Source organism: Paractinoplanes rishiriensis, from assembly GCF_016862375.1.
GTDB lineage: Bacteria > Actinomycetota > Actinomycetes > Mycobacteriales > Micromonosporaceae > Actinoplanes > Actinoplanes rishiriensis.
This window is the reverse complement of the sequence record NZ_BOMV01000013.1, coordinates 1-219,731: the sequence shown is the minus strand read 5'-3', so window position 1 is coordinate 219,731 and position 219,731 is coordinate 1. Positions and strand designations below refer to the sequence as shown.

Genomic DNA, 219,731 nt, shown 5'->3' with positions numbered 1-219,731 from the left:
GCCGCCCCACACCGCCGCCCCACACCGCCGCCCCACACCGCCGCCCCACGCCCCCGCCGCACGCCGCCGCCACCCACGCCGCCGCTGCCCACGCCGCCGCTGCCCACGCCGCCGCTGCCCACGCCGCCGCTGCCCACGCCGCCGTCCACGCCGCGGCCCGCAGCACTCCCCAGACCTTGACCCGCACACCCCCTCAAACGGTGGTGCAACTGCCAAGATCGCGGCCGACCAGGCAGTACGGCGCCCGCCCACCCCTTTTGCCGCAAACGTCCCCCGCTGGCGCCGGCCCGCGACGCGATGTTGTCGATCTGCTGTCGGTGATGACCGTTCGGGGATGACCGTAGATCGCCAAGATCTGGACCCGGCGGTCCATCAGGGCCCGCCTAAAGCATCACTTGTCGGATATGTTCCGAGGACCTGCGCCACCGCACCAGCGCGCCGGCGGTGTCCGCAACGGTGGGTGAGGACCGCGCGGACTGCACATCACGCGACCACAGGGCTGGGATGGTGGTCCGCCGCGGCGCTGTTCGGGTCGCGGCAAATGCCGGGGCATCAAACGGTGGTCGATCCGCCAAGATCGCGCCGGAGACGGGTGCTCACCAAGCGGGCTCAGGGCAACCCAAGACCTCGCCCGTGCTGCCGGCCGGCGAAGGCAGCTCTCCCCGCTGCCGGTTCAGCTGGCCAAGCGGAACGTCTCCGCGTGGCGCTGGCGGGCCGGCACCTTCAAGGTCCTTAATGTCCGGAGCACCGCATCCGTCATCGCCGCGGGGCCGCACACGAACACGTCGCGCTCCGTTACGTCGGGGACCAGTGCGACCAAACCCTCGGGGCTGAACGGCTCGTTGCCTGGGCCCGTGCGGCCGGTCAGCAGGTGCAGGCGGGCTCCGCGTACGGCTGCAAGGTTTTGCATTTCTCCCAGCAGGACCGCGTCGCGCTGGGTTCGCGTGCGGTAGAGCACCACGATGTCGCCGGCCAGGCGGTCGTCCTCCAGCAGCGCCCGGATCGGGGTCACGCCGATGCCGCCGGCGATCAGCAAAGTCTTGCCGGTGGCGCGCTGGGCGGCGGTGAAAGCGCCGTACGGGCCCTCGGCGAACACCCGCGTGCCGATCGCAAGGTTGCGCAAGCCGGCGCTCGTGGTGCCGATGCCCTTGGCGGTCAGGCGCAGCGAGCGACCGTCGGGAGCCGCGGACAGTGACCACGGATTGACCTGCCACCACGGGTTGTGGCCGAGGAACCGCCACAGGAAGAACTGGCCGGCCCGGGCGTCGAGCCGCTCCAGATGCTGGCCGGTGAGATAGACCGAGACCGTGTCGTCCGACTCCGGCACGACCGCGGCGACTCTGAGCTGGTGGCGGGCGTTACGCAGCAGCGGAAGCAGGAAGCGCCCGATCAGCAGCGCCAGGATCGCGAACGCCCACAGCCCCCACCAGTAGACCTGGGTGAACACGTTGCTCTTGAACGCACTGCCCTCATAGATCTGGTGCACGATACCGAGGGTGACGATGACGTACACGACCAAGTGCAACGCGTGCCAGATCTCGTACGAAAGACGTTTGCGCGCGATCCGCACCGAGGTGGCCGCCACGATCACGATCAGCACCACGGCGGTCATGCCGAGCAGCACGGGCAGCTGGCGGGCCAGGTTCGGGATCTGGGCGAAGAACGAGATCTTGTCGAGCTTTGCGTAACCCAGCAGCACAAAGGTCGGGTGCAGCAGCGCCAGCCAGAAGATCGTGAAACCGGTCCAGCGGTGCCAGGTGGTCAGTTTGTCCATGCCGACCCGCCGGTCCAGGAACGGCAGCCGCGCGATCAACAGCAACTGCAATGCCATCGCGAACGCAAGATGCATGCCGAGGATGCGTCCGACCGCGACGAAAGCGTTGTAAGCCGGCCGCACCGGCGTCGCCAGCATCAGCGCGATGATCACCAGGTTGGCGGCCAGGAAAGCCCAGAGGACGACGTGAGCGGTGCGGGCCGTGCTGGCGGTACGTGATGGCGGTTGCGTCACGGCGATCATCCGAGTCTCCCCTGGTGCTGCATGGCCGTCGGACTTCACTGGTAATCGACGTAGGTTGAGGCCGCAATCAGCCTGCTGACAAGAGCACCCGGGCGTGTTGGCGCCGGACCGCAATACTGGACCGACGTCCGGACGCGGCCGGCGGGTGAGGAGCGGGCAATGGCGCAGGTGGCGGGGCCGGGCGACAGCGGGAGCGAGCGCCCGCCGGCGCGAGGTTCAGCGCGGGTCACCCCAGGCGCGCAGGTCCCAGCTCAACCCGGTCCCGAGTACGCCGAAGCACCGGAACCGCAGGACCCGCCCAAAAGAGCGGCCGGCCGCGCCACGGTCCCGCCACCCGAACCCGCCGCAGTCTCGAGCAACGCGAGCCCGTCCGGACGCGCCCCCGCTTCGCCCGCCGCTCCCACCCCGCCCGGGCAAAGTGGACGCGCCCCCGTCTCACCGCCCGGCAGCGGACGCGCCCCCGTCCCACCGACCGGCAGCGGACGCGCCTTCGTCCCACCGCCCGGCAGCGGACGCGCCAGCGGCTCGCCTCCCCCGCCCGGTGCGGCGCCAGGCGGCCCGGCCACCCAGCCCGGCCGTGCCAGCGTCCCGGCACCTAGATCCGCAGCGACGAGCGTGGGTCCGCCCGGCTCAAGGGAGGCCGCAGTCCCGCCTGGCGCACCGATTTCGCGGGGCGCCGCAACCCCGATCGAAGCGGTGGGACCGGGGGCCGCCGCAGGACACGCCGGACCCGAGAATCGGTGGGCCGCCAACCCGCCGGGTGCCGCTGACGGGCCGCGGCGTCGACGGCTGCTTCTCGTTGCGCTGCTGCCGGCCGTACTGCTGCTCTCTGCTCTTGGCGCCGGCAGCGCGGTTCAGCTCAACCGGGACCTCCCCGCCGCCACCCTCACCACCGATGTCGCCGCCACGCTGCGCATCCCCGGCAAAGCACCCAATCTGCCCTGGCCCAGCCAGGGTGCCGCGGAGCTGATGATCGAAGGACTCGGCCGCCTCGGTGGCAAGGGCAGCGACAAACCCGCCCCGATCGGCAGCGTTGCCAAGGTCATGACCGCCTACGTGATTCTGCAGAGTCACCCGCTGGAAGGGGACGAGGAGGGGCCGACACTCACCGTGACGGCGGCCGATGTGGCCGACTTCACGTCGCGGATCGCTTCCAACCAGTCGCTGGTGCCGGTCGTGGTGGGGCAGCAGCTGACGCAGCGGGATGCGCTCGAGGCACTCATGCTGCCGTCCGCCAACAACATCGCGCACCAGCTCGCGGTGTGGGACGGCGGGGATGAGGCCTCGTTCGTGGCCAAGATGAACGCGGCCGCCGACGAGCTGGGCATGGACGACACCGAGTACTCGGACCCGAGCGGCTATCTGCCCACGACCGTCAGCACCGCCGCTGACCAGGTCAAACTCGGGCGGGCCGCGATCAGGTCGGAGGTCTTCGCGGAGATTGTGGCGCGCACCGAGGCGACCATTCCGCGCAACGGCACTATCCGTAACTACAACGACCTGCTCGGCAAGCAGGGCGTGTTCGGGATCAAGACCGGATCGACCACCGAGGCGGGCGGCAACCTGCTCTTCGCCGCCAAGCTGAGCGCGGGCGGTCGCACGTACACCGTGGTCGGTGCGGTTTTCAATCAGCCGGGCACCGGAACGCCGCAGCAGCTCGCCCGGGTCAACACGGTGGTCCGCAAGTTACTCAGCGCGGTCCGCAGCACCGTCAAGGAGCATGAACTGCTCGCCGCGCAACCGGTCGGCACGGTCACCACCGCCTGGGGGTCGACCGCGAGCGTCACGCCGGTGACGTCACTCAAGGTGGTCGGCTGGCCGGGGCTCGCGATCCCGGTCGAGGTCACCACCTCGGCCCCGGGGCCGGGGGTCACGTCCGGGCAGGTGGTGGGCGCGGTGCAAGCTTCGGGGGTACGCGTGGACCTCGCCGCCGACCGCGCGACGGCCGAACCGGGACTGTGGTGGCGTCTCAAGCGCCTAGGCTGACGCGAAACCGCGCAGCGCCCGGTCCACGTCCTCGTCCGTCAGCTGGTGGAAGTCGGTGTACCACTCGCCCACCGCACGGAACCCGGGCGGCGCCGCCAGGCAGATGAGCTGGTCGGCGTCCCCGCGCAGGCCCTCGTACGCCGGCGGCGCGCACACCGGGATCGCCAGCGCCAGCCAGCGCGGCTGCTGGTGGCGCAACCCGCGCAGCGCGGCCCGGGCCGTCACCCCGGTCGCCAGGCCGTCGTCCACCAGCACCACGCAGCGGCCGGCCACCCGCGGCGCCGGACGACCACCCCGGTAACGCCGGGCGCGGCGGGCCAGCTCGGCGCGTTCGGCCCGCACGGTGCCGGCCAGGTCGTCCACGGTCAGGTCCAGCCGGCCCAGTGCGGTCGTGTCGAACACCGGCGGCCCGTCCTCGGCGATCGCGCCCACCCCGTACTCCGGCTGGTGCGGCGCCCCGATCTTGCGGGCCAGCAGCAGGTCCAGGTCGCCGCCGATCCGCTCCGCCACCTGCACCGCAACCGGGACCCCGCCGCGCGGCAGGGCCAGCACCAGCGGCCGGCCGGGACCGTCGTCCGGCAACACCCGGGACACCTCGTCGCCGAGCCGGCGACCGGCCTCGTCCCGGTCGGCGAAGGTCACCTCAGATGCGCCGCGAACCATGTGCCCGCCTCCTCGGCGACGGCGTCGAGCGTGCCGGGCTCCTCGAACAGATGCGTGGCACCGGGAATGATCCGCAGCTCGGCCGCGACCGTCATGGCGTTGCGGGCCTGCTCGTTGATCTCGACCACCGGCAGGTCCTTCTCGCCGACCACGAGCAGGGTCGGCGCGGTCACCTGGATCAGTGCCGGGCCGGCCAGGTCGGGCCGGCCGCCGCGGGAGACCACCGCGTGCACATCCTCGGGCCGGGCGGCGGCCGCGACCAGGGCGGCGGCTGCACCGGTGCTGGCGCCGAACAGCCCGATCGGCAGGGTCCGGCTGTCCTCCTGCCCGGTGAGCCAGTCGACCAGCCCGATCACCCGGTCGGCCAGCAGCCCGATGTCGAACCGCAGGTCGCGGGCGTGCGCGTCGCGTACCTCCTCCTCGTGGGTGAGCAGGTCGATCAGCAGGGTGCCGAGGCCCCGGCGGCCCAGTTCGTCCGCGACCCTCCGGTTGCGCGGGCTGTGCCGGGAGCTGCCCGTGCCGTGCGCGAAGATCACCACGCCGTGCGCGTTGCGCGGCAGCCGCAGGTCGCCCTCGAGTTCGGTTCCGCCCGCCGGGAACCGCGTCGTCACCGTGCTCGCCGTCGTCATGCCAGCGCTCCCTCCGAGTCGGTGGTCATACCCCTTTCGGGCGACCCTATACGTCCGACTTGTCGGAAGATCAGGGAACGAGGAGAGCCCGCAGCGCGCGTTCGGCCACCGCGAACTCGACCCGGCGCCCGCTGAGCAGTTCGGCGTACAGGACCGACTCCATGACCCGGACATACAGGAACGCCAGGGGGTAAACGTCGTCCTCGGGGCCCGCGGCGCCGGCCTCCACGAAGATCTCGCCCTGGGCCAGAACGGCCCGCCGGTGCACCTCGCCCGAGCCGGTGAACAGCACCCGGGCGGCGGTCTGTGGCTCGTCCGCGACGAACCGGCGCATCGGTGGGGACGACCACAACCGCTCGGCGAACCGCCGGGACACCTCGATCACGCCGTCGGCACCGGACGCCCTGCGCGCGGTCCGGGCCCGGTCGAGCAGCCGCCGGGCCAGGTGCCAGAGCGCGTCGCCGAGCAGCGCGTCCCGGCTGCCCGCCACCCGGTACAGCGTGGCCCGGCTGATCGCCAGTTCACCGGCGAGCGCGTCCATGTCGAGTGAGCCATGTCCCTGGAACTGGCGCACCGCACCGCGTACCACCTCGCCGTGCCCGATCACCCGGCGAGCATTCCGCACCGTTCCCACGTCGGTTCGCCGCCCCCTTCCCCACCGCTCTTCGCCTTTGTCCGTCTCCCTGGGCGCAAGGCGTCCACTATGGCGAACACCGCTAGTTCTCACCTGGTTCAAATCTTTTCGGCGGTTGATACCGCCGTCTCACGGCTGGTCATTTCTCGAACCGGATCTGTCACCGGATTCGTATGAGCGAGCAATTCCAAAGACCGTGGGAGACCCAGATGCCTGCAACCAGAAGACGCAAATCCCTCCGGCCGCGCAACGTGATCGCCGCAATACTCGCCACCGCATTGGCGGCCGCCGCGGTCACGCTGATCCCGGACGCGGACGCCGCCACGTCGTCGTTCCAGCGCGGCCCGAATCCGAGCGCGGCCAGCATCCGGGCCGCCGACGGCCCGTTCGCGATCACCCGGACCAACGTGTCCCGGGGCGCGGCGAACGGCTTCGGCGGTGGCGACATCTTCGCCCCGAACGACACCAGCCAGGGCACGTTCGGCGCGGTCGCGATCGCACCCGGCTTCACCGCGTCCCGCAGCAGCATGGCCTGGCTGGCACCGCGGATCGCGTCGCAGGGCTTCGTGGTGTTCAACATCGACACGCTGAGCACCTCGGACCAGCCCGCCTCGCGCGGCCGGCAGCTGCTCGCGGCGCTGGACTTCCTGACCCGCACCAGCAGCGCGCGAGCCAAGATCGACCCGAACCGGATGGCCGTGATCGGTCACTCGATGGGTGGCGGCGGCTCCCTGGAGGCGGCCCAGGACCGGCCGGAACTCCAGGCCGCGATCCCGCTGACGCCGTGGAACCTGAGCAAGAACTTCGGCGACCTCCAGACCCCGACGCTGATCATCGGCGCCCAGCGGGACAACATCGCGCCGGTGCGCACCCACTCCGAGCGGTTCGCCGCCAGCCTTCCGAACGGCGTGTCCTCCGGTTACCTGGAACTGGCCGGCGCCTCGCACTTCGCCCCCAACGTCCCGAACGCGACCATCTCCTCGATGAGCGTGGCGTGGCTGAAACGCTTCGTGGACGACGACACCCGATTCGAGCAGTTCATCTGTCCGGGTCCGAACTCCGGGGTGAGCCAGTACGAGGTGAGCTGCCCACTCATCTAAATATTTGAATTCACCATTTCGAATGGTCGCGGCGGCCCGCCGGACACGGTCCAGAAATTGCGCCACGGCGGGCCGCCGGGTCCGATAAATACCGCCTCACCGGACGCCGCGGCCCCTCGTGACCGGCAGGACTGGCCCTAGCTCGAGCGGGCGGCCAGCTGATCCCGGCGGCGGAGCAGGTACGCGGTCTCGGCGGTGTTGGCGGTCAGCGCGATGGCCCGGTCGTAGGCCTGCCGGGACTCCTCGCTGCGGCCCAGCCGGCGGAGCAGGTCGGCACGGGTGGCGTGGTAGGGGTGGTAGTCGTCCAGCGGCAGGGCGTCGACCTGGGCCAGGGCCACCTCGGGGCCGTCCAGCTCGGCGATCGCGACCGCCCGGTTCAGCCGCACGATGGGCGACGGGTCCAGGCGCAGCAGCTGGTCGTAGAGGGCGACCACCTGCGACCAGGCGGTGTCCCGCACGTCCGGGGCGTCGGTGTGCACGGCGTTGATGGCGGCCAGGAGCTGGTAGCGGCCCGGCGCCTCGCCGGTGGCCAGCCGGGACCGGACCAGGGCGTGGCCCTCGGCGATCAGGGCGCGGTCCCAGGCGCCGCGATCCTGCTCGGCCAGCACCACCAGCTCGCCGGCGGCCGACACCCGGGCCGTGCGGCGGGCCTCGGTCAGCAGCATCAGGGCCAGCAGCCCGGTCACCTCGCCGTCGGCCGGCAGCAGGGCGTGCACCAGGCGGGTCAGCCGGATCGCCTCGGTGGTCAGGTCGCTGCGGATCGCCTCGGCGCCCGGGTTCGAGCTCAGGTAACCCTCGTTGAAGATCAGGTAGAGGACGGTCAGCACCCCGGTCACCCGGGCCGGGATGTCCTCGCGGTACGGCACGCCGTACGGAATCCTGGCGTCTTTGATCTTGGATTTGGCCCGGGTGATCCGCTGACCCATCGCGCTCTCCTGGACCAGGAAGGCACGGGCGATCTCGGGCACGGTGAGGCCGCCGACCATGCGCAGGGTCAGCGCGATCCGGGCCTCCATGGCGAGCGCGGGGTGACAGCAGGTGAAGACGAGCCGGAGGCGGTCGTCGTCGATGGCGCCGAGCGGCTCCGGGGTGTCGGACAGCATCAGCGCCTCCCGGTGTTTCTCCTCGCGCCGGACCTCCCGGCGGAGCCGGTCGATGGCCTTGCGGTGGGCCGTGGTGGTGAGCCAGGCGCCGGGATTTGGCGGTACGCCGTCGGCGGGCCAGCGCTCGACCGCGGTGGCGAACGCCTCGGCCGCCATCTCCTCGGCGATGTCCAGGTCACCGAACCGGCGGGCCAGGGCGGCCACCACCCGGGCCCACTCCTCGCGGTGGACCCGGGCGACGACCTCGGCGGCGTCGGTCACGCGATGCCCAGGAACGGGCGGAGCTCGACCCGCCGGTTGCAGCTCTTCGACCCCTGCGCGGCGAGCCGCAGCGCCAGGTCGAGGTGATCGGCCTCGATGACCCAGAAGCCGGCCAGAAACTCCTTCGACTCGACATAGGGGCCGTCGGTGAACACCGGAGCGCCGTCCCGGGCGTCGATCACGGTGGCCGCGTCCGTGCCGGCCAGCCCGCCGGCGAACACCCAGTGGCCGTCGGCCCGGAGCTGGTCGTTGAAGACGTCGATCGCGGCCATCTCCTCGGGGGTGCCGGAGTGCGTGCTGCTGTCGGCGAGCACGGAAATCAGGTAGTGCGCCATCGGGATCGTCTCCTTGTCAGGTTGCTTGGCTGCCTGTCACCCCTGCTACGAGCGCCGCGGCGGCGATCCGACACGGTCCGCCGAAATTTATCCGACCGTGCGGCGGTCGTCGGCGTCGCGGCTGGTCAGGCCCTCGCGGTCGAGGAGTTCCAGCAGCGGCACCGCCACCCGGCGGGTGGTGTCCAGGGCCCGGCGGGCCTCGCTGAGGGTGAACGGCTGCGGCAGGGCGGCCAGCCGGGGTACGGCGCGTCCGGGTGTGCCGGGGCGCAGGAAAACCTGCGGCGCGAGGCGGAACAGCAGGCCGGCCCGGACCGCGGCGGCCAACTGGCGCTCGGCCAGGCCCAGAGCGGCCAGGTCGTGGGCCTCCGGGGCGGCGAACTCGCCGAGCCCGTCGAAGGCCCGCCCGACCAGGTCGGCCAGCTCGGCCGGTATGCCGGGCGGGCCGGCCGAGATGCGGCCCGCGGCGCTGGTCAGCGGTGGCCGGACCAGGGCCTCGACCAGGGCGCGGTCGGGCAGGCCGAGGCGGTGGCGCAGCGCCTCCACCGGGGCGCCGGGCTCCAGCGGATGCTGGTCGCGGTAGGCGGTGACCTCGCCGGCCAGGCGGGCGGCCAGGTGTTCCCAGTGGGCGCGATCGGCGTACCAGTCACCGGTCACCGGCCGGCCCGCCGGTGGCACGCCCATCGCGGCCAGGTCGGCGCCGGTCACCAGCAGCCGGCGGCGCAACTCGCCGGCCGGGTCGGGGCGGCCGTCCATGGCGGCGAGGGTGGCGGCCCGGGCCCGGGCGGCACCGCGGCGGGACAGGCCGGGCGGGACGACGTCCAGCACGGTGACGCCGCCGGCGACGTGGTGGCGGCCCGGGTCGCGCAGCAGCGCCCGGTCGCCGACCCGCAGCGGCAGCGGACGGGCGAGACGCAGCCGGCAGGTGTCGGCGCCCAGCGGGCGGACCCGGACCGGGACGGACGCGGAACCCGCGTGCAGGGTCAGGGTGGCGGGCAGGCCGGTGGCGGGGTCGCCGGTGATCCGGACGTCGATCAGGTCGGTGGTGCGGAACCGGCCGGGGGTGAGCAGGGCGGCGCCGCGGGTGATCCGGTCCCGGGGGACGCCGCGCAGGTTGACCGCGACCCGGGCGACGGCGGTGATCTCGCCGGCGGGTTCGCCGAGCGCCTGGAGCCCGCGGATCCGCACGAGCGGCCCGGCGCCCAGCCCGGCGGCGCCTCCCCGCCCGCTGGCGCCTCCGCGCCCGGCCGCTGCGTCCAGGGCCAGTTCGTCGCCCACCCGCAGGCGGCCGGCACCCAGCGTGCCGGTGACCACCGTGCCGGCGCCGGTGATGGAGAAGGCGCGGTCGATCCACAGGCGCACCGGCGCCGCCGGGTCCGCCGCCGGGAGCCGGGCCACCAGGCGGTCCAGGGCGGCGCGCAGCTCGTCGAGGCCGGCGCCGGTGGTGCCGCTGACCGCAACCGCCTCCACATCGGCCAGCGGGGTGCCGGAAAGTTCGGCGCTGGCCTCGGCGGTGGCGGCGGCCGGGCCGGCCAGGTCGCTGCGGGTGACCACCAGCAGGCCGTGCCGGACGTCCAGGGCGGTGAGGGCGGCCAGGTGCTCGGTGGACTGCGGCTTCCAGCCCTCGTCGGCGGCCACCACCAGCATCGCGGCGGGGACCGGGCCGACGCCGGCCAGCATGTTCGGCACGAAGCGCTCGTGGCCGGGAACGTCCACGAAGGCCACGGTGGCCGCCGAGGGCAGGGTGGTCCAGGCGAAGCCCAGGTCGATCGTCATGCCGCGGCGGCGTTCCTCGGCCCAGCGGTCCGGCTCCATCCCGGTCAGCGCCCGCACCAGCGTGGACTTGCCGTGGTCGACGTGGCCCGCGGTGGCGATGACGTGCACGGTCAGGCCGCCACGGCGCGGATCGCGGCGATCAGGTCGTCGTCCGCAGCGGGCGGAACGCACCGCAGGTCCAGCAACAGGCGGCCGCGGTCAACCCGTCCCAGCACCGCGGGTGCTCCGGTGCGCAGCGGTTCCGCGTACGGCTCAGGAAGGGAGAGTGACCACGACGGAAGCCGGACCTCGGGCGCGCCACCGCCACCAACGACGGCCTCCGACTCGACCAGCGTGACCGGCACGCCCGCCGTGACCAGACGCTCGCAGGCGCCCGCGGTGCGCTCGCGGAGCACCGCCGGATCGAGGCGCAGGGCCTGCCAGGTCGGCGTCTCGGGCCCGGTGACGGTGGCCTGGAGCGCGGCCAGGGTGAGCTTGTCGACCCGCAGCGCGCGGGCGAGGGGATGCCGGCGCAGGCGGGCGATCAGGTCGGCGCTGCCGAACAACAGACCCGCCTGCGGCCCGCCGAGCAACTTGTCGCCGCTCGCGATGACCAGGTCGGCCCCGGCGCGCAGGGTGGACGCGGCGTCCGGTTCGTCCGGGAGCAGCGGATCGGGCCGCAGCAGACCGGACCCGATGTCGGCGACCACCGGATGCCCGAGAGTGGCCAGTTCCTCGATCGGCGCGGCGCTGGTGAACCCGGTGATCACGAAGTTGGACGGGTGCACCTTGAGCAGGAAACCGGTCTCCGGCCCGAGGGCGCGCTGATAGTCGGCGAGGGCGGTGCGGTTGGTGGTGCCGACCTCGCGCAGCCGCGCACCGGTCGACTCGAGCAGATCGGGCAGCCGGAACCCGTCCCCGATCTCCACCATCTCGCCCCGGCTGACCACGATCTCCTGCCCGCCGGCCAGCGCGGTGGCGGCCAGCACCAGCGCGGCCGCACCGTTGTTGACCACGTGCACGTCACCGGCCTCGGGCACCGCGTCCTGGAGGGCGGCCAGCGCGGTCCGCCCGCGCCGCGCCCGGCGGCCGGTGTGCAGGTCGAGTTCCACGTCGGTGTGCCCCGCCGCGGCGGCCACCGCCAGCCGAGCGGCATCCGACAGCGCGGCCCGGCCCAGGTTGGTGTGCAGCACCACGCCGGTGGCGTTCAGCACCGGCCGCAGCCCGCCCGCGGTCTCCGGCAGCGCGGCCACGGCCGCGTCGGCCACCCGCGCGGGCTCGAGCTCACCGGCGCGGGCGCGGGCTTGAGCGGCGGTGACGGCCGCCTTCACGACGGCCGGTCCGAGCCGTCCGGCGGCATCCGCCAGGCGGGGGTCGGCCAGGACCGCATCGGTACGCGGCACCCGCCGCCGCGGATCGTCGGTGGCCATCGCCAACTCCCTCTGGCGCTCTCAAGGAACCGCCGCGGCGGCCGATATTGGCAACCGAGGCCCCGACCAGCGCGAAGACCTTGGAGCGTCCGTGACACAGCTGATGTATGACTCTTCAGCACAATCTAGGCCACGGCACCGGGCCCCCTCCTCGCGGCCGCCGATGAGCCCGATCGTCATCGTTGTCGCCGTCGTCGGGGTCTGCCTCATCGCCATCCTCGGGTTCGTGCTGGCCGGCGCCTCCGCCGGAACCAGCGCAGCCAGCCCGCCGCCGACCGCCGACGCCGAGGAAGCGTGCCGCGCGGCCATCCGGTCCTCGTGGGAGCGGGGAGACCAGGAGATCAAGGCCCGGTACGCCCGCGAGGAGCCCGGCACCGTCTATCACACCGCGCTCGAGGACGTGAACATCTGGAGCTCCCAGGTGACCGACTCTGCGGTCGTGGTTGCCGGCGACGCCGAGTGGACCCTCCGGAACACGGTCTACTACAACACCGAAACCACCAAGTACACCTGCACGGCAACGATGACGGACGGTCAGATCACGACCCAGGTGAGCTGAGCTAGCTCATTTCAGACCCGATACCACCACGATAGGCGTCTCTGCCTGCGGGCCTCGACGCGCTCACGCACCAAGCGCTGAACCACGGTAGAAAGCGGAGAAACGAGGCACGGGCGGACGGCTACACATTTGCCGTAACCAGTGGGCCAGAACGGGTCCCGCTGAGAACGAGTGGGACCAGAGCGAGCAGGCAAAGGAATCCGGGCTGAGTCGCATCTTCGCAGCTCGGCCCGGGTTCCTCCCGAGGTGGCGGAGGCGGACGGGAATCGAACCCGCCCGGCCCGGATGCCGGGCCGCAACAGTTTTGAAGACTGCGAGGGGCACCAGCCGCCTGAACACCTCCGCCGACCACCCTAGACGCCGCGGTGGAACACTTGCCGGGTGAGGCTCACTGAATACGCGCACGGTGGCGGGTGCGCCTGCAAGATTCCGCCCGGCGAGCTGGAGGCGGTGGTGGCCGGGCTGTTCGGTGACAGCGCGCCGGACAGCCTGCTGGTGGGGCTGGACGACGGCGACGACGCGGCCGTGGTGCGGATCGCGAACGGGACCGCGGTGGTGGCCACGGCCGACTTCTTCACGCCGGTGGTCGACGACCCGTACGACTGGGGGCGGATCGCGGCGGCCAACGCGCTCTCCGACGTGTACGCGATGGGCGGCACCCCGGTGGTCGCGGTCAACCTGCTGTGCTGGCCGCGCGACCGGCTGCCGATGGAGATGGCCGCCGAGGTGCTGCGCGGTGGCCTCGACGTGGCCCGCGAGGCCGGCTGCCCGGTGGCCGGCGGCCACAGCGTCGACGATCCGGAACCCAAGTACGGCATGGCGGTGACCGGCGTGGCCGACCCGGCCCGGCTGCTGCGCAACGACCGCGGCGTGGCCGGCGTACCGCTGACCCTGACCAAGCCCCTCGGCATCGGCGTGCTGAACAGCCGGCACAAGGCCACCGGCGAGGTCTCCCCGGCCGCGGTGGCCGCGATGATCACCCTGAATCGCGACGCCGCCGCGGCCGCACTCGCCGCCGGCGCGGTCTGCGCGACCGATGTGACCGGGTTCGGGTTGCTCGGCCATCTGCACAAGCTGGCGCGGGCCAGCGGCGTTACGGCCCGCATCGATCCGGGCGCGGTGCCCTATCTGCCGGGGGCGCGGGAGGCGCTGGCCGCGGGATACGTGAGCGGCGGCACCCGGCGCAACCTGGACTGGGTGCGGCCGCACCTGGCGGCCGGCGACGTCAAGGAGGACGAGTTGCTGCTGCTGGCCGACGCGCAGACCTCGGGCGGGCTGCTGGTGGCCGGCGAGGTGCCGGGTTTCCCGGTGATCGGCGAGCTGACCCCGGCGCGGGCCGGGGTCAGCATCGAGATCGGTCAGGCGCCGACGTAGTCGGCCAGGTGTTCGCCGGTCAGGGTGGCTCGGGTGGCCACCAGATCGGCGGGAGTGCCCTCGAAGACCACCTTGCCGCCGTCGTGCCCGGCGCCCGGGCCCAGGTCGATGATCCAGTCGGCGTGGGCCATCACGGCCTGGTGGTGTTCGATGACCAGGACCGACTTGCCGGTGTCCACCAGGCGGTCGAGCAGGCCCAGCAACTGCTCCACGTCGGCCAGGTGCAGGCCCGTCGTCGGCTCGTCCAGGACGTAGATGCCGCCTCGTTCGCCCATCTGCGTCGCCAGCTTCAGGCGCTGGCGCTCGCCGCCCGACAGGGTGGTCAGCGGCTGGCCCAGGCTCACGTAGCCGAGCCCGACGTCGGCCAGGCGTTCCAGGATCTTGTGGGCTGCCGGGTTCTTTGCCTCGCCGTCGCCGAAGAACTCCTCCGCCTCGGTCACCGACATCGCCAGGACCTCGCTGATGTTCTTGCCGCCGAACCGGTATTCGAGCACCTCGGCCTGGAAGCGCTGGCCCTCGCACACCTCGCAGACCGTGGAGACGCCGGCCATCACGCCAAGGTCCGTGTAGATCACGCCGGCGCCGTTGCAGTTCGGGCAGGCACCTTCCGAGTTCGCGCTGAACAGCGCGGGCTTGGCGCCGGTGGCCTTGGCGAACGCCTTGCGGATCGGATCCAGCAGGCCGGTGTACGTGGCCGGGTTGCTGCGCCGGGAGCCGCGGATCGGGGTCTGGTCGATGGCCACCACGCCGTCCCGCCTGGCCACCGAGCCGTGGATCAGGCTGCTCTTGCCGGAGCCCGCCACGCCGGTGATCACCACCAGCACGCCCAGCGGGATGTCCACGTCGACGTCCTGCAGGTTGTGCGTGCTCGCGCCGCGCACCTCGAGCTTTCCGGCGGGCGTACGCACCGACTCCTTGAGCTTCGCGCGGTCGTCCAGGTGCCGGCCGGTCAGGGTGTCGCTCTTGCGCAGGCCGGCCAGCGTGCCCTCGTACATGACCTGGCCGCCCTCGGTGCCGGCCCGCGGGCCCAGGTCGACCACGTGGTCGGCGATCGCGATCATCTCGGGCTTGTGCTCGACCACCAGCACCGTGTTGCCCTTGTCGCGCAACTGGACCAGCAGTTCGTTCATCCGCTGGATGTCGTGCGGGTGCAGGCCGATGGACGGCTCGTCGAACACGTACGTCACATCCGTCAGCGAGGAGCCCAGGTGCCGGATCATCTTGGTGCGCTGGGCCTCGCCGCCGGACAGCGTGCCGGACGGGCGCTCCAGGCTCAGATAACCAAGACCAATTTCCACGAACGAGTTCAGCGTGCGCCGCAACGAGCCGAGCAGCGGGGCGACCGAGGGCTCGTCGAGGTCGTTGACCCAGTCGGCCAGGTCGCTGATCTGCATGCTGCACGCGTCCGCGATGCTGATGCCTTTGATCTTGGAGCTGCGGGCCGCCTCGCTGAGCCGGGTGCCGCCGCACTCGGGGCAGGCGGTGAACGTGATCACCCGCTCCACGAAGGCGCGGATGTGCGGCTGCATGGCCTCGACGTCCTTGGCCAGCATCGACTTCTGGATCTGCGGGATCAGACCCATGTAGGTCAGGTTGATGCCCTCGATCTTGATTTTGACGGCGTCCTTGTAGAGGAGGTCGTGCATCTCCTTCTTGGTGAACTTGCTGATCGGCTTGTCCGGGTCGAAGAAGCCGCAGCCGCGGAAGATCCGGCCGTACCAGCCCTCCATGGTGACCCCGGGCACCCGGATCGCGCCCTCGTTGAGCGACTTGCTCGCGTCGTACAACTCGGTCAGGTCGAAGTCGGTCACCGAGCCGCGGCCCTCGCAGCGCGGGCACATACCGCCGGTGATGCTGAAGCTGCGCCGCTCCTTGCTGGTCACCCCGCCCTTGTTGAGGGTGACCGCGCCGGCTCCGGAGATCGAGGCGACGTTGAAGGAGTACGCCTGGGGCGAACCGATGTGCGGCCGGCCGAGCCGGGAGAAGAGGATGCGCAGCATCGCGTTCGCGTCGGTCGCCGTGCCCACCGTGGACCGCGGGTCCGAGCCCATCCGCTGCTGGTCCACGATGATCGCGGTGGTGAGACCGTCCAGCACGTCCACCTCGGGCCGGGCCAGCGTCGGCATGAAACCCTGGATGAAGGCGCTGTACGTCTCATTGATCATGCGCTGCGACTCGGCCGCGATCGTGTCGAACACCAGCGAGCTCTTGCCCGACCCGGACACCCCGGTGAACACCGTGAGCCGCCGCTTCGGAATCTCGATGCTGACGTCCTTGAGGTTGTTCACCCGCGCGCCGTGCACACGGATCAGGTCGTGACTGTCGGCAACGTGCTGCGCGCGCGCCATCCTTACTCCATCCCTCGGCAGGTGTTCGATCTTAAGGTCCTAGGCGTCCTGGAGGAGGCCCAGAACGTTTCCGGACGGGTCGGTGAAGGTGGCCACCCGCCGCCCGTTGCCGACGTGCTTGGGTGCGTCCTTCACGCTGCCGCCGGCCGCGGTCACCTCGGCCAGCTTGGCGTCGATGTCGGCGACGTGCCAGTAGCTGACCGGCCCGGTCAGCTCCTCCGGCTTACTCACCGGCGCCAGGCCGATCTGCTGGCCGGCGGCCTCGAAGCCGACGTAATACGGGGAGTCGGTGGTCGGTTCCATGCCGAGCAGCGCGGCGTACATCGCCTTCGCGGCGGCCAGGTCGCTGACGGGGTGAACCACGGTCCTGATGCCCTCGGTGGGGGTGGTGGCGTCCATGGCGGTCACGCTACGTGAGCCACACCGAGGCGGGCTTCTCGTTTCCTGATCGGTTCGGCAGACTTCCGTCATGGTCGCGCTGGCCCCGTTCACCGAAGACGCCCTCCCCGATGTGCAGGTGTGGTTCCGGCATCCCGAGGTGCAGCGGTGGCTGGGCGGGCCGGAGTGGCCGGTGCGCCAGTTCCAGCTGGCCGGCGAGGGCATCGGCGAGATGTTCCGCGGCATGCGCGTGCTGCGCACGCATTCCTGGGTGGCGCGGGACGCCGCCGGCACCGTCGTGGCTCAGGTCGGCGGGGAGGTGTACGACCGGTGGTGCGCGCCCGGCGACCCGGCGGAACCCGGACCGGCGCTGGGCCTGGCCTACGTGGTCGACCCGCTGCGCTGGCGCCAGGGCATCGGCACCGCCACCCTGCGCGCCGTGGTCGACCACCCCGAGGTGTCCGACGTGGTGCTGTTCGCCGCCGGCATCGAGCCGGAAAACGTGGCGAGCACCCGCTGCGCGGTGGCGGCCGGCTTGCTGCCCGACTCGACCGTGCCGGACTTCGAGGGCATCGTCCACCACGTGCTGCGCCGGGGCGCGTGACTCCAGGCTTCCGGCCGGCTGGCCGGGCGATTCGTCAGGCCAGGAAACGCACGCAGTCGGCTGACATCCAGCCCTGGTCGCCGTTGCGGGTCACCGTCACCTGCCAGGCTTCGCCGTCGCCTGCCGTCACCGACAAGGTGGTGTTGCGGGGGTAGTAGTACTTCACGTCGGCCAGTTGACCCTCCGCGTAGGTGGCGTAGAGCGGGGTGAAGGAGCAGCCGGTGACCGCGGGGTCGGCGGCGGCCCGGGCGGGGGTGGCGGTCAGTGCCACCGTGGCGGCTACGGCGGTGGCGGCGGCTGCGGCTGCGGCTGCGGCTGCGGCTGCGGCTGCGGCTGCGGTGATTCTGGAGATCGGTCGCATGGGGCTCAGAATATTGACCTGCATGACCGTTTGCTGTCCCCGAAAGCGACAAAGCTGGTTTAGGCGGACACCGATATGTGCCAGAAGCGGAGTTCGTCGGCGGCGCGTATGACGAGGAGGGTGCCGTCGGGGCTCAGGGTGGCGGCGTCTGCCGGCTGCGGTAGTGGCAGGTCGGCCAGCAGCGCGCCGGTGGCGGCCTGCCAGATCGCGGCCCGGTGGCCTCCGGTGGTGATGATCCAGTCTTTGGCGGTGGGGGCGGCGGGCGCAGTGACGCTGGTGATCGGGCTGCCGTGCGAGAAGGTTGCCTGCTGGGTGTTGGTGTCGATGGTTCGGACTGTGCACCGGCCCTGGGCGTCGCCGGTAACGAGCCAGTTGCCGGCGGGGTCGGCGGCCACGCCACGCAGCGGGGACTGGTCGAAGGTGGCGGCGCGTCTGCCGGTTTCGGTGCGCCAGAGGGCGGCGGTGCCGTCGTCGGCCAGGGTGAGGAAATGAGACCGGCCGGGGACGGATTCGACGTGCGCGACGTGCGGGCCGTGGCGGACCGTCGCCTGGCGGGCGCCGGTGGCGATCGACACCACGTCGGCCCGGCCGTGGCCGTCCTCGCCGATGCCGGCGAGGATCACGCGGTCGCCCTGTTCGGTCACGGCCACCGAGGTGGCGGCGCCGTCGAACTCGATGTTGCGCACGGGCCGCGTGCGGCGTGCGTCCCAGACCGTCGCCTTGGCCGCGGTGTTCCGGTCCGACTGCTTCGTCGAGGCGAACGCCAGCCAGCGACCGGCTTCGCTGTAGGCGACAGCGGTGGCCTGCTCGGGTGGATAGATGCCGCCGGACTGACGGTCCGGCTCGTTGTAGTGCAGGCGGGTGGGGGTCGCCCAGTCCTTGCCGGTCCAGAGCAGCAGCCCGAAACGGGAGTTCGCCACGGCCAGCTCCGGGCGGTCCGGCGCGAACGCGGCTCCCCGGATCGAGTCCAGCCGGGTCAGCTCGGACCTGCCACGGTCGACCGCGGTGAAGGTCAGCCCACCTGCCGCCGCGGGCGAGGCGGGCTCGTCGACGACGGCCAGCAGGGTGGAGATCAGGCGGCCCTCGGGCAGGCTGCCGTCGGTCACGTTCTCGAAGTGCAGATTGTTCAGGCGGAACATCGGGCGCCCGCGCAACAGCAGCGGAAAGACGGGCTTGCCGAGCTGCTCGGCCAGGTTGAGCTCCCGCTCGATCCACACCGACTCGTCCGCCTCGGGGGTCATCACGACGATCACCGCGGTGCAGGAGCGGATCCGGTTCTGCAGAACGTGCTGCCAGCGGTCGCCGGTGGCGAGCTGGTGGTCGTACCAGGTGGGCACGCCCGCGCCGATCAGGTGCCGGGCCAGCCGTTCGACATATGGCCGGTCGGCGCTGCTGTAGCTGACGAAGACGTATCCGCTCACGCGGGCAGGCTATCCACAGTGAACAGTGCGCACTATCGGCCGTCGGGCGGTGCCGGCGTGCCATGCTGCGGGTGCGGCCGCATCCTGCTCCCGGCCGCGCTGATCACGCCTTCGGGCGGTGACTACCAGAGGCGCCCCAGCGCGCCGGCCAGCGTAGCGGCGCCACTCGCGATCAGCAGGGCGGTGCACAGGCGATCGGCGCGGCGGCCGGTGAGGATCCCGGGGCGGTCGAGGACGGCCACCAGGACGCCCCACGCCACGGCCAGGGCACCGATCAGCCACCCGTACATGGGGATCAGCGTGCCGGGGCTCCGCCAATGGGTGATGGCCGGAAGCTGAACATCGGACCTATACGTATCGATGCCAAGCGGAGGTCTTGGAAACGGACCTTACGCGGCGGTTCGGGGCGTAGCGTCTGGTATGTGGGCACCTCTCGTGGCCGCATTCTGAGCCGCCGGTCCGGGCTTGCCGTTGGCCTGGTCATTCTGCTCGGCGTGCTCGGGACGGGGCTGTCAGCGTTCGCGTTGCACGTGTCGGCGCGGAACTGGACGGAACGCGCGTTCGAGCATAAACAGGACGTCATCACGAAGGTGGTGACCGCGGAGCTGATCCAGTACGGGACGGCGCTGGCCGACCTGTCGGCGTCGATGGGCGCGCAGCGGGAGCTGACCGCGGAGACGTTCGCGGCGATCACCTCGCCGATCAACAACGCGCGGCTGCCGGGGGCCACCGAGGTCGAGTACGTCGTGCCGGCCTCGCCCGGCGACGTGCAGCGGGTGCAGTCCGAATGGCGGCGCCGGGGCAGCGACGGCCTGACCCTGCGGCCGGCGCCGGGCGCGGGCGGCGAGCACTACTTCCCGGTGCTCGGGCACGCGCTGGTGCCGGGCGCCGCGGCCGTGGGTGGCGGCGTGTCGCAGGCCGAGGTCGTCGACGCGCTGCGCCGGGCCCGGATCGAGGGTGGCATCACCACCAGCGCCACCTACCAGCCGGCCGGTGCCGCCGAGCGGGCCTTCGTGATGGTCGCCGCGGTGCACGACGCCGGGCGGTTCGAAGGCTGGGTCACCATGACGTTCGACGGCCGGGACTTCCTCGGGGCGCCGCCCGGCATCATCGGCGGCAACCAGGTCAGCGTCGAGCTCGCCGACATCTCGCGCGGGCCGCCGGTGACGATCGCGACCTGGCAGCCGGGCGCGAAGCCGTACTCCGGGCTGCCGGCCCGGACCGTCGAGTTGACCCTGCCGCCGAAGCAGTGGGTGCTCACCATCCGGCCGACCGTCCGGCTGCTGCCCGCCACCGAGGAGTGGCTGGCCCGCGGCGCCGCGGTGATCGGCGGGCTGATCACGGTCCTGCTCGCCACGCTCACCGCCACCGTGGTGACCTCGCGCGACCGGGCCGTGCGCCGGGTCGACCAGGCCACCGCCGAGCTGCGCCTCGACATCGAACGCCGGGAGGCCGTCGAGCAGCAGCTGCTGCGGCGCGAGGAGGAGCTGGTCGGGTTCGCCGGGGTGGTGGCGCACGACCTGCGCAGCCCGCTGGCCACCGTGATCGGCTTCGCCGGGCTGATCGCGGCGGCGGACGAGGGTGGCCTGTCCGAGAAGCAGCGCGCCAACCTCGCCCGGGTGCAGAACAGCGCGGCCCGGATGCAGGCGCTCATCGACGACCTGCTCGCGTACGCGACCGCCGACAACACCACGCTGCGGATCACCCGGATCGACCTGGACGAGATGGTCGACAGCATCCTGGCCGAGCGCCTCGGTGCTGCCAGCGCGGCCGCGGCCACCCGGGTCGACCGCGGCACCCTGCCCGCCGTGCAGGGCGACCCCACCCAGGTACGCCAGGTCCTGGACAACCTGATCGGCAACGCGATCAAGTACACCCCGCCGGAGCGGGCCGCCGAGATCCGGATCAGCGCGGCCCCGGCGGCCGACGTCGGGATGAGCCGCATCGAGGTGGCCGACCGGGGCATCGGCGTACCGGAGGCGCAGCGGGCCGAGGTCTTCAACGCGTTCACCCGCGCCGAGGGCAGCGAGAAGTTCCCGGGCACCGGCCTGGGGCTGGCGATCGTGCAGCGGATCGTGGAACGGCACGGCGGCAGCGTGGGCGTGGAAGCCAACCCGGGCGGCGGCACTGTCTTCTGGTTCACCCTCGCGACGGCGGCCGAAGGTTTCACAGGTATTAACGGAACCAGAGAATCGCTCGTGCGGGCCGAGCACACCCACTAACCTTTGCTCCGGGCAGGTAGCTCTCGGTAATCGTGACGCAACTCACCGTGCACATACCCAGCTTTGCCATGCCCAAAACCGGCGGCGACTCGAGCAGACGGGGCGTAAGCGCGTGTATGTGGTGATGGTGGCTCCCGAGTGTGCCCCGGTGGCGCAGGCCGGCGGACTCGGGGAAGTGGTCTTCGGGCTGAGCCGGGAACTGGAGATCCGCGGCAACGCGGTGGAGATCATCCTGCCGCGGTATCGCTGCATGCGGGACGACCAGATCTACGGGATGTCGGTGTCGTTCCGGGACCTGTGGGTGCCCTGGTACGGCGGGGCGATCCGGTGCACGGTGTGGTTCGGCTTCGTGCACGGCCGCAAGTGCTACTTCATCGAGCCGCACTCGGCCGACGGCTTCTTCGAACGCAACAGCTACTACGGCGACGACGACGACGCGCTGCGGTTCGCGTTCTTCTGCAAGGCCGCCCTGGAGTTCATGCACCAGGCCGGCAAGCGCCCCGACATCATCCACTGCCACGACTGGCAGACCGCGCTCGTCCCGGTGCTGCTCTACGAGCAGTACCAGCAGGGCGGCATGTGGGACCAGCGGGTGTGCCTGACCGTGCACAACTTCCGGCACCAGGGACTGTGCGGCGAGGAGGTGCTGCACGCCACCGGGCTGCAGCCGGCCGAGCGGTTCTGGGCCCGCGAGCGGCTCGCCGACGACCAGCGTCCGGGCGCGCTGAACCTGCTCAAGGGCGGCATCGTCTACTCGAACTTCGTCACCACGGTCTCGCCGCAGCACGCGTGGGAGGCGCAGTGGACCGACCAGGGCGCCGGCCTCCAGGAGACGCTGCACCAGCACTGCGGCAAGTATGGCGGCATCCTCAACGGGGTCGCGTACGACGTCTGGAATCCGGAGATCGACCCACTGCTCCCGCAGACCTACTCGGCCGACGACCTGGACGCCAAGTACGGCAACAAGAAGGTGCTCCGCGACCGGTTCTGGCTGGCCGACGCGTACAAGCCCATCGTGGCGTACGTGGGCCGCCTGGACGAGCAGAAGGGCATCGACCTCATCCAGCACGCCGCGCACTACGCGTCCCGCAACGGCGCCCAGTTCGTGCTGCTCGGCACGTCCACCAACCCGGAGACCAACGAGCGGTTCCACCGGCTCAAGGGCGAGCTGAACGACAACCCGGACTGCCACCTGGAGCTCAGCTACAGCCCCGAACTGGCCCACCTGGTCTACGCCGGCGCCGACATCCTGGTGATGCCCAGCCTGTTCGAGCCGTGCGGCCTGGCCCAGCTGACCGCGCTCCAGTACGGCACGGTGCCGGTGGTCCGGGCGATCGGCGGCCTGTGCGACACGATCTTCGACCGGGACTTCTCCGACCGCCCGTGGCACGAGCGCAACGGGTACATGTTCCACCAGCCCGACGCACCGGCCCTGGAGTCCGCGCTGAGCCGGGCGATCGGCCTGTGGCACGACTTCCCGGACCAGTTCCGGGAGCTGATGGCGACCGGCATGCGGCAGGACCACTCCTGGTCCGGCGCCGGCTGGCACTACCTCAATGTCTACGAACTGATCAGGCAGAAGTGTTGACACCTTCCCCGCCGCGATGCCGGGCCTCGTTTCACCACCATCGGGGTCATGTCACACAAGCTAGCGATCTATTCGCTGAATTCGGAGGCGGCACGCGGTATGGCCGTAACCTCCGTTTCCTCGCGGGTTCTGACCTCAAGGACCGGATTACCACGGAGGAGATCCGATGACGCAGATTCCGGAATATGTCGACGGACAGCTCAATCTCGCTGGCGCCGAGTCGCTGGTGGCCAAGACGGTGGAGGCGGTGGCCGGCGCGCCGGTCGACCGCGCGTCGTCGCTCGATCTCGGCGGCATCGACAGCGCGTTCGCGATCGCGCTGCACATGCACCAGCCGCTGATCCCGGCGGGCGGCGACGACACCCGCACCGCGGACATCATCAGCAACCTGCAGTGGATGATGTGGCACCAGGACATCGGCGACAACCACAACGCGCCCACCTTCCTGTGGTGCTACAAGCGGATGGGCGAGTTCATCCCGCAGTTGCTCGGCGAGGGCAAGCGCCCGCGGGTGATGCTCGAGTACTCCGGCACGCTGCTGCACGGGCTGCGCCGGATGGGCGCCGACGACGTGCTCGACGCGCTGCGCGGGATCACCGTGGGCGAGGGCCGCGACGCGGTCGAGTGGCTGGGCTGCCCATGGGGGCACGCCGTCGCGCCGTCCACCCCGGTGCAGGACTTCCGGCTGCACGTGCGGGCCTGGCAGCAGCACTTCGCGGCGCTGTTCGGCACCGAGGCACTGGCCCGGGTGCGCGGCTTCAGCCCGGCCGAGATGGCACTGCCGAACCACCCCGATGTCGCGTACGAGTTCGTGCGGACCCTGGTCGACTGCGGCTTCACCTGGGTGCTGGTGCAGGAGCACACGGTCGAGACCCCGGACGGCGGGCCGGTCCGCACGCCGCACCTGCCGCACCGGCTGGTCTGCACCAACTCCAAGGGCGAGACCGCCGAGATCGTCGCGGTGATCAAGACCCAGGGCAGCGACACCAAGCTGGTCGCCCAGATGCAGCCCTACTACGAGGCCCGCGGGCTGCAGCCGGTCGAGCTGGCCGGCCGCCGGGTGCCGCCGCTGGTCACCCAGATCGCCGACGGGGAGAACGGCGGCGTGATGATGAACGAGTTCCCGGGCAAATTCCATGAGGTGGTACGGGAGTGCTCCGGCACCCGGACCCCGATGGTCACCGCGACCGAGTACCTGGACCAGCTGTTCGCCAGCGGCATCAAGCCGTCCGACCTGCCCGTGCTCCAGCCGGTCAACCAGCACCGGATCTGGCAGAAGGTCAAGGCCGGCGTGGGCCCGAAGCGGCTGGCCACGGCGATCGAGAAGCTGCGTGCCGAGGACGACCGCTTCCACGTCGACGGCGGCAGCTGGACCGACAACATCTCCTGGGTGCGCGGGTACGACAACGTGCTCGCCCCGATGGAGCGGGCCAGCTCGCTGTTCCACGAGAAGGTGCTCAAGAAAAAGGTGTCCACCGAGGACCCGCGTTACCGGGACGCCCTGTTCCACCTGCTCACCGCCGAGACCAGCTGCTTCCGCTACTGGGGGCAGGGGGTGTGGACCGAGTACGGCGAGGAGCTGTCCCGCCGGGCCATCGAGCGCGCCGAGAGCGTGCGGTGACCCGGGTGCCGCACGAGATCCACCACGCGCTCGTCCTCAACCTGCACCAGCCGGCCGGCAACCTGGACGAACTGCTCGACCAGGATTCCTGGGAGGCAACCGAGATCCTGTACGCCCTGGACCGCATCCCGCGCGCGCTGTGGCGGCACGAGGAGCGCGCCCGCGTACACCTTGCTCTGTCTGGCACTTTGCTGGAAACACTGTCCTCGCCCGGGTTCCAGGAACGGGTGTACGGGATCGTGGACTGCGGGTCGCTGCTCTGGTACCTGCAGAACACCCGGATCGTGCGGCCGCTCGGCACCGGCTACTACCACCCGGTGCTGCCGCTGATCCCCGAGGCCGACCGGGCCGAGCAACTGGCCCGGTGGCGCGGGATCGGCGAGCACCTGTTCGCGCGTACCACCTTTGCGGGTTTCTGGCCTCCCGAGATGGCCTTCAGCATGGAGCTCATCCCGCTGTTGCGCCGGTTCGGCTACCGGTACGTGCTGGTCGACAGCGAACACGTCGAGCCGGTCACGCCGATGAGCTGGGAGCAGCTGCGGTACCGCCCGCACGTGGCCCGCTACGGCGGCGACGAGATCGTGGTGGTGGTCCGCGACCGGGAGCTGTCCGACGCGCAGGAATCCGGGATGGACGCCGGCTGGTTCGCCCGCGAGGTGCAGGAACGGACCCGCTGGTGCGACACTCCCCCGCTGCTCACCACGGCGACCGACGGCGACAACGGCGGATGGTTCCGGGACACCTCGGCGGGCGCGAACTTCTGGTCCGGCTTCCACGACGACCTGATGACCGGCTTCGCCGACCGGATCCGGCCGGCGTTCGTCGAGGACTATCTGGACGCGTACGGGACCCACGGCGAGGTGACCGTACGCACCGGCGCCTGGAACACGGGATGGCACCACGGGACGGGATTCACCCAGTGGACCGGTTCGCAGGCCCAGCGCGACGCCCTCGACCGGGTCGGCCGGGTGAGCGCGCTGGTGCATGCGGCCCCTCGGGAAGATTCACTGTGGCCGCTGCTGCGCGCGCAGACCAGCTGCCACCTCTATTGGGGCGAGGCGTGGGTGCCACGCTGCCACGAGGATCTCGACCGCGCCGAACGGGCCGTGTATACGGGTTGACCACGGTCGCGCATCCGCGCAGGCTGCGGTCTGTGCGGATGCATGACGACGAGATCAGGGTGCCGCTGCCGGCCGTACGGGATTTGGTGTCTTCGCAGTTTCCGCAGTGGAGTGGCATGCCGGTGACGCGGCTGCGGTCGCAGGGCACGGTCAATGCCATCTTCCGGATCGGGGATTGCTTGACCGCGAGGTTCCCGTTACAGCCGACGACCGCCGGCCGGCTCGAGAAGGAGGCGGACGCCGCCCGGGAACTGCTGGGCCGCACCCGCTTCGCCACGCCCGCGCCGGTCGCGATCGGAGCGCCGGGCCCGGGCTATCCCCTGCCGTGGTCGGTGCAGACCTGGGTGCCCGGCGAGGTGGCCACGTCCGCGGACCCCGGCCGGTCCACGTTTTTCGCGCGCGACCTGGCCGAGTTCATTCAGGCGGTACGCACCATCGACACCCGGGGACGCCGGTTCGGCGGTGGGGGCCGCGGCGGCCACCTGCCCGACCATGACGAGTGGCTGGAGACGTGCTTCCAGCGCAGCCACGACCTGCTGGACGTGCATCCGCTCCGCCGCCTGTGGCAGAAGCTGCGCGAACTCCCCCGCGGCGACTACCCCGACACGATGACGCACGGCGACCTCATCCCCGGCAACGTGCTGGTCGCCGCCGGCCGGCTGACCGGCGTCCTGGACGTGGGCGGACTGGGCCCCGCCGACCGCGCCCTGGACCTGGTAGGAGCGTGGCACCTGCTGGAGACGGGCCCGCGCCGGGAGCTGCGCGACTACCTGGACTGCGACGACCTGGAGTGGGAACGCGGCCGGGCGTGGGCGTTCCAGCAGGCGATGGGCGCGGGCTGGTACTACCGCCACACGAACCCGGTGATGTGCCGGATGGCGCTGCGCACCCTGGCCCGGATCACCGGCCCGTGAGGCATGCTGACCCCATGCAAGCCGTCCCCATGCAATCCGTGTACGAGGCGGCCGGCGGCACCGAGGGGCTGGTGCGCCTGGCCGCCGCGTGGCACCGCCGGGTCCTGGCCGACGAGGTGGTGAGCCACGCCTTCAGCCACGGCTACCACCCCGACCACACCGAGCGGCTGGCGGCGTACTGGGCCGAGGCCCTGGGCGGCCCCCCGACGTACTCGGAAACCTACGGCGGCGAGACCGAGGTCGTCCGCATGCACAGCGGCAACGGCCCACACGAGGAGATGGACCGCCGCGCCATAGCGTGCTTCGACCAGGCCCTGACCGACGCCGGCTTCACCACGGACCCGCTGCGCCGGGCCTTGCACGACTACTTCGCCTGGGCAACCACCACGACGATGTCCCGCTACCACCACTCGGCGGACGACGTCCCGGCCGGGCTGCCCATCCCCCGCTGGTCCTGGGACGGCCTGCAGCCTTGAAGCTCCTGACACGATCTCTACGCGGTCCATTTGATCAAGCGGCGCCGAGGCCGGCCGGGACGTCCGGGGACCGGTGGGTAGCAGTCGAGCAGATCGAGAGCACGGCTGATGTCGGGGACGTTCGCGCCGCTGGTCAGGACGTAGACCGGGGTGCCGTTGCCGTCGCAGATCAGGTGGTGCTTGGAGCCGGGTTACCGCGGTTGACCGGCGACGGCCCGGTTCCAGCGCCCCCTTTTTCGCGTCGATGTGACTGCCGTCCATCGCCGCTCTCGACCAGTCGATCCGGTTCGCCGCGTTCAGCGAACGAGCCTGATCTTCACCTCGCGACGCCGATCATCATCGATTCAACAGATCGTGTTAGGAGCTTCAGCCCGGCCAACTCGCGCTTGCCGAGCCACCCCCACCGAACGCGTCGCAGATCGTGCGGGAGAGAGTGCGGTGCAACGCGCATGTCAGCGCTCACGTAATTCGGTTCTGGCGATGATCTTGTGGTGGTCGGCGCAGGCGTGTCTCCGCCCATCCTATATGGACTGTGGTAGCTGACCGCGGTGCGATCTTGAGCGGCTGTTGCCGCACTTGGCGGAGGTCACGATCGACCAGATTCACGAGGCCGGCGGCCGGATCGTGATCGAGGCCCGGTCTGGACGGGACCGGGCTGCTTGCCCGGACTGCGGCACAGAGTCGGGGCGGGTGCACGGCCGCTACCGCCGGCAGTTGGGCGACACCGCGCTGGCCGGGCGCCCGGTCGTGATCCGTCTGCTTGTGCGCCGCATGCTCTGCCTTCGGGCCGGGTGCGCCCGGGCCACGTTCGTCGAGCAGATCCCCGGCCTGACCAGCCCGCATTCCCGATACAGCCCGCCGCTGCGCAAGGCGTTGACCGCGATCGGGGTCGCTCTGGCTGGCCGGCCCGGTGCCCGGCTGGCCCGGAGGCTGGGCATGCCCGTTGCACACCCAACTCGCCGGTGTTCTCGCCAGCTGTCCCGAATTGCGCGCCGTCGCCGACCACGTCCGTGACTTCGCCGACCTCATGAACAAGCGCCGCGGCGACGGCCCGCCCGACTGGATGCTGCGGGTCACGGCCGACAACCTACCCGCCCTGCACTCCCTGGTCACGGGCCTACGGCGCGACCTGGACGCGGTCATCGCCGGCCTGACCCTGACCTGGAGTTCCGGCCCTGTCGAGGGCGCCGTGAACCGAATCAAAACAATAAAACGATCGATGTACGGCCGGGCCGGCTTCGATCTCCTACGCCGCCGGATCCTGCTCAGCGCCTAACGATCCGGACCACAAGATCATCGCCAGAACCCGTAATTCCCCACTCTGTCGCTCAAGTAATTCCCCAGGTGGACCCAGACCGACAAAACTGATATGTGTCTTGCATTCCTGGTCAGCTCAGTCGATTACTGGTTCCTCCGTTCGCCGGAGGAAGTTGTGGACGCGTGCCGGTACGCGGAACCGTTCGTCGTTATAGCGGGTGCGACTTTCGGCGGCGGTGTCGGGGTCGGCGGTGATCGCGGCGAGCTGGTCGAGTTCTTCGGCCAAGATGTCGTCGATCGGTGCGTCGGGTTCGGGCATTGCGCCCCAGACGTCCCAGGGCAGCAGTTCCATCTTGGCGAGTGCGGCGACGTCGCGTATGAGGTTGCCGGCGATCCACCACGATCCCGATTGGTCCTCGCCTCCGAGGCCGCAACGGGAGGGGTCGAGTTCGCCGTTGCGGTAGCTGATCCAAGCGTCGCCGGCTACGGCGAATTGTTCCCGGGGGACGTTGTCGGGAGTGAAGGTGATGCCACGTGCCGCGCGGAGTTCGGGGGTGAGCTGGGCGTCGGTGAGGATCCAGCGTGACGTGTCTGCGTTCCAGTATTCGGCTACCCAATGGTCGCCGTAGAGACCGGGGGTGAAGTACTTGGCGAAGCCGCAGCGGGCTCGGGCGGGGATGGCGTGTGCGCGTAGTGCGGCGACGGTGATGAGCGTGAAGTGGCGGCAGCACCCGGTCAGTCGATGTGCCGGGGGACGCGGTTCGGTGAGTGGTCGTGAATCGGCGGTGAGGAGGTGGGCGAGGATTTGATGGGTTGTGCGGAGGTGGGCGGTGGTCGATTGCGCAGCTCCTGTTTCGTGGATCAGGAGACCTTGGACGGCGAGGATCAGGTCAGGCAGTGTGGACGGTAGCGCGGCCAAGGCTGCCGTCGTGCCGGGCCCGCCCGTTGTCAGTGGCCCGGGTTCGGCGTAGCTCTCGAGTTGGTTCTGCGTGGTCATCCGCCGGCTCCGATCTGATGGTGCGCGGAGCCTACGGAGATTTTCGGCTGATTTTCAACATTTCTGACGGTGTGATGCCGTCCGGTTGAGGACCTGGTCACACGCTATTCACCGGTGCGCCTGAAATATCGCCCGCCGGCGAATCCAGGGTCCGAGGCAGCGGCCGAGGGCCGGGGCCAGAGCGTTGGCCCCGGATGTGCGGATCTGCCGCATCGTCTGTTCGTGGTGCTGGTGCGGGGTGGGCCTGCCCCGGGTTCCGCGGCAAGCAGCCATCGTCCAGTCAGGCCCAAGCGATGCGACCTGCAGCTGCAATGCTGGGACAGAAGTTTCATCAGCCAGTTCGTCGAGAGCCGGGTCGCCGGCCGCTATGCGCAGGCCCGGATCTGCGGGGTCGGGTGGGCTGATCAGCCGGGCCGTCGACCGTACCGGGGCTGGAGAACGACACCGAAGGTGCTGCGGGCCGGGAGGGCTGGGGTGGCGGCCATTGTGACGCCGCGATCTGTGCTCCTGTGACTGGCAGCGTGGGCGAGATCTGGTCGAGCAAGCGTTGCGCCAGAGTAGCCTCGATCTCGAGGTCAGCGCTGATGCGAACATCGGCGGCGGTCGCCAGATCCACGACGTCGTCGCTGGTGAACGCATCCGCTCCAAGAGTGCTCAGGCGCCGCGCGAACTCCTGCACATTGATCATTTGCAGCCTCATCCTCGGATTGCTAAAGATCCACCGTAACCCCCACTTTGGGTCGGCTGCTCCTGTGTCAACTGCTCGGGCCACCGCGGCCAACAGCGGTGCCAGCTGCTCAACGAACCGCAACTCCTCGGTGAGCTATCGCGTGCGGCCGGCAGGGCCGTCACACTCGGCGCAACCCCGTCGGCCCGCGACGCGCGGAAGTAGCCGATGTGAGTGCGTCGAGAAGCGTCGAATTCCACTCAGTCGCTCATCGATTACTGTCGGAAATGCCGGCCCTTGTGCGACCGATCGATCTCACCGAAGATCGGAGTCGGATGGAGACGATCCGGACTCGGAGGAGTTGTTCACGAGAAAGTCATCTGGTTTCTGGATGCGGTCCGGTATTTGTGGAGCCTTGCCGTCGCACGACTGCTGGAAGTCGCGGTAGATGCGCGCGGCGTGCCGCTGCGCCTTGCCGTGGTCGCGGCCGCGCTGCTGGGCGCGGCGGAATGCGTCACGTTCGGGTGAATGGTTCCGAGCCTTGGTCCGGTCCCGCATCGCAGCCAATTCGGCCGGGCTGAAGAATGAGAGTTGAGCCATACCATAATCATCCTCCGCGCCAGTCGTCAAGTGTAAGGAAAAGCTAGTGCCATTCCTATTTGACCACCACTGAAATGCCGCCTTGCGCGCTCATGCAGAGAGGGCAACTGCCCACGCGATGCCGTGAGATTCGGTCACTGGAGAAAAGCCGGATCATCGAAGCCCATGTCCCGCATCCTGTCCGCAGCGAAGACGACCATGATCTCGTCGCCCGGAATGAAGACACGATGCATCTGGGGGAACTGTGGAATGGCGGCGACGAACCACACCGCCCCGGCTTCGAAGTCCACCCGCAGCGCGGTCGGCACGTCGACCGTGTACGCGGCTCCGACGATAGTGCCGTCGGAGCGCCGGCTCGGCCCGATTTCCAACCTCTCCCAGTGGAAGGCGCCGCCGTGGATGGGCGAACCGATAACGGGTCCCCAAACACCGAGATGATCGACATTCGGGCCGACCCGCTGCGGGCCGCCTTCGCCCAAAACTAAGTGATCCGTGATCGGCTCGTGGAACACTTCGACGCCGTACGGGTCGGCGCAGTCGACTACCGGCCCGCTTCCTGATCTCACGTTCCTCATCTTGTCCGGCCAGCCGCTTGCGGGCATACCCTTTTTCACGTGCCCGACCGGCCCGTTCGGTCGCGGTTGACGTGTTGGCAAACACGTGGCTGGGCGGATGGTTGCGGTTATCGCGCCCACTGGCGCGGTCAACCCTCCACGCCGTCCGGCGAGACGAACAACCTACTTCGAGTCGACTCTCAAGGATCACCTGTGGGGTCAGGTATGCCGCCGCAACCGGAGCGAACCCCGCCATGGGGAATTGGGGCCGTCACGGTGCCGCTGGTGGGCAACGCAGCGCTGTCTGGGGTCCTCGCGCTTCTGGTGTGGCGACTAATGACCCGTCCCGCCGACGTCTCTCATCGCAGCGAGAACGGGCGACGTGCGAACCAGCGTCGCGTTGGTTCGCTCCAGCCGGCGCCCCAGTGAATGAGCTGTCAAAGGATCCCGTCGTCGACCTGTTCCAGGATGAGCGACCACCACCCGGCTTCGGCGGCGGGTTCGTCGATCTCCCTCAAAGTCTCCTTGAGCTGCTTGATACGGGCTTTACGGTCCTCCCGCTTGCCGGCGGCAGGCTTGATCTCGCCACGGCGGAACGCGGCGAGTTTCTCGGCCATCTGTTCGGCGGTGTACGTCGCTGGTGGTGGATCGTCGGTGGTCGCGAAGAACTCGCCGAACGAGTCCAGGAACCGGCGCAGCGCAGCGACGGAGGAGTTCATCGGCGCCCGGCTGCCGCGGTCCGGGGAGTACGACCACACCGCGCCGGCGCTGTCGAGCCCGACCAATTCGGTGGTCGGTTCCCACACGTAGCCGATGACTGACAGCCGCTCGCCGTCCACGGTGACCTCAGCCGGCACGGTCGTGGTGTCCAGCACGACGCCGAGGGCGGCTTCGTTCGATACGTTCACCCCGACGAGGCTACGGCCAGGACGAACCCTGCGAACGCTGCAACCAACGCAGTCGAGCAGCAGCCATCTGAACGCCTTGAACGTGCCGGCCGTGGGCGACGATCATGGCCTCGATGACACGGCTCAGGATCGGGGATTTTCGGCGAGCTCCAGTAGCTCGGGTAGCAGCCTGGCCGCGTCTGAGCGGTAGCGCCAGTAGCGCCAGAGCGTCACGGCGACCAAGGCGAGGATCACGACTGGAATCCCGAAAAGGAGCGCGACCGCGAGCGGACCGCCGATCCAATCGGCGAGCTGTAGCAGTGCCGTCACGAAAACAGTCACGGCGATCACGCCGAGGGCCGCCTGGCACAGCGATTCCAGCCATTCCCAGTCTTCGTGCACGGTGTTCAGGGCGACGCTGCCGAACGCTACGGCGGCCGCTCCCACGACGAGCCAGGACGGCCAGACCGGGCCGCCGGCGCTGGTGAAGAACGCGGCGACCAGCCGGTATCCGCCGATAATCACCAGAGCCAAGATGTAGCCGGCGGCCAGGCCGCCGACGATTTGGCCGAGCCGGGTCGGCTCGGGCGTCTTCCGGCGGGCCGCAACCCAGCCGCTCTCGTCGATGCGCGGCGCGCGCCTCTTCACCAGGGATCGCAGGGTGGCGTGAATCACCGATCTGGGCAGCATCGCGAGCATCTGGCTGTGCCGGGGGTCCGCGATTTTCGCGAGGGCTTCGGCGACGTCCCGGCGGGCGGGCGGCGTCAACGGATCGTCCAGGCGCCGATCGATGGCATCCACGGTCGCCGCCGACTCATCAAGCGACGCGGCCCGGCGCCGCCGGAGCGGGAGGTCCAGCGAGCGCACGAACTCCGTCCAGCGCGACACTCGGGAGACCTTGGCGGAGTTGACGACGCCGATCACGGCCAGCGGCAGAGCCAGGCGCCAATCGACTGTGACGACGTCCTCCGGTATCGGCTCGGTTCCGGTCTTGAGCAGGGCCGCGACGTATCCGAGCACGACCGGCAGCGCAGTGGAGCCGTCCGCGGCAAAAGCCGCCGTGACCCCACGGCCTCCGGCGAACGGTTCGAGCACCCATTGGTAGCTGTCAGCGAGGGCACGTGCGTTGTCGTCGAGGGTCAGCTTCTCGCGGCGGACGCGACGGATCATCTCGACGGTCGCCTCGTCGCCCGTCCGGGTGGCCAGCCGCCACGCCGCGCGTTCGGCGACGGGCCCCGATCGACCCAGCAGCTCGACCATCGTCAGCGTCGCGTCCGGAGTGCCGATCAGCGCGATCACGTCGACCGCCGCGGGCGAGCCGCTTCTCGCCGACGCCGCGAGGGCTGACAGCGCCACCTGGCCCATCCGCAAGATTGGAGCCATCGCCGTCCGGTCGGCCTCGAGCAGGGCGACGAGAAGGTCAGCCGCGTCGGCCAGGTTGGTCACGGCGAGCGCGTCCCGGGCCCGCGACCGCAGTGGTTCGGCCGCGCTGAGGGCCGCCTCGCGCAGCCACGCGTACAGCGCCGGCCCGGAGTAAAGCTCCTGGCCGGCGAGCTGGCCGGCAACGTCGATTATCCGCTGCTCGCATGACGGCGCGGCGAGCCGGGGAGTGAAGTGGTCCACCAGGCGCTGCGCGAGGGCCGGGTCGACCTCGGCGGACTCGGTGAGTATCTCCAGGGCGAGCAGTTGGTGCCGGGGGTCGCCGCTGCCGGCGAGCTCGGCCACCAGCAGGGTCGCCAGGGCGCCCGAGGCGCCCGCCCAGAGCAGCACGGTCTCGTTCCACTCGTCCGGGTCGGCGACGTAGCGGGCGGTCAACGCCTCGGGGCGGTCGCCCAGACGTTGTGCGGCCAGAGCATCCCGGAAGGTGGCGTGCCGGAATCGGTACCGTAGGACGCTCAGGCCGGCCGGTTCGAGCAACTGGCTGCGCTCGACGAACGTGGCGAGCAGGTCCTCACCGCGCCGGTCCTGTCCACGTTTCTCCAGCCATTGGCCGAGGTACCGGATCAGCTCGCCGCGGCCGATCGTCACGTGATCCGGGCCGAACTCGCCGTCGATAAGGCCGAGCGCCAGGTCGCGCAGCGCCTCTCGCTGATCGGCGGGCGAGAAGCGCGCCGGCGAGCCGGCAACGGCGTTGCGTTCGTCCCGCTCGGTCAGCAGATCGATCGCCACTCCGTAGAAGTCGGCCCGCGAGACAGGGATCGGCAGCGGGCCGGCCGGCGTCGCCGCGGTGTTGGCGTGGACGTACGCGATGATGGTCAGCAGCAGCGGATTTCGGGCCATCCTCAGCAGAGCGGGCCGCCCACGGAGGATTTCGACGAGGCGGGCCTCCCCGCCGCGCAGGAACCCGAGCTGCCGCAGCAGGCGGAGCATCGCCGCATCATCGAGTTCCGCGATGGCGACGTGGCTGAACGGCTGGCCCATGTGGGTCAGCTCGCCGGCGTAGGCGGCCTCCCTGCACGTCACGACCATCCGGCAGAGGGGATAGTCGCGGCTGAAGTCCCGCAGCGCTACGACCGCCTGGTCGCGGATGCCGGCTGGCACCTCGTCGAGACCATCGAACAGGAAGAAGAACCGCCCTCGCCGGCGGGCCGCCGCCAGGCGGCGGGGCGGTCGGCCGATCCGGCTGCGCTCCATTTCCCGGACCACCAGCCCGCCGAGGTCGCCTGAGGTTTCGCCGAGGCGTTGCAGATCCACCAGGATCGGTACGTCACGCCGCCGCCACCACCCCGGCGCCCGGGACCACTCCAGCAGCGTGTGCTTGACCAGCATTGACTTGCCGGCCCCGGCCGGGCCGAGAATCACCAGCCGGCGCAGCCGTCCGAAGGTGGCGCTCACCCGGTCACGGCGGCCGCTTCCAGGGTCGTACTCGACCGGCTCGTAGACCCCGGTCACGTCGACCGAGCGGCCGAGGAAGCCGACCGAGTGGTACCGGTACCACTCGCGCAGGCCGAGTCGATAGCGGCGCAGCCCGCCGAGCCCGAGCGCGTCGAAGGCGTAGTCGACGCCGCGCTCGCCGACCCGGGCGAGCGCTCCGGTAAGCACAAGCAGCAGGACCGCGCCGAGGATTGCCCAGTAGCCGTTGTGCACTGTCCACCGTCCATCGCGATCGACCCGCGTGAGCCAGCATAGTGGTCCGCGCGCAGATCCAATGTGGAGACACGTCGTTCGGCGATGGGAAACGTCAGAAGCGGAACTGGGCCAGCAGGGTGCGCAGTTCGGCGGACATCCGGGCCAGTTCGGCCGTGGCCTGCTGGGTCTGGGTCACGCCCTGGGTGGTCTGCTGGGCGGCCTGGGCGACCGTGGCCGCGTTGTCGGCGATCTGGCCGGCGCTCACGGCGGTGTCGGAGACGCTGCGGTTCATCTCGGCCGTGGTGGCGGTCTGTTCCTCCACGGCGGAGGCGATCGTGGTCTGGTAGTCGTTGACGCGGGCGATCACCTGGCTGATCTCGTCGATGGCTTGGACCGCGCTCTCGGTTCCGGCCTGGATGGCGTCTACCCGGCGGACGATGTCGTCGGTGGCCCGGGCGGTTTCCTGGGCCAGGTCCTTGACCTCGCTGGCGACCACCGCGAACCCCTTGCCGGCCTCGCCGGCGCGGGCGGCCTCGATGGTGGCGTTGAGGGCCAGCAGGTTGGTCTGCTCGGCGATCGCGGTGACCGCCCGGACCACCTCGCCGATCTCCCGGGACGACTCGCCGAGCGACGTGATGGTGGTGTTGGCGGCCTCGGCGGCCTGCACCGCCGACCCGGCCACGGCCGCGGCCTCGCTGGTCGAGTGGGCGATCTCGCGGATCGACGCGCCCATCTGCTCGCTGCCCGCCGAGACCGTCTGCACATTGCTGGAGACGTCGCCGGCGGCGGTGGAGACGGCATGCGCCCGGGCGGTGGACTCCTCCGCGGACGCGGCGATCTGCGCGGACGTCACCGACATCTCGTCGGCCGCGGCTGAGAGGGACGCCGACGACTCGTTGATGGTACGCATCATCGCGCTCAGCGACGCCGTGCTGCGGCCCAGCGCCTGCGCCACCGCGGCGATCTCGTCGCGGCCCTCGACCGTGAGCGGGGTGGCCAGGTCGCCGTCGGCCAGCAGGTCCACCCGGCGGCGGACCCGCTCGACCGGGCCGGTGATGGACCGGGTGACCAGGACGGCGAGCACGATGGCGACGAGCGCTGCGATGGCGCCCGCGCTCCAGACCACGACCGTGCCGGCGTGCTGGGCGTCGGCGGCTTCCTGCCGGGCGGCGGCGGCCTCGGTGCCCGCGGCGGTGGCGGCGTCGTCGAGCAGCCCGGCGATCTGCTCGAACAGTTCGATCTCCCGGCCGATGACGAGGGCGTTGGCCTCGGCCGCCGAGCGGGCGTCGCGCTTCGCGTACAGCGTCGCGATCTGCTCGTCCACCGTCATGAACTCGTCGAGCAGGGTGGTGATCTGCTCCAGCTGGCCGTGGCTGGAGGCTGGCGCCACCTGGTCCGCCGCGGACGTGGCGTCCCGGAAACGCTGCACCGAGTCGAGGAACGCCTTGCGGGACGGTCCGTCGTCGGAGGCGGCGTTGCGCTCACCGCGTACGGCATCGAAGGCGTACGCGGTCTGCCAGCCGTTGAAGTCGGCCGAGCCGAACTTCGCATCCTTGATCAGCTCGACGACCCGCTGCGCCCGCTCCATCCGGAGCGTGGCGGCCTCCACCTTCGCGGACGAGACCAGCGCGGAGGCCATGACGACGAGCAGGAGCACGACGAGAACGGTGAAGGCCGCGGCGAGACGGACGCCGATGCGGACCCGGTTGAATACGGTCACACCGTACTAATCGACCGGCGCCGTGGCTAAGTGAGAATCTGAGCGAAATTCGCCGGCATCTAGCCCGGGGCCGGCTAGTCCCGGCGTCGCGCATGCTCTCGCCGCGTCCGGCTCGGCCGCCGGCGACCTGGTGTCCGCGACGTCGAGGTAGTGCTGGTTGAACATCACTCCGAGCACATTGCCGAACGGGTCGAGCACCGACGCGGTGACGTATCCGGGCCCGCGCTCGGTCGGCCGGTCGTGCTCGCTGGCGCCGAGGTCGAGCAGCCGCCGGTAGGCCGCCTCGACGTCGTCGACCGCCCAGTAGATGACGGCTCCACCCGCGGCCGGCGTGTGCGGATGCGGCGCGAAGCGGGCGTTCAGCAGCCCGAACTCGTGCCGGAAGTCGCCGATCCGCCATTCCAGGTACGCGGGCTCGCCGCCGGACTCCCGCACGAAGTACGGCTCGGTCGCGAACACCCGGGTGTACCAGTCGCGGGCGGCGCGCATGTCGTCGGCGAAGAACGTGGTTGTCGTAAGTCCTCTCAACATGCTCTCGATCCTGGTAGTTAAAGTGCTCACCTTCTGCGCACTTTTTCTGCGAACCTTGCCGGCATGCGTGCCGATCGTCTCGTCGCCGTCCTGCTGCTGATGCAGGCCCGCGGCCGGGTCACCGCCGCCGAGGTGGCCGCCGAACTGGAGGTCTCGGTGGCGACCGCCCGGCGAGACCTGCTGGCCCTCTCGACGGCCGGCATCCCGGTCTATCCGCAGCCCGGCCGGCACGGCGGCTGGTCCCTGGTGGGCGGTGCGCGCACCGACCTGAGCGGCCTGTCGGCCGGCGAGGCGCAGGCGTTGTTCGTGCTGCTCGGCCCGGCCGCGGCGGGTGGTTCGGAGTCAGCCCGGACGGCGCTGAGCAAGCTGCTGCGCGCGCTGCCCGCGACGTTCCGCACCGACGCGGCGGCCGCGGCCGCCGCCACCCTGGTCGACCCGGCGAGCTGGGGCGAGCGCGACCGTCCCCGGCCACCCGCGGTGGTCGAGGTGCTGCGCGACGCCGTTGTGCACCGGCGCCGGATCGGATTCACCTACCGGGATGCCTCCCGGACGGCCGACCCGTGGGGCGTGGTGGACAAGAACGACGTCTGGTACCTGATTGCCGGCACGCCCCGGGGCCGCCGCACGTTCCGCGCCGACCGGATGACCGACGTTGCGCCGACCGGCGAGACCTTCACCCGCCCGGCCGGCTTCCGTCTCGGCGAGGCGTGGGACGAGGTGGTCGGCGAGGTCGAGGACAAGCGCTCCCGCACCTGGGCCACGCTGCTGATCGAGGAACGCTTCGCCTGGGTGCTGCGCGACCACTTCGGCCGGCACTGCCACGTGCTGACGGTCCTCGACGACGGCCGCGCGCAGGTCCGGGTGGGCGCGCCGACCCCACGCGACATAGCGCGCACCCTGTCCGGCTGGGGTGCCGGCGTGCAGGTTCAAAATCCGGCAGAGGTACGCGCGGAGCTGGCCCGCATCGGCGCGGAGCTGACCGCCCTGTACGCGAGCTAGGGGGCGGGTACCGCGAGCACCGCCATGGCGGCCGCCCCCGCCTACGCCGCGGGCCGGCCGGCGCGCCGCCGTGGTCGGCCTCCCCCGAACCTGGCGGGCCGACCTCGGCTTCCTGGCCGGACTGTCGATCCTGGCGCCGCTGCTGCACATTGGGCTCGACTGATCGGGCTGGTGCTCGCGGCCGGCCTGGGCCTGGCGTGGTTCAGCGGCTTCGTGCCGCCGTCGTTCGCCGCGCTGCTGACCGTGCTCACCCTCGGCCTGGCCGCGGTCAGCCGCTTCGCCTCCGCGCGGGCGGCCCTCACCAGCGGCATCGTCGCCTGGCTGGCGCTCACCGCGACGTTCGTGATCACCTCCCGGACCGCCGAGAGCCGCTTCGAGGCGATGCTGGCGGACCGCTTCCCGGACGCCCGCACACTCGACGTGGTGCTGACCCCGATGCCGGCCAACCCGGTCTGCCGGGAGGTTCTCGCGGTCCAGAAAACCCCCAACCAATTTGTCGTACGCCGAGCGTTCCACTCGCTGGTGCCCGGCTGGTGCCCGTCGCCCAGGAGTCCACCGACGAGGTCGCCTGGAGCGGCGAACTGGCCGTCGACGTAGCCCTCCTCGACACCCTCGCCGGCGAATACTGCGCGGTCGAGGCCCTGCTCCAGTTCGCCCGGGCCCCGTGGGCCGCGCCCACAGCCGACGGCTGGGTGGCCGGTGACCTGCGCTACGACCGCGAACCGGGACTGGGCCTGGCCGAGGTTGAGGTCGGCCCGTCGAAGGACGAATGCCCGCACCGGCCGGCCCCGTGGGTGCCGCCCAGCGATGCCGGCGCTGATGCCCGTCGCGGTGCAGGCGGCGTCCTGGGGGCGCTGGCTGGGGCCTTGGCGCTGGGCGGAACGCCGACGAGTCACGAATGGGCGTGGGGCGGGGCCGGAATCGTCCTGGCCCTGCCCGCCGTGGCGCTGGCGTCGTGGTCCGGGCCGGCCGACGGCTTCCGCACGACCGATGTCGCCTACGGAGCCGGCGCCGGGCTCGGCTTCGGCCTCCTGTTCGTCGCCCTGGACCGTGCCGGTACCGGGGCGGGTGCCTGGGCCCCTGCTCCCCGGCCAGCTCGTGGCCCTGGTCATCGTGGTGGCGACCGCCGTTCCCGCGGTCGTCCGGCTGCACCGGCGCCGCCAGCCGTCGAAGGTCGCAACCGCAGCCAGCGGGCCGGCCGGCGCCCACAGCAGGTGTGCGCACCAAGATCGGGACGTGGCCGAGGCCGTCCGCTAGCCGAGCGAGCGGGAGCGGGTCAGCAGGTGCAGCGTCGCCCGGTGGAAGGCGGCGCGTTCGGCCGCGGTCCACGAGTCGGTCATGGTGGCGAAGACCTCCTCCTGCCACCGGTGGGCGGCCGCCAGCAGGTCCGATCCGGCGCCGGTCACCGTGACGGTGCGGCGGCGGGCGTCGGCCGGGGACGGGTGGGTGGCCAGATAGCCCTGGTCGACGGCCCGGGTGACCATCCGCGACGCACCGGACTGGTCGACGCCCAGTTCGGTGGCCACGTCGTTGACGGTCACCTCGTCGCGGGCGCTCAGGGCGTGGACGGCCTCTACCACCAGGACGTCGGCGGGGGCGTTCGTGCGGCGGGCCCAGTGCCGGACGAACTGGAAGACGGCCTCGCCGGGGCCCGGCTCGGTCACGAGCCCTCGGTGGCGGCCAGCGCCGTGTAGAGGTGGGCGAAATCCAGCGCGGCCTCCAGGTCGGGGAAGCGCAGGGCCGCCGAGACCCGGGCGCCGGTGGTGCGGAAGACGGTGGCGACGGTGGCCCAGTCGTCGCTGCCGGGCCAGCGGGCGGCCTGTTCGACGACCATGACGCGGTCGGTGATCGGGTGGTGCGACGCCGGGCGCAGTTCGATGCCGGAGCGCGTCACCCAGTCCGCGAACTCGCCGGGCGTGATGCGGGCGGCGCCCTGCGGGCCGCTCACCACGACCGGGTCGCTGGCTGTCTCGCGTACGGCCGAAAGGTTGTGGGTGTTGACCGCCTCGTGCCAGCGGTCGACCAGTGCTCGGATGTCCACCGCAGGATTATATGCGAATCGCATACGTTTATGCGACGCAGAACTCGTTGCCCTCCGGGTCGGCCATCTGGACGTGACCGAACTCGGTGCCGTACCACTGCTCCCGGACCTCGGTGGCACCCAGCGCGACCAGGTCGCCCACCTTGGCGCGGATCAGGCGCCCGCGCTCGGGCAGGTCCCACGGCGGCTCGCCGGCCACCCGGATGTCGATGTGCAGGCGGTTCTTGGCGGTCTTGCCCTCCGGCACACGCAGGAAGCCGATCGCAGGGCCCCGGCCGTCCGGATCGATGATCGAGGCGCCGTCGGGCTCGTCGTAGCCGGGTTCGGGAAGGTAACCCAGCGCCCGGGACCAGAAGTCGGCGAGCCGGTGCGGGTCGGCGGCGTCGCAGCCCAGCGTCCAGTGCATGGCCATGGCCGACACGTTATCGCAGCGTGCGAAGGTGGGCGCATGACGACGCCCGCCCAGCTGCGCAAGTTTGCCCGCTCGCTCGCGGAGACCCATCAGCAGGACAACATTTTTGCCGTACGCGACAAGCGGTTCGCCGCTCTCGGCGGGGGCAACGAGGTGACCCTGCACCTGCCGGCGGCGGACGCGGAAGACTTCCTGGCGGCGCACCCGGCCGGCCGCCGAGGGGCGCGCGGGACGGTGCGGATCGGGCTCGCCGACCTGGACGGGCAGCAGCTCAACCACTGGGTCTGGCTGGCCTGGCGGTCCTGCGCGCCCCGAGAGCTCACCGAGCCGCCAGCAGCGGCCGCCGACCTGCCGAAGGCGATCGGACAGCCGGCCACCCGGGCTTTGGCGGCGGCCGGCATCACCACGCTGGCGCAGGTGGCCGGATACACCGACGCCGAACTGCTGGCCCTGCACGGCGTGGGGCCCAAGGCGATCGGCATCCTTCGCGCGTCCTTGATCCGATAGCCGGGACCGGCCGCGCTGGCGAGACTGTCGGAATTCAGCGCACCGCAAAGGTATTTGACCCGGACACCGCTCCGTCTTGTCTGGCAGGTGGGCGCCGCCTCTGCAATTCCAGACCACGGACGAAGGGTCCATCACATGCCGAACAACAGCTGGGACGCCGCGATCAACGATCTGTTTCCGGCGGACGACAACACCGAGGACTTCGCCGAGTCGGTACCGAAGGGTGCGGCGTTCGACGTCGTGGCCAAGGTGGAGATCGGGCGGAACCTCATGCAGTTCGCCGACGCCGACCTGCTCTACGTGTCGGTCGCCAACGTGAGCAAGTCCTCGATCCTCGTGACCGAGAAGCTGCCGCGCACCATCAAGCCGGAGGACAAGAAGCGCAACGACACCCTCCGGGTCGACATCAAGCCGGGCTGGGTGGCCGACGTGGGCGACGTGCTCCAGGTCACCGCGTCCTACAAGGCCGAGGCCGGAATCCACACCGACTTCTCGTCCGCGCAGAGCGGGCTGTTCGTGGTGGTCGACGCCTGACGAAACCGGTGGTGCGGGTCGCATGGCCCGCACCACTTCGCCGCACTGTCCCGATCCGCGTGAGGGGGCATCCCGATGGAAGTGGTCGACGCGGCCGCCTGGGAGGCGCTGACCGACCGGTACACCAACCTGCTCTGGTCGATCGCCCGCAGCATGCGGATGAGCGACTCCGACGCCGAGGACGCCGTGCAGACCACCTGGCTGCGTCTGGTCGAACACCTCGACCAGGTGCGCGAGCCGGAGCGGATCGGCAGCTGGCTCGCCGCGGTGCTGCGCCGCGAGTGCATCGAGATCCACCGCCGGGCCGGCCGGCTGCGGGTGGGCGAACCCGACGGCCGGGACGGCTGGGACGGCGCCGCCGCGGCGACCGACCCGCTCGACGACGCGGTACTGCGCGACGAGCGGGACGCCGCCCTGTGGCGCGCGTTCGGCGGGCTCAAGCCATCGTGCCAGCGGCTGCTCCGGGTGCTGATGGCCGACCCGCCGCCCAGCTACGCCGAGGCCGCGGCCGCCCTGGACATCCCGGTCGGCAGCATCGGCCCGACCCGGCAGCGCTGCCTGAAGTGCCTGCGCGGCCTGCTCGACGGGGGGATCTTCGACGACCAGCCGGCGGCGCCCGAGCACCGCCCGACCGACCTGCGCAGGGGGTGAGGGCCGTGGACGAGCCGCTGCTCACCGCCCTGCGGCGGATCGCCGCCGAGATCGACGGGCCGACCTCCGCGGTGTACGCCGCGGCCCGCGCGGCCTACCTGACCCGCAACCTGGACGGTGAGATCGCCGTCCTGATCGGGGACTCCCGGTCCGCGGTCGATTCCGGCTTCGCCGTGGTGCGCTCCGGGCCGGATGAGGCGCAGGGACGCTGGCTGCTGTCGTTCTCCGGCGGCGGGGTGCAGATCGACATCGAGGTCGAGGAGGAACCGGCCGGGCTGCGGCTGATCGGCCAGTTCACCGGCACCGCGGACGGCGAGTGCTGGCTGGACTCGGCCGGCGGGCGCCGGCTGCTCGACGTCGACGAACTCGGCCGGTTCCTGGTCCGGGACGTCCCGCACGGTCCGGTCCGGCTGCGCTGTACCTCGTCCGACGGCGCGCCGGTGACCACCGCGCGGGTGACGATATGACCGGCCGGCAACCGGCCTCACCGGCCGAGCGCGACGAAGGCGAGCGCGGTGGCGGCCGCGACCGGTTCGCCCTGCTCGGCCGCGCAGGCGGTCCGCCGCGCCGACGCCAGCGCCGATCCGAACGACGCGCCCGCGCGCAGCGCGTCGTGGACCTCGGCCATCAGCGGCGCGGCCGCCGCGTCGTTGACCGGCACCACGCTGGCGATCAGGCTGCTCGTGCCCAGCGGCACCAGCACGCTGATCATGCCGAGCAGCTCGTCGCCGGCGACCGGCGCGGCCACCCCGGACTCGCAACTGGACAGGATCATCCGGTCCGGCGCCCGCCGGAGCCGGCCCAGGTCGTGCACGGTGAGCGGCCCGTCGTCCAGCCGCAGCGACGAGAACAGCGGGTTCTCCGCCTGGAACACCCCGTGCGCCGCGATGTGCGCGGTCGCCGCGCCGTCCATCGCGTCCAGCACCCGGGCGGCGGTGGCCCGGCCGGCGCCGAGCACCGTGGCGTCGCGGTACCCGGCCGCGATCCGGGCGGCCTCGGTCTGGTTGCCGGGCAGCCCGGGACCCACCACGACCACCGTGCGCCCGCGCCGCCGGACCGGCCGCTGCCGGGTGCGCAGCCAGACCGCGGCCGACGGCGCGACGCACCAGGAACGTTCGGCCAGCGCCGGCAGCATGGCCCACGGGACGGCGTGCAGCGGACCGGGCGGGACCACCACCGCCGGATACTCGCCGAGGTCGGTGACCGCCGGGCCGAGCAGGACGGCCTGCAGGCGGGCGCCGGCCTGCGCCAGCCGGTCCCGCGCGCCCGGCGGCGGCCGGCCGCGGGCCAGCCGGCGCAGCATGAACCGGGCCAGCTCCACCTCGCGGACGGCCGCCTCGACCGGGCCGACCACGTGCAGGCGCACCCGGCGGGGACGCGCGGTCACCGCGTGCAGCACGCCGTCCACCGCCACCAGCTCCACCAGCACGCGGTCGCCGAGGCCGGCGAGCGTCTCGGGCACGGTCGCGGCGCCGGCCGGACCGCCGCCGCCGGCCGTCACCCGCAGAGTGCGGGCCCGGATCTCTCGTTCCAGCCGCCGCCGCTGCTGCTCCAGCTGGGTGACCGGCCCGCCGGCCGCATGGGCGTCGTCGAGCCGGCTCATCACCTCGCGGAAGGCGGCCAGCTCGGCGGCGAGTGCGCGGTCGTCCGGCGGGCGCGGGGACGCGTGGGTCAGTGCGCCGGCCCGCCAGCGTTCGCTCCAGGCCAGCAGCATCCGCGCGTCGTTGCGGCGCACCGCGTGCCGCTGCCCGATCGCGGCCAGTTCGGTGCCGTACACCGCGGCGTGCGCGCGCAGCTCGACAGCGCCGAGCCGCTGCTGGTGCTGGGCGGCGGCCAGCAGGCCCCGGCGGCAGGCACTCAGCGCCGCCGCGGTCGCGCCCCGCGCCTCCGCCCGCAGCGCCTGGGCCAGCCAGCCCTCGGCATGCCCGTACGCCGGTCCCCGCCGCCGGGACCGGGCGGCCCGCTCCAGGTTGCGGTCGGCCTCGTCGAGACGCCCGGCCACCGCGGCCAGCCGGCCGGCGAGCAGGTGCGCCGCCGGTGCCTCCTCGGCGCCGAGCTCCTCCAGCCGGTCGGCGATCCGGGCGGCCGCGACCCGCAGCCGGCCGTCCCGGCGACCGGCGTCGTAGCGCGACTGCACCAGCACGAACGCGGCCCGCGCCGCCCACCAGGACCGGTGCTGGTGGCGGAACAGGTCGCGGGCCTCGGCGGCGCGCACCGCGGCGTCCGCCGGCCGGTCCGCCGCCTGCGCCGCCTTGGCCGAGATGAACAGCAGCTCCGCCCGGTCGGAGGTGCGCCCGTTCAGCCGGGCCAGGCCGGCGTCCGCGGCGGCCAGCGCCTCCCGGGCGAGCCCGGCCACCAGCAGCACCGTGCAACGGTCGAAGACCAGGTCAGCGGTGAACGACCCGAGCCGGGTGTACCGGCTCTCCGCCTCGTCCAGGCAGGCCAGCGCGGCCGGCAGGTCACCGGCCTGCACCGCCACGTCGGCCCGGTTGTGCACCGCGGTCGCCGACTCCAGCTCCTGGCCGGCCTCGGTGAACAGCCGCTCGGCCACCACCAGGTCCCGATGCGCCCGGGCGGCCTGGCCGAACGTCGCGTACACGCCGAACCGGCTGGTGCGGGCGCGGGCCTCCCAGATGCCGTCGCCGGCCCGGCGCAGCAGCCGGACGGCCCGGCTGAGGTCGGCCAGCGCCTCCTCGCGCCGGCCCATCGCGGCCAGCTGGTAGCCGCGGCGCATCAGGGCCCGGCCGGCGTGCTGCCCGCGGGTGGCCGCCACCACCTCGTCGAGCACGGCGAGCCCGGCCGCGGTCCGCCCGGACATGGCCAGCGTGACGCCCAGCGTGCCCTGCACGTCGAGGGTGAGATCGCGGTCGCCGGTCGACGCCGCCAGTCGTAGCGCCACCCGCAGGTCGCGGATCGCGTCGGCGAAGCGGCCGTCGTCGCGCAGCACCACGGCCCGGGCCCGGTGTGCCATCGCGCCGCGCGCGCCACCGGCGCCGTCCGCGATCAGCCGGTCGGTCGTGGTGAGGGCTTCGACCGGCCGGGACAACGCGAGCCGCAGCAGCTCGTCGCCCTCGGGCACGCCCCAAGTCTAGGTATCCCGACCCCTACCGAGGAGTTGTCACATGCAGCCGAATCAGCCGTTGCCGGTTCCGGAGACCGCCACCACTCCCGCCGAGGCGCAGGTCGGCCTTCTGCTCGCGGAATACGGCGACTATGTGGAGCCCGGCCCGGAGAACTGGCCGGAGGTCGGAATCCACTACTTCGTCCGGAAACACTTCGTGCTGGTGCGCCGCGACCACGCGCGCCGGGCGCGGAGGCTGCTCGCCCGCGCCGGAATGGTGCCGGACCGGCGGCCGGTTCCCGAGGCCCAGGCACCCGACCAGCCGGCACCCGACCAGCCGGCACCCGACCAGCCAGCACCCGACCGGCCGGAGCCAGGCCGGGCGGAGGAGGCTCCGGCCGCGCTGCCGCAGGATCACGATGTCGCGTACGGCATGGAATGGATCCGGCTCGCCGGCCAGGTTTCGGTCTTCCAGGCGCTGCGCGTGATCCGCGAGGGCTTCACCGGCGACGGTGACGATCCGCGCCGGTCGGCCGCCGTCTCCGGGCCGGAACTGCTCGTCCACGCCGCGCACAACCACGGCACCGTCTGCCCGGCCGACGAACCGCGGCCGGTGCCCTGCCGCAAACGGCCCGAGCCGCCGATATCGCGCGACCGCGAGGCCGGCCGCGGCATCCGGGTCCTGGTCGTCGACACCGGACTCGACGCGGCCGCCACCGGCCTGCCGTGGATGGGCCAGATCATCGGCGACCCCGACCCCGGCATCATCCTCGGCAACCCGGCCGGCGACCGGACCATCCAGCGCTACGCCGGGCACGGGACCTTCATCGCCGGCGTGATCCGGGCGATCGCACCCGCGGCCGAGGTGATCGTCCGGGCCGGCATCCCGGCGCCGGTGCCGGGACACCAGCACCCGCCCGGCACCGCCTGGGAGAGCGAACTGGCCAAGTCCCTGGAGAAGTACCTGTTCCTGGACTCGCCGGACGTCATCAACCTGTCCGCGGGCACCTATGCCGACCAGGCCGGCGGGCCGATGGTGCTGAACGCCTTCAACGACGAGGTGCTGCGACGGTGCAAGGGCGTCGTGCTGGTCGCGGCGGCCGGCAACGACGGCGGGCGCCGGCCGTTCTGGCCCGCGGCCGCACCCTGGGCGGTGGGTGTGGGCGCACTGGCTGCCGATCTGCGCGGCCGCGCCACGTTCAGCAACTTCGGTGGCTGGGTGGACGCGTTCGCACCGGGCGAGCGGCTGGTCAACGCCTTCCCGGCGGGCCGGTACACCTATGACGAGCCACCGTTCCGGGGCGCCACCGAGGTGTTCCGCGGCCTGGCCCGGTGGAGCGGCACCTCGTTCGCGGCGCCGGTGGTGGCCGGGCTGATCGCGGCCCGCATGTCGCGCACCGGCGAGAACGGCCGGACCGCCGCCCGGGCGCTGCTCAAGCGGGCCCGGCGGCGGGCGCGGCGCGGTGTCGGCGCCATCCTGCTGCCACCCCCGCGGAGGCGGCGATGACTGACCTGGCCGCAATGCGTGATCTCGACTGCGAACCTGCTGTCGTGGAGCCGCTGACCAGCCGCTCGCCGACCTCGGTAGGCTCCGCATCAAGGAATCTTCTTCTGAGGTAGGGGCTCGATCGGGTGTTCAGCCGTATTGCGATCGTCAACCGCGGTGAGGCCGCGATGAGGCTCATCCATGCCGTCCGGGAATTGGCCGCCGAGACCGGACGGCCGATCGAGACCGTCGCGCTCTATACCGACGTCGACCGAGCCTCGACGTTCGTGCGCAACGCCGACCGCGGTTACGACCTGGGGCCGGCCGCCGCCCGCCCGTACCTCAACCTCAAGCTCCTCGAGCACGCGCTGGTCGAGACCGGTGCCGACGCCGCCTGGGTCGGCTGGGGCTTCGTGGCCGAGGACCCGGCGTTCGCCGAGTTGTGCGAGCGGGTCGGCGTGACGTTCATCGGCCCCGACGCCGAGGCGATGCGCCAACTCGGCGACAAGATCGGCGCGAAGCTGATCGCCGAGGAGGTCGGCGTCCCGGTGGCGCCGTGGAGCCGGGGCCCGGTCGAGACCCTCGACGAGGCGCTGGTGGCGGCCGAGCGGATCGGTTACCCGCTGATGCTCAAGGCCACCGCGGGCGGCGGCGGGCGCGGCATCCGGGTGGTCCGCGACGGCGACCAGCTCGCCGACGCGTACGAGCGCACCAGCCAGGAGGCCGCCCGGGCCTTCGGCAGCGGCGTGGTCTTCCTGGAGCGCCTGGTCACCGGCGCGCGGCACGTCGAGGTCCAGGTGATCGCCGACGGCCAGGGCACCGCGTGGGCGCTGGGCGTGCGCGACTGCTCGGTGCAGCGCCGCAATCAGAAGGTGATCGAGGAGTCGGCGTCGCCGGTGCTGCCGGCCGAGCGGGTCGCCGAACTCAAGGCGTCTGCCGAGCGGCTGGCCGTCGCGGTGGGCTACCGGGGCGCCGCCACCGTCGAGTTCCTCTACCACCCCGGCGACGACCTGCTCGCCTTCCTCGAGGTCAACACGCGGCTCCAGGTGGAGCACCCGATCACCGAGTCGACCACCGGTTTCGACCTGGTGAAGGCCCAGCTGCACGTGGCGTCCGGCGGCCGGCTGGAGGGCACGCCGCCGGCCGAGCGCGGGCACGCCATCGAGGCCCGGCTCAACGCCGAGGACCCGGACCGCGACTTCGCCCCGGCGCCGGGCCGGATCGCCCGGATGGACCTGCCGGCCGGTCCGGGCATCCGGGTGGACACCGGCGTGAGCGTCGGCGACACCATCCCGGGTGACTTCGACTCGATGATCGCCAAGGTCATCGCGTACGGGCACGACCGCGACGAGGCGCTGGGCCGGCTGCGCCGGGCCATGGCCGAGACCACCGTGATCATCGAAGGCGGCGCGACCAACAAGAGCTTCGTGCTCGACCTCCTCGACCAGCCCGAGGTGATCGACGGCAGCGCCGACACCGGCTGGATCGACCGGGTGCGCGGCGACGGCCGGCTGATTTCGCACCGGCACTCCGCGGTGGCGCTGGCCGCCGCCGCGATCGAGGCGTACGAGGAGGAGGAACGCGGTGAGCAGCAGCGGCTGCTGTCCACCGCCTTCGGCGGCCGCCCGCAGGTGCGCCACGACAGCGGCCGGCCGCTCGACCTCAAGCTGCGCGGCGCCGGCTACCGCGTGCGGGTCGCCCGGGTGGGCGCGCACCGGTTCCGGGTGGGCGTCGAGGCCGGCACCGAGGTGCGCACCGCCGACGTCGAGTTGGAGCGGTTCGACCGGCACGCCGGCCGGATCGTGGTGAACGGCACCCGGCACCGGCTGGCCACCGGCACGCACGGCGCGGTCCACCTGGTCGAGGTCGACGGCGTCACCCACCGGGTGGGCCGCGACGAGGGCGGGGTGCTGCGCGCCCCGATGCCCGCGCTGGTGGTCGCCACCCCGCTGGCGGTCGGCGCCGAGGTCGAGGCGGGCGCGCCCGTGCTCGTCCTGGAGGCCATGAAGATGGAGGCCGTACTGCGCGCGCCGGTGAAGGCGCGCCTCAAGGAGTGCCACGTCACGGTCGGCAGCAAGGTCGACGCGGGCGCGCCGCTGCTGCGGCTCGAACCGCTGGCCGACGCCGAGGCCGAGGACCAGGCCGGCGCCGACGGGGTGGAGATCGACCTGCCGGCCGCCCCGGCCGACCTGCCGGCCCGTCAGCGCGCCGCCCGCGGCCAGGAAGACCTGCGCAGCCTGCTGCTCGGCTTCGACGTCGACCCGCACGACAACCGCCGCACCCTGGACGGTTACCTGACCGCCCGCCGCGCCGCCGCCGAGGAGGGCCACCGCCCGCTGGCCGGCGAGGTGGAACTGCTGGACGTGTTCGCCGACCTGACCGAGCTGAGCCGCAACCGCCCGGCCGGCGAGGACGGCCGGGGCGACACCCACGTGCACAGCCCGCGGGAGTACTTCCACACGTACCTCCAAAGCCTTGATGCGGAACGGGCCGGCCTGCCCGACACGTTCCAGGCGCGGCTCACGAAGGCGCTCGGCCACTACGGCATCACCGACCTGGAGCGCACCCCCGCGCTCGAGGCAGCGGTGTTCCGGATCTTCCTGGCCCAGCAGCGGTCCGCCGCCGACGCCGCGGTGATCGCCGCCCTGCTGCGCGCGTGGCTGCCCGAGCCGCCGCCGGACGAGACGCTGCGCGAACCCGCCGGTCTCGCCCTGGAACGCCTGGTCGCCGCCACCCAGGTCCGGTTCCCGGCGCTGGCCGACCTGGCCCGCGGCGTGGTGTTCGCCTGGTTCGGCCAGCCGCTGCTGCGCCGCAACCGGGCCCTGGTCTACACCGAGATCCGCAAGCACCTGAAGCACCTGGACACCAACCCGGACGCGCCGGACCGCGCCGACCGGATCGCCTACATGGTGCGCAGCACCGAGCCGCTGGTCCGGCTGCTGGGCCGCCGCCTGGGCCGCCCCGGCCTGGACAACTCGGTGATGCTCGAGGTGCTCACCCGGCGCTACTACGGCAACAAGGGCATGGCCGGCGTGCACAGCGCGAAGGCCGCGGGCCACACCTTCGTGGTCGCCGACCGGCCGGGCTCGCGGGTGGTCTCGGCCGCGGTCGGCTTCGAGGCGGTCGGCAGCGCGCTGGCCGGGCTCGCCGAGCTGGCCACCGGCGACTCGGTCATCGACTCCGACATCTATCTCGCGTGGACGCAGCAGCCCGCCGACCCGGTCGAGATGGCCGCGGCCCTGCACGCCGTCGTCGACGCGCACCGGCTGCCGCACCAGGTCCGCCGGCTCACCCTGACCGTGGCGGGCCACAGCGGCGCGGTGATGCACCACCACTTCACGTTCCGCCCGTCGACCACCGGGATGACCGAGGAGCGGCTGATCCGCGGCCTGCACCCGCGGATCGCGCAGCGGATGCAACTGGAGCGGCTGCACAAGTTCGACCTCACCCGGCTGCCGTCCGCGGACGAGGAGGTCTACCTCTTCCAGTGCGTGGCCCGGCAGAACCCGTCGGACGACCGGCTGGTCGCCTTCGCCCAGGTGCGGGACCTGTCCGAACTGCGCGAGCACGACGGCCGGCTGGTCGCCCTGCCCACGGCTGAGTACACGGTGGCCACCTGCCTCGACTCGATCCGCCGGGCCCAGTCGCGGCGGCCGTCCGACAAGCGGTTCAACACCAACCGCATCGTGATCTACGTGTGGCCGGCGGTCGCCATCACCCGCAGCGAGATGGAGATGATCGCCCGCCGGATGGCGCCGACCACCGCGGGCGCCGGGCTCGAGGAGATCCTGTTCATCGCCCGGCAGCGGGACGCCGCCACCGGCGCGCTCACCAAGATCGCGGTGCGCATCTCGTTCGACACCACCGGCGGCACCGAGCTGACCATCGGCGCGCCGTCCACCGACCCGGTCGAGCCGCTCGACGGCTACCGGCAGAAGGTGCTGCGCGCCAGCAGCCGCAACACGGTCTACCCGTACGAGCTGACCGGGATGCTCGGCGATTTCGCCGAGTACGACCTGGACGACAACCACGTGCTGGTCCCGGTCGACCGGCCCAAGGGGCGCAATACCGCCGCGCTGGTGGCGGGCGTGATCAGCACGCCGACCGCGCGGCACCCGCAGGGCCTGCGCCGGGTGGTGCTGCTCGGCGACCCGACCAAGTCGCTGGGCGCCCTGTCCGAGCCGGAGTGCCGCCGGGTGGTCGCCGCGCTCGACCTGGCCGAGCGCCTCCAGGTGCCGCTGGAGTGGTACGCGCTGTCGGCCGGCGCCCGGATCTCGATGGAGTCCGGCACCGAGAACATGGACTGGGTGGCCGCGGCGCTGCGCCGGATCGTCGAGTTCACCCAGGACGGCGGCGAGATCAACATCCTGGTCGCGGGCATCAACGTGGGCGCCCAGCCGTACTGGAACGCCGAGGCCACGATGCTCATGCACACCAAGGGCATCCTGGTGATGACGCCGGATTCGGCCATGGTGCTGACCGGCAAGCAGTCGCTCGACTTCTCCGGCGGCGTCTCGGCCGAGGACAACTTCGGCATCGGCGGGTATGACCGGGTGATGGGGCCGAACGGGCAGGCCCAGTACTGGGCGCCCAACCTGGCCGCCGCGCGCGACATCCTGATGACCCACTACGACCACACCTATGTGGCGCCGGGCGAGACCGCGCCGCGGCGGGCCACCACCACCGACCCGGTCGACCGGGACATCACCGACTTCCCGCACGCCGGGGCCGGCTCCGACTTCACCACGGTCGGCGAGATCTTCTCGGCGGCGACGAACCCGGACCGCAAGAAGCCGTTCGACATCCGCAGCGTGATGCGGGCCCTCGCCGACCAGGACCACCCGTCGCTGGAACGCTGGGCCGGCATGGCCGACGCCGAGACCGCCGTGGTGCAGGACGTGCATCTGGGCGGCATCCCGGTGTGCCTGCTCGGCATCGAGTCGCGCTCGGTGCCGCGGCGCGGCTTTCCGCCCACCGACGGCCCCGACACCTACACCGCCGGCACGTTGTTTCCCCGCTCGTCCAAGAAGGCGGCCCGCGCGATCAACACGGCCAGCGGCAACCGGCCGCTGGTCGTCCTGGCGAACCTCTCCGGATTCGACGGCTCGCCGGAGTCCATGCGCAAACTGCAGCTGGAGTACGGCGCGGAGATCGGCCGGGCGGTCGTCAACTTCCGCGGCCCGATCGTGTTCTGTGTGATCTCGCGCTACCACGGCGGTGCCTTCGTCGTCTTTTCCAAGGCGCTCAACCCGAACATGACCGTGCTGGCGCTGGAGGGCTCGTTCGCCTCGGTGCTCGGCGGTGCGCCGGCCGCGGCGGTGGTCTTCACCGGTGACGTCAACGCGCGTACCGCGGCCGACCCCCGGGTGCGGGAGCTGGAGGCCCGGGTGGGCGCCGCGACCGCCGCCGAACGCGGCTCGCTGGCCGCCGAGCTCGACGAACTGCGCGCGTCGGTGCGCACCGAGAAGCTGGGCGAGGTGGCGGCCGAGTTCGACCGGGTGCACAGCATCCAGCGTGCGGTCGAGGTGGGTTCGGTGGACGCCGTGATCCGGGCCGCCCAGTTGCGCCCGCGCATCATCGAGGCGATCGAGGTGCGGCTGCGGCAGCAGCGCTGAACCGGCGGATCCGGCCCCAGGGTTTGTACACCGACAGCACGGTGGCCAGGCTCAGGGTCGTGAGCGACACGATCGGCGGAAACATCAGGTTGGCGGTGTCGAGCGAGCTGGTCAGGCCCGCCGACACCGCCTCGCCGTGCGCGCGCACCCCGGGCATGCCCGGGTTGAGCGCCACCAGGATGAGCGTGCAGAGGACCAGGTTGAGCGTGAGCTTGACCGCGACCCACCAGTAGCGCAGCAGGCCCCACTTGCTGCCCAGCCCCAGAACCAGGCCGGTGACCAGGCAGACCAGCCCCGCGGTCAGCATCGGCAGGACCACAAAAGACCCGAGGGCCTGGTATGCGAGACCGCGCGCCCGCTCATCGCCGGCCAGGCCGACGGCGACGAGCACGGCCACGATCACGTCGACGCCGATCCAGGCGCCGGCGGACAGTATGTGCAGGACGAGCCACATTTTGCGGGTGGCCGGGCGGAGCGTGTGCAGAGCCATGCCGCCGAGCCTGCCGCCTTTCCGGCGGCGCCGCGTCTGACCCAGGTCTACTTCTCATCTACGACCACGGTCGGATGCGCCCGCCCCGCCGATGCGGCAACCTTGCGGCCGTGACCCGACTCCGCAGCGCCGTCCTCCCCCTTCTGCTCATCGCAGTCGGGCTGGTCACGCTGCCCCTGATCGACCGGATGCCGGTGCCGCACCGGCCAGTCGGCGCGCTGGCCGCCGCGTTCGTGGTCGCGGCCGGCGCCCTGACCGCCCTGCGGCACCGCTGGCCGGTCGTCACCGTGCTGGCCACCGCCGCGATCACCTCGGCCTATCTCCTGGCCGGCTATCCGTTCGGCCCGATCCTGCTGGCGTTCGCGGCCGGCGTCTACACGCTGGCCCGCGAGCGGCCGCTGCGCCCGGCCCTGGCCTGGTCGGCCGTCGCCCTGGCCGTGCTGGTCCCGCACACGTTCACCGACGAGCTGGGGTTCGGCAGCCTGATCCCGGCGACCGCGTGGGTGGTGGTGCCGGCCACGCTGGGGGTGGCCCGGCGGATGGTCGCCGAGGCCCAGTCCCGGGAACGCGCCGAGGCCGAGCGCCGCATCGTCGACGCCGAGCGGCTGCGGCTCGCCCAGGAGGTGCACGACGTGGTGGGGCACGGGCTCGCCGCGATACAGATGCAGGCCGAGATCGCGCTGCACCTGCGCGCCACCCGGCCTGCGCAGGCCGACGCCGCACTCACCGCGATCAGCTCGGCCAGTGCCGAGGCGCTGGCCGAGCTGCGGGCGACCCTGGCGGCCATAGCGCCCGACCAGGCGCCGGAGGATCGGGCACCGACGCCCGGCCTGGCCCGGGTGCCGCGGCTGTGCGACCGGGTGCGGGCGTCCGGCGTGACGGTCGACCTCACCGTCGCGGGCCGGGAACGCCCGTTGCCCGCGGCCGCCGACGTGGTGGCCTACCGGGTGTTGCAGGAGTCCCTCACCAACGTGGTGAAGCACTCGGCCCACCCGCGCGCCGCGATCACCATCGGCCACCAGTCCGACCGCGTCGAGCTCACGGTCAGCAACCAGGCCCTCGATGCCGACCACGTGGAGGGCCTCGGCATCACCGGCATGCGCCGCAGGGTCGAACACCTCGGCGGCACGCTGACCGTGCGCCACGACCCGGGCGGCGCCGGCACCTTCACCGTGGCCGCCACCATCCCCCGGGAGGCATCGTGATCACCGTCCTGCTGGCCGACGACCAGGATCTCGTCCGCTTCGGGCTGCGCGCACTGTTCGAGGCCGAGGAGGGCTTCACGGTCGTGGCCGAGGCCGCCGACGGCCTGGCCGCGGTCGAGGAGACCCGCCGCACCCGGCCCGACGTCGTGCTCATGGACATCCGGATGCCCGGCATCGACGGTCTCGAGGCGACCCGCCGCATCGTCGCCGACCCCGGCCTGTCCGGCACCCGGGTGATCGTGCTGACCACCTTCGAGCGCGACGAGTACGTCTTCGACGCCCTGCGCATCGGCGCCAGCGGCTTCCTGCTCAAGGACACCAAGCCGGCCGCCCTGCTCGAGGCCGTCCGCACGGTCGTCGACGGCGGCGCGCTACTGGGCCCGTCGGTGACCCGCACGGTGATCCGCGAGTTCGCCGGCCTGGCCCCGCGCCCGGTCACCCCGGTTCCGGGCCTCGGCCAGCTCACCGACCGCGAACGGGAGGTGGTCACCCTGGTGGCCCAGGGCCTGACCAATCACGAGATCGCCGAACGCCTGTTCGTCAGCCCCGCCACGGCCCGCACCCACGTGAGCCGGTCCATGATCAAGCTGGGCGCCCGCGACCGCGCCCAGCTCGTCGTCTTCGCCTTCCAGTCGGGACTGGCATGAGATGGCTTACGGGTACTTGGCACGCACTCCCGCGATGTCGTCGGCGGACAGGAAGCGATGCGAACCGGTGTACTGCGGGGCCATCAGGGCGCCCGCGACGCCGGAGTGCCGTAGCCCGATCGCGTGCCCGATCTCGTGGGCCGCGACCGTCACCAGATCGATCGGCTGGACCCCGGTGGACTGCTGGTTGGCGCTCCAGGTCTCCGAGTCGTCGAAGTGGACGTCGCCGGCGATCGCGCCGGTGTGCGTCGGCGGCGGGGAGAAAGCGTGCGCCAGCACGCCGTTCTGGTTGTCGAACGGGAACCCGTCACCGTGGTTGAAGCTTCCGAACGAGATGCGGATCGTGCCGAGGCTCGACGCGACCTCCTGCAGCCGCAGCCGGGATCCCGCCGAGTTCCACAGCTGCACGGCCTGGCGTACCGCGTTGCGCTGGGTGTCGAGGGTCAGGTCGTTGGTGCTCGCGGCGGTGAAGCTCCAGGTCACCGGCATGCTCGTCCAGGTGCCGGCGTCCAGCACGAACGCCACACGCCCGGCCGGCGCGGCGGGCAGGTCGTCGTAGTAGAGGACCTTAGGCGCGGCGACCTCCACGCCAGCCGGCTGGCCGGCGGTTGGCTGACCGTGGTCGTCGGCCTGGGCGACGGCCGGAGGGGTCAGCAGCAGTACAGCGGCGACAGCGACGACCGTGCGCCGGAACCGGTTGGCCGGCAGCCGTCTGAGCGACAGAACCATATTTCCTCCCTGGGGTCCGGTGATGCGTTGCTGACGGTCCCGCATGGCGGGCAGGACGTGCCGGGGAAACTGGACGGCATTGGACACGGCTGGACGGGCGCGAGCGCGTGGCGTGGTCCGGGAGGTCCGCGCTCCGACGGACACGCCCATCGACATCCCTCCGCGTACCATGTGGTGGCCGTGGTACCGCTTGCATGGATGGGCAGCGATGGACATCGTGGACGGCCGGGCCGAGACGCTGGCCGACCTGTCCCGGGCGCTGCGGGGCCTGCGCCGCCGCGATGCCCGGGAGCACGGTCAAGCGGAGCTGACCTACCGCGAGCTGGCGAGGAAGACCGGCTGGTCGGTGGGGATCATCGGGGCCTACTTCGCCGGCAAGGTACTGCCGCCCACCGACCGCTTCGACATCCTCGTCATGCTGCTGGGCGCCTCCCCGGCGGAGCGCGGCATGCTGGCCACCGCCCGCGACCGGATCGCGGAGCACCGGTACGCCCGGACGGCCCCGCCCGCGGCCGGGCGGTCCGGGGCCGTGCCGGCGGGACGAGCCGTCCCGATGCCGAATCAGCTACCGGCCGACGTGTACGGGTTCGTGGGCCGGGCCGACGAGTTCGCCGAGCTTGACCGGCTGCTGCCGGACGTCGACCCGCCGGCCAGGGTGGCGACGGTGTCCGGGACCGCGGGGGTGGGCAAGACCGCGCTCGCCGTGCACTGGGCGCACCGCGTCGTCGACCGGTTTCCGGACGGTCAGTTGTACGTGAACCTGCGCGGCTTCGACCCGGGCGCCGCACCGGTCACGCCAGACGTCGCCGTGCGTGGCTTCCTGATCGCCCTCGACGTACCGGTGCAGCGCATCCCCGCCGATCCGGACGAGCAGGCCGCGCTGTACCGCAGCCTGCTGGCGCGCAAGAGGGTCCTGATCGTGCTCGACAACTCCCGGGACGCCGCCCAGGTGCGGCCGCTGCTGCCCGGAGCACCGTCGTCGGTGGTCGTGGTGACCAGCCGGCACCGGCTGACCGGCCTGACCGCCACCGACGGGGCACATCCGGTGGATCTCCGCGAGCTGTCGCCGGCGGAGGCACGTGAGCTGTTGACCTACCGGCTCGGCGCGGCGCGTGTCGGCACCGAGCCGGCTGCCGTAGACGAGATCATCTCCCGGTGTGACCGGCTGCCGCTGGCACTGGCGGTCGTCGCCGCGCGCGCCGCGACGGATCGGCGCCTCACCCTGGCACGACTCGCCGACGAGCTGGCCGAAGCCGGCCGCCGGCTGGACGTCCTGGAGGTCGGGGATGCGGCGGCCGACGTCCGGGCGGTGTTCTCCTGGTCGTACCGCGCCCTACAGCCGGCCGCGGCTAGGCTGTTCCGGCTGCTGGGGTTGCATCCCGGCCCGGACATCGCCGTCACCGCCGCCGCCAGCCTGGCCGGTGTGCCGGCGTCGGACGCCACCCGGCAACTGGCCGACCTGACCTACGCCAACCTGGCGACCGAGCACGTCCCGGGCCGGTACGCCGTGCACGACCTGCTCCGCGGGTACGCCATCGAGCAGGCCCGGGCGTACGACGGTGACGACCAGCGGCGTGCGGCGGTCCAGCGATTGCTGGACCACTACGCCCGGACCGGCCACCGAGCGGCCTCGCTTCTCGATCCGGTGCACGAGGTGGACTCCGTCGGCCCTGCCCGACCGGGCGTGGCGGACCAGCTCTTCGCCGGACACCGGGAGGCGCTGGCCTGGCTCACCGCGGAGCACCGCGTGCTCCTGAACCTGGTAACCCTCGCAGTCGACCTGAATTTCGACGAGTACGCCTGCAACCTCGCCTGGGTCGCCGGTGTCTTCGGCAAGGTACGTGGACACTGGGCGGACTGGGCGGCCAGCCAGGAAGCCGCTCTGCCAGCCGCGTACCGGCTGGCAGACCGGGTCTGGCAGGCACGGACGCACCGGACACTGGCCAACGCGTACGCCCGCCTGCACCGCTACGAGGACAGCGAGGCGCATTCCCACCACGCGCTCGACCGCTACGGCGCGCTCGGTGACGAGATCGGTATGGCCCGTACGCACCGCGGGCTGTGCCTGACCCTCGAGTTGCAACGCCGCTACCCGGAGGCTCTGGCACACGCGCGCCGCAGCCGGGACCTCCTCCTGGGCACCGAGGACCACGCGGGACAGGCGTACGCCTACAACTCGGTCGGCTGGTACCACGCCCTGATCGGTGACTTCCCGGAGGCGCTGGACAACTGCCGGCGGGCGATCACCCTGCTCCGCCAGGTCGGCGACCGCCGCGGCGAGGCCACCGCCTGGGACAGCCTCGGCTACGCGCACCATCACCTCGGTCAGTTCCAGCAGGCCCTGGCCTGCTACGACCGGGCGATCACCACCTTCCAGGATCTCGGCGACCGCTTTTTCGAGGCCGACACGCTGGACCACATCGGCGACACCTACGAGGCTCTCGGCGAACACGACGCGGCTGAGGGCTCCTGGCAGCGTGCGCTGAGCGGCTTCGAGGAACTCGGCTGCAGCGAAGCCGACGAGGTCCGGACCAAACTGGGAAAGGGTCGTCACTGAGCCCCACGGCCGGGCTCTATCAGGCCGGGTGCGCCCGTTCCGCCACCGCGATCCGCTCGCCGTCGAAGACCGCCAGCTCGCGGCCGTCGAGCCGCTTCCGGTGCTCCTCGGCGCCGAGGTCCGCCAGCACGGTCAGCCCGTGCCCGGCCAGTCGCCCGGCGATTTCCGCCGGGTGATAGGCGGTCCGCCAGTTCAGCACCCGGCGCCACCGGGCGAACCGCGGATCCTCCGCCACCGCCCGCGGCAGATAGGTGATGACCAGGCGGCTGCCGGCCGGAAACCCACCGGCGTAGGCGATGATCTCCTCCACCGCGTCCGCCGGCAGATACATGCTCACCGCCTCGCAGAGCACCAGCGTGGGCACCGTGGCGTCCGCGCCCGCATCCGCCAGGCTCTGCCGCGTCAGGTCCAGCGGCACATACCGGACGTGGCCCGGCAGGCGGCCCAGGGCCCGGGTCAGCGCCTCCTTCTTCTCCTGCTGCACGCCGGGCAGGTCCAGCTCCAGCACCTGCGCCGCCGCCCGCATCTCGGGCATCCGGTAGGGCCTGGTGTCGAGGCCCGCGCCGATGACGACGACCTGCCGGCAGCCGGATGCCAGTGCCTCCCGGCAGGCGTCGTCGATGGCCCAGGTGCGGCACACCACGGCGCCGCGGAAACCCGGACCGGCCCGCTCCATCAGATGCAGGAAGGCCCAGCGCAGCGCCCGGTTGCGCACCAGGGCGGCCGACCAGCCGGTCAGCATCCGCCGGGCGAGATGGTCGTCACCCTCGATCGCCCGCAGCACCCCGGCGCCGACCGCGGTGCGTTCCACTCCCCTCGCCACGCCATACCCCCGTCACTCGAACCGCACCGTGTCCAGCCGGGTGGCGGTGTCCATGAAGGGCAGGGCGATCAGCGACACGGCGAACGCGACCAGACCGCCCACCCCGAGTCCGATGAGGAACGAGGCGCTGGGCAGAATCCAGTCTTGCGGCGGAACGGTGACGAGCGAGACCAGCGTCGCCAGTCCGACACCGAGCAGCACCGTGAAGGCGAGCGGCGCGCCGGTCTCCAGCAGCACGATCCGCCGCAGATCGCCGAGGCGGACCCCGGAGGCGCGCAGCACGGCCAGCGGACGCCGCCGCTCCAGCACACCGGTGATCACCGAGACGGTCAGGCTGCACGCGGTCACCAGCAGGACGAAGATCAGCGCGTACGGCAGAAGGGCGGCCATGCTGGTGGCGCTGAGCAGCGGGCCGGCCGTCAGCTCGGTGCTGGTCTTGCTGCGCGACTGGGGCACCACGGTGGCGGCCAGGGTGCGGATCCGCTCCTGCGCGGCGGCGCTGCCGTCGGTCGGGATCAGCAGGGTCTGCACGGGCAGCCGGCCGGCGGTGGGGCCGGGCTCGGCGTACGACATCGGCTGGAAGATGTGGTCGGCCGCGCTCGCCCCGGGGTAGGGCAGGATGAACAGGTCCCTGGCGCGCAGGAAGGCCTGGCTGTCGTCGCCGTTCTCCTCGTACTGCGGCAGCGGGCAGGCGAGGTCGCTCACCCGCGCCAGGTCGGCGCACGGCACCACGATCTGGTCGCCCGGCCCGATGCGGGCCACCACGGTGCCGGGGCTCGCCAGCGCGCCGAGCCGGTCCTCGGGCACGCCCTGGACGTGCACCGCCACCACCCCGGCGTCGAGGACCGACGCGGTGTCCTGATGCTCGGGCTGCTCATAGGCGGCTGCCGCGAAGCCGAGCAGCGTGGCGACATAGATCGCCACGGCGGCGCCGGAGACCGCACGGAAGGTGCTGTACGGGTCGGCCGCGATCCGGCGAGCCACCAGGAGGCCGGTGGCGCTGCGGGTGACCCGGGCCATCCCACGGCTGATCCACAGGCACACCCAGGCGCCCGCCAGGAAGAAACCGGCCAGGATCGACAGCGCCGAGAGCGTGAACATCAACGAGAGCGTGCCCTGCACCAACTGGGAGCTCTCGTGATACTGCGGGGCGTTCTGGGCCCGGGCGACGAGCCAGACACCGAGCACACCCACGATGATCGGCATGAGCCGCCAGACGGTCGGCGGCCGGCGCCGGGCCCGGTGCCGCACCCCGAGCGGCGACATCTGCACCGGGTGCAGCGCGACCAGCGTGGTGAGCACGGCGACCAGCGGGATGCCGAACAGCACGATGAGCTGGCGCGACGCCGGCACCGCGACGTCCGCCGGGAAGATCGGCGTGCCGTGGCCGAGTGTCACCACGTTCGCCACCGCCGGCCGGAACCCATGGAAGGCGAGCCAGCCGAGCAGCGTCCCGGCGATGGCGGCGGCCGCCGTCTCGGTGGCGGCCAGCACCGCGGTCTGCAGGCGGGTGGCGCCGGCCAGCCGGACCGCGGCGAAACGCACCTCGCGCCGCGGTCCGCCGACCCGGGTGGTCATCGCGACAAACACCACGACCGGCCCGATGATCAGCACCGCGATCATGCTGAAGAAGATGCCCCACAGCGCGGCCAGGTCGAGTCCTTCGCCCGGCTGTTCGATGCCGCGGATCTCGACCGCACCCGGCACGGTTCGCAGCTCGTCCGGCGCGTGCCCGATGATCGCCACCAGTTCGCCGGGCATGAGCAGGCCCGCGGCCCCGATGCTGCCCGCCGGCCGGCCGGGATAGCGGTTGTCCAACTGGTCATCGGGCACCTCCGGCAGCAGCGCGGCCAGCGCGGGCGAGAGCAGCTTCTCTCCCGGGCCGGGCAACCGGTCCACGCCCGGCGGCAGCGGCGGCCGCGGCCCGAGCGCCGCGACGTGCACCCGGACGATGTCCCGGCCCTGGTAGTGGTCGGTGACGGCCAGCCAGAGCGCCGGGTCGGGTGCGGTGGGTGCGGTCTGCGCCGTGGTGCGGTGCCAGGCCAGCCGGTCGGTGTGACTCTGCAGCACCGGCACCGCCGCGAGCGCGTACAGGATCAGCGGGACGCCGACCGCGACGCCGACGGCCATCAGCGCCATCCGGGCGGCGCTCTCGCGGCCGCCGGCGAACGCCATCCGGATGCCGAGCAGGATGTTCACGACATCGCCGCCGGCAGGACCGCCCGGCCGTCGCGGACCGTGAGCTGGCGATCGGCGTACGCGGCCACCCGCGCCTCGTGGGTGACCAGCACGACCGTGGCGCCCTCGGTCTTCGCGGTGGTCACCAGCATCTCCATCACCTGGTCGGCGGCCACCGAGTCGAGCGCGCCGGTCGGCTCGTCGGCGAACACGACCCGCGGACCGGCGATCAGCGCCCGGGCCACCGCGGCCCGCTGCGCCTGCCCGCCGGACACCTCGCCGGGCAGCCGGTCGGCCGACTGTTCCAGGCCCAGCCGCGGCAGCCACTTGCCGGCCTCGGCGAGCGCGGCACCACGGCCCCGGCCGGCGAGCAGCAGCGGCAGCGCGATGTTCTCCCGCACCGGCAACTCGGGCACGAGCTGGCCGAACTGGAAGACGAACCCGAACTCGGTCCGGCGCAGCCGGCTGCGCTCCCGGTCGCCCATCCGGTCCACCCGGCGGCCGTCGAAGGTCACCTCGCCGCCGTCCGGGGTGAGGATGCCGGCGAGGCAGTGCAGCAGCGTCGACTTGCCGGACCCGCTGGGCCCCATGACCGCGACCACCTCGCCGGCGGCGACCGCGATGTCGGCGCCGCGCAGTGCCGGCACCGGCCCGAAACTCTTGTGCAGCCCGCTGCCGGTCAGCAGCGGTGACGCAACCCCGGTCACAGCCGTATCTCCGTGGCGAGCGTGTCCAGGTTGCCGGCCGCGTGCTCGATCCAGCGCAGGTCGGCCTCGATGTGGAAGAGCTGGTAGTCGATCAGCATGGTGTCCCGCTGCGAGGCACCGCGTTTCGCCGCGGTCAGTTCGCGCATCACCGCGAGGTGCCGCTGACGCTGGTCCTCCAGGAACGCGTCGGCGGGCTTGCCGGACAGCAGCGCGAGCGCCACCTTGGTGAACAGCACGGTCTGCAGCTGCGGCTGCGGGTCCTCGGGTTCGGCCAGCCAGCGTTCCAAGTCCGTCACCCCGTTCGTGGTGATCGCGTAGCGCTTCCGGTCCGGCCCGGAGCCCGGCTCGACCCCCACGGTCTCGATCAGCCCGTCCCGCTCCAGCTGGGCAAGCGTCCGGTACACCTGCCCGAACCGCAGCGGCCGGACCGAACCGAACCGCCGGTCATACGACTGCTTCAGGTCATAGCCGTGCCGGTCGGCCTCGTTGAGCAGCCCCAACAACGTGTACGACACCGTCATACGCCGGACTATACCCACTGGGTATACCCGTTGGGAATACCCGCCGGTGCGTCAAACAAAGGGGGCACCGCCGGGTCCGGCGGTGCCCCCTTTGTGGGTGTCGGTGCTACTCGCTGACGACGACTACCCGGCGGCGCCTGGCGAAGAGGACCAATGCCGCGCCGATCGCCACGACACCACCGCCGATGCCGCCGACGAGCGCCGGGTTGGCCCCGGTGACCGGCAGGCCGCCACCGTCGCCGCCGCTGCCACCGCTGCCGACCGTGACGACCAGTTTGACTTCGTCGTTGGCCGGGTTGGCCTCGGAGTTCTCGGGGAACGGCCGGACCCGCAGGGTGCCGTCGTCGCCCGGCGTGGAGATGATCCGGAGCTTCATCGTCGCGCTGACGCCCTGGTAGCCGGAAGCCTTGGCCGGGAACTCACCCTCGGTGCTGCAGCGGACCTCGGGCAGTTCCTTGACCGGGCGGCCGTCATCGTCGACGAAGTAGCACCACGGCCGGTCGTCTGCACCGTCGCTGACCAGCACGGTGCCGGTCGGCGCCCGGAAGGTCCAGCCGGCGCCGCCGTCGGCCGGGCCGTTGTTGATCACGGTGTACGGGATCTCCACGATTTCGCCGATGCTGCCGCTGACCGGCTCCGCGGTGACGGCGAAGTCCTGCTTGTTCGGCTTGGTCCAGATGGCGAAGTCAGCCCAGTTGTTGTCGGTGTTGCCTTCCCGCAGGGCGGCCCGGGTGACGGGCTTCAGACCGGCGACCGCGTCCGCGAACGACTTGCCGGACGCCCCCTTGCGGGACAGCTTGCTGGACGCCCGCTCGGACTCGAGATCCTCGACGAGGCCGACCTCGACGGCTCCGCCGGTCTGGTCGGGACCGCGCAGGTTCTTGCCGAACGCGACGTGGAAGAGCGACTCGCCGGCATCGTCGACGAAGGCGAGCCCTTCGCCGGCCTCGAGCTCCAAGTCCGCGGGCGCCCGGCAGGTGACCACATTGGGGCCGTAGACGTAGCCGGCGGGGTGCTCGCCCGGCCACCAGTCCCGGTATTCGCAGTCCGAGTACTGCTCGACGATGCCGGCACCGGTGGGCACCGAGACCTGGACGTACCAGTCACCGGTCGGCGTGTCGCCGTCGTTGAAGATGGCGGCCGTCACCGGACGCACGTCGCCACCGCCGACGGGGTCGTCCGCGCTGTTGATGTCCGCAGTGGACGCGACCAGATCGGGGCCGCTCGCCACGATCGTGACGTCGAGCTCACCGCCGCCGGTGTATTCGGTGCCGTCGGGACCGAACCCGCGCATCGTACCCTTGACCGCTCCGGCCGGGCCCGGCCTGGCCTGTTGCTTGCTCTTCAGCTCGAACACGTGCAACCACTCGGTGTGCTCCGCGGCCAGACCCGGCAGCCGGCAGGTGACGATCTGGCCGTCGAGCCCGCAGTACTCGATCCAGTCGGGCACGCTGATGTCGACATCGCGCAGGCCGCTGGCGTCGAACGTCATCGTCACGTCACTGGCCGGCTCGTCGCCCCAGTTGTAGGCGTAGGCACCGACCAGCCGGCCACTGTTGTCGATTTCGCCGGCGGTGTCGTAGGAGATTTCCAGGTGCGGCCCCGCGGCCAGCGCGGGCGAGGGTGACGAAGCACAGACGGACACGGCGCCGATCAGTGCGGCCACGCCCGCCGCGAGGCGGGTTTTGAGGGAGGGCATGGGGCTGCAACCTACCCGAACCGGCCGCGCCGCGCCGCCCCGCGCCGATGGTCACCCCTTGACCGCCCCCTGCGTGAAGCCGGCCACGAACCGGTCCAGGAAGAGGTTGAAGACGATCGCTATCGGGATCGCGACCAGAACGGTCGCCGCCTGCAAGGACTGCCAGAAGAAGACGTCCCCCCGGACCAGCTCGGTCGGGACCCCGGTCGACAGCACCTTTTCGGTGGTCGGCGAGACGAACGCCAGCGCGTAGATGAACTCGCTGGCCGTCAGCGTGAAGGCGAACACCACGACCGCCACGATGCCCGGGAACGTCAGCGGCACCACAGCCCGCCAGAAGGCTCCCAGCCGGCTGTACCCGTCGACCATCGCCTGTTCCTCGATGTCGCGCGGCACGGTCTTCAGGAAGCCGATCAACAGCCAGATCGACACCGGAATCGTGATCGTCGGGTAGATCAGGACCAGCGACCACGTCGAGTCCTGCAGGCCCAGCGTCACGATCAAGCGCGACAACGAAAGGAACAGCAGACTTGGGGGCACCAGGTAGACCAGGAAGATCGCGACGCCGAACCACCCCGCCCACGGCCGGTCCAGGCGGGCCAGCGCGTACGCCGCCGGCAGGCCGAGCAGCAGCGTGACCGCCACGACCAGCAGGCCCACCCACAGGGTGTTCCAGGCGAAGGTCACGAACGACGTCCGCTCGAACAGGTACAGCACGTGATCCGAGGTGGCCGGCCGGTTGAAGGCGAACGGGTTGTTCGCCGGGTTGTAGAGGTCCCGGTTCTGCTTGAAGGCCGTCACCAGACTCCACAGGAACGGAGCAGCACACAGGAACGCCGCCAGCACCGCCCCGAAATACAGTCCGCACCGGGCCAGCAGATGCCGGCGCCGATAACGAACGGCCAACGACGATGTCATCGCACCTCCATCCGCCGCACCGCCCGCAGGATCGCGATCGCCGCCGCCAGCAGCAGCGGGAACAGGAACAGCGCGATCGCCGCCCCCTGCCCGACGTCGCCGCCGTCGATGCCGCGGAAGAACGCCCAGCTGGTCAGCACCTGCGTGGCGTTGTTCGGCCCGCCGTTGGTCAGCACGTCCACCACCGCCATGTCGGTGAACGTGAAGATCGCGCCGAACAGCGCCGCCACGGCCGCGACCGGCAGCACCAGCGGCACCGTGATCTCGAACATCCGCCGCCAGTAGCCGGCACCGTCGACCCGCGCGGCCTCGTTCAGGTCACGCGGGATCGCCACCAGCCCGGCCACCATGATGACCGCGGCCAGCGGCGTCAGCCGCCACACGTGCACCGCGATGACGCTCGCCATCGCCAGCACCGGCTCCCCCAGCCAGTACATGTTTGACGAGGTGCCGCCGAGCAAACCGATCTTGCGCAGAACCCAGTCGATCGGCGAGAAGATCGAGTCCAGCATCCACAGCCACGAGATCGTCGACAGCGCGACCGGCGTGGTCCACGGCAGCAGCACCAGGAAACGCACCACCCACTTGCCGCGGAAGTCGGCCACCAGGATGTTCGCCAGCACCTTGCCGAGCACCACGATCAGCACCATCGACACCAGCGTGAAGACGAACGTGTTGCCCAGCGACTGCCAGAACACCGGATCGTCGAAGATCCGCCGGAAGTTGCGCAGCCCGACCCAGTCGTAGGACGGGTCACCCGCGGTCACGTCCGACAGCGCCAGCCCGACCGCCAGCACGAACGGCACCGCCACCAGCGCCAGGATGTAGACGACGCTCGGCATCAGGAACAGCCAGGCCAGCGTGCCCTCGCGGTCGGCGAGGCGCCGCCGGGGCGCGTCCGTCGTCGCGGTCACAGCTTTACCCCGGCCGTACGCCTTCCGTCACTCGCCGAGAAGAAGCGGAACCGCGGTCCGGCCACCACGAAACGTTGCTCCTCGCCGACCGTGACCGGCGCGTCGACGATGGCCGGCAGCCGGGACACCACCCGGGTCGGCTCGCCCAGACCCTGCGCGGTGCCCCAGACGTGCCGGTCGCCGGACAGGTATTCCACCCGGTCGACCGCGAGTTTGACGGTCACCCACCCGTCCGGCACCCGGTCACCCGCCGGCAACAGATGCTCGGGCCGGAAGCCGACCAGCACGTCCTCCCGGGGCACGAGGTTCATCGGCGGCGAACCGATGAACGTCGCCACGAAGGTGTCCGCCGGGTCGTCGTACACCTGCATGGGTGGACCCACCTGGCGCAAGCGACCCTCGGAGAGCACCGCGATCCGGTCTCCGAGGCCCATGGCCTCGACCTGGTCGTGCGTGACGTAGACCGTGGTGGTGTCGACCTCGTCCTGGAAGCGTTTGAGCTCGTCGCGGGCGCTCGCCCGGAGTTTGGCGTCCAGGTTGGACAGCGGCTCGTCGAGCAGGAAGACCTTCGGCTGGCGGACCAGGGCCCGGGCCAGCGCCACCCGCTGCCGCTCGCCCCCGGACAGCTGCCGGGGCTTGCGGCCGAGCAGGTGCGCGATGCCCAGCAGCGACGCCGCCCACTGCGCCTTGCGATCGCGTTCGTCCTTGGGCATTTTGGCCGCCCGCAGCGGGAACACGATGTTGGCGTACACGGTCTTGTGGGGGTAAAGCGCGTAGCTCTGGAACACCATGGCGATCTGCCGGGCGCGCGGTGGCAGGCCGGTGACCACGTGCCCGTCGATCAGCACGTCGCCGGACGTGGGTTCCTCGAGGCCCGCGATCATCCGCAGCAGCGTGGTCTTGCCGCAGCCGGACGGGCCGAGCAGGACGAGATATTCGCCCTCCTCGGTCGCCAGGTCGATGCCGTCGACCGCGCGCACGCCGCCCGGGAACTCCTTGACCAGGTTCTTCAGCTCGACGATCGCCACGCTCAGCCCTTTCCGACCAGGCCCTGCTGACGCCACTTGGTGAAGACCGCGTTGACCTGGGCTTCGGCGGCGGACACGGACTGCTGGGCGGTCTGTTCACCGCGGGCCACCCGGGCGAACATGTTGGGGATCACGAAGGTGTTGAAGATCTCGCCCTCGGCGGTGTTGGCCGGGCCGGGGTGGCCGATGTTGACGCTCCACGCGGTCGCGTCGGCCAGCAGGCTGAGCTTGTCGGCCGGTTTGCCGCCGAACGGGTCGCTGGCCAGCCAGCCCTTCAGGCCGGGGGTGCGGCCGTCGAACGCGCAGAAGTCGTACAGCTTGCTGGCGTAGGTGGCCGCCGCGAAGTTGCCGGTGTAGTGGAGCAGGAACTCCTTGGCCGCGTCGGGGTTGCGCGCGTGCTTGGGGACGATCCAGTTGTAGAGGACGTGCTGGGCCGCGAACTGCCCGGCCGGCCCGCGCAGCGCCGGCACGAAGTGGACGTCGTCGGCGACCTGCGGATTGGTGCCCTGCGAGGTGCGCCACGCCGAGATCGAGTTGACGATGTACGACATCTTGCCGGCCACCAGGCCCTGGTTGTTGCTGGCCGCGTTCCAGGAGAAGACCTCGTTCGTCATGGTGTCCTTGAACAGCCGGGCCATGAACTCGACCGCCTGGATCGTCTCCGGCGAGTTGATCACCACGCGTTCGTTCGCGTCCTGGATCGAGGCGCCGTGTGTCCACATCAGGCCGCGCAGCACCATGTTGGAGTCGATCTCCTGGGACATGCCGAGGCCCATCTGCACGCCCTGCGACTTCTTGATCTGCGCGCCGCCCTTAAGCAGGTCGTCCCACGAGGCCGGCCCGTTCGGGAAACCCGCCGGTTCCCAGAGCGACTTGCGGTAGTTGCCGGGGTCGGGCACCCAGCCCGGCGAGTACGCGTAGAACTTCCCCGTACTCGGATTGAAGCTCGACTTGGTGCACAGCTCCAGCTGCTTGCCCCAGCGCTTGACGGCCTCGTCGGTGAGGTCCTTGAGGTCGAGCACGCTCGGCTCGAACTGGGACAGCGGCGCGATGAACTGGATCATGTCGTGGCCCTGGCCGGCCGCGATCTCGGCGGCGATCCGGGTGGTGATCTGCGCCTGGTCGATGTGGTCGACCGTGACGTTGACCCCGGCCTTGGTGCCCCACTCCTTGGCGAACCGGTCGAACCAGGTGTCGTGGCTGGGGACGAAGTGGCTCCACAGCAGAATGCTCAGGTTGCCGGACAGTTTCGCGGCGGGTTCGGCGTACGTTTCGGCGGGTGCCCCGGACGGCGGCGCGGCCGGGCCACCGGGGCCCGCGTCCTCCTCGCTCGCGCATCCGGCGAGGGTCCCGCCGAATGCCGCGCCGAGTGCCAATCCGCCGGTCGCCCGCAACAGGTCGCGTCGGCTGGTCATCGGTGCCTCCCTTCAGGGGGTACATCGACGACCGTAGGTCCAGGTGAGATAGATCACCACGGTCCACAATGATCTGTCGCCGAACCGTCGCCGTTACCGCACGCTCCGTCACTCGTTGATAGGTACGGTGCAACCGGATGACCCCTCGCAAACGGATGACACGCATGGTCTTCCCCTCGGCCGGACGGCCGACGATCCACGCCGTGGCCGCGCTGCTGGGCGCGAGCCTGCTGACGGCTGCCCTGACGCTGCTGCCGGTCGAGACCGCCGCGGGCCTGCTGGCGGCCGGCTCGGCCGGGTTCGCGGTGGCCATGCTGCGGGGCCGCACGAAGGGGCCCCGCCTGCGGGCGATCGCCCTGGCCGCCGGCGTCCTGCTCACCGCGGCGGCCGGCCTGGCGAGCGGCATCGCCGCCTGGGTGGCACCGCACCGGCTGGTCGCCGACGTGCCGCTGCCGGCCGAGATTCCGTTGGTCAGCCTGTTCCTGGTGACCGCCTTCTACCTGCCGGCGGTGCTGCGCCCGGCGCAGCGGCGCGACCCGCTGGCCCGGCTGCGCACCGGCCTGGACACCGTCGGCGTGACCGCCTGCCTGATCTTCCCGCCCTGGCTGCTGCTGTTCAGCAACCCGGACAATCGGCGCGGCGCGGCCATCACCGCATTGATCTTCGGCGCCGCCGCGGCCGCCACCGTGGCGGTCGCCGGGGTGCACGCGATCCGGCACCGGGCCGCGCTCCAGTGGTGTGGCGGCGGCGCGGCCCTGTCGCTGATCGGGCTGACCGCGATGGTGTTCGGCCACGATTTCCCGTTCATCCCGAACGCCTCGATCGCCACCCTGGTGGCCGCCGCCGCGATCAACGTGGCGGCCGGCCTGCTCTGGTACGGCTCGGTGCGCATCCATCCCGACGTCCGCCCGATCCCGCCGGCCGGCAGCGAGCCGTCGGCCAGCTTCCCGCTGTTCGCGCTGCCGATCCTCGGTTCGACGCTGGTCACGGTCTACCACCTGCTGCACGGCGGCCGGGTCGACCCGTTCTCGATCGTCCTGGGGGTCACCGCGATCATGGCGGTGGCCGGCCGGGAGTGGACCTCGGCGGTGGCGCTGCGCCGGCACGCCGACCACCTCACCAGCCAGGGCAACCGGCTGCGCAGCCTGGTGTTCGGCTCGGCCGACGTGGCCATGGTGCTGGATGCCGACCTCGCGGTGCGCTGGCAGTCGCCGGCCGCGGCCCGCCAGTTCGGCCTGTCCGACCAGGACGTGCTGGGCCGGCAGGCGGCCGCGCTGGTGCATCCGATGCAGGCCGACGAGGTGCACGCGTTCCTCGGCGCCCGGATGCTGGCCCGCTCCGAGCCGTCCGCCGACAGCATCGCGGTCCAGTTGCGCGACGGCTTCGGCCGCTGGCGGGCCACCGAGTGGACCACCAGCGGCTCCGACCCGGCCGAGCCCGGGCACACCCTGGTGGTGCACGTCCGGGACGTGAGCGACCTGCGCGACCTCGAGCAGACGCTGCGCGAGTCGGCCCACCTCGACCACCCGACCAGCCTGGCCAACCGGCAGGGCCTGCGGCGGGCCGCCGAACTCGTCCCGGACGCCGGCGCGATGATCGTGATCGAACTGGGCGGGCTCACCGCGATCGGCGACGTGCACGGCCCCGACCTGGCCGAGGCGGTGGTGGTCGAGGCCGCCCGCCGGCTGCGCAACGGAGTGGACAGCGCCGACGTCACGGCCCGGCTGGGCGATTCCCGATTCGCGGTGCTGACCCGCTGCGGCGCGGTCCGCGCGCACCTGCTGGCCAGCCAGTTGCTCAACGCGCTGACCGCGCCCTACCTGGTGGCCGGCACCTCGTCGCACCTGTCCGCCTGGGCCGGGCTGGCCGACCGTACCGCCGACACCGACGTCGACGAGGTGGTGCGCCGCGCCGCCCTCGCGCTGCGCTCGGTGCGTTCCGGTCCGCCCGGCGCGGTGGAGTGGTACGACGAGGAGATGGAGACCCGGCTGCTGCGCCGGTCCACGCTGGAGCAGGATCTGCCCGGCGCGGTGGCCCGCGGCGAGTTGGACGTGCACTACCAGCCCGTCTTCGACCTGCCGAGTCGCCGCCCGGTCGGCGTCGAGGCGCTGCTCTCCTGGCGGCATCCCACGCTGGGCCGGGTGCCGGCCGCCGAGCTGCTGCCGCTCGCCGAGGACCTGGGCCTGCTGGCGCAGATCGAGCACTGGCAACTGCACCGCTCGTGCCGCCTGCTCGCCGGCTGGCGCCGCCAGCACGAGTCGCTGTGGCTGGCCGTCAACGTGCGCCCCGGCGAGCTGGCCGGTCCGTCGTTCCAGGCCAGCCTGCCGACGGCCCTCGAGACGTACCGGATCCCGCCCTCGGCCCTGGTCCTCGAGATCGCCGAGCCGGACCTGCTCGCGGCCGAGGATCTCGCCTCGCACCTGGGCCGCCTGCGTGCGCAGGGCATCCGCACCGCGATCGACAACTTCGGCGCCGGCCCCACCTCGCTGAGCCGCCTGCGCATCCTGCCGATCGACCTGCTCAAGATCGACCGGGACGTGTTCGGCCAGTCCTCCGACGCCGGCCGGCACATCGGCGAGGTGCTGGACGCGACGGTCGCGCTGAGCCAGCGCCTCGGCCTCGAGGTGATCGCGCACGGCCTCCAGGCCACCGCCGACCTCGACACCGTGCGCTCCGCCGGCTGCCGCCTGGGCCAGGGCGACCTGCTGGGCCCGCCGATGCCGGCCGAGCACCTGGAGGCCCTGCTGGAACAGCATCGCGACGCGCGCACCTGACGGTTTAAGCGCCGAATTGGGCGGTTTCGTGGGACCATCGGCACTTATGCGCTCCCACGGTCTCGCCACTGTTCTCACCGTCGGTCTCGCGCTCGCCAGCACGGCGGCCGGGTCGCCCACCTACCACCCCGCGACCATGACCGGCTTCGTCACCGCCGGCGAGCTGCGCACCGCGTTCGGCTGGACCGAGGCGAAGCTGCGGACCCGCGCCGCCAAGGTCACCTTCAGCCACACCACACTGATCGAGGACCGGTACGCCGTCCGCTGCGGCACCCTCAAGACCAAGGCCACCCACTACCGCCAGACCATGCGGATGGACCTGGCCACCACGATCATGCGAAAGAGTTCCCAGGTCACCGGTTTCCGTCTGGCCGGCGCGATCAGCGGCATCTCCGGCACCTCGGTGGCACCCGCGGTGGGCGCGCCCTGTCCCAACCCCAAAGGCAAGACCATTGATGCCGTACGCCTGACGTCAACCACGACAACGTCGGCCTTGACGGCGAACTTCAGGACCGAGTCGCGCGACCTGTGGTCGAAGCGCTGCTGAACCGCTCCAGCCAGGCCCGCCCGACGTCCCCGAACGGCTCGTCCCGGTCCCGCACCCGAGCCATCAGCTCCGCCGCCGTGGCCTGCGCCCGCGCGACGACGTCGGCCGGATAGCCGTACCGGACCTGATGCTCGGCGAACTCGTCCTCGTCGAGCAGTTCCACAGTGCCGTCCCGCAGCCGGACCACATCCAGATCCAGATCCACGGCCCGGACCAGCTCGCCCGTCCACACCGGCTGGTCGGTCACGTCCACATAGATCTCCATCTCGGTGTCCGCGTCCGCGTTCCAGTTGGCGATCCAGCACCCGTCAGCGGGAACAAGGGCCACAAAGTCATGCGGCTGCGCGACCGGCGCCTCCGTCCCCCGGCGAAGCGAAATCCCGGTCCGTCCGCCCAGCCACCACCCGAACCGATCATGCCCGAGCGGCTCCAGCTCATATTCCCAGTGCCGCGACCCACCCCATTTGGTAAACCGAACAGCCACACCCATGACCCCGAACCTACCGGTCCCCGCCCACCCAGCGATCAAGCAACAACCCTGTTACGTTCGTTCGGAGAAATCGACCGGCGTAGCAGAAAGCGGGCATGAACGACACCAGCGTCGCACCAGCCACCCTCACGGAAGCGCCCACCCAGGCACTCCCGCTGAGGCTCCTGGCACGAGCGGTCGTCCTGGCCCTGTCCGCAGCCGCCGCCTACGTGCTGCTGTCGGCGCTGTCCTCCGCCACGGCCCACGCCGACCCGTCCCCCGGAAGCGTGATTTCCGCAGTAACCGACCCGCTGCTGACCGCCGCCACCGAAGATCTGCGTCCGGAAACGGCGTCCAGCAGGTCAAAGGAAGCACCCAAGGCAGCCAAATCCGCCGCCGGCACAACGCTCAGGGATGCGGCCACCGATGGCGAGGGCAAGCCCGCTCCCACCGCCAACGCGCGAGCCGAGCGCAAGCCAGCCACCGCTGCCAGCAGCTCCGGCGCCCCCGAGCGCAAGCCAGCCACCACTGCCAGCAGCTCCGGCGCCCCCGAGCGCAAGCCAGCCACCGAAAGCCGGCCGCCTTCCAAGACAGCGGCCGACGAAGCGACAGCGGATCACCAACCCGCCGCAGAGCCCGCAGCTACGCCGCCCGCCCTCGCGCCCAAGCTTCCGCGCACCCTGACGCCGGCCACCGCGTCGGTGCCCGCCACCCCGCGCACTCTGAGCCCCCCGACGCCCCCACTGAACCCGGAGAGCAGGCCACAAGCCCTCGACAACAGCGCCACCGCCACCGGCAACCGCTCCGAGGACACCAATCCCCGCAAGCCGAAAATTCCCGATCTGTCCGCAGATCGAGCCCCCGGATCAGCACTTTCAGCGACCGGCCATCACCTCGCGCCAACAGGCCCGTTCCTGTCGCCACCGCCCGCTCAGGCAGTCCCGGCAGTCACCGCCGATGCCCTCACCCCACCAACCGGCGAATCGCTGCCCTCCCCGACCGGCGCCCTCCTCCCGGAAGTCACCGTCCCCACCCAAACCGGCCGGTTCCTCCCCGCACCGACCAGCCACCTTCCGCCGCTGACCAGCCAGGTCGCGCGCACGCTCACGAGCAACCTCCTCCCCGCCACCACCGGCCACGTCCTCCCCACGCTGACCGGCCAGGTTCTCCCCGCCGTCACCGGCAACCTTCTTCCCACCGCCACCGGCCACGTCCTCCCCACGCTGACCGGCCAGGTTCTCCCCAGGGTCACCGGCAACCTCCTCCCCGCCGCCACCGGCAACCTCCTCCCCGCGCTGGCCGGACAGGTCGCAGCAGTCGTAGCGCCCGTCGTGTCCGCCGTAGAGCCCGCGCTCGGCGGCACCGGCGTCGCCACCCCCGGACCGGAAACCGCGCCCATCACCAACGCGGCCGTGACTCCGTCGCCCGCCGTCGCGCTCGGCGGACCAGCCACGACCACTGCCGTAACCGCCGCGGGCGACCTCCCCGCCGCCGTCATCGCGGCACCGAGCTGCAGCGCCGACACGTTCGGCAACTCGACCCGGCCCCGCCAGCACGGGCAAGCCGAAGCCGGCCTTCCCGGCGTACCAGCTCCTGCTGACGCACCGCACCAAGAGCAACCCACCGGCGCCCCCACCGCCCGATCGGGCGGGCCTGACACGCACTCCGCGGGATTTGTCGCGGATGCCGGGTCAATCCTTGAGCCGATCTTCCGGCTCGTCGGGACGCCGGCCGACCGGGACGCCGACGCGCGCTTCCCGGACGTCACCGCACTCCCCGGATAACTCCTCGACCGGCGCCGCCACGGCGCGGGCCGGTCTTTCGCAGCACTCGTCTGTCCACCGGACGCCACCGCGCGTGGCGGTCCCGGCATGCCCTGACGGGCCGCGAAATGGAGTAGCGGTGATCCGCACGATTGTCGTGTCCAACCTTTGTCTGCTGCGCGAAGCGCTTTGTTCAGTTTTATCCGTTGAGGACGGTCTGGAGGCCGTCGGTGCGTCCGGTACCGACCGTGAGGTTCTCGCTCATGTCACCGAGGCGGCCGCCGACGTGGCCGTGGTCGATCTCGACACGCCGGGCCGCGACGGGCTGTCGACCGCGCGGCTGCTGGTCAAGGCCCTGCCCGCCGTCCCGGTGGTCGCGCTCAGCGCGACCCATACGCCGGGCGTGTTGCGTCGGGTTCTCTGCGCGGGTGTACGCGGGTTCGCCAGCCGTGCCCAGCCGCCCGGCGAGCTGGCCGCGTTGATCCGCCGGGTCGCCGCCGGTGATCTGATGATCCACCAGGAGACCGCGCTCGCCACCCTGGCCGTGGTCGACAACCCGCTGTCCGATCGGGAACGGGAGGTGCTGCGCCTGGCCGCGCAGGGCCTGCCGAGTGAGGAGATCGCCACTCGTCTGTTTCTTTCGGCGGGCACCGTCCGCAACTATCTGTCCGCCGCCATGCGCAAGCTGAGCTGCCCAAACCGTCTCCAGGCGGTCCGGCGCGCCGAGGAGGCCGGCTGGCTGTAGACCCCGAACCGGAGAAGCGGACCTCCCCGGCGCGCCCGGCGTCGGGGAGGATGGGGTCATGGTGCGCATCCAGCTGGCGATGCCGGGGGGCCTGTTACGCGGGGCGTTGCGGTTCGTGCTGTCCACTCAGCCCGATATTGACGTGATCGCCGAACACGACGCGGTGGACGGCGCCATCGAGACGGTCCGGACCGAGAAGCCGGACGTGACCGTGCTCGACCTGGAGTTGCTCAGCGACGAAGCCGGCCACGTGATCGACGCGAGCGGGGCCGCACAGCAGGCGCACAACGAGCTACCCGACGCAAAAGTCCTGGTACTGGTCGATCCGCGGCGCCCGAACATCGCCAGCCGGCTCTCGACCGTACCCCCGACCATTGGTTTTCTCAGCCAGAGCGCCCCACCCGAGCGGGTCGTCGACGCGATCCGCAGCCTCGCCGCCGGTGAACCCGTCGTCGACGGCGACCTGCTGGTGGCCGCCCTGACCCAGACGACGCCGCTGTCCGAAAAGGAACTACGCATCCTCGCGGTCGCCGCGCTCGGCGCCCCGGTCAAGGAGATCGCCCGCAAGCTGGCGCTCTCCCCCGGCACCGTGCGCAACCACCTGTCGCGCATCCTGGCCAAGACCGGCGCCCGCAACCGCATCGAGGCCATCCACATCGCCCAGGAATCCGGCTGGATCTGACCAGTGCCCAACCAGTTCGCGGTACGCCGCGGACTGCGCCAACAGGCTCTCGTGGTCACCCAGCTCCGGCCGGCTCCCGTCGAACATGAGTATCCGCCGGGCCCGCCGCGCCGACGTCATCCGGTGCGCGATGACCACGAGAGCTCCCGGCCGTTCCGCAAACGCCAGCTCAGCGCGCTCCTCACCCGCCGGATCAAGGTGGCAGGTGGCTTCGTCCAGCACGGCGAGCGGAGCCGGCGAGAGATAGGCCCGCACGAGCGCCAGCACCTGCCGTTCCCCCGCCGAAAGCGTCGCGGGTTCCAGCCGGGCGGCATAGCCGCCAAGACGATCGAGGAGGGTACGCGCACCAAGCACGTCAACGGCTTCGTCGAGAGAGGCAGCTGACGCTTCGGGAGCGAGGTACCGAAGGTTCTCCTCCACAGTCCCGGTGAACACATACGCCTCTTGCGGCAGCAGCACCGGCGCCCGCCCAACCCGAACCGTCCCCGCCTGCGGCGCCAGCAGCCCCGCCATCAACGCGGACAGCGTCGACTTGCCAATCCCACTGGCCCCCACGATGGCAAGATGCTCCCCTTCCCGCACCTCAAGATCAAAACCGTCAAGCACAGGCTCAGCAGCCGGCCCGTAGCGGAACGAAACCCCCTGCATCCGCAACAGTTCCCCAGCCGCCAGCGCCGCACCACACCGCTCAACACCATCCAGCTCAACACCATCCAGCTCAACACCATCCAGCTCAACACCATCCAGCTCAACCACTCGTCGACCCATGCCAGACGGTCTCGGCTGGACATGTGTATGCACGCAATCAAGTCCAGTCAACTCAACTGTTGATGTCATGTTGACTGTCAACATGTCCAGCGCCGCCGTCTCGTCATCAGGTGACATGACGGACTGGTCGCCGCCGGACAAGGTGGAGTCGTCACCGCTGGACGCGACCGATTGACCGGCAGCCGCAGGTCGCAGGTCGAAAGACTCAACGGGCAACCCAACGTGTGCAGTGGGTTGACCACGTGCAGGCGTAGGGCCAGCCGGGGCCGGGGATGCGGCGGGCTGGCGGACGGCAGGCCGGCTGACGACAGGCCGGCTGACGACAGGCCGGCTGACGACGGGCCGGCTGACGACGGGCCGGCTGACGACAGGCTGATTGGCGGTGGGTGGGATCAGCGCGGGCTGAGCTGTGGCGGCCAGCAGGCGCGCCAACGTCACCCCATAACGCAGGCCCCCACTGGCCAGGCCCTGGATAAGCAAATGCAGCGCCGGCTGCAGCCCCTGGCGCACGTACACGATCGCCCCCAGCACCGCGCCCGCCCCCGCACCGTTGCGCACCGCCCACGGGGCTGCCAGCAGGATGACGACCAACGGCAGCCAACCGCTCACGGCCAAACTCACCCGGCGCAGGGCGCCCATCCGGGCCAGGGACAGTTCGGCGCGGTACTGGGCGTCGATCGGGGCACCCACCGAACTCACCGCCCAGTCCCGGGCGTTGCCGGCGGCTATGTCCCGGTGGCCTCGCAGCATCGCGCCGGCCGTGCGGCCCAGGCGCTCGTCGGCCAGGACGTAGCGGCGCTGCCTGGTGACCATGGCGGGCAGCAGCGCCAGGAAGATGACCAAGCCCACTAGCAGCGGCAATGTCACCAGGCCGGCCAGCCGAGGTTCGATGAGCAGCAGGCCGGCCAGGGCCGCTACCGCGCCGAACAGGAAGCCTCTCGCCACCGTCAGCAGGCCGGCCAGGGTGTCGCGGACAATTTCCACCTGGTGGGTCAGCCGGGCCACCGCCGCGCCGTCGCTAAGGCCGCCGGGGGCGGTGGCCCGGCGGAGTTCTCCGGTGACCACGCGGGCGGCCAGCCGGTCGCGTACGGGTTCGACCACGCCGGCCAGGCACCGGTACGCCTGCCGGGAACCGATCGCGCCCAGCCCGGCCGCCACCGCATAGCCGGCCAGCCAGGCGACCCCGATCACCGGCCGCCCGGCGAGGAAGCCCGCGTCGACGGCCCGGGCCGTGGCGATCCCCGCGACCAGGCCGGGCAGCGCCTCGACCACCGACCACGCGGCCAGCCGCCCGACCGCGTGGCGCTGCCTGCTCAGTTCCGCCCGCGTGTAGCGGCTCACGCTCAACACGGCGGCAGACGGCGGTGGCCGACCGTCCAGAGAGGCCGCGGACGGAGCACTCATCCCGTCACCTCGCCGGCGAACACAGCCCGGTACCGGGGGTCGGCCCACAGCACCCGATGTGGCGCCACCGCCCGCACCCGCCCACCGTCGACCCACGCGACCAGGTCGGCCCGGGCCGCCGTGGCCCGCCGATGGGTGACCACCAGGCGCGTGCGGTCGCCGGCGTTTCTCGTCAAGCTCGACGTGATCCGGGCCTCGGTGACGGTGTCCAGACTGGACGAGGCGTCGTCCAGGATCAGCAGCCGGTCGCCGCGCAGCGCCCGCGCCAGGCCGATTCTCTGCCGCTCACCACCGGACATCGGCGCCTCGTCCAGCGGCGTGTCATACCCGCCCGGCAACCGCGCCACGTACCCGTCGATCGCGGCCACCTCCGCAGCACGCCGGGCACCGCCGGGCCGGCCCATCGTGATCGCGTCGCCGATGGTGGCGCCCACCAGCACCGGCCGTTCGAAGCCGTAGCCCACCGCGGCGGCCAGGGCATCCGGTGCGCAGTCCGCCAGCGGCACCCCGTCGAGCAGCACCCGACCGGCGCCGGGCGACCGCAGTCCCCCGGCTACCGCGGCCAGCACCGACTTACCCGCACCGGACCGCCCCACCACCGCCACCGTCGCGCCACCCGGCACGGTCAGATCGATCCCGGACAGCACCGTTCGCCCACCCGCCCGGACCGTCACCCCTTCGAGCCGCAGCTCACCGGGTCCGGCGGCCAGGTTCCGGGCGCCGGCAGGCGCCGGCATAATGTCCAGCACCGCAGCGACCCGTTCCGCGCCGGTCCGGGCCCGCACCAGCCGGTTCAGCGTCGCCAGCACCGCGCCCAGCCCGGTACCCAGCGCCGCATACTGCACCGCGGCCAGCAACGAGCCCGGCGTGAGGCTGCCGAGCGCGAGCAGCAGGCCGCCGGCCACGATCACGGCGATCAGGGTCAGCGGCGCCAGCAGCGCGGTCCGGCCCGCCGCGGTGGCCAGCGCCGTCCAGGTCCCGGTGCCGTATCTGCTCAGCGACGGCAGGGGGCGCAACACCCGCGCGATCTCCCGGTCGACCGTGCCGGCGGCGGCGATTGTCCGGCTGCCGCCCAGCGCCTCGGCCAGGTTCCCCGCCATCGTCCCGAGCACGCGCTGATAGCCGCCCGCCGCCTCGGACGCGTCCGTCACAAAACCCCGCAGAAGCAAACCCAAGATCAAAAGACCGAGGAGGTACGCGGCTCCCAGTCGCCAGTCGAGCAGGATCAGCGCCACGAGGCCGCCCACCGGCGGCAGCACCGCGAACACCCCACCCACCACCGCGGCGGCCGCCGACCCGGCGTCGGCGGACTGGCTGGACAGCCGGGCCACCAGGTCGCCCAGCGGGTAGCCGGCCGCAGATTCGGTGGGCAGCGCGAACAGCCTTCGCAGCAGCCGGTGCCGGACGACCCGGGTGGCGCGGGCCGTCCCGGACGCCGCGGCCAGGTCGTGCAGGATCTCGGACACGGCCGCGGCACCGATCAGGGCGATCGCGACCGTGAGCCAGATCGTGGCCGTCCCGCCCAGGCCCAGCACCGCGTCCACGGCCCGGCCCAGCGCCGCGGGCAGCAACAACTCCGCGACGGCACCGACCAGGCCGGCAACGGCCAGCACGACCACATGTGCACCGGCGTCGCGTACCAGGCGGAGCAGCATCCGGGGCCCCCAGATTAATCAGGCCCCGCCCGGGTTCGGGCGGGGCCGCGTACCTGATAGATCAGTTACAGGTGGTGACGCTCAGCGAGCTGTCGCCACACAGAAGCAGGCTGGCCTGGCTGCCGCCTCCGCCGCCGCGCTCGGTCGCCGAAACCTGCATCCCCTGAAGGTCCAGAAGCGTCATGGCTGTACTCCTTCTCTCTCCTGATGGTGCAACTTGGTGGATGGTTCTTCCGCGCGCCGGAAGTCTGTGGCCGGCGATAACGCCGGGGTGTGGAACGGCAGGCCGATCGACGGATCGCCGGCCATGGCCAGGGCGAGCAGCGCGCCCGCCGTTCCGGTGGCCAGATCCATGCTGAGCCGCAGCAGCTGGTCGCCGGGGAAGGCGAGACGGTCGCGGTACGGCAGCACGTGCCAGGACAGGGCATCGGCCTGCCGGGACAGCTCGCCGTCGTCCTCCAGCCCGCCGGCGACCCGGGTGGCCAGGTACGCGATGATCCCGGCCCGGCCGGCGAACATGCCGGACTGGGCGTAGAACGGCGAGGCGGCCACCTTGCGGACCGCGGTCGCGGCGTCGCGGAACTCGTCGCCGAACTCGTCGCCGAACTCGTGGTCCGGGGCGTGCCGCAGGTAGCGGTCCAGCACGATGCCGATGCCCACGCTGCCGTGCGCCAGGTAGGGCATGTGCCGCCAGCCCTCGTCGACGTACAGGCCGCCGTCCTCGCGGAGCACGCAGTGCCGCAGGTCGCGCCGCAGCGCGCCGGCCGCGAGCTCCAGCATGGCCGGGTCGCCGGTCTCCTCGTACCGGTGCAGGAAAAGCAGAGCGGGACCGCTCGCGCCCCGATGGAGCCCCGCGCTGGTGGCCGGCGCAGCCTGGCCGAGCCGGTCGGCGAGCAGGCTGGTCACCTCGTCGGCGGCCGCGATCACCCGCGGCTCGCCGGTCGCGCGGCCCAGGTGGGTCAGCGACAGGCCGACGCCGGCCAGGCCGCTCGCGAGGTCCAGCGACAGGTGCCGCCAGGGCTGGTCGAGGCAGATCTCGAGCAGGGCGAGCGCCTCGTCGCGGCGGCCCAGTTCGTGCAGGGCGTACGCGATCCCGTGCAGGCCGTCGTAGAAGCCGAGCCGGCTGCCGGACGCGGGTTGTCGCACCCGGTCGGCGAGCCACTGCTCGTGGTCCGGGAAGCTGCCGGCACCGGCCGTCCGGAGCGCCCAGAGCACGCCGGCCGCGCCGTACGCGAAACCGAGGCCGCCGCTGCGGAACTGCTCGATGTCGCCGGGGAAGAGCCGGTCGTCCCGCGACGGGGTGGCGCTGGCCAGGATGCCGGCCGACAGCGCGGTGCGGTCGGCGGTCAGGGGCGCGGCCGGGTCTTCGCCGCGGATGACCCGTACGGCATCGGTCAAATAGTCGTCGGGAACCGGGAAACGCGCCGCGATGATCTCCGCGAGGTGGTCGGCCTTGCCCGGCGCGAGCCGCAACATGGCGGTCAGCGGCAGGAACAGCGCGAGCCGCAGGCAGGCCAGGGCGTACTCGTCCACGGCGAAGCCGGTCCGGTCGCGGGGCGCGGCGAACGCCTGGTTGCGCAGCGCCGGCGGACCGGGCGCGCCCACCGGACGGGCCACCTCGAAGTCGATCAGCGTGATCCGGTCGTCGTCGTCCACCAGGATGTTGAACAGGTGCAGGTCGCCGTACACGATTCCGCGTTCATGGATGGCCCGCACGGCCCGCTCCACCTGGTCGAGGACGTGCATGGCCCAGCCGGTGAACGCGGCCAGTTCGGCTTCGGTCGCGCCGGGCCGGGTCAGCGGGTAGCGCTGCACCAGCTCGCGGTTCAGCGGCTTGCCATCCACCTTCTCCAGCACCAGGAACTCGTGCTCACCCAGCGCGAACAGGTCGTGCGCCCGGACCACCTGCGGCACCCCGGCCAGCGCGGTCAGCATCTCGTGCTCGCGCCGCAGCCGGGTGATCGCGTCGGCACCGGTCGCGTCGAGGCCGGCATGCGGCCGCCCCTCCTTGAGCACGACGGCCGCGCCGGTGCGCGTGTCGGTGCCGGTGTAGAGGCCCCCGCCGTTGGAGAAATGCAGAACGCTGCTGATCGCGTACGGGATCTGCGTCGTGCTGACCGCATTGCGGGCCGCGAGGTGCGGCGCCAGGAACTCGGGCAGCTCCACCCAGTCCGGCAGGTGGAAGACCGGGTCCCGGTGATCGGGTACGAGGGTGCCCTGCGCGTTGGCGATCGCGGGGACGACCTGCCCGTCGTCGGACATGCAGTAGCGCGCCGCGAAGCCGCCGTAGCGCACGTGCACCGGCCCCGGCCCGTACCGCAGATCGGACAGGATCGTCGGCCCGATCTCCCCGTCGAGCAGTTCGCTCAACTCGGCGCAGATCCGCTCGAGTTCGGCGTCGTCATGCGGGTAGACCGTGATGAACTTCCCGCTGGCGCCCCGGGCCGCATACTTGGCGTTGCGCATGAGCAGCATCTGCGGCGCCCGCAGGTACTTGAACGCGATCCGGTGCCCCAAGCAGTAGTCCCAGACCACACCGAGCACCCGCTCCGCGTTGTCCAGCCGCGCCGACACGTGCACCTTCCACCCCTGAGCCGGCAGCGAGTCCCCGTCCGGCGCGCAGATCAGCCAGTCGTCCTTGGCCGCCCGCTCCCACCCGGCGGGCAGTTCACGCCCGGCGAGAAACGCCACGGCCGGCGCCTTGGTGTTGGTCAGCGAGTCGTAGAAGAGCGGATCAACCGCGCAGTACGTGTCGTAACGCTCGTCCATCTCCCGCCCCTCCCGGTCAGCTCGTGTGCCTTCAACACTGCTGTCCGGAAGAGGTTTCTTGAAGTGTGTCCAGTCACCCGCTCGACCCCGAACAGGCGCAGATTCTCATGACAAATCTCAGGTTTGAATCCGTCCCCAATGGATAAGCGGCGTTTTCACGGTCGATCGAGATAGCCGTCCCAGTAGTCGTCCACCCGCACGCTCGGGGCCGGTTTCGCCGGCCGCCAGGCGCAAACGAATGTCGGTCTCCCATTCGATCGCCCACCGGATCAGGGCGTCGATGTCGTCGTCATCGAGGCCGTAGGTGAAGAACTCCCACCGCCGGCGCCCGGTGACCGCCCCAAGCCGGTCGGCGAGATCCGCGAGCGAGAATCCCGGTGTGTGCCGGGCGCAACATGCCTCCAGGTCACGATGGCTCAGCCGCGCCGACGCGGCGCGCACGTCGATGAAGTCGCGATGAGCGGCACGCTCATGGAGCGCCCGCATCTTCAACCCGACGGCGTCCTCGAAAGCCAGGACCGGTCCGATCTGCAGCATCGCCGGCGGACCGATGGCCTCCTTGAGGATGTCGACCTCACACTCCGCATCGGGCGTCGTCACGTTCAGCCGGGCCATGCGCTGCGTGGACTCGAGGATGACGACCCGGTAGCCCGCGTTCCGGTAGGCCTGCGCCAGCCGGAAGATGACCACCGACATCGGCAACTGCGTCGCGGTGGCGAAGTCGATGTCGCGGGACGACCGCTTGAGCAACTCGTGGGCGGTGAGTGCATAGCCGCCGGCGAGAACCAGGCCGAGATCGCTGCCGGCGTCGAAGCCGATATTGAGAAGCTTTCTGTGCAGATCTTCCACAGTCAGCGGGTGGCGGCCAGTTCCGGCAGGCGCGACTCCCAGATGGCGATAAGCCGCCGGGACGTCAACCGCCGGATCCTCGGCCAATCCTGGCAGAGGTAGTCGGCGTGCATGTATTCGATGACATCCGGTAGCTGACCACAGTCCAGCAGGGTGGTGTACAGCGTCAGGCGGTCGTCGGGGTCGGTCACGTCGAAGACGTTCAGGCCCGACCAGCAGAGTCTGTTCGGCAGGTGGACCACGCCCTCGGCAGGGCCGTTGAGCATGGCAAGGTCGTTGGGGATGCGCTTCTCCGCCCCGAGCAAGCGGGACGGCAGCCGCACGGTCGGCTCCATGACCCATTGTCCCGCAAGATCCGGCCCGCGCGGCGGACCGGTCGTCTGCCTGTGGCCAACCCGGCGGCGTGCAACAAACCTGCAAACCGAAATTATTGACGGGTATGAATTTGGGGAGAATGATTTGGAGCCGGGAGATGAGGCACATCTTTAAATGCGCCTTAGCAAATCGGTGGCTTAATGCCATGCGACGGGAGAAAACCGGGATGGGGTGGCGGCGTGGCTCCCGCAGCCACCCCATCCCGGCCTCGCCGATCTGCTCAGCCCAATTCCCGTAGCCGCTCCGCCACCCGTTCCGGTGTGGTGTCGCTGATCCACGAACCCATCGCCGATTCGACGCCGGCCAGGTACTTCAGCTTGGCCGGAGCGCGCAGGACCGAGAACACCTGCAGATGCAGGCGGAACAGGTCGCGGTGGGTGCGGGCGGGCGCCTGGAAAACCCCGGAGATGTACGGCAACCGGTCGACCCCGGGGTAATAGCGGTCCAGGCGCTGCAGGACGTCCAGATAGATCAGCGCCAGGTCGTCGCGTTCCGGCGCGGTCAGGGCCGGCAGGTCCGGGACGTCGCGGTTCGGGGCCAGGTGCACCTCGACCGGCCAGCGCGCGGCCGCCGGCACGTACGCGGTCCAGTGTTCGGAGGTCGCCACAATCCGGCGGCCGGAGCGGACCTCGGCGTCCAGCACGTCCTGGAACAGGTTGCGGCCGGTGCCGGTGCGGTGCGCCTGAGCCATCGCCAGCATCCGGGCGGCCTTCGGCGGCAGGAACGGGAACGCGTAGATCTGGCCGTGCGGGTGCGGCAGCGTCACCCCGATCTCGCGGCCCCGGTTCTCGAACACGAAGACGTACTCGACCGCGGGATCGCTGCCCAGTTCGGCGGTCCGGTCGGCCCAGGCCTCGATCACGGTGCGCGCGCGGTGTGGGGTCAGGGTCCCGAACGAGCCGGTGGCGGCCGACGAGAAGCACACCACCTCGGTGCGGCCGGCCGCCGGGCGTACCGGCCACAGGTCCTCGCCGTCGATCAGGTCGAGCGGTCCGGACACGCGGGGCGAGAACGACGGGAAGCGGTTCTCGAAGACCACGACGTCGTACGAGGCCTCGGCGATCTCGGTGGGGAAACCGCCGGGGACGGTGGGCGCCAGCGGGTCCTGGTCGGCCGCCGGCAGGAAGGTGCGGTCGTTGCGGTGGGCCGCGATCGCGATCCACTCGCCGGTCAGCGGGTCGTACCGCATCTGCGGGTCGGCCGCGGCGGGCGGCAACGGCCGGGTGTCGGTCGCGGTCCGGTCGGCGAAGGGTCGCGTGTCGTCGAAGTAGATGATCTCGCGCCCGTCGGCCATCCGGCGGGACTGGCGGCGTACGGCATGAGGCTCCCGGCGGAGCCGGCGCCGGACCACCCGCAGCGTGTCGATCGCCAGAAGCTGGCCGTCGGCCGCCGCCAGGCGGTCGCGGGCGTCCTGCGGCAGCGCCACCGGCGAGCCCGCGGCCAGCGGCAACAGGTGCAGCGTGACCTCGGCGCCGGGACGGAAACCGGCGTCCCGCAGCGAGACGATCCACTCCGAGCCGTCCCAGAACCGGTCGGTCACCACCCGCCCGCCGACCCGCAGCTGGCCGACGTCGCCGGCCCAGCGGATGTGCAGGTAGGCGTCGGCCGCGGCCCAGTCCGGCACCGGCACCCGATAGACCGCCGCGAGCTCGTCGAAGGTCTCCGGCGACGGCGCCGACTGCCGGCCGTCGAACTTGCCGTAGGCCACCGGCACCGCCGCACCGGCGGCACGCACCAGCGCCGGCGAGAGCGTCACGTCATCGGCGGCGGCGGAGGCAGCAGCGGCGGCGGGATAGGCGTCCAGCGGTAGCGGCGCAAAGACGCCGGCGTCGTAGACCTCGACCTCCCCGTCGGCCTCGATCCGGCCGTCCGCGCCCCAGCTGAGTGACGCCCCGGACAGCAGCAGGCGCCGGGCCGGGCCGTCCTCGCACACCCAGATCCGGTCGGCGACGGCGGCGGGCAGGACCAGCAGGTCCAGCTCGCCGCCGTCGGCCCGGAGCCGGACCGGCGACAGGCCCGGCTCGACGGTGGCGGCGGAACCGCCGACCGAGTAGGTGGCTGCGATACCGGCCTCGGCGACCAGCACGAGCGTGGGCACCGGCCAAGATCCGGATGATGCGGGCAGCAGGGTGAGCGCGGACGCGGTGGCCCAGTCCAGCCGCACGCCGCCGGCGGTCAGCGCGAGCGGCCAGCGGGCCAGCGTGCCCGGCGGGATGTCGACCGGCTCGGCGGGCAGCACGATCTCGCCGGCCGGGAGCGAGACGCAGAACTGGGCGCCCCGGTAGGTGGACAGCGGCACGTGCGGCTGATGCCAGGCCACGAAGAGGAAACCGCTGGTCCCGTCGCTGCGCAGCGCCCAGCGCAGGGTCTGCGAGTCCTCCACGCCGGCCGGGCGCACCTCGGGCAGGCTGGACGGCATCTCGGCCAGGGTGCCGCCGAACGCGGCCAGGAACGCGTGCTGCCGGCGCAGTTCGGCGTGGCCGGCCGACAGCACACCGGCCTCGCCGATCGGGGCGTGGAAGTCGTACCCGAGCCGGGGCATGTCGTTCGGATAGCCGGTGGCGTGCGACTCCTGGAGACCGCGTTCGCCGGGCGGGTTGGTGCCGCCCGCGTACATGTAATAGCCCTGCCAGGCCGACCCGTTACCGATCTTGCAATGCGCGATGGTGGCGATGTCCCGCGCCGCGGGGCGCGGCCGGCGGTGGTAGGCGGTGGCCATGCCGCCGCCCAGCTCGCAGGTGGCGGCGGGGAAAAGAGCATTGGGGGTACGCGGGTGCGCCCGGTCGGCGCTGGACACCTGCAGCTGGAGGCGTCGCACGTCGAACCCGATGCCCGGGTCGTCCCAGACGTGGGAGAAGAAGTAGTGGTCCCGGAACGTCGGGTCCCAGGGCGCGTCGGCGTCCACCCAGAAGCCGTCGCCGTACCCGCCGTACAGCGGCAGCACGTCCTCGGCCGGCAGGTCGGCGCCGCCCCACGCGGTCGCGGTCCACAGCGGCGCGGACATCCCGGCCTCGCGGACCAGCCGCTTGAGCGTGACGAGGTGGCCCGGCTGGTCGTACAGCTCGTTCTCCAGCTGGATGCCGAGTACCGGGCCGTCCGGGCCGCAGCGGCCGCCGAGCGCCGCCGCGAGCTGACCGAAGTACTCGCGCACCAGGTCCAGGTACGCCGGGTCGTCGGTGCGGTGCGCGACCGGGGCCTGCTGCACCCAGTCCGGGAAGCCACCGTTGCGGGTCTCGCCGTGGCACCACGGCCCGATCCGCAGCACCACGTCGAGACCCTCGGCCACGGCCAGGTCGACGAACGCGGCCACGTCCAGATTGCCGTCGAAGCGGGGCTCGCCGCGGCGTTCGACGTGGTGCAACCAGAAGACGTAGGTGGCGGCGACCGTGATGCCGCCGGCCCGCATCTGGCGCAGCCGCTGCCGCCACCGGGCGCGCGGGACCCGGCTGTAGTGGATCTCGCCGGACACCGGGATGACGGGCACGCCGTCGCGGATCAGGTAGCGGCTGGTCAGCTCGACGCCCGGACGCACGTCCTCGTCGTTGCTCATCCGTGGCCGGCGCGGTGGCTCGGCCCAGGGATGGTGCCGGACGAGTAGCGGGTCGGTGGGCACTGGCGCTCCTCACAGGAAACAAGGACTGTAACCGGTCACATCGATCTGGCTCCGCACGATACATCGTCTTAACCGGCACGACGCAAGGACTTGACAACCGTGGTGCCGAGCAGCACTGTAACCGGTCACAGGTCCTGTTCGGTGACGCACGTCTCCCCCGGCAGCGACCCAGGCCGCGCTCCCCGTGGCTGGCCGATCGAGGAGGATCGATGAAGAAGATAACTCTGCCGCTGGCCGGTGTGCTGGCCGCAGCTCTCATGTTGACCACCGCGTGCAGCAGCTCCGACGACAAGGGCGGCGACACCGCGCCCAAGCCGGGCGAGAAGGTCGAGCTCACCTACTGGACCTGGGCCCCGAACATGGACAAGGTCGTCGAGGGCTGGAACGCGAAGAACCCCGACATCAAGGTCACCGTCAACAAGCAGGACGGCGGCGACCCGGCGGTCACCAAGCTGCTCACCGCGATCAAGGCCGGCAGCGGCGCCCCCGACGTCATGCAGGCCGAGTACCAGAAGATCCCCACCCTGGTCTCGGCCGACGCGATCGCGGACATCGCCAAGGAGGTCGGCGACGTCAAGGCGAAGTTCCCCGAGTCGGCCTGGAACTCGGTGACCCTCGGCTCCGAGGCCGTCTACGGCGTGCCGCAGGACACCGGCCCGATGATGTTCTTCTACCGCTCCGACGTCTTCGAGAAGCTGGGCATCCAGGCGCCGAAGACCTGGGACGAGTACGCGGCGGCCGCGCGCAAGATCAACGCAGCGAACAAGAAGCAGTTCCTCGGCACCTTCTCGGCCGCCGACGCGGGCTGGTTCGCCGGTCTCTCGCAGCAGGCCGGCGCGTCCTGGTGGGGCGTGCAGGGCGACGCCTGGACGGTCGCGATCAACGACGCCAACACCAAGAAGGTCGCCGACTACTGGGGTGGCCTGGTCGCCGAGGGCGCGGTCGACAACAAGCCGATGTACACCCCGGAGTGGAACGCCGCGCTCAACGACGGCACCCAGGTGGGCTGGCTCGGCGCGGTCTGGGGACCGGGCGTGCTGGAGGGCAACGCGGCCAGCACCAAGGGCAAGTGGAAGGCCACCCAGCTGCCGCAGTGGGACGCCGCGGCGCCCAAGAACGGCAACTGGGGCGGCTCGGCCACCAGCGTCACCACCCAGAGCAAGAACAAGGCCGCCGCCGCCAAGTTCGTGGCCTGGCTGAACACCGACCCCGAGGCGCTCAAGGCACTGGCCGGCACCGCCAACGTCTACCCCGCGTCGGTGGACGCCACCGCCACCGCGCTGACCAAGCCGCCGGCGTTCTTCGAGAACCAGCCGGACTTCTACACGATCGCCGCCGAGGCCGCGAAGGTCACCAACGCGTTCACCTACGGGCCGAACGTGAACGTCGCGTACTCCAGCTACAACGACGCGTTCGCCAAGGCCGCGCAGTCCAAGAACGCGGCCGAGTTCAGCAAGGCACTCGACACCATGCAGCAGACCACGGTCGACGACATGAAGAAGACCGGCTTCAACGTCGCCGGCTGAAACTCCCGGCCCGGTAGGTGCGGCACCGTCCGCACCTGCCGGGCAGCCCCGCAACAGACAAGAGGTGACGGCCGTGACGGCGTTCCCCACCAACACCCGCACGCCCCGGACGTCCGAGCGGGGCGGCAAGAGCGCCCTGGCGCCGTACTCGTTCCTGGCCCCGGCGCTGATCCTGTTCGCCGCGTTCCTGGCCGCGCCGATCATCTACGCCGGCTACCTGAGCCTGCGCAAGGTCAAGGTCAGCGGGCTGGGCCTGGGCCGCGGCTCGCGCACCGAGATCTGGGCCGGGCTGGAGAACTACACCCGGTCGCTGTCCGATCCGGACTTCCTGCCGAGCGTCTACCGCGTCGGCGCGTACGGGATGATCGTGGTTCCCACCATGCTCGGCCTCGCGCTGCTGATGGCCCTGCTGCTGGACGCCGGCCGCACCCGGGTCGGCACCTTCGCCCGCACCTCGATCTTCCTGCCCTACGCGGTGCCGGCCGTGGTCGCCTCGCTGCTCTGGGGTTTCCTCTACCTGCCCCGGGTGAGCCCGTTCAACGACGCGCTGGAGGGCGTCGGGCTGGCCGCGCCGGACCTGCTCTCCGGCTCGTGGGTGCTGTGGTCGATCGCCAACATCGCGGTCTGGGGCGGCACCGGCTTCAACATGATCGTCATCTACACCGCGCTGCGGGCCATCCCCACCGACCTGTACGAGGCGGCCCGGCTGGACGGCGCGTCGGACAGCCAGATCGCCTGGCGCATCAAGATCCCGATCGTGCTGCCCTCGCTGATCATGACGTTCGTCTTCTCGCTCATCGCCACGCTGCAGGTCTTCGCCGAGCCGATGACGCTGCGGCCGTTGAGCAACACCATCTCGAGCACCTGGGCGCCGCTGATGAAGGTCTACCGGGACGCGTTCACCCGCAACGACGTCTACTCCGCCGCTGCCACCTCGGTGATCATCGCGCTGGCCACCTTCGTCGTGTCCTTCGGGTTCCTCAAGCTCGTCGGCAACCGCGCCTTCAACCAGGAGGACTGATCGTGAGCACCTCGACCGTGGTCCCGGCCACGCCCGCGGTGGTCCGGCCGTCCGGACCGGCGCCCCGGAGCAACCGCCGGATCAGCCCGGCCGCCACCGTGCTGCTGCTGCTCGGCGCGCTGTACTGCCTGTTCCCGGTGCTCTGGGTGCTGATCGCGGCGACCAAGAGCTCCGGCGAGCTGTTCTCCACCTTCACGCTGGCGCCCAGCACCCACCTGTTCGACAACGTCGCCGACCTGAACGCGTACCGGGACGGCCTGTACTGGCGGTGGATGCTCAACACCGCCCTGTACGCCGGGGTCGGCGCGGCCGCGTCCACGCTGGTGTCCGCGATGGCCGGGTTCGCGCTGGCCAAGTACACGTTCCCGGGCAAGCAGGTGGTCTTCAACCTGATCCTGGCCGGGGTGCTGGTGCCCGGCGTCATCCTGGCCATCCCGCAGTACCTGCTGCTGGCCAAGGTGGGGATGACCAACACCTACTGGTCGGTGCTGCTGCCCAGCATCATCACCCCGTACGGGATCTATCTGTGCCGGATCTTCGCAGCCGCCGCGGTGCCCACCGAGGTGCTCGAGGCGGCCCGGATCGACGGAGCCGGCGACTGGCGCACGTTCGCCCGGGTGGCGCTGCCGATGATGCGCTCCGGGCTGGTCACCGTGTTCCTCTTCCAGTTCGTGGCGATCTGGAACAACTTCATGCTGCCGTACATCATGCTGGGCGACGACCGGCTGTTCCCGCTCACCGTGGGCCTCAACGGCCTGCTCAACCAGGGCGCCAACCAGCCGGCGATGTACATCTCGGTGGTCACCGGCGCGCTGCTGTCGATCCTGCCGCTGATCGCCCTCTTCCTCGGCCTGCAGCGCTATTGGCGGGTCGACCTGGGCGCCGGCGCGGTGAAGGCATGACCGCCTGCACCGAGCGGCACCCAGCGCGACCTGCGGACGGCCTCGCAGGCGAGGGCCAGAAGGGCATGCCGAAGGAGGGCTCAGCATGACGACCCAGCGGGGACGGGAGGTGGCGCCGACTATGATCCCAGCCGTGCCGACCTCGCCCGCGCCGGGGCGCAAGCGGCCCACCATCCGCGACGTGGCGCGCGAGGCCGGGGTCTCTTACGCCACCGTCTCCCGCGTCCTCAACGGCCGGGAGTGGGTCAGCCCCGAGGCCGTCCGGGCCGTGCGCGAGGCGATCACCCGCACCGGGTACACCGCCAACCAGCACGCCCGCTCGCTGGCCACCGGCCGGTCCGGGTCGATCGCGTTCCTGCTCACCGAGCCGCAGCACCTGCTGTTCGAGGACCCGAACTTCTCGGTCCTGCTGCGCGGCGTGGCCCAGGCGCTGTCCGACCGCGAGCTCACCCTGATCCTGATGATCGCCTCGACCCCCGAGGAGCGGAACCGCACGGTGGCGTACCTGGCCGGCGGGCACGTGGACGGCGTGCTGCTGGTCTCGCCGCACTCCGGCGACCCGCTGCTGAGCCACCTGGTCAGCGCCGAGGTGCCGATCGTTGCCTGCGGCCGGGTGCTCGGCTACGAGCAGCAGATCAGCTCGGTGGCGGCCGACGACCGGGCCGGCGCCCGGTCGGCCGTCGAGCACCTGATCGCGGCCGGCTGCCGGCGGATCGCCACCATCACCGGCCCGCAGGACACCGCGGGCGGCGTCGACCGGCTGCACGGCTACACCGACGCGCTCACCGCGCACGGCCTGCCGGTCGAGCCGGCCCGGATCGTGCACGGCGACTGGGGCCGGCCGAGCGGCGCGGCCGGGATGCGGGTGCTGCTCGAACGGGCGCCCGACCTGGACGCGGTGTTCGCGGCCTCGGACGCGATGGCCGCCGCCACCCTGCCGGTGCTGCGCGAGGCGGGCCGCGAGGTGCCCGGCGACGTACGGGTGGTCGGTTTCGACGACTCCGGCCTGGCCGCCACCCTCGACCCGCCGCTGAGCACCGTCCGGCACCCGCTCGACCGGATCAGCGAGGAGATGGTCCGGCTGCTCACCGACGTGATCGCCGGGCGTACCCCGCTGTCGATCACCGTGCCCACCTCGCTGGTCCTGCGGGATTCCTCGCCCGCCTGAGCTCACCCGGCGCCACCGCCGGGTGCGACCCGCTCCCCACGGGTCATCCCCCAACCGCATCCTTGGCAAAGGAGCGACATGAAGCGATCCCTCACCGGGTTCGTGGCGACAGCCGTAGTCCTCGCGCTGTCGCTGACCGTCTCACCGACCCCCGCCCACGCGGCACCCCTCACCATGCTCGGTGCGGACGTGTCCACCCTGCAGCGGGCCCAGGACCTGGGCGCGAAGTACTACAACGCGTCCGGTGCGCAGCAGGACCCGTACGACATCCTGAAATCGAAGGGTGTCAACTACGCGCGGCTGCGCATCTGGAACAACCCGGCCAGCGGCTACAACAACAAGGCCAAGGTGCTCCAGCAGGCCCGGACGATCAAGTCCAAGGGCCTGAAGCTCCTGATCGACTTCCACTACTCGGACACCTGGGCCGACCCCGGCAAGCAGTTCCCGCCGGCGGCCTGGGCCTCGCACTCGCTGGCCCAGCTGCAGACCGACGTCTACAACTACACGTACGACATCTGCAATTCCTTGAAGGCACAGGGCACCACGCCGGACAGCGTGCAGATCGGCAACGAGATCAACGTCGGCATGCTGTGGCCCCGCGGGCAGGTCACCAACAACAACTTCCAGCCTCTGGGCAGCCTGCTCAAGCAGGGCTACAACGCCACCAAGTCGTGCAACAGCGGCACCCAGGTGTGGATCCACGTGGCGGACGCCGACAGCATGGCGAACGCGCGCTGGTTCTTCGACGGCATCCGCGGCCAGGGCGTCCAGTGGGACGTCTCGGCGCTGTCGTACTACTGCATGTGGCACGGCACGCTGACCAACCTCTACAACGTGATCACCGACGTCCGGACCCGGTACGGCAAGCCGGTGGTGATCGCCGAGACGGCGTACCAGTTCACCACGGGCAACGCCGACGGCACCGGCAACTCGATCCCGGGCAACGTGCTGTGCGACAACATCCCGGCCTCCTGGGCCGGGCAGGCGCAGCAGTTCCAGTGGACGCAGAACACCGCGCGCAGCGCCGGCGCGGTCGGCGTCTTCTACTGGGAGCCGACCTGGACCGCCGTGAACGGCAACGGCTGGGACCCGGCGAACATCAACGGCAGCGGCAACGGCTGGGACAACATGGCCATCTTCGACTGGTCCGGCAAGGTGAACCCCACGCTGGTCTGGACCCCGTGACACCGGCCGGGCCCGGCGTGACCTTCGACGCCGGGCCCGGCACCGTGTCCTTGTTCACGGCATAATCAGCACTGATCAGAGCGCTGTAATGACCGGAACACCGAGACACGGGAGCGACCATGCAGCGGCATCGGCTGGTAGTCATCGGCGCCGGATTCGGCGGCCTCTTCGCGATCAAGGCTCTGCGCCGGGCTCCGGTCGACATCACACTGATCAACGGCACCGCGTACCACCTCTTCCAACCCCTGCTCTACCAGATGGCCACCGGCATCCTCAGCGAGGGCGAGATCGCCCCGCCGATCCGCGAGGTGCTGCGCCGGCAGAAGAACGTGGACGTCCGGCTCGGCTGGGCGACCAGCGTGGACACCGCGAACAAGATCGTCTCGGTGTCCGGACCGGGCATCGAATACCAGGTCGAGTACGACACGCTGATCGTGGCGGCCGGCGCTGCGCAGTCCTATTTCGGCAACGACCAGTTCGCCGACCACGCGCCCGGCATGAAGAACATCGACGACGCGCTCGAGCTGCGCGCCCGCATCTTCGGCGCGTTCGAGATCGCCGACCTGCAGACCGACCCCGACGACGTGGCCCGCTGGCTCACCTTCGTGGTGGTCGGCGCCGGACCGACCGGCACCGAGATGGCCGGCCAGATCGCCGAGCTGGCGCACCGCACGCTGCCGGGTCAATATCGGCACATCGACCCGCACCAGGCCCGGATCATCCTGGTCGACGCGGTCGGCGCGGTGCTCAACACGTTCGGCGACCACCTGTCCACCCGGGCGCTGCGCCAGCTGCACCTGATGGGCGTCGAGGTCGAGCTGAACACCAAGGTGGTCGGCATGGACGCCACCGGCATCGAGGTGGAGACCGAGCGCGGCCACGAACGCATCCCGTCGATGACCAAGGTGTGGGCGGCCGGCGTGGCGGCTCCCCCGCTGGCCCGGCAGATCGCCGAGGTCACCGGCGCCAAGACCGACCGGGCCGGCCGGATCCACGTGTCCCCCGACCTGACCGTGCCCGGCCACCCCGAGATCTTCGTGCTCGGCGACATGATGAACCTGAACGACGAGCACGGCGTGCAACTGCCCGGCGTGGCCCAGGTCGCCATCCAGGGCGGCCGGTACGCGGCCCGGCAGGTCAAGCGGCGCCTGGACGGCCAGCCGCCGGACAAGCCGTTCAAGTACTTCGACAAGGGCAGCCTGGCCACCATCTCCCGGTTCTCGGCCGTGGCCAGCGTCGGCAAGCTGCGGCTGTCCGGCTTCCCGGCCTGGGTCATCTGGGTCGCGGTGCACCTGTTCTACCTGGTGGGCTTCAAGAACCGGGTGACCGCGGTGCTGCACTGGGCGGTCAGCTTCCTGGGCCGGGGACGCTCCGAGCGGGTGGCCACGGTGCAGCAGGCGTTCGCCCGGCGGGCCATCCGGGAGTACGGCGACCCGTTCACCCGCGCACTCGACGACAGGTAGCCGGAACGCACCGCGGCGGCAACCGGACGGGCAACCGGTTCGCACCCCGGCGGGGGTGACATAGAGGAGTACCCCCCGCCTGCAAGGAGTTGTGTCATGCGTCTTCGTCCCGTTGCCCTGGCTGCCGTCATGGCGGTCGTCGTCGGAGTTCCCGCCGTGGCGACCGCCGCTTCCGCCGCGCCCGGCAACCAGCCCGCGCCGGCCGTCTCGGCCTTCAAGGGCAAGCCGACCGCCAAGCCGGCGAAACCGGCGAAGCCCGTCAAGCCGGTCAAGGTCCAGTTCAGTGCCAGCGGCACCGTCAAGTCCGTCGACGCCGCCGCCGGCACCGTCACGGTCGTCGCGAAGGGCGGCACCAAGGACGCCAAGGGCAAGACCGTGACGATCAGCGTGCCGTCGAGCGTGCGGATCCAGCTGAACGGCGCCCGCAAGAAGCTGTCCGACCTCGGGGCCGGCTTCCGGATCACGATCACCGGGACGCGGGTCGGCACCGTCTACACCGCGGCCAAGGTGCAGGCCACCGGCACCAAGAAGCCGGCGCCCAAGCCGACCCCCACGCCGACCCCCACGCCGACCCCCACGCCGACTGAGACGCCGACGCCCGCGCCGACTGAGACGCCGACGCCCGCGCCGAGCGACTCGCCGGACCCCGACGACTCCGCGTCGCCGGAACCGACCGAGTCGGAGACGCCCGACCCGGACGAGTCGGAGACGCCCGAGCCCGACGAGCCGGGCACGCCGGAGCCGACGGCCGACCCGGGCTCCTGACGCCCGGCCTCGCCCGGACTCCCGGCCCCGCCCGGACTCCCGGCCCCGCCCGGACTCCCGGCCCCGCCCGGACTCCCGGCCCCGCCCCGCACCCAGGCTGAACATTTCCGGGATTTCGGAAATGTGCGTACGGGGAAGACGGGATGGCGGCTCAGCTCTCCAGCTCGTGCTCGGGCTGGAGCAGCAGTTGGTGGGCCACCGGACGGTAGGTCGAAGCCCAGGCGTGTGCCGCCGGCAGCCGGTCGGCGGCCGGCGGCGGGTCGGCCAGCGCTCGCTGGATGGCGCCGAGCAGCCGGCCGGCCTCCTCGGCCTGGTTGCGGTACCACGCCGTGGACCAGATCCGGTGCAGGTGCCAGCCCTGCTCGCGCAGTTCCTGCTCGCGCAGGCGGTCGCGGTCCCGGGCCGCCCCGATCGACCGGTACCCGGGGCCGTCGAACTCGATGGCCAGCGCGTACACGTCGTCGGGGTGGTCCGGGTGCAGCACCGCCAGGTCGATCCAATGGCCGGCCGCACCGATCTGGCGGCGCACCGCGTAACCCCAGCCGGCGATCGTGGCCAGCACGGATTCCTCGAACGGGGTGACACCCTCCGGGTCGGACACCGGGCGGCCCAGCGTGGCGGCGTCGCGCTCGGCGTACTCCAAAAAGGCTTTGAGGTGCCGGACGCTCTCGTTGCCCATGTCCGGCACGTCGGCAGCGTGGATCGACGAGACCACCTCGACCAGCTGCGTGGCCCGGGTGATCGCGACGTTGAGCCGGCGCCAGCCGCGCGGCCGGTTCAGCACCCCGAAGTTCGTGCTGATCTTGTCGTTCTCGTCGTAGCCGTAGCCGACCGACAGGATGATCACGTCGCGCTCGTCGCCCTGTACCGCCTCCAGGCTCTTGACGAAGAAGCCGGTGAGCCGGTCGGAGTCGTCGAGCAGGTGCTCCAGGTGCGGCCGCTCGGCGATCATCCGCTGCACCGCCTCGTCGATCGCGTCGGCCTGGGCCACCGAGAGCGTCACCACGCCGAGCGTGCGTTCCGGCCGGGTGGTGAGGTGGTGCAGGACGCGGGCCGCCACCGCCTCGGCCTCGATCGGGTTGTCCGAGGTGGTGGCGCGGTGGTAGATGCCGTCCACGTGGAACATGGCGACGCCGTGCTCGGGCTCGCGGGCGTACGCGCGGGGCAGGCTGACCAGCCGGCCCTGGTAGTAGGCCAGGTTGGCGAACGCGAACAGCGACTCGTGCCGGCTGCGGTGGTGCCACTCCAGCGGCAGCACCGGGAACGTCTCGCGGGCCAGGTCGAAGATCGACGGGTAGTCGGTGACGTCGTCCTCGACCCGGTCGTAGAACGTGGTCGGCGGTAGCTGGCGGTCGTCGCCCGCGATGATCAGCGCGTCGCCGCGGTACACGCAGTTGATCGCGTCGGCCGTGGTCACCTGGGACGCCTCGTCGATGATCACCACGTCGAACTCGATCTCCGGCGGGAGCAGCCGGCTGACCGCGAGCGGCGACATCAGCAGGCACGGCTTGAGCCCCTGCACCGCGTGCCGGGCCTGAGCGATCAGGTCGCGGACCGCCAGGTGGCCGGTCTTCTTGCTGCCCTCCCGGCGGATCAGGGCCGGCTCGCCGGTGGTGGCCGTGGCCGGGCGGCGGGCCTCCACCGCGTAGACGATGTCGGCCAGCGCGGCCGCGGTCAGCTCGTTGTCCAGCAGCTTGAAGACCTCGACCAGGTGGATCCGGTCCTCGGCGTCGGCCGGGGTCAGGCCCGGGTCGGTCCGGATGATCGCGTCGGTCCAGGCGCGGTAGAGGGCGCGTTCCAGCACCGGCCAGATCCGCTCGGTGGCGATCTCCTGGTCGGCGCAGAACTCCAGGGCCTCCTCCAAGCCGAACCCGGTGATCACCTGCCGGGCGTCCTGGTGCACGAACCACTCCTGCTGGCCCTCGGTGTCGTGCAGCATCTGCAGCAGCAGGTCCCGGGCACTGTCGTAGTCGCCCAGGTCGATCGCCAGCTCCTTCTGCCGGTCGGTGCCGAACCCCTTGAGCAGCTGCTCGCGGGCGTGCTCCCAGTTGGCGACCGCGGCGGCCAGCCCGTCGCTGGGCACGCACTCGGCCAGCGCGGCGGCCTGTTCGGGGCTGAGCGGGTTGTCGTGGCCGGTGTAGAGGCGCCGGGCCTTGTCGCTCCAGGCCACGATCTCGTTCATCTGGTCGTCGTTGGTCTTGGTGCCGCGGTAGATCTCGCCCAGCACCGCCGCGTGCGGGCCGGCGTTCGACCAGATCGCGGCCTCGGCGTCGATGGCCGCCTGGCGCTGCTGGGCGATCTCCACCGCCTCGGCGAGGGTGAGGTCGCGACCGGTCGGCCCGCCGTACGCCCGCAGCATCTCGGCCGCGGCCCGCAGCGGCGCGATGTGCGCCCGCAGCCACTCCACGGCGTCGGCCACCGCCCCCTCGGCGAGCTCCGGCCGGGGCGCGCGGGCCGGTGCGGTCCGCAGCGTGGTGCGGAACCGGTCGAACTCGTCCCGGGCCTCGCCGACGATGCGCAGCAGCGCGCTGTTCGGCCGGGGCGCGCAGACGTGCACCACCACGGCGGCCAGCGCGTCCGGCGGGGTCTCCCGGATCACCTCGTCGGCGGTGTGCAGCGCCTCCTGGATCGCGGCGAAGTCGGTGTCCAGGCCGTCCCAGTGCCGGCCGAGGATGTCGGCGTGCTCGTCGGCCAGCGCCTCCAGCTCGTCCAGCGCCGCCTTCCAGGCCGCCGCGTCCTCCACATTCGCGATGGCGTCCTCGGGCTTGACCTCGGGCAGCGCCGCCTCGATCGCGGCCTTCTTGTCGCGCCGGTAGGTGCGCAGCAGCTTACGGGCGCCACGCCGGCTGGCCAGCCGGTCGGCCATCTCCTCGATCGGCTCGTTCAGCACGCCCTCGTCGAAGTGCCGGCGGGCCTGCTGCTCGGCGGCCAGCACCGCCTCGACGGCCTTGCGCAGGGCACGCTGCGCGGCGTGCGCGGCGGCCATCCCGCCCTCGGCGAACCAGGCCGGCTCGGGCTTGTGGTCCCGGGAGATCAGCTCCGAGATCGTGATCACCCGCTTGGAGTCCGGGAAGCTCACCACGTGCGGCAGGCCGAGCCGGGCGGTGACCCGGTCCAGGCTCTCCTGCCGGGTCTCCAGCTGGTCGGCCTCCTCGGCGAACTTGTTGGCCAGGTGCTCGGCCTGCGCGGCGTTCAGCGGGCTGAGATCGACCGCCTCCGGGGTCAGGTGCGACAGGTCGGGCACGCTGGTGAGGTCGGCCGCGGACGGCAGCTCGGCCCACGGGATGCCGCCGTAGCGCAGCGCCGCCAGGTGCTTGGTCAGGTCCTCGGCGGCGTCCTTGACCGGCTGGAGGCTCGGCGCGGTCAGCCACTCCTCGACGATCTTGCCGGGCCGGTGCTCGGCGTGCGCGGCCAGCGCCGCCAGGGTCGCCGCACCGGCCGGCTCGTGCAGGTCGAACGCGTCGGCCAGGGTGGAGTTGGCGATCACCGTCTCGGCCAGCGTGCCGAGCGCGGTCATCGCCTGCCGCAGCCGGCCCTCCATCGGGTCCCGCTCGATCGTGTCCCGCCACAGGTAGCTCTCGCTGCGCACCCGGCCCAGCCGGCTGACCGCGTGCCGGATGTCGTCCAGCGCCGCCGGGGTGAGCTCGGCCGGGATCTCGGCGGGCACCGGCGCGGCCGGCACGTCGTGCAGCGTGGCGCAGGTCCCGATCACGTCGTGCAGGCTCCGGCCGAGCGGTTCGCGGACGCGATTCAAGGCTTCCGCGTACGCGCTCAGGCGTTCCCGCCGTTCCCGGACCGCGCGCCGGTCGATCGGGTCCATGCTGGCCAGCGGCACCGGATCGGTGTCCAGCGCGGCGGTCAGCGCGGTGGCCACCTCGCGCCGGCCGGTCAGGTCGCTGTGCAGCGGCAGCAGGTAGTTGCCCAGGCCGGCCGAGCTGAGCCGGGCGGCCACGGTGTCCAGCGCGGCCGCCTTCTCCGAGACCACCAGCACCCGCTTGCCGGCGTGCAGCAGGCACCCGACCATGTTCGCGATGGTCTGCGACTTGCCGGTGCCGGGCGGGCCGTCGATCACGAAGCTGTGCCCGGCCATCGCGGCCGCCACGCAGGCACGCTGGCTGGCGTCGGCGTCCAGCACCAGCGGGATGTCCTCGGGCGGTGCGACCTCGTCGACGGCGGCCGGCGGGACCGGGTCGAACGCGAACGTGCCCTCGGCGTCCTTGGTGGCCAGCGCCCGCACCAGCGGATGCTCGGCGATGTGCGGCTCGTTCTCCACCAGGTCGGCGTGGATCGACTCGCGATGCACCGCGAACTGGGTCAGCACCACGGCGTCGTCGGCGTACCAGCCGGGCTGCTCGCCGATCGCCACGTCGATGTGCGCCCACAGCACGGTGACGTCCATCTCGGCGAGCGCGTGCACCTCGGGCAGTTCGATGCCGAGCGGCTCCATCCGCAGGGCCAGCGCCGGGTTGACCATCGGGTCGTCGCCGCGGGCCCGCAGCACCGGGCCGGCCGGGTCGATCTCCACCGGCACCAGCAGGATCGGGCTCTGGTGCGGGGTGTTGCGGTCGTCGGTCCAGTGCAGCATGCCGACGGCCAGGTAGAGCGAGGAGACGCCGCGGTCCAGGAACTCCTGCCGGGACCGCCGGTAGAACCGGTGCAGCAGGGCGCCGAGTTCGTTCTCGGGCAGGTCGGTGCGCAGGACCGGCCGGTTGTCGTCGGGGTCGCCGCCGGGAAAGCCGAAGCTGCCGTCGTCCTGGAGCACCCGCAGCAGGCTCTTCGGCGACGGCCCGGTGATCTCCACGGCGTCGGACGGGGTCCGGCCGAAGTGCAGCAGCCGGTTGGCGTCGGTGAGGTCCACCAGCCCCGAACGCCAGGTCTCGAGCGCAGCCCTGACCGCGCCGTCGGGCTGCCCGCTCAGTTCCGCTGCTAATTCCGGCCGCATTCCCCAATTCCAGCAAGACGGGGACCCGTCACGCCGGGAATTCGCCCGCTTCCTTCCGGATATTCCCGGTATATCTTGAGGAAACGGGCGAATAGTCCGACTTCTGGCTGTCTTCTAGGCGGCCGGGACCGAGGTCCGTTCCGCCGCCGGCGGCGGGGTGCGCTCCAGGGCCGCGCCCTCGACGTCCAGCTCCGGGAGCCGGCGCAGCCAGCTCGGCAGCCACCAGGCGGCCCGGCCCATCAGGGCGAGCGCCGCCGGGATGGCGACCATGCGGACCACCAGGGCGTCGAACAGGATGCCGACGGCCAGCGCGAACGCGATCGGCTTGACCGTATCGTTGCCCTGCGGCACGAAGCCGGCGAACACCGCGAACATGATCGTGGCGGCCGCGACCACCACCGGCGCCGCCTGCCGGAAGCCGGTCACCACGGCCTGCCGGGGTTCGGAGCCGTGCGCGTGCGCCTCGTGCATCCGGGAGACCAGGAAGACCTGGTAGTCCATCGCGAGGCCGAACAGGATGCCGACGATGATGATCGGAGCGAGGCTCAGCAGCGGGCCGGTGACCTGGGCGTTGACCACCTCGGTGAGCCAGCCCCACTGGAACACCGCGGTGGTGGCGCCGAGCGCCGCGCCGATCGTGAGCAGGAAGCCGAGCACGCCGGCCACCGGCACCAGGATCGACCGGAACACGAGCACCAGCAGCACGAACGCGAGGCCGACCACGAGCGCAAGGTAGATCGGCAGCGCCTGGCTCAGCTTCTCCGAGACGTCGATGCTGATCGCCGTGGTGCCGGTGACGTAGACCTTGGCGTTCGGCCCGTCGTCGATGGTGTCCCGCAGGCTGTGCACCAGGTCGGTGGTGGCTGTGTCGTCCGGGCCGGTGGCCGGGATGATCGAGATGAGCGCCGCGGTGCCGGCCTGGTCGGGCCGCGGCGGGGCGGCCACCAGCACGCCGGGCAGGGTGGCGATCCGCTGCTGCAGGGAGGCCGCGTACGCGGGTGCGCCGCTGCCGTCCACCAGCACCAGCAGCGGGCCGGCGAAGCCCGGGCCGAACCGCTGCGCGATGATCTCGTCGGCCTTCGCGTAGGTGCTGCCCGGCACCTCCTTCTGCACCAGCGAGGTCTCCATCCTGGTGACCGGGATGGCGACCACGGCCAGCGCCGCCACCGCCACCAGCAGGCTCAGCCAGCGCTGCCGGGTCACCAGGTGGGCCCAGCCGCGGAAGAAGCCGCGGCCGGCCTCGTGCGAGCCGGCGGCCGGCACGGCCCGCTGCCGCCGCGGCAGGGCCCGCAGGCCGATCCAGCCGAGGATGGCCGGGACCAGGGTGATCGCGACCAGCACGGCGATCACGATGGTGGCGGCGGCCGCGATGCCCATCTCGGTGAGGAACGGAATGCCCGCCACCGAGAGGCCGGCCAGCGCGATCACGACCGTCAGGCCCGCGGTGACGACGGCCGAGCCGGCCGTGCCGACCGCCATGGCCGCGGCGTCCGGCACCGGCAGGCCACGGCGCAGCTCGTGCCGGAACCGGGTGACGATGAACAGCGCATAGTCGATGCCGACCGCGAGGCCCAGCATGATCGCGAGGATCGAGGTGGTCGACTGGAGCTCGACGAAGCCGGTGAGGGTGAAGATGCCGGCCGCGCCGATGCCCACCCCGACGATCGCGGTCAGCAGGTTCATCCCGGCGGCGACCAGCGAGCCGTAGGTCACGGCCAGCACCAGCAGCGCGACCACCACACCGATGCCCTCGGCCGGGCCGCCCACGTCGGCGCCGGACTCCTTGGCCGCCTCGCCGCGCACCTCGACCACCAGCCCGCCGGCGTTGGCCTGCTCGACTGCGGCCAGCAGCGCCTCGCGCTCCTCGACGGTGATCGCCGAGGCCACCACGCCGTAGGTGACCGTGCTGAACGCCGCGGTCTGGTCGCGGGACACCACCGGCTGCTGCGGGTCCAGCGGGTTGGTGGCCGCCAGCACGCCGGGCAGTTCGCCGAGCTTGCCCACCACCCCGGTGATCTGGCCGGCCAGCGCCGGGTCGGTGACCTTGGCGCCGGCCGGCGCGGCGAACACCACCTGGGCGTTGGCCCCGGCCGAGGCGGCGCCGAAGCGCTCCTTCATCAGCGAGAGCGCGGTGGTCGACTCCTGGCCGGGGATCGAGAACGTGTTCACGGTCGGTCCGGACAGGAAGATCGCGCCGAGGGCGGCCGCGATCAGCGCCACCAACCAGACGGCGGTGACGGCGAGCCGGTGGCGCACGGCGGCCAGTCCGAGTCGGTGCAGCAGCGTTGCCATGAGGGGTTTCCTTGCCTAGTCGGTCGGGCCTAGTCGGTCGGGCCTAGTCGGTCGGGCCTAGTCGGTCGGGCCTAGTCGGTCGGGCCTAGTCGGTCGGGCCTAGTCGATCTGGGCGCGCCCGTGACCGAGCGCGTCGCAGCTGACGGTGACGATGTCGTCGAGGGCGGCGGGGTAGGGCTTGTCGTGCAGGGCCACGCTGGTCACGGCCAGGGCACCGAGCGCGCCGGTGATCCGCAGGATGCGCATCGGGTCGGCGGCCGCGGCGCAGTCCGGGTCGTCGATGCCGAACGCGCCGAAGACCAGTTGACCGATGTCGTCGAGAACGGTGGCGAACTCGCTGTCCGGCGCGTTCATCAGGCCGGACAGCACCAGCGCCACGGCGCCCGGCCGGTCCAGCGCGAGCCGGGCCACGCCGGTGATCACCACGCGGTCGCGCGCGCGGCCCGGCGGCAGTTCGGCGGCCGCGGCCGCGATGGCCCGCACCTCGCCGACGGCCCGGTCGATGACGGCGCGCTGGAGCGCCTCCTTGGAGGGGAAGCGGTGCAGCAGGCCGGTCTTGGAGTAGCCGACCGCGTCGGCCACCCGCTGGATCGACGTCTCCTTGAACCCGTGCCGGGCGAACAGCGTGGCCGCGGTCTCGAGGATCTCGTCCTCGATCTGTTCCCGGGTCGGACGCGGCATGTGGACCACGCTAGTCCCTTCCGGACCACTTCGGTCCCCCACCGACCGTGTCGGTCCTCACAAGTGCCAGGCCACCTTCAGTCTCATGCAACGAGCACCCGGCCGGGGCTGATCCACGGAGCGTGATGAAGCGCCTGACCAGGCGAGACAGCAAAGATCAACTCAAATGAGGCTTAGCGGAGCACCCTCCCCTAAGCCTTTCCTTTGGCCTAAATCACCATCTTGTTCACCGTAGCAACGCATGGAAGACTGTCGATATCTCGTGGTGGGAGCCGCGCACGGGCCTGGATCGTCGAGGGCACCCCGGCAAGGGGACGACGACAACGGCCTGGGCAATGGTGCCGTCGCAGCCGCTCTCCCGGTAACTCAGCGACACGCTCAACCGCACCTTGCGTACCGCCCGTCAGTCCTCGACGGGTGCGGAGCACTGGCCGTGACTGCCCCGGTCCGGCCTGTCTAGCGAGGAGAAACCTGCACATGAAATGGAAGACAAGCCGGCGCCGGGTGGCCATGGTCGCCACCGGCCTGCTGTTCACCGGCGGGCTGGTCGGGATCTCGGCCGGCGCCGCCAGCGGCGACACCACGCCGACCGCCAAGCTCGCGCTCGCCGGACCCTACGGCGACCAGTTCCTGGCGCTGTACCAGAAGATCAAGAATCCGGCGAACGGGTACTTCAGCCCCGAAGGGGTGCCCTACCACTCGATCGAGACGCTCCTCGTCGAGGCGCCGGACCACGGGCACGAGACGACCTCCGAGGCGTTCAGCTACTGGCTCTACCTTGAGGCGATGTACGGGCGGGTGACCCAGAACTGGGCGCCGTTCAACTCCGCGTGGCAGACGATGGAGCGCTACATCATCCCCAAGGAGACGCAGAGCAACTACAACGCCGCGGACCCGGCCGACTACGCGCCGGAGGCCCTGCACCCGAGCCAGTACCCGGCGGTCGGCGGCAAGCTCGACCCGGCGGTGAAGGTCGGCGCCGACCCGCTGGCGGCCGAGTTGCAGTCCACCTACGGCACCAGCCAGGTGTACGGCATGCACTGGCTGCTCGACGTCGACAACGTGTACGGCTTCGGCAACTGCGGCGACCGCACCTCGAAGCCCGCGTACATCAACACCTATCAGCGCGGCCCGCAGGAGTCGGTCTGGGAGACCGTCCCGCACCCCTCGTGCGAGACCTTCACCTTCGGCCGGCAGGGCAACGGCGGCTACATCCCGATCTTCATCGGTGACTCCAGCTACGCGCAGCAGTGGCGCTACACCAACGCCCCGGACGCCGACGCGCGCGCCGTGCAGGCCGCGTACTGGGCCCTGACCTGGGCTAAGGAGCAGGGTCAGCAGGGTCAGATCGCGACCTCGGTGGCGAACGCCGCCAAGATGGGCGACTACCTGCGCTACTCGATGTACGACAAGTACTTCAAGACGCCCGGCTGCACCTCGGCGTCCTGCGCCGCGGGCACCGGCAAGAACAGCTCCACGTACCTGATGTCCTGGTACTACGCGTGGGGCGGCTCGCAGGGCAGTGCCAGCGGCAGCTGGTCCTGGCGGATCGGCTCCAGCCACAACCACGGCGGCTACCAGAACCCGTTCGCGGCCTGGGCGCTGTCCACCGTGCCGGAGCTGACCCCGCGGTCGGCCACCGCCAAGACCGACTGGGCGACCAGCCTGACCCGGCAGATCGACTTCTACACCTGGCTGCAGTCCGCCGACGGCGCGATCGCCGGTGGCGCGACCAACAGCTGGAACGGCAACTACAGCGCGCCGCCGTCCGGCACGCCGACCTTCTACGGCATGGCGTACGACGAGAAGCCGGTCTACCACGACCCGCCGTCGAACCAGTGGTTCGGCTTCCAGGCGTGGACCATGGAGCGGGTCGCGGAGTACTACTACGTGACCGGTGACGCCCGGGCCAAGGCCCTGCTCGACAAGTGGGTCACCTGGGCGCTGGCCAACACCACGGTCAGCGGCAGCACCTACCAGATCCCGTCGACCCTGCGCTGGAGCGGCCGGCCCGGCGGCAACTGGCAGGCCGGCACCACCTCGGTGAACAACGCGAACCTGCGGGTCACCGTCGTGGACCGCACCACCGACGTCGGCGTCGCCGGCGCGTACGCCCGCACCTTGATCTTCTATGGTGCCAAGGCGGCGCATGCGCAGTCCCGGACCACAGCGAAGGCCCTACTCGACGCCGTGATGACGCACAGCGACACGAAGGGCGTGGCGGTTCCGGAGACCCGCAACGACTACAACCGGTTCGACGACGTGCTCAGCGGCACGGGTGACGGCCTGTTCATCCCGTCCGGCTACACCGGCACCATGCCCAACGGCGACCAGATCGCCCCGGGCAAGACGTTCCTGGACATCCGGTCCTTCCTCAAGCAGGACCCGGAATGGTCCAAGGTTCAGACCTATCTGAACGGCGGAGCGGCGCCGACGTTCAACTACCACCGTTTTTGGGCTCAGGTGGACGTTGCGTTGGCACTGGCCGACTATGACCGGCTGATCGGCTCGTAGTTCGGCGAACCACAACGTGGGTGGGGCGGCTTCCGACCGTCCCACCCACGTTTGTGTCATCACACCGCAATATTTCCCACTTGAGATGTATCGACGGATGTCTCTTCCTGGCTACCGTTTGCGCGGGCAACCCGCCCTTGTCATCCCCGTTGGCAGACAGGACGACCGCATGCGCAACCCCGCCCGGATACTCCTCACCGCCGCCCTCGCCATCACCGGCCTGCTCGCGCCGGCCGCCGCGGCGGCAGCCGCCGAGCCCTCCACCAACGTCGTGAACGGCCGCCAGGCCAGCGAGAACTACTCGTTCATGGTGTACGTGTCGGGCTGTACCGGCTCCCTCATCAAGGCGAACTGGGCCGTCACCGCAAAGCACTGCCCCACTCCCAGCTCGGTACGCGTCGGCAGCATCAACCGCACCAGCGGCGGCACCGTGGTCTCGGTCCGGCGCGCAGTCAACCACCCGAGCATCGACGTGAAGCTGCTCGAGCTGGCCAGTTCGGTGACGCACGCGCCGGCCTCGATCCCGACCACGTCCGGCGCCACCGGCACGGCCACCCGGATCATCGGCTGGGGCCAGACCTGCCCGACCCGCGGCTGCGGCTCCACCCCGCAGATCGCGAACGAGCTCGACACATCGATCCTGGCGGACAACCGCTGCTCCGGCATCAACGCGGCGTACGAGATCTGCACCAACAACACCAACGGCAACGCCGGCGCCTGCTACGGCGACTCCGGCGGCCCGCAGGTCCGCTCGGTGAGCGGCCGCTGGGTGCTGATCGGTGTCACCAGCCGCGCCGGCAACAACAACGCCACCTGCGCGACCGGCCCGTCGATCTACGGCGACCTGCCGTCGATCCGCACCTGGGTCAACACCCAGGTGGGTGGGCTGCCCGCAGCCTGACGTTTCCCGGGACGGGCCGGCGCGATCTGCGTCGGCCCGTTTCGCTGCTACCCGCCTGCTACCCGGATTGCCTGACCCGCCTCCGGCTCCCGGCCGAAACGTGCGGTCATGCGTAACCGGGTGCTCCTGACGATGCTGGCGGCGGTGCTGGCCCTGTTGCCCGCCGTGCCGGCCCGGGCCGCGCCGCCGCAGCTGCGGGTGCTCACGTTCAACGCCTGCGGCAACGTCTGCCGCCTGGGCGAGGTCGACGTGACGACCCGCAACATCGTCTATCAGGTACGCGGCCGCAACGCCGCCGTGGCGATGGTGCAGGAACTGTGCTTCACCCAGTTCCTGGTGCTGCGCAACCGGCTGGCCAAGTACGGCTACCGGGCCGTCTTCGGCGCTGCCACCAACGGCGGCCGCTGCGCCAACGACCTGGACCGGCACGGCCGCGGCTTCGGCGTGGCGATCCTGGCCCGAGGCCCGCTGTCCGGCCAGGTGGTGCACCGCCTGCCGGCCCCGCACGGCTCCCCCGAGGAGGGCCGGGTGGTGCTCGCGGTGACCGCCAGGCTCCCCGGCCGCACGGTTTTCCTGGCCACCACGCACACCGCCCCGCGGGGCCCGAACCTGGACGTCCAGCTGGGCGCCCTGCGCGGCTGGCTGACCCCGATCTCCAGAACCCGCCCGGTGATCTTCGGCGGCGACCTCAACGTGACCCCGCGCAACCGCCACCTGGACGGCTTCTACGCCGGCTTCCACGAGGCCAACAACGACCGCCTGGAGCCGCTGCCCACCTTCACCCGCGGCGGCAGCAAAATCGACTACCTCTTCGCCGGCACGTCACATTTCCGCCCGAGAGGCGCCGCCACGTCCTGCACGGCGTACTCCGATCACTGCATGTACCTGGGCATCTTCCAGTAACAGCCGAGGCCGCTTCGGGTCGAAGTCTGCGCGGCGGCGATCCGGCCCCGACCCGGCCGCCGTCCGGCCCCCGGGCCGCAGAGCCGGGGCGGCACGTTCGCATGCCGGGATGCTGCGGTGCTCCCCCGGGCGTTCTGCCGCAAACGTCCGCCCAGGCCTGCGCTGCGGCCCGGACGGTGGCGCCTCCGGTTATCATTACTTGTCTTATATATCCGGGTTGGGTCGCCGCATTGCGGGTCGGCAGGGCCGGGGCCCGTCGCGCTGACCTCCCATTACGCCACCGTGCATCGGGCCGGGCGACTAAAACTCGGCATGACCGCCGCGGATTTTGCTCATGTTCGGGCCGGGACCGCCGATCGCCACTGTCAACAGGGAACGGACAGGAGGTGAGCGGAATGCGGGATCTGGTGAAGTCCGGCAGGGCTGCCAAAGCAGTCGTGGTAACCCGGGTGCTGGGCAGCGCTAGCGCATTGACCGTGTTGGTGGCGGTCCTTGCGGCCGGAAGGAAATGGTTCCTCTGATCCGCGTCTAGCGTCCCGGTGGCTCTGTCACCGGGACGCTGCATTCCTCGGGAGTGGCTGTGACCAAGGTGTCAAAGATGCCGCTGCGAATCTACCTTGGCGCGGTCTACCTAGCCGGGGCGGCCGCGGCCGGCTGGATGCTCGCCACCGCCAGCTGGGTGGTGCACGGCGAGTTGCAAGCGGTGCTGGCCGTCGCGGCCGTGCTGCTGGTGCTCGGCGAGCTGTTCCCGATGCGGCTGTGGAGCCGGGGCAACCCGCAGGAGTACACGATGTCCGGGGCGTTCGCCCTGGTGCTGCTGAACACCGGGCCGCTCGTCTACGCCCTGCTGCCGGCGATCGCCGCGCTGCTGGTCGTCGAGGTCCGCGAGCGCAAGCCGCTGCGGGTCGCCGCCTTCAACGTGGCCCAGAACATCCTCATGCTCGGCGCCGCCCGGCTGGCGATCTGCGCCATCGAGCGGGTCGGCGTCAGCGACCCGATCACCGGGGTACCGGCCGGACAGCAGCTGATCGGCCTGGCCGGCGGCGCGGTCGCCTACTTCCTGGTCAACAACATCCTGACCGGTACGGCGTTCGCGCTGAGCTCCGGCTCTGGCGTGCCGCGCTCGATCCTCTCCAGCATGCGCGAGGAGTTCCCGGTCACCCCGATCGTGCTCGGCGTCTCGCCGATGATCGCGGCCAGCCTCGCCTTCTCGATCTGGACCGCGCCGTTGTGTGTCCTGGTCATCGTGGCCATCCGGACCGCCGTCATGATCGCGACCCGGCACGAGATCGCCGCGCTGCACGACTCCCTCACCGGGCTGCCGAACCGCACGCTGCTGCTGATGCGCCTGCGGGAGAGCATGGCCGACGCGACGCCGGAGCGGCAGACCGCGGCACTGATGATCGACCTGGACCGGTTCAAGGAGATCAACGACACGCTCGGCCACTCGGTCGGCGACGAGCTGCTCAAGGTGGTCGCGCAGCGGCTCACCGAGATCACCGGCTCCCGCGGCACGGTGGCCCGGCTCGGCGGCGACGAGTTCGCGATCGTGCTGAACCGCACCACCGCGGCCACCACCGACCGGCTGGCCGGCGAGGCCGCGGCCGCGTTCGTCGAGCCGATCCGGATCGCCGACATGTCGCTGACCGTGACCGCCAGCGTGGGTGCGGCGTTGTCCCCGCAGCACGCCGTCGACGCCGAGAAGTTGCTGCACCTCGCCGACCTGGCGCTGTACGCGGCCAAGCAGGAGCGCGGCCGGCACGCGTTCTACGACCCCGAGTCCGAGGAGCACTCGACGGCCAGCTCGGTGCTGGTCGGCGAGCTGCAGCGCGGCCTCGGCAAGGGCGAGCTGGTGGTGTTCTACCAGCCCAAGGTCGACGCGCTGACCGGCGCGCTAATCGGGGTCGAGGCCCTGGTCCGCTGGCAGCACCCGACCCGCGGCCTGCTGCCGCCCGGCCGGTTCCTGCCCGCCGTGGAGAACACCCCGCTGGTCGTGCCGCTGACCGCGCACGTCATCGACAGCGCGCTGGCCGCCGTGCGCGGCTGGCGGGACCGCGGCCTGGCGATCAGCGTCGCGATCAACCTGACCGCCCGCCAGGTCGCCAGCGAGGACCTGCCGCGCCAGATCGAGGCGGCCCTGGCCCTGCACGGACTGCCCAGCCAGGCGCTGGTGGTCGAGGTCACCGAGAGCTCACTGATGGCCAACCCGGCGCAGACCCGAACGGTGCTGGGCCGGCTGCGCGAGATGGGCGTCGGTCTGTCGATGGACGACTTCGGCACCGGCTATTCGTCGTTCACCCACCTGCGCGACCTGCCGGTCACCGAGATCAAGATCGACCAGTCGTTCGTGGCCGGCACGGTCGACTCGGTGCGCAGCGCCGCCCTGGTCAAGTCCATCATCGACCTGGCGCACAACCTGGGCCTGAACGTGGTGGCCGAGGGCGTCGAGACGACCGAGTGCCGCTCGGTGCTGACCGGCATGGGCTGCACCATGCTGCAGGGTTACCTGCTGGCCCGCCCGATGCCCGCCGACCAGCTGGAGCAGTGGTACGCCGCCCAGCTCGCCCTCACCGCCGAACCGGCGGTCGCGTAGTGCTGACCGTCTACCTCTGTGTCGGCACGCTGCTGGTGCTGGCGGTGCTCCGCGCGCCGCTGTCCCGGCTGGCCACGCTCCGGATCCGGCACGTCTGGCTGCTGTGGGCCGCGCTCGCCGACCAGATCCTGGTCATCTCCGTGGTGCCGGACGCGGACGCCACCGCGCTGGCGGTCGCGCACATCGCCTCGTACGTCATGGCCGGCGCCTGGGTGATCGCCAACCGGCACCTGCCCGGCGTCCTGCTGATCGGCTTCGGCGGCGGGCTCAACGGGCTCACCATCTCGCTGAACGGCGGCACGCTGCCGGCCTCGGAGTCCGCGCTGCGCGCCGTCGGCCGGGCCACCGAGACCGGCGACTTCACCAACTCCGGGGTGCTGGCCGACCCGAAGCTGCCCTGGCTCGGCGACGTCTTCGCCACCCCGGCCTGGCTGCCCGGCAACAACGTGTTCAGCGTCGGCGACGTGGTGATCTGGGTGGGCATCGTGCTGTTCCTGTGGCGCACCTGCAAGTCGGCGGTGCGCCCGCTGCCCCGGCACGCGGACCGCCCGCCGGCCGGGTACGAGCGCCGGCACGGGGCCCGCGGCCGCACCGCGAACCGGCCAGCTTTCCGAGCCGTCGGGACGACCGGTATCGCATGATCTGCGCGCGTCCGGCGCTGATCATGCGAAGGTACCCGCCGGGCGGATGAACCGTCGTCCACCGCCTTGTGGCCGCCGATGCGCGGCGCAATGATCGGCGGCGATGTCCGGAATCTCGCCGTCGAGCGCTGGCCGGCCGGTTTGTCCGCTTAGGCGCAGTTCGCTGCGACGGCTGGGACGCCGCCGGTGACGACCCATGCCCGGGACGAGCTCCGCGCCGCGGCGCGGGGCCGGGATGCCGTGGCCGGCCTGCTCGGCAGCGGCCGGCTGTGGTGGCGGGCGCTCGAGGAGGCAGTCCGTACCGATCCCGGGTGGCTGGTCTCCGGCGAGCCGGCCGAGATCGTCGCGGCGCTGGCGGCCCGCACCACCGGCGAACGGATCAGGGACGACGCGACCGTCCTGCTGGCCGCGGCCCGGGCGGCCGGCGGCGCCGCCCCGGAGCTGCTGGCCGAGGATTTGGGCGCGCTGTGCCGGCGCTGGCGGGGCGGCAGCCTGCCGAGGCGGTTACCGCGCAACGACCGGCCGTCCGCCATCGCGCCCGACCACCCCGGTCTGTTCGCCGCGATGGCCCTGCTGATCCAGCGACCCGACAGCGGGCCGCGGACGATGGCGGCGCTGACCATGGCGATGCTGCACGGCGCGGGTGAAGACCAGGGAAAGCCGCTGGTCACCCATGTGCTGTTCGACGCCAACCCGGTCGGTGCCGAGATCGAGGGCGCGGTCGGCCGCCTGGAACTGGTCCGGCTCGCCGACGGCCCCGGCGGGCTCTTCCCGGACCCGCGCTACATGAGCTTCTTCCACGGCAGCGGCGGCTTCCCGGCCTCGCTCGACCACGCCTGGGCGGCCACCTTCGGCGACGGCCCCGGGCAGCCGTGCGTGCTGTGGCGGATGACCGCGACTGAACCGGACGACGGCAGCCCGGTCGCCGCGGTGTCCGGCGAGTCGGCCGGCGCGGCGTTCGGCGTCCTGCTCACCGAGCTGCGCCGGCAGCGAGAGCGCCCCGGCGGGCTGCGCGGGCGGGTCGCCGCCGCCCGCACGCTGCGCGGGCGGGTCGCACTGACCGGCGCGATCACCGACGGTGGCGCGATCACCGAGGTCGGCGGGATCGGCGCCAAGCTGACCGCCGCGGTGCGCCAGCACCTCGATCCGATCCTGCCCCGGGCCAACCAGGCCGAGGCTGCCAAGGTGCCGCGCCGATCGGAACCGCACTGGGTCGACTCGGTTGGCGCGGCGCACCGGCGGGCCACCCAGTGGCCGCGCGCCTACCGGCGGATCGCGATCGGGGCGGGCACGGCGGCGGTGCTCGCCGTGCTCGCCTCCGGCACGGTGTACACGGTGCTCGGCGAGCGCGCGGAAACCGCCCGGCAGGAGAAGATCGCGGCCCGGCTGACCGGCGCGGCCCGGGACCTGCGGGATCGTGATCCGGCACTGGCTGCCCTGCTCGCGGCGCAGGCCCTCGGACAGGCACCGGACCGGGCCGGGCGGGCGGCCGCAGCCGAGGAGCTCATCCAGCAGCTGGCCGACAACGGACACTACGCCGGCGTGGTCACCGGCAACAATCAGCGGGTCACCGCGACCGCGGTCGCGCCCGCCCAGGCCGGTGGCGCCGAGACGATCCTGGCCGGCACCGAGGACGGCCTGCTGTTCGCGGCCGACGTGAGCCGGCGCACCGTCGGGTCCCGCCAGGGCCGGGCGAGCGACGGCGCCGTCACGGCGATCGCGGTGAACCCGGCCGAGCCGTCCGCGTTCGCCTCGGCCGGCGCCGACGGGGACGTCCGGCTCTGGCGGCTGTCCAACCGGCGGATCATCCCGGACCGGACCACCGCGGGCGGGCGCCACCAGGGTGCGGTCCGGTCGGTCGCGTACAGCCCGGACGGCGCGCTCCTTGCGGCCTCGGACGAGGAGGGCTGGGTCTGGGTCTCGAACGCGGCCACCGGCGCGCTGGTCGCCGAGTTCCAACCGCACACCGCCCTGCGGACCGATCCGGCGGCGATTCCTGCGGTCGCCTTCGGCCCGGCCGGCGCGCTCTACGCCGGAACGGCGTCCGGGCTGGTCCTCACCGTCGACTACCGGCGGCGTACGGCGGCCCGGATCGCCCTGCCGAACCGTGGCGCGGTCTGGTCGCTCGCGGTGGTGCCGGGCCCGGGACGGGACTCCCGCGAAACCCGCCACCTGCTCCTCATCGGATCGGAGGAGGGCCTGGCAGACTGGAATCCGGTCACCCGGGAGGAGAGTGACCGGTTCCCGGCTGCGGGACTGTCCGGACCGGTGCGGACCCTGGCGGTGCACGGGACGACGGTGGCCGCAGGTCAGTCGAACCGGACCCACCTGCTGTACTACGACGCTCTGCTGTACCTGCAGTTCCTGCACGCCGCCGACACGTACGGCGAAACCCTGCCCGGCTCGGCCGTGTACCCGGGCGGCATCGTCACCCCGGTGCTCGGCGGCGGCATCCGGGTGTGGGAGCACCAGCGCCGGCCGCTGGTGCGCACCCTCGGCATCGGCCGGCTCGACGACGTCGGCGTCGACGAGGCCGGCGTCCAGTACGTCCTCGGCAACTACGGGCAACTGGTCCGGCTGGCCGGCGGCGGCCGGACCGCGCCGGACAACCCGCTGAGCGCCCTCTCCGGCCTGCTCGCGGTCCCCCGCACGCCGGACGTGCCGGTGATCGTCGTCGCCGACCAGGAGGGCGACACCCCGCAGCCGATCGTCGCCTACGACCGCACCACGATGGCGAGTGTCCCGCTGCCGGACCAGGACCACCGGCTCGCGGCCTGTGAGGGTGTCACGGCGGTCGCCTTCCTGTCCGGCACGCCGGCCCGGCTCGCGGTCGGCTGCAAGTCCGGGCTGGTGCAGGTCTGGGACCCGGCGACCTGGGACGTCCTCACCCAGACCAGCGTTCCGGCCGCGCAGGTGACCTCCTTCGCCCGGCTCGGGGACCGGCTCGTGATCGGCGGCCGGCCGGCCGAGGTCGCCGACGCCGTGGGTACCCTGACCTCGGGTCCGGTCGACAACCTGGACCAGCCGGTCACCGTGCACGCCAACCGGGGCGGAGTGACCGGCCTGGCGGTGACCGACGGACGGCTCGTGGTGGGCGGCGCGGACGGCAGCGTCCGCACATACTCCCCCGACCTGAAGCCCCTCACGCCCGCCGTGACCATCGGCAGCACGGTCCGCGCCGTCGCGGCCGAGGCGATCGGCGGCCGTGTCGTGGCGGCCGCCGACCAGAACCTGGTCCTGCTCGACCCGCGGACCATGGAACGGCTGGTCACCGCCCGTTCGGAACGGCCGGTGCTCCGGCTCGCCCCGGGCGGCCCCGACACCGTCGCCGCGGTACTGGATCAGGATGGGCCGCCGCAGGCGCCGGACGGCGCGCCCGCCGGGCAGCTGTGGCAGTTCGGTACCGGCCATCTCGTCGAGCAGGCGTGCCGCCTCGGCGGACGCGAGCTGACCGCCGACGAGGTCCGGCAGTACAGCGGCGACGCGCGGGCCGAGCCGCACCGGCAGTGCCCGGCGGCCCGGCCGGCGCCGGCCACCTCGGGCGGTCCCTCCGCCGCACCGGGCGCCGTGCTGGTCCCCGCGACCGGCCCGGTCCAGGACCGGATCAGCTCCGGGTGCGACTCGCTGCTCACCGAGGGCGGCCGATGCGACGTCCTGCTCGGCGGTGAGCACGATTACGCGTGGACGGACGTGCCCGGGCCGGCGGTGCCGGCGGACGCCGGCAACTTCGCACACCGGCTGGTCCTCTATCAGGGCACCGTGGACGGTGCCGGGTGGCGGCCGGTGCTGCGGACCGCGGACGGCTGGGCCGGCGTGGACGTCTACGCCTACCCGATCGGCCCGGAGGGTCTGCGCAGCATCGCCGTCGGGCACCGGCGAGCCGGTGCCGTCAACGGCACCGCGCTCGATCTGGTCACCGACGGCGCCCTCGAGCGCACGCTGCCGGCGGTCGCGGCCGCCCGGCCCACCGACTTCGGCATCCAGATCTGGCAGGAGATCGCCGGACCGGATTCCTGGATCACGTACGAGCTACGCCGCGACGCCGCGGGCCGCTGGACCGAACACGGCCGCAGACCCACCACGGCCGACGATCAACCACGTTGAGGAAGGAGGCTGGCAACCGTGCCGATCATCTTCGTCCACGGCGTCGCCACCCGCCGCGAGCGGGGCGGCGGAAGGCCGTACGACCGCCGGGTAGCCGCCCGCACCGCATTGATCCGCCGATTTCTCGCACCGGCTACCGGTCTCGACCCGGAGGCGGTGCGGATCCTGAACCCGTACTGGGGTGATCAGGCCGCGAGGTTCCGGTGGGACGGCGCCTCGCTGGACACGGTCGCGGAACGGTTCGGCGGGACCGCGGAGGCCGAGGCGCTGCTCGCCGAGGACGCGCCCGAGGAGGACCCGCCGCCGGCCGCGCGCACCCTGCTCGGCGCCGCCCGGCGATCCCCCGAGAGCGCCGTCGACCTGCTGTGGTCGGCCGCCGCCTCGGTCGAGTCGGCCGGTGCCGCCGATTTCGACCGCCTCGCCGTCTGGGCGGAGCGGGCCGCCGACTGGGCGGCCGGCACCGAGCCGGACGACCTCACCGGGCTGGGTGACGACCTCGCCCTGTTCAACCTGCTGGCCGCCCGGGCGGCGGGCGAGCCCGCGGGACCGGAGCGGTTCGGCGGCGGTACCGGCCTGCCGTTGCTGCGCGAGGGCCTGAACCGGGTGCAGAGCGCCGGCAGCCGGCTCGCCTCGCGGACGGCCGCCGGCCTGGTCCGGCGACGGGTGCAGGAGGAGAGCGCGACATTCGTCGGTGACGTGCTGACCTACCTGCGCCAGCGGGAGCGGCACGGCGCGGACGGCCCGATCGCCGCGGCGGTCGCGACCGATCTGGAGGCGGCCCGCCGGGCGTGTTCCGCGGACGACCCGCACGTGGTCGTGGTCGCGCACAGCATGGGCGGCAACATCGTGTTCGACCTGCTGTCCAACCTGCGTACCGACCTGTCCTGCGACCTGTTGGTGACGGTCGGGTCGCAGGTGGGGCTGTTCGCCGAGCTGGGCCTGCTGCCGGCCGTCACCGAGCCGCCGCCGGGGGCGGTCACGCCGGCGCACCGCAGTCCCCGGCCGAAGCAGGTCGGCCGGTGGATCAACGTGTTCGACACGTGCGACGTGCTCAGCTTCGCGACCGAGGGGATCTTCGACGGGACCGAGGACTACGTCTACTCGACCGGCCGCGGGCTGATCCGGTCGCATTCGGCGTACTTCCTGCGGCCGAGCTTCTTCCGGCGGCTCGCCCACCGCCTCGGCGAACCCCGATGACGTACTACGAGCAGGCGGTGCCGGGTCCGGGCACGCACGCGCTGATCATCGGTGTGGGCGGCTATCCGCACCTGCCCGGCGGCACCGGTGCCCCGCACCCCGATCCGAGCCTCTTCGGAGAGCTGGCTCAACTGACCTCGCCGCCGTTGTCCGCCGTCGCGGTCGCCGAGTGGCTGGTGAAGGGACCGCACGAACGGTGGACCGCGCCACTGGCCAGCGTGGAGCTGCTGGTGTCGCCGCACCCGCGGCATCCGGAGACCGGGACCGGAACGGCCGTGCCGACCCTGGCGGCGGTCAAGGCGGCGTACCGCGCCTGGCGCGCGCGGGCGCAGAACCGCCCGGACAACGTCGCGCTGTTCTACTTCTGCGGGCACGGCGTGCAGGCCCATGCCCGCCGGATCCTGCTGACCAGCGACTTCGCCGAGAACGAGGACGATCCGTTCGGCGGCGCCTTCAGCCTCGAGCCGACCCGGGACGCCTGCGTGTCCGGCGGCCCGGCGACGCAGGCGTTCTTCGTCGACTCGTGTGCCGCGCCGGCGCCGTACTTCGCGATGTACCAGCAGAGTGAGGTGCGGGGCCTGGCCAGCCCGGCCGGGCGGCTCACCGGGGACGCCGCCGGCAACACCGTCACGATTCTGGCCAGCCCGCCGTACGGCGAGGCCGCGAGCCGGCCCGGCGAGGTCTCGCACTACACCCGCGCCCTGCTGGGCGCGTTCGACGGCCACGCCGCCAGCCGGCACGGCACCGACTGGCTGGTCACCACCGGGCACCTGTACGAGGCGATGACCCAGTTGGTCAACCATGACCGCGGCGACGGCGACCAGGTGCTGCTGCAGAGCGGCCTGCTCGGCGACGCACCGCTGTGGCGGCTGGCCGAACCGCCACCGGTGCTGTTCACGGTCAGCTGCATTCCGGACGTGGCGCACTGCCGGGCCAGTTTCGTCTGCGAACGGCACCGGCGACCGGACCTTCGCCGCGAGCGCCCGGTGCCGGAGCCGAGCCCGTGGCCGGTGCGGTCGGTGGCCGGCAGTCATCTGGTGCAGGCCACCTTCACCGACGGTTGCTACCCCCTGGTCGAGGAACAGCTGGACGTGGTGCCGCGGACCGGCACGGTGCCGCTGCGGGTCGTGTCATGACGACGATGGGGGTCACGCTGACCACGCCGGTGCGCGGCGCGCTGGGCGTACCGGTCGTCGTGGAGATCTTCGACGCGGAGATGGCGCACACCGCGACGGCCGTCCTGGTGGTCGGCCGGCGGCACGATCTCGAGCGGCCGAGCGGGCCGCACGCCACGGTGGTGGTGCACACGCCGTCCGGCCACTCCCTCGGCGGCACCGTTCCGCTGGGCCCCGGCAGCCCGGGCCACCGGGAGATCGACATCGGTCCGCTGGGCGAGGCGCCCGGAATGCTGCGCGCCGCCCTGACCACGCTGGTGCCGCCCCGGCGGACCCCGTGGACGGTCCCGGGCGGGCTGTGGCTGCGCATGTGGCAGCGCCCGGCCGCCGGGGATGAGTGGACCCCGGTGCGGACGCCGGTGCTGACCACGGTGGAGGCGACCGCGCTGCACGTGCGGGGCCGGGCCGGGTCGTCGCTGGTGCAGATCGGCGGCGCCGGGACGGCGTGGCGGATGGCGTCGCTGCCGGCCGGCGCGCGGGTCGACGTGCTGGTACGCACGGTCCGGGCCGGTGCGGCGGCGCAGCCGGTGATCGTCGTGGCCGGCGCCGACCCGGGCGCGGACGCGCTGATGGCCTACCTGACCGCGGGCCGGCTCCGGCACGCCGCGGTGCTCGCCGACCATCTGCGTGCCGCTCCGGGACCCGAGGCCCGGCTGGCCCTCGCGTACGCCCATCTCACCGCGCCCGGCACCATCGCGGCGCCGGACGGGCCGGTGGGCGACGGCTGCGACTGGACCATCGTGGGTGCGGCCGCCCTCAGCCGTGCCGGTGGTGACCCCGCAGCGGTACGGTCGCTCACCCTCGCCGCCTGGCGCCTCGGACCGCCGCTCTGGACGGCGGGGCTGCGCCTGCTGGCCGACCTGCTGCGCGCGGCCCGCGCCGAGCGGAGCGACGCCACCGACGAGCTCGCGTGGGCCTGGCGGGAGCTGCACACCCTGCTGGCGACGGCGGACCTGGCCGCGCCGACCGTCACCTTCCCGGCCCGGTCGCCCGGCGAGGTCGCCTGCCACCCGGTCCTCGGCACGCCCCCGGACGCCCTGCGGCTCCCGGCGCCCGGGTCGCCGGAGCCGGAGCTGCGTATCGAGACCGGGGAGGTGCTGCCGGTCCTCGACACCATGGCGGACCGGATCACGGTCGAGGAACCGGTTTCCCAGGTGACCGCGCAGATCGGCGACGTGACCGGCGTGCTGCGGGTCCGCGCCGCGGGTTCCCGGTTCGCGGTCGAGGTCGCGCTGATGCGGGACGGCGACCGGTCGGCGTTCGCCGGGGACATCATCGGTCTGGAGGCCGGCGACGAGGCCCGGCGCGCGGTGCTCGACCGCTACGGGCGTGCGACCTTCATCGACGTGCCCGGCCCGCCGTGGCGGTGGCACCGGCAACCCGCGGCCCGCCCGGACGCAGCCGTCCGGTTGCCGGAACCACCACCCCTCCCGGCCCTGGCGGCGCACACGCGTTCCGGTGATTCCGCCGAGCCCACGATCGTCACGCCCGACGGCGTCGAGCTGCGGCTCCGCCACGACGCCGGCCGGCAGGGATACGAACTGGAGATCGAGGCGGCGCCGACCGGGACTGCGGTACTGCCGGTCCGGTGCACCGACGAACGGGGGGCCGTGCTCAATCTGTGGCTGCCGGTCCAGCGTGGCGCCCGGGTTGCGCTGGCCGGCCGGGAGGTCACCGCCCGAGCCGCCGTCCCGGTCGGCGAGGTGGACGTCTGGGATTCCGGGGTGCTGCGGGCGTCGACCGCCGCGGCGCTGGACAACGGCACCCGGCTGGCCTGGCTGCGGGTGCTCCGCGCGGCCGGGCCGGACGTCGCCTACCTGATCGACGGCGACCTGCTGCATCCGGACCCGCTCGACCCGTTCCCGCCCAGCCGGCCGCCCCGTCTCCCGGAATTCGCGCAGGATCTGCTGGCCGACGTCGCCGACGAACGGCCCGGGGTGTTCGCCGTGCGGACCGCCGGCGGTCGCCTCGAACTCAGCGGCCCGGCCCTGCTGTCCGGTGCGCTCGTGCACCTGGACTGCGGGCGTGACCGGCACCTCCTCCTGCCGCTGGACCAGGCCGGGCGCGGCCACCTGCCGTTGCCGCGTTCGACCGCGGAGGTCCGGATCGCCGGGGCCGCGGACCCGGCCCTGCTGGAGATCTCGTACGCCGGTCTCGTGCGGCAGTCGGTCCTCGTCGCCGGCCCGGCGGCGCTGGACCAGTGGCGGCGCATGGGACGTCACCGCCTGTTCGGAGACCCGATCCGGACCACCATCGCCGACGCCTTGAGGAGCCTGTCGTGACCGCCGCCGCCACCCGCCGCCTGCTCGGGGTCTCACTCGCCGTTCTTCTGGTCGCGGTGCTGGCCGCGGTCGCCGTCCTGGTGGTCCGGGGGCGCGGCGACGATCCGGTGACGGCGCCGGGCAGCGCGCCGCCGGCGGGCCCGCGCGGGTACGCCTACACCACCGCCACCGACCTGGTCGTCAAGCTCGCCGGCGGCACGGAGTTCCGCCAGCCCGGCGCATACCGGGGCGGGGCATTGTTCTACACCCGTACCGGCACGTTCGTGGTGGCGGCCGCCGTGGGCACCGCCGACGACCAGGTTCTCACCGTGGTCAACACCGAGACCCGCAAGGTCCAGCACATCGGCTGCTCCTGTGCCTCGGCCGCGCCGGTGGGCGGTGACCGGATCGCCTACGTCGACACCGGCACCCGGGAGGCGTTCGTCCTCGACGTGTTCACCGGCGAGGCGAAGCCGCTGGCGCTCGACCTGCCCGGCGGCCGGCAGGCGACGGAGGTGATGGCGGGCGGTGCCGACTCGGTGCTGGTCCGCGGGCAGATCATCGATCCCGGCCAGGACGCACCGGACTACGGCAGCCCGGACGTGCTCTACGCGGTCCAGGTCGGCCGGCCGGCCGCGCGCAAGGTCGCCGAGCACGCGATGATCGTGGGCTCGTCCGCGGTCGGCGGCACCGGCCCGGACGGCACCCCCGGTTCGGCGTGCACGTGCCGGACGACGACGGGCGCTGCAACAGCGGCACGTACTGGGTCTACGACGGCTCCACCGGACGCGCGACCAAGCCGCCGTCGTTCGTGCAGAGCGCCCCGGACGAGGAGAACGCCTGGATGACGGTCACCGACTGGTGGTGGGACGACGCCGGCGTGCTGAACGCCAGCATCTCGTCGCACCGGTGCACCGACGCCCTGGACGAGGAGATGACCGCCCCGCCCACGCTCTGGCAGCTGACCGGCGGCAGCTGGACGCCGGCCGACCGGACCACTGCCGAGGCGGTCCGCCCGGTCGGCGACGCCCGCCTGCTGCTGGAGCACCGCAGCCAGCAGGGTGAGTCCCGGTTGTCCCGCAAGGACGCGGCGGGCGTCCGGCGGCTGGCCGACCGGGTGCAGCAGGTCGTGGTCGCGCCGGGCAGACCCGAACCCCGGTCGACGGGTAGTCCCGCGGCGCCGCCGATCGACGCGGCCCTGCTGCGGCAGGCGGGCGTCTGCAAACTGGCGTGCAAGATCAGCGGACGGGTCGAGTTCCGGCATCCGGCGTGGGGACCGGTCACCCTGGTGACCACCCTGGCCCGGGGCGACGAGAAGCGGGACGCGGCCATCGCCGTCCTGGACGCCCAGCGCAAGGTGCGGTGGAGCCATTGGGGTGGCGACTGGTACGTCCTCGAACCGGCCGCGCCGGCCACGGACTCCACCGGTCACCTGTTCCTCAACTACAACCCCGGTCGGCACAACGGCGTCATCATTCTGCGTCCCACCGCCGGCGGTTTCGAGGACCTGCGCACCCTGCCGCGACCCGGCGACTACTCGGCCCGCTTCTACGGTGCCGAGGTCCTGGACGCCGACGGCGACGGCCGGTACGAGGTGGAGACGACGGCCAACGACTGCAATCCGTCCTGCGCCGAGGGCACCGTCCGGCGGGCCGTCCAGCGCTGGAACGGCACGGACTATGCGGAGTAGGCCTACGGGAGCGTCGCCGCGTACTCCCGGAAGCGGTCGACGGCCCCGCCGGAGACCGCCCGGCCGTGCCCGAACACCGCGTGGTCGAAGTCGTATGACGCCAGCTTGCCGACGCTGCGGTCCAGGTCGGCCAGGTCGGCCGCCGCGGCCCGGGGCGCGCTGCCCACGGCACCCTTGACGCCGGCCGCCGCGTCGCCGGCGAACAGCAGGCCGCCGGCCCGGTCGAGCAGGTAGGAGACGTGGCCGCGGGTGTGGCCCGGCGTGTGCAGGGCGGTGAAGCCGGGTGCCGGTTCGCTCTCGTCGGCGGTGATCAGCTGGTCGAGCTTGACCGGCTCGGCGCTGCCCATCAGCCGGCTCACCACCTTGACCAGCAAGCCCTTGGGCGCCGGCCGGATCGCGCCGGTGATCACCGGCGCGTCGGCCGCGTGCGCCACCACCCGGGCTCCGGAGCGGCGGCGCACGTCGGCGACGTTGCCGGTGTGGTCGGAGTGGTGGTGGGTGAGCAGCACCGTTTTCACGTCGCCGATCGCCTTGCCCACCTCGCGCAGGCCGCGGTCGATCAGCGCCGAGCGGCGGGGCAGGCCGGTGTCGACCAGCACCACCCCGTCGTCGGTCACGACCAGGTGCACATTGACGAACCCGAAGGTCAGCTCGAAGACCCCGTCGATCACCTCACGCACACCGGACATCATGCCAGGACGGGTCAGGTCCAGACCGGTTTGGTGGGTGCCGGCAGGCCGGTCTCCTCCTCGCAGCGGGCCAGGATCTCGTCGAGCCCGGGTCCCATGTCGAAGACCGGCAGTTCGTCCGGCCGGCCGGCGCGCAACTCGGCCCGCAACGCCTCGGTGCCGGACACGTCGAGCTCGCCCGCGCCGGACACCACCACGCCGTACGCCCTGGCCCCGGAGGGGGTGACCAGCCCGCGCCGGACCTCGAGCGCAACCAGCCCGGGGTCCCGCGCCAGCGGGTCGCCCCACCCGCCGCCGCCCCAGGTCACGAAGTGCAGCACGTCGCCGGGACGCACCGGCACGTCGTGGCACTTGCTGGGCAACACCTCGCGCTCGCCGCCGGCCCGCTCGATCCACTTGCGGCCGCGGGCGCCGGGCGCGCCGCCGTTGACGCCCCATGGGTACATCAGCCAGCGGTCGTCGTGGATCGCGATGGTGCCCGGCTCGAGGAACCGGTACGCCACGTCCACCCCGTTGCCGCCGCGGTGCAGGCCCGCTCCCCCGGTGTCGGCCACCGTCTCCCACTTCTCGATCCGCAGCGGGTAATAGGACTCGAGGAACTCGCACGGGATGTTCACGAAGCTGGGCCACAGCGAGTGCCCGTCCGGCCCGTCGCCGAGCGGCCGGCCGGGGATGCCGCCGAAGCCGATCGAGTACAGCTGGAACCACTCGCCCTTGCGGTCGCCGCCGGAGTAGTTGCCGGAGTACATGAAGTGCGGTGACGACGAGAAGCCGGCCGCGTTCAGCAGCGCCGGGTTGGTCTGCCCGAGCAGCCCGCCGAACAGGTCGAAGACCCGGCCGATGCCGTGGTTGCGGGCGTTCAGCGCGGCCGGGTGCCTGGGTTTCCAGTACGAGCCGTCCGGAATCGTCACGTCGACCAGCGGATAGAAGCCGTCGTTCCAGAGGATCTGCGGGTCGGCCACGGTGATCATGTAGATGCCGAAGAACATCCGGGCCAGGTTCTCGTTCAGGTAGTAGTTCACCGGCCCGATCGCCTGCGGGGACGAGCCGCTGAAGTCCAGGTGCACCTTGTCGCCCGTCCGGGTCAAGGACAATTTGAGCTCGTACGGGCCGAAGCCCACCCCGTCGTCGCAGATGTAATCGGTGAAGGAGAGCGTGCGGCCCTCCTCGAACACGACGTGCAGCAGCGTCTTCATGGCGTCGTAGTTGCGCTGCAGCAGGGCGTCAAGAGCCGAGAGGTACGTCTCGACGCCGAACCGGGCGCACATCTCCTGCACCCGCCGGGTCGCCGTGCGGCAGGCCGCGACCAGGCCGTTCAGGTCGGCCCGGTTCCAGTCCGGCACCCGCACCTGGTTGAGGATGATCCGCAGCGCGTCCTCGTTGAGGGTGCCGCCGTCGTAGAGCTTGAAGGGCGGGATGACCACGCCCTCCTCGTAGATGGTCTTGGCGTCGGTCGGCATCGATGACGGGGTCTTGCCGCCGACGTCCGACATGTGCCCGAACATCGACGCCCAGCCGACCACCCGGCCGCCGACGTAGATGGGCATCACGACCAGCCAGTCGTTGGCGTGGCTGATGGCGGCGCCGCACGCGTACGGGTCGGAGGTGAGCAGGATGTCGCCCTCGCGGATGTCGCCCGCGAAGCCGGCCAGGAAGTCCGGGATGGACAGGCCGAACTGGCCCACCACCATCTTGCCGTCGGCGTCGGCGATCAGCGGGAACTCGTCGTGCTGCTCGCGGATGCCGGGCGACAGCGCGGTGCGGAACAGCACCTCGTCCATCTCGTAGCGGGCGTTGCGCAGCCCGTTCTCGACCAGGTCGAGGGTCACCGGGTCGACGTCGACCTTCGCGACCGGGGTTTCGTCAGCGGAAATTATGCGCGCCATCTCAGGCCTCCGTCGAGATCGGGCGGATCAGCAGGCTGCCGCTGGGGTCGGTGGTGGCCGCGTGGCCGGGCAGGACGAGGGTGGTGGAGTCCATCTCGACGACGATGGCCGGGCCGGTGAGCACGTCGCCGGCCCGCAGCTTGAGCCGTTCGTAGACGGCCGCGTCGACGAACTCGCCGTCGACGTAGATCCGGGTGTCGCCGGTGCGGGCCGCGGCCGGGTCGCCGTCGCCCTTCTCCAGGTGGATCGGCGTCACGGTGGGGCGGGCGCCGGTGACGGTGGCGCGGGCGTTCACCAGCTCGTGGTCGACCGGGAGCGTGAACGAGAAAAGCCGCTCGTGCTCGGCGTCGAAGCGCGCTCCGAGGTCCTCGCCGAGCTCAAACGCGACCGGGAGCTCGTTGCCCTGCCCGACAAATCGGATATCGGCGGAATATGAGGTTGATTCGACGACGACGCCCTGATCCGTCAGGCGCTGCGAGGCGGTTGCGGCAAGCTCTTCAAAGATGCCGGCCAGGTCCCCGTCAGACAAATCGCCCAATTTTTGCAGCACGGTCCGGGCCGACTCGTCCCGCGCCGAGGTCGTGGCGTCACCCAGCGCGCACAGCACCCCCGGCGACGGCGGCACGATCACCGGCCAGGCCCCGGTCAGCCTGCCGAGGGCGTTCGCATGCAACGGCCCGGCGCCGCCGAACGCGACCAGCGCGAAGTCCCGCGGGTCGAAGCCCTGCTGCACGCTGACCAGCCGCAGGCCGCCCAGCATGTTCTCGTTGACGATGTCGATGATCCCGGCCGCGGCCGCCTCGGCACTCGGCAGGCCCATCGCGTCCGCGACGGTCTGCACCGCGGCCCTGGCCGCCTCCCGGTCGAGCGTGATCTCGCCGCCGGCCAGGGTGGTAGGCAGATAGCCGAGCACGACGTTGGCGTCGGTCACCGTGGGTGCGTTTCCGCCTTTGCCGTACGCGGCGGGGCCCGGCTCGGCTCCCGCCGACTGGGGCCCGACCCGCAGCGCCCGGGTCAGCTCGGGGACGTGCGCGATGGAGCCGCCGCCGGCCCCCACGGTCCGTACGTCGACGGCCGACGCGCGTACGGTCAAATCTCCGACCTTGGTCTCCCGGCCGATCCGCGCCTGCGCATGCTGCACCAGCGCGACGTCGGTCGAGGTGCCGCCCATGTCGAAGGTGAGCAGCTCGGTGTGCCCGGACTGCTCGGCCACCCAGACCGCGCCGGTGACGCCGCCGGCCGGACCGGAGAGCAGCATGGTGACCGGGGCGCCGATCGCCGCGCCGGCCGCGGACAGGCCGCCGTCGCTGCGCAGGATGGACAGTTCGGCCGGCACCCCCTCGGCGGTCAGCTTCGCCGACAGGTTGGCCACGTAGCGGGCGACCTGCGGCTGCACGTACCCGTTCGCCACGGTGGTCAGCGCCCGCTCGTACTCCCTCATCTCGGGCAGCACCACGCTGGAGAGCGAGACCTCCACGCCGGGCAGTTCCTCGGCGGCGAGCTCGGCGATGCGCCGCTCGTGCGCATCGTTGGCGAAGGCGTTGATCAGCGAGACGGCAAGCGCCTCCACCCCGTTGTCGCGCAGTTTGCGCAGCGCCGCCCGGGTGGCGTCCTCATCCAGCTCGCTGATCACGGTGCCGTCGCTGCCCACCCGCTCCGGCACCTCGACCGTGTTCTCCAGGGCGGCCAGCGGTTCCGGCTTGGGCCAGATGATCCAGCCGGCCAGGCCGCCGGGCACGAACGAGCGGGCGATCTGCAGCACCTGCCGGAAGCCCTGGGTGGTGACCAGGCCGACGGTGGCGCCCTTGCCCTCGAGGATCGCGTTGGTCGCGACCGTGGTGCCGTGCAGCACGGCGGCCACGGCGGCCCGGTCGATGCCGGCCTCCGCGCACACCTTGTCGATGCCGTTCAGCACGCCCACGGACTGATCGCTCGGCGTCGATGCGGTCTTCGCCCGCCACGTCGAGCCGGAATCCTCGTCGACCAGCAGCACATCGGTGAAGGTGCCGCCCACATCCACGCCGAGTCGATATGACATGTCTCTCCTTAAATGATCTTGGCTGTGCGCAGGCGCGCGCGCTCCGTTTCGTCCAGGCCGATCAGGCCGCCGTAGATCTCGTCGTTGTGTTCGCCCAGCGCCGGCCCGGCGGAGCGCACCGCGCCCGGGGTCGCGGACAGCCGGGGCGTCGCGTTCTGCATCGGGAGGTCGCCGAGGTCGGGGTGCGGCACCGTCACGATCGCCTCGCGGGCCGCAAAGTGCGGGTCGGCGAACATGTCCTTGGCCCGGAAGATCCGCCCGGCCGGGACGCCGGCTTCGTGCAGCTTTTCGAGCAGCTCGTCCGCCTGATTTGTCGCTGTCCAGGCGGCGATGACGTCGTCCAGCTCCGCCATCGCCACGCCCCTCGCCGAATGCGTGGCATATTTCGGGTTTGTCGCCAGTTCCGGTTGATTCATGGTTTGCGCCAGCCGGCCGAACACGCTGTCCTGGTTCGCGGCGATCAGAATCAGGTCGCCGTCACCCGTCGGATAGACGTTGCTGGGCGAGACGTTCGGCAGCGTGGCGCCGGTGCGTTCGCGCTGGTAACCGGCCACCGCCCACTCCGGCAGCAGCGACTCCATCATGGCCAGCACGGCCTCGTAGATGGCGGAGTCGACGACCTGGCCCCGGCCGGTCCGGGTGCGGCTGTGCACGGCGATCAAAGTTCCAATGCAGGCGTACGTGGCGGCCAGCGAGTCACCGAGCGAGATGCCGGCACGCACCGGGGCCCGGTCCGGGTCGCCCATCACGTACCGGATCCCGCCCATCGCCTCGCCGATCGAGCCGAAGCCGGCCCGGCTCGCGTAGGGACCGGTCTGCCCGTATCCGGTGACGCGGGTGACGATGAGGCCCGGGTTGGTCTGCCAGAGCGTCGCCGGCCCGAGTCCCCAGCGCTCCAGGGTGCCCGGCCGGAAGTTCTCCACCACGATGTCCGCGGTGTCGATGAGCTGGCGGACCAGCGCCTGCCCCTCGGGTTGGCGCAGGTCGCAGGTGACCGACTTCTTGTTGCGGGCCACCACCGGCCACCACAGCGACTTGCCGTGCGGTTTCTCCCGGCCCCACTCCCGCATCGGGTCGCCCCTGGCCGGGTCCTCCACCTTGATGACCTCGGCGCCGAAGTCCCCGAGCAGCTGCCCGCAGAACGGTCCGGCCAGCAGCTGACCGAATTCGACCACCCGCAGGTCGTCCAGGGGCAAACTCACGGTCGTCCTCCAAGCATCGTGGCCCGCGCGTTGTAGAGATGCGCGCGCATGATGGCCTCCGCCCAGTCCCCGTCGCCGGCCCGCGCCGCGGCCACCATCTCGACGTGGTGGTGCAGGCTGCGGCGCAACGCGTCGGGCGCGTAGTCGTGAAAGTTCTGGTGCACCACCGACGCGTGGATGACCCCGCGCAGCGCCCCGGCGAGCGGCGGCGAGCCGGCCGCGTCGATGAAGACGCCGTGGAACCGGCGGTTGAGCTCCTCGACGACGGCCAGGTCCTGGTTTTTCCCGGGCCGTCCGGCCCGCGACATCGCGGCGGCGAGGTGGTCCAGCTCCGCGAGTTGGTCCGGGGTCAGATTCGGTACGGCTTGACGCACCGCGTACGGCTCGAGCCGGAGTCGCAGGTCGAAGATCTCCCGGAGCTGCTCGGTCGTCCACGACGCCACCCGGGCCCCACGGTTCGGCTGTATCTCCACCAGCCCCTCGGCGGCCAGCCGGGACAGTGCCTCGCGGATCGGCGTCCGGCTCACCGAGAGCCGCCCGGCCAGCTCGGCCTCCCCCAACCGCGCACCGGAGGCGATGGCTCCCGAGAGGATCTCCTCCCGCAGCACCCGCGCCGCCTGCTCCGCCGCTGCTCGCACCCGGACCTCCCTGTCCATCACCCCGGATTGCATGCAATCCTTGCCACCACCACCGCGTTTCCGCAAGACATCGCGGCATGAGATCCGGAGGTTGTATGCAATGACCGTTTCCGTGGTCGAGGTCTCGCCCCGCGACGGCCTCCAGAACGAGGCCGCGATCGTCGACACTCCCGACAAACTCGCCCTCATCACCACGCTCGCCGCGGCCGGCCTGCGACGGATCGAAGCGGTCAGCTTCGTCCATCCCGGTCGCGTCCCCCAGATGGCCGACGCCGAGGCGGTCGCCGCCGGCCTGCCCCGCGCCCGGGTGTCGTGGATCGGCCTGGTGCTCAACGAGCGCGGCCTGGACCGCGCCCTGGCCGCCGCGGTCGACGAGGTGAACGTCGTGGTGGTGGCCACCGACACGTTCAGCCACCGCAATCAGGGCGTCGACACGGCCGCCGGCATCGCCGCGTGGGCCCGGATCGGCGCGCGCGCCCGCGAGGCCGGCCTGCGCACCACGGTCACGGTCGCGGCGGCGTTCGGCTGCCCGTTCGAGGGCGCGGTGTCACCGGAGCGGGTCCGCACGGTGCTGGCGGACTGCGTGGCCGCCGCCGCACCGGACGAGGTGGCCCTGGCCGACACGATCGGCGTGGGCGTGCCGGCCCAGGTGCGCGCCCTGGCCGCGACAGCCGCCACCGAGGCGCGCGGCATCCCGCTGCGCTGGCATTTCCACAACACCAGAAACACCGGATATGCGAACGCCCTGACCGCCGCCGACCTGGCCGGCGCCACCCCGGTGGCCCTGGACAGCAGCGCGGGCGGCATCGGCGGCTGCCCCTTCGCCCCCGCCGCCACCGGCAACATAGCCACCGAGGACCTGCTCTACCTGCTGCACCAGAGCGGCTACGACACCGGCGTCGACGTCGAGACCCTGCTCCCCCTGGCGTCCCGCCTCAGCACCCTGCTGGGCCACGAGGTCCCCGGCCAGCTGGCCCGAGCGGGCCTCTTCCCGCCGGCCTGACCGGCCGCCTCCGTCCCACGATGCTGGCGCGTCGGGACATGCGTCCATTTGCGACCATGGGTGGATCGACGCATGTCTTCGGGGAGGGTCCATGCGCAGACGAATCGCCACCTCGCTGGCCACGGTCACGCTTGTCGTGCTCGGCATCGGAGCAGCGCCGGCCGCCGCAGCCACGTCCAGTGCCCGCCCGGTCGCGGCCACGAAGGAGGACGCACTCCGGGCCGCGCTCGACCGGGTCACCGCGGCCGGTCTGCCCGGCACGTTCGCCGAGGTCCGCAACGGCCACCACACCTGGCGCGGTGCCAGCGGCGTGGCCGACGTGGTGACCGGGCGGGCGATGCGGCCCGGGTACCAGCATCGGGTCGCCAGCATCACCAAGACGTTCGTGGCCACCACCGTGCTGCAACTCGTGGCCGAGCGGAAAATCGCGCTCGACGCACCGCTGGGGCAATACCTGCCGGAGTACGCCCGGGACGGCGCCACCGTGCGGACGCTGCTCAACCACACCAGCACCATCGGCAACTACATCAGCGTGCTGTTCGCCGACCCGGCCACCGACATCGAGCGCTACCGCACCGAAACCGTGCCGCCGCGCGAACTGGCCCGCCTCGGCCTGGCCATGCCGCCGACGGCCGGCTACGCGTACTCGAACACGAATTTCGTCCTGCTCGGCCTGATCATCGAAAAGGTCACCGGCCGCCCGGCCGCGGCCGAGATCACGAGGCGCATCATCCGGCCGCTCGGCCTGCGTGGGACGTATTTCCCGGGCACCTACCCGCACATCGCCGGGCCGCACGCGAAGGCGTACATCCCTTGGTTTGATGGTGAATTGAGGGATTTCAGCGTCTATAACATGTCGTGGTTGGGGATGGCCGGTGAGCTAGTTTCCACGACGGCGGATCTGGATCGCTTCTATCGCGCGCTGCTGACCGGCCGGCTGCTGCGCCCGGCCGAAATGACCGCGATGCGCACGGTGGTCCCGTGGGACGAGGCGACGCCCGAGGCCGGCGGCTACGGTCTGGGCATCTACAGCGTGGCGCTAACCTGCGGCCCGGTCTGGGGGCACGACGGGCTGGCGCTGGGGCATTCGACGTTCTCGTGGCACTCCCCCGACGGCAGCCGCCAGGCGACGATCGCCCTCAACATGACCCACTACCAGATCCCCGGCGAGCCCGACCTGATCCTCGGCGCCACGCTCGAATTCCTGGATCTGGCCCTGTGCGGCCCGACAGTATCGATGCGCGCGACGTCAAAGCCGTTCGTGCCGGTCGACCGCTTCTCGCTGTGATCCTGAAGCGAGCGCGTCCAACTCGGACGGGGAGGGACGGCGCCCGCCGATCTCGCCGTCCACGAGCCGCCGCATCAGCGCGACCTGCTCCGCGGTCGCGCTGGCCGGATCCACGTCCGCCGGGCTCCGCCACGATCGGGCCAGCGGCGGAGTTCCGGACGGCAGGCGGCTGCGGACGGAACCGCGGGCCGCGGTGGGTGAAGCCGGCTGGCCGGGCCCGAGGTGGGTCCGGCCAGGAGTCATCGCTCAGTACCACTTCTGGTTGGCGCCGCCCCAGCAGTCCCAGGTGACCACCTTGGCGCCGTTCGCGCCGTTGAAACCGTAGATCTCCAAGCATTTGTTGTTGAGGCGGCTGCGGATTTCGGTGCCGTTGCGGTACCACTTCTGATTGGCGCCGCCCCAGCAATCCCACATGACCACGTCGGCGCCGTTTCCGCCGTTGAAGGCGTAGATTTCCAAGCACTTGTGGTTCATCGTGTTGCGGATGAATTCGCCGTCCCAGTACCACTTCTGGTTGGCGCCGCCCCAGCAGTCCCAGGTGACCACCTTGGCCTTGTTGGCCGCGTTGAAGGCGTAGATCTCCAGGCACTTGTGGTTCATCTCGCTGCGGAACTCGATCGGGCCGGTGGCCTGCGCGGCGGCGGCGGGCGTCAGCACCAGGACGGTGGCGGCGGCGCAGGCGGCGAGCTGACGAATCCAACGGAAAGTATTCATGACAATGCCCCCATGCATTGACGGATAAGATGTGCCGGCGAAATTAAAACTAGCCGCGCGGTGGGGGGAATACCGGGAAACCAAATCAATGTCGGATCGGCGACAAAGAGGGTCAGTGCCGCGCCAGCCAGGAGTTCGGGTCGCGGCGGATCCGGTCGACGGCGCTCAGCGCGGCACCGATCACCGCGGCGTCCGGGCCCAGCGGCGCGGGACGCACCTCCACCGGTGCCCAGCCGGCGGTCAGCACCCGGCTGTTCAGCTCGCGTTCGATGCCCTCGGTGAGCCACGACGCCAGCAGCGAGAAGCTGCCGCCCAGCAGCACCGTGTCCACATCGATGATGTTGATCAGGGCGGAGAGAGCGGTGCCCAGCGCGGTACCGGCCCGGTCCAGCGCGGTGAGGATCTCGGGCGAGCCGGCCGACACCAGCTCGTCGATGGCGACGGCGGGGGACGCCGCGGGCGACGGCACCGGCACCGCCGCCAGGATCTCCCGCAGGCCGGCCACGCACTGCAGGCAGCCGTTGGCGCCGCAGGCACACCGCGGGCCGCCGCTGTCGACCATCACGTGGCCGAGTTCGCCGCTCCAGCCCCGGGAACCGCGCAGCGGCGTGCCGTCCAGCACGATGCCGGCGCCGATGTCGAACTCGCCGGACACGCAGACGAAGTTGCGCAGTTCCGGCGCGCTGGCGTACAGCTCCCCCAGCGCCGCGAGGCTGGCGTCGTTGCCGACCACCACCGGCAGGCCGGCCGCCCCGATCCGGGAGCGCAGCGCGGCGCCGGCGTCGACATCCCGCCAGCCGAGCGCGGGAGCGAAGCGCACCACGCCGTTCTCGTCGATCGGGCCGGGTGCGGCCAGCGTGGCACCGACCACGGTGAGGCCCTGGGCGGCCGCCGCGTCGATCGCCGCCTTCGCCATCGCGGCCAGGCTGCGCAGCGTCTCGTCGGGAGCCTCGAACCGCGGGGTGAAGTCGAGGTGCCGCACCGCGCCGGTCAGGTCGACCACGCACGCGGTCAGCGCGTCCACCCGGATGTCCAGGCCGAGCCCGGCCGGTCCGGTGGGCGCCAGCGAGAGCCCCACCCGCGGGCGGCCGCTGTTGCCGGAGCGGGCCGGGCCGGCCTCCACGATCAGGCCGCCGGCCAGCAACTCGTCGACGATCCGCGAGATGGTGGGCCGGGTCAGGCCGGTGGCCACCGACAGTTCGCTGCGCGAGATCGGCGCCCGGCTGCCGACGATCTGCCGGAACGTCAGGTCGAGGTTGTGCGCGCGCAGGCTCTCCTGCCGGACCGGGGTGTCCGTGGCGGGTGCGACCCGGTGCACCGGGCGGGTCATGAGGCCCATTCGGCGGCGTACGCGGCGGCCCGCTCCGGCGGCACGTCGCCGTCGGCCACCACGGTGACCACCCGGCGGGCCAGTTTGTCGCCCGGCGGCAGCACCAGCGGCGCCTCCCAGGCCAGCGCCGAGCCGATGCCGAGGTAGTCGCGGGTGCGCAGGAACCAGCGGTCGTCGCGGGTGGCCGGGGTGGCACCGATGAACACCAGCGTCCAGCCGATGCCAGTGACCGAGAGCCACGGCGAGCGCTCGCCGTGCACGGCCGCCGAGCCGATGCCGGTGGCCGCCGCGATCTTGCAGGCGGACATCTCCGAGGGGGCCCGCCAGAAGAAGCCGCCGTAGCCGGCCCCGGTGCGGCCGTGCGCCGCGGGGCTGCGGATCGGCAGGTCGCGGCCGGACACGTTGGTCAGCTCGAAGCCGAACTCGAGGGCCCAGGCGTCGTCGCCGGCCGGGCGGGCGGACAGCTCGCGTTTCTCGGTGAGCAGGGCCTCGCCGTCGATGGTCAGCCAGCGCAGGGTGTGTCCGAGCCTGGTCTCGGTACGCCGCAGCCACCGCACGTGTTCCTGGCTGCCCTGGTTGTCCAGCCAGGCCGGGCCGTGGCCGGGCAGGAACGTACGCCCGCCCCAGAAGTTGCCGCCGTCGACCTCGGCGACCGCAACGCTCACCCCGAGGTGGTGCCGGTGCGAGGCGGGCATCAACTCGGTGACCGTGGTGCCGGCCATCGTGCGTACCGGATGAAGGTAGGGCCGGGGCGCGAGCCCCACCGGCAGGTCGGGGCGCCACGCGTACTCGGCGACGGTGCGGCCGGCGACACGCAGGACCGCTGGGGCGTCACCCGTCGTCACGCAGGCCTCCGGACGGTCGTTCTCGGTAACATAAGGCCGACACAGTGTAGGGGCACATCGATCCCGATGGTCAGGTGACCTCGAAGGACCCGAAATCGGCGTGTCCCGCTCCGTTCCCGGGCCGGGCGGTCGCGAACAGCGCCAGCGTGGCACCGATCCAGCCGCCGGGGGTGGCGGTGAACGCGGTGCCGACATCGAGCCGGGCGGAATCACAAAGAGCGCCGAACCGCACCACCGCACCTTCACTGACGGTGGCTTCCAAAAGCACCGAAGAGTCGGCCGGCACCTCGACCGGCGCGGCCAGGTCCCGCTCCGGCGAGCCGTCCACTTCCGCCGAGCGGCAGGTCAGGAACGTCGCGCCGGCCCGCCGTTCCAGGCCGATCCAGGCGTACGCGTGCCCATGAACCAGAAGCCCGGCCCGAGCCCCCGTCCCGGCCGTGAGCCGCACCTCCGTGGTGGCCCGCACGGCCGGCGCCGGCAACCGCTGGCCCAGCACGTTGGGCACCTCGCGCAGGTCGCTGTCCGGCCACGGCACGCAGGCCAGCCGGAGGCCGTCGCCGGACGTGCGGGGCACCAGCCAGCCGGACGCCGGGTTGGCCGGCCAGGTCCACTGCGGCCCGGGCACGCCGCCGGGGAACGTGTCGCTGACCGGCGGCGCGTAGGGCACCCCCGGCCCGTCCGCGGGCTTGCGGTGGTTCGCCACCGGCGTGCCGCCGGAACCGATCACCGGCCAGTCGTCGGCGGCCCACTTCATCGGCTGCAGGTGCACCACCCGCCCGTACGCACCCTGGTCCTGGAAGTGCACGAACCAGTCCTCGCCGGCCGGCGAATCGATCCACGCTCCCTGGTGCGGCCCGTTCACGTCGGTGTCGCCCTGTGCCAGCACGATCCGCGGCTCGTAGTGGCCGAGCACGCTGCGCGACCGCATCGCGTACTGCCACCCGTTCGCCACCCCGCCGCCGGGTGCGAAGATCCAGTACCAGCCGTCCCGGTGGTACCACTTGGGGCCCTCCAGCGTGCGGCAGCCGGGGATGGCGTCGCCGTCCACCAGCACCGAGCCGGTGTCCAGCGGCCGGCCCAGGTCGGGCGTCATCCGGTATGCGGTGAGCCGGTTGTTGAAGCCGCACCGGGACTTGGCCCAGCCGTGCACCAGGTACGCGCTGCCGTCGGTGTCCCACAGCGGGCACGGGTCGATCAGCCCGCGGCCGGGCAGCACCAGCCGCGGCGCCGACCACGGCCCGGCCGGGTCGGTCGCGGTCAGCACGTAGATGCCGTGGTCCGGGTCGGGGTAGGTGATCCAGAACTTGCCGGCGTGGTGCCGGATCGCGGGCGCCCACACCCCGCAGCCGCGACGCGGCGTGGAATAGAACGCCTCGGGCGTCAGCCGGGTCAGCGCGTGCCCGATCTGCTGCCAGTTCACCAGGTCGGTGGAGTGCAGCACGGGCAGCCCCGGCACCCGGTTGAAGCTGGACGCGATCAGGTAGTAGTCGTAGCCCACCCGGACCACGTCGGGGTCGGACCAGTCGGCGAACAGAACGGGGTTGCGGTACGTGCCGTCGCCGTTGTCGGCGATCCATGGGGAGACGCTCCGGGGAGAGCTCACGACGCCACCGCCGCGCCCGCCGCCTGCGCCACCAGCTGCTCGGTGGGCGGGCCGTCGGCGACCAGCACCGACAGGGTCCGGGTGAGTTCGGCGTCGGGGGCCACCACGAGCGGCCGGTCCCAGGCGATGGCCGGGCAGACCCCGGCGTAGTCGGTGGCGCGCACGAACCAGGGATCCTCCGCTCCGGTCGTGAAGATCAGCGTCCAGGCGTCGGCGCGGGGCCGGCGACCGGTCAGCACCACGTACGACTGCTTGGTGCCGTGCACGTCGCTGTTGTTGCCCTCGCCGAAGGCGCGGACCCGCTCCAGGCCGGCCGGCGCGCGCCAGAAGAACCCGCCGTAACCGGCACCGGCCCGGCCGCGGGCGCCGGGGCTGTCTACCGTCAGCGGCTCCCCGGTGCAGCTGCGCAGCGTGAAGCCGACCCGCAGCTGCCAGGCCGAGGTGCCGACCGGCTGCACCGCGAGGGTCCGCTCCTCCTTGGCCAGCGGCTCGCCGTCCCGGCCGATCCACCACAGCTCCTGCACCAGGCGGTCGGCGGATCGGCTGATCCAGCGGGCGTGCAGCTGGCGGCCGTGGTTGTCCAGCCGCACCGAGCCGCGCCCCGCCACATATGTGCGCCCGCCCCAGAAGTTGGCACGGTTGAGCACTGGGATGGCAATACTCGCGCCGAGGTGGTGCTCGTGGTCGTCGGGCATGAAGCCGGTGACCGTGGTCCCGCCGAGCGTGGTGACCGGGTGCAGGTAGGGCCGGGGCGAGACCGCGGTGGGTAGTTGCGGGTCCCAGACGTACCGGGCAACCGCCCTTCCTTCGCAGGTCAAATCGACCGACGCGCCGTTGTCGGCGTGCCCCTGAACCATCGGCACCTCCCGCCTCGTGGCCGGTGCGGTGCCCGGCGGACGCCAAGCTACCTGCGGCCCGCCAGTTACGTCAATCTCTGTAACAAATTGGTCCCACTGCTAAAAGTCGAGGTGGGCAGGCCGTTGACATGCAAGCCACTCGATAGATAAAACACTGAAACAAATTGATGCCAGTTCTGTGGAAGGACCCACTGTGAATAACATCGGCCGGCGCGACGCGCTCAAGGTCGCCGGGCTCGCCGGACTCGCCGCCACCCTGCCCGCCTGCGGTCGTGGCTTCGGCGGTAAGAGCGAGGAAGGCGACGGCAAGGTCGAGCTGAACATGGTGTGGTGGGGCGCCGCCGACCGGGCCACCGTCACCCAGAAGGCGCTCGACCTGTTCCAGGCCGCCAACCCGAACATCCGGGTCAAGACCGAGTACCAGGACAGCACCCCGTACAAGGACAAGCTGGTCACCCGCTTCGCCGCCGGCAACCCGCCGGACCTGATGGCGATGCGCCTGGACAGCCTGGTGGAGTACTCGGGCCGCGGCTCGCTGCTCGACCTGACGAAGCACGCCGACAAGGTGGACACGTCCGCACTCTCCGACGGCGCCAAGGCGCTCGGCACGGTCGGGCAGTCGACCTTCGGCGTGCCGGCCGGCCTGAACACCGTCGGCTTCGTGATCAACAAGACCCTCACCGACCAGTTCGGCGTCGCGATCCCGGACGGCGACAAGTGGAGCTGGGACGACCTGGCCGCGTTCGCCAAGGAGGTCACCGCCAAGAGCGGCGGCAAGGTCTACGGCACCAACTTCGAGCCGTACACGCTCGCCAACCTGATCGTCTTCACCCGCCAGCGCGGCGAGGACCTGTTCACCGCGGACGGCAAGCTGGGCGTCACCACCGGCACCGTCACCGCCTGGTACGAGATGGTCAACAAGATGCGCGCCGAGAAGGGCTTCCCGCCGGCCGGCTTCATCGACCAGAACCGCGGCTCGTCGCCGGCCCAGTCCTACCTGGCCGCGAAGTCGATCGCCTCGCAGATCATCCCGACCAACAACCTGCTCGGCTACAACGAGGCGGCCGGCGGCAACCTGGTGCTGCTGCGGATGCCCGGCGAGGTGCAGGGCACCCGGCGCGGCCAGTCCGTGGACTGCCCGCACCTGTGGTCGATCGCGGCCCAGTCGAAGCACCCGCAGGAGGCCCTGTCGCTGCTCAACTTCCTGGTCAACGACGTGGAGGGCGCGAAGGCCACCGGCACCACCCGGGGCGTGCCGGCCAGCCAGAAGGTGGCCGCCGCGGTCGCGCCCACGCTGGCGCCGGACGACCAGAAGGCCACCGAGTACCTGACGAAGCTGCAGGGTGAGAAGCTGCCCCCGTCGTACCCGTACCCGGTCGGCGGCAGCAAGCTGGTCAACATCCTCAAGTCGATCAGCACCGAGGTCGAGTTCAAGCGGATCACCCCCGCTGCCGCTGCCGCCCAGTTCAAGACCGAGGCAGAGAAGGCACTCACCGCGTGACAGCTCTCGTCCCCACGCTCGACAAGAAACGCCGGCGGCGGCAGGACAAGGCCGGTTACCTTTTCCTGCTGCCGTGGTTCATCGGCATCCTCTTCACGGTCGGGCCGTTCATCGCCTCGCTGTTCCTGGCGTTCACCGACTACAACCTGCTCAACCCGCCGAAGTGGTCCGGGCTGGACAACGTCAAGGAGATGCTCGGCGACGCCAAGCTGCACCAGTCGCTCAAGGTCACCTTCATCTACACCCTGGTGTCGGTGCCGCTGTCGCTGATCGCCGCGCTCGGCGTCGCCATGGTGCTGCACCGCGGCATCCGCGGCCTGCCGATCTACCGCAGCGTGTACTACCTGCCGTCGCTGCTCGGCGGCAGCGTGGCGATCGTGATGCTGTGGCGCTACATCTTCGGCTACAACGGCATCGTCAACAAGGCGCTCGGCTTCTTCGGCATCGCCGGGCCGGGCTGGACGTCGGATCCGGACTACGCGCTCACCACGCTGATCCTGCTGCACATCTGGACGTTCGGCTCGCCGATGGTGATCTTCCTGGCCGGCCTCAAGCAGATCCCGACCATGTACTACGAGGCCGCGTCGATGGACGGCGCCTCGGCGGCCCGGCAGTTCCGCTCGATCACGCTGCCGCTGCTGAGCCCGATCATCTTCTTCAACCTGGTGCAGTCGCTGATCGCGTCCTTCCAGACCTTCACGCAGGGTTACGTCATGAGCGGCGGCTCCGGCGGCCCGGCCGACTCGACGCTGTTCTTCAACCTGTACCTGTACCAGAAGGGCTTCGCCGAGTACGACATGGGCTACGCGTCCGCGCTGGCCTGGTTGCTCCTGGTGATCGTCGCCGGGTTCACCGCCGTCAACTTCCTGGCCGCCAAGTACTGGGTCTTCTACGACAACTGAGACGGAACCACATGACCATCACCATGACCCGGCGGAAGGCTCCCTCCAGCCAGGAGCCGGACGGCGGCGTCGCCAACTCGAAGGCCACCCCGGGACGCCGGTTCCTGCGCCACGTCGTGCTCATCGCGATCGGCCTCGTGATGATGTACCCGCTGCTGTGGATGGTGTCCAGCTCGCTGAAGCTGAGCAACACCGTCTTCACCGACGAGTCGCTGTGGCCCTCGACGTGGGATCCGTCCAACTACCCACGGGGCTGGAACGCGCTCGCCGAGCCGTTCTCGCTGTACCTGATGAACTCGTTCGTCATCGTGACGCTGAGCATCGTCGGCAACCTGCTGTCCTGCTCGCTGGCCGCGTACGCGTTCGCCCGCCTGCAGTTCGCCGGCCGCAAGCTGTTCTTCGCGATGATGCTCGGCACCATGATGCTGCCGGCGCACGTGCTGACCATCCCCCGGTATGTGCTGTTCGACAAGCTGGAGTGGCTGAACACGTACTATCCGCTGCTGGTGCCGAACTTCCTGGCCACCAACGGGTTCTACATCTTCCTGATGGTGCAGTTCATGCGGGCGCTGCCGACCGAACTGGACGACGCCGCCCGGATCGACGGCTGCGGGCCGTTCCGCACGTTCTGGAAGGTCATCATGCCGCTGTGCATGCCGGCCTTCGCCACCACCGCGATCTTCACATTCATCTCGGTGTGGAACGAGTTCTTCGAACCCCTGCTCTACCTGACCGATCCACAGCTCTACACGGTGCCGCTGGCCGTCCGCCAGTTCATGGACTCCGAGGGCCAGAGCATGTGGGGTGAGATGTTCGCGATGTCGTTCGTCTCCCTGGCACCGGTCATCGGCTTCTTCATCGCCGGCCAGAAATACCTGGTCAAGGGCATCGCCACCACCGGTCTGCGCTGACCGGGAGCGGGGGTCGCCGGCCATGGCGACCCCCGTTCGAGCATCGACACATCCAGCGATCACGCGTTTACTGTCGGCTATGCCTTGGGACGCTCAACGTGTGTTCGCCCTCCAGCTGCGGCTCTGGCGGCACCACTGTGGACAACCTCCCTCCCCCATCCCCGACCAGCTCGACTGGACGCTGGTGGAGGGCTTCCTGCGCACCTGCCACGCCACCGCCGAGGAGCCGCCCGACCTCGACCTGGCCTACTGGCGACGCGAATTCGAGCGCACCCGCACCGCACCGGTCGAGCCCCCGCGCTGGATCGGCCCGATCCCACCGGTGGCCGAGGCGTACCAGCCCCGCACGGTGCCCACCGCCCCCCGCACCGTCCTCAGCGGCCCCGCCGGCACCGGCAAGACCCAGTTGGCCGCCGCACTCGCGCAGGATGCCGAACTGGTCATCTGGATAACCGCAAATTCCAGAGCCAACATCATTTCCACGTACGCGACCACGTCGCGCGAGCTCTCTGCGGGCAACCCGGACGACCCCGTCGAGGCCGCGCACCAGCTACCGGCCCATCTCAGCCGCAGCGAACGCCGTTGGCTGGTAGTGCTCGACGACGTCCGGGACGTAGCCGATCTGGACGGCCTCTGGCCCCCCGAGGCCCCCGGCCGCACCGTGGTGACCACCCGCCTGCCCCTACCCGCCGCCCAGCGGACCGGCCCCTTCACGCCCACCGAGTCCCTGACCTACCTGACCGACCGCTTGGCCACCACCCCACCCGCAACCGCCGCGACCAGCCCCACCCCGACCGGCACCGCCACCCCGGCCGGCCAGCACCGGCTCGACGGCGCCGCCGACCTGGCCACCGCGCTGGGCCACCTCCCGCTGGCACTGGCACAGGCCGCCGCCGTGATCCTCGACCGCGACCTGACCTGCCGCACCTACCTGGCCCGCCTCCGCGCCCTCCCCGAGGCCTCCCCCGGCGCCCTCGCCCTCGACGCCGCCGACGCCCGCGAACCCGCCGGCGTAGCCCGCCCCGTCCTCGAGGTGGCCGCGCGCCTGGACCCGGCCGGCGCCCCCGCCGCGGCCCTCACCGCGCCCGCGCTGCTCGACCTCGTCACCACCCGCCGCGGCACCGCCACCACCGCCGCCGACCTCGCCGCCGGGCTGGCCGCCCTGCAGCTGACCGGCCTGTGCCGCCCCGACCGGGCCGGCGAGACGATCCACCTGCCCGAGCCGGTGCACGAAGCCGTCCGCACGGCCGAGCCGGACAAGACCGGCGACCTGACCCGCTGCGCCGCCGACTGCCTGCTGGCGATCTGGCCCGCGGTCGAGGGCGACACCGCCCAGGTCGACCTGCTGCGCCGCAACACCCGGGCGCTGCTCGACGACGGCGTGGAGGCGCTCTGCACCGACCGGCTGCACCCGCTGGTGTTCCGGGCCGGCAACAGCCTGCCGCAGATGGGCCTGTTCGACGCCGCGGTCGGCTACTGGTCGGGGCTGCGCCCGGTGGTCGAGCGCTGCCTGGGCGCCGAGCACGAGGACACCCTGACCGTCCGAAACAACCTGGCCTGGGCGTACGGCCGGGCCGGCGCCCCGGAGCAGGCCCTGGCCGAACTGCGCGATCTGCTGCCGGTGCGCACCCGGGTGCTCGGCCCGGACGCCGTGAACACCCTGGCCACCCGGCACGGCATCGCCGTCTGGCTGGACGCCACCGGCGACACCGGTCAGGCCGTCCACCAGTTGCGCGCGCTGATCGCCGACTACGAGCGGGTCCTCGGCCGCGCCGCCCGGGACACCGTGAACACCCGGATCACGCTGGCCGGTCACCTGGGCGCGACCGAGTCACCGGCGGTCGCGGTGGCGCACCTGACCGCGCTGCTCGACGAGTTCCGCCGGGTGCCCGGCGTCAGCGGCCACGAACTGCTGGACGCCGAATACAACCTGGCGCTCTGGCAGGCCGAAGCGGGCGCGCTGGACGACGCCATCGGCCGCGCCGACCACCTGGCCCGGGAGTACGGCCGGGTGCTCGACCCGGACCACGTCGACACGCTGTGGGCCCGGCACCTGGCGGCCATGCTGCGCGCGCAGGCCGGCCACCGGCGAGCGGCGGTCGAGGTGCTGCGGTCGCTGGCCGACGACGTGCGCCGGATCGAGGAGACCGGCCGGGCCGACGTGATCGTGGTCCGGGACGCCATCGACGGCTGGGCCGCCGCCGAGGAGGAGCGGGAGGATCAGGCAGCCAGGTAGCTGCGCGCCGGCCGGTCGGCCAGCCAGGCGGTGAACGCGGCGGCCGGCAGCGGCCGGGACACGTAGTAACCCTGCACCGCACCGCAGCCGTGGGCGCGCAGGTAGTCGAACTCCTCGCGGGTCTCCACGCCCTCGGCCACGACCAGGAGGTCGAGGGCACGGCCCAGGTGCAGGGTGGCGTCGGTGACCGCGCGCCGGCCCGCCGTGGTCGTCAGGTCGCGGACGAAGCCCTTGTCGATCTTGACTTCCTGGATCGGCAGTTCGGACAGCCGGCCCAGGGACGAGTGCCCGGTGCCGAAGTCGTCGACCGAGAGCTTCACGCCGATGCCGCGCAGCGTCTCCAGGGTGGCGAGGCTGTTGGTCGGGTCCGCCATCAGGCCGGTCTCGGTGATCTCCAGGGTCAGCGCGGCGGCCGGCAGCCCGTGCCGCAGCAGCGCCACCCGGACGTCCTCGGCCAGGCCGCGGTCGGCAATCGTCTGCGGCGACAGGTTGACCGCCACGGTCATGTCGTGGTGACCGTCCCGGCGCCACCCGGCGCAGGCCGCCAGCGCGGTGTCCAGCACGTTGCGGGTCAGCGTCCGGATCAGGCCGGAGCGCTCGGCGAGCAGGATGAACTCGTCCGGCGGCACGGTGCCGTCGGCGCGGAACCAGCGGCTCAGCGCCTCGGCGCCGATCACCCGGCCGGACGCCGGGTCGACCTTGGGCTGGTAGTGCACCTCGAGCCGGTTCTGCTCGACGGCGGCCCGCAGGTCGGCCATCAGGGCCAGCCGGCGCGGCGTGTTCCGGTCGTCCTCGGCCTGGTAGACCCGGACCCCGGCGCGCGCGTTCTTGGCCGCGTACATGGCCACGTCGGCGCGCTGCACCAGGGTGTCCGGGTCGCTGCCGTGCTCGGGCGCGAGACAGACGCCGATGCTGGCCGGGGTGCTGAGGGTCAGCTCGCCCACCTCGATCGGCTCGACCACCGCCCGGTAGACCTCGTAGGCCAGGTCGAGGACCGCCTCGGCGCTGGCCGCCGACGGGATCACCAGCGCGAACTCGTCGCCGCCCAGGCGGCCCACGGTGGCCCGCTCGCCGAACAGGTGCTGGAGCCGGGAGCCGACCTCGCGCAGCACGCTGTCGCCGACCACGTGGCCGAGCGCGTCGTTGATCTCCTGGAACCGGTCGAGGTCGAGCAGCAGCACGCCGACCACGCCGGTCTCCGGCCGCCGCTCCAGCGCCTCCCGCAGGTCGTCCAGCACCAAGCGGCGGTTGGGCAGGCCGGTGAGGGCGTCGTGCAGGCCGATCTGGCGCAGCCGGTCGAGCAGGTGGGCGTTGGTGAGGGTCACGCCGGCGTGCGCCGCGACGGCCTCGAGCAGCCGGTGGTGCTCCGCCGTGAAGCCGGCGATGTCGGCCATCGGCTCGCGCACCAGCAGCACGCCGGTGGAGTCGTCGAGGGCGACCGGGACCGCCATGCCGGTCTCCGGGATCAGCACGGCCCGGCCGTCGCGGGCCGGCGCCCACCATGCGTCCGGGTGGTGGGTGGTGGCGCCCGACGAGAACTCGTCCCGGCCGGCCAGCCGCATCCGTACCAGGCCGGCGCCGCCGTCCAGCAGCAGTTCGGCCTCGTCGGCGCGGACCAGTTCGCGGGCCCGGTCGAGCACCACGCGGGCCACCTCGTCGGGGTGGGCCGAGCCGTTCAGCGACCGGGTGAACCCGTAGAGGGCCTCCACCTGGGCGTGCCCCTGGGTCTGCTGCCAGTACGCGGCCAGCACCCGGTAGATCACCACGGCCAGGATGGCGAGCAGCGCCAGCGCCGGCCACTGCTCGCGGCTCACGATCGCGGTGACCAGGCCGAGGGTGGTGGTCAGCAGCACGACCGGCACCTGGAGCAGTTCCTTGACGTCCGAGCTGAGCATCCGCCACCACTGCTGCGAGCCGTCGTGCATCGCGATCACCGCGGTGATCGCCACGATCGACACCAGGTCGGCGGCGAACGTGCCGACGAACACGCCGGCCCAGCCCAGCGGGCTCAGCGGGTCGGCGCCGTGGGCCACCGCCGAGACGACGAGGCCCGCGACGGTCACCTGGGTGAGGTAGAGGGCGAGGTTGAAGGCCATCTTGCCGACCGGCTGCCGGTGCAGCGCGGCCAGCCCGACCAGGCCGCCGAGGACCCGGGCGGCGGCCAGCAGTGGGAGCGGCAGCAGCACCAGCCCGATGACCGTGGGAATCTCGCTGAGCGTCAGGGTGTGCGCGCCGCGGCGTACCGGCAACTGCACCACGAACCGCTCGACCAGCACGAAGAGGACGGCGAGGACGGCCGCCACGATCAGGTCGCGACCGGTCACCGGCCGCATGCCGGAGAACCAGTGCAACTGCACGGCGACCGAGACCGCCGCCAGCATGGCGGTCAGTCCGGCAACACGGGCAGCGGCCTTCATTTCGTCCCTCTTCTCGGCGGAGAGTCCTCGGCCTCCCGGCGGTCGACACCCTGTCTGTCGGCCGCCGGGAGGCACAGTTGAGGACCTAGGTCCAGGCCCGGCCCGTCCAGGCCCGGCCCAGCCAGGTCCCGGAGGTCCAGGCGCGGCCGGTCCAGGCCCGCCCGGTCCAGGCGCGGCCGCTCCAGTCCGTGCCGGTCCAGGCCCGGCCGGCCCAGTTCAGCGACGTCCAGGTGGCGGTGTTCCAGGTCACGGACGCCCATGACGTGCCGTTGTAGGCCGAACCGCTCCAGACCTTCCCGTTCCAGGTGCCCCCGGTCCAGGCCCGGCCGTCCCGGGCCAGCGGGGTCCAGACCAGCGGCCGCCACGGCGCGCCGAAGATATCGCGTTCCCCGGTCAGGGCCCGGCCGGTGACCGCGTCCACGACGTACGAGCTGCCCCGGGCGCCCTCCAGCGTGCCGAGGCCGGTGGCCGGCAGGAACAGCTGGCGCGCGGTCAGCGGGACGCTGAGCGCGGCCGCCCCGGCGATGTCCAGCTGCCCGGCACCCGCGGCGATCGGGTCGGCGCCGGTCAGTGGGTCGGCCGACTCCATGAGCAGCTTCTTGACCTGGTCCGGGGTGAGCCCGGGCCGCTGTTGCAGGAGCAGCGCGACGGAACCGGAGACCACGGCGGTGGCCTGTGAGGTGCCGCTGCCGCGGAATGTGGTGTCGGTCACCCGGGCGCCCGGGTAGGCCAGGTCGATGTACGAGCCGGGCACCCGCAGCGAGACTATGGACCGGCCGGTGGCCAGCAGGTCGGCGTGCCGGCTGTAGCTGCCGCGGGTGGAGAACGAGGCCACCGTGTCGTCGGTGCGGATCTCGGTGCCGTTCGCGTCGGCGGCGCCCACCGCGATCACGTACGGGTTCGCGGCCGGCATGGTCACCCGGGACGCGGTGGGCCCGTCGTTGCCGACTGCCACGACCACCACGATGCCCTTGCGCCACGCCGCCTCGACCGCGTACGAGAGCGGGTCGAGCAGGGCGCTCTGGGTCGAGTCGGTGCCGAACGAGAGGTTCAGCACCCGGATGTTGAGTCCCGGGTCGTTGCGGTGCGTGACCACCCAGTCGATCGCCGCGATCACCTGGGAGACGTCGGCGGCACCGTCGGCCGCCGCCACCTTGAGGCTGATCAGTTTGGCGCCGGGGGCCAGGCCCTCGAAGCCGGTGGCCGGATCGTTGCCGGCGATGATGCCGGCCATGTGCGTGCCGTGCCCGTACGAGTCGATGTTGACCAGGCCCGGGGTCTGCGACTCGAAGGACAGGTCGGGCCCGTTGACCACCTTGCCGGGCTGGCTCAGCCCGGGCACCGGCGCGACGCCGGAGTCGATCAGCGCCACCCCGACACCGGCGCCGGTGAGGGCCACCGTGTTGGTCTTCTTGCCGCCGGCCGCCCTCTTCACGGTGCCGACCGTGGCGTTCGCCCCGCCGTCGTCGATCCAATTCCGGCCCTTCATCCGGACCGTGCCGTCGGCGGTGACCTCGTCGACGCCCGGCGTGCGCTCCAGCGCCGCCACCACGCCGGACGGCACCCGGGCGGCAAATCCCGAGATCACGGCCAGGTCCCGCTCGATCGTGCCGCCCGAGCGCCGGACCAGCGCCTCGGCCCCGGCCAGCGCCGCCGGCGACGCGGTCCGGACGATCACGTCGACCGGCGGACCGGCGGCCGCAGCCGGGGTGGCCACCGCCGCTAGGCCGACGGTGGTGAGCAGGCTGGTCAGCCCCGCCCTCAGTTTCATGCCCACGTTGTCTCCCTCCCGTGCACGGCAGCATGATCACTCCCGCGACGTGGCCCGCCCATCGGCCGGGCACCGGAGCACCTGAGCGCTTTTCCGTTCCAGGATGCGGACTTGTTCCCCGGCGCAACGATCCGGCCCGTCCACGGAACCGCAGCTCAGCGCCACGGCAACGGAGTAAAAAGGCGGCGCTGCGGCCGGGCACTTCCACATCTCCTACGAGGTTCGTAGGTTTCTGCCATGACGAAGGACCCGGCCGCGCTGGCCGACGCGCGCCGGCGGCGGGCCGACCGGGCCCGCCAGGTTGCCGACGTCCTGCGCCATCAGGTGCTCACCGGTGCGTACCCGGCCGGCCACCTGCCCCGCGAGGGCCTGCTCTGCGCCGAGTTCGAGGTGTCCCGCAACACCGTGCGCGCCGCGCTCGGCCTGCTCGCCGCCGAGGGGCTGGTGGAGCGGCTGCCCGGGGTCGGCACCACGGTGGTCACCGCGAAGTACGCGCACGGCCTGCACCACCTGGCCGGCCTCGCCGAGACCCTGCACCAGCACGGCGAGATCACCAACGAGGTCCGGACCAGCACCGTGATCCGCCCGCCCGCGCTGGTCGCCCGGCGGCTGCGGATCCCCGGCGACGAGCCGGTGGTCTACCTGGAGCGGGTCCGCCGCCTCGACGGGGTGGCGGTGTCGCTCGACCTCACCTACCTGCCGCATGACATCGGCGCCCCGCTGCTCGGCGAGGACCTCGCCCACCGCGACATCTTCGTGCTGATCGAGCAGCTCACCGGCCAGCCCCTGGGCTCGGCCGACATCAGCGTCGAGGCGGTCAACGCCGACCCGCACTCGGCCGCCCTGCTCGACGTCGCCGACCGGGCCGCGCTGCTCATGGTCGAGCGGCTCACCCACCTGGCCGACGGCCGCCCGGTCGACCTGGAGTGGATCCGGTTCCGCGGCGACCGCCTGACCTTCCGAACCCAGCTGCGGAGGAACCATGCCCCTGGTCAACCAGCGGATCGACGTGCCGGTAACCATTGACGAGAGCCTATGCATCGACGCGTGCACACTGTGCGTCGACATGTGCCCGCTCGACTCGCTGGCGATCGATCCGGACACCAGCAAGGCCTACATGCACGTGGACGAGTGCTGGTACTGCGGGCCGTGCGCGGCCCGCTGCCCCACCGGCGCCGTGACCGTCAACATGCCGTTCCTGATCAGGTAAGGACCACCCGATGAGACTTCGCCTCGCCGCCGCCCTCGCCCTGCTGACCGCGACCGCCGGATGCACGGTGGCCGGGCAGGCCGCTGCCGACGACGCCGAGACCGTGGTGGTCGGCTACCAGTCCAAGACGATCAACACGGTCACCGCCGGCACCCTGCTGCGCGCCCAGGCCTACTTCGAGAAGCGGCTCGAGGCGACCGGTAAGAAGTACACCGTCAAGTGGCAGGACTACGACACCGGCGCGCCGATCACCGCGCAGATGATGGCCGGCAAGATCGACATCGGCTCGATGGGCGACTACCCGCTGCTCATCAACGGCGCCCGCGGCCAGCAGTCCGAGCAGACCCGCACCAAGATGGTCGCGGTCACCGGATACAACCTGCGCGGCGCCCTGAACACCGTGGTGGTGGCGCCCGGCTCGCCGGTCACCACGCTGGCCCAGCTGCGCGGCAAGGTGGTCTCGACCAGCTCCGGTTCGGCCGCGCACGGCCTGCTCGTGCAGGCACTGCGCAAGGCGGGCGTGCCGGAGGCCGAGGTCAAGGTCGAAAACCAGCAGCCGCCGGTCGGCGCGTCGGCCCTGGAGTCCGGGAACGTGGACGCGCTGTCCCAGTTCGTGGCCTGGCCGGGGCTGCTGGTGCACAAGGGGCAGGCCACCGTGCTCTACGACGGCGGCGAGCTGGGCCAGCCGACCCTGCACGGCACCGTGGTCCGTGAGGCGTACGCCACGGAGAATCCCGAGGTCCTGAAGGCGTTTCTGCAGGCACAGCTGGACGCCACGAAGTTCCTCTGGCAGCAGCCGCTGGCCGCCGCCGAGATCGTCGCCACCAACACCGGGCTGCCCGCCGAGGTGGTCTACCTCTACAACGGCGCCAACGGCATCGCCACCTTCGACCTCAGCCTCAAGCCGCAGCTGCGCGCCGCGCTGGCGACAGACGTGCCGTTCCTGACCTCGATCGGCGTGCTGCAGAACATCGACCTGGCCGCGTTCGTCGACGACGCCCCGGTCAAGGAGGCGGTCGGCGCCGAGTACGCCGCACTGGAGTCGGCCACGGCCAACCAGGCCGTGATCGCCGGCACCGACCCGGTGTGCAACAAGCCGGTGCAGGACCCGGCGACGGCCGGCGAGCTGTGGGTGTTCGGCGCGACCGGCACCCAGCCCGCCGCCGACCCCACCTGCCTGCTCAAAGCGGTCAAGTCCATCGAGGCGACCGGCAAGAAGATCCGGGCCGGGTACGTGCCGGACGCCGTCACCGGGACTCGCTGGTTCGCCGACAAGAGCCACTGGGTGCGCGACGGCGTCCAGTTCTTCCCGTTCGTCACCGCCACCGCGGCCGCGAAGTACGTGGCGGCACACAGCGGCAGCGCGAAGATCTCCTACGCCGAGGCGGTGAAAGCGTCATGACCGCGCTGGCCACCCTCGACGAGCCGCGCGCACCGGCCGTGCCCGCCCCGGCGCCGCGCACCGCCGGGGCCTGGCGGTGGGCGATCCGGGCCGGGTCGCTGATCGGGGCGTTGCTGCTCTGGCAGTGGCTCACCGCCGCCGACGTGACCGCGTGGGTGCGCTTCGACCGGCTGCCCACCCCGGTCGAGGTGTCCGGCCAGTTCGGGCGGCTGCTCGGCGACCCGGTCTACTACCTGGACATCGCGCAGAGCCTGGTGCGCATCCTCACCGGCTTTACCCTGGCCGCGGTCGCCGGCGTCGCGGCCGGCATCGCGGTGGCCCGGTCCTGGCTGCTGTCCGACCTGCTCCAGCCGCTGTTCGAGGTGATCCGGCCGATCCCGGCGATCGCGCTGGTGCCGATCGCGATCCTGCTGTTCCCGCGCAACGAGCAGGGCATCGTGTTCATCACCTTCACCGCGGCGTTCTTCCCGATCATGGTGAGCACCCGGCACGCGGTGCGGGCGCTGCCGACGGTCTGGGAGGACGCGGTGCGCACCATGGGCGGCGGCCGGCTGCGGGTGCTGGCCAGCGTGGTGCTGCCCGGCGCCCTGCCCGGGGTGTTCGGCGGCCTGTCGGTCGGCATGGGGGTGTCGTGGATCTGCGTGATCTCTGCCGAGATGATCTCCGGGGACTTCGGTGTCGGGTATCGCACCTGGCACGCGTACACCATCGTGGACTATCCGGCCGTGCTGGTCGGCATGGTCACCATCGGGGTGCTGGGCTGGGCCACCGCGGGCGCCGTGGAACTGCTCGGCCGCCGGGTCAACCACTGGCTGCCGGCCCGCCGCGGGGGTGCGCGATGAGCGGCCTCACGCTGACCGTCGACCGGGTCAGCCTCAGCCACGGCGGCGACCCGGTGGTCCGCGACCTGAGCCTGCAGGTGCGGGCCGGCGAGGTGCTCGTCGTGGTGGGCACGTCCGGCTGCGGCAAGTCGACGCTTCTGCGTACGCTCGCTGGTTTGTTGCCGTGCGGCGCGGGCGCCCTCAGCGCCGACGGCGCGGCACTCACCGGACCCTCCCCCGACCGCGCGCTGGTCTTCCAGGACGACGCGCTGCTGCCCTGGCGCACGGTGCGGCGCAACGTGGAACTGCCGCTGGCCATCCGGGGCGTGCCGCGCGGGGAACGCCGGGAGCGCGCCGACCACTGGCTCGCCCAGGTCGGTCTGGCCGGGCACGAGCGGCGCCTGCCGGCCCAGCTGTCCGGCGGCATGCGGCAGCGCGTGCAACTGGCCCGCACGCTCGCCGGCGAACCGCGCGCGATCCTGATGGACGAGCCGTTCGGCGCCCTCGACGCGCAGACCCGCGGCGCCATGCAGCGGCTGCTGGTCGACGTGCTGCGGGACACCCCGGCCACCGTCGTCTTCGTGACCCACGACGTCGACGAGGCCCTGTTCCTGGGCGACCGGGTGGCGGTGCTGTCCGCCGGCGGCGTCCGCAAGCTGGTCGACGTGCCCCATCCGCGCGACCGGGCCACCCGCGGCACCCCGCTGGTGCGTGCCGCCCGCGACGAAATCCTCACCGCCCTCGGGAGCTCACCGTGCTGATTCCGCCCGTCACCGAACGCCGCGCGCTCGACTGCGACGTCCTGGTCGTGGGCGGCGGCACGGCCGGCACCATGGCCGCCCTGTCCGCCGCCGAGCACGGTGCCCGGGTGCTGCTGCTGGAGAAGGCGCACGTCCGGCACTCGGGCGCGCTCGCGATGGGCATGGACGGCGTGAACAACGCGGTCATCCCCGGAAAGGCCACCCCCGAGGACTACGTACGCGAGATCACCCGCGCCAACGACGGCATCGTCGACCAGCGCACCGTCCACCAGACCGCCACCCGCGGGCACGCCATGGTGCAACGGCTCGAGCGCTACGGGGTCAAATTCGAGAAGGACGAGTACGGCGAGTACGCCGTGCGCCAGGTGCACCGCTCCGGCCGGTACGTGCTGCCGATGCCGGAGGGCCGCGACGTCAAGAAGGTGCTCTACCGGGTGCTGCGCCGCCGGGAGATGCGCGACCTGATCCAGATCGAGAACCGGGTGATGCCGGTCCGGGTGCTCACCGATGCGGGCCGCGCGGTCGGCGCGGTCGGCTTCGACACCCGCAGCGGCGAACTGGTCACGGTGTCGGCCGGCGCGGTGATCCTGGCGACCGGTGCCTGCGGCCGGCTGGGCCTGCCGGCGTCCGGTTATCTCTACGGCACCTACGAAAACCCGACAAACGCCGGTGACGGGTACGCGATGGCCTACCACGCCGGCGCCGAGCTCTCCGGCATCGAGTGCTTCCAGATCAACCCGCTGATCAAGGACTACAACGGACCGGCCTGCGCATACGTGGCCAACCCGTTCGGCGGCTACCAGGTCAACAACCGCGGCGAGCGCTTCGTCGACTGCGACTACTGGTCCGGCCAGATGATGGCCGAGGTGGCCCGCGAACTCGACTCCGACCGCGGACCCATCTATCTGAAGCTCAGCCACCTGCCCGAGGAGACGATCGGCGCGCTCGAGGGCATCCTGCACAGCACCGAACGGCCCACCCGCGGCACCTTCCACGCCGGCCGCGGGCACGACTACCGCACCCACGACGTCGAGATGCACATCTCCGAGATCGGCCTGTGCGGCGGCCACTCGGCGTCCGGCGTCTGGGTCGACGAGAACGGCGCCACCACGGTCCCCGGCCTGTACGCGGCCGGCGACCTGGCCTGCGTCCCGCACAACTACATGATCGGCGCGTTCGTCTTCGGCGACCTGGCCGGCACGCACGCCGCCGGCCTGCCGTCACGACCGGCCGCCGCGCCGCTGCCCGAGGACCAGATCGCCGCCGCGCACGAGCTGATCTACCGCCCGCTGCGCCACCCCGGCGGCCCGCCGCAGCCCCAGGTGGAATACAAGCTGCGCCGCTTCGTCAACGACTACGTGGCCCCGCCCAAGTCCGCGGCCAAACTGGAGATCGCCGTCGAGACGTTCCGCCGGATGACCACCGAGATCGAGGAGATGGGCGGGCAGACACCGCACGAGCTGATGCGCTGCGCCGAGGTCACCTTCATCCGCGACTGCGCCGAGATGGCCGCCCGCGCCTCCCTGGTGCGCACCGAGAGCCGGTGGGGCCTCTACCACGACCGCGCCGACCACCCCGGCCGCGACGACGCCGAGTGGCTCTACCACCTCAACCTGCGCCGCCGCCCCGACGGTGAGATGGAGTTCGTGAAGCGCCCGGTGGCCGAATACCTGGTCCCGGTCGACGACTTCCGCCCGCCCGGCGGCACCGGCGAGATCCCGGTGGCCGAGCCCCGCCACTTCACCGTCACCGCCGGCCGGCACACGGCCGAACGCGCCGCCGGCCCCGCCAACGACGCCGCCGCGGCCCGCATCGTCGCGGTCCTGTCCCTGGCCGAGCAGGAGCCCGCGCTGGACGCCTTCACGCCGTTCCTGGACGACCCCGAGGCCGAGGTCCGCCGGACCGCGGTAGCCACGCTCACCGAGGTGGCCCCGCCCGGCGCGGCCGACGCCCTGGTCTCCGCCCTGGCCGACCCGCACCACACGGTCCGCGCCGCGGCCGCCTCCGGCCTACGCGAACTGGCCGACGTCCTGCCCACCTCGGCCGCGCTGGCCACCCGCTTGCGCGGCGCGGCCGGCAGCGACGACCCGGCCGTCCGCCAGCTGGTCGCCGAGCTGCTGCGGGTGACCGGCCTCGGCATCGCGGCCGACTTCCGCACGGCCGCGGGCGACCAGGACCTCGCGGTCCGCCTGCAAGCGGTGCGCGGCCTGGTGCGCCGCGACGACATCGACGGCCTGGCGGCGGTCGCCGCCGACCCGGCGCGCGAGGTCCGGGTGGCGGCCGCCGCCGGCCTGGGAACGGTGGCCGACCCGCGCGGTGCCGCGGTTCTGCTCCGGCTGGCCGGCGACGAGGACGTGCTGGTGCGGGCCGCCGCCCTGCAGGCGGCGGCCGCGGTCGGCTGCCCGCCCGCGCTCGCGGAGCTGGCGCTGAGCGCCCTCAGCGATCCGGCCTGGCAGGTCCGCGAGGGCGCCGCGAAGGCGCTGGGCGCCCTGGCCGACCCGGCCTGGCGACAGGTTTCCCGGTCCCGGCAACCCGCCGCCTCCGCACCGGGCGGCACGACCGCCCTGGCCCCGGTCGAGCCGGTGCCGGCCCTGCTCACCGCGGCCCGCGACACCAACCTGGACGTGCGGCGAGCGGCGGTGAAATCCCTGTCCGGCTGGACCGGCCGGGCCGACGTGTCGGCGGCGCTGACCGCCGCCGGCAACGACCCGGACGCCGACGTCCGCGCCTACGCGCGGCGGGCCCTGTCGGGCTGACCCTGTGCGGCTGACGGGATATGGACAGCCCGGCGCCGTGCGCACAGCCCGCCACCCCGGTATGAAGGTCCGATGGGGGCGATCATCAAGAAACGATGGACGGCGGCGACGGCAGGCGCTCTGCTAGCGGCCGGGTGCGGCAGCGGCCCGGTCGAGACCGGCGTCACCACGGCGCCGATGGGGTCGGTGCCGTCGGTCAGCGCGGGGCCGTCCGTAAGTGGGAGCAGCGCGGCGCCGTCGCCGACGGCCAGTGTCCGGGAGATTCCGGCGTCCATCCCTGCGTCGGCGTTCCTGCTGGCGGCGGACGTGCCGGGCAAGGCCAAAGGTAAGCCGCAGCGGCTCGGTGCGGGTGACCATGAGTTGCCGGAGTTCTGCGGGCGGGACTACGAGCAGCGGGAGCGGGTTGGATTGCGTGCCACCCAGTCGCTGGCGTTCACGAGCAAGGACTCGCCGCCGGACTCCACCCCCAAGGCGATGATCTACCAGGACGTCATCGTGTTCCGGGGGGACGGGGCCGAGGCGTTCCTCACCGACCTCGCGGCGGCGGTCCGGGACTGTCCGGGTGGGGAGAAGAAGAACAGCCTGACCGAGTCGATCGGAGCGGGGGACGCGTCGCTGCTCGTCGAGCGGTCCAGTCCGGCCCGGGACGACACCGGGGAACCGGTCGGGGACGGGTCGCGGCACTACTTCTACTGGGCCGCGGTCCGGGTCGGGGACGCCGTCGCGTTCGTGTCCAACACCGGCTGGGAATCCGGGTCGGCCGACCGGGACGACACCGTTCACCTGGGACGCAAGGCGGCGGCCCGGCTGGACTCCTGGCGCTGACATGGCCGACGTGCTCGTGGTGGGCGCCGGCGTCATCGGGCTGACCGCCGCGGTCCGGCTCCTCGAGGCCGGCGCGCGCGTGCGGGTGTGGACCGCGCACGAGGCCGCCGACACCGTGTCGGCGGTGGCCGCGGCGGTCTGGTACCCGACCCGGGCCGAACCCGACCCGCGGGTGCTGGACTGGGCCACCGCGACCTACGCCGAGTTCCGCCGGCAGATCGACGCGGGGGTGCCGGGCACGCTGCTGCGGCGTACCCGGATGGTGGTCCGCGACGACGGCGGGCCGCTCTGGTGGGCGCCGGCCGCCGGCAACGTGGTGCGGCGCGGTGAGAACGTCTTCTTCGACGCACCGCTGGCCGAGATGGACACGTACCTCTCCTGGCTGGCCGGCCGCGTGCGGGAGCTGGGCGGCCGGATCGAGCGGCACCGCATCGCCGACCTGGCCGAGGCGCAGGCCGAGGCCCCGGTGGTGGTCAACGCGACCGGGCTGGCGGCCGGCGAGCTGTGCGGCGACCCGGACGTGCGGCCGGCGCGCGGCCACGTGGTGCTGGTCGCCAATCCCGGCCTGGACGAGTCGGTGCGCGACGAGGGCCACCCGGACGGCGTCACCTACGTGCATCCGCGCACCCGCGACGTGGTGCTCGGCGGCACCTACCAGCTGGGCCGCTCCGACACGAATCCCGACCCGGACGAGGCCGCCGCCATCGTCCGGCGCTGTGTCGCCCTGGTACCGCAACTGGCGGGCGCCCCGGTGCTCGGCAGCCGGGTGGGCCTTCGCCCCGCACGACGAGGTGGCCCCCGGGTGAGCGCCGTCCCGGCCGGCGACGGACGGCTCGTCCACGCGTACGGCCATGGGGGTGCCGGCATGACGCTGGCCTGGGGATGCGCGGACACGGTGACCCACCTGGCCCTCGGCACCGGGCCGACAGGCCCTGCCGGCCCCCCGCGGACCGGCGCACCGTGAGGGTATGAGAGCACTCGTCGTCTACGAATCCCAGTTCGGCAACACCGCAACCATCGCCCGCGCCATCGCCGACGCCCTGGGTGCCACCCTGGCGGACGTGACCCGGATGCCCCCACTCGACGGTGTCGACCTGCTCGTGGCCGGCGCGCCCACCCACGCCTTCGGCCTGAGCCGCCCCACCACCCGCCAGGACGCGGTCCGTCAGGGCGGCACCAGGCGCGAGATCGGCCTGCGCGAGTTCCTGGACGCCGCACCTCTGCTGCCCGGCCTGCCCGCGGCCACCTTCGCTACCCGGATCGACAAGCCGTTCACCGGCTCGGCCGCCCAGAGGGCCCACCGCCGCCTGCGCAAACTCGGCTGCCACCTGATCGCCCCACCCGAGGCGTTCCGGGTGACCGGCGTCGCGGGCCCGCTGCTCCCCGGCGAGACCGACCGCGCCCGCGCGTGGGCGCTCCAACTAAAGCGCTTTGTGGAACACGAGAAAGTCGCACGGGGTGGCTAGGCGAGGTTCCAGAGAGGGGTACGCGCCGGCGAAGTCCCCGGTGCGAACCACCCGGTACCCGAGCCGGGTGTACCAGCCCCGCAGAAACTCCTTGACCGGGTGCCGCCAGCTCCGCGGCACGAGCAGTTCCAGTTGCATGGTGCCGAGCCCGGCGTCCCGGGCCCACTTTTCGGCGTACCCGACCAGATCACGACCCACCCCCGCGCCCCGGTCCCGCCCCGCGGTGGCCAGCATGCCGAACTCGCCCTCGCCACCGGGCAGCCGCCGCACCCGCACCACGCCGGCGATCCGGTTGTCGTCGCGGGCCACGAGCAGTTCGCCGGCCTCGACGAGCAAGGCCACCTCGGCAGCGTCGGTCCGCGCGGTGCCGGCAACCCAGAGCCCTTCCTCACCGGCCGCATACGCTTCGTTGACCAGCCGGGCCACCGCGCCGACGTCCCCCGGACGTGCATGGGCAATATCCACGCCGAAATGCTAGGCGGCTGCCGCCCGCCTCGCCCCGCCTGCCCGCCTCGCCTGCCCGCCTCGCCTGCCCGCCTCGCCTGCCCGCCTCGCCTGCCCGCCTCGCCCCGCCTGCCCGGCCCTCTTCGCCCGACACCCGTTGCATCGAACTTGACGCTTCACCACCGATTTCGCTCTCCATGGTGTGGTGGAGTCGCGATGTGCCGCCCGGCAGTGCGGCGCTCGCTCAGCCCTTTGCCCCAAACATCCCCCGCTAGCGCGAGTCCGCGACGGATTGTTGTCGATCTGCTGTTCGGCGATGATCGGCGATGACCGCAGATCGCCAAGATTTGGCCTCGACGGTCTACCGACGTCCAGTTAAAGCATCATTTAAACGAAATGTTCCAGGCGGGCTGCCGCATCCTTCGAGACCTTGACGCGCACTCCACCGAATCCGGTGGCGAAACCACCAAGATCGCCGCAGGTCACCGGCGGGCCGCCGGCTCGCAACGCCGGGCTCCGGCGGAAGGGCTATTCGACAAGATCTGGCGGTCGGCGGTCGGCCGGCGTGACCGGCGTGATGGGCGTTGTGTTGGGGGGTTGAGCTGGGGACGGCAGCACCGCCCGCAGCGGGCGGCTCGGGCCGCACCACCCACCCACGTCGCCGTGTGCCCCGGGACGGGTCGTCGCCCGTACCTCTGAAAAGCGTGAGTCCCCCACCCGGAGCTTGGGTGGAGGACTCATCGAAACAGCTAGCCGACCGAGACGCCGTCGGCCACGCAGGCCACGCCGTCCGGCTCGTCGCCGATCTTGGTGGGCTCGTCGCCGGTGTCGTTGCCCTCGAAGATGTCGCAGATGCCGATGTCCTCGGCACCGTCGCCGGAAAGCGTGACGCCGGTGATGGTGATGCGGTCGCCGAGGTTGGCGTTCACGCCGGCCAGGACGTCGCCCGGGCCGGTGGCCGTGATGTTCTCCAAGGTGGCCGTGCGGGCAGCCTGGGTGGAGCAGTTGCCGCACGAGCGGTAGAGCTTGCCGAAGTCGCTCACCGCGAAGTTGCGGATGGTGACCGAGCCGCCGGCGCCGCGGTTGTCCTGGAACACCTTGTCGGTGCCGGAGGCGGCGGAACCACCGTCGATCAGGACCGTGGCGTTGGTGCCGCGGAAGGTGGCCGCGTCCTCGCCCACATCCTGCCAGTTGACGTTGCGGAGGGTGCAGCTGCCCTGGCAGTGGACGCCGTCGGCCGCCGGTGCACCCAGCGTGACGTTTTCCAGGGTCGCGCCGTCGGCGAGTTCGAACAGGGCGTCCTGGCCCTCGTCCTGGCCGCCGTCGCCCAGGTCGCCGCCGCCCACGAAGATGTTGCCCTCGCCGTCGAACGTGCCGGTCACCTCGATGGTCGCGGTGACCACCGTGGTCTCCATGGCGGATGCCAGCTGCGTGGTCGTGACGGCGGCCACCGCGGCCAGCGCTACCGCTCCGGCGACCAGAACCCGGGTCATTCGTCTCTGCGATCGCTGTGCCACGCGGGGAACTCCTTCGCTCGGGGGCCCTTGGGGGTGAGGGCCGACGGGGTAGGACACGGACCAGCGACGCGCATGGATCAAACGAACGGCGCCTCGGCTTGGAAAGTTCTCGCTGGAGCAAGCCCTTTCCCGTGCCGAGGCGCCGGGTCGGTCAGCCGAAGTTGTAGGTGTTTCCGGTGCCGGGGACCGGTGCCGGCAGACCGCGGCGGGCGCGGATCACACCGTCAGCGATGTCCCACAGTGAAGTGAGGACGATGACCGTGATCACGGTGACGGTGATCCAGTTCTTGGCGTCGCCGGTGCCGATCTCGGCGAAGCCGGTGTACTCCGGGTTGAAGAACCGGTCGGTCGCCAGCAGCCACACCATCGGACCCGAGGTGAGCAGCACCAGCGCGGCGTTGACCACGGCGGTCAGGCGCGACCGGCCGGACCGGTAGATCCAGACGGAGTACGCACCCCGGAGCGCGACCATGACGATCAGGAACGGCCACCAGAAGGTCCAGTTCGCCGGGTTGAGCACCGGCTCGGCGGTGAACGTGAACTGCTGGAGCACCAGGGCCGCGATCAGCAGGACAGGCCAGACCAGGTTGGCGGCCAGGTCGGTGACGGACATGTGGCGTGGTTCGTACTGGGGCAGGTCGTCCGGGGTCCAGGTGGTGCGCAACTCGGTGCGGCCGTGTCCGGTGCGCTCGATGACGACGAAGACCAGGGTGGTCCAGAACGCCATGTGCACGCCCACGTTGAGGATCACGCTGATCACGCTGCCGATCACCGCGCCGATCTCCGGGTCGTTCAACAGCTGGACGAAAACGGTCACCCCGACGACGATCGGCAGCACAATCGTGAGCAGCAGCCGCAGCAGCCGCCGCCACACCGGGTAGAGCTCCGGCCCGATCAGGTAGCCCGCCCGCCCGGCGTAGCTGTCGGCCAGCCGGTCCGGGTCGCCGAGGTCGCGCAGCGCGGCCTGCACCGCGGCGTCGTGCGTGTCACCGGCTTCGACCCGCGCATCGACGGCGTCGTCGATGGAGGCGCGAAGCTCGCGGTCGATGTCGGCGCGCTGCCCTTCCGGCACCCGGCGCAGCGCGGTGTAGACGTAGCGGTCGACCAGGCTGGTCATTTGTCGCTCCCAGGGGTGATAGCAGTTTCGTCGAGGTCGTTGACGGCGTGGTCGAGCCGCGCCCACTCGGTGCGCAGGGCGCCCGCCACCGCGTCACCCTGCGAAGTGGTCCGGTAGAACTTCCGCGGCCGGGGCTCGTCGGTGTTCCACTCGCTGGTCAGCAGCCCCTGCGCCTCGAGCCGGCGCAGCAGCGGATAAAGCGTGTTGGCCTCAACCTCAAAGCCCGCCGCGCTCAGCGTCTCGAGCAGCGAATAGCCGTAACCGGGGGTCCGCAGCACGGTGAGGCTGGCCACGACCACCGTGCCGCGGCGCAACTCCTGCAGATGCCCGGCTAGCGTCGCATCCATTGTCATGCCCATCACAATAGTGTGTCTCACACACCATTGCAACCCACTACAACATTCTTAGAGGTACGGGTAATGCTCGGTCCCGTGGCACACGGCGACCTGGGTGGGTGGTGCGGCCGGTGCCGCCCGCTGCGGGCGGTGCTGCCGTCCCCAGCCGCGGCCCGCCCCCGGGCAGCGTCAGGCCCCACCGCAAGTCCGTCGCCCACCCCATGGCCAGATCTTGGTGGTCTGCTGCCGTCCACGAACTATCCCGAACAGCAACTCGACAACATCCGCCTCGGGAGACGGCCTGGGCGACGTGGCGGCAGAGCTACCGAGGCGGGCGCCGCGCCGCCGGTCGCCCGCGACCCGCTACTCGTAGCGGTACTTCAGCATGTCCGCCTCGGCCTGCTCGATGTCGGCGATCGTCAGGTCCGGCATCCGCAACTGGGCCAGGGTCACCTCGGCCGACGTCGGCTGGGCATCGGCCGGCAGCCACTGGTCCGGCTTCCAGGCCGCGCCGCGCATCAGCGACTTCGGGCAGTGCGGGTAGACCTCCTCGATCCCCAGCACCAGCGCACTGGCCGGCGGCTTGCCCACGGCGGTCAGCTGGGACAACAGGTCGGGGCGGGTGGAGACGCAGGCCCGGCCGTTCAGCCGGAGCGTCGAGGGGCGGCCCGGGATGACGAACAGCAGTCCGGCCCGCCCGGTCGCGATCACGTTCTGCAGGGTGTCCAGGCGCTTGTTGCCGGTCGCGTCCGGAATTGCCACGGTTCTCGAGTCCAGGACGCTGACGAAGCCGGCGGGGCCGCCCCGCGGCGAGACGTCGCAGTTGCCCGAAGCGTCCACACTCGCCACGAAGACCAGCGACGAGCAGGCGATCAACTGCCGGGTCTGCTCGGTCAGCTCGGTCATCTGCTTGCGCACGGCCCCCTCGCTGGGGAGTTCGTAGACGCGGCGCAGCGCCTCGTCGTCGGGCACGGCGTCGAGGTGCAACGAGTCGAAGGCGGTCAACAGCTGGTGCTCGCGGCCATGGTCAGCTGGTACGGCACCTTGGGCTCCGTCGTCACCTCGGCCCGCCACGTGCCCGCCCGCAGCACCACCCGCCGCGCCGTGGCGCTCAGCAGGCGCACCTCCTCGAGCACACCGTCCTTCCAGGTCGCGTCCACCGTCACGCCGCCGCGTGCGCACAGGCCCGCGAACGCCCCCTCCGACCAGGCCGCGGGCAACGCCGGCAGCAGGTGCAGGTGGGTCACGTCCTCGGTGGTCGCGTGCGACTGCAGCAGCATCTCGGCCACCCCGGCCGTGAAGCCGTAGTTCCCGTCGATCTGGAACGGCGGGTGCGCGCAGAACAGGTTCAGATAGATGCCGGCCTTCTCCCCCGCCGGCCGCAGGAAGTACCGCACCGCCTCGGCCGCACCTTCCGTGTCGCGCAGCCGGGCCCGCAGCGCGATCCGCCACGCCAGGGACCACCCGGTCGACTCCGGGCCGCGCGCGTCCAGGCTGAGCCGCGCCGCCTCGGCCAGCGCGGGGGTGGTGTCCGGCGTGACGCTCTGCCCGGGGTAGACGCCGATCAGGTGCGACGTGTGCCGGTGCGACGGCTCCGCGTCGGCCACGTCCGACGGCCATTCCGCCAACCGGCCGTCGGCGCCGATGCGCTCGGCCGGGATTCGCGCCAGCGCCGCCTGCGCCCGCGCCACCAGGTCGGCATCCGACGAGGACAACGCCGACCGCAGCACCGCCGACAGGTCGGCATCCGAGGAGGACAACGCGGACGTGAGCACCGCCGACAGGCGCACCACGTTGGTCAGCAGGTCGCGGATGAGCACCAGGTCCGCCGTGGTCGACGCGGTGACCGCCGCCGGCCGGCCGTCCGCCGCCACGTACTGGTTTTCCGGCGAGGTGGACGGCGCCGTGCCCAGCGAGCCGTCCTCGGCCGGCACCAGCCAGTCCAGGCAGAACGCCGCCGCGTCGCGCAGGATCGGCCAGCCCCGGGTCGCCAGGAAGTCCACGTCCCGGGTGAAGTCGTAGTGGTCGGCCACGTGGCGGCTCAGCCAGGCCCCGGCCAGCGGCCAGAACGACCACTTCACCTCGTCGTGTCCGACGCCGGACGGCAACCCGAAGCACCAGGCGTCCGAGTTGTGGTGCATGGTCCAGCCGTCCAGGCCGTACAGCGTACGGGCGACGTCTTTGCCGCTCCGCGCCGCGAACCCGAGCCAGTCGAGCAGCGGCAGGTGGCACTCGGGCAGGTTCGCCACCTCGGCCGGCCAGTAGTTCATCTCAAGGTTGATGTTGGTCGTGTAGTTGCCGTTCCACGGAGGGCGAAGATGGTCGTTCCAGAGCCCCTGGAGGTTGGCCGGCAGGCCGCCCGGCCGGGAGCCGGTGATCATCAGGTAGCGCCCGTACTGGAACTGGAGCGCGGCCAGCGCCGGGTCGGTCTCGCCGTCCGCGTGCGCCTGGATCCGGTCGGCCGTGTCCAGCCGCGGTGCCGCCTGGGGCGCCCCGAGGTGCAGCCCGACCCGGGAGAACAGCTGGGCGTGACTGCGTTCGTGGGCCGCCCGCATCGCGTTGTACCCGCCCGGGTGCGCCAGCGACGCGGCCAGCGCGTCCAGCCGGTCGTGCAGGGTGCGGGTCAGCGCGTCGACGTCGCCGTGCGGCGCGGTCAGCGGGTCGACGTAGTCGGTGACCGCGGTCAGCACCAGGATCAGCTCGTCCGCGTCGTCGAGCTTGACCTGCTCGCCGGCCGCCGTCATGACCCCGGAGCTGAGCACCCGCAGGCCGGTCAGCGCGGTGACCGCCGCGTGCGGCGCCGGATCGTACGCCACCGGCTCGGGATGCGACGGCACCGACGACGGCATCCGGACCACCATGTCGAGCCCGCCGACGACCGTGCTGGTCACCGCCGTCGGGTGCGGCGAGGTGAGGCGCAGCAGGATCGGGGTGTTGTGGGTCTGCTGCACCCGGCGCCGGATCACCAGGGCCTGCGCGCCGTGGCTGATCCACGCCTCCTGGCTGACCCGGCCGGACGCGCTGTGATAGGTGTGCGACGCCACCGCCGAGCGCAGGTCGAGGTGGCGCTGGTAGGCGTCCGGCTCGTCGTCGGCGCGGGGCCGGCGCTGGCCGATCCACAGGTCGCCGAGCGGCTGGTAGGCCTGGCAGTTGCCGCCCTGGAACCGTTGCAGCAGGGCCTCGGCCACCCGCACGTCGCCCGCGGCGAGCGCCGTGCGGGCGGACCGCAGCAGTCCCGGCCCGTCGTGGACGGACCGGGTGCCGCGGGCGGTGACCGGTGAGCCGCTCCAGCAGGTTCCCTCGTTCAGTTGGAAGCGGTCCTGCTCGACGCCGCCGAACGCCATGGCGCCGAGCCGCCCGTTGCCGAGCGGTAACGCATCGGTCCAGGCTTCGGCCGGTGCGCGATAGCGGAGGGTGGTCAGGGCGTCGGCGATCATGGGTTACCCGTTCAGCTCAGGTCACCGTAGATGACGCCACGGCCGTTGGTGCCGACGTAGACGCGGCCGAAGATCCGTGGGTCACCGGTGATGGTGTTACCGGTCCAGCCGTACTGGTGCCGGTCGTCGTTGAGTCGAATCCAGCTGCGGCCGGCGTCGTCGGAGCGGAAGATGCCCCGGACGCCGCCGATCTTCGCGCTGGTGTAGACGGCGGGGTAGGTGCGGCCGCGGGCGGCCTTGCCGAAGCCGACCACGTCGCCCTCGTCCACCCGCGGGAGCCGGGTGAAGGTGGCGCCGCCGTCGGTGGAGCGCCAGATCCCGTACACCCCATCGGTCTTCCCGCCGGCCAGCCAGATGTCTCCCTCGTGGCCGGGCACCGCCTTGAACCGCACGTTGCCCTCGGCGGGCAGGCCGGTGGCCGGGCTCGGCGCGAAGGTGGCGGCTCCGTCGTGGCTCACAGAGAAAACACCTTGGGAGTACGCGTAGAAGAGTCGCGGGTTCACTCGGTCGGCTCGGACCGGCGTTCCGGACTCGAGACCGCTGACCGGCTGCCAGGTCTGCCCGCCGTCCGCCGTCACCACCACCGGCGCACCGGCCGGCGACCAGACGATCCGGGAGGCGTCGGCGGCGATGCAGACCGCCTGGTCCTCCGGTCCGGGTCCGGTCACGCCCTCGGGCACGGTGGCCGCGGTCCAGGTGGCGCCACTGTCGGTGGAGACGGCCAGCCCGGCCGGGTTGCCGGCGCCGGCGCGCACCAGGGTGGCCGGTGCCAGTTCGGCGAAGTCGAGGCCGGCCGTGTTGCTCAGCGTCGGGTCGGCGAACATCTGCGACGCCCGGTCGAAGTCGTGGTGCGCGAACCCGCCGACGTCCTTGACCCCGGAGTAGACATGCGCGCCCACCGAAGGACTGATCAGGCAGTTCACCGAGACCTCCTCGAGGCCGTGTGCGCGCACCGTGATGTCGACCGTGCCACCGGTGTCCCAGGCCGTGAGGTTGTCCGAGCCGTAAATCGTCGCGCCGGTGCCGTACAGGAACCGGTCGGAGTCGAAGGGGTCGATCTCGACGGCCTCGGTCATCCAGCCCAGCTTCGGCGCGATTTCCGGCAGTGCCGGGGTGGCGTTCCAGGTTAGCCACGGCGAATCGGAAATGTCGAGGGAGTACCTGCGGGTACGTTCCGGGTAGGCGCCCCAGTCCCAGGCCGCGGTCCAGGACGCGCCGCCGTCCGTCGAGCGCCACATCTGGACGTCCGGCCACCACATGATCTGCGCGGCCACCACCAGGGTGTCCGGGTTCTGCCGGTCGATGGTCAGCCCCGAGTAACCGAACGTGTTGGCGTCCGACGTGGAGGGCACCGGGCTGATGCAGGTCCAGGTGCCGGTCGCGGTGTCCAGCCGCCACACGTCGCCCTTGGCCCCGTCGTACGGGCCAACGGTGTCGCTGGTGGCCAGGTAGAGGTAGCCCTTGGTGGCGTCGAAGACGGCCTTGTGCGGGATGTACCCGGTGGGCTGTCCGGGCACCCGGGCCCAGGTCCGGCCGGCGTCGGTGGAACGGTAGAGGTTGTTCTCCCGGTCGGCCACCGTCACATAGATCGTCCTGGTGGCCTGGCCCCGGCGGGTGCCGCGCTTGTCGAAGATCGTCTGCAGCACGCCGGCGTTGTCGCCGTTGTAGCCGCCCACGTCGTTCGGGTCCGGGATCACGTTGCCCACATTCGGGAACGAGGTGACCTGCGCCCAGTTCCGGCCGGAGTCGGTGCTGCGCCACAGCCCGAAGCCGCCGCGCACGCCCAGGTACAGGATGCTGTTGCGGCTCGGGTCGACGACCATGCGCTCGCCGATGCCGCGACCGGGCATGTTGCCGCCCAGCCGGAACGGCAGCGGGCTGGTGGTCCAGGTGCGCCCGCGGTCGCGCGAGCAGAGCACGGCGCCGTTGGTCGGGTCCCAGGACTCGACCGTGTACGTGCCGACCGCCGCGTACACCCGGTCCGGGTCGACCTCGTCGGTGGCCACGCTGATCACGCCGGTGTGGCCCCAGCGGTCCCAGCCCACCCAGTCCAGCAGCGGGATCCACTCGCGGGTGCGGGGGTTGCGGCGGTACAGGCCGCCGATGTCGGTGCGCGCGTACACGAGGCCGCGTTCGCGCTGGTTGAAGACGATGCCGGGGACGAAGCCGCCGCCGACGATGACGGCGTTATTCCAGCGGTAGCGGGGGGCGGCGGCAAAGGCTGGGGTCGCGGGCAGCGCAGCCGCGACCGAGGCGGCCGCGCCGAGGCCGAGCAGGCCGCGGCGGGACACTCCTGGGGTTGGCACTTCTATTCCTCCGTTAGGAAGGAGAGATCTTCGAGATCGGTGGCGTGATAGCGGACCAGGCCGGCGCCGTACCGATGCTCGATGACCGCTGGCCGGCCGTCGGCCGTCCGCAGCAGCACCGACGCGCCGGCCGGCTCCAGGTCGTCGAACCAGAGCCGCCCGGCGTTGTCACCGGCGAGGGCCACGGTTTCGGCCGGCACCAGGGGTGTGTGCCGGATGATGCGGGCGCCGATCAGGTCGTCGAGCGCGCCGGGTGTGACCCGGCAACTCTCGTCGGCCAGCCCGCTGGCGAAGGTGAGGACGAGCGTGCCGCCGCCGCGCACGTAGTCGCGCAGGGCCGCGTGCCCGGCCGGCGGCAGCAGGTAGAGCAGCGGTGCCACCACGAGGTCGTAGCCGGCCAGCGGCGCGGACAGCGGCAGCACGTCGACCGGGCCGCCGAGCGCGCGGTGCCAGCGGCGGCAGACGGCCTCGTAGTCGACGTTGTGGGTGGGCAGGTGCGGCGCCTGCCACGCCCACATGGTCTGCTCGTCGAAGATCAGGGCGGTCGCCGGGGTGACGACCTCGGGCGTGCGACCGGCGAGCGACGTGCCGAGCGCGCTGATCTCGGCGTATACCGGCGTGTCCGGGCCCTGGTGCGGGACCATCCCGGGGTGCCACTGCTCGGCGCCGCCCCGGCTGGCCCGCCACTGGAAGTACATGACTCCGGTGGCGCCCCGCTCCAGGTAGGCCTCGGCGGCGTCCCGGATCCCGCCCGGCGGCAGGGGTCGCACCGCGCCACCGGCCCGGTCGTGCACGGCGCCCGGCGCGTGCTCCATCAGCACCCAACGCCCGTCCTCGTGGCCGGCCGCGCGGGCCCAGCCGCGGGCCATGTCGGCCGAGAACGCCCGGTGCGCGACGTGGTCCTCGACCGTGGGCGGGTAGTCGTCGATCGCCACCAGGTCGACCTCGCGGGCCCACCGGGCGTGGTCGACCGGCACCCAGCCGCCGAGCACGAAGTTGGTGGTCACCGGGATAGCGCTTTCCTGCAGGACAGCACGCTGATCCAGGTAGTGGCTCAGCAGCGCGTCCGAGACGAAGCGGCGGTAGTCGAGCAGCTGCGCCGGGTTGTGCAGGTACTGCGTGGCGCGCGGCGGCTGCACCTCGTCCAGGCTGCCGTACCGCTGCGACCAGAAGTCGGTGCTCCACGCGTCGTTGAGCGCGGCCACGTCGCCGTACCGGTCGGCCAGCCAGAGCCGGAACGCGGCGGCGCACCGGTCGCAGAAGCAGGTGGTGCCGTATTCGTTGTGCACGTGCCAGAGGCGTACGGCTCCATGGTTTGCATAGCGCCCGCCCAGCTCGCGCGCGATCCGCAAGCTCGCCTCCCGGTAGGCCGGCGCATTGACGCAGTAGGTGTCCCGCGAGCCGTGGGTGAGTCGTACGCCTTCCGCCGTGACCGGCATCGAGTCCGGGTGCGCGCGGGTGAACCACGGCGGCGGCGACGCGGTCGGGGTGGCCAGGCAGACGCCGATCCCCGCGTCGCCGAGCAGCCCGAGCACCCGGTCGAGCCAGCCGAAGTCGAACTCGCCGGGACCCGGCTGCAGCCGTGACCAGGAGAACACCCCGACGGTCACCAGGTTGACCCCGGCCCGGAGCATGAGCTCGACGTCGTCGGCCCAGACCTTCTCGGGCCACTGTTCCGGGTTGTAGTCACCACCGAAGTGGATCATCTGGGGTCCTCGCTTGTGTTACCTTTAGTTGGGCTTCTAAACAAACAAATGTTGAAACAAACGTAGTCGGGGCCTCCCGCCCCCACAAGCCCCGTTCCGCCTGCGTTACGGGGCCCGCGGAGGTCATTGGTGATCACGAGGGACAGCGGGCCACAACCCGCGGATTTCGCCGACGTACGGGCCACCAACCTCGCCGTCGTCCTGCGGCATCTCCGGATCAACGCGCCCTGTTCGCGCGCTGACATCGCCGCCGCCACCGGCCTCAACAAGGCGACCGTCTCAAGCCTGGTGACCGACCTGATCGAACGCCGGCTGGTGCGCGAGGTCGGAATGACCACGAACCGCATCGGGCGGCCCGCCATGATGCTGGTGCTGGACGGCTCCCCGTACGCGGCCATCGGCCTCGAGGTGAACGTCGACTACCTCACCGCGGTCGCCCTCGACCTGGCCGGCGAGCGCCTGCTGTCCTGGCGCCGCTCGTTCACCGGCGCGTCCGCGAGCCCCGGGCAGGCGATCGCCTCGCTGGCCGCGCTCGCCAAACGCGCCGTGGCCAAAATGGCGCACGAGGAGCGCCGGGTCCTCGGCCTGACCGTCGGCCTGCCCGGCCTGGTCGACGCGGACGGCGTCGTCGAACTCGCGCCGGCCCTCGGCTGGCACGAGGTCGACCTGCGCAAGTCCCTGCTGAGCGCACTCAACGAGCCGGCCTACCCGCTGCTGGTGGAGAACGACGCCAACCTCGCGGTGCTGGCCGAGCAGCGCTTCGGCGGCCAGGGCAGCACCGGCAACCTGGTCTACCTGGCCGGCGGCGCGGGCATCGGGGCCGGCATCATCTGCGACGGCCGGCTGCTGCGCGGCGGGCGCGGCTTCGCCGGCGAGTTCGGCCACCTGCCGATCGACCCGTCCGGCCCGCCGTGCGCCTGCGGCCGGCGCGGCTGCCTGGAGTCGCTGGCCGGCCTGGGCGGCCTGATCCGCCGCGCGCTGCCCGACGCGGGCACCGAGACCACGGCGTCCCCGTCCGAGTTCGGCCCGCACGTCGACGAGATCCACCGGCTGGCCCGGGCCGGTGACGCCCAGGTCCTCGCCGCGCTGGCCACCACCGGCCGGCACCTGGGCCACGGCATCTCCATCGTGGCCAACCTGATCAACCCGGAGTGCGTAGCCCTCGGCGGCTACTTCACCGTCCTGGCACCATGGCTGATCCCGGACGCCGAACGCGAACTGGTGGCCCGCTCGGTGGCCGGCCACGGCGGCGGCACCCGGATCATCGCATCGGCCCTGGACTCCAGCGCGGCCGCAGCCGGCGGCGCCGCCGCAGTACTCGACGCCATCGACGCGGGAGCACTCCCCACCCCCTGATGCCGCCAACAGCTTTTCCGCGGCCTCCCCCCTCGCGGCGCCGCCCCGCTTCCTTTATTAACCACCGCCACCCCCCTCACGGCGCCGCCCCCGCTCCCCCTGACCACCCCCTTCGCGGCGCCGCCCTGCTCCCTAACCACCGCCACCCTCCCTTCGCGGCGCCGCCCTGCTCCCCTAACCACCGCCACCCCCCCTTCGCGGCGTCGCCCCGCTCCCTAACCAGCGCCGACGCGGGACCGCTCCCCACCCTCCGACCGCCGCCACTCCCACCCAAACCCGCCCCACTCCCCTGAACACCGCCGACGCCGGAGCGCTCCCCACCCACCGACCGGCCCCCACCCCTTCACCCCCACCCCCAAAGCGCCCCGCTGCCCTGACCGCCACCCGCGCGGGAGCGCTCCCAACGCCCTGATTGCGATCGACCCGGATCGCTTGACTGAGGCTCCGGGCTCCGGTAGACATCACGTCAATTCCCAGTGTCGAAGCGCTTCGACCGTCCTCATCGAACAACCGCAAAGGTTCCACCGCCTGGCAGGCTGTTTGGTGAAGCGCTTCGACAACCGCTGCCACGGATGTGACCATGACCGAGACCCCGCGCTTCCGCCAGACCGACGCTCCCCTCACCGAGCGCGTCGAGGACCTGCTGAGCCGCCTCACGCTGCCCGAGAAAATCGCGATGCTGCACCAGCACCAGCCGGCGATCGACCGGCTCGGCATCGCCGGCTTCACCACCGGCACCGAGGCACTGCACGGGCTCGCCTGGAAGGGCGAGGCGACCGTCTTCCCGCAGGCCATCGGCCTGGCAACGACCTGGAACCTGGATCTGGTACGCCGGGTCGGCGAGGCAGCCGGCGACGAGGTGCGCGGGCTGCACCACAAGGACCCGTCGCGGTGCGGGCTCAACGTCTGGGCACCCGTGGTCAACCCGCTGCGCGACCCCCGCTGGGGCCGCAACGAGGAGGGGTACGCCGAGGACCCCCTGCTCGCCGGGCTGGTCGGCGACGCGTACGCCCGTGGCCTGGCCGGCGACCACCCGCGGGTGCTGCGGACCGCGCCCACCCTCAAGCACTTCCTCGGCTACAACAACGAGACCGACCGCTGCACCACGTCGAGCAACCTGAGCCCGCGGGTGCTGCGCGAATACGAACTGCCGGCCTTCCAGCGGCCCATCGCGAGCGGCTCGGCGGTCGCCGTGATGGCCTCGTACAACCTGGTCAACGGCCGGCCCGCGCACGTCACCCCGTACCTGAACGACGACCTGCGGACGTGGACCGACGGCGAGGTCTTCGTGGTCTCCGACGCTTTCGCGCCCAGCAACCTGGCCGACCCGATGGAGCAGGCCTACTACCCGGACCACGCGGAGAGCCACGCGGCGGCGCTGCAGGCCGGCATCGACAGCTTCACCGACTCCGACGACCGCTCGTACGTGACCGTCGAGCGGGTCACCGAGGCGATGCGCCGCGACCTGATCAAGGAGGAGGACGTCGACCGGGCGATCCGGCGGGCGCTGACCCTCCGGATCCGGCTCGGCGAGTTCGACCCGCACGACACCAACCCGTACGCCGAGGTCACCTCCGACGTGATCAACTCGCCGGCACACCAGGAACTGTCCCGCGAGGCCGCCCGCGAGTCGATCACGCTGCTCAAGGCGGAGTGCTGCCTGCTGCCGCTCGACCCGGCCAAGCACCGCACGGTCGCGGTGATCGGGCCGCACGCCGGGGTGAACTACACCGACTGGTACTCGGGCTCGCTGCCGTACTCGGTCACCGCCCGTGACGGGCTCGCCGAGGTCTTCGGCGCCGACCGGGTGCTGTACGCCGAGGGCGCCGACCGGATCGCGCTGCGGCTCGGCGACCGCTATCTGGCCGCCGACGCCGAGGGCGTGCGCCTGGTCGACGAGGTGGCCAGCTTCGACGTCTTCGACTGGGGCAACGGCGTGGTCACCCTGCGGTCCACCGCCAGCCAGCAGTTCCTGCGCACCGACGGCACGCGACTGGTGGCCGACTCCAAGGGCCCGGCCGACTGGGTCGTGCACGAGATGTTCCGCCTCGACGCGCGCCCGGACGGCACCGTGGCGCTGCGCTCGCACTCCTCCCCCGGCAACCCGGAACTCGGCTCGGTCACCGCCCAGCTCGACCTCGGCCCGCGAGCCGCGCGGTTCACCCTGGAGACGCTGGTAGACGGGGCCGCCGACGCCGCCGACGTGGCCGCCTCGGCCGACGCCGTGGTGGTGCTGCTCGGCAACCACCCGCTGGTCAACGGCCGGGAGACCGAGGACCGCGTCGACCTCAAGCTGCCACCGGCCCAGGACCGCCTGCTGCGCGAGGTGTTCAACGCCAACCACAACACCGCGCTGGTGCTGGTCTCGAGTTACCCGTACGCGGTCGAATGGGCCGACGTGCACCTGCCGGCCGTGCTCTGGATGTCGCACGCCGGCCAGGAACTCGGTCACGCGCTCGCCGACGTGCTCACCGGCCGGGCCGACCCCGGCGGGCGGCTCACCCAGACCTGGTACCGCAGCGCCTGCGAGCTACCGGACATCCTCGACTACGACATCATCACGAACGACGCGACCTACCAGTACTACCGCGGCACCCCGCTCTATCCGTTCGGGCACGGCCTGTCGCACACCACCTTCGACTACTCCAACCTCGACGTGTCCCAGTCGTCGGCCGCGCCCGGCGACACCGTGACCGTCACGGTGTGGGTCACCAACACCGGCCGCAAGCCCGGCAGCGAGGTGGTCCAGCTCTACACCCACCAGCAGCTGTCCCGGGTCAAGCAACCGCTGCGCCAGCTGCGCGGGTTCGACAAGGTGATGCTGGCACCCGGCGAGTCCAAGCTGGTGACCTTCGAGCTCGCGGTCGACGACCTGAAGTTCTGGGACATCACCTCGGACCGGTTCGTGGTCGAGACCGCCCGCCACAAGATCATGGTGGGCCGCTCGGCCAGCGACATCCGGCTCACCGAGACGCTTTCGGTGCGCGGCACCCGGATCGGCCCGCGGCCCGCCCTGGAACGTCCCATCCCGGCCGTCGACCACGACGAGTACAGCGGCATCACGCTGGTGGCCAACGGCGACCCGGTGCGCGGCGAGGCGGTCCGGGCCACCGAGGACGGCGCCTGGTGCTGCCTGGCCGGCATCGACCTCACCGGCGCCCGCGAGGTGGCGGTCGGCGGCGACGGCCCGGCGGTGATCCTGCGGCTCGACGACCCGTACGCGGGCGACGAGTTGGCCACCGTGACGCCCGGCGGCTCCGCGGCGGCCACCGAGACCGACGGCGTGCACGACCTGTACCTGGTCCTGGACGCCGGGAGCCGGGTCTCCGAGATCACCTTCCGGTCGTGACCGGGGAGCCGCGGACCAGGCTCGTCACCATTGCGGACGTCGCCCGGCACGCGGGCGTATCGGCGAGCACGGTCTCCTACGTGCTCAGTGGCAAGCGGGCCATCTCGGCCGGCACCCGGGAACGGGTCCTGGCCAGCGTACGAGCGCTGGGCTTCCACCCACACGCCGGCGCCCGCGCGCTGGCCAGCAACCGGGCCAACGTGATCGCCCTGGCCCTGCCGCTGCGCCAGGGCATGCACCTCCCGGTGATCATGCAGTTCGCCGCCGCGGTACTGGCCGCCGCCCGGGCCGCCGGCAACGACGTGCTGCTGGTGACCGCCGACGAGGGCGCCGGCGGCCTGCGCCGGGTGGCCGGCAGCGCCATGGTGGACGGCCTGATCCTGATGGACGTGGAGACCAACGACCAGCGGGTGCCCACCCTGCGCGACCTGACCCGCCCCAGCGTGCTGATCGGCCTACCGGCCGAAACCACCGGCCTGACCTGCGTGGACCTGGACTTCGAACGAGCCGGCGCCGTCTGCGTCGAACACCTGGCCACCCTGGGCCACCGCCGGATATCCCTGCTGGGCGCCCCACCGGTGGTCTACGACCGGGACACCGGCTTCGCCCGCCGAACGGTCGACGGCGTCCGCGGCGCCGCATCCGCCTGCGGCGTGGACGCGGCGATCCGCCCAGTCGAGCCGGTCTACCCCGCCGCGCTGGCCGCGGTGGAGGCGAGTAACCACGCCACCGCGCTGATCGTGCACAACGAGGGCGCCGTTGACCACGTACTGACCGCCCTGCGCGCCGTGGGCCGCCGAGTCCCCGAGGACGTCTCGGTGGTGGCAATCTGCCCCGACGACGTGGCCCTGTCCGCCACCCCACGCCTGTCCAACGTCGAGATCCCCGCCAACGCGGTCGGCAAGCTGGCCGTGGAACTCCTGCTGTCCCGCCTGAGCGGCACCGACGTACCGTCGACCACGCTGCTGCCGCCCGCCCTGACCGACCGCGCCTCGACCGCGAGGCACCACGCCTCCTGAGTTCCGGTCCAGGCACCGGCTGTCGGGCAGTTGCTAGTTCAGCTGCCTCGGTGCACCGAAGCTGGACAGGCGGGGTGCCCTTCCGGCCGCCTCGTACCAGCGGATGCGAGACCACGATGACGAGGGCGTCGTCCACGATCGACCTGCTCGACCTGCTCGGCCTGGCAGCCGACCTGGCCGCGGTCGCCCTGTCGCTGCTCAGCCTCGGGGTGGCCGTCGGCGGGGTCATTCTGGTGCTGCGCCAGATCCGGCAGGCGCAGGAACAGTTGCGCCTGGACCAGCGGGCCACTTTCGTCGGGATGCTGCTCCAACTCGACGCCGCTTTCGCTGACCTCGCGCATCACCGGGACTGGGTCAACAAACAGCACAAGAAGCCCGTGCAAAACCAGGACACATTGTGGGACATCGTGCCCTATCTCGCCGTATTCGAGCGAGTGGCGATGGCAGTGGCCGAGAAACTCCTCTCCTACGAACGCGTCTACCAGTTCTACTCCTCGCGCCTACGCCGACTACTACGCACGAAGAAGGCGCGCCATCTCCTGATCACGCAGCCACACGGCTGGGCGTTGCTGATCCGCTTCATTGTCGACCTTGACAAATACGCGAGCGAGGCGAAATTGAACCCGATCGTGGTCAAGCACGCCCCGCCGGTCCGCGAGTCCGCAGCGGACCGAGATGAGGAGTTCCTCGCACAGCTGCGCAACCCGTCCTGACGGCACCGCGTTCCGGCTGGCAGTCCCGTTCAGCGGACGACGTGGTCGTGGTCGGTCAGGACCTCGTTGATCAGCTGGTGGTGGACGGCCGCCTGCTCCGGGGCGGTGCCAGAAACCTGCGACAGTACGAGCAGCGACTTCCACAGCAGCCAGCCGCGAGCTCGTGCCCAGGTTCCCTCGTCCTGTTCCATCGCGGCATGGAACACGCGGCGGCTCTCACCGGTGAAGTCCGTCCAAGCGATCACCAGATCGCAGGCCGGGTCGCCGACCCCGGAGGTGCCGAAGTCGATAACGGCTGCCAGGTCACCGCCGGAGACGAGAAGATTGCCGGCGGCGACGTCACCGTGGAACCACACCGGCGAGCCGCGCCACTGGCAGGCCAGGGCCGTCTCCCACACCCGGGTGGCGCGCTCGGTGTCGACGACACCGGTCAAGGTTGCGAGACACCGGCGTGTCTCGTCGTCGTAATGCTCCGGTGACGCGCCCCGGTACCAGCTGTGTTCCCCCGCGACAGGCGCGCCGTCGACGTCACACCGTTGGAGAGCCCGGAGGAACCCGGCCACCGAAGCCGCGAAGTGCGACAGGTCGGCGATGCGCGCCCGATTCGCCGTCTCACCGGGCAACCAACCGCGGATCGACCACGGGTACGGATACCCTTCGCCGGGCTTACCCAAGCCGAGGATGCGCGGCACGGCGACCGGCAACGCCGGAGCCAGCCGCGGAAGCCATTCGTTCTCCTTGGCTACCGCGGGAACGTACCCGGCCGCGGTGGGCAACCGCACCGTCATGGTCGTACCCAGCCGATAGGTGCGATTGTCCCAGCCGTCGACCTCAACGGGCGTCACCGGCAAACCGGCCCACCGCGGAAACTGTGCCGCGATCAGCCGCTCCACCAAAGCCGCGTCAATACCGGCCCGACCGTCCGGCCCGAATCTCACCACGCCGATGATCGTCCACCGGCGCCGGCCCGGGGGGAAATCCTTTTTGAGGTGCACCGCCGGGTCCTGGCGGAATTGACCGGACACGATCGGGCTTCGCGCCCTAGGCTCGGCGGATGCAGCGGCAGGCGGCTCAAGATCTGGTTGCGACCATGCCGCACGCCCGTTCGGCCTGGCTTGCCCAGACGGTGGCAGGCCTGCACCCGACGGCCGGTACGTCGGAGCGATGTACGACGTCGGTCCGCTACCACTGTGGGTCGACTGGTACCTGTGGCCGGCCACCCTGGCCGCACCGCGGGACGCCCTGCTGTTGTCCGGGCGCGGCGAAGCCGGTCATCGCACGCTCTTCGCATCGCTGGATCAGCATGGCCGTGGCCCGGAATCCACCGCCGGCCAGGCACCGCTCCTCGACAGTCTGCGCGATCTCCTCGCCGCCACACCAGGCGACGACCTGGTACGGGCCGCATCGCCCATTTCCTCGATGCGGTGTCCGCGCTCACCGATGAGTAATCTCATCCGGGCCGATCATCTCTGCGTCACGGGACACCCACCGTCCGTACCGGATCGTCCGTCCTTATCGGCCAAATAGATGAACCCCTTTGCGTGACTGCGGTAAGAGTCAACAGCCGGTAGCTTCTGTTCCCGTGACCACACCCGTCGGAGAAGCCCGCAAGGTCATCGCCCCGAGGCGGCACAACCAGGCCCCCGCGGCCTGGCGCGTACCGCTACCCGGGCGCCCGCCGGCCGCAACCCCCGTCAGCAAACCACGCAGCCCGCAAGGAGACCAATGTCCACCGGCACCAGCACAACCCTGCCCCTCACCGGAGCCGCAATCGCCGTCGGCGGCGCCAGCTTCGGCATCCAGTGGGTCGCCGCAGCCGGAATCCTGTTCGTCGTCCTCGGATTCGCCGCTGTCCGTTACACCCGCCGCGCCCGCCGGTAGGCGTCCCGCCGAAGCCGCGATCGCCGCGGCCGTGGTGGCCGCAGCGGCCGGCACCACTCTGATCGTCTACCGGGAAAGCGGCGGCGACCCGGCAGTTCTCGCTTTCTGGGCGTTCACCGCAACTGTGCTCCTGTGGGGTGTCCTCGCACACGTCAGCACCCGCGGCCGCTACCGGCACCTGCCGGTCGCGCCCGGCCGGGTCCTGGCGGTCATTCCGGCCTACAACGAGACCACCACCGCGGTGCACGCCACCGTCCACGCCATCCTCCGGCAGACCATCGCGTGCGACATCGTCGTTGTCGACGACGGCTCGGTCACACCGGTGCAGGCGTTCCCGCACCCACGGGTCAGGTGGGCCCGGCAGGCCAACGCGGGCAAACGGGCAGCGCAGGTGACCGCCCTGTACGGCACCGACCGCGGCGACTACGACTTCGTGTTCACCGTCGACTCGGACAGCGAACCCCACCCGGATGCGCTCGAGCATCTGCTACGGGCGATGAGCGACCCGGACGTGTGGGCGGCGACCGGATGGGTCCGGACCCGTAACTATGCCGACAACTGGGTTACCCGCTGCGCCGACCTGGACATCGGCTCGGCGCTGGTCATGAACCGGGCGTCGCGGACCCAGCTCGGCGCGGTGGAAACCATGTCGGGTGCGCTCGCCCTGTACCGCGCGGATCTGCTGTGGGACGAGGCGGAGGAGTATCTGCGCGACAACGAGGGCGCGGGCGACGACCACTGGCTGACGGCCCGCGCGCTGCTGCGCGGCAAGGCGGTCGGGGTGAACGAGGCCGTGGTCGACACGGATATGCCCACCGAGGTTCGCCGCACCTATCAGCAGCGGGCACGATGGTGCCGGTCGACGTATCTGATGGCCGGTTTCTCGATCGCCCGGTACGGGTGGGTTCAGCTGATCCCGCTGCTGATCAACTTCGCGTGTCTGGTGACGGCTCCGCTCTGCTTGACCGCCGCGGCGGTCGCTGCGGTGTACAACGGCGTCCACGGCCGTGACCTGGCCGGCCTGTCCTGGGCGGACGTTGCCGCCTTCGGCACGCTCGCGGTGATCGCGAAGCTGGGCGGGTGCGGCTTGTACCTGCTTCGCCGGCCCGGTATGCCGGTACGCGAGAAGCTGCTGTCGCTGCTGGCCGCGGGGTCAACCCTGTACGTGTTCGGGGTGTTCGCGGTGACGTTGCCGCGGTACGCGTCGCTGTTTCAGCTCCGCCGGATCACGTGGGCGACCCGGGAGGTGAAGGGCGTGGCGCTTCCGCTGCCGGTGTTGACCCGGTCGGTGCACGAGCCTCGCCGGGCTCGGGCGACCGGGGTGATCGCGCCGGACACTCTCCGGCGGGCGCTGCAACAGCGGGCGGCAGCGGCGACCCCGCGCCGGCGCCGGGATACGGACCCGACGGCGGTGATGGACTTCGTGGAGGTCGGAAGCCGGCGGTGACCCAGCCGGCACCGCACCCCACCCTGACCGATCGCGGTGGTGCACGATGTCTCCTGATGCGGATTTTCGTCAGCTCCACATACCGGGACCTCGCGGCACACCGTGAGCTGATCACCCAGGTCCTGGCCCGGATGAAGCTCCAGTTCTCCGCGATGGAGCACTTCGGCAGCCGCGGCGACGAGGCCCTGCCGGTCTGCGAGCAGGAGATCGACGAGTGCGACATCTTCGTCGGCGTCTACGCCTGGCGTTACGGCTGGCAACCGGCTCCGGACGGCCCCTCGATCACCGAACTCGAGTTCGACCGCGCCGCCGGGAAGATCCGCCTCTGCTACGTGATCGACGACGATCACCCGTGGCCACCCCCGATGATCGACCAGGCCGGCCCCGCCGACCGCCTCGCCGCCTTCAAGGAGCGGGTCGGCCGGCTCGTCCGCAGCACGTTCACCACCCCGGAAAACCTGGCCGGCCAGGTCGCCACCGACCTGGCCCGCGAGGTGTCCCGGCTGGGCGGCGGCCCCGCCGCCCCGGCACCGGAACGGGCCTGGGGCGAATACTGCCTGCGGCTCGCCGCCGAACTCGGCCGGGACACCGAAAGCACGGCCCACTACGTCCCGCTCGACGCCGAGGTGAGCGGCCGCCGGTCCGACCTGGAGCGGCGCTTCCGCAGGTGGCTCGACGATCCCGCCGAACCGCTGCTGGCGGTGCTCGGCGACTTCGGCAGCGGCAAGACGACGTTCGCCCGGCACGTGTGCCGGGACCTGGCCACCGCCTGGAAACCCGGCGCGGGAGTCCTCCCGGTGCTGATCCCGCTGCGCGCCTACCGCTCGACCGCGACGCTGTCCGACATGCTCGGCGCCGAGTTGCGGCGGCTGGGCGGCGACACCACCCGGCTCGGCGAGGTGACCCGGCTGCTCATCGTCCTCGACGGCCTGGACGAACAGGCCGAGCGGTTCAGCGACCAGGAGACCAGCCGGCTGCTGTTCCAGGTCAGCGGCAGGTTGCCGGCCGCCAGCAAGATCATGCTCACCTGCCGGACGCACTTCTTCCGCGACGAGATCGCCGAGAGCCGCCTGCTGACCGCGCCCGACCCGCTCGCCACCGGCCTCCTGGCCGAGGGCCGTCGGACGCCGACCCTGTACCTGGCGCCGCTCAGCGTCGGCCAGCGGCAGGAATATCTCCGCCGTACGCAGGGAGACGGCTGGCAGCGGGCCGAGCGGACCATCGAGCGCATCTACGACCTGAAGGACCTGGCGAACCGTCCGATTCTACTCAACCTGATCACCCACCTGCTGCCGGAACTGCGCGCCGAGGGCGGCGGCATCGGGCAGGCCCGGCTGTACGAGATCGCCGCGGAGAAGTGGCTGGAGCGCGAGCGGTGGCGGGGCCTGGAACCGGCGGAGGTCCTGCATTTCGTGGAGGAGCTCGCCTTCACGTCGCTGATGCGGGGACGGGACTCGATCCACCACCGGCACCTCACCGACAGTGTGCGCCGGCACTTCGAGGCCCGGATCCTCTCGGCCGTGGACCTCCAGGCGTGGGACGGCATCGTCCGGACCAGCCTGTTCCTCAACCGCGACCCGAACGGCAACTACACCTTCATGCACAAGTCGTTCGAGGAGTACTTCGCCGCTCGCGCCTTCGTCGCCGGGGTCGGCCGCCCGTTCCGCGCCCTGCCCTCCTTCGCCAACCAGCGGGTCACCGAGGAGATGCGCACCTTCATCGGCGAGCTGCTACCGCGCGAGTCCTCCGTCCGGCTGTTCGAGATGCTCGGCGACGACACGTCGTACGAGGCCTCGGTGATCGCGGCCCGCACCATCATCCAGCTGCGACCGCCCGTCGATCCGGCCATGGACGACGCGCTGATCGACCAGATCGGCCGGGCCTACCGCACCCACAACTCGGTGAGCATCACCACCGCCACCCACTACGTCTTCGTGGCCACCCGGAATCGGCGGACGCTGCCCATCCTCCTCGCCGAGCTGTACGAACACCCCTCCTACCGCACCGCGCCGGCCGCCCTGGCCACCATCGCGACGATCGCCGACAACCGGGACTCCGGCGAACTGATCCGGCTCCGCGAGCGGATGATCGCCGACATGCAGTCCGTGCTCGCCCTCGACGACCCCCAACTGAAATCCCGTCTGCGCGAGCTCCTCGGGATGGCACCGGACGGTCGAGAGGCGGCCGTCCGGCAGGCGTTCGCCACGGCGCTGCATCTGGGCCGGACCGGCCGGGAGGATCGGGTGACGCTCAGCGACCTGACACCCGGCGGCTGGAAGATCACCCTGGCCGAGGTGGACCAGATCATCCTGCGCCTGACCGGCGCCCGACCAGGAGCCGGCACAACTCGCTCACATCCTTGACCCGTACGGTCGCACCGGCATCGATGATCGGCCAGTGTTCCGGACCTGCGTCCTTCATCCGACAGCTGGTGTCCGCGCGGCTGCTTACAGTCACCACCTGGAAAGCCCGGGAGGTGACCGATGGCGGCGGATCCGTACAGTGCGACAGCGGGACTGATCGAGGGTGCGCTACGGCTCACCACGGCCGGCCTGGAAATCTACCTCGATCGCCGGGTTGTCGCCCGTGAGCAGGAGCAGGCCGCACGCCAGGACCAGGCGGAGTCGCGCCGCCGCGCCGAGGACCAGCAGCAGGCGCGCGAGGAGTACATCCGTGGCCGCCGCGACAAGCGGGAGGACGACGACCGGGCGGCGGCGCTCGCGCGCGAGACCGAAGCGCTGCGGCACTACCCGTTCACCGCCGGGGCCGGATCACTGCGCGAGAACATCCGCACGGTGTATGCCGACCTGCAGACGATGCCTCCGTTGATCCTCATCGTCCCGACGCGGGACGGCGCCGACCCGATGTGGCACAGCCTGAGCCGGCGCGTCGAGGCGTTCCTGATGCCCCTGCAGCACGCCCACCTCGCGTTCGTGCAGGCTGCCGACCGCGACTTCACCTGGCCGCACGCGGCGCTGCTGCGCCATGACCTGGCCGGTGTGCCGACCGTCGTGCTGCGGGTCGAGGTTGTCAGCGGATGGCTGCTGGTCTGGCTGGGCGGTTCTCATCTGGGCGGTCAGACGGTTCGCCCGATGAGCCAGATCGCCTGGATGCCGCTGCCCGACCGGGACGCCTGGACGAGGGAGCGACTGGACGCGTTGGAGGAGGCGTCGAGCCACGGCTTCGTCAGCCCGCCGTCGGTGGCCGACGAGCGGTCGCTGTCGACGGTTCAGACGGAGTGGGCGACGCGGCTGGCCGCCGTCGCCGCAACCGCCGCGGTGGACGCCTACCACCTGTTGCGCCGGCGCGGGTACGACGAGCAGATCGACACGGCGATCCGGGAGTTGGGTCCGGAGGCGGCGGCACAGCTCGTGTTCCCGGTGGATCGCGAAGCGCTGGCCGATCCGGCGTACCACCTGCTGCATCGGAGCCGGCGGCAGATCGCCCTGGGTGACCGGGCGGCGGCCCGGGCCGATGTGGTGGAGGCGCTGGAGGCGCTCAACGGCCGGCCGTCGGCGACCCTGCGCGACGCGATTCTGGCGGCGCGGGCCGACAAGCAGCTGGCGGAGTGGCACGTAACGATGCTCGAACGCCTGGACCGGGAGAGCCCGGATCTGCTCGACGCGAAGGCACGCGCGGCGTTGCGTGAACCGCTGCCCGTCGCGGCTCCGGCGGCGCCGAGCCGGGAACTGGTCCGGCGCACCCGGGACAAGACCGGGGAGAGCTCCGAACCGCGCATCGTGCTGACCCGGGGCGGCGACCCTAACGCACCGTTCGGGGAGTGGTGAGCCGTGGACGTGGTGATGCTCGGCCATGAGGCGGCAGGGAAGACGTCCTACCTGTCGGCCATGTACGAGGAGATGAACGGGGGCAGTGAGGGCTTCACCGTCCGCGCCCAGCGCCCGGCGGACCACCAGCGGTTGATGTCGCTGGCCCGCCATATCCGGTCCGGCACCTATCCGCCGCCGAACGCCCGGCGCAGCAACTACCTGCTGCGGCTCCACCACGCCGGGCAGCCGATCTTCGACTTCGTCTGGCGTGACTACCGGGGCGGTGCACTGACCGAGACGTCGGATTCGGCCCAGGCGAGCCAGCTGCGGGCCGACGCGGCCGCGGCCGGTGGGCTCGTGCTGACCATCGACAGCACCCGCTTGACGAGCGGCCCCCGGGCGCAGGCCCACGTCCGGCCCCTGATCGCCACCACGGTGAAGTTGCTGCGCGAGCGCCAGGAGACGACCGCGCTGGTGATCGCCTTGACCAAGTGGGACCTGGTGGCCGACCAGGACGCCGCCGCCCGGCGGGCCCGGGACCTTCTCGGTGACCTGATCGCCGCCGTCGGCGCCACCGACGACGTGTACGGCCTGATCATCCCGGTGGCCTGCGGCCCGCAGGCGGTCAACGTGATCTTCCCGGTGCTGTGGTGCCTGCACGTGGGCATCGCGATCCGCGGGCGGGCGATACAGCGGAACGTCGCCTACTACCAGCATCTGCAGGCCGTTGCCCGGCAGCGTGGCGGCGTCGTCGACCGGGTGCGCAGCTGGTATCGCGGCGAGCCGACCTGGACCGTCGTCGCCGCACAGCTCCAGGTCGCGGCCGATCTCGAGCTGGCCTCCCTGCGGCCGTTGATCACCGCCAGCCAGCAGCTGGCACCGGCGTTCGAGGACGCCGTGACTTTCTGAGGAGATCGATGCCGTCACTTTCTGAGGAGATCGATATGGCCGAGCCGCCCAGGTTGACGGTCACCGCCATGGGGCACAAGCGGTCCGGCAAGACGACGTTCCTGCTTGGCATGTACGCGGAGTTGTCGGCCGGCAAGGAAGGCTACTTCCTGAGCGCCACCAATACGGACATCGATCTGCGGCTGGCCTCCCGCTGGGAGAAGCTGCTGGACGACGGTGTCCTGCCACCGCCCAACCCGAACAGCGAGATCAACTACACCTTCCAGTTCCTGGACGGGCTGCTGCCGTTGCTCGACGTCGACTGGCTCGACTACCGCGGCGGCGCGATCAACGAGGAACGCGAAGGCGGAGAGGCCGACGTCGGCGGCGTGCTGGACCGGCTCGTCGCCTCGGACTCCATCTATCTGGTCATCGACGGCCGGTACCTGGCCGAGCCGATCACGGCCCGCAACCGGATGGGCGTGATCCGCGCGGCCGGCCTGCGCCGGATGACGAATCTGCTGCAGGACACGATCCGCCGGCGCGGGAGGGACCTCGCTCCGCCGTCCCTGGTCATCCTGATCACCAAGGCCGACCTGATCCCGCGGGAGCGCCGGGAGCCGATGGACGGACTCATCAACGATCTCCAGCAGATCATCAGCGTCGCGTTCACCGGCGGATTCACCACCCTGATCTGTCCGGTGATGCTCGGCGACTTCGGCGCGGATCCGGGTCCGACGGTCGAAGCCGAGGACATCGAGCCGCACAATCTGCACTTGCCGCTCGTCTACTCGCTGGCCATGTACATGGACCAGCTCTCGATCGCCGCCGGCGTGGCGGCCGGCCTGCAACGGGAACGGGCCGGTCAGCTGGCGTCGATGCGCAAGGGACTGACCCGGGGTGTCGGATCGGTCTTCCGCCGTGGCCAGGCGTCGAAGGCGAGCCGCGAGGCGGATCAGGCCGCCGACGAACTGGAGACTTTCATGGCGGTGCAGGAGGTCGCCGCGCACCGCGCCAAGCAGCTGTTCGGCGAGCTCAGCGGCTTGTCGCTATTCCGGGACGGCAACGAGGTGCAGCTGTGAGCGCCGCACAGGTCTGGCAGCCGGTCCTCTACGGCCGGACGTACCGGGCCGACCGCTGGTGGCGGCTACGGCCCGGCGACATGGACCCGGATTGGCTCACCGCCGCCGCGCTGGCCTGCGCCGACGGCGGTGACGGGCTGGCCGCCGGACCGCGCATGCTGCTGGCCCGGCGCGGTGACGCGGTCCTGGTCGGCGGCGCGGGCCGGGCTTCGCTGCTCAGCGACACGATGAACTCCGACGGCAGCCGGCCGCTGTTCTGCTTCGCCGGCTGGCTGACCCGGACGTCCGATCCGGTTCTGCCCGCGCTCGCCGACCTGGAGCGGCACTGGGTGTCCTGGGCCGCCGAGATCTACGGGTCGTGGATGCCGCTGGACTGGAAGCGGCATCCGTCCGACCTGGGCGTGCCGCACGAGTCGCCGTTCGTCGCCGCGCCCTGGTCCGCGGCGGCGGCCGCCGAGCCGCCTGCCGGGCCCGCGGGCCGGCCCCGGCAGGTCCGGGGCATGTGGGTGGTGCCGCCGTCCGATCGGGAGCGGTGCTGGTACGAGCTGTCCCGTTTTACCGGTGATTTTGCGTACGCGACGGCCTTCGACCAGATCCCGCTGGAGTTCGCCGGACCGCTGACCCACGTGGGCTCGTCTGCGGACGTGCCGGACGTCGCGGAGCCACCGGCCGATCCGGTTCCCGCCGCCGCGCCGGCCGAGGAGGCCAGCCCGCCTCCCGACCCCGCACCGGGCCCGGAGACGCACACCGAGCCCGAGAAAGGCCGGTTCCGGCGAGGCCTGGGGTCGATTCTCGGAGGCGGTCATCGCGCGGACGAGCCGGCGGCGCCAACACCGTCCGGACCGGCGAAGGACCTCGACTACTGGCGCGCCCAGGAGACCCGGAAAGGCCGGCGGGACCCGGAGCGCCGAACCGGACCCGCAAAGCCTGGCGGGGATCAGGTTTAGATTCTTCAAGGGCGACTGAGAGAAATCCGGATGCCTTCGCGGACCTACTAGCCGCTGCGGAATCCATCCGAGACCAGATCGCAATTCCTAGGAGTCAACGCCGCTCATCCAGCAGCCGCCGCAACTCCCCCACGTCCTTGACCCGCTCCCCCCGCGTCCCCGCCAGCGGCGACACCAACAATGTAGTAACCCCCACCCCCGCCATTTCATCCAGCCGCCGCCGGATCTCATCCGCCTCCCCCACCAGCGACGTAGCCGCCACCAGTTCATCCGGCACCGCCGCCGCAGCCTCCGCCCGCCGCCCGCTCAAAAACAACTCCTGAATGCGCGCCGCCGCCTCCGGATACCCGTACCGCCGCACCAGATCATTGGAGAAATTGCGCCCCCGAGCTCCCATCCCACCCAGATAGAGCGCCAACTGCCCCCGATGCCGATCCAGCAACGCCGGCGTAGGCGCGGCCACCGCGAACGGCACCGGCACACTGATGTCCAGTGGCCCCAGCCCAGGGTCACGCCGCGCCAGACCATCCGCGAGCGCGTCGCCGAACACGCGGGGGAAGGCGCGCGGATCCAGGAACAACGCCTGCCACCCCTCGGCGATCTCCGCCGCCAGCGCCACGTTGCGCGGACCCATCGCGGCCAGCAGGATCGGGATGCGCGGCCGCACCGGCCGGTTGATCAGTTTGAGCGGCTTGCCGAGTCCGGTGCCCTCGCCCGGCGGCAGCGGGATCCGATACTTCGGTCCCTCGTGCACCAGCGTCTCGCGCTGCCAGACCCGGCGGCAGATCAAAACCACTTCGCGGGTACGCGCGAGCGGCGCGTCGTACGGGATGCCGTGAAAGCCCTCGATCACCTGCGGGCCGGAAGCACCCAGCCCCAGCGAGAAACGGCCGCCCGAGACGTAGTCGAGGCCGGCCGCCGTCATCGCGGTCAGGGTCGGCGTGCGGGTGTAGAGCTGCATGACGCCGGATGCGAGTTCCAGGCCGCAGCGGGCCGCCAGGTAGCCGATCTGGCTGACCGCGTCGAAGCTGTACGCCTCCGGCACCACCACGAGTTGCGCGCCGGCCGACTCGAACTCGGCCACCTCGTCGACCGCGGCCGCGAAGCCCTCGCCGCTGTAGCCCAGCTGGATGCCGAGACGCACGGCGGTCACGAGCCGTGCACGATGACCTGGCGGATCACGTCGCCGGAGCCGAGCGCGGCCAGCGCGTCGCCGACCTCGTCGAGGCGCAGGCGGCGGCTCACCATGCCCTCGATGTCGAGGCGGCCGGCCCGCCACAGGGCCAGCAGGCGCGGGAAGTCGCGCGGCGGATTGGCCGAGCCGTACAGCGACGGGATGATCCGTTTGCCCTCGAACAGCAGCTCGAACGGGCTGAACTCGACCTGGTGCTCGGCCCGGCCGGCGCCGACCACCACCACGGTGCCGCCGCGACGGGCGGCGGTCCAGGCGGTGCGCAGCGTCTGCGGCACGGCTACCACGTCGAACGCGTAGTCGAAGCCCTCACCGCCGGTCAGCTCCACGGACAGGTCGCTGAGCTGCTCGGGCGTGACGGCGTGGGTGGCACCGAAGCGGCGGGCGATGTCGTGTTTTGCCGGTACGGTGTCCACCGCGACGATCAGCGACGCGCCGGACAGCCGGGCGCCCTGGATCGCGGCGATGCCCACGCCGCCGCAGCCGAGCACCACCACGGTCTCCCCCGGTCGCACCGCGGCCGTGTTGATCACCGCGCCGACGCCGGTCATCACGCCGCAGCCGACCAGCGCGGCCACCTCGTACGGCACATCGGGGTCGATCTGCACGACGCCGGGCCGGGGCAGCACCATCTCCTCGGCGAACGCGCCGCAGCCGGCCATCCCGAACACGGGAGTCTCGCCGGCCATGAACCGCGGCATCACGTAGCCGGTCATCACGTGTGTCATGCACAGGTACGGCTCGTCGTGCAGGCAGGACGCGCACGAACCGCAGGACGGCAGCCAGTTGACCGCGACCCGGTCGCCGGGCGCGAGGTCGGTCACCCCGTCGCCGACGGCCAGCACGTCGCCGGCCGCCTCGTGCCCGAGCACGGCCGGCACCGGCTGCGGCAGCCCGCCCTCGCGGGCCGACAGGTCGGAGTGGCAGACGCCCGCGGCCCGCACCCGGATGTGGACCTCGCCGGGCCCCGGACCGAGCACGGTCACGTCGTCGCGGAGGTCGAACTTGTCGTCACCGATCGTGTGCAGAACCGCAGCGCGCATCCCGGCACCCCCTGGAAAATTAGAACGCGTTCTACGCTAGTGGGCGGCGCGCAACCGAGCAAGCGATTGGCCAACTGACATAATTGGCCAGGTGACGACCTCGAAGAAGGCCGCGCTCCCGTCCGAGCGGCGCGCACACCTGGTACAGCTGGCCGGCGACCTGTTCGCCGAGAAGGGCTTCCGGGCCACGACCGTACGCGAGATCGCGGACGCCGCCGGCATCCTGTCCGGCAGCCTGTACCACCACTTCGACTCGAAGGAGTCGATCGGCGACGAGATCCTCAGCGCGTTCCTCGACGACGTGCTGGCCGGCTACCGCGAAGCGGTGCAGGACACGGACACCGCCCGCACCGCCATCGAGCAGATCGTCCACTCCAGCACCGCGACGCTGAGCCGGCACCGCGCCGCGCTCACCATGCTGCAGAACGACTGGCCGTACTTCAGCGCCCAGCCGAGGTTCGCCTATCTGCGCAAGGCCACCAAGGAGATCGAGCAGATCTGGGTGGCCCAGCTCGAACGCGGCAAGCAGTCCGGCGAGTTCCGCGCCGACCTGGACGCCAAACTGGTCTACCGCCTGCTGCGCGACATCCTCTGGATGCCCACGGCCTGGCCGCGCAGCCGGGGCGCCAGCTGGTCCACCGATCAGATCGTCAAAGGACTGCTGTCCCTACTGTTCGACGGCATCACCCGCTAGTCTCCCAAGCAAACGCTTGGTTGGAGCGGGAGGTCTGCGATGGGGCGGCTCGACGGCAAGGTGGCACTCATCACCGGTGGGGCGCGCGGCATGGGCAAGTCGCACGCCCGGCACTTCGTCGCGGAGGGCGCCCGCGTGGTCGTCGGCGACGTGCTCGACGACAAGGGCCGGGCGGTCGCGGACGGCCTCGGCGCCGAGCACTGCCGCTTCGTGCACCACGACGTGACCAGCGCGGACGACTGGGCCGCCGCGGTGGCGACGACGCTGGACACGTACGGCCGCCTTGATGTTCTGATCAACAACGCCGGGATCCTGCGGCACGCACGGATCGCCGAGATGGAACCGGACGAGTTCCGGCGGGTGATCGACGTCAACCTGATCGGCACCTGGCTCGGCATCCGGCAGGTGGTACCGCCGATGACCGCAGCCGGCGGCGGCTCGATCGTGAACATCTCGTCGATCGAGGGGTTCGCCGGTGCGGCCGGGCTGTCCGCCTACAGCGCCAGCAAGTTCGGCGTCCGCGGGCTCACCAGGTCGGCCGCGCAGGAGCTCGGGCCGGTCGGCATCCGGGTCAACTCGGTGCACCCGGGCGGCGTGCTGACCTCGATGGCGCTGTCCGCCGCGGAGACGATGACCGGGGTCGACCCGGCCGCGTTTCTCAAGGCCATGCCGATCGCCCGGTTCGCCGAGCCGGTCGAGATCTCCCGGCTGGTCGCGTTCCTGGCCTCGGACGAGTCGTCGTACACGACCGGCGCCGAGTTCGTGGCCGACGGCGGGCTGCTCAGCGGGCCGGGTTACTGAGATGGCCGGCCTCGACGGCAGGGTGGCCGTGGTGACCGGCGCCGGGCAGGGCCTGGGTGCCGCCGAGGCGCTGGCGCTGGCCGGGTCCGGCGCGCGGCTGGTGCTCAACGACCTGCCCGGTCCGGCGCTTGACGAGGTGGCCGAACGGATCCGCGCGGCCGGCGGCGAGGCGGTGACGTGTGCCGGCGACGTGGCCGAGTGGTCGACCGGGGAGGCGCTGGTCCGGCGGGCGGTGGACGCGTACGGGAATCTTGATGTTGTCGTCAACAACGCCGGTGTGCTCCGGGACCGGATGATCTTCTCGATGTCCGAGCACGAGTGGGACACCGTGATCCGCGTGCACCTGCGCGGCCACTTCGTCACGACGCGTTTCGCCACCGCCTTCTGGCGCGAGCAGAGCAAGATCAAAAACAGGCCGGTGTACGCCCGGATCGTGAACACCAGTTCGGAGGCTTTCCTGCTCGGCTCGGCCGGTCAGCCCAACTACGCGGCGGCGAAGGGCGGCATCGTGGCGCTCACCCTGGCCACCGCGCGCGGCTGCGAGCGGTACGGCGTACGGGCCAACGCGATCTGCCCGCGGGCCCGGACCGCCATGACGGGTGGCCTGATGGGTCCCGCGCCCGCCGGGCCGGACCCGATGGCGCCGGAACGCGTCGGCCCGCTGGTCGCCTGGCTGGCCGGCCCGTCCGCGGCGTGCATCACCGGCGAGGTCTTCGTGGTGCACGGCGACGTGGTGGCGGTGCTCGGCCCGCCCACCGTCCGGCACGCCTTCCACGCCCGCGGCGACCAGTGGACGGCGGACGAGCTGGATGCCACCCTGGGCACCGTGTTCACTCAAGATCCACCACTGCCCGGCTTCGTCTGCGAGGAGACCCTGCCGCTGGCCGGGTCCACGTTCGGCGAGGAGCGCCAGTGAGCGAGGAGGCCCGGTGAAGCAGCGCGACCAGATCACCATGAGCGGCGACGAGGTGGCGGCGTTCCTGGCCGACGCCCGCAAGGTGCAGCTGGCCACCATCAACCCCGACGGCGCCCCGCACCTGGTGACGATGTTCTACGGCCTGTCCGCGGGCCGGATCGCGTTCTGGACCTACCGCACCTCGCAGAAAGCCCGCAACCTGGCCCGCGATCCCCGGGTGACCTGCCTGGTCGAGGCCGGCGAGGAATACTTCGACCTGCGCGGCGTCCAGATCGCCGGCACGGTGACCCCGATCTTCGACCTCGCCGGCGTCACCGAGGTGGGCAAGCTCATCGCGGCCGGCATGCGCGACGTGCCGGCCGAGGCGCTGGACGCGTACGTGGCGCACGCCGCGACGAAGCGCACGGGATACCTGGTCACGCCCGCGAAGGTGGCCAGCTGGGACCACCGCAAGCTGCTCAGCTGAGGTAGGGCGGCCGTTCCCCGCCGCCGTGCACGTGCAGGGCGGCACCGCTGATGTAACCGGCACCGTCCGAGGCCAGGAAGAGACAGGCAGCGGCCACGTCCGCCGGGGTGGCGGCACGCGCGAGCGGCACGGTGCGCGCGATCAGCCCCGGGTCGATCGCCGCCCCCACCGGCCCCGGCACCACGCTGTTGACCCGGACCTTGGGCGCCCACTCGACGGCCAGCGTGGTGGCGAGGTGGTGAAGTCCCGCCTTGGCCGCACCGTAGGCGGCCGTCCCCGGCGACGGCCGCGTCCCGCTGACGCTGCCGATCATCAGGATGACGCCGCCCTCGGGCTGCCGTTGCATGACAGCGTTGGCCGCCTGCGAGACGTGCAGCGGCGCGATGAGGTTGAGCTCGACGACCTTGGCGTGCAGCCGCGGCGACGCGTCACAGGCCGCCACCTCGGGCGACCCCCCGGCGTTGTTGACCAGCACATCCACCCGCCCGAACCGCTCCACCGCAGCATCGACGAGCGCAGCCGCCTGCGCCGGGTCCCGCACATCCGCTCGAAAGAAGGCAACGCCGCCCTCATCCGCCGGTGGCTGCCGGCCGCACACCACAACCTGCGCCCCCGCACCCGCAAACGCCCGCGCGATGGCCGCGCCGATGCCGCGCGTCCCCCCGGTCACCACCACCACGCGCCCGGCGAAGTCCCCACCCTCCATAACGGCCGAGCCTAGCCGACCAAGCAAGCGCTAGGTTAGCCTGATGCGATGGGCGTGCAGCTGCACAGAGGCGCCATCGCCGAGGTGACCATCGACTTCCCGCCGGTCAACGCCGTGCCCGCGGCCGGCTGGCACGACCTGGCCGGCTGCCTCCGCGCGGCCGGCGACGATCCCGGCACCCGGGTGGTGGTGCTGTCCGCCGAGGGCCGCGGCTTCTGCGCCGGCGTCGACATCAAGGAGATGCAGCGCTCCCCCGGCCACGAGGCGCTGCTGGCCGCCAACCGGGGTTGCGCCGCCGCCTTCGCCGCCGTCTACGACTGCCCAGTCCCGGTGATCGCCGCGGTCAACGGCTTCTGCCTCGGCGGCGGCGTCGGGCTGGCCGGCAACGCCGACCTGGTCATCGCGGCCGACGACGCCACCTTCGGGCTGCCCGAGGTGGATCGCGGTGCGCTCGGCGCCGCCACGCACCTGGCTCGCCTCGTACCCCATCAACTGATGCGCACCATGGTCTACACCTGCCGTCCGGTGACCGCCGCGGAACTGCACCGGTTCGGCACCGTGCTCGAGGTGGTGCCGCCGGCCGGACTGCGCGAGGCCGCCCGCCGGGTGGCCGCCGAGATCGCCGCCAAGGACCCGGTAGTGATCCGGCGGGCCAAGGAGTCGCTCAACGGCATCGACCCGGTCGACGTCAAGCGGTCGTACCGGTTCGAGCAGGGCTTCACGTTCGAGCTCAACCTCAACGGCGCCGGCGACCGGGCCCGGCAGCGCTTCGTGGACGGCGGCTGACACATGGACCGGGTGATGACGATCGACGAGGTGGCCGGCGAGTTGCGTGACGGGATGACCGTCGGCATCGGCGGCTGGGGTTCGCGGCGCAAGCCGATGGCGCTGGTGCGCGCGATCTGCCGGGCCCGGCTGCGCGACCTCACCGTGGTCAGCTACGGCGGGCCGGACGTCGGTCTGCTGATCGCGGCCGGCTGCGTGCGGCGGGTGGTGACCGGTTTCGTGTCGCTGGACAGCATTCCGCTGGAGCCGCATTTCCGGCGGGCGCGCAGCGAGGGCACCGTCGAGTTGACCGAGTACGACGAGGGAATGCTCTACTGGGGACTGCTGGCCGCGGCGAACCGGTTGCCGTTCCTGCCGATCCGGGCCGGACTCGGCTCCGACGTCATGCGGGTCAACCCGGAGCTCCGCACGGTCGTCTCCCCGTACCCGGACCGGGAGAAACTGGTCGCCATGCCGGCGCTGCCGCTGGATGCCGCCATCATTCACCTCAATCGCGCCGATCGGCGCGGCAACGGGCGCTACCTGGGCCCCGACCCGTATTTCGACGACCTGTTCTGCCTCGCCGCCCGGCGCCGCTTCCTGTCCTGCGAGCGCCTGGTCGGCACCGGCGAGTTGGTCGCCGCCGGCCCGCCGCAGACCCTGCTCACCAACCGCGCGATGGTCGACGGCGTCGTGGAAACCCCGCACGGCGCCCACTTCACCAGCTGCGTTCCCGACTACGGCCGGGACGAGCAATTCCAACGGGTGTACGCGACCAGCGAGTGGACGGATTTCCGCGCCAGGTATCTGGACGGCGACGAGGCCGACTACCAGCGGGCGGTGGCCGCGTGACCGCGCTTTCCTCCCGGCCGGACATCTGCGTGGCCGCGTGCGCCGACGCATGGCGGGGCGACGGCGCGATCCTGGCCAGCCCCACCGGCCTGATCCCGCGCCTGGGCGCCCTGCTGGCCCGCCGCACGTTCGCCCCCGACCTGCTGCTCACCGACGGCGAGGCCACCCTGCTCGACGAGGACGAGCACCCCGAGGGCTGGCTGCCGTACCGCGCCGTCTTCGGCCTGGTGGCCGCCGGCGCCCGGCACGTGATGATGGGCGCCAGCCAGATCGACCGCCACGGCAACCAGAACATCTCCTGCATCGGCGACTGGAAGCGGCCCACCGCCCAGCTGCTCTGCGTGCGCGGCGCCCCCGGCAACACGGTCAACCACCCGACCAGCTACTGGATCCCCCGCCACTCCCCGCGCAGCCTGGTCCCGCGGGTCGACATGGTGTCCGGCGTCGGCTACGACCGCGCCGCCACGGCCGGCGCCCGCTTCCACGAGATCCGCGTGGTGGTCACCAACCTGGCCGTGCTCGACTTCGCCACCCCCGACCACACGATGCGCCTGCGCTCGGTGCACCCCGGCGTCCCGCTCGCCGAGGTGGTGGCGGCGACCGGCTTCCCGCTGGCCGTCCCCGACGACGTGCCCACCACCCGCGAGCCCACCGGCGAGGAGCTGCGCCTGCTGCGCGAGCACCTGGATCCCGAGGGCCTGCGGGAGAAGGAGGTCCGGTGAGGACAGCGCTCACCGACCTGCTGGGTTGCCGCCATCCCATCGTCCAGACCGGGATGGGGTACGTGTCCACCGCCGCGCTCGTGGCGGCCACCTCATCGGCCGGCGGTTTCGGCATTCTCGCCGCCGCCACCATGAGCCTCGACGAGCTGCGCACCGCCATCGCCGACGTGAAGCGCGCCACCGACGCCCCGTTCGGCGTCAACCTCCGCGCCGACCTGCCCGACGCCCGGGCCCGGATCGACCTGCTGATCCGCGAGAACGTCCGCCTGGCCTCGTTCGCGCTGGCCCCCGACCGCGACCTGATCCGCCGTTGCGCCGACGGCGGCGTCCTGACCATGCCGTCCATCGGCGCCCGCCGCCACGCCGAAAAGGTGGCCGCCTGGGGCGCCGACGCCGTCCTGGTCCAGGGCGGCGAGGGTGGCGGCCACACCGGCACGGTCCCCACCACGCTGCTGCTCCCCCAGGTGGTGGACGCCGTGGACCTCCCGGTGGTCGCCGCCGGCGGCTTCTTCGACGGCCGTGGTCTGGTGGCCGCCCTGTCCTACGGCGCCGCCGGCATAGCGATGGGCACCCGGTTCCTGCTCACCTCGGACAGCCCCGTGGGTGCCGAGGTGAAGCGTCTCTACCTGGACGCCTCGGTAACCGACACGGTGGTCACCACCAGAGTCGACGGCGTGCCCCACCGGGTCCTCCGCACCCCGTTCGTGGCGGCCCTGGAACGCTCCGGCCGGGTATCCGCCCTGACCCGGGCACTACGGCACGCCGCCACCTTCCGCCACCTGTCCGGCCTGTCCTGGCCCGCGCTGCTCCAGGCCGGCCGCGCGGCCCGCCACGGCCGCAACCTGACCTGGCAGCAGACCATCATGGCCGCCGGCACCCCGGTCCTCCTCAAAACCGCCATGGCCGACGGCCGCCCCGACTACGGCGTCATGGCCGCCGGCCAGGTAACCGGCCTGATCACCGACCTGCCCTCCTGCGCCACCCTGATCACCCGCATCATGGCCGAGGCCGAGGACACCCTGACCCGCCTGTCCAAACTCCACTGACCCGCCGGAAGCCGTCCCGCACCCGGAGCCGGCCCGGGTGTCCGGCAGACGGCGCTCCCTAGGCATTTTGCCGCAATCGCCGACCGCCATCCCAGCCGGCCGGTGAGTGCCACAGCGAGCCGATACCCGCCGCCGTCTGGCGGTGGCGGCTCCGGGTCGCGATCTTGAGGAGTTGGTGTTCCGGTCGAACTGTCCGGTCGAGCGGGAACTCGCCAAGATCTATCGTGGCGCGACGTTATAAGTTATACGCGGCTTTTGCTCCGGAAGGTGTCCCGGCAGATGGAATGATCGTCCACATTCCAGCACAGGGCCACGATGTGGCCAGCCGATCCCGGCATGCGGTGGCGGTGCCTGGTGGCGGGAGAAGAGGAGCGCCGCTGTGGAGCGAGCCTGCGGAGATTGCCACACATAAGCCATGCAAAAGGGACAACGGCGAAACTCGGAGCCACCATCGCCGGACGGCCGCTCGGTTTCGCGTCACCAAGCTCCGCCACCTTGCAGTTCGCGTGGCCGCTGGAGCCCGGGCCCGCCATCCCGTGCAGTCGACCGCGCCGCATCCGGGCAACGGTCGTTGCGGTCCCGTGAGCGGAACTCCCTGGCGCCGGTCATCAGCCCTCGGGAACGTCCCGAGGAACTGCGCCGGCTGCTGCTGCGGTCGCTGGTCTCAGGCCAGCCGGACGATCACCTCGTCGGCGAAGCGACGCAGCGCGTCCTGCTTGGTCCGCAGTTCGGCGTCGAAGCCGGCGCCGTAGGACATCCACGGGACCACGATCGCGTCGGTCACCCCGGCCTCGGCCTGCTGGCGGTAGCCGTCGAGGCCGAAGCGGTCCACGCACACCGCCTGGATCTCGAACGGGCGGTCGGCGCGGCCGTACTCCGTGCGCAGCCCGGTCAGGCGGTCGATCACCTCGCGCAGGCGGTCGAAGCGCATCATGGCCGAGGACCAGCCGTCGCCGACGCGGGCGGCGCGGCGCAGGGCCGCCTCGGTGTGGCCGCCGATGTAGATCGGCACCGGCGCGGTGGGTGCGGGGCTCATCTGGAGGCGGTCGAACGCGTAGTGCTTGCCATGGAATTCCACCATGCCGCCGCCCAGGATCAGGCGCAGGATCTCGATCGCCTCGTCGGCCCGGGCGCCGCGGTCGGTGAACGGGGCGCCGCACCACTGCGACTCCTCCGGCGACCAGCCCAGCCCCACGCCCAGCCCGAACCGGTTGCCGGTCAGCACCGCGACCGTGCCGACCTGGCGGGCCAGCAGCACCGGACTGCGCGGGCCCAGCTTGAGCACCTGGGTGTAGAAGTGGATCCGGCTGGTGACCGCGCCCATCGCGCCGGCCGCCACCATCGGGTCCGGCCACGGGGTCTCGGCCGTCCAGAACCTACTTCCATCAGGGGTGTACGGGTATTTCGCGGCGGCCTGTTCCATGAAGAAGATGGAGTCGGGCAGGGCGATGGACGCGAAGCCGCACTCCTCGGCGGTGCGCGCCAACTCGGTCAGCTGGTCCAAGGGGCTCAGGGCGATGCCGAGGGTGAACTTCATCCCAGAACTGTAACGCGTTCTACTTCTGATTTGAACACGTCGCCGAGCGCCAGCAGCTGCGCGGTGGCGCCGCCGAGCAGGAACTCGTGGTATTTCGCGGCCAGGAAGTAGCGGTGCAGCGGGTACTCCAGGTCGATGCCCACGCCGCCGTGCACGTGGACGGCCGTGTGCAGCACCCGGTGCCCCGCCTCGGCGGCCCAGAAGCCGGCCGTCGCCACGTTCGCCGCGGTGGGCCGGCAGGCGGCCTGCCACATGGCCAGCCGCAGCGCCTCGACGTCGGTGTGCGCGTCGGCGAGCCGCTGGGACACCGCCTGGAACGCGCCGATCGGACGGCCGAACTGCACCCGGGTGCGGGCGTACTCGGCGGTCATCTCCACGGCCCGCTCGACCACGCCGAGCTGGGCCGCGCAGGCGCCGATCGTGGCGGCGGCGGCCAGCCACGGACCGAAGGCCGGATCGGCGATCCGGCGGTCCTGCGCCGGCCACGCGCCGTCCAGCCGGACCCGGCCGGCGCCCGGCCCGCCGGCGACCGACTGCGGCTCGACCGTGACGCACGGGTCGCCGCGCTGCACCAGGAACACGCCCTCGGCGGTCGGCACCAGGACCAGCGCGGCCTCGGCGGCTGCCGGGACGGCCGGCACGACGCCGTCCAGCGCCCAGCCCTCGCGTTCCCGCATCGCCTCGGCGCCGGTCGCGGCGTGCGTGAGCACCACCTCGCCCCGGCCGGCCGGCTCGGCCCAGCGGGCCACCTGCTCGTCGGTGCCGAACCGGGCCAGGCCGGCCGCGGCCACCACGATCGAGGGCAGGTACGGGACGGTGGCCGCGTGCCGGCCCAGTTCGGTCAGCACGGCGCACTGCTCGAGCAGGCCGTACCCCTCACCGCCGGCCCGCTTGGGGAGTGCGGCGGCCAGCACGCCGGCGTCGGCCAGTGCCGGCCAGAGGGGACGCCCCGAGGCGGCCAGATCGCGGGTCATCGTGGCCAGGTCGCGTGCCTCGCCGCTCAGCTCGAAGTCCACTCTCGGCACCCCCTCAACGCCGGACGGGCAGGCCGAGCGCGCCGGCCGCGATGATGTCGCGCTGCACCTCGTTGGTGCCGCCGCCGAAGGTGAGGATCAGCGACGCCCGGTGCATACGCTCGATCCGGCCGGCCAGCAGCGCGCCCGGCGAACCGGTGCGGACCGTCGCGGCCGGGCCGAGGACCTCCATGAGCAGCCGGTACGCCTCGATCGCGAACTCGGTGCCGTACACCTTGCCGGCCGAGGCCTGTGCCGCCGCGGGTGAACTCGCCGCCGCCGCCGCGACCCGCCAGTTGAACAGCTTGAGCGCCTCGGTTCTGGCATGGACGCGGGCCAGGTGCAGGCGTACCCACTCGAGCTCGAGCCGTCCGGTGGCGGCCGCCCACTCGACGACCTCGCGCAGCGCCCGCTGCAGTGGCGCCGCCGGGGTGAGCGCCACCCGCTCGTGGTTGAGCTGGTCGGTGATCAGGCGCCAGCCCTGGTTTTCCGCGCCGACCAGGGCACCGGCCGGCACCCGTACATCCGAAAAGTAAGTCGCGCTGGTGCTCGGGCCCGCCACCGTGTGGACCGGCGTCCAGGAGAAGCCCGGCGCGTCGGTCGGCACGATGAGGATGGACAGGCCCTGGTGGCGGGGCGCGTCCGGGTCGGTGCGGCAGGCGAGCCAGATGTAGTCGGCGTACTGGATCAGGCTCGTCCACATCTTCTGACCGTTGATCACGTACGAATCCCCGTCGCGTTCCGCCCTGGTGCGCAGGGCGGCCAGGTCCGTGCCCGCCTCGGGTTCCGAATACCCGATCGCGAAATGCACCTCGCCGGCCGCGATCCGGGGCAGCAGATCGGCGCGCTGCTCCGGCGTGCCGTGCCGCATGATCGTCGGCCCCACCGTGTAGATCGTCAGGAACGGCACCGGCACTCCGGCCAGCGCCGCCTCGTCCGCGAAGATCAGCTGATCCATCCGGGACCGGCCGCCGCCACCGTGCTCGACCGGCCAGCCCAGCGCGAGCCAGCCGTCGCTGCCCAGGCGGCGCACCACCTCCCGGTAGGCGCCGCCGTCGCCGTACTCGCCCGCCGTGCCGGCGAGCGCCTCGCGCAGCGACGGCGTCATGAGCCCGGCGAAGTACGCCCGCAACTCCTTGCGCAGGTGCTCCTGCTCCGGCGTGTATCCCACGTGCATGCGACGCCCCGAGTGAGATAGGTTTAGAACACGTTCTACTAGCCGAGCGAGAGGGCGTCAACCGTGGAGGCGTTTCTGGTGGACGCGGTCCGCACGCCGGTCGCCCGCCGCGGCGGTGCGCTGGCCGCCGCGCATCCCGCTGACCTGGCCGGGCACGTGATCGCGGCGGTGCTCGACCGGGCCGGCGTCGACCCGGGCGCAGTTGACGACGTGATCCTCGGCTGCGTGGACACGCTCGGGCCACAATCAGGAGACATTGCCCGTACGGCGTGGCTGGCGGCGGGCCTGCCGGAACACGTGCCCGGCGTGACGGTCGACCGGCAGTGCGGTTCCGGCCAGCAGGCGGTCCACTTCGCGGCGCAGGCCGTGCTGAGCGGGACGGCCGACCTGGTGGTGGCCGGGGGCGTGCAGAGCATGAGCCAGGTGCCGATCGGCAGCGCGATGGCCCCGCACGGGCCGTACGCGGGCTCGACGGGCTGGCAGACCCGCTACGGCGACCAGGAGATCAACCAGTTCCGCAGCGCCGACGAGATCGCGGCGAAGTGGGCGCTGACCCGGGCCGACCTGGACGCGTTCGCGCTGGACAGCCATCGGCGTGCGGTCCGGGCCATCAACACCGGCTCGTTCCGCGCCGAGATCGTGCCGTGGGACGGCTGCGACACCGACTCCTGCCCGCGCCGCGACACGTCGGCCACCCGGATGGCCGCCCTGCTGCCGCTGCGCCCGGGCGGGGTCACCACCGCCGCGACGTCCAGCCAGATCGCGGACGGGGCCGCGGCGCTGCTGGTGGCGTCGTCCCGGGCGGTGCGCGACCACGGCTTGCGCCCCCGGGCCCGCGTCCACCACCTGTCGGCACGCGGCGACGACCCGGTACTGATGCTGACCGCACCGATCGCCGCCACCGCACACGCCCTGACCCGGGCCGGCCTGGCGGTCACGGACATCGACCGGTTCGAGGTGAACGAGGCCTTCGCCAGCGTGGTCCTGGCCTGGTTGCGCGAAACCGGAGCCGACCCGGTGCGCGTCAACGTGAACGGCGGCGCGATTGCCCTGGGCCACCCGCTGGGCGCCACCGGCGCCCGCCTGCTGACGTCATTGCTGCACGACCTGGAACGGTGCGGCGGCCGCTACGGCTTGCTGACCATGTGCGAGGGCGGCGGCCAGGCCAACGTCACGATCCTCGAACGCCAGTAGCGTGCGACACTCCCGCTCACTCCGGGGCTTCCACCGTTCGGCGCCCTGAACCGATGCCATCGCTGGGCTACCTCCTGTGGGAATCCCGCAAATAGATCACCACCGTGGCGATGAGGCTTCCCCCCGCGACTATCCCGCCGAGTATCGATGCGATGAGGTCGGCATTTTCCAACGTCACTTGACCGTCCCCTTCGCCGACAGGTGGATGGCCACAGTGCCGACCACAAAAGCCACAGTGAGCGCGATGGAACTCAGCACGAAGATACGGATGGAGGGCTCGTCCTTGGGCATCGCGAACCCGTATGCCGCGACGAAGAAGAACGCCGGAATAACTAGGCCACCCCACAGCACGACCGACTCCATGGCGCTGTGATCCTGCCCGGGCCGAATGAAGTAGAGCTCGGCGGCAGCCGAGATCATCATGCCGACGCTGACGAGCAGGATGTCGCGCTTGCCGAGGAGCGAGACGAATGAGAGCTCGCCGTCGAACATCACCGGAATGCCACCGATGAGCACCGAGACGAACGCCATCAGGCCCACGAAGACGAACCACTTGATGTATATGACGCCGGCCGGCGTCACCTTTCGCGTCATGCGCAGCGGCCCCGTAATGATCCCGTTTGAAGATCCGCACGAACTGGTGCGGAGGGAACCTTACTCCAGGTGGCCCGCATCAGTCGGCGAAGGCCCGGTCCACCTCAGCCGGCGCGGTTGTCGGATCGTGGGCGATGGCGTTTCGGACCCGGGCAACCGGTCGTAGCGTGCGGGGTGTCTTCGTCAAGGGCGGCGGCCATGACCTACCAATCGAACTACCGCGCCGGCGGACATCCTGCTCAGGGCCGGGCAACGGTGCCACAGCCGGCACCACAGCGGGTGCCACAGCCAGTGCCACAGCCCCGGCCACCGTGGTGGCGGCGATGGCGGGCCCGGACGAACCAGGGAGTTCTCGCCGCCGGAGCGCTGGCGACCGCGATCACTGCCGTGCTCACGTTGTGGAACACGCGTGACGCCCAGGAGACCGCCGAGTTCACGACCGTCACGGTCACCCCCGGGATCCCGTTCAGCGAGTACCGGCAGCGGTGGACCTTGCCGCACCCGGCGACGCAAAGCCTGCGGCCGCTTCGCCTGGTCGCAGTGACGCCACCGGCCGTGCCGCGCCCCACCGCTGCGGTCGAACGCGTCACCGGCGCCGGCCGGACCGGAACAGCGACGAGAACGGCGTCCGGCCACGACGACCCGTCCGCCCCCGGCACGAACACTCTCAGCCCGGACGCCACCCACCCGACCGAGGATCTGTCCGACGGTACGAGTCCGGCCGGCGATGGGACCGCGCCAGGCGAGACGGAGGGGTCACCGCCGGCGGCGGAACCCACGGACCGGCCGGCGCCGGTACGGGCGATGCGCAAGACTCAGTTGCCGCCGCTGTTCAACCGCATGACGGGCGCCATCGCACCACCGTTGTTCGGGTTCTCACCGCTCCCGCCGCCGGGCAGCACGCCCGCGATCCAGACGACCAAGTATCCCGGCGCCTGTCCGGGTGAATACGGCAAAGCTGTGTGCAACTTCCTCGCCGTGACGAACAGCCAGTGGGTGGGGCCCGGGGCCGCGGACGGCACGACCACGGGGACCGGGACGACGGGCGGGGGCACCTCCCGGGACGCAGCCGCCGCACGCAAGTCGGAACTCCGCAACTTGCGGACGGTCAAGGTCAAGGGCAAGGGCAGGACGACGCGGGAACCGCTCGGGGTGGTGATCGCCGTCAACGTCGACCTCGGCGGCCTGCGCGGCAAACCGGTCCTGCTGTCCTGGTCGATGTGGCAGGACGGAACCGGAAAGCGCCTGTTCGGGGACTGGCTCAATCATCACTTGGCGTACGAGCTCACCGCCGAGACCGAACACGACACCACCGGCGGGGACTTCTGGATCCCGCTGCCGGCGGTCAAGGACTCCTATTTCATCCGGGCGTGGCTGACCCGCGACGACGCGGTCCTCGCGACGGTCGACAGCCCTAGTTTCCGTTGATCCTGGCGACTCCGGAGGCCGGTCAGCCGGGAAAAGCGCGGTCCACCTCAGCCGGCGTCAACCCGAAGTCGGCCAGGCTGTACCGATGCGTCGGCGACCCGCCCGCCGCGTGCACCGCCGTCATCGCCGCCCGCGCCTCGGCGGTCAGCGGCGTGCCCAGCCTTTCGTAGATGCCCGCGACCGTCCGCAAGGGATCTGCCACAAAATCCTCGTACGCGACATCGATGAAACGATCGGCCGGATGCCGGGCCCGGGCCGCGTCAAAGGCGCGCACCCCGCGCGACCACAACTCCAGCTGCGCCCGCCCCACCACCGCCCCCGCGAACACCGTCGACCACCCCGCCGCCGCCCGCGCGTTCAGGCTGCACACCGACGCGATCGACGCCCGCGGCGACCGGTGCGTCTGGATCACCACAGCGTCCGGATACACCGCTAGCAGCGCGTCCAGCGCGAACAGATGACTCGGGTTCTTGAGCACCCAGCGCTGCCCGGGCGAGTTCAGGCCGATGAGCTGAAGGTTCCGCCGATGCCGGCGATAGGCCGCCGTCCAGTCCTGCCCCGCCAGCCACCCCGAATAGGTCGGAATGTACGCCGTGCACTCGAACGACACCGACGTCATCGACTGGCACAGCAGCCGCCAGCATTCCTCCACCTGGTCGGGGCCCATGTGGTGCACGCCGGTGAACTCGTCGTGCTGGCGGTAGGCGTCGCGCAGCATCGCGTACACCGGGTGGTCGTCCCAGGTCTCGCGCGGTGGCCGCGGTTGTGGCACCTCGGTGAGCCACAGTTCCAGGCCCTGGTGACCGGGGTCGGCCGCGAGCAGGCGGTGCAGTGCCGTGGTGCCGGTCCGGGGCAGCCCGGTCACGAAGATCGGCCGCGAAATCGGGGTGTCCGCCGGATACTGCCGCCACGCGGCCTCGCTCAACAAACGGGAGACCAGCGCTGAGCGCACCATCTGCCGGGTGATTTTGCTTCCGGTGGGCGTGAGGCAGGCTTCTTGGCGGTACGCGGAAAGCAGCACCGACAAGCCGTCGAGATAGTCGCGGTCCCCGAAGTCGTCGAGGCCGGTGAGCCGGGTGGCCGACGCGTGCAGGTCCTCGACCGTGCCGACGTCGGTGCGCTGGGTCTGCATCAGTGGTGGTACTCCCCGCAGTTGACGTCCAGGCACTGGCCGGTGATCGCCCGCGCCAGATCCGACACCAGGAACAGGACGGCGTCGGCCACCTCGTCCGGCAGTGGCAGCCGGCGCAGGTCGGTGGACGCCGCCACCTCATCGTAGATCTGCTGGGCCGGCACTCCTCGTTCGGACGCCTGGAAGTCGAACCAGGCGCGCAGCACGTCGGCCCAGATCCAGCCGGGCGCCACCGAATTGACCCGGACCCCGCGCGGACCCAGTTCGGACGCGAGATTCTGCGCCACCGCGAGCAGCGCCGCCTTGGCGACCTTGTACGGGCCGAACGGCCGCCGCGAATGCCGGAGCACCGCCGAGTTCACCATCACCACCGAGCCCCCCGACTCGATCAGGGCCGGGGTGAGCGCCCGGACCGTGCGCAGCGCCGCCAGCACGTTGACCTCGTGGCTGGTGCGCATGTCGGCCAGGTCGACCTTGCCGAGACTGCGCATGGCCGGCATCGCGAACGCGTTGTGCACCAGCGCGTCCACCCGCCCGAACTCGCCGAGCGCCGCGTCCACGAGATGCTGCACGGCCGCGTCGCCAGTCAGGTCGGTGGGCACCGCGAGCGCCCGCCGGCCGGCCGCCGTCACCTTGCCGGCCACCTCGGTCAGCAGCCACTCGGACCGGGCCGCCAGCACCACGTCGGCACCCTGCTGCGCGGCCCGCACCGCGACCGCCTGCCCCAGTCCGGGCCCGACCCCGGCGACCAGCACCACCCGGTCCGCGAGCAGCATGGCCTACCCCAGCATCCGGTCGGCGGTCGCGGTCTGCCGCGCGGCGATGCGATCCCGCCAGGCGTCCGCGGCGAGCGGCTCGTGGTAGGGCAGTTGCTTGGGCAGGTCGTCGACCGCGACCACGTCGACCTTGGGACCGTCCGCCGGGGTCAGCGCCCGGGACAGCCGCTGCCAGCGCAGTTGCACGTAGCCGCGGCGATGACCGGTGCGCTCCAGCCAGTTCGCCACGCCGGGGTCGCGCTCGCTGATCACGTACCGGATCATGCCGTCCGGGTCGATGCGTGCCTGGTGCGCGGTGAGGCTGGTCTGGTGGTTGATGTAGTCCAGCGAGACGTACCACATGCTGCCCAGCTGAATGCCCTGGTAGGGCGCGTCGGAGGCGGGCACCGTGACCACCATGGCCTGGTCGTCCTCGAGGTCGTAGTGGCCCACCGACGAGTACTGGGTGGACAGGCCGCCGGGGGTGGGCCGCGGCGGTGTCAGCGTGTTCACCGGCAGGCCCAGGTAGAAGCGCTCGGCGAAGGCCAGGAACGTGCGCAGCCGGCTCACCAGGATCTTGCCGGCCACCCCGTACCGCTTGGTCATGGTGTCGAGCGTGACCGGCGCGGGTGCCGCACCCAGCCGGTCGGACCGGTGGATGCGCAGCATGCCCGGCCGCTCGGTGGCCCAGTCGCTGAACACCTCGCGCACCACCAGCATGGCCGAGCCGGGCGCCAGCCGGAACGCGTTGCGGCCGCTCGCCCGTGGCCCGAAAGTGAGCCGGAACGTGCCGTCCGCATCGATCTCGATCTCGCGGTCGTCGAACGCGGTGAGGCTGCCCGGCACGTTGACCGGTGAGTAGTCGCCGTCCAGGACCTGGAAGCTCAGGTCGGCCGTGCTGCCGCGGCGGCCGGTCACCACGTATTCGGCGTCGTCCCGGAGCCAGGCGTGGAAATACAGGGTGTCCGGATTGTCCAGACCCATTTTCGTGTACGGGCCGGTGGAGCGCACGAAGTACGGAAAATCGCGTTCGTACGCCCACGCCATCTGCACCGAGGCCCGGATGCTGCCCGCCAGGTAGTCGTAGCCCTCGATCAGATCCTGGTCGCCGCGGCAGTGCGGCGCCGAGGTGATGACCTGTTCGGCTGCGCGGATCGCCTCCGCGAACGGCTGAGTGAGCACGGTTCGACCCTAGAACGCGTTCTACTACACGGTCAACTTCCGGCTCCTGGTCGTTGACTATCCGAGAGAACGTGTTTCACTCTTGACCTCGTGCGCGCCTATCGGATGACCGGCTGGGGCGAGGCCCCGCGAGCCACCACCGTGCCCGATCCCGAGCCCGGCCCCGGCGAGATCCTGGTCCGGGTGGCCGGCTGCGGGCTGTGCCGGTCCGACCTGACCATGCAGCGGATGCCGCAGGCGGCCGGCGAGCGGCTCGGCTGGCGGATGCCGTTCACGCTGGGCCACGAGACCGCCGGCCGGGTGGCCGCGCTGGGCGCGGGCGTGACCGGGCTTGCCGAGGGCGCCCCGGTGGCGCTGGCCGCGTCGGCCTCCTGCGGCACCTGCTGGCACTGCGTGCGCGGCCTGGACAACGGCTGCCCGCACGCGCTGACCGGTCGCGGCTACGGCCGGGACGGCGGGCTGGCCGACTTCGTCGTGGTCACCGGCCGGCGCGGGGTGCTGCCGCTGGGCGGGCTCGATCCGCGGCACGCCGGCCCGCTCACCGACGCCGGCGCGACGGCCTACCACGCCGTGCGCCGGGCGCTGCCCCGGATCGTGCCGGGCGGGACGGCCGTCGTGTTCGGCGCCGGCGGCCTGGGCGCGTTCGCCGTGCAGTTCCTCCGGGTGCTGACCGCCGCCCGGGTGATCGCCGTCGACCCGAGCCCGGACCGCCTCGCCTACGCCGCCGAGGTGGGCGCGCACGAGCAGCTGTCCGGTGTGGACGACGCGACCGGCAAGCAGTTGCGACGGCTCACCCAGGGCTTCGGCGCGGACGCCGTGCTCGACTTCGTGGGCACCGACGAGACGATCGCGGCGGGCGTCGCCGCGGTCCGGCCGGGCGGCGCGTACGGCTTGATCGGATCGGCCGGCGGCCGCCTGCAGAAGCCCTGGTACGGCGCCCTACCCCGGGACGGCGAGGTCTTCACCTTCCAGGGCTCCTCGCTGGCCGACGCGCAGGAGGTGCTTGCGCTGGCCCGGGCCGGCCTGGTGCGCAACCAGGTCGCCGAGTTCGGCTTCGAGGACATCGGCGAGGCCTACGGCCGGCTCGCGTCGGGCACGCTCACCGGCCGGGCCGTCGTGCTGCTCAGCTGAGTTTACCCATCCTGGTCAGCGTCTCGTCGCCCTCGGCCACCAGGTCGGCCAGCACGTCGGCGACCGGGCGCACCTCGTTCATCCGGCCGACGATCTGGCCCACCGGCATCGGCACCACGGTCGGGTCGCCCGACTCCATGAGCCGCGCGTGCGCGTCCGACACCAGCAGATTTTGCAGCGGCATCGGCAGCGGTTGCGGCGCCTCGGTCTCGGCCCACGCGTCGGTCCACCGGTTGCGCAGCAGCCGGGCCGGCTTGCCGGAATAGATCCGGCTGCGCACCGTGTCGGCCGAACCGGCCTTCAGCAGCGCCTCGCGCAACGCCGGCGGGCTCTGGTACTCCCGGGTGCCCAGCCAGACCGAGCCCATCCACACTCCGCGCGCGCCCAGCGCCAGCGCCGCGGCGATCTGCCGGCCGCTGCCGATCCCGCCGGCCGCCAGCACCGGCACCTCGCCGCCGACCGCGTCCACGATCTCCGGGATCAGCACCATGCTGCCGATCTCGCCGGTGTGCCCGCCGGCCTCGTAGCCCTGCGCCACCACGACATCGACGCCCTTGGCCACGTGGCTGCGGGCGTGATCGGCCCGGCCGGCCAGCGCGGCCACCACGAGGCCGTGGTCGTGCGCCTGGTCGATCACGTCCGGCGGCGGCGAGCCGAGCGCGTTCGCGATCAGCCGCACCGGGTGGTTGAGCGCCACCTCCACGTGCGAGCGGGCCACCGAGTGCAGCCAGCCCAGCACCCCGGCCCGCCGGGACTCGTCGACGCCGAGCGGCGGCACGCCGAGCCGCAGCAGGGTCCGCTCGACGAAGTCCCGGTGCCCGGGCGGGATGAGCTGGTCCAGGTCGGCCTGGGCGCCCTCGGTGGGCACGTGGCTGGGCATCACCACATCGACGCCGTACGGGCGGCCGCCGGTCTGCTCGTCCAGCCAGGTCAGCACGGCGTCCAGTTCGTCGGCGTCGTTGTAGCGCACGCAGCCCAGCACGCCGAGGCCGCCGGCCCGGCTGAGCGCGGCGACCACGTGTTCGCTGGGGCTGAACCCGACGATCGGATAGTCGATGCCGAGCCGGTCGCAAAGATCAGTCCGCACTGGGCTCACCCGCAGCGGAAAACCCCAGATTAAAACCGGGAGTCTCTCCCTCGGCCGGGTTACTCCCGGCGTGCTCATGTGCCCAGCGGTAGTCCGCCTTGCCGCTGATCGTGCGGTGGATCGAGTCGACCAGCCAGACCTGCCGGGGAACCTTGTAGCCGGCGATCCGGGTGCGCACGTGCGAGTCCAGGTCGGCCACGTCGAGGTCGCCGCCGTCGCGGGGCTGCACCAGCGCCACCACCCGCTGGCCGAGCCGCTCGTCCGGCCGCCCGATCACCAGCGCGTCGAAGACGTCCGGATGGGCCTTGAGCGCCCCCTCGACCTCCTCCGGGAACACCTTCTCGCCGCCGGTGTTCACGCAGGTGTTGCCCCGGCCGAGCAGGCTGATCGTGCCGTCCTCCTCGATCCGGGCCAGGTCGCCCGGTATCGCGTAGCGGACCCCGTCCACCTCGGTCAGCAGCCGTGCGGTCTTCTCCGGGTCCTTGTAGTAGCCGAGCGGGACGTGCCCGCCCCGGGCCAGCCGGCCGATCACGCCGGGCGGGCACGGCTTGTCGTACTCGTCCAGCACGACGGTGTTCGGGCCGGGCATCACCCGGGGGCCGTCCACCGCGCCACCCTCGACGTCGGCCACGATGCCGATGCCGGCAAAGCCGGTCTCCGACGAGCCGATCGCGTCGGTCACCATCACACCCGGCAGCGCGTCCAGGTACTGCCGCTTGACCACCGGCGAGAACAGCGCGGCGCTCGACGAGATGGCCACCAGCGACGAGCCGTCGTAGTCGCCGGCCAGGTAGGTCTCGATGATCGGCCGGGCCATCGCGTCGCCGATCAGCACCACCACGTTGACCTTCCGGCGCTGGATGGTGCGCCAGACCTCGCGCGGGTCGAAATGCGGCAGCACCACCACGGTGTCGCCGGCGAACAGCGCCATCAGCGCCGCCCACTGCGCGTTGCCGTGGATCAGCGGGGCCAGGCAGAGCCGCACCATCGGGCCCATCTCGTGACCGCGTTTGACCTGCTCCCACTCGTCGGCCAGCGGGATGCCGGACATGAAGTCGATGCCGCCGCCCAGCACCCGCCAGACGTCCTCGTGCCGCCAGATGACGCCCTTCGGATAGCCGGTGGTGCCGCCGGTGTAGAGCAGGTAGATGTCGTCGCCGGAGCGTTCGTCGAAGTCCCGCGCCCCGGCACCCGCCGCGACCGCGTCCGGATAGGAGATCCCGCCGTACCCGGTGATGTCGGCGCCCGAGTCGTCCGGCAACGACACCACGGTGTGCAGGCCCGGCGACTGCGGCAGCACCGCGGCCACCCGCGGCGCGAAGCACTGGTCGTGCACCAGCGCCTTCAGTTCGGCATCCTCGAAAAGGTACTGCAACTCGTTCTCGACGTACCGGTAGTTGACGTTGACGACCACCGCACGCAGCTTGTACACGGCGATCATGGCCACCAGGGCCTCGATCGAGTTGCCCGCGTACAGTCCGATGTGATCGCCCCGGCCCACTCCGCGATCACGCAGGAAGTGGGCTACACGGTTGGCTGTCGCCTCCAGTTCGGCATAGCTGATCGCTTGCTCGCCGCAGGCCACCGCGACGCGGTCGGGAAATGCGTCCACCGCGTGCTCGATGAGGTCAGCAATATTGGCCGCCATCCCCAGAAAGTAGAACCTGTTATCGTCCACGGCAAGGCCTGTGAGGGGAGGCCGGTGAGGGGAGTCTGGGTGAGCACCGAAACCGTGGCACCGCACGCGCTGGTCGAACAGCGCGGGCCGGTCCTGATCGTGACGATGAACCGGCCGCGGGTCCGCAACGCGCTGTCCGCCGAGATGATGGCCATCATGCGCGGGGCCTGGGACCGGGTCGACCAGGACCCGGAGATCCGGGTCGCGGTGCTGACCGGCGCGGGCGGGGCGTTCTGCGCGGGTGCCGACCTGCGGGCGATGACCGAGTCCCACCCCGGCGACAACTTCCAGGGCGCCGACCTGTCCCGGATCGACGCGCTGCTCAAGGGCCGCCGGCTCAGTAAGCCGCTGGTCGCCGCCGTGGAGGGGCCCGCGGTGGCCGGCGGCACCGAGATCCTGCAGGCCACCGATGTCCGGGTGGCCGGCGTGAGCGCCCGGTTCGGCGTCTCCGAGGCCCGCTGGGGGCTGTTCCCGCTGGGCGGCTCGGCGGTCCGGCTGCCCCGGCAGATCCCGTACACGGTGGCCGCCGACATCCTGCTCACCGGCCGGCACCTGACCGCGGCCGAGGCCAAGGAGGCCGGCCTGATCGGCCACGTGGTCCCGGACGGCCAGGCGCTCGACAAGGCCGTCGAGCTGGCCGAGCTGATCGCCGCGAACGGGCCGCTGGCCGTGCAGGCCATCCTGCGCACCATCCGGGAGACCGAGGACATGGCCGAGAACGACGCGTTCGCCGTCGAATCCGAGATCGGCATGCAGGTGTTCGCCAGCCAGGACGCCAAGGAGGGGCCGCGCGCGTTCCTGGAGAAGCGCCGTCCGACCTTCCTGGGACGGTGACCGCCGCCGTAGGGTGAGGACGTTCCATCGCGCGTCATGGGGGAGCCGATGAACGTCTTTGTGCTGTCGCACCGGTGTGGCCACTGTGTCCACCGCCAGGTGGTGACGGGCGTCGCCCAGTACGAGACCGCGAAACGCGGCTGCGTCGGCAAGCCGTGCCCGGTCTGCGGCACCCGGCCACGCGCCGAGGACGACCTGCAGATGGTGGCCCCGGACGACCAGGTCGACGCGGTCGGCCGGGGCATGCTGCCGTGGGACCGGTCCGCCGGTTCGGTCGGGCACACCGTGGCCCACGACGCCTTCGCCCGCGGTGACTTCGCCCAGTCGCTGCGCCAGCAGATGTCGTCGCGGGCCGGCGCCGCCCGCAAGGCCGAGTTCCAGGCGCTGAGCACGGCGTTCGCCGGGCTGCTCGGCTTCCCGATCGGCAACGAGGCGTACGAGCGGCGCGACTTCGGCCGGGCCCTGGTCTGGCTGACGGTCGCCGCGGCCGCGGTCCGGCATCCGACCGAGGTGGCCGCCTGCCATCTTTATCTGGGCCTGACCCGGGCGGAGCTCGGCGACCTGCGCGCCGCGGCCACCGCGTTCGACACCGCGGCCGCCCGTACCGACGCCGACCCGGTGGTCCGGGCGATCGCGGCCGACCAGCTGGGCACCACCCGCAAGGCGCTCGGCGACCTGCCGGCCGCGCGGGCCGCCTACCAGCTGGCCCTCGACCTCGGGGCACCGTCCACCGTCGACAAGGCCGGGATCAACCTGGGCACCCTCGAGGACGAGGCCGGCAACCAGGACCGGGCCCACAAGATCTGGGAACGGGTGCACCGCACGGCCGCCACCCCGGAATACCGGGCCTACGCTGCGCACAACCTCGGCTGGCACTGGGAGCAGGCCGGCGACCCGGGCAAGGCCTACCGCTACTACCGGGAGGCGGCCAGCGGGCCGGTGCCCGAGGTGGTGGCCCGGGCCTCCGACCGGCTCCGGGTGCTGCCGCCGCCGCGGCGCCGGTTCTTCGGCCGGGACCGCTGACCGTGGTCGCGGTGGTGGGGCACCTGGCCGGCGGCAGCGACCGGGACGCGGTGCTCGCGCTGCTGACCGGCGCGGCGGTCCGCGAGGACGTGGTCTCCGGCGACACCGACGAGGCCAACCTGCCGGTCCTGCAGCAGCTCGGCCTGGTGCTGCACGCCCGCGCGGACCTGCCGCCGCTGGCTCCGCCGGCCCGGTACGCCGGCCTGGGCTCGCTCGACCTGCCGGCCCTGGACGACACTCCCCCGCCGGCGCAGCCCGGCTACGGCGAGACGGTCGTGCTCCGCACCGCGCCGGTGCCGCCGCCGGACTGGCGGGACCGGCTGGCCGCGGCCGGTGTCGCGGTGCTGGAGCGGGTGGCCGACCACCGCTACGTGGCCCGGCTGACCGGCGGCCGGGACGGCCTGGCCGCGCTCCGCTTCGTGACCGACGTCCGGCCCTACCTGCTCAGCGACACCGCAGACGCCGGCAACGTGGTGACGCCGGGCGGTCCGCCGCCGGGTGCCCGGCCGGTCCGCTACGAGGTGCTCGCCCACCGCCCCGCCGACCTGCCCGCGATCCGCGCCTGGCTGGCCGGGCAGGGCTGGCCCGAGGACGGCGCGGGCCGGCGCAAGGTGCGCTTCCGCTGCCCGTTCGGCGATGCCCGGCTGCTCGACCTGGCCCGCCGGCAGGACGTCGCCGCGGTCGACCTCTACCTGGCGCCCGGCCTGTTCAACGACCACGCGCAGCGGATCGCCGGGCTGCGCGCCCCGGCGCTGGCCGGGCTGACCGGCCGGGGCCAGATCGTCGGGGTGGCCGACACCGGGGTCGACGAGCGGCACCCCGACCTCAAGGACCGGCTGCGCCGGGTGGTGGCGCTCGGCCGGCCCGGCGACGGCAGCGACCCGCACGGCCACGGCACCCACGTGGCCGGCACGCTGGCCGGCGACGGCTCCGCGTCCGGCGGCACGTTCCGCGGCGCGGCGCCCGGTGCCGCGATCTTCTTCCAGTCCGTGCTGGACGCGGCCGGCGGGCTCACCGGGCTGCCGGTCGACCTCCACGACCTGCTGGCCGAGGCGTACGACGCCGGCTGCCGGATCCACAACAACAGCTGGGGCGCGGACGCCGGCTCGGTCTACCGGATGAGCTCGCTGGAGATCGACGAGTTCGTGGCCGGGCACCCCGACATGCTGGTGGTGATCGCGGCCGGCAACGCGGGCCGGTCCGGCGCGCCCCGGCACGTGCCGCGCGGCTACGTCGACCTGTTCTCGGTCGCGGCCCCGGCCACCGCCAAGAACGCGCTCACGGTCGGCGCCAGCCGCAGCACCCGCAGCCTGCCGCACCGCACCTGGCGGCAGTGGTCGCCGGGGGCCTTCCCGGACACCCCGATCGGCGCCGAGCACCTGGGCGGCGACCCGGAGTCGCTGGCCGCGTTCAGCAGCCGCGGCCCGTGCCAGGAGCACGACCGGATCAAGCCCGATCTGGTGGCGCCGGGCACCTGCGTCGTGTCGGCCCGGTCGGCGCCGGCCCCGGACGCGACGTTCTGGCACGGCTGGGACGACCACTACGCGGTGCTGGGCGGCACCAGCATGGCGGCGCCGCTGGTGGCCGGGTCGGCCGCGCTGCTGCGCGAGTGGTTCACCGGCCGCGGGCACGAGCCGAGCGCGGCCCTGCTCAAGGCCACCCTGGTGAACGGCGCCCGCTGGCTGGGCGGCCACGATGCCGGCGCGCAGCACCCGCACCCGCCCAACTGCCATCAGGGTTTCGGCGCGCTGAATCTGGCCGGGACGCTGCCGCACGCGTACGCCGACGGCGGCGGGACGACCACGCTGGCCGGGCTGGGCCGGACCGTCCGGCTGCCGCTGCGGCGTACCGGGAAAGGGTCCTTGCGGGTCTGCCTGGCCTGGACCGACCCGCCGGGGCGAGGCATCCAGCACGCGCTCGCGCTGGTCGTCTGGCACCGGCAGAGCAACCGGCGCTGGCTGGGCAACGAGCAGCGGCGGGCCACCTATGCGACCGCCGACACCACCAACAACGTCCAGGTGGTACGCCTCGACGAGGCCGGGCCGGGCGACTACGCGATCGAGGTGACCGCGGTGTCCGAGATGCTGTTCGGGCCGCAGGACTTCGCGGTGGTGGCAGCCGGCCTGGACTCCGACGCGTTCGGCGGCCGGTGGCGATGAACCGGGAGCCGCTGATCGCCGAGTACCACGAGATGCTCCGGGCCCGCGGCATCGAACACCTGGTGCGGCCGGAGGGCACGGCCGAGCCGGAGGCCCACATCACGACTCAGCTCATGGCCCGGATGGTGGCGGAGGCCCGGCGTTCGGCCGCCGACTACGGCGAGGAAAATCTGATGCCGGCGCAGATCGCGGACGCGCCGGTGGACCGCCTCGCCGAGGTGTCCGGCCGGATCGAGCAAGCGCTGGCCGGACTCGGCCACGAGCTGCCCGGCCCGGTATACGTGGGCGAATACCCGCACCACTCGTTCAACGCCCGCGCCCTGGCCGCCCGCAACGGCACCCTGCTGCTGATCAACACCGGGCTCCACTACCTGCTGGTCGAGGTGGCGCTCGCGCTCAACACCCGGGTCGTGGTGGCGACCCCGGCCGAGGGCGGCTACACGCTCCAGCCGACCACCGAGGCGATGCTGCGCCGCCGCCGGGAGGCCGACGCGACGATGGCCCGCTCGCTGGCGGCGTACGTGCTGCACAGCGATTCCCGGCGCGGCGGCAAGCAGCCGGTCGACGCGACCGCGCGGGGCATCCTGAGTTACCGGTACGCGGCCGCCGCCGAGACGTTCGCGGTGGCCCACGAGTACGGCCACTTCCTGGCCGGTCACCTGCTTGCCCGCCCGGCCGGCGACGGCTGGCTGCGCAAGAGCCATGATCAGGAGTTCGAGGCGGACGAGATCGGCATGCTGCTGGCCCTCGCGGCGACCGGCGACGACGGCTTCGACAAGAACATCACGGTGGCCGGCACGTTCCTCTTCTTCGCGATCGACCACCTGCTCAACCGGGTGCGCGACGAGGTGCCCGAGCTGGACCGCGCGGCAATCGTGGCAGACCATCCACCATCGGCGGTACGGGCGGCCACCCTGCGCCGGACCCTCACCGAGATCGAGGGCCCGGACGTGTTCCAGCTGGCCGACGCCACCACACCGGTCCTGGCCTCCGCCGAAGACGCGATCATCCACTCCTTGCGCGCGCTGCTGTAACTCGTTCCACTATTGGTTTTGCTTGTTGGGAACCATCCTTGCCGCACAGAGTTGTAACGTGTTTCACTCTTTGGCGTGGACCCGCTTTCTGCCCCGTTGACGATCGCCTTCGACTACACCCGGTCGCTCGGGCCGGTGCTCGGCCGCTTCATGGCCGGGCTGCGCGACCGGCGGGTGCTCGGCGGCCGGACCGCGGACGGCCGGGTGCACGTGCCGCCCCTGGAGTACGACCCCTCGTCGCACCAGCCGGTGACCGATTTCGTGGAGGTCGCCCCGATCGGGACGGTGGTCAGCTGGACCTGGACCGACCGGCCGCTCGAGGGGCAACCGCTGGACCGGCCGTTCGGCTGGGCGCTGATCCGGCTCGACGGCGCGGACACGCCGCTGCTGCACGCGGTGGACGCCGGCTCGCGCGACGCGATGCACACCGGCATGCGGGTCCAGGTCCGCTGGGCGGCATCTCCGGTAGGGCACATCAACGACATCGAGTGCTTCGAGCCGGCTTCCGGCGTGCCGCCGTTGTCTCCACCGGCCTGGTCTCCGCCCGTCGAGATCATGACCACGCCGATCCGGCTGCACTACCGGCACACCACGTCGGTCGAGGAGGCGCGCTACCTGCGGGCGCTGGCCGACGGCCGGCTCATCGGGCAGCGCTGCCCCGCGTGCCGCAAGGTCTACGTGCCGCCGCGGGTCTGCCCCGCCGACGGGGTGCCGCCCGAGGAGGTGGTCGACCTGGCCGACCGCGGCACGGTCACCACGTTCTGCGTGGTCAACGTGCCGTTCGCCGGCCAGCGGCTGAAGCCGCCGTACGTGGTCGCCCAGGTCCTGCTGGACGGCGCCGACATCCCGATACCGCACCTGATCCTGGGCCTTCCGGCGGAGGAGGTACGGATGGGCATGCGGGTGTCCGCCGTGTGGCGCGACCGGGCCGAGTGGTCGACCACGCCGGAGAACATCGCGCACTTCGAGCCCACCGGCGAGCCGGACGCGGCCTACGAGTCCTACGCGGAGCACCTGTGACCAGCGCCGTGGCCGTGATCGGCTTCGCACAGTCGCCGTCGCTGCCGAGCAGCGGCACGACGAGCGGCGTGGAGACGCTGGTGCCGGTGTTCCGGGACGCGCTCGCCGACGCCGGCCTGTCCCGCGAGGAGGTCGGCTTCTGGTGCTCCGGCTCCTCGGACTACCTGGCCGGCCGCGCCTTCTCGTTCGTGAACGCGGTCGACGCCATCGGGGCGGTCCCCCCGATCGCCGAGTCCCACGTGGAGATGGACGCCGCGTGGGCGCTCTACGAGGCATACGTCAAGATCCTGGCCGGCGAGGCGGAGACCGCGCTGGTCTACGGCTTCGGCAAGTCCTCGGCCGGCCAGCTGCGGCGGGTGCTGGCCCTCCAGCTCGATCCGTACGTGACGGCCCCGCTGTGGCCGGACGCGATCAGCATCGCCGCGTTGCAGGCGCGGCTCTGCCTGGACGCCGGCCTGTTCACCGAACGGGAGATGGCCGAGGTGGCCGCGCGCCATCGTGCCCTGCCCGTCGACGAGCTACTTGATCAGCCATACCTGGCCGATCCGCTGCGGGCGCACGACTGCCCGCCGGTGTCGGACGGCGCCTGCGCGGTCGTGCTGGCCGCGGCCGGACGGGCCGAGCGGCACCGGGAGCGGCCGGCCTGGATCACCGGCTTCGCGCACCGGATCGACCCGCAGGGCCTCGGCGAACGGGACCTCACCGCGGTGCCGTCGGCCACCGCGGCGGCGGCCGACGCGGGGCTGGGCGGCGACGTCGATGTGGCCGAGCTGCACGCGCCGTTCACCCATCAGGAGCTCCTGCTCCGGCGCGCACTCGGCCTGCCGGCGGGCACCCGGGTCAACCCGTCCGGCGGGCCGCTGGCCGGCAACCCGATGTTCTCGGCCGGGCTGGCCCGGATCGGCGTGGCCGCCACCGAGGTGATGACCGGGCGGGCCGGCCGGGCCGCCGCGCACGCCACCAGCGGGCCGGCGCTGCAGCAGAACCTCGTGTGCGTACTGGGGGCGGACCGATGACGCGACGAGCGGCCGTGCTCGGCACCGGGCAGACCCACCACCGCACCCGGCGCACCGACGTGTCGATGGCCGGGCTGTGCCGGGAAGCCGTCGACCGGGCGCTGGCCGACGCCGCCACCGACTGGTCGCAGATCGACGCGGTGGTGCTGGGCAAGGCGCCCGACCTGTTCGAGGGCGTCATGATGCCCGAGCTGTTCCTGGCCGACGCGATCGGCGCCGCCGGCAAGCCGCTGCTGCGGGTGCACACGGCCGGCTCGGTGGGCGGCGCCACCGCGAACGTGGCCACCAGCCTGATCCGGGCCGGGGTGCACCGGCGGGTGCTGGCGGTGGCGTTCGAGAAGCAGTCGGAGTCCAACGCCATGTGGGCGCTGTCCATCCAACCGCCGTTCAGCGCGCCCATCACGGCCGGCGCGGGCGGCTACTTCGCCCCGCACCTTCGCGCGTACATCCGAAGGTTTGATGTTCCCGGGCACATCGGGGCACTGGTCGCGGTGAAGGACCGGCGGAACGGCGCGCTGAACCCGTACGCCCATCTCCGTCAGCCGGACATCACGCTGGACTCGGTGCGGCAGTCGCCGATGCTGTGGGACCCGGTGCGCTACGACGAGACCTGCCCGTCGTCGGACGGCGCCTGCGCGATCGTGCTCGGCGACCAGCAGGCGGCCGAGGCCAGCGAGCGCCAGGTGGCGTGGATCCGGGCCACCGCGATGCGCACCGAGCCCACCTCGTTCGCCGGAAAGGACCACGTCAACCCGCGGGCCGGCGCCGAGGCGGCCCGCGCGCTGTGGGAGGCGGCCGGCATCAAGAACCCGATCGACGAGGTCGACGTGGCCGAACTGTACGTGCCGTTCTCCTGGTTCGAGCCGATGTGGCTGGAGAACGTCGGCTTCGCCGAACCCGGGCACGGCTGGAAGCTCGTCGAGGCCGGCGAGACCCGGATCGGCGGCCGCCTGCCGGTGAACCCGTCCGGCGGCGTGCTCTGCTCCAACCCGATCGGCGCGTCCGGGCTGCTGCGCTTCGCCGAGGCGGCCATGCAGGTGATGGGCCGGGCCGGCGAGCACCAGGTGGCAGGGGCGCGCACGGCGCTCGGTCACGCGTACGGCGGGGGATCCCAGTTCTTCAACATGTGGGTTGTCGGGAGGCAGCCATGAGTTCTTCGCAGGTGACCCGACGGAACGTATTGCGGATCGGCGCCCTGGGCGCCGGGGCCGCGGTCACGACAGGCATCCTGGGCTGGGAGGGAGCACTGGCCGCGTACGGCGCGGTGCCCGCCCTGGCCGGCAAGACCGCGGTGGTGATCGGCAGCGGCTTCGGCGGCGCCGTGGCGGCCTACCGGCTGGCCCAGGCCGGCGTGTCGGTGACGGTGCTGGAACGCGGCCGCCGCTGGACGGTCGACGGCTCCGGAAACACCTTCTGCACGATCTCCAACCCGGACTGGCGCTGCGCGTGGTTCAGCGACCGCCCGCCGCTGGGCCTGGACACCAGCAAGGCCATCGAGCGCCGGGCCGGCCTGATCGCCAAGCACACCGGCAACGGCATCAACGTCCTGAGCGGTACGGGTGTGGGCGGCGGCTCCCTGGTGATCGGCATGTTCATGCCGCAGCCCCGCCGCGCCGACTGGACCAAGGTCTACCCGGCCGACATCCCGTTCGACGAGATGGACCGGGTCTACTGGCCGCGGGCCCGCCAGGCGCTCGGCGCGACCACGATCCCCGCCGACATCCAGGCCGGCGCGAGGTTCCAGGGCGCCCGGGCGTGGTTGTCCTACGTCCAGGAGTTCGGCCAGTCCGCCGTGCAGATCCCGTTCAACGTCGACTGGAACGTCATCCGCGACGAGATAGCGGGCCGGGCGCCGGCGTGCCACACGGTCGGCGAGGGCCCGTTCGGCAGCAACTCGGGGGCGAAGAACAGCGTCGACCGCAACTACCTGCGCTGGGCCGAGGCAACCGGCAACGTCCGCGTCCTGCCGCTGCACGAGGTGACCGAGATCCGCGAGGTGTCCGGCCAGGTCACGCTCGAGGTGGCGGGCAAACAGATTGACGAGTACGGGGCGACGCTGGCCACCAAGGTGTTCGGCTGCGACTTCCTGTTCCTGGCGGCGGGTTCGCTGGGCAGCACATCGTTGCTGCTCACGTCGCGCGCCAAGGGCAAACTCCCCAAGCTGACCAGCGCGGAGGTAGGAAAGGGCTGGGCCAACAACGGCGACTTCCTGGTGGCGAGGCTCAACCTGCGCAAGACGGTCGGCAGCGCCCAGGGCGGCCCCGGCAATGCGAAATTCTTCGACGACGCCAACCCGTACGCACCAGCCGCGATGGCGTGGGAGTCGGCGCCGATGCCGAGCTGGCTGGGCAACGCGTCGGCACACCTGGTGACGAGCCAGTCCCCCGAGCGCGGCGAGATCCGGTACGACGCGGCGTCCGGGGCGGGCAAGGTGCACTGGCCGTACGCGGAGATGGCCACGGCGTCCGACAAGGCGGGGCGCGACCTGGTGACCCGCCTGTGGTGGGCCACCGAGGGCAAGCACGGCTACCTGCTGAACGGGCTGCCGACGTACGACCGGAACACCGGAATGGGGCTGGGGTCGGCCAACACCTATCACCCGCTGGGCGGTCTCGTCATGGGCAGGGCCACGGACTTCTCCGGGAAGGTTTCGGGATATTCCAACATGTACTGCGTGGATGGGGCCCTCCTGCCCGGCACTACCTGTCTGGCCAATCCCTCCCTCACCATTACCGCCAATGCCGAGCGCTGCATGGATCGGTTCATCGCTTCCTACGCTTGATGCTTCGGTGTTTCTTGCGCTGGGACGCCCTGGGCGGGGAGCCGTTCGAGGGCAGGACCCCGGCGTCGGTCGGGGTGTCGGTGTAGCGGATCGCGGTGCATGGGGTGCCGGCGTCGGAGTGGTGGATCAGCCCGTCCAGGCATCCGTTACGCGCCCAGATCGCCATCTCCAGGGCCTCGAGGGGCAGAGTGGTGCGTAGGTGCGTGGCCAGGACCCAGCCGACCAGGTGGCGGGAGTACACGTCGATGACCGGGGCCAGGTAGGCGAACCCGGCCCAGGTGCGGATGTAGGTCATGTCGCACACCCGCAACCGGTTCGGCAGGGCCGCGCTGAACTTCCTGCGGACCAAGGTCCTGCGGGCGGGCCGCAATACCAGGGATCGTGGTCCGTGGTTGGCGGCGCCGGCGGACCCCGGCCAAGCCGAGCCGACGCATCAGCCTGGCCAGCCGGTCCCGGCTGATCTCGATGCCGGCCCGGCGCAAGGCGTCGGGCAACTTCCGGACGCCGTAGACGCTGTAGTTCGCCGCGTGTACCGCGCTGATCGGGTCGCACAACGCGGCGTCGGCGCAGCGCGAGCCGACGGAGGCCGGGTCTTGGCTGCGTAGTGCCCGGACACCGACAGGAACCCGGCATCAGTCGCGCGCAGCACACCGCGGGCCGGAACTCGGGCGGGTACCTCCACCAAACCCAGGGCGCTTCAGTTACGACGGGTCGGGGGAGCCTCGGTTGCTCCACCTGATGCCGGCGCAGGGGGTGGACGAGCCGGGGCTGGGGTGGCCTGGGGCTTTGCGGGGGCGGTGGCGGGTGGTGGCGCGGATGTCGTAGCTGTGCGGGCCGGTGTGGTTGTGGGGCAGCAGGCAGTCGTCGCGGTATTGGCCGTGATCGCGCGTGTGGTCGCACGACGCGGCCTCGGTCAGGGTGCGCGCGTCGGGTGCCCAGCGCAGCCACCACCAGCGCTCGCCCCCGTGCACGGCGACCACGAAGGCCACGTGGCTGCCGTCGTGGCCGACGGCCAGTTCGCAGCCGACCGGCTCCGGCACGGGCCCGTCGTCCGAGGGCAGCGCCGCGAGCCTCGCCTGCTCCGCGGCACTGAAGCGGGTGACCGCGGCGCAGCGGAGCCAGCGCGGTTCCCAGTGTTGTCGTGATGACATGAGAGCCTGTTTTCGCGACCGGGCGGCGTGCGATGTCGACGAACGACACCAAGAGTCTTTGAAGTTTTAACACACCGTGTCCACCAACATCACTACCTTCTGGACGAGTTCCGAAAAGACTTCCACGCGCCGACGTAAAGCGCAGGAAAAGTCGCCGCGAAGCGGCCCGCAACCGGCGCGGTTCGTCCCAGCACACCACGCGCCCACCTTGGCCTGCGTGACCGACTTCCCTGGCGCCCCCACAGCGCGGCAGCCAGATCACCAAGCGCAAGGTGACCGCCTCGGGTGACCAGGCACGGACCAGCCGGTGATCAAACGCCTGGCGCGAGTGATCACCATGCAAGCCGTGGGCAGGAAACTCCAGGGCGGAAAGGGGGCTCAGAACGTGACCAGCGGATCTCCGAAGAAGTCGGCGATGAAGTTGACGAAGAAGAATCCGAAGAACAGGAAATTGCAGACCAGCAACACGTAGTGCCACGGACGGGGACGAGCCGGCTTGGGCAGCTTGCTGTTCAGGTACATCAGCATGAACGGGTAGATCAGGGCCCCGAAGTTGGACATGTTCGCCGACCACTGGACCAAGTTCACCGGCAGGGCCAGGTGCAGGACGATGGCGATGATGACCATCAGGACGAACATGAACGGGAAGTAGAAACGGCGCGGGTCGCCCTCGATGAGCCGGCGCAGGCGGGGCGACGTCGCGTGGGCCGCGTCGGTCGTGACACGGACCATCGCCTCGAAAATGCCCAGTTGCGTGCTGAAGAGAATCAGCACACCGAGGGCCAGCGCCAGATAGAACATGCCGCGCCCGTATTCGGCGTCCAGGACCGTTGCCACGAACGTCGGGACCTGCGCCGTCGTCGGGCGGGTGCCGGAAATGTCCACAGCGTGGGCCATCAGGATCGTCGGCAGCAGCATGCCCAGCATCGCGCCGATGAAGAAGACGCCCCACATGTCCACCAGGAGCAACCGGTACCAGCGCCGCCAGCGGCTCGCGTTCTCCGGGTTGTCGGGGAACGTCACGCCCACGTCCAGCATCCGCTGCTGGTCACCGCGCATGCCCGAGATGTAACCGGTGCGGTAACCCATGCCGTAGCCCTTGTCGCGGTAGTGCCCCATCACGTACCAGTTCAGACCCGACGCCAGCGCCGTGAAGCCGGCCAGGCCGCCCAGCTGGGTCGCCGTGATGCCCTCCGGCGGCGCGGCCGGGGTGAAGAAGCCGCGGATGCCCTCCCACCACAGCTCCCACGGCACCACGAACAGGTCGATCAGGATCAGGCCGACCAGGATCGCGCCGACCATCAGCCAGTTCGCCAGTTCGAGCGAGCGGCTGATCCGCTTGGCGAACGCGGTCAGCACGAAGACCAGGACCAGCAGCCCGATGGCCCAGATCCGCGGTTCCTCGGCTCCGGCCGGGGCCACCTCGCCGTGCACCAGAGCGTAAAGCCCCTGCCCCGCCGAGGCTGCCCACCCGCCGGCGATGAACGCGAAGATGACCACGAAGACCGAGAACGGCACCCACAGCAGCCAGCCGGGCGGCACCCGCCCCCAGCCGACCACCGGCGCCTCCCCGGTCGCCATCACGTACCGGGAACACTCCACGTTGTAGAACGTCTGCAGCACGGCCGAGACGAGAATGACCCAGCCGACGCCGACGAAGCCGAACTGGCCCACCGCCTGCGGGCCGAGCAGCCACTCGCCGCTGCCGATCGAGATGCCCAGGGCGATGAGGCTCGGGCCGACCACGTACATCGCCATCTGGCGCGGGCCGATCCGGCTGACCTTGAAGACCTGCTCGGGCTCGGGCAGGTCGTCCAGCGCGAGGTCCGGACGGCTTCGACCCAGGGGGTAGGTGCGTGACTCCGTTTCCTGATCCATGCGGCGCCTCCTCGACGAGAACTCCGGGCCCTCAATGTCGCGCTGCCCGGTGCGGTCCACAAGGGAGCGGCGCGTTCAGTGCATGATCTGCACGGATCTCTATTCAGCGAGGTCAGCCGTACCGGACTGGGAGGTGTTTGATGCCGTTGAGCCAGCCGGACCGCAGCCGCTGCGGCTCACCCGCCAGGCTGATGCCGGGCATGTGGTCGGCGATCGCGTTGAAGATCAGGTCGATCTCCAGGCGGGCCAGGTTGGCGCCGAGGCAGAAGTGCGCGCCGCTGCCGCCGAAGCCGAGGTGCGGATTGGGGCTGCGGGTGATGTCGAACGTGCGGGGGTCGGCGAAGACCTCCTCGTCGTAGTTGGCCGAGCCGTAGAACATGGCGACCCGCTGACCGGCCTTGATGTCCTGGCCGCCGAGGACCGTGTCTTGTCTGGCCGTACGCTGGAACGAGTTGACCGGCGTGCCCCAGCGCACCATCTCGTCCACCGCCGTACGCGGGCGCTCGGCCTTGAAGAGGTCCCACTGCTCGGGGTGTTCGAGCAGGGCGAGCATGCCGTGCGAGATGGCGTTGCGGGTGGTCTCGTTGCCGGCCACCGCGAGCATGAGCACGAAGAAGCCGAACTCGTCGGTCGACAGATGGTTGCCGTCGATCTCGGCGTTGATCAGCGTGTTGACGATGTCGTCGCGCGGGCACGCCTGCCTCTCCTCGGCCATCTTCATCGCGTACCCGAGCAGTTCCATGGCCGATTCCATCGGGTCGGCCGTGCCGCTGTACTCCGGGTCGTCGTACCCGATCATGGAATTTGACCAGTCGAAGACGTCGCGCCGGTCGTCCTGGGGCACGCCCAGCAGTTCGGCGATCGCCTGCAGCGGCAGTTCGCAGGCCACCTGGGTGACGAAGTCGCCGACGTCGCCGGCACTCGCCTCGCTCGCGATCCGCTCGGCCCGGACGGTCAGCGCCTCGCGCAGGCTGTTGATCGCCCGCGGGGTGAAGCCGCGCGACACGATCGCCCGCTGCTTGGTGTGCTGCGGCGGGTCCATGTTGAGCAGCACGAACCGCTGCATCTCGATCCGCTCCCGGGGCATGTCGGCCTGGAACCGGACAATCGCCGTGTTTTCCCAGCTCGAGTACGTGTCGCTGTCACGCGACACGGTCATCACGTCGGCGTGCCGGGTCACCGCCCAGTAGCCGTCGTCGTCGAAGCCGGCGCTCCCCCGCACCTGCGGGATCCAACAAACGGGAGCCGTACGCCGCAACTCGGCGAACTCGGCCTGCGGGATTCCCCGGAGGTAGATCTCCGGATCGGTGAAGTCGAAACCTTCGGGGATGCGAGGCTCGGCCACGGCTCCTCCTACAGCAACAGGTTCTACCGATTCAAGCACGCGTCCATGTCCAGCGGTATGCCTGTTGTGCTTTGATATAGAAACACGTTCTAGCTTGCCGGAGGTGGCCGGGGTGGGCGTACCGGTGGTCGTCGATGCGGTCCGCACTCCCATCGGCCGGCGCGGCGGCTGGCTGTCCGGCCTGCACGCGGCCGTGCTGCTGGGCATCGCGCAGCGGGCGCTGATCGACCGCGCCGCGATCGACCCGGCCCTGGTCGAGCAGGTCATCGGCGGCTGCGTCACCCAGGGCGGCGAGCAGTCCGGCAACATCACCCGTACCGCCTGGCTGCACGCCGGCCTGCCGCACAGCACCGGCTGCGCCACCATCGACGCCCAGTGCGGCTCGGCCCAGCAGGCGGCGCACCTGATCGCGGGCCTGATCGCGGCGAACGCCATCGCGGCCGGCATGGCCTGCGGCATCGAGTCGATGAGCCGGGTGCCGCTGCGCGCCAACCTCGGCGAGGCGGGACTCCCGCGCCCGGATTCCTGGAGCATCGACCTTCCTAACCAGTACGTGGCGGCCGAGCGCATCGCTTCGCGGCGGGGGCTGACCCGGGAAGACCTGGACGCGTTCGGCGTACGGTCGCAGGCCAACGCGGCCCGCGCCTGGACGGAGGGCCGGTTCACCAGGGAGGTCGTGCCGGTCGAGACCGACGGCCGGACGGTCGACCGCGACCAGGGTCTGCGGGACACGACCCTGGACGGGCTGTCCGGGCTGCGCCCCGTCCTGCCGGACGGCCGGCACACGGCCGGTACGTCGTCGCAGATCTCCGACGGGGCGGCCGCGGTGTTGCTGATGGACGCCGACCGGGCCCGGTCACTGGGTTTGCGGCCGCGGGCCCGGATCGTGGCGCAGTGCCTGCTGGGTGCGGAGCCCTACTTCCACCTGGACGGGCCGATCCAGGCGACGTCGCGGGTCCTGGAGCGGGCCGGGATGAAGGTGGACGACGTCGACCTGTTCGAGGTGAACGAGGCGTTCGCCAGCGTGGTGCTGTCCTGGCAGGCCACCCACCGGCCCGACCCCGACCGGGTCAACGTGAACGGCGGCGCGATCGCGCTCGGTCACCCGGTGGGCAGCACGGGCGCCCGGCTGCTCACCACGGCGCTGCACGAGTTGGAGCGCAGCGACGGAAGCACCGCGCTGGTGACGATGTGCGCGGGCGGCGCGATGTCCACGGCCACGATCATCGAGCGCCTGTGAACGGGCGCCCCGCCTCCTACCCGGGCCCCGCCTTCTACCCGGGCCCCGCCTTCTACCCGGGCCCCGCCTTCTACCCGGGCCCCGCCTTCTACCCGGGCC

Annotated in this window: 176 protein-coding genes, 1 tRNA gene and 3 pseudogenes; 95 read left to right on the top strand and 85 right to left on the bottom strand. The window is 71.8% G+C overall.

Annotation, left to right across the window (positions count from 1 at the left end):
• Positions 1-180 (top strand): hypothetical protein (locus Ari01nite_RS10030; protein ID WP_203780860.1); only part of this gene is annotated, 180 nt, incomplete at its 5' end.
• A 493-nt stretch (positions 181-673) separates the two neighbouring features.
• Here the strand turns inward: Ari01nite_RS10030 and Ari01nite_RS10025 are convergent.
• Positions 674-2,017 (bottom strand): ferredoxin reductase family protein, encoded by a 1,344-nt coding sequence (locus Ari01nite_RS10025; protein ID WP_203780858.1) that lies wholly within the window; start codon positions 2,015-2,017, stop codon positions 674-676.
• 696 nt (positions 2,018-2,713) lie between these two features.
• On the opposite strand from Ari01nite_RS10025, the gene Ari01nite_RS10020 reads away from it, so the two are divergent.
• Positions 2,714-4,003 carry a D-alanyl-D-alanine carboxypeptidase family protein gene (locus Ari01nite_RS10020; protein ID WP_239162619.1) on the top strand — a complete coding sequence of 430 codons (1,290 nt, stop codon included), beginning with the start codon at positions 2,714-2,716 and terminating at the stop codon, positions 4,001-4,003.
• Here Ari01nite_RS10020 and Ari01nite_RS10015 read toward each other — a convergent pair.
• The 3 genes from Ari01nite_RS10015 to Ari01nite_RS10005 all read right to left on the bottom strand — a co-directional run bounded on the left by Ari01nite_RS10015 (position 3,995) and on the right by Ari01nite_RS10005 (position 5,920).
• Positions 3,995-4,666 carry a phosphoribosyltransferase gene (locus Ari01nite_RS10015; RefSeq protein ID WP_203780854.1) on the bottom strand — a complete coding sequence of 224 codons (672 nt, stop codon included), beginning with the start codon at positions 4,664-4,666 and terminating at the stop codon, positions 3,995-3,997. The genes Ari01nite_RS10020 and Ari01nite_RS10015 overlap by 9 nt on opposite strands.
• The gene (locus Ari01nite_RS10010) at positions 4,642-5,295 is read right to left on the bottom strand and encodes a dienelactone hydrolase family protein (protein ID WP_203780852.1); all 654 of its coding nucleotides are present in this window, start codon (positions 5,293-5,295) and stop codon (positions 4,642-4,644) included. Before Ari01nite_RS10010 ends, Ari01nite_RS10015 begins: the two co-directional genes overlap by 25 nt.
• Positions 5,296-5,365: 70 nt before the next feature.
• Complete coding sequence (locus Ari01nite_RS10005) at positions 5,366-5,920, bottom strand: QsdR family transcriptional regulator (protein WP_239162618.1); 555 nt, start codon at positions 5,918-5,920, stop codon at positions 5,366-5,368.
• 218 nt (positions 5,921-6,138) lie between these two features.
• On the opposite strand from Ari01nite_RS10005, the gene Ari01nite_RS10000 reads away from it, so the two are divergent.
• Positions 6,139-7,029: an alpha/beta hydrolase family protein gene (locus Ari01nite_RS10000; RefSeq protein ID WP_203780850.1), complete on the top strand. Its 891-nt coding sequence runs from the start codon at positions 6,139-6,141 to the stop codon at positions 7,027-7,029.
• A 137-nt stretch (positions 7,030-7,166) separates the two neighbouring features.
• Here Ari01nite_RS10000 and Ari01nite_RS09995 read toward each other — a convergent pair whose 3' ends face one another.
• The 4 genes from Ari01nite_RS09995 to selA all read right to left on the bottom strand — a co-directional run bounded on the left by Ari01nite_RS09995 (position 7,167) and on the right by selA (position 11,910).
• Positions 7,167-8,393 (bottom strand): RNA polymerase sigma factor, encoded by a 1,227-nt coding sequence (locus tag Ari01nite_RS09995; protein WP_203780849.1) that lies wholly within the window; start codon positions 8,391-8,393, stop codon positions 7,167-7,169.
• Complete coding sequence (locus tag Ari01nite_RS09990; RefSeq protein ID WP_203780848.1) at positions 8,390-8,728, bottom strand: YciI family protein; 339 nt, start codon at positions 8,726-8,728, stop codon at positions 8,390-8,392. Before Ari01nite_RS09990 ends, Ari01nite_RS09995 begins: the two co-directional genes overlap by 4 nt.
• An 87-nt stretch (positions 8,729-8,815) precedes the next feature.
• Positions 8,816-10,609, bottom strand: a complete 1,794-nt coding sequence (gene selB / locus Ari01nite_RS09985; RefSeq protein ID WP_203780847.1) for a selenocysteine-specific translation elongation factor — start codon at positions 10,607-10,609, stop codon at positions 8,816-8,818.
• A 2-nt stretch (positions 10,610-10,611) separates the two neighbouring features.
• Positions 10,612-11,910 (bottom strand): L-seryl-tRNA(Sec) selenium transferase, encoded by a 1,299-nt coding sequence (selA, locus tag Ari01nite_RS09980; RefSeq protein ID WP_203780845.1) that lies wholly within the window; start codon positions 11,908-11,910, stop codon positions 10,612-10,614.
• Between the two features lie 163 nt (positions 11,911-12,073).
• Between selA and Ari01nite_RS09975 the strand changes: the two genes are divergently transcribed.
• Complete coding sequence (locus Ari01nite_RS09975; protein WP_203780844.1) at positions 12,074-12,469, top strand: hypothetical protein; 396 nt, start codon at positions 12,074-12,076, stop codon at positions 12,467-12,469.
• A gap of 247 nt (positions 12,470-12,716) precedes the next feature.
• Here the strand turns inward: Ari01nite_RS09975 and Ari01nite_RS09970 are convergent.
• Positions 12,717-12,812 (bottom strand) — tRNA-Sec (locus Ari01nite_RS09970).
• Between the two features lie 38 nt (positions 12,813-12,850).
• Between Ari01nite_RS09970 and selD the strand changes: the two genes are divergently transcribed.
• A complete protein-coding gene (selD, locus tag Ari01nite_RS09965; protein WP_203780843.1) occupies positions 12,851-13,843 on the top strand; it encodes a selenide, water dikinase SelD in 993 nt (330 codons plus the stop codon).
• On the opposite strand, the gene Ari01nite_RS09960 is transcribed toward selD, so the two are convergent.
• Together Ari01nite_RS09960 and Ari01nite_RS09955 are read right to left on the bottom strand one after the other, a co-directional pair.
• Positions 13,828-16,191, bottom strand: coding sequence for an ATP-binding cassette domain-containing protein (locus tag Ari01nite_RS09960; protein ID WP_203780842.1), 2,364 nt, complete (start codon positions 16,189-16,191; stop codon positions 13,828-13,830). The two genes, selD and Ari01nite_RS09960, sit on opposite strands and share 16 nt — an antisense overlap.
• 39 nt (positions 16,192-16,230) lie before the next feature.
• Positions 16,231-16,590 (bottom strand): VOC family protein, encoded by a 360-nt coding sequence (locus Ari01nite_RS09955; protein ID WP_203780841.1) that lies wholly within the window; start codon positions 16,588-16,590, stop codon positions 16,231-16,233.
• Positions 16,591-16,660: 70 nt separating this feature from the next.
• Here Ari01nite_RS09955 and Ari01nite_RS09950 point away from each other — a divergent pair, with 70 nt between their 5' ends.
• Entirely contained in the window at positions 16,661-17,173 is a 513-nt protein-coding gene (locus Ari01nite_RS09950) for a GNAT family N-acetyltransferase (protein ID WP_203780840.1), read from the top strand.
• A gap of 34 nt (positions 17,174-17,207) precedes the next feature.
• On the opposite strand, the gene Ari01nite_RS50840 is transcribed toward Ari01nite_RS09950, so the two are convergent.
• The 3 genes from Ari01nite_RS50840 to Ari01nite_RS09935 form a co-directional block, all read right to left on the bottom strand.
• Positions 17,208-17,534, bottom strand: a complete 327-nt coding sequence (locus tag Ari01nite_RS50840) for a hypothetical protein (protein WP_203780839.1) — start codon at positions 17,532-17,534, stop codon at positions 17,208-17,210.
• A gap of 59 nt (positions 17,535-17,593) precedes the next feature.
• Positions 17,594-18,955, bottom strand: coding sequence for a toll/interleukin-1 receptor domain-containing protein (locus Ari01nite_RS09940; protein ID WP_203780838.1), 1,362 nt, complete (start codon positions 18,953-18,955; stop codon positions 17,594-17,596).
• A 122-nt stretch (positions 18,956-19,077) separates the two neighbouring features.
• Positions 19,078-19,245 carry a hypothetical protein gene (locus tag Ari01nite_RS09935; RefSeq protein WP_203780836.1) on the bottom strand — a complete coding sequence of 56 codons (168 nt, stop codon included), beginning with the start codon at positions 19,243-19,245 and terminating at the stop codon, positions 19,078-19,080.
• Positions 19,246-19,377: 132 nt separating this feature from the next.
• On the opposite strand from Ari01nite_RS09935, the gene Ari01nite_RS09930 reads away from it, so the two are divergent.
• The 8 genes from Ari01nite_RS09930 to Ari01nite_RS49715 all read left to right on the top strand — a co-directional run bounded on the left by Ari01nite_RS09930 (position 19,378) and on the right by Ari01nite_RS49715 (position 28,173).
• Positions 19,378-21,177, top strand: coding sequence for an ATP-binding protein (locus Ari01nite_RS09930; RefSeq protein ID WP_203780835.1), 1,800 nt, complete (start codon positions 19,378-19,380; stop codon positions 21,175-21,177).
• Positions 21,178-21,289: 112 nt separating this feature from the next.
• Positions 21,290-22,765, top strand: coding sequence for a glycogen synthase (locus Ari01nite_RS09925; protein WP_203780833.1), 1,476 nt, complete (start codon positions 21,290-21,292; stop codon positions 22,763-22,765).
• A gap of 166 nt (positions 22,766-22,931) precedes the next feature.
• A complete protein-coding gene (locus Ari01nite_RS09920) occupies positions 22,932-24,386 on the top strand; it encodes a polysaccharide deacetylase family protein (RefSeq protein ID WP_203780832.1) in 1,455 nt (484 codons plus the stop codon).
• Complete coding sequence (locus Ari01nite_RS09915; RefSeq protein WP_203780831.1) at positions 24,383-25,507, top strand: polysaccharide deacetylase family protein; 1,125 nt, start codon at positions 24,383-24,385, stop codon at positions 25,505-25,507. Before Ari01nite_RS09920 ends, Ari01nite_RS09915 begins: the two co-directional genes overlap by 4 nt.
• A gap of 116 nt (positions 25,508-25,623) precedes the next feature.
• Positions 25,624-26,421, top strand: coding sequence for an aminoglycoside phosphotransferase family protein (locus Ari01nite_RS09910; protein WP_239162617.1), 798 nt, complete (start codon positions 25,624-25,626; stop codon positions 26,419-26,421).
• A gap of 14 nt (positions 26,422-26,435) precedes the next feature.
• On the top strand, positions 26,436-26,897 hold the full coding sequence (locus tag Ari01nite_RS09905) for a group II truncated hemoglobin (RefSeq protein WP_239162616.1): 462 nt from the start codon (positions 26,436-26,438) through the stop codon (positions 26,895-26,897).
• Positions 26,898-27,521: 624 nt separating this feature from the next.
• Positions 27,522-27,911: a transposase family protein gene (locus Ari01nite_RS51375; protein WP_369076764.1), complete on the top strand. Its 390-nt coding sequence runs from the start codon at positions 27,522-27,524 to the stop codon at positions 27,909-27,911.
• 13 nt (positions 27,912-27,924) lie between these two features.
• Positions 27,925-28,173, top strand: coding sequence for a transposase (locus tag Ari01nite_RS49715; protein WP_275410836.1), 249 nt, complete (start codon positions 27,925-27,927; stop codon positions 28,171-28,173).
• Between the two features lie 117 nt (positions 28,174-28,290).
• Here Ari01nite_RS49715 and Ari01nite_RS09890 read toward each other — a convergent pair whose 3' ends face one another.
• From Ari01nite_RS09890 to Ari01nite_RS09860, 7 genes are all read right to left on the bottom strand, one after another.
• The gene (locus Ari01nite_RS09890; RefSeq protein WP_203780827.1) at positions 28,291-29,151 is read right to left on the bottom strand and encodes a transglutaminase domain-containing protein; all 861 of its coding nucleotides are present in this window, start codon (positions 29,149-29,151) and stop codon (positions 28,291-28,293) included.
• A 982-nt stretch (positions 29,152-30,133) separates the two neighbouring features.
• On the bottom strand, positions 30,134-30,418 hold the full coding sequence (locus Ari01nite_RS09885; RefSeq protein ID WP_203780826.1) for a hypothetical protein: 285 nt from the start codon (positions 30,416-30,418) through the stop codon (positions 30,134-30,136).
• A 134-nt stretch (positions 30,419-30,552) separates the two neighbouring features.
• The gene (locus Ari01nite_RS09880) at positions 30,553-30,984 is read right to left on the bottom strand and encodes a hypothetical protein (RefSeq protein WP_203780825.1); all 432 of its coding nucleotides are present in this window, start codon (positions 30,982-30,984) and stop codon (positions 30,553-30,555) included.
• Positions 30,985-31,409: 425 nt separating this feature from the next.
• Entirely contained in the window at positions 31,410-31,880 is a 471-nt protein-coding gene (locus Ari01nite_RS09875; protein ID WP_203780824.1) for an SUKH-4 family immunity protein, read from the bottom strand.
• A gap of 123 nt (positions 31,881-32,003) precedes the next feature.
• Entirely contained in the window at positions 32,004-34,946 is a 2,943-nt protein-coding gene (locus Ari01nite_RS09870) for an NACHT domain-containing protein (RefSeq protein WP_203780823.1), read from the bottom strand.
• 94 nt (positions 34,947-35,040) lie between these two features.
• Positions 35,041-36,648 carry a methyl-accepting chemotaxis protein gene (locus Ari01nite_RS09865; RefSeq protein ID WP_239162615.1) on the bottom strand — a complete coding sequence of 536 codons (1,608 nt, stop codon included), beginning with the start codon at positions 36,646-36,648 and terminating at the stop codon, positions 35,041-35,043.
• A 6-nt stretch (positions 36,649-36,654) separates the two neighbouring features.
• Positions 36,655-37,179 (bottom strand): VOC family protein, encoded by a 525-nt coding sequence (locus Ari01nite_RS09860; RefSeq protein WP_203780822.1) that lies wholly within the window; start codon positions 37,177-37,179, stop codon positions 36,655-36,657.
• 63 nt (positions 37,180-37,242) lie between these two features.
• On the opposite strand from Ari01nite_RS09860, the gene Ari01nite_RS09855 reads away from it, so the two are divergent.
• The 3 genes from Ari01nite_RS09855 (at position 37,243) to Ari01nite_RS09845 (ending at position 39,435) form a co-directional block, all read left to right on the top strand.
• Positions 37,243-38,178: a helix-turn-helix transcriptional regulator gene (locus Ari01nite_RS09855; protein ID WP_203780821.1), complete on the top strand. Its 936-nt coding sequence runs from the start codon at positions 37,243-37,245 to the stop codon at positions 38,176-38,178.
• A 171-nt stretch (positions 38,179-38,349) separates the two neighbouring features.
• A complete protein-coding gene (locus tag Ari01nite_RS09850) occupies positions 38,350-38,775 on the top strand; it encodes a hypothetical protein (RefSeq protein WP_203780820.1) in 426 nt (141 codons plus the stop codon).
• Between the two features lie 471 nt (positions 38,776-39,246).
• Positions 39,247-39,435, top strand: a complete 189-nt coding sequence (locus tag Ari01nite_RS09845) for a hypothetical protein (protein WP_203780818.1) — start codon at positions 39,247-39,249, stop codon at positions 39,433-39,435.
• On the opposite strand, the gene Ari01nite_RS09840 is transcribed toward Ari01nite_RS09845, so the two are convergent.
• From Ari01nite_RS09840 to Ari01nite_RS09830, 3 genes are read right to left on the bottom strand one after another with little or no spacing between them, the layout of a single operon-like run.
• Positions 39,432-39,842: a MarR family winged helix-turn-helix transcriptional regulator gene (locus tag Ari01nite_RS09840; protein ID WP_203780817.1), complete on the bottom strand. Its 411-nt coding sequence runs from the start codon at positions 39,840-39,842 to the stop codon at positions 39,432-39,434. The two genes, Ari01nite_RS09845 and Ari01nite_RS09840, sit on opposite strands and share 4 nt — an antisense overlap.
• Positions 39,839-40,219, bottom strand: coding sequence for a hypothetical protein (locus Ari01nite_RS09835; protein WP_203780816.1), 381 nt, complete (start codon positions 40,217-40,219; stop codon positions 39,839-39,841). Before Ari01nite_RS09835 ends, Ari01nite_RS09840 begins: the two co-directional genes overlap by 4 nt.
• 28 nt (positions 40,220-40,247) lie before the next feature.
• A complete protein-coding gene (locus tag Ari01nite_RS09830; protein WP_203780815.1) occupies positions 40,248-40,631 on the bottom strand; it encodes a VOC family protein in 384 nt (127 codons plus the stop codon).
• Between the two features lie 36 nt (positions 40,632-40,667).
• Between Ari01nite_RS09830 and Ari01nite_RS49710 the strand changes: the two genes are divergently transcribed.
• The 4 genes from Ari01nite_RS49710 to Ari01nite_RS09810 all read left to right on the top strand — a co-directional run bounded on the left by Ari01nite_RS49710 (position 40,668) and on the right by Ari01nite_RS09810 (position 42,790).
• Positions 40,668-41,138, top strand: a complete 471-nt coding sequence (locus Ari01nite_RS49710) for a helix-hairpin-helix domain-containing protein (RefSeq protein ID WP_239162614.1) — start codon at positions 40,668-40,670, stop codon at positions 41,136-41,138.
• A 135-nt stretch (positions 41,139-41,273) separates the two neighbouring features.
• Entirely contained in the window at positions 41,274-41,672 is a 399-nt protein-coding gene (locus tag Ari01nite_RS09820) for a hypothetical protein (protein ID WP_203780814.1), read from the top strand.
• A gap of 75 nt (positions 41,673-41,747) precedes the next feature.
• The gene (locus Ari01nite_RS09815) at positions 41,748-42,323 is read left to right on the top strand and encodes an RNA polymerase sigma factor (RefSeq protein WP_203780813.1); all 576 of its coding nucleotides are present in this window, start codon (positions 41,748-41,750) and stop codon (positions 42,321-42,323) included.
• A gap of 5 nt (positions 42,324-42,328) precedes the next feature.
• Positions 42,329-42,790 carry a hypothetical protein gene (locus Ari01nite_RS09810; protein WP_203780812.1) on the top strand — a complete coding sequence of 154 codons (462 nt, stop codon included), beginning with the start codon at positions 42,329-42,331 and terminating at the stop codon, positions 42,788-42,790.
• Positions 42,791-42,807: 17 nt separating this feature from the next.
• Here the strand turns inward: Ari01nite_RS09810 and Ari01nite_RS50835 are convergent, their stop codons facing one another.
• The gene (locus Ari01nite_RS50835; RefSeq protein ID WP_203780811.1) at positions 42,808-45,402 is read right to left on the bottom strand and encodes a CHAT domain-containing protein; all 2,595 of its coding nucleotides are present in this window, start codon (positions 45,400-45,402) and stop codon (positions 42,808-42,810) included.
• A 43-nt stretch (positions 45,403-45,445) separates the two neighbouring features.
• On the opposite strand from Ari01nite_RS50835, the gene Ari01nite_RS09800 reads away from it, so the two are divergent.
• A complete protein-coding gene (locus tag Ari01nite_RS09800; protein ID WP_203780810.1) occupies positions 45,446-46,891 on the top strand; it encodes a S8 family peptidase in 1,446 nt (481 codons plus the stop codon).
• Between the two features lie 125 nt (positions 46,892-47,016).
• Positions 47,017-52,485 (top strand): ATP-binding protein, encoded by a 5,469-nt coding sequence (locus tag Ari01nite_RS09795; RefSeq protein WP_203780809.1) that lies wholly within the window; start codon positions 47,017-47,019, stop codon positions 52,483-52,485.
• On the opposite strand, the gene Ari01nite_RS09790 is transcribed toward Ari01nite_RS09795, so the two are convergent.
• A complete protein-coding gene (locus tag Ari01nite_RS09790; protein WP_203780808.1) occupies positions 52,445-52,975 on the bottom strand; it encodes a hypothetical protein in 531 nt (176 codons plus the stop codon). The two genes, Ari01nite_RS09795 and Ari01nite_RS09790, sit on opposite strands and share 41 nt — an antisense overlap.
• 110 nt (positions 52,976-53,085) lie before the next feature.
• Here Ari01nite_RS09790 and Ari01nite_RS09785 point away from each other — a divergent pair, with 110 nt between their 5' ends.
• Both Ari01nite_RS09785 and Ari01nite_RS09780 read left to right on the top strand, forming a co-directional pair.
• On the top strand, positions 53,086-54,180 hold the full coding sequence (locus tag Ari01nite_RS09785) for a sensor histidine kinase (protein ID WP_203780807.1): 1,095 nt from the start codon (positions 53,086-53,088) through the stop codon (positions 54,178-54,180).
• Positions 54,177-54,827, top strand: coding sequence for a response regulator transcription factor (locus tag Ari01nite_RS09780; protein WP_203780806.1), 651 nt, complete (start codon positions 54,177-54,179; stop codon positions 54,825-54,827). Before Ari01nite_RS09785 ends, Ari01nite_RS09780 begins: the two co-directional genes overlap by 4 nt.
• Positions 54,828-54,833: 6 nt before the next feature.
• On the opposite strand, the gene Ari01nite_RS09775 is transcribed toward Ari01nite_RS09780, so the two are convergent.
• The gene (locus tag Ari01nite_RS09775; protein WP_203780805.1) at positions 54,834-55,556 is read right to left on the bottom strand and encodes a matrixin family metalloprotease; all 723 of its coding nucleotides are present in this window, start codon (positions 55,554-55,556) and stop codon (positions 54,834-54,836) included.
• 208 nt (positions 55,557-55,764) lie between these two features.
• Here Ari01nite_RS09775 and Ari01nite_RS09770 point away from each other — a divergent pair, with 208 nt between their 5' ends.
• On the top strand, positions 55,765-58,113 hold the full coding sequence (locus tag Ari01nite_RS09770) for an ATP-binding protein (RefSeq protein ID WP_203780804.1): 2,349 nt from the start codon (positions 55,765-55,767) through the stop codon (positions 58,111-58,113).
• Between the two features lie 19 nt (positions 58,114-58,132).
• Here the strand turns inward: Ari01nite_RS09770 and Ari01nite_RS09765 are convergent, their stop codons facing one another.
• The 9 genes from Ari01nite_RS09765 to Ari01nite_RS09725 all read right to left on the bottom strand — a co-directional run bounded on the left by Ari01nite_RS09765 (position 58,133) and on the right by Ari01nite_RS09725 (position 68,316).
• A complete protein-coding gene (locus Ari01nite_RS09765; RefSeq protein ID WP_203780803.1) occupies positions 58,133-58,936 on the bottom strand; it encodes a class I SAM-dependent methyltransferase in 804 nt (267 codons plus the stop codon).
• Between the two features lie 12 nt (positions 58,937-58,948).
• Positions 58,949-61,135 carry an FtsX-like permease family protein gene (locus tag Ari01nite_RS09760; RefSeq protein ID WP_203780802.1) on the bottom strand — a complete coding sequence of 729 codons (2,187 nt, stop codon included), beginning with the start codon at positions 61,133-61,135 and terminating at the stop codon, positions 58,949-58,951.
• Entirely contained in the window at positions 61,132-61,821 is a 690-nt protein-coding gene (locus tag Ari01nite_RS09755) for an ABC transporter ATP-binding protein (RefSeq protein ID WP_203780801.1), read from the bottom strand. The genes Ari01nite_RS09760 and Ari01nite_RS09755 overlap by 4 nt, the downstream gene beginning before the upstream one ends.
• Positions 61,818-62,342 carry a PadR family transcriptional regulator gene (locus Ari01nite_RS09750; RefSeq protein ID WP_203780800.1) on the bottom strand — a complete coding sequence of 175 codons (525 nt, stop codon included), beginning with the start codon at positions 62,340-62,342 and terminating at the stop codon, positions 61,818-61,820. Before Ari01nite_RS09750 ends, Ari01nite_RS09755 begins: the two co-directional genes overlap by 4 nt.
• A 106-nt stretch (positions 62,343-62,448) precedes the next feature.
• Positions 62,449-64,041, bottom strand: a complete 1,593-nt coding sequence (locus tag Ari01nite_RS09745; RefSeq protein WP_203780799.1) for a hypothetical protein — start codon at positions 64,039-64,041, stop codon at positions 62,449-62,451.
• Between the two features lie 51 nt (positions 64,042-64,092).
• On the bottom strand, positions 64,093-64,959 hold the full coding sequence (locus Ari01nite_RS09740) for a carbohydrate ABC transporter permease (protein ID WP_203780798.1): 867 nt from the start codon (positions 64,957-64,959) through the stop codon (positions 64,093-64,095).
• Entirely contained in the window at positions 64,956-65,873 is a 918-nt protein-coding gene (locus Ari01nite_RS09735) for a carbohydrate ABC transporter permease (protein WP_239162612.1), read from the bottom strand. Before Ari01nite_RS09735 ends, Ari01nite_RS09740 begins: the two co-directional genes overlap by 4 nt.
• The gene (locus tag Ari01nite_RS09730; protein ID WP_203780797.1) at positions 65,870-66,901 is read right to left on the bottom strand and encodes an ABC transporter ATP-binding protein; all 1,032 of its coding nucleotides are present in this window, start codon (positions 66,899-66,901) and stop codon (positions 65,870-65,872) included. The genes Ari01nite_RS09735 and Ari01nite_RS09730 overlap by 4 nt, the downstream gene beginning before the upstream one ends.
• Positions 66,902-66,903: 2 nt before the next feature.
• Positions 66,904-68,316, bottom strand: a complete 1,413-nt coding sequence (locus Ari01nite_RS09725) for an ABC transporter substrate-binding protein (RefSeq protein WP_203780796.1) — start codon at positions 68,314-68,316, stop codon at positions 66,904-66,906.
• A 137-nt stretch (positions 68,317-68,453) separates the two neighbouring features.
• Between Ari01nite_RS09725 and Ari01nite_RS09720 the strand changes: the two genes are divergently transcribed.
• Both Ari01nite_RS09720 and Ari01nite_RS09715 read left to right on the top strand, forming a co-directional pair.
• Complete coding sequence (locus Ari01nite_RS09720; RefSeq protein WP_203780795.1) at positions 68,454-71,090, top strand: putative bifunctional diguanylate cyclase/phosphodiesterase; 2,637 nt, start codon at positions 68,454-68,456, stop codon at positions 71,088-71,090.
• Positions 71,091-71,136: 46 nt separating this feature from the next.
• Entirely contained in the window at positions 71,137-71,637 is a 501-nt protein-coding gene (locus Ari01nite_RS09715) for a hypothetical protein (RefSeq protein ID WP_203780794.1), read from the top strand.
• Here the strand turns inward: Ari01nite_RS09715 and Ari01nite_RS09710 are convergent.
• Positions 71,597-72,127 carry a DUF402 domain-containing protein gene (locus Ari01nite_RS09710; protein WP_203780793.1) on the bottom strand — a complete coding sequence of 177 codons (531 nt, stop codon included), beginning with the start codon at positions 72,125-72,127 and terminating at the stop codon, positions 71,597-71,599. The two genes, Ari01nite_RS09715 and Ari01nite_RS09710, sit on opposite strands and share 41 nt — an antisense overlap.
• Before the next feature lie 95 nt (positions 72,128-72,222).
• Here Ari01nite_RS09710 and Ari01nite_RS09705 point away from each other — a divergent pair, with 95 nt between their 5' ends.
• The 3 genes and pseudogenes from Ari01nite_RS09705 to Ari01nite_RS09695 form a co-directional block, all read left to right on the top strand.
• Entirely contained in the window at positions 72,223-73,890 is a 1,668-nt protein-coding gene (locus Ari01nite_RS09705; RefSeq protein ID WP_203780792.1) for a hypothetical protein, read from the top strand.
• Positions 73,891-74,008: 118 nt separating this feature from the next.
• On the top strand, positions 74,009-74,614 hold the full coding sequence (locus tag Ari01nite_RS09700) for a response regulator transcription factor (protein WP_203780791.1): 606 nt from the start codon (positions 74,009-74,011) through the stop codon (positions 74,612-74,614).
• A gap of 58 nt (positions 74,615-74,672) precedes the next feature.
• Positions 74,673-75,215 (top strand): annotated as a pseudogene (locus tag Ari01nite_RS09695) (LuxR C-terminal-related transcriptional regulator); the annotation flags it as partial.
• Here the strand turns inward: Ari01nite_RS09695 and Ari01nite_RS49695 are convergent.
• From Ari01nite_RS49695 to galT, 7 genes are all read right to left on the bottom strand, one after another.
• Positions 75,126-77,405, bottom strand: coding sequence for an ATP-binding cassette domain-containing protein (locus tag Ari01nite_RS49695; RefSeq protein WP_239162610.1), 2,280 nt, complete (start codon positions 77,403-77,405; stop codon positions 75,126-75,128). The pseudogene Ari01nite_RS09695 and the gene Ari01nite_RS49695 overlap by 90 nt on opposite strands.
• Positions 77,406-77,464: 59 nt before the next feature.
• Positions 77,465-79,123 carry an ABC transporter transmembrane domain-containing protein gene (locus Ari01nite_RS09685; protein ID WP_203780789.1) on the bottom strand — a complete coding sequence of 553 codons (1,659 nt, stop codon included), beginning with the start codon at positions 79,121-79,123 and terminating at the stop codon, positions 77,465-77,467.
• 61 nt (positions 79,124-79,184) lie between these two features.
• Complete coding sequence (locus Ari01nite_RS09680; RefSeq protein WP_203780788.1) at positions 79,185-79,307, bottom strand: SapB/AmfS family lanthipeptide; 123 nt, start codon at positions 79,305-79,307, stop codon at positions 79,185-79,187.
• Positions 79,304-81,892, bottom strand: a complete 2,589-nt coding sequence (gene lanKC / locus Ari01nite_RS09675) for a class III lanthionine synthetase LanKC (RefSeq protein ID WP_203780787.1) — start codon at positions 81,890-81,892, stop codon at positions 79,304-79,306. The genes Ari01nite_RS09680 and lanKC overlap by 4 nt, the downstream gene beginning before the upstream one ends.
• Before the next feature lie 117 nt (positions 81,893-82,009).
• Positions 82,010-82,741 (bottom strand): nucleotidyl transferase AbiEii/AbiGii toxin family protein, encoded by a 732-nt coding sequence (locus Ari01nite_RS09670; RefSeq protein WP_203780786.1) that lies wholly within the window; start codon positions 82,739-82,741, stop codon positions 82,010-82,012.
• Between the two features lie 2 nt (positions 82,742-82,743).
• Positions 82,744-83,076 carry a hypothetical protein gene (locus Ari01nite_RS09665; RefSeq protein ID WP_203780785.1) on the bottom strand — a complete coding sequence of 111 codons (333 nt, stop codon included), beginning with the start codon at positions 83,074-83,076 and terminating at the stop codon, positions 82,744-82,746.
• A gap of 260 nt (positions 83,077-83,336) precedes the next feature.
• Positions 83,337-86,729 (bottom strand): galactose-1-phosphate uridylyltransferase, encoded by a 3,393-nt coding sequence (gene galT / locus Ari01nite_RS51285; protein ID WP_307837764.1) that lies wholly within the window; start codon positions 86,727-86,729, stop codon positions 83,337-83,339.
• A 209-nt stretch (positions 86,730-86,938) separates the two neighbouring features.
• Between galT and Ari01nite_RS09655 the strand changes: the two genes are divergently transcribed.
• The 7 genes from Ari01nite_RS09655 to Ari01nite_RS09625 all read left to right on the top strand — a co-directional run bounded on the left by Ari01nite_RS09655 (position 86,939) and on the right by Ari01nite_RS09625 (position 94,759).
• Positions 86,939-88,255, top strand: coding sequence for an ABC transporter substrate-binding protein (locus Ari01nite_RS09655; RefSeq protein ID WP_203780784.1), 1,317 nt, complete (start codon positions 86,939-86,941; stop codon positions 88,253-88,255).
• A gap of 73 nt (positions 88,256-88,328) precedes the next feature.
• Complete coding sequence (locus tag Ari01nite_RS09650; RefSeq protein WP_203780783.1) at positions 88,329-89,276, top strand: carbohydrate ABC transporter permease; 948 nt, start codon at positions 88,329-88,331, stop codon at positions 89,274-89,276.
• Between the two features lie 2 nt (positions 89,277-89,278).
• Positions 89,279-90,178, top strand: coding sequence for a carbohydrate ABC transporter permease (locus Ari01nite_RS09645; protein ID WP_438872160.1), 900 nt, complete (start codon positions 89,279-89,281; stop codon positions 90,176-90,178).
• Positions 90,179-90,311: 133 nt separating this feature from the next.
• Positions 90,312-91,346 carry a LacI family DNA-binding transcriptional regulator gene (locus Ari01nite_RS09640; RefSeq protein ID WP_239162609.1) on the top strand — a complete coding sequence of 345 codons (1,035 nt, stop codon included), beginning with the start codon at positions 90,312-90,314 and terminating at the stop codon, positions 91,344-91,346.
• A 78-nt stretch (positions 91,347-91,424) separates the two neighbouring features.
• Positions 91,425-92,531 (top strand): glycoside hydrolase family 53 protein, encoded by a 1,107-nt coding sequence (locus Ari01nite_RS09635; RefSeq protein ID WP_203780782.1) that lies wholly within the window; start codon positions 91,425-91,427, stop codon positions 92,529-92,531.
• Positions 92,532-92,650: 119 nt separating this feature from the next.
• The gene (locus tag Ari01nite_RS09630; protein WP_203780781.1) at positions 92,651-93,994 is read left to right on the top strand and encodes an NAD(P)/FAD-dependent oxidoreductase; all 1,344 of its coding nucleotides are present in this window, start codon (positions 92,651-92,653) and stop codon (positions 93,992-93,994) included.
• A gap of 96 nt (positions 93,995-94,090) precedes the next feature.
• Positions 94,091-94,759, top strand: coding sequence for a hypothetical protein (locus Ari01nite_RS09625; RefSeq protein ID WP_203780780.1), 669 nt, complete (start codon positions 94,091-94,093; stop codon positions 94,757-94,759).
• 151 nt (positions 94,760-94,910) lie between these two features.
• Here the strand turns inward: Ari01nite_RS09625 and Ari01nite_RS09620 are convergent, their stop codons facing one another.
• From Ari01nite_RS09620 to Ari01nite_RS09610, 3 genes are all read right to left on the bottom strand, one after another.
• Positions 94,911-99,701 carry a PDDEXK-like endonuclease domain-containing protein gene (locus Ari01nite_RS09620; protein WP_203780779.1) on the bottom strand — a complete coding sequence of 1,597 codons (4,791 nt, stop codon included), beginning with the start codon at positions 99,699-99,701 and terminating at the stop codon, positions 94,911-94,913.
• Between the two features lie 114 nt (positions 99,702-99,815).
• Entirely contained in the window at positions 99,816-101,993 is a 2,178-nt protein-coding gene (locus Ari01nite_RS09615; RefSeq protein ID WP_203780778.1) for an MMPL family transporter, read from the bottom strand.
• A gap of 99 nt (positions 101,994-102,092) precedes the next feature.
• Positions 102,093-102,674, bottom strand: coding sequence for a TetR/AcrR family transcriptional regulator (locus Ari01nite_RS09610; protein WP_203780777.1), 582 nt, complete (start codon positions 102,672-102,674; stop codon positions 102,093-102,095).
• A 360-nt stretch (positions 102,675-103,034) separates the two neighbouring features.
• On the opposite strand from Ari01nite_RS09610, the pseudogene Ari01nite_RS09605 reads away from it, so the two are divergent.
• From Ari01nite_RS09605 to Ari01nite_RS09560, 10 genes and pseudogenes are all read left to right on the top strand, one after another.
• Positions 103,035-105,188 (top strand): annotated as a pseudogene (locus tag Ari01nite_RS09605) (glycoside hydrolase family 48 protein); the annotation flags it as partial.
• Between the two features lie 169 nt (positions 105,189-105,357).
• On the top strand, positions 105,358-106,089 hold the full coding sequence (locus tag Ari01nite_RS09600) for a S1 family peptidase (RefSeq protein ID WP_203780775.1): 732 nt from the start codon (positions 105,358-105,360) through the stop codon (positions 106,087-106,089).
• 108 nt (positions 106,090-106,197) lie between these two features.
• Positions 106,198-106,992: an endonuclease/exonuclease/phosphatase family protein gene (locus tag Ari01nite_RS09595; RefSeq protein ID WP_203780774.1), complete on the top strand. Its 795-nt coding sequence runs from the start codon at positions 106,198-106,200 to the stop codon at positions 106,990-106,992.
• A 598-nt stretch (positions 106,993-107,590) separates the two neighbouring features.
• Positions 107,591-109,585, top strand: coding sequence for a putative bifunctional diguanylate cyclase/phosphodiesterase (locus Ari01nite_RS09590; RefSeq protein WP_203780773.1), 1,995 nt, complete (start codon positions 107,591-107,593; stop codon positions 109,583-109,585).
• Complete coding sequence (locus Ari01nite_RS09585) at positions 109,585-110,226, top strand: DUF5317 domain-containing protein (RefSeq protein ID WP_203780772.1); 642 nt, start codon at positions 109,585-109,587, stop codon at positions 110,224-110,226. Before Ari01nite_RS09590 ends, Ari01nite_RS09585 begins: the two co-directional genes overlap by 1 nt.
• Positions 110,227-110,412: 186 nt before the next feature.
• Complete coding sequence (locus Ari01nite_RS09580) at positions 110,413-114,330, top strand: WD40 domain-containing protein (protein WP_203780771.1); 3,918 nt, start codon at positions 110,413-110,415, stop codon at positions 114,328-114,330.
• A gap of 18 nt (positions 114,331-114,348) precedes the next feature.
• Positions 114,349-115,527, top strand: coding sequence for a lipase family protein (locus Ari01nite_RS09575; RefSeq protein ID WP_203780770.1), 1,179 nt, complete (start codon positions 114,349-114,351; stop codon positions 115,525-115,527).
• Positions 115,524-116,663 carry a caspase family protein gene (locus Ari01nite_RS09570; RefSeq protein WP_203780769.1) on the top strand — a complete coding sequence of 380 codons (1,140 nt, stop codon included), beginning with the start codon at positions 115,524-115,526 and terminating at the stop codon, positions 116,661-116,663. Before Ari01nite_RS09575 ends, Ari01nite_RS09570 begins: the two co-directional genes overlap by 4 nt.
• Positions 116,660-118,984: a hypothetical protein gene (locus tag Ari01nite_RS09565; RefSeq protein WP_203780768.1), complete on the top strand. Its 2,325-nt coding sequence runs from the start codon at positions 116,660-116,662 to the stop codon at positions 118,982-118,984. Before Ari01nite_RS09570 ends, Ari01nite_RS09565 begins: the two co-directional genes overlap by 4 nt.
• Positions 118,985-119,687: 703 nt before the next feature.
• Positions 119,688-120,653 (top strand): hypothetical protein, encoded by a 966-nt coding sequence (locus tag Ari01nite_RS09560; protein WP_203780767.1) that lies wholly within the window; start codon positions 119,688-119,690, stop codon positions 120,651-120,653.
• Between the two features lie 2 nt (positions 120,654-120,655).
• Here the strand turns inward: Ari01nite_RS09560 and Ari01nite_RS09555 are convergent, their stop codons facing one another.
• Genes Ari01nite_RS09555 through Ari01nite_RS09535 form a run of 5 tightly spaced genes read right to left on the bottom strand, consistent with a single transcriptional unit; the run spans position 120,656 to position 127,106 of the window.
• Positions 120,656-121,333 carry an MBL fold metallo-hydrolase gene (locus Ari01nite_RS09555; RefSeq protein WP_203780766.1) on the bottom strand — a complete coding sequence of 226 codons (678 nt, stop codon included), beginning with the start codon at positions 121,331-121,333 and terminating at the stop codon, positions 120,656-120,658.
• Between the two features lie 23 nt (positions 121,334-121,356).
• Positions 121,357-123,228, bottom strand: a complete 1,872-nt coding sequence (locus tag Ari01nite_RS09550; RefSeq protein WP_203780765.1) for a hydantoinase B/oxoprolinase family protein — start codon at positions 123,226-123,228, stop codon at positions 121,357-121,359.
• Position 123,229: 1 nt separating this feature from the next.
• Positions 123,230-125,266, bottom strand: coding sequence for a hydantoinase/oxoprolinase family protein (locus Ari01nite_RS09545; RefSeq protein ID WP_239162608.1), 2,037 nt, complete (start codon positions 125,264-125,266; stop codon positions 123,230-123,232).
• Positions 125,267-125,274: 8 nt separating this feature from the next.
• A complete protein-coding gene (locus Ari01nite_RS09540; RefSeq protein WP_203780764.1) occupies positions 125,275-126,468 on the bottom strand; it encodes a CaiB/BaiF CoA transferase family protein in 1,194 nt (397 codons plus the stop codon).
• Positions 126,465-127,106 (bottom strand): GntR family transcriptional regulator, encoded by a 642-nt coding sequence (locus tag Ari01nite_RS09535; RefSeq protein ID WP_203780763.1) that lies wholly within the window; start codon positions 127,104-127,106, stop codon positions 126,465-126,467. Before Ari01nite_RS09535 ends, Ari01nite_RS09540 begins: the two co-directional genes overlap by 4 nt.
• A 100-nt stretch (positions 127,107-127,206) precedes the next feature.
• On the opposite strand from Ari01nite_RS09535, the gene Ari01nite_RS09530 reads away from it, so the two are divergent.
• Positions 127,207-128,109 carry a hydroxymethylglutaryl-CoA lyase gene (locus Ari01nite_RS09530; protein ID WP_203780762.1) on the top strand — a complete coding sequence of 301 codons (903 nt, stop codon included), beginning with the start codon at positions 127,207-127,209 and terminating at the stop codon, positions 128,107-128,109.
• A 91-nt stretch (positions 128,110-128,200) separates the two neighbouring features.
• A complete protein-coding gene (locus tag Ari01nite_RS09525; RefSeq protein ID WP_203780761.1) occupies positions 128,201-129,397 on the top strand; it encodes a serine hydrolase domain-containing protein in 1,197 nt (398 codons plus the stop codon).
• A gap of 246 nt (positions 129,398-129,643) precedes the next feature.
• Here the strand turns inward: Ari01nite_RS09525 and Ari01nite_RS09520 are convergent, their stop codons facing one another.
• The 5 genes from Ari01nite_RS09520 to Ari01nite_RS09500 all read right to left on the bottom strand — a co-directional run bounded on the left by Ari01nite_RS09520 (position 129,644) and on the right by Ari01nite_RS09500 (position 134,746).
• Positions 129,644-130,111, bottom strand: a complete 468-nt coding sequence (locus Ari01nite_RS09520) for an RICIN domain-containing protein (RefSeq protein ID WP_203780760.1) — start codon at positions 130,109-130,111, stop codon at positions 129,644-129,646.
• Between the two features lie 112 nt (positions 130,112-130,223).
• Positions 130,224-131,441, bottom strand: a complete 1,218-nt coding sequence (locus tag Ari01nite_RS09515; RefSeq protein WP_203780759.1) for an ROK family transcriptional regulator — start codon at positions 131,439-131,441, stop codon at positions 130,224-130,226.
• Entirely contained in the window at positions 131,438-132,286 is an 849-nt protein-coding gene (locus Ari01nite_RS09510) for a DUF6807 domain-containing protein (protein ID WP_203780758.1), read from the bottom strand. The genes Ari01nite_RS09515 and Ari01nite_RS09510 overlap by 4 nt, the downstream gene beginning before the upstream one ends.
• A 70-nt stretch (positions 132,287-132,356) precedes the next feature.
• Entirely contained in the window at positions 132,357-133,889 is a 1,533-nt protein-coding gene (locus Ari01nite_RS09505; protein ID WP_203780757.1) for a glycoside hydrolase family 43 protein, read from the bottom strand.
• Complete coding sequence (locus Ari01nite_RS09500; RefSeq protein ID WP_203780756.1) at positions 133,886-134,746, bottom strand: DUF6807 family protein; 861 nt, start codon at positions 134,744-134,746, stop codon at positions 133,886-133,888. The genes Ari01nite_RS09505 and Ari01nite_RS09500 overlap by 4 nt, the downstream gene beginning before the upstream one ends.
• A gap of 193 nt (positions 134,747-134,939) precedes the next feature.
• Between Ari01nite_RS09500 and Ari01nite_RS09495 the strand changes: the two genes are divergently transcribed.
• From Ari01nite_RS09495 to Ari01nite_RS09480, 4 genes are all read left to right on the top strand, one after another.
• Positions 134,940-136,247, top strand: a complete 1,308-nt coding sequence (locus Ari01nite_RS09495) for an ABC transporter substrate-binding protein (RefSeq protein ID WP_203780755.1) — start codon at positions 134,940-134,942, stop codon at positions 136,245-136,247.
• Entirely contained in the window at positions 136,244-137,149 is a 906-nt protein-coding gene (locus Ari01nite_RS09490; RefSeq protein ID WP_203780754.1) for a carbohydrate ABC transporter permease, read from the top strand. The genes Ari01nite_RS09495 and Ari01nite_RS09490 overlap by 4 nt, the downstream gene beginning before the upstream one ends.
• 11 nt (positions 137,150-137,160) lie before the next feature.
• Positions 137,161-138,060 (top strand): carbohydrate ABC transporter permease, encoded by a 900-nt coding sequence (locus Ari01nite_RS09485; RefSeq protein ID WP_239162607.1) that lies wholly within the window; start codon positions 137,161-137,163, stop codon positions 138,058-138,060.
• Between the two features lie 100 nt (positions 138,061-138,160).
• The gene (locus Ari01nite_RS09480) at positions 138,161-140,296 is read left to right on the top strand and encodes a tetratricopeptide repeat protein (protein ID WP_203780753.1); all 2,136 of its coding nucleotides are present in this window, start codon (positions 138,161-138,163) and stop codon (positions 140,294-140,296) included.
• Here the strand turns inward: Ari01nite_RS09480 and Ari01nite_RS09475 are convergent.
• Both Ari01nite_RS09475 and Ari01nite_RS09470 read right to left on the bottom strand, forming a co-directional pair.
• Complete coding sequence (locus tag Ari01nite_RS09475) at positions 140,281-142,713, bottom strand: putative bifunctional diguanylate cyclase/phosphodiesterase (protein ID WP_203780752.1); 2,433 nt, start codon at positions 142,711-142,713, stop codon at positions 140,281-140,283. The genes Ari01nite_RS09480 and Ari01nite_RS09475 overlap by 16 nt on opposite strands.
• 85 nt (positions 142,714-142,798) lie before the next feature.
• Positions 142,799-144,484, bottom strand: a complete 1,686-nt coding sequence (locus Ari01nite_RS09470) for a S8 family serine peptidase (RefSeq protein ID WP_203780751.1) — start codon at positions 144,482-144,484, stop codon at positions 142,799-142,801.
• A 237-nt stretch (positions 144,485-144,721) separates the two neighbouring features.
• On the opposite strand from Ari01nite_RS09470, the gene Ari01nite_RS09465 reads away from it, so the two are divergent.
• The 9 genes from Ari01nite_RS09465 (at position 144,722) to Ari01nite_RS09425 (ending at position 153,725) form a co-directional block, all read left to right on the top strand.
• Complete coding sequence (locus Ari01nite_RS09465) at positions 144,722-145,510, top strand: GntR family transcriptional regulator (protein WP_203780750.1); 789 nt, start codon at positions 144,722-144,724, stop codon at positions 145,508-145,510.
• The gene (locus tag Ari01nite_RS09460) at positions 145,467-145,694 is read left to right on the top strand and encodes a 4Fe-4S dicluster domain-containing protein (RefSeq protein WP_203780749.1); all 228 of its coding nucleotides are present in this window, start codon (positions 145,467-145,469) and stop codon (positions 145,692-145,694) included. The genes Ari01nite_RS09465 and Ari01nite_RS09460 overlap by 44 nt, the downstream gene beginning before the upstream one ends.
• Positions 145,695-145,704: 10 nt before the next feature.
• The gene (locus Ari01nite_RS09455; RefSeq protein WP_203780748.1) at positions 145,705-147,096 is read left to right on the top strand and encodes an ABC transporter substrate-binding protein; all 1,392 of its coding nucleotides are present in this window, start codon (positions 145,705-145,707) and stop codon (positions 147,094-147,096) included.
• Positions 147,093-147,938: an ABC transporter permease gene (locus tag Ari01nite_RS09450; RefSeq protein WP_203780747.1), complete on the top strand. Its 846-nt coding sequence runs from the start codon at positions 147,093-147,095 to the stop codon at positions 147,936-147,938. The genes Ari01nite_RS09455 and Ari01nite_RS09450 overlap by 4 nt, the downstream gene beginning before the upstream one ends.
• Positions 147,935-148,678, top strand: a complete 744-nt coding sequence (locus Ari01nite_RS09445) for an ABC transporter ATP-binding protein (RefSeq protein ID WP_203780746.1) — start codon at positions 147,935-147,937, stop codon at positions 148,676-148,678. Before Ari01nite_RS09450 ends, Ari01nite_RS09445 begins: the two co-directional genes overlap by 4 nt.
• The gene (locus Ari01nite_RS09440; protein WP_239162606.1) at positions 148,672-151,434 is read left to right on the top strand and encodes a fumarate reductase/succinate dehydrogenase flavoprotein subunit; all 2,763 of its coding nucleotides are present in this window, start codon (positions 148,672-148,674) and stop codon (positions 151,432-151,434) included. The genes Ari01nite_RS09445 and Ari01nite_RS09440 overlap by 7 nt, the downstream gene beginning before the upstream one ends.
• 72 nt (positions 151,435-151,506) lie before the next feature.
• Entirely contained in the window at positions 151,507-152,259 is a 753-nt protein-coding gene (locus tag Ari01nite_RS09435) for a hypothetical protein (RefSeq protein WP_203780745.1), read from the top strand.
• A gap of 1 nt (position 152,260) precedes the next feature.
• Positions 152,261-153,223, top strand: coding sequence for an FAD-dependent oxidoreductase (locus tag Ari01nite_RS09430; RefSeq protein ID WP_203780744.1), 963 nt, complete (start codon positions 152,261-152,263; stop codon positions 153,221-153,223).
• Positions 153,224-153,227: 4 nt separating this feature from the next.
• On the top strand, positions 153,228-153,725 hold the full coding sequence (locus Ari01nite_RS09425; protein WP_203780743.1) for a flavodoxin family protein: 498 nt from the start codon (positions 153,228-153,230) through the stop codon (positions 153,723-153,725).
• Here the strand turns inward: Ari01nite_RS09425 and Ari01nite_RS09420 are convergent.
• The 8 genes from Ari01nite_RS09420 to Ari01nite_RS09385 form a co-directional block, all read right to left on the bottom strand.
• Entirely contained in the window at positions 153,681-154,190 is a 510-nt protein-coding gene (locus Ari01nite_RS09420; protein ID WP_203780742.1) for a GNAT family N-acetyltransferase, read from the bottom strand. The genes Ari01nite_RS09425 and Ari01nite_RS09420 overlap by 45 nt on opposite strands.
• Positions 154,191-154,918: 728 nt before the next feature.
• The gene (locus Ari01nite_RS09415) at positions 154,919-155,662 is read right to left on the bottom strand and encodes a pectate lyase (RefSeq protein WP_203780741.1); all 744 of its coding nucleotides are present in this window, start codon (positions 155,660-155,662) and stop codon (positions 154,919-154,921) included.
• Positions 155,663-155,837: 175 nt separating this feature from the next.
• Positions 155,838-156,803: a permease prefix domain 1-containing protein gene (locus tag Ari01nite_RS09410; RefSeq protein ID WP_203780740.1), complete on the bottom strand. Its 966-nt coding sequence runs from the start codon at positions 156,801-156,803 to the stop codon at positions 155,838-155,840.
• Positions 156,800-157,156 carry a PadR family transcriptional regulator gene (locus Ari01nite_RS09405; protein ID WP_203780739.1) on the bottom strand — a complete coding sequence of 119 codons (357 nt, stop codon included), beginning with the start codon at positions 157,154-157,156 and terminating at the stop codon, positions 156,800-156,802. The genes Ari01nite_RS09410 and Ari01nite_RS09405 overlap by 4 nt, the downstream gene beginning before the upstream one ends.
• Before the next feature lie 345 nt (positions 157,157-157,501).
• On the bottom strand, positions 157,502-158,143 hold the full coding sequence (locus Ari01nite_RS09400; protein WP_239162605.1) for an MSMEG_1061 family FMN-dependent PPOX-type flavoprotein: 642 nt from the start codon (positions 158,141-158,143) through the stop codon (positions 157,502-157,504).
• Positions 158,140-160,575 carry a glycoside hydrolase family 95 protein gene (locus tag Ari01nite_RS09395; protein WP_203780738.1) on the bottom strand — a complete coding sequence of 812 codons (2,436 nt, stop codon included), beginning with the start codon at positions 160,573-160,575 and terminating at the stop codon, positions 158,140-158,142. Before Ari01nite_RS09395 ends, Ari01nite_RS09400 begins: the two co-directional genes overlap by 4 nt.
• An 11-nt stretch (positions 160,576-160,586) precedes the next feature.
• Positions 160,587-162,881 carry a xyloglucanase gene (locus Ari01nite_RS09390; protein WP_203780737.1) on the bottom strand — a complete coding sequence of 765 codons (2,295 nt, stop codon included), beginning with the start codon at positions 162,879-162,881 and terminating at the stop codon, positions 160,587-160,589.
• 2 nt (positions 162,882-162,883) lie between these two features.
• Complete coding sequence (locus Ari01nite_RS09385) at positions 162,884-164,587, bottom strand: beta-galactosidase (protein WP_203780736.1); 1,704 nt, start codon at positions 164,585-164,587, stop codon at positions 162,884-162,886.
• Positions 164,588-164,716: 129 nt separating this feature from the next.
• On the opposite strand from Ari01nite_RS09385, the gene Ari01nite_RS09380 reads away from it, so the two are divergent.
• The 4 genes from Ari01nite_RS09380 to Ari01nite_RS09365 all read left to right on the top strand — a co-directional run bounded on the left by Ari01nite_RS09380 (position 164,717) and on the right by Ari01nite_RS09365 (position 171,024).
• Positions 164,717-165,943 (top strand): ROK family transcriptional regulator, encoded by a 1,227-nt coding sequence (locus tag Ari01nite_RS09380; protein WP_239162604.1) that lies wholly within the window; start codon positions 164,717-164,719, stop codon positions 165,941-165,943.
• 580 nt (positions 165,944-166,523) lie between these two features.
• Positions 166,524-169,292 (top strand): glycoside hydrolase family 3 protein, encoded by a 2,769-nt coding sequence (locus Ari01nite_RS09375; protein WP_203780734.1) that lies wholly within the window; start codon positions 166,524-166,526, stop codon positions 169,290-169,292.
• Positions 169,289-170,311, top strand: coding sequence for a LacI family DNA-binding transcriptional regulator (locus Ari01nite_RS09370; protein WP_203780733.1), 1,023 nt, complete (start codon positions 169,289-169,291; stop codon positions 170,309-170,311). The genes Ari01nite_RS09375 and Ari01nite_RS09370 overlap by 4 nt, the downstream gene beginning before the upstream one ends.
• Positions 170,312-170,427: 116 nt before the next feature.
• Complete coding sequence (locus tag Ari01nite_RS09365; RefSeq protein ID WP_203780732.1) at positions 170,428-171,024, top strand: hypothetical protein; 597 nt, start codon at positions 170,428-170,430, stop codon at positions 171,022-171,024.
• A gap of 29 nt (positions 171,025-171,053) precedes the next feature.
• Here Ari01nite_RS09365 and Ari01nite_RS09360 read toward each other — a convergent pair whose 3' ends face one another.
• Entirely contained in the window at positions 171,054-171,869 is an 816-nt protein-coding gene (locus Ari01nite_RS09360; RefSeq protein ID WP_239162603.1) for an aminoglycoside phosphotransferase family protein, read from the bottom strand.
• A 319-nt stretch (positions 171,870-172,188) separates the two neighbouring features.
• Between Ari01nite_RS09360 and Ari01nite_RS09355 the strand changes: the two genes are divergently transcribed.
• The 8 genes from Ari01nite_RS09355 to Ari01nite_RS09320 all read left to right on the top strand — a co-directional run bounded on the left by Ari01nite_RS09355 (position 172,189) and on the right by Ari01nite_RS09320 (position 181,039).
• Positions 172,189-172,551 carry a hypothetical protein gene (locus Ari01nite_RS09355; protein ID WP_203780731.1) on the top strand — a complete coding sequence of 121 codons (363 nt, stop codon included), beginning with the start codon at positions 172,189-172,191 and terminating at the stop codon, positions 172,549-172,551.
• 198 nt (positions 172,552-172,749) lie between these two features.
• Entirely contained in the window at positions 172,750-172,905 is a 156-nt protein-coding gene (locus Ari01nite_RS09350; RefSeq protein ID WP_203780730.1) for a hypothetical protein, read from the top strand.
• A 31-nt stretch (positions 172,906-172,936) separates the two neighbouring features.
• Positions 172,937-174,352, top strand: a complete 1,416-nt coding sequence (locus Ari01nite_RS09345) for a glycosyltransferase family 2 protein (RefSeq protein ID WP_203780729.1) — start codon at positions 172,937-172,939, stop codon at positions 174,350-174,352.
• A gap of 56 nt (positions 174,353-174,408) precedes the next feature.
• On the top strand, positions 174,409-176,715 hold the full coding sequence (locus tag Ari01nite_RS09340) for a DUF4062 domain-containing protein (protein ID WP_203780728.1): 2,307 nt from the start codon (positions 174,409-174,411) through the stop codon (positions 176,713-176,715).
• A gap of 120 nt (positions 176,716-176,835) precedes the next feature.
• Entirely contained in the window at positions 176,836-178,140 is a 1,305-nt protein-coding gene (locus tag Ari01nite_RS09335; protein ID WP_203780727.1) for a hypothetical protein, read from the top strand.
• A gap of 3 nt (positions 178,141-178,143) precedes the next feature.
• Positions 178,144-179,031, top strand: a complete 888-nt coding sequence (locus Ari01nite_RS09330) for a TRAFAC clade GTPase domain-containing protein (RefSeq protein ID WP_203780726.1) — start codon at positions 178,144-178,146, stop codon at positions 179,029-179,031.
• A gap of 8 nt (positions 179,032-179,039) precedes the next feature.
• Positions 179,040-180,092, top strand: coding sequence for a hypothetical protein (locus Ari01nite_RS09325; protein ID WP_203780725.1), 1,053 nt, complete (start codon positions 179,040-179,042; stop codon positions 180,090-180,092).
• Positions 180,089-181,039, top strand: a complete 951-nt coding sequence (locus tag Ari01nite_RS09320; RefSeq protein WP_203780724.1) for a hypothetical protein — start codon at positions 180,089-180,091, stop codon at positions 181,037-181,039. Before Ari01nite_RS09325 ends, Ari01nite_RS09320 begins: the two co-directional genes overlap by 4 nt.
• A gap of 94 nt (positions 181,040-181,133) precedes the next feature.
• Here the strand turns inward: Ari01nite_RS09320 and Ari01nite_RS09315 are convergent, their stop codons facing one another.
• Both Ari01nite_RS09315 and Ari01nite_RS09310 read right to left on the bottom strand, forming a co-directional pair.
• Complete coding sequence (locus Ari01nite_RS09315; RefSeq protein WP_438872159.1) at positions 181,134-182,192, bottom strand: LLM class F420-dependent oxidoreductase; 1,059 nt, start codon at positions 182,190-182,192, stop codon at positions 181,134-181,136.
• Entirely contained in the window at positions 182,189-183,274 is a 1,086-nt protein-coding gene (locus Ari01nite_RS09310) for a Zn-dependent alcohol dehydrogenase (RefSeq protein WP_203780723.1), read from the bottom strand. The genes Ari01nite_RS09315 and Ari01nite_RS09310 overlap by 4 nt, the downstream gene beginning before the upstream one ends.
• A 91-nt stretch (positions 183,275-183,365) precedes the next feature.
• On the opposite strand from Ari01nite_RS09310, the gene Ari01nite_RS09305 reads away from it, so the two are divergent.
• Genes Ari01nite_RS09305 through Ari01nite_RS09290 form a run of 4 tightly spaced genes read left to right on the top strand, consistent with a single transcriptional unit; the run spans position 183,366 to position 186,151 of the window.
• A complete protein-coding gene (locus Ari01nite_RS09305) occupies positions 183,366-183,968 on the top strand; it encodes a TetR/AcrR family transcriptional regulator (protein ID WP_203780722.1) in 603 nt (200 codons plus the stop codon).
• A gap of 39 nt (positions 183,969-184,007) precedes the next feature.
• Positions 184,008-184,769 (top strand): glucose 1-dehydrogenase, encoded by a 762-nt coding sequence (locus Ari01nite_RS09300; protein ID WP_203780721.1) that lies wholly within the window; start codon positions 184,008-184,010, stop codon positions 184,767-184,769.
• A gap of 1 nt (position 184,770) precedes the next feature.
• Positions 184,771-185,685 carry an SDR family NAD(P)-dependent oxidoreductase gene (locus Ari01nite_RS09295; RefSeq protein ID WP_203780720.1) on the top strand — a complete coding sequence of 305 codons (915 nt, stop codon included), beginning with the start codon at positions 184,771-184,773 and terminating at the stop codon, positions 185,683-185,685.
• 13 nt (positions 185,686-185,698) lie between these two features.
• Complete coding sequence (locus Ari01nite_RS09290) at positions 185,699-186,151, top strand: pyridoxamine 5'-phosphate oxidase family protein (RefSeq protein WP_438872158.1); 453 nt, start codon at positions 185,699-185,701, stop codon at positions 186,149-186,151.
• On the opposite strand, the gene Ari01nite_RS09285 is transcribed toward Ari01nite_RS09290, so the two are convergent.
• Entirely contained in the window at positions 186,144-186,857 is a 714-nt protein-coding gene (locus tag Ari01nite_RS09285) for an SDR family oxidoreductase (protein ID WP_203780719.1), read from the bottom strand. The genes Ari01nite_RS09290 and Ari01nite_RS09285 overlap by 8 nt on opposite strands.
• Positions 186,858-186,905: 48 nt before the next feature.
• Here Ari01nite_RS09285 and Ari01nite_RS09280 point away from each other — a divergent pair, with 48 nt between their 5' ends.
• Genes Ari01nite_RS09280 through Ari01nite_RS09265 form a run of 4 tightly spaced genes read left to right on the top strand, consistent with a single transcriptional unit; the run spans position 186,906 to position 190,242 of the window.
• Positions 186,906-187,643, top strand: coding sequence for an enoyl-CoA hydratase family protein (locus Ari01nite_RS09280; protein WP_203780718.1), 738 nt, complete (start codon positions 186,906-186,908; stop codon positions 187,641-187,643).
• A gap of 15 nt (positions 187,644-187,658) precedes the next feature.
• On the top strand, positions 187,659-188,474 hold the full coding sequence (locus Ari01nite_RS09275) for a CoA transferase subunit A (RefSeq protein WP_438872157.1): 816 nt from the start codon (positions 187,659-187,661) through the stop codon (positions 188,472-188,474).
• Positions 188,471-189,196, top strand: coding sequence for a CoA-transferase subunit beta (locus tag Ari01nite_RS09270; RefSeq protein WP_203780716.1), 726 nt, complete (start codon positions 188,471-188,473; stop codon positions 189,194-189,196). Before Ari01nite_RS09275 ends, Ari01nite_RS09270 begins: the two co-directional genes overlap by 4 nt.
• Before the next feature lie 53 nt (positions 189,197-189,249).
• Entirely contained in the window at positions 189,250-190,242 is a 993-nt protein-coding gene (locus Ari01nite_RS09265) for an NAD(P)H-dependent flavin oxidoreductase (protein ID WP_239162621.1), read from the top strand.
• Between the two features lie 664 nt (positions 190,243-190,906).
• Here the strand turns inward: Ari01nite_RS09265 and Ari01nite_RS09260 are convergent.
• From Ari01nite_RS09260 to Ari01nite_RS09250, 3 genes are read right to left on the bottom strand one after another with little or no spacing between them, the layout of a single operon-like run.
• Positions 190,907-191,779 (bottom strand): TIGR03619 family F420-dependent LLM class oxidoreductase, encoded by an 873-nt coding sequence (locus Ari01nite_RS09260; protein WP_203780714.1) that lies wholly within the window; start codon positions 191,777-191,779, stop codon positions 190,907-190,909.
• The gene (locus Ari01nite_RS09255) at positions 191,776-192,795 is read right to left on the bottom strand and encodes an acyl-CoA dehydrogenase family protein (RefSeq protein WP_438872156.1); all 1,020 of its coding nucleotides are present in this window, start codon (positions 192,793-192,795) and stop codon (positions 191,776-191,778) included. The genes Ari01nite_RS09260 and Ari01nite_RS09255 overlap by 4 nt, the downstream gene beginning before the upstream one ends.
• A gap of 13 nt (positions 192,796-192,808) precedes the next feature.
• On the bottom strand, positions 192,809-193,969 hold the full coding sequence (locus Ari01nite_RS09250; RefSeq protein ID WP_203780713.1) for an acyl-CoA dehydrogenase family protein: 1,161 nt from the start codon (positions 193,967-193,969) through the stop codon (positions 192,809-192,811).
• 63 nt (positions 193,970-194,032) lie between these two features.
• On the opposite strand from Ari01nite_RS09250, the gene Ari01nite_RS09245 reads away from it, so the two are divergent.
• A complete protein-coding gene (locus Ari01nite_RS09245; protein WP_203780712.1) occupies positions 194,033-195,163 on the top strand; it encodes an acetyl-CoA C-acetyltransferase in 1,131 nt (376 codons plus the stop codon).
• A gap of 174 nt (positions 195,164-195,337) precedes the next feature.
• Here Ari01nite_RS09245 and Ari01nite_RS09240 read toward each other — a convergent pair whose 3' ends face one another.
• A complete protein-coding gene (locus Ari01nite_RS09240; protein WP_203780711.1) occupies positions 195,338-195,745 on the bottom strand; it encodes a hypothetical protein in 408 nt (135 codons plus the stop codon).
• Positions 195,746-196,144: 399 nt separating this feature from the next.
• On the opposite strand from Ari01nite_RS09240, the gene Ari01nite_RS09235 reads away from it, so the two are divergent.
• Positions 196,145-197,185: a hypothetical protein gene (locus tag Ari01nite_RS09235; RefSeq protein ID WP_203780710.1), complete on the top strand. Its 1,041-nt coding sequence runs from the start codon at positions 196,145-196,147 to the stop codon at positions 197,183-197,185.
• A 22-nt stretch (positions 197,186-197,207) separates the two neighbouring features.
• On the opposite strand, the gene Ari01nite_RS09230 is transcribed toward Ari01nite_RS09235, so the two are convergent.
• The 3 genes from Ari01nite_RS09230 to Ari01nite_RS09220 are packed head-to-tail and all read right to left on the bottom strand — an operon-like array spanning position 197,208 to position 200,254.
• Positions 197,208-198,317: a sulfotransferase family protein gene (locus Ari01nite_RS09230; RefSeq protein WP_203780709.1), complete on the bottom strand. Its 1,110-nt coding sequence runs from the start codon at positions 198,315-198,317 to the stop codon at positions 197,208-197,210.
• Positions 198,317-199,093: an SDR family oxidoreductase gene (locus Ari01nite_RS09225; protein ID WP_203780708.1), complete on the bottom strand. Its 777-nt coding sequence runs from the start codon at positions 199,091-199,093 to the stop codon at positions 198,317-198,319. Before Ari01nite_RS09225 ends, Ari01nite_RS09230 begins: the two co-directional genes overlap by 1 nt.
• Before the next feature lie 3 nt (positions 199,094-199,096).
• The gene (locus Ari01nite_RS09220; RefSeq protein WP_203780707.1) at positions 199,097-200,254 is read right to left on the bottom strand and encodes a hypothetical protein; all 1,158 of its coding nucleotides are present in this window, start codon (positions 200,252-200,254) and stop codon (positions 199,097-199,099) included.
• A gap of 90 nt (positions 200,255-200,344) precedes the next feature.
• On the opposite strand from Ari01nite_RS09220, the gene Ari01nite_RS09215 reads away from it, so the two are divergent.
• Positions 200,345-201,385: an alcohol dehydrogenase catalytic domain-containing protein gene (locus Ari01nite_RS09215; RefSeq protein ID WP_239162602.1), complete on the top strand. Its 1,041-nt coding sequence runs from the start codon at positions 200,345-200,347 to the stop codon at positions 201,383-201,385.
• Here the strand turns inward: Ari01nite_RS09215 and Ari01nite_RS09210 are convergent.
• Entirely contained in the window at positions 201,378-202,472 is a 1,095-nt protein-coding gene (locus Ari01nite_RS09210) for an NAD(P)H-dependent flavin oxidoreductase (protein ID WP_203780706.1), read from the bottom strand. The two genes, Ari01nite_RS09215 and Ari01nite_RS09210, sit on opposite strands and share 8 nt — an antisense overlap.
• Positions 202,462-204,120, bottom strand: coding sequence for an acyl-CoA synthetase (locus Ari01nite_RS09205; RefSeq protein ID WP_203780705.1), 1,659 nt, complete (start codon positions 204,118-204,120; stop codon positions 202,462-202,464). The genes Ari01nite_RS09210 and Ari01nite_RS09205 overlap by 11 nt, the downstream gene beginning before the upstream one ends.
• Positions 204,121-204,189: 69 nt before the next feature.
• On the opposite strand from Ari01nite_RS09205, the gene Ari01nite_RS09200 reads away from it, so the two are divergent.
• The 8 genes from Ari01nite_RS09200 (at position 204,190) to Ari01nite_RS09165 (ending at position 214,018) form a co-directional block, all read left to right on the top strand.
• The gene (locus Ari01nite_RS09200) at positions 204,190-204,984 is read left to right on the top strand and encodes a crotonase/enoyl-CoA hydratase family protein (RefSeq protein WP_203780704.1); all 795 of its coding nucleotides are present in this window, start codon (positions 204,190-204,192) and stop codon (positions 204,982-204,984) included.
• A 36-nt stretch (positions 204,985-205,020) separates the two neighbouring features.
• The gene (locus tag Ari01nite_RS09195) at positions 205,021-206,007 is read left to right on the top strand and encodes a tetratricopeptide repeat protein (protein ID WP_203780703.1); all 987 of its coding nucleotides are present in this window, start codon (positions 205,021-205,023) and stop codon (positions 206,005-206,007) included.
• A 2-nt stretch (positions 206,008-206,009) separates the two neighbouring features.
• On the top strand, positions 206,010-208,166 hold the full coding sequence (locus tag Ari01nite_RS09190) for a S8 family serine peptidase (RefSeq protein WP_203780702.1): 2,157 nt from the start codon (positions 206,010-206,012) through the stop codon (positions 208,164-208,166).
• Positions 208,163-209,200 (top strand): M48 family metalloprotease, encoded by a 1,038-nt coding sequence (locus tag Ari01nite_RS09185; RefSeq protein ID WP_203780701.1) that lies wholly within the window; start codon positions 208,163-208,165, stop codon positions 209,198-209,200. Before Ari01nite_RS09190 ends, Ari01nite_RS09185 begins: the two co-directional genes overlap by 4 nt.
• 75 nt (positions 209,201-209,275) lie before the next feature.
• The gene (locus tag Ari01nite_RS09180; protein ID WP_203780700.1) at positions 209,276-210,220 is read left to right on the top strand and encodes a Zn-ribbon domain-containing OB-fold protein; all 945 of its coding nucleotides are present in this window, start codon (positions 209,276-209,278) and stop codon (positions 210,218-210,220) included.
• On the top strand, positions 210,217-211,236 hold the full coding sequence (locus Ari01nite_RS09175; RefSeq protein ID WP_203780699.1) for a thiolase family protein: 1,020 nt from the start codon (positions 210,217-210,219) through the stop codon (positions 211,234-211,236). Before Ari01nite_RS09180 ends, Ari01nite_RS09175 begins: the two co-directional genes overlap by 4 nt.
• The gene (locus Ari01nite_RS09170; RefSeq protein WP_203780698.1) at positions 211,233-212,387 is read left to right on the top strand and encodes a thiolase family protein; all 1,155 of its coding nucleotides are present in this window, start codon (positions 211,233-211,235) and stop codon (positions 212,385-212,387) included. The genes Ari01nite_RS09175 and Ari01nite_RS09170 overlap by 4 nt, the downstream gene beginning before the upstream one ends.
• A complete protein-coding gene (locus tag Ari01nite_RS09165; protein ID WP_203780697.1) occupies positions 212,384-214,018 on the top strand; it encodes an NAD(P)-binding protein in 1,635 nt (544 codons plus the stop codon). The genes Ari01nite_RS09170 and Ari01nite_RS09165 overlap by 4 nt, the downstream gene beginning before the upstream one ends.
• Here Ari01nite_RS09165 and Ari01nite_RS49680 read toward each other — a convergent pair.
• The 5 genes and pseudogenes from Ari01nite_RS49680 to Ari01nite_RS09145 all read right to left on the bottom strand — a co-directional run bounded on the left by Ari01nite_RS49680 (position 213,999) and on the right by Ari01nite_RS09145 (position 218,392).
• Complete coding sequence (locus Ari01nite_RS49680) at positions 213,999-214,328, bottom strand: DDE-type integrase/transposase/recombinase (RefSeq protein ID WP_275410835.1); 330 nt, start codon at positions 214,326-214,328, stop codon at positions 213,999-214,001. The genes Ari01nite_RS09165 and Ari01nite_RS49680 overlap by 20 nt on opposite strands.
• 97 nt (positions 214,329-214,425) lie before the next feature.
• Positions 214,426-214,572: pseudogene (locus tag Ari01nite_RS51370) on the bottom strand (IS3 family transposase); the annotation flags it as partial.
• Between the two features lie 147 nt (positions 214,573-214,719).
• Positions 214,720-215,169, bottom strand: a complete 450-nt coding sequence (locus Ari01nite_RS09155; protein WP_203780695.1) for a hypothetical protein — start codon at positions 215,167-215,169, stop codon at positions 214,720-214,722.
• Positions 215,170-215,547: 378 nt separating this feature from the next.
• Positions 215,548-217,047, bottom strand: a complete 1,500-nt coding sequence (locus Ari01nite_RS09150) for an Nramp family divalent metal transporter (RefSeq protein ID WP_203780694.1) — start codon at positions 217,045-217,047, stop codon at positions 215,548-215,550.
• A 112-nt stretch (positions 217,048-217,159) separates the two neighbouring features.
• Complete coding sequence (locus Ari01nite_RS09145; protein WP_203780693.1) at positions 217,160-218,392, bottom strand: cytochrome P450; 1,233 nt, start codon at positions 218,390-218,392, stop codon at positions 217,160-217,162.
• Between the two features lie 112 nt (positions 218,393-218,504).
• Between Ari01nite_RS09145 and Ari01nite_RS09140 the strand changes: the two genes are divergently transcribed.
• Positions 218,505-219,632, top strand: coding sequence for a steroid 3-ketoacyl-CoA thiolase (locus Ari01nite_RS09140; protein WP_203780692.1), 1,128 nt, complete (start codon positions 218,505-218,507; stop codon positions 219,630-219,632).
• Positions 219,633-219,731: the final 99 nt, after the last annotated feature.

What these genes read in the sequence shown, in the direction of transcription:
- Ari01nite_RS10025 (WP_203780858.1), bottom strand. Translation starts at nt 2,017, where the DNA reads ATGATCGCCGTGACGCAACCGCCATCACGTACCGCCAGCACGGCCCGC.
- Ari01nite_RS10015 (WP_203780854.1), bottom strand. Translation starts at nt 4,666, where the DNA reads ATGGTTCGCGGCGCATCTGAGGTGACCTTCGCCGACCGGGACGAGGCC.
- Ari01nite_RS10010 (WP_203780852.1), bottom strand. Translation starts at nt 5,295, where the DNA reads ATGACGACGGCGAGCACGGTGACGACGCGGTTCCCGGCGGGCGGAACC.
- Ari01nite_RS10000 (WP_203780850.1), top strand. Translation starts at nt 6,139, where the DNA reads ATGCCTGCAACCAGAAGACGCAAATCCCTCCGGCCGCGCAACGTGATC.
- Ari01nite_RS09990 (WP_203780848.1), bottom strand. Translation starts at nt 8,728, where the DNA reads ATGGCGCACTACCTGATTTCCGTGCTCGCCGACAGCAGCACGCACTCC.
- selA (WP_203780845.1), bottom strand. Translation starts at nt 11,910, where the DNA reads ATGGCCACCGACGATCCGCGGCGGCGGGTGCCGCGTACCGATGCGGTC.
- Ari01nite_RS09975 (WP_203780844.1), top strand. Translation starts at nt 12,074, where the DNA reads ATGAGCCCGATCGTCATCGTTGTCGCCGTCGTCGGGGTCTGCCTCATC.
- Ari01nite_RS09960 (WP_203780842.1), bottom strand. Translation starts at nt 16,191, where the DNA reads ATGGCGCGCGCGCAGCACGTTGCCGACAGTCACGACCTGATCCGTGTG.
- Ari01nite_RS09955 (WP_203780841.1), bottom strand. Translation starts at nt 16,590, where the DNA reads ATGGACGCCACCACCCCCACCGAGGGCATCAGGACCGTGGTTCACCCC.
- Ari01nite_RS09950 (WP_203780840.1), top strand. Translation starts at nt 16,661, where the DNA reads ATGGTCGCGCTGGCCCCGTTCACCGAAGACGCCCTCCCCGATGTGCAG.
- Ari01nite_RS50840 (WP_203780839.1), bottom strand. Translation starts at nt 17,534, where the DNA reads ATGCGACCGATCTCCAGAATCACCGCAGCCGCAGCCGCAGCCGCAGCC.
- Ari01nite_RS09935 (WP_203780836.1), bottom strand. Translation starts at nt 19,245, where the DNA reads ATGTACGGGTGGCTGATCGGTGCCCTGGCCGTGGCGTGGGGCGTCCTG.
- Ari01nite_RS09920 (WP_203780832.1), top strand. Translation starts at nt 22,932, where the DNA reads ATGACGCAGATTCCGGAATATGTCGACGGACAGCTCAATCTCGCTGGC.
- Ari01nite_RS09910 (WP_239162617.1), top strand. Translation starts at nt 25,624, where the DNA reads ATGCCGGTGACGCGGCTGCGGTCGCAGGGCACGGTCAATGCCATCTTC.
- Ari01nite_RS09905 (WP_239162616.1), top strand. Translation starts at nt 26,436, where the DNA reads ATGCAAGCCGTCCCCATGCAATCCGTGTACGAGGCGGCCGGCGGCACC.
- Ari01nite_RS49715 (WP_275410836.1), top strand. Translation starts at nt 27,925, where the DNA reads ATGAACAAGCGCCGCGGCGACGGCCCGCCCGACTGGATGCTGCGGGTC.
- Ari01nite_RS09890 (WP_203780827.1), bottom strand. Translation starts at nt 29,151, where the DNA reads ATGACCACGCAGAACCAACTCGAGAGCTACGCCGAACCCGGGCCACTG.
- Ari01nite_RS09885 (WP_203780826.1), bottom strand. Translation starts at nt 30,418, where the DNA reads ATGGCTCAACTCTCATTCTTCAGCCCGGCCGAATTGGCTGCGATGCGG.
- Ari01nite_RS09860 (WP_203780822.1), bottom strand. Translation starts at nt 37,179, where the DNA reads ATGTTGAGAGGACTTACGACAACCACGTTCTTCGCCGACGACATGCGC.
- Ari01nite_RS09855 (WP_203780821.1), top strand. Translation starts at nt 37,243, where the DNA reads ATGCGTGCCGATCGTCTCGTCGCCGTCCTGCTGCTGATGCAGGCCCGC.
- Ari01nite_RS09830 (WP_203780815.1), bottom strand. Translation starts at nt 40,631, where the DNA reads ATGGCCATGCACTGGACGCTGGGCTGCGACGCCGCCGACCCGCACCGG.
- Ari01nite_RS49710 (WP_239162614.1), top strand. Translation starts at nt 40,668, where the DNA reads ATGACGACGCCCGCCCAGCTGCGCAAGTTTGCCCGCTCGCTCGCGGAG.
- Ari01nite_RS09820 (WP_203780814.1), top strand. Translation starts at nt 41,274, where the DNA reads ATGCCGAACAACAGCTGGGACGCCGCGATCAACGATCTGTTTCCGGCG.
- Ari01nite_RS09815 (WP_203780813.1), top strand. Translation starts at nt 41,748, where the DNA reads ATGGAAGTGGTCGACGCGGCCGCCTGGGAGGCGCTGACCGACCGGTAC.
- Ari01nite_RS09800 (WP_203780810.1), top strand. Translation starts at nt 45,446, where the DNA reads ATGCAGCCGAATCAGCCGTTGCCGGTTCCGGAGACCGCCACCACTCCC.
- Ari01nite_RS09790 (WP_203780808.1), bottom strand. Translation starts at nt 52,975, where the DNA reads ATGGCTCTGCACACGCTCCGCCCGGCCACCCGCAAAATGTGGCTCGTC.
- Ari01nite_RS09775 (WP_203780805.1), bottom strand. Translation starts at nt 55,556, where the DNA reads ATGGTTCTGTCGCTCAGACGGCTGCCGGCCAACCGGTTCCGGCGCACG.
- Ari01nite_RS09770 (WP_203780804.1), top strand. Translation starts at nt 55,765, where the DNA reads ATGGACATCGTGGACGGCCGGGCCGAGACGCTGGCCGACCTGTCCCGG.
- Ari01nite_RS09750 (WP_203780800.1), bottom strand. Translation starts at nt 62,342, where the DNA reads ATGACGGTGTCGTACACGTTGTTGGGGCTGCTCAACGAGGCCGACCGG.
- Ari01nite_RS09745 (WP_203780799.1), bottom strand. Translation starts at nt 64,041, where the DNA reads ATGCCCTCCCTCAAAACCCGCCTCGCGGCGGGCGTGGCCGCACTGATC.
- Ari01nite_RS09740 (WP_203780798.1), bottom strand. Translation starts at nt 64,959, where the DNA reads ATGACATCGTCGTTGGCCGTTCGTTATCGGCGCCGGCATCTGCTGGCC.
- Ari01nite_RS09725 (WP_203780796.1), bottom strand. Translation starts at nt 68,316, where the DNA reads ATGACCAGCCGACGCGACCTGTTGCGGGCGACCGGCGGATTGGCACTC.
- Ari01nite_RS09720 (WP_203780795.1), top strand. Translation starts at nt 68,454, where the DNA reads ATGACCCCTCGCAAACGGATGACACGCATGGTCTTCCCCTCGGCCGGA.
- Ari01nite_RS09715 (WP_203780794.1), top strand. Translation starts at nt 71,137, where the DNA reads ATGCGCTCCCACGGTCTCGCCACTGTTCTCACCGTCGGTCTCGCGCTC.
- Ari01nite_RS09710 (WP_203780793.1), bottom strand. Translation starts at nt 72,127, where the DNA reads ATGGGTGTGGCTGTTCGGTTTACCAAATGGGGTGGGTCGCGGCACTGG.
- Ari01nite_RS09705 (WP_203780792.1), top strand. Translation starts at nt 72,223, where the DNA reads ATGAACGACACCAGCGTCGCACCAGCCACCCTCACGGAAGCGCCCACC.
- Ari01nite_RS09685 (WP_203780789.1), bottom strand. Translation starts at nt 79,123, where the DNA reads ATGCTGCTCCGCCTGGTACGCGACGCCGGTGCACATGTGGTCGTGCTG.
- Ari01nite_RS09680 (WP_203780788.1), bottom strand. Translation starts at nt 79,307, where the DNA reads ATGACGCTTCTGGACCTTCAGGGGATGCAGGTTTCGGCGACCGAGCGC.
- lanKC (WP_203780787.1), bottom strand. Translation starts at nt 81,892, where the DNA reads ATGGACGAGCGTTACGACACGTACTGCGCGGTTGATCCGCTCTTCTAC.
- Ari01nite_RS09665 (WP_203780785.1), bottom strand. Translation starts at nt 83,076, where the DNA reads ATGGAGCCGACCGTGCGGCTGCCGTCCCGCTTGCTCGGGGCGGAGAAG.
- Ari01nite_RS09655 (WP_203780784.1), top strand. Translation starts at nt 86,939, where the DNA reads ATGAAGAAGATAACTCTGCCGCTGGCCGGTGTGCTGGCCGCAGCTCTC.
- Ari01nite_RS09635 (WP_203780782.1), top strand. Translation starts at nt 91,425, where the DNA reads ATGAAGCGATCCCTCACCGGGTTCGTGGCGACAGCCGTAGTCCTCGCG.
- Ari01nite_RS09630 (WP_203780781.1), top strand. Translation starts at nt 92,651, where the DNA reads ATGCAGCGGCATCGGCTGGTAGTCATCGGCGCCGGATTCGGCGGCCTC.
- Ari01nite_RS09625 (WP_203780780.1), top strand. Translation starts at nt 94,091, where the DNA reads ATGCGTCTTCGTCCCGTTGCCCTGGCTGCCGTCATGGCGGTCGTCGTC.
- Ari01nite_RS09620 (WP_203780779.1), bottom strand. Translation starts at nt 99,701, where the DNA reads ATGCGGCCGGAATTAGCAGCGGAACTGAGCGGGCAGCCCGACGGCGCG.
- Ari01nite_RS09615 (WP_203780778.1), bottom strand. Translation starts at nt 101,993, where the DNA reads ATGGCAACGCTGCTGCACCGACTCGGACTGGCCGCCGTGCGCCACCGG.
- Ari01nite_RS09610 (WP_203780777.1), bottom strand. Translation starts at nt 102,674, where the DNA reads ATGCCGCGTCCGACCCGGGAACAGATCGAGGACGAGATCCTCGAGACC.
- Ari01nite_RS09600 (WP_203780775.1), top strand. Translation starts at nt 105,358, where the DNA reads ATGCGCAACCCCGCCCGGATACTCCTCACCGCCGCCCTCGCCATCACC.
- Ari01nite_RS09595 (WP_203780774.1), top strand. Translation starts at nt 106,198, where the DNA reads ATGCGTAACCGGGTGCTCCTGACGATGCTGGCGGCGGTGCTGGCCCTG.
- Ari01nite_RS09590 (WP_203780773.1), top strand. Translation starts at nt 107,591, where the DNA reads ATGCCGCTGCGAATCTACCTTGGCGCGGTCTACCTAGCCGGGGCGGCC.
- Ari01nite_RS09570 (WP_203780769.1), top strand. Translation starts at nt 115,524, where the DNA reads ATGACGTACTACGAGCAGGCGGTGCCGGGTCCGGGCACGCACGCGCTG.
- Ari01nite_RS09565 (WP_203780768.1), top strand. Translation starts at nt 116,660, where the DNA reads ATGACGACGATGGGGGTCACGCTGACCACGCCGGTGCGCGGCGCGCTG.
- Ari01nite_RS09550 (WP_203780765.1), bottom strand. Translation starts at nt 123,228, where the DNA reads ATGGCGCGCATAATTTCCGCTGACGAAACCCCGGTCGCGAAGGTCGAC.
- Ari01nite_RS09545 (WP_239162608.1), bottom strand. Translation starts at nt 125,266, where the DNA reads ATGTCATATCGACTCGGCGTGGATGTGGGCGGCACCTTCACCGATGTG.
- Ari01nite_RS09530 (WP_203780762.1), top strand. Translation starts at nt 127,207, where the DNA reads ATGACCGTTTCCGTGGTCGAGGTCTCGCCCCGCGACGGCCTCCAGAAC.
- Ari01nite_RS09525 (WP_203780761.1), top strand. Translation starts at nt 128,201, where the DNA reads ATGCGCAGACGAATCGCCACCTCGCTGGCCACGGTCACGCTTGTCGTG.
- Ari01nite_RS09520 (WP_203780760.1), bottom strand. Translation starts at nt 130,111, where the DNA reads ATGAATACTTTCCGTTGGATTCGTCAGCTCGCCGCCTGCGCCGCCGCC.
- Ari01nite_RS09515 (WP_203780759.1), bottom strand. Translation starts at nt 131,441, where the DNA reads ATGACCCGCCCGGTGCACCGGGTCGCACCCGCCACGGACACCCCGGTC.
- Ari01nite_RS09500 (WP_203780756.1), bottom strand. Translation starts at nt 134,746, where the DNA reads ATGGTTCAGGGGCACGCCGACAACGGCGCGTCGGTCGATTTGACCTGC.
- Ari01nite_RS09485 (WP_239162607.1), top strand. Translation starts at nt 137,161, where the DNA reads ATGACCATCACCATGACCCGGCGGAAGGCTCCCTCCAGCCAGGAGCCG.
- Ari01nite_RS09475 (WP_203780752.1), bottom strand. Translation starts at nt 142,713, where the DNA reads ATGAAGGCCGCTGCCCGTGTTGCCGGACTGACCGCCATGCTGGCGGCG.
- Ari01nite_RS09470 (WP_203780751.1), bottom strand. Translation starts at nt 144,484, where the DNA reads ATGAAACTGAGGGCGGGGCTGACCAGCCTGCTCACCACCGTCGGCCTA.
- Ari01nite_RS09465 (WP_203780750.1), top strand. Translation starts at nt 144,722, where the DNA reads ATGACGAAGGACCCGGCCGCGCTGGCCGACGCGCGCCGGCGGCGGGCC.
- Ari01nite_RS09460 (WP_203780749.1), top strand. Translation starts at nt 145,467, where the DNA reads ATGCCCCTGGTCAACCAGCGGATCGACGTGCCGGTAACCATTGACGAG.
- Ari01nite_RS09455 (WP_203780748.1), top strand. Translation starts at nt 145,705, where the DNA reads ATGAGACTTCGCCTCGCCGCCGCCCTCGCCCTGCTGACCGCGACCGCC.
- Ari01nite_RS09450 (WP_203780747.1), top strand. Translation starts at nt 147,093, where the DNA reads ATGACCGCGCTGGCCACCCTCGACGAGCCGCGCGCACCGGCCGTGCCC.
- Ari01nite_RS09445 (WP_203780746.1), top strand. Translation starts at nt 147,935, where the DNA reads ATGAGCGGCCTCACGCTGACCGTCGACCGGGTCAGCCTCAGCCACGGC.
- Ari01nite_RS09435 (WP_203780745.1), top strand. Translation starts at nt 151,507, where the DNA reads ATGGGGGCGATCATCAAGAAACGATGGACGGCGGCGACGGCAGGCGCT.
- Ari01nite_RS09430 (WP_203780744.1), top strand. Translation starts at nt 152,261, where the DNA reads ATGGCCGACGTGCTCGTGGTGGGCGCCGGCGTCATCGGGCTGACCGCC.
- Ari01nite_RS09425 (WP_203780743.1), top strand. Translation starts at nt 153,228, where the DNA reads ATGAGAGCACTCGTCGTCTACGAATCCCAGTTCGGCAACACCGCAACC.
- Ari01nite_RS09415 (WP_203780741.1), bottom strand. Translation starts at nt 155,662, where the DNA reads ATGACCCGGGTTCTGGTCGCCGGAGCGGTAGCGCTGGCCGCGGTGGCC.
- Ari01nite_RS09410 (WP_203780740.1), bottom strand. Translation starts at nt 156,803, where the DNA reads ATGACCAGCCTGGTCGACCGCTACGTCTACACCGCGCTGCGCCGGGTG.
- Ari01nite_RS09405 (WP_203780739.1), bottom strand. Translation starts at nt 157,156, where the DNA reads ATGACAATGGATGCGACGCTAGCCGGGCATCTGCAGGAGTTGCGCCGC.
- Ari01nite_RS09395 (WP_203780738.1), bottom strand. Translation starts at nt 160,575, where the DNA reads ATGATCGCCGACGCCCTGACCACCCTCCGCTATCGCGCACCGGCCGAA.
- Ari01nite_RS09385 (WP_203780736.1), bottom strand. Translation starts at nt 164,587, where the DNA reads ATGATCCACTTCGGTGGTGACTACAACCCGGAACAGTGGCCCGAGAAG.
- Ari01nite_RS09375 (WP_203780734.1), top strand. Translation starts at nt 166,524, where the DNA reads ATGACCGAGACCCCGCGCTTCCGCCAGACCGACGCTCCCCTCACCGAG.
- Ari01nite_RS09365 (WP_203780732.1), top strand. Translation starts at nt 170,428, where the DNA reads ATGACGAGGGCGTCGTCCACGATCGACCTGCTCGACCTGCTCGGCCTG.
- Ari01nite_RS09355 (WP_203780731.1), top strand. Translation starts at nt 172,189, where the DNA reads ATGTACGACGTCGGTCCGCTACCACTGTGGGTCGACTGGTACCTGTGG.
- Ari01nite_RS09350 (WP_203780730.1), top strand. Translation starts at nt 172,750, where the DNA reads ATGTCCACCGGCACCAGCACAACCCTGCCCCTCACCGGAGCCGCAATC.
- Ari01nite_RS09340 (WP_203780728.1), top strand. Translation starts at nt 174,409, where the DNA reads ATGCGGATTTTCGTCAGCTCCACATACCGGGACCTCGCGGCACACCGT.
- Ari01nite_RS09335 (WP_203780727.1), top strand. Translation starts at nt 176,836, where the DNA reads ATGGCGGCGGATCCGTACAGTGCGACAGCGGGACTGATCGAGGGTGCG.
- Ari01nite_RS09325 (WP_203780725.1), top strand. Translation starts at nt 179,040, where the DNA reads ATGCCGTCACTTTCTGAGGAGATCGATATGGCCGAGCCGCCCAGGTTG.
- Ari01nite_RS09310 (WP_203780723.1), bottom strand. Translation starts at nt 183,274, where the DNA reads ATGCGCGCTGCGGTTCTGCACACGATCGGTGACGACAAGTTCGACCTC.
- Ari01nite_RS09300 (WP_203780721.1), top strand. Translation starts at nt 184,008, where the DNA reads ATGGGGCGGCTCGACGGCAAGGTGGCACTCATCACCGGTGGGGCGCGC.
- Ari01nite_RS09295 (WP_203780720.1), top strand. Translation starts at nt 184,771, where the DNA reads ATGGCCGGCCTCGACGGCAGGGTGGCCGTGGTGACCGGCGCCGGGCAG.
- Ari01nite_RS09285 (WP_203780719.1), bottom strand. Translation starts at nt 186,857, where the DNA reads ATGGAGGGTGGGGACTTCGCCGGGCGCGTGGTGGTGGTGACCGGGGGG.
- Ari01nite_RS09280 (WP_203780718.1), top strand. Translation starts at nt 186,906, where the DNA reads ATGGGCGTGCAGCTGCACAGAGGCGCCATCGCCGAGGTGACCATCGAC.
- Ari01nite_RS09275 (WP_438872157.1), top strand. Translation starts at nt 187,659, where the DNA reads ATGACGATCGACGAGGTGGCCGGCGAGTTGCGTGACGGGATGACCGTC.
- Ari01nite_RS09265 (WP_239162621.1), top strand. Translation starts at nt 189,250, where the DNA reads ATGGGGTACGTGTCCACCGCCGCGCTCGTGGCGGCCACCTCATCGGCC.
- Ari01nite_RS09260 (WP_203780714.1), bottom strand. Translation starts at nt 191,779, where the DNA reads ATGAAGTTCACCCTCGGCATCGCCCTGAGCCCCTTGGACCAGCTGACC.
- Ari01nite_RS09250 (WP_203780713.1), bottom strand. Translation starts at nt 193,969, where the DNA reads ATGCACGTGGGATACACGCCGGAGCAGGAGCACCTGCGCAAGGAGTTG.
- Ari01nite_RS09230 (WP_203780709.1), bottom strand. Translation starts at nt 198,317, where the DNA reads ATGCAGACCCAGCGCACCGACGTCGGCACGGTCGAGGACCTGCACGCG.
- Ari01nite_RS09225 (WP_203780708.1), bottom strand. Translation starts at nt 199,093, where the DNA reads ATGCTGCTCGCGGACCGGGTGGTGCTGGTCGCCGGGGTCGGGCCCGGA.
- Ari01nite_RS09205 (WP_203780705.1), bottom strand. Translation starts at nt 204,120, where the DNA reads ATGGCGGCCAATATTGCTGACCTCATCGAGCACGCGGTGGACGCATTT.
- Ari01nite_RS09195 (WP_203780703.1), top strand. Translation starts at nt 205,021, where the DNA reads ATGGGGGAGCCGATGAACGTCTTTGTGCTGTCGCACCGGTGTGGCCAC.
- Ari01nite_RS09185 (WP_203780701.1), top strand. Translation starts at nt 208,163, where the DNA reads ATGAACCGGGAGCCGCTGATCGCCGAGTACCACGAGATGCTCCGGGCC.
- Ari01nite_RS09170 (WP_203780698.1), top strand. Translation starts at nt 211,233, where the DNA reads ATGACGCGACGAGCGGCCGTGCTCGGCACCGGGCAGACCCACCACCGC.
- Ari01nite_RS09165 (WP_203780697.1), top strand. Translation starts at nt 212,384, where the DNA reads ATGAGTTCTTCGCAGGTGACCCGACGGAACGTATTGCGGATCGGCGCC.
- Ari01nite_RS09155 (WP_203780695.1), bottom strand. Translation starts at nt 215,169, where the DNA reads ATGTCATCACGACAACACTGGGAACCGCGCTGGCTCCGCTGCGCCGCG.
- Ari01nite_RS09150 (WP_203780694.1), bottom strand. Translation starts at nt 217,047, where the DNA reads ATGGATCAGGAAACGGAGTCACGCACCTACCCCCTGGGTCGAAGCCGT.